This is a genomic window from Zongyangia acetica (assembly GCF_038739695.1).
Classification (GTDB): domain Bacteria; phylum Bacillota; class Clostridia; order Oscillospirales; family Ruminococcaceae; genus Zongyangia; species Zongyangia gallinarum.
The window spans coordinates 1-228,740 of record NZ_JBBEWN010000004.1; the positions used below are offsets into that span (position 1 = coordinate 1).

General features: G+C 49.5%; 212 protein-coding genes, 1 tRNA gene, 2 riboswitches and 1 other annotated feature. Of the genes, 134 read left to right on the top strand and 79 right to left on the bottom strand.

Translation table 11 applies throughout. The features are described from left to right. The 22 genes from WGC32_RS04585 to WGC32_RS04690 form a co-directional block, all read right to left on the bottom strand. Positions 1-4,568: MutS N-terminal domain-containing protein (locus tag WGC32_RS04585; protein ID WP_462933620.1), on the bottom strand; the 4,568-nt coding region annotated here is incomplete at its 3' end. A gap of 329 nt (positions 4,569-4,897) precedes the next feature. Further along, the gene (locus tag WGC32_RS04590; protein ID WP_342680837.1) at positions 4,898-5,251 is read right to left on the bottom strand and encodes a TnpV protein; all 354 of its coding nucleotides are present in this window, start codon (positions 5,249-5,251) and stop codon (positions 4,898-4,900) included. Positions 5,252-6,094: 843 nt separating this feature from the next. Continuing rightward, on the bottom strand, positions 6,095-7,036 hold the full coding sequence (locus WGC32_RS04595) for a hypothetical protein (protein ID WP_342680838.1): 942 nt from the start codon (positions 7,034-7,036) through the stop codon (positions 6,095-6,097). 23 nt (positions 7,037-7,059) lie between these two features. Continuing rightward, on the bottom strand, positions 7,060-7,314 hold the full coding sequence (locus tag WGC32_RS04600; RefSeq protein ID WP_342680839.1) for a hypothetical protein: 255 nt from the start codon (positions 7,312-7,314) through the stop codon (positions 7,060-7,062). An 18-nt stretch (positions 7,315-7,332) separates the two neighbouring features. Next, on the bottom strand, positions 7,333-7,644 hold the full coding sequence (locus WGC32_RS04605) for a hypothetical protein (protein WP_055282132.1): 312 nt from the start codon (positions 7,642-7,644) through the stop codon (positions 7,333-7,335). Between the two features lie 153 nt (positions 7,645-7,797). Beyond that, positions 7,798-12,057 carry a SpaA isopeptide-forming pilin-related protein gene (locus WGC32_RS04610; protein ID WP_342680840.1) on the bottom strand — a complete coding sequence of 1,420 codons (4,260 nt, stop codon included), beginning with the start codon at positions 12,055-12,057 and terminating at the stop codon, positions 7,798-7,800. A 69-nt stretch (positions 12,058-12,126) separates the two neighbouring features. After that, entirely contained in the window at positions 12,127-12,792 is a 666-nt protein-coding gene (locus tag WGC32_RS04615; protein WP_342680841.1) for a hypothetical protein, read from the bottom strand. A gap of 245 nt (positions 12,793-13,037) precedes the next feature. After that, positions 13,038-13,988 (bottom strand): ParB/RepB/Spo0J family partition protein, encoded by a 951-nt coding sequence (locus tag WGC32_RS04620; RefSeq protein WP_342680842.1) that lies wholly within the window; start codon positions 13,986-13,988, stop codon positions 13,038-13,040. After that, positions 13,939-14,769, bottom strand: a complete 831-nt coding sequence (locus WGC32_RS04625) for a ParA family protein (protein ID WP_342680843.1) — start codon at positions 14,767-14,769, stop codon at positions 13,939-13,941. The genes WGC32_RS04620 and WGC32_RS04625 overlap by 50 nt, the downstream gene beginning before the upstream one ends. A gap of 559 nt (positions 14,770-15,328) precedes the next feature. Then, a complete protein-coding gene (locus tag WGC32_RS04630) occupies positions 15,329-15,508 on the bottom strand; it encodes a hypothetical protein (RefSeq protein WP_342680844.1) in 180 nt (59 codons plus the stop codon). A 435-nt stretch (positions 15,509-15,943) separates the two neighbouring features. Beyond that, positions 15,944-17,041 carry an SEFIR domain-containing protein gene (locus WGC32_RS04635; RefSeq protein ID WP_342680845.1) on the bottom strand — a complete coding sequence of 366 codons (1,098 nt, stop codon included), beginning with the start codon at positions 17,039-17,041 and terminating at the stop codon, positions 15,944-15,946. A gap of 84 nt (positions 17,042-17,125) precedes the next feature. Then, positions 17,126-17,977 (bottom strand): abortive infection family protein, encoded by an 852-nt coding sequence (locus tag WGC32_RS04640; protein ID WP_342680846.1) that lies wholly within the window; start codon positions 17,975-17,977, stop codon positions 17,126-17,128. 59 nt (positions 17,978-18,036) lie between these two features. Continuing rightward, positions 18,037-20,049 carry an AlwI family type II restriction endonuclease gene (locus tag WGC32_RS04645; protein WP_342680847.1) on the bottom strand — a complete coding sequence of 671 codons (2,013 nt, stop codon included), beginning with the start codon at positions 20,047-20,049 and terminating at the stop codon, positions 18,037-18,039. A 15-nt stretch (positions 20,050-20,064) separates the two neighbouring features. After that, positions 20,065-21,960, bottom strand: coding sequence for a Dam family site-specific DNA-(adenine-N6)-methyltransferase (locus tag WGC32_RS04650; RefSeq protein ID WP_342680848.1), 1,896 nt, complete (start codon positions 21,958-21,960; stop codon positions 20,065-20,067). Positions 21,961-21,975: 15 nt separating this feature from the next. Then, the gene (locus WGC32_RS04655) at positions 21,976-22,188 is read right to left on the bottom strand and encodes a helix-turn-helix domain-containing protein (protein ID WP_342680849.1); all 213 of its coding nucleotides are present in this window, start codon (positions 22,186-22,188) and stop codon (positions 21,976-21,978) included. A 176-nt stretch (positions 22,189-22,364) separates the two neighbouring features. After that, positions 22,365-22,664, bottom strand: a complete 300-nt coding sequence (locus tag WGC32_RS04660) for a hypothetical protein (RefSeq protein ID WP_204875557.1) — start codon at positions 22,662-22,664, stop codon at positions 22,365-22,367. 145 nt (positions 22,665-22,809) lie between these two features. Next, the gene (locus WGC32_RS04665; RefSeq protein ID WP_342680850.1) at positions 22,810-24,144 is read right to left on the bottom strand and encodes a plasmid recombination protein; all 1,335 of its coding nucleotides are present in this window, start codon (positions 24,142-24,144) and stop codon (positions 22,810-22,812) included. A 472-nt stretch (positions 24,145-24,616) separates the two neighbouring features. Continuing rightward, a complete protein-coding gene (locus WGC32_RS04670) occupies positions 24,617-24,850 on the bottom strand; it encodes a complexin-2 (protein ID WP_087235198.1) in 234 nt (77 codons plus the stop codon). Then, positions 24,847-26,121 (bottom strand): AAA family ATPase, encoded by a 1,275-nt coding sequence (locus WGC32_RS04675; RefSeq protein WP_342680851.1) that lies wholly within the window; start codon positions 26,119-26,121, stop codon positions 24,847-24,849. The genes WGC32_RS04670 and WGC32_RS04675 overlap by 4 nt, the downstream gene beginning before the upstream one ends. Further along, positions 26,111-26,446 (bottom strand): plasmid mobilization protein, encoded by a 336-nt coding sequence (locus WGC32_RS04680; protein ID WP_342680852.1) that lies wholly within the window; start codon positions 26,444-26,446, stop codon positions 26,111-26,113. The genes WGC32_RS04675 and WGC32_RS04680 overlap by 11 nt, the downstream gene beginning before the upstream one ends. A gap of 2 nt (positions 26,447-26,448) precedes the next feature. Then, entirely contained in the window at positions 26,449-27,522 is a 1,074-nt protein-coding gene (locus WGC32_RS04685) for a site-specific integrase (RefSeq protein WP_342680853.1), read from the bottom strand. Then, the gene (locus WGC32_RS04690; protein ID WP_342680854.1) at positions 27,522-27,722 is read right to left on the bottom strand and encodes a DNA-binding protein; all 201 of its coding nucleotides are present in this window, start codon (positions 27,720-27,722) and stop codon (positions 27,522-27,524) included. Before WGC32_RS04690 ends, WGC32_RS04685 begins: the two co-directional genes overlap by 1 nt. 422 nt (positions 27,723-28,144) lie before the next feature. Here WGC32_RS04690 and WGC32_RS04695 point away from each other — a divergent pair, with 422 nt between their 5' ends. Continuing rightward, on the top strand, positions 28,145-28,681 hold the full coding sequence (locus tag WGC32_RS04695) for a helix-turn-helix domain-containing protein (RefSeq protein WP_342680855.1): 537 nt from the start codon (positions 28,145-28,147) through the stop codon (positions 28,679-28,681). A 140-nt stretch (positions 28,682-28,821) separates the two neighbouring features. Here WGC32_RS04695 and guaA read toward each other — a convergent pair whose 3' ends face one another. Continuing rightward, on the bottom strand, positions 28,822-30,354 hold the full coding sequence (gene guaA, locus WGC32_RS04700) for a glutamine-hydrolyzing GMP synthase (RefSeq protein WP_342680856.1): 1,533 nt from the start codon (positions 30,352-30,354) through the stop codon (positions 28,822-28,824). Positions 30,355-30,374: 20 nt separating this feature from the next. Next, positions 30,375-30,869, bottom strand: coding sequence for a GNAT family N-acetyltransferase (locus WGC32_RS04705; protein ID WP_342680857.1), 495 nt, complete (start codon positions 30,867-30,869; stop codon positions 30,375-30,377). 200 nt (positions 30,870-31,069) lie between these two features. Here WGC32_RS04705 and WGC32_RS04710 point away from each other — a divergent pair, with 200 nt between their 5' ends. Next, complete coding sequence (locus tag WGC32_RS04710; RefSeq protein ID WP_342680858.1) at positions 31,070-32,320, top strand: Ig-like domain-containing protein; 1,251 nt, start codon at positions 31,070-31,072, stop codon at positions 32,318-32,320. Positions 32,321-32,369: 49 nt separating this feature from the next. On the opposite strand, the gene WGC32_RS04715 is transcribed toward WGC32_RS04710, so the two are convergent. Both WGC32_RS04715 and WGC32_RS04720 read right to left on the bottom strand, forming a co-directional pair. Further along, positions 32,370-34,160, bottom strand: a complete 1,791-nt coding sequence (locus tag WGC32_RS04715) for an LTA synthase family protein (RefSeq protein ID WP_342680859.1) — start codon at positions 34,158-34,160, stop codon at positions 32,370-32,372. Between the two features lie 338 nt (positions 34,161-34,498). After that, on the bottom strand, positions 34,499-35,422 hold the full coding sequence (locus WGC32_RS04720; protein ID WP_342680860.1) for a S1 RNA-binding domain-containing protein: 924 nt from the start codon (positions 35,420-35,422) through the stop codon (positions 34,499-34,501). A gap of 292 nt (positions 35,423-35,714) precedes the next feature. On the opposite strand from WGC32_RS04720, the gene WGC32_RS04725 reads away from it, so the two are divergent. From WGC32_RS04725 to tuf, 15 genes are all read left to right on the top strand, one after another. After that, a complete protein-coding gene (locus WGC32_RS04725; RefSeq protein WP_342680861.1) occupies positions 35,715-35,906 on the top strand; it encodes a DUF951 domain-containing protein in 192 nt (63 codons plus the stop codon). A gap of 10 nt (positions 35,907-35,916) precedes the next feature. Continuing rightward, complete coding sequence (prfA, locus tag WGC32_RS04730) at positions 35,917-36,993, top strand: peptide chain release factor 1 (protein WP_342680862.1); 1,077 nt, start codon at positions 35,917-35,919, stop codon at positions 36,991-36,993. Positions 36,994-37,006: 13 nt separating this feature from the next. After that, positions 37,007-38,038: an L-threonylcarbamoyladenylate synthase gene (locus WGC32_RS04735; RefSeq protein ID WP_342680863.1), complete on the top strand. Its 1,032-nt coding sequence runs from the start codon at positions 37,007-37,009 to the stop codon at positions 38,036-38,038. Beyond that, positions 38,035-38,691 carry a dephospho-CoA kinase gene (gene coaE, locus WGC32_RS04740; protein WP_191483198.1) on the top strand — a complete coding sequence of 219 codons (657 nt, stop codon included), beginning with the start codon at positions 38,035-38,037 and terminating at the stop codon, positions 38,689-38,691. Before WGC32_RS04735 ends, coaE begins: the two co-directional genes overlap by 4 nt. Continuing rightward, a complete protein-coding gene (locus WGC32_RS04745; RefSeq protein WP_342680864.1) occupies positions 38,637-39,257 on the top strand; it encodes a lytic transglycosylase domain-containing protein in 621 nt (206 codons plus the stop codon). The genes coaE and WGC32_RS04745 overlap by 55 nt, the downstream gene beginning before the upstream one ends. Beyond that, entirely contained in the window at positions 39,247-40,650 is a 1,404-nt protein-coding gene (locus WGC32_RS04750) for an aminopeptidase (RefSeq protein ID WP_342680865.1), read from the top strand. Before WGC32_RS04745 ends, WGC32_RS04750 begins: the two co-directional genes overlap by 11 nt. A 92-nt stretch (positions 40,651-40,742) precedes the next feature. Continuing rightward, complete coding sequence (locus WGC32_RS04755; protein ID WP_342680866.1) at positions 40,743-41,054, top strand: LysO family transporter; 312 nt, start codon at positions 40,743-40,745, stop codon at positions 41,052-41,054. Positions 41,055-41,067: 13 nt separating this feature from the next. Further along, positions 41,068-41,670, top strand: coding sequence for a LysO family transporter (locus WGC32_RS04760; RefSeq protein WP_342680867.1), 603 nt, complete (start codon positions 41,068-41,070; stop codon positions 41,668-41,670). Between the two features lie 92 nt (positions 41,671-41,762). Further along, positions 41,763-42,107 carry a cupin domain-containing protein gene (locus WGC32_RS04765; protein ID WP_342680868.1) on the top strand — a complete coding sequence of 115 codons (345 nt, stop codon included), beginning with the start codon at positions 41,763-41,765 and terminating at the stop codon, positions 42,105-42,107. 287 nt (positions 42,108-42,394) lie between these two features. Continuing rightward, positions 42,395-46,159, top strand: a complete 3,765-nt coding sequence (gene rpoB, locus WGC32_RS04770) for a DNA-directed RNA polymerase subunit beta (RefSeq protein WP_342680869.1) — start codon at positions 42,395-42,397, stop codon at positions 46,157-46,159. A 12-nt stretch (positions 46,160-46,171) separates the two neighbouring features. Next, positions 46,172-49,711 (top strand): DNA-directed RNA polymerase subunit beta', encoded by a 3,540-nt coding sequence (gene rpoC, locus WGC32_RS04775; RefSeq protein WP_342680870.1) that lies wholly within the window; start codon positions 46,172-46,174, stop codon positions 49,709-49,711. Between the two features lie 135 nt (positions 49,712-49,846). Further along, complete coding sequence (gene rpsL, locus WGC32_RS04780; protein WP_191483186.1) at positions 49,847-50,275, top strand: 30S ribosomal protein S12; 429 nt, start codon at positions 49,847-49,849, stop codon at positions 50,273-50,275. Positions 50,276-50,411: 136 nt separating this feature from the next. Continuing rightward, positions 50,412-50,882, top strand: coding sequence for a 30S ribosomal protein S7 (gene rpsG / locus WGC32_RS04785; RefSeq protein WP_191483187.1), 471 nt, complete (start codon positions 50,412-50,414; stop codon positions 50,880-50,882). A 158-nt stretch (positions 50,883-51,040) separates the two neighbouring features. After that, positions 51,041-53,122 (top strand): elongation factor G, encoded by a 2,082-nt coding sequence (fusA, locus tag WGC32_RS04790; RefSeq protein ID WP_342680871.1) that lies wholly within the window; start codon positions 51,041-51,043, stop codon positions 53,120-53,122. 176 nt (positions 53,123-53,298) lie between these two features. Further along, the gene (gene tuf, locus WGC32_RS04795) at positions 53,299-54,498 is read left to right on the top strand and encodes an elongation factor Tu (RefSeq protein ID WP_342680872.1); all 1,200 of its coding nucleotides are present in this window, start codon (positions 53,299-53,301) and stop codon (positions 54,496-54,498) included. 89 nt (positions 54,499-54,587) lie between these two features. On the opposite strand, the gene WGC32_RS04800 is transcribed toward tuf, so the two are convergent. Then, positions 54,588-54,797: a DUF378 domain-containing protein gene (locus WGC32_RS04800; protein WP_191482822.1), complete on the bottom strand. Its 210-nt coding sequence runs from the start codon at positions 54,795-54,797 to the stop codon at positions 54,588-54,590. A 354-nt stretch (positions 54,798-55,151) separates the two neighbouring features. Here WGC32_RS04800 and WGC32_RS04805 point away from each other — a divergent pair, with 354 nt between their 5' ends. The 9 genes from WGC32_RS04805 (at position 55,152) to WGC32_RS04845 (ending at position 64,100) form a co-directional block, all read left to right on the top strand. Further along, entirely contained in the window at positions 55,152-55,460 is a 309-nt protein-coding gene (locus WGC32_RS04805) for a hypothetical protein (protein ID WP_342680873.1), read from the top strand. Between the two features lie 114 nt (positions 55,461-55,574). Beyond that, a complete protein-coding gene (locus WGC32_RS04810; protein ID WP_342680874.1) occupies positions 55,575-56,615 on the top strand; it encodes a V-type ATPase subunit in 1,041 nt (346 codons plus the stop codon). Between the two features lie 162 nt (positions 56,616-56,777). After that, complete coding sequence (locus WGC32_RS04815; RefSeq protein ID WP_342680875.1) at positions 56,778-58,718, top strand: V-type ATP synthase subunit I; 1,941 nt, start codon at positions 56,778-56,780, stop codon at positions 58,716-58,718. Positions 58,719-58,766: 48 nt separating this feature from the next. Next, positions 58,767-59,210: an ATP synthase subunit C gene (locus WGC32_RS04820; protein ID WP_191482818.1), complete on the top strand. Its 444-nt coding sequence runs from the start codon at positions 58,767-58,769 to the stop codon at positions 59,208-59,210. 35 nt (positions 59,211-59,245) lie between these two features. Next, the gene (locus tag WGC32_RS04825; protein WP_191482817.1) at positions 59,246-59,554 is read left to right on the top strand and encodes a V-type ATP synthase subunit F; all 309 of its coding nucleotides are present in this window, start codon (positions 59,246-59,248) and stop codon (positions 59,552-59,554) included. A 92-nt stretch (positions 59,555-59,646) separates the two neighbouring features. Next, positions 59,647-60,243: a V-type ATP synthase subunit E gene (locus WGC32_RS04830; protein ID WP_342680877.1), complete on the top strand. Its 597-nt coding sequence runs from the start codon at positions 59,647-59,649 to the stop codon at positions 60,241-60,243. Between the two features lie 24 nt (positions 60,244-60,267). Further along, positions 60,268-62,019: a V-type ATP synthase subunit A gene (locus WGC32_RS04835; RefSeq protein WP_342680878.1), complete on the top strand. Its 1,752-nt coding sequence runs from the start codon at positions 60,268-60,270 to the stop codon at positions 62,017-62,019. 20 nt (positions 62,020-62,039) lie between these two features. After that, the gene (locus tag WGC32_RS04840; protein WP_342680879.1) at positions 62,040-63,434 is read left to right on the top strand and encodes a V-type ATP synthase subunit B; all 1,395 of its coding nucleotides are present in this window, start codon (positions 62,040-62,042) and stop codon (positions 63,432-63,434) included. Between the two features lie 30 nt (positions 63,435-63,464). Continuing rightward, the gene (locus WGC32_RS04845; protein WP_462933617.1) at positions 63,465-64,100 is read left to right on the top strand and encodes a V-type ATP synthase subunit D; all 636 of its coding nucleotides are present in this window, start codon (positions 63,465-63,467) and stop codon (positions 64,098-64,100) included. Between the two features lie 187 nt (positions 64,101-64,287). Here the strand turns inward: WGC32_RS04845 and WGC32_RS04850 are convergent, their stop codons facing one another. Further along, positions 64,288-65,643: a PFL family protein gene (locus WGC32_RS04850; protein ID WP_342680880.1), complete on the bottom strand. Its 1,356-nt coding sequence runs from the start codon at positions 65,641-65,643 to the stop codon at positions 64,288-64,290. Positions 65,644-65,673: 30 nt separating this feature from the next. Further along, positions 65,674-65,943: an ACT domain-containing protein gene (locus tag WGC32_RS04855; protein ID WP_191509705.1), complete on the bottom strand. Its 270-nt coding sequence runs from the start codon at positions 65,941-65,943 to the stop codon at positions 65,674-65,676. 168 nt (positions 65,944-66,111) lie between these two features. Here WGC32_RS04855 and WGC32_RS04860 point away from each other — a divergent pair, with 168 nt between their 5' ends. The 16 genes from WGC32_RS04860 (at position 66,112) to WGC32_RS04935 (ending at position 83,732) form a co-directional block, all read left to right on the top strand. Then, a complete protein-coding gene (locus WGC32_RS04860; RefSeq protein ID WP_342680881.1) occupies positions 66,112-66,930 on the top strand; it encodes a histidinol-phosphatase HisJ family protein in 819 nt (272 codons plus the stop codon). A 129-nt stretch (positions 66,931-67,059) separates the two neighbouring features. Continuing rightward, on the top strand, positions 67,060-67,539 hold the full coding sequence (locus tag WGC32_RS04865) for an Lrp/AsnC ligand binding domain-containing protein (RefSeq protein WP_191482810.1): 480 nt from the start codon (positions 67,060-67,062) through the stop codon (positions 67,537-67,539). Continuing rightward, positions 67,536-68,708, top strand: a complete 1,173-nt coding sequence (locus tag WGC32_RS04870) for an aminotransferase class I/II-fold pyridoxal phosphate-dependent enzyme (RefSeq protein ID WP_224771618.1) — start codon at positions 67,536-67,538, stop codon at positions 68,706-68,708. The genes WGC32_RS04865 and WGC32_RS04870 overlap by 4 nt, the downstream gene beginning before the upstream one ends. Before the next feature lie 55 nt (positions 68,709-68,763). Beyond that, positions 68,764-69,906 (top strand): DUF362 domain-containing protein, encoded by a 1,143-nt coding sequence (locus WGC32_RS04875; RefSeq protein WP_342680882.1) that lies wholly within the window; start codon positions 68,764-68,766, stop codon positions 69,904-69,906. 26 nt (positions 69,907-69,932) lie between these two features. Beyond that, positions 69,933-70,808, top strand: a complete 876-nt coding sequence (gene ispE, locus WGC32_RS04880; protein ID WP_191482808.1) for a 4-(cytidine 5'-diphospho)-2-C-methyl-D-erythritol kinase — start codon at positions 69,933-69,935, stop codon at positions 70,806-70,808. Between the two features lie 166 nt (positions 70,809-70,974). Further along, a complete protein-coding gene (gene spoIIR / locus WGC32_RS04885; RefSeq protein WP_191482807.1) occupies positions 70,975-71,583 on the top strand; it encodes a stage II sporulation protein R in 609 nt (202 codons plus the stop codon). Between the two features lie 441 nt (positions 71,584-72,024). Further along, positions 72,025-74,667, top strand: a complete 2,643-nt coding sequence (gene alaS / locus WGC32_RS04890; protein WP_342680883.1) for an alanine--tRNA ligase — start codon at positions 72,025-72,027, stop codon at positions 74,665-74,667. Between the two features lie 55 nt (positions 74,668-74,722). Beyond that, on the top strand, positions 74,723-75,061 hold the full coding sequence (locus tag WGC32_RS04895; protein WP_191482805.1) for an HIT domain-containing protein: 339 nt from the start codon (positions 74,723-74,725) through the stop codon (positions 75,059-75,061). Between the two features lie 38 nt (positions 75,062-75,099). Continuing rightward, positions 75,100-77,277, top strand: a complete 2,178-nt coding sequence (locus WGC32_RS04900; protein ID WP_342680884.1) for a ComEC/Rec2 family competence protein — start codon at positions 75,100-75,102, stop codon at positions 77,275-77,277. Positions 77,278-77,299: 22 nt separating this feature from the next. Beyond that, positions 77,300-78,352, top strand: a complete 1,053-nt coding sequence (gene holA / locus WGC32_RS04905; protein WP_342680885.1) for a DNA polymerase III subunit delta — start codon at positions 77,300-77,302, stop codon at positions 78,350-78,352. Beyond that, a complete protein-coding gene (locus tag WGC32_RS04910) occupies positions 78,349-78,942 on the top strand; it encodes a toprim domain-containing protein (RefSeq protein ID WP_342680886.1) in 594 nt (197 codons plus the stop codon). The genes holA and WGC32_RS04910 overlap by 4 nt, the downstream gene beginning before the upstream one ends. A 24-nt stretch (positions 78,943-78,966) precedes the next feature. Then, positions 78,967-80,307 carry an MBOAT family O-acyltransferase gene (locus WGC32_RS04915; protein ID WP_191509714.1) on the top strand — a complete coding sequence of 447 codons (1,341 nt, stop codon included), beginning with the start codon at positions 78,967-78,969 and terminating at the stop codon, positions 80,305-80,307. A 28-nt stretch (positions 80,308-80,335) separates the two neighbouring features. Beyond that, positions 80,336-81,445 (top strand): DHHW family protein, encoded by a 1,110-nt coding sequence (locus tag WGC32_RS04920; RefSeq protein WP_191482800.1) that lies wholly within the window; start codon positions 80,336-80,338, stop codon positions 81,443-81,445. A gap of 97 nt (positions 81,446-81,542) precedes the next feature. Continuing rightward, a tRNA-Leu gene (locus WGC32_RS04925) sits at positions 81,543-81,629 on the top strand. 345 nt (positions 81,630-81,974) lie between these two features. Then, positions 81,975-83,276, top strand: coding sequence for a LuxE/PaaK family acyltransferase (locus WGC32_RS04930; RefSeq protein ID WP_191482799.1), 1,302 nt, complete (start codon positions 81,975-81,977; stop codon positions 83,274-83,276). Positions 83,277-83,294: 18 nt separating this feature from the next. Next, positions 83,295-83,732: an ACT domain-containing protein gene (locus WGC32_RS04935; protein WP_191482798.1), complete on the top strand. Its 438-nt coding sequence runs from the start codon at positions 83,295-83,297 to the stop codon at positions 83,730-83,732. Positions 83,733-83,837: 105 nt separating this feature from the next. Here the strand turns inward: WGC32_RS04935 and WGC32_RS04940 are convergent, their stop codons facing one another. Beyond that, a complete protein-coding gene (locus WGC32_RS04940; protein WP_342680887.1) occupies positions 83,838-88,634 on the bottom strand; it encodes a cadherin-like beta sandwich domain-containing protein in 4,797 nt (1,598 codons plus the stop codon). A 372-nt stretch (positions 88,635-89,006) separates the two neighbouring features. Beyond that, positions 89,007-89,636 carry a GntR family transcriptional regulator gene (locus WGC32_RS04945; RefSeq protein ID WP_191509889.1) on the bottom strand — a complete coding sequence of 210 codons (630 nt, stop codon included), beginning with the start codon at positions 89,634-89,636 and terminating at the stop codon, positions 89,007-89,009. Between the two features lie 218 nt (positions 89,637-89,854). On the opposite strand from WGC32_RS04945, the gene WGC32_RS04950 reads away from it, so the two are divergent. From WGC32_RS04950 to WGC32_RS04980, 7 genes are all read left to right on the top strand, one after another. Beyond that, entirely contained in the window at positions 89,855-90,346 is a 492-nt protein-coding gene (locus WGC32_RS04950) for an L-2-amino-thiazoline-4-carboxylic acid hydrolase (protein ID WP_342680888.1), read from the top strand. A gap of 42 nt (positions 90,347-90,388) precedes the next feature. Continuing rightward, on the top strand, positions 90,389-91,654 hold the full coding sequence (locus tag WGC32_RS04955) for an L-cysteine desulfidase family protein (RefSeq protein ID WP_342680889.1): 1,266 nt from the start codon (positions 90,389-90,391) through the stop codon (positions 91,652-91,654). Between the two features lie 132 nt (positions 91,655-91,786). Beyond that, on the top strand, positions 91,787-92,863 hold the full coding sequence (locus WGC32_RS04960; protein WP_342680890.1) for a M24 family metallopeptidase: 1,077 nt from the start codon (positions 91,787-91,789) through the stop codon (positions 92,861-92,863). A 145-nt stretch (positions 92,864-93,008) separates the two neighbouring features. Continuing rightward, the gene (locus tag WGC32_RS04965) at positions 93,009-95,024 is read left to right on the top strand and encodes a hydantoinase/oxoprolinase family protein (protein ID WP_342680891.1); all 2,016 of its coding nucleotides are present in this window, start codon (positions 93,009-93,011) and stop codon (positions 95,022-95,024) included. Between the two features lie 55 nt (positions 95,025-95,079). Beyond that, positions 95,080-96,633 carry a purine-cytosine permease family protein gene (locus tag WGC32_RS04970; protein WP_342680892.1) on the top strand — a complete coding sequence of 518 codons (1,554 nt, stop codon included), beginning with the start codon at positions 95,080-95,082 and terminating at the stop codon, positions 96,631-96,633. Positions 96,634-96,721: 88 nt separating this feature from the next. Continuing rightward, a complete protein-coding gene (locus WGC32_RS04975) occupies positions 96,722-97,936 on the top strand; it encodes an aminotransferase class V-fold PLP-dependent enzyme (RefSeq protein ID WP_342680893.1) in 1,215 nt (404 codons plus the stop codon). Positions 97,937-97,975: 39 nt separating this feature from the next. Next, on the top strand, positions 97,976-99,652 hold the full coding sequence (locus WGC32_RS04980) for a hydantoinase B/oxoprolinase family protein (RefSeq protein WP_191482385.1): 1,677 nt from the start codon (positions 97,976-97,978) through the stop codon (positions 99,650-99,652). 162 nt (positions 99,653-99,814) lie between these two features. Here WGC32_RS04980 and WGC32_RS04985 read toward each other — a convergent pair whose 3' ends face one another. The 4 genes from WGC32_RS04985 to WGC32_RS05000 form a co-directional block, all read right to left on the bottom strand. Next, complete coding sequence (locus WGC32_RS04985; RefSeq protein WP_342680894.1) at positions 99,815-100,792, bottom strand: P1 family peptidase; 978 nt, start codon at positions 100,790-100,792, stop codon at positions 99,815-99,817. Positions 100,793-100,899: 107 nt separating this feature from the next. Further along, positions 100,900-101,154: a hypothetical protein gene (locus WGC32_RS04990; protein ID WP_342680895.1), complete on the bottom strand. Its 255-nt coding sequence runs from the start codon at positions 101,152-101,154 to the stop codon at positions 100,900-100,902. Between the two features lie 14 nt (positions 101,155-101,168). Next, complete coding sequence (locus WGC32_RS04995; RefSeq protein ID WP_191482382.1) at positions 101,169-102,161, bottom strand: Gfo/Idh/MocA family oxidoreductase; 993 nt, start codon at positions 102,159-102,161, stop codon at positions 101,169-101,171. 12 nt (positions 102,162-102,173) lie between these two features. Then, positions 102,174-103,169: a Gfo/Idh/MocA family protein gene (locus WGC32_RS05000; protein ID WP_342680896.1), complete on the bottom strand. Its 996-nt coding sequence runs from the start codon at positions 103,167-103,169 to the stop codon at positions 102,174-102,176. 725 nt (positions 103,170-103,894) lie between these two features. Here WGC32_RS05000 and WGC32_RS05005 point away from each other — a divergent pair. Further along, complete coding sequence (locus tag WGC32_RS05005) at positions 103,895-104,743, top strand: LiaF transmembrane domain-containing protein (RefSeq protein WP_342680897.1); 849 nt, start codon at positions 103,895-103,897, stop codon at positions 104,741-104,743. Between the two features lie 78 nt (positions 104,744-104,821). Here WGC32_RS05005 and WGC32_RS05010 read toward each other — a convergent pair whose 3' ends face one another. The 11 genes from WGC32_RS05010 to WGC32_RS05060 are packed head-to-tail and all read right to left on the bottom strand — an operon-like array spanning position 104,822 to position 119,740. Then, complete coding sequence (locus WGC32_RS05010; protein WP_342680898.1) at positions 104,822-105,997, bottom strand: LL-diaminopimelate aminotransferase; 1,176 nt, start codon at positions 105,995-105,997, stop codon at positions 104,822-104,824. Then, entirely contained in the window at positions 105,994-107,619 is a 1,626-nt protein-coding gene (locus tag WGC32_RS05015) for a CTP synthase (RefSeq protein WP_342680899.1), read from the bottom strand. Before WGC32_RS05015 ends, WGC32_RS05010 begins: the two co-directional genes overlap by 4 nt. Further along, positions 107,616-111,656, bottom strand: a complete 4,041-nt coding sequence (gene carB, locus WGC32_RS05020; RefSeq protein WP_342680900.1) for a carbamoyl-phosphate synthase large subunit — start codon at positions 111,654-111,656, stop codon at positions 107,616-107,618. Before carB ends, WGC32_RS05015 begins: the two co-directional genes overlap by 4 nt. Position 111,657: 1 nt before the next feature. Continuing rightward, positions 111,658-112,731 (bottom strand): carbamoyl phosphate synthase small subunit, encoded by a 1,074-nt coding sequence (locus WGC32_RS05025; protein WP_342680901.1) that lies wholly within the window; start codon positions 112,729-112,731, stop codon positions 111,658-111,660. A gap of 37 nt (positions 112,732-112,768) precedes the next feature. After that, complete coding sequence (locus WGC32_RS05030) at positions 112,769-113,338, bottom strand: ANTAR domain-containing response regulator (RefSeq protein ID WP_342680902.1); 570 nt, start codon at positions 113,336-113,338, stop codon at positions 112,769-112,771. Positions 113,339-113,380: 42 nt separating this feature from the next. Beyond that, positions 113,381-114,700: a glutamine synthetase family protein gene (locus WGC32_RS05035; RefSeq protein WP_342680903.1), complete on the bottom strand. Its 1,320-nt coding sequence runs from the start codon at positions 114,698-114,700 to the stop codon at positions 113,381-113,383. A gap of 38 nt (positions 114,701-114,738) precedes the next feature. Next, positions 114,739-115,461, bottom strand: a complete 723-nt coding sequence (locus tag WGC32_RS05040; protein ID WP_342680904.1) for a GltB/FmdC/FwdC-like GXGXG domain-containing protein — start codon at positions 115,459-115,461, stop codon at positions 114,739-114,741. Continuing rightward, positions 115,458-116,690, bottom strand: coding sequence for an NAD(P)/FAD-dependent oxidoreductase (locus tag WGC32_RS05045; protein ID WP_342680905.1), 1,233 nt, complete (start codon positions 116,688-116,690; stop codon positions 115,458-115,460). The genes WGC32_RS05040 and WGC32_RS05045 overlap by 4 nt, the downstream gene beginning before the upstream one ends. A gap of 7 nt (positions 116,691-116,697) precedes the next feature. Continuing rightward, a complete protein-coding gene (locus tag WGC32_RS05050) occupies positions 116,698-117,129 on the bottom strand; it encodes a 4Fe-4S dicluster domain-containing protein (protein ID WP_191482371.1) in 432 nt (143 codons plus the stop codon). A 14-nt stretch (positions 117,130-117,143) separates the two neighbouring features. Further along, complete coding sequence (locus WGC32_RS05055) at positions 117,144-118,649, bottom strand: glutamate synthase-related protein (protein ID WP_342680906.1); 1,506 nt, start codon at positions 118,647-118,649, stop codon at positions 117,144-117,146. Then, positions 118,649-119,740, bottom strand: coding sequence for a class II glutamine amidotransferase (locus WGC32_RS05060; protein ID WP_342680907.1), 1,092 nt, complete (start codon positions 119,738-119,740; stop codon positions 118,649-118,651). The genes WGC32_RS05055 and WGC32_RS05060 overlap by 1 nt, the downstream gene beginning before the upstream one ends. A gap of 449 nt (positions 119,741-120,189) precedes the next feature. Between WGC32_RS05060 and asnA the strand changes: the two genes are divergently transcribed. Both asnA and WGC32_RS05070 read left to right on the top strand, forming a co-directional pair. Next, positions 120,190-121,197, top strand: a complete 1,008-nt coding sequence (asnA, locus tag WGC32_RS05065) for an aspartate--ammonia ligase (RefSeq protein ID WP_342680908.1) — start codon at positions 120,190-120,192, stop codon at positions 121,195-121,197. A gap of 38 nt (positions 121,198-121,235) precedes the next feature. Next, complete coding sequence (locus tag WGC32_RS05070; RefSeq protein ID WP_342680909.1) at positions 121,236-123,326, top strand: glutamine synthetase III family protein; 2,091 nt, start codon at positions 121,236-121,238, stop codon at positions 123,324-123,326. Positions 123,327-123,523: 197 nt separating this feature from the next. Here the strand turns inward: WGC32_RS05070 and WGC32_RS05075 are convergent, their stop codons facing one another. From WGC32_RS05075 to WGC32_RS05085, 3 genes are all read right to left on the bottom strand, one after another. Further along, complete coding sequence (locus WGC32_RS05075; protein ID WP_342680910.1) at positions 123,524-123,991, bottom strand: hypothetical protein; 468 nt, start codon at positions 123,989-123,991, stop codon at positions 123,524-123,526. A gap of 86 nt (positions 123,992-124,077) precedes the next feature. After that, the gene (locus WGC32_RS05080) at positions 124,078-125,235 is read right to left on the bottom strand and encodes a hypothetical protein (protein WP_342680911.1); all 1,158 of its coding nucleotides are present in this window, start codon (positions 125,233-125,235) and stop codon (positions 124,078-124,080) included. Positions 125,236-125,431: 196 nt separating this feature from the next. Continuing rightward, positions 125,432-126,022 carry a uracil-DNA glycosylase gene (locus tag WGC32_RS05085; protein WP_342680912.1) on the bottom strand — a complete coding sequence of 197 codons (591 nt, stop codon included), beginning with the start codon at positions 126,020-126,022 and terminating at the stop codon, positions 125,432-125,434. 252 nt (positions 126,023-126,274) lie between these two features. Between WGC32_RS05085 and WGC32_RS05090 the strand changes: the two genes are divergently transcribed. Then, on the top strand, positions 126,275-126,844 hold the full coding sequence (locus WGC32_RS05090) for a PduL/EutD family phosphate acyltransferase (protein ID WP_191510482.1): 570 nt from the start codon (positions 126,275-126,277) through the stop codon (positions 126,842-126,844). A 199-nt stretch (positions 126,845-127,043) separates the two neighbouring features. On the opposite strand, the gene WGC32_RS05095 is transcribed toward WGC32_RS05090, so the two are convergent. The 5 genes from WGC32_RS05095 to WGC32_RS05115 all read right to left on the bottom strand — a co-directional run bounded on the left by WGC32_RS05095 (position 127,044) and on the right by WGC32_RS05115 (position 130,906). Further along, positions 127,044-127,856: a hypothetical protein gene (locus tag WGC32_RS05095; RefSeq protein WP_342680913.1), complete on the bottom strand. Its 813-nt coding sequence runs from the start codon at positions 127,854-127,856 to the stop codon at positions 127,044-127,046. Continuing rightward, positions 127,850-128,560, bottom strand: coding sequence for an ABC transporter ATP-binding protein (locus WGC32_RS05100; protein ID WP_224771594.1), 711 nt, complete (start codon positions 128,558-128,560; stop codon positions 127,850-127,852). Before WGC32_RS05100 ends, WGC32_RS05095 begins: the two co-directional genes overlap by 7 nt. Beyond that, the gene (locus WGC32_RS05105) at positions 128,553-128,933 is read right to left on the bottom strand and encodes a GntR family transcriptional regulator (protein WP_191482361.1); all 381 of its coding nucleotides are present in this window, start codon (positions 128,931-128,933) and stop codon (positions 128,553-128,555) included. Before WGC32_RS05105 ends, WGC32_RS05100 begins: the two co-directional genes overlap by 8 nt. 139 nt (positions 128,934-129,072) lie before the next feature. After that, entirely contained in the window at positions 129,073-129,438 is a 366-nt protein-coding gene (locus WGC32_RS05110; RefSeq protein ID WP_342680914.1) for a sigma-70 family RNA polymerase sigma factor, read from the bottom strand. 7 nt (positions 129,439-129,445) lie between these two features. Further along, on the bottom strand, positions 129,446-130,906 hold the full coding sequence (locus WGC32_RS05115) for a recombinase family protein (RefSeq protein ID WP_342680915.1): 1,461 nt from the start codon (positions 130,904-130,906) through the stop codon (positions 129,446-129,448). Positions 130,907-131,004: 98 nt separating this feature from the next. Here WGC32_RS05115 and WGC32_RS05120 point away from each other — a divergent pair, with 98 nt between their 5' ends. Continuing rightward, positions 131,005-131,190: a hypothetical protein gene (locus WGC32_RS05120; protein WP_342680916.1), complete on the top strand. Its 186-nt coding sequence runs from the start codon at positions 131,005-131,007 to the stop codon at positions 131,188-131,190. A 64-nt stretch (positions 131,191-131,254) separates the two neighbouring features. Here WGC32_RS05120 and WGC32_RS05125 read toward each other — a convergent pair whose 3' ends face one another. The 12 genes from WGC32_RS05125 to WGC32_RS05180 form a co-directional block, all read right to left on the bottom strand. Further along, complete coding sequence (locus WGC32_RS05125) at positions 131,255-132,172, bottom strand: SufD family Fe-S cluster assembly protein (protein ID WP_191482357.1); 918 nt, start codon at positions 132,170-132,172, stop codon at positions 131,255-131,257. After that, complete coding sequence (locus WGC32_RS05130) at positions 132,169-132,900, bottom strand: ABC transporter ATP-binding protein (protein ID WP_342680917.1); 732 nt, start codon at positions 132,898-132,900, stop codon at positions 132,169-132,171. The genes WGC32_RS05125 and WGC32_RS05130 overlap by 4 nt, the downstream gene beginning before the upstream one ends. Before the next feature lie 131 nt (positions 132,901-133,031). Continuing rightward, the gene (locus WGC32_RS05135; RefSeq protein WP_191482355.1) at positions 133,032-133,406 is read right to left on the bottom strand and encodes a sigma-70 family RNA polymerase sigma factor; all 375 of its coding nucleotides are present in this window, start codon (positions 133,404-133,406) and stop codon (positions 133,032-133,034) included. Between the two features lie 277 nt (positions 133,407-133,683). Beyond that, a complete protein-coding gene (gene ybaK, locus WGC32_RS05140; protein ID WP_191510477.1) occupies positions 133,684-134,172 on the bottom strand; it encodes a Cys-tRNA(Pro) deacylase in 489 nt (162 codons plus the stop codon). A 33-nt stretch (positions 134,173-134,205) separates the two neighbouring features. Continuing rightward, positions 134,206-135,108, bottom strand: a complete 903-nt coding sequence (locus tag WGC32_RS05145) for a CorA family divalent cation transporter (protein WP_191510476.1) — start codon at positions 135,106-135,108, stop codon at positions 134,206-134,208. Between the two features lie 111 nt (positions 135,109-135,219). Beyond that, positions 135,220-136,374: a lactaldehyde reductase gene (gene fucO / locus WGC32_RS05150; RefSeq protein WP_342680918.1), complete on the bottom strand. Its 1,155-nt coding sequence runs from the start codon at positions 136,372-136,374 to the stop codon at positions 135,220-135,222. A gap of 132 nt (positions 136,375-136,506) precedes the next feature. Next, positions 136,507-137,793 carry a replication-associated recombination protein A gene (locus tag WGC32_RS05155; RefSeq protein ID WP_342680919.1) on the bottom strand — a complete coding sequence of 429 codons (1,287 nt, stop codon included), beginning with the start codon at positions 137,791-137,793 and terminating at the stop codon, positions 136,507-136,509. Between the two features lie 81 nt (positions 137,794-137,874). Beyond that, the gene (locus WGC32_RS05160; protein ID WP_191482350.1) at positions 137,875-138,648 is read right to left on the bottom strand and encodes an alpha/beta hydrolase-fold protein; all 774 of its coding nucleotides are present in this window, start codon (positions 138,646-138,648) and stop codon (positions 137,875-137,877) included. A 43-nt stretch (positions 138,649-138,691) separates the two neighbouring features. Further along, complete coding sequence (locus WGC32_RS05165; RefSeq protein WP_342680920.1) at positions 138,692-139,384, bottom strand: CAP domain-containing protein; 693 nt, start codon at positions 139,382-139,384, stop codon at positions 138,692-138,694. A gap of 83 nt (positions 139,385-139,467) precedes the next feature. Beyond that, on the bottom strand, positions 139,468-140,724 hold the full coding sequence (gene glyA, locus WGC32_RS05170; RefSeq protein ID WP_191482348.1) for a serine hydroxymethyltransferase: 1,257 nt from the start codon (positions 140,722-140,724) through the stop codon (positions 139,468-139,470). An 84-nt stretch (positions 140,725-140,808) separates the two neighbouring features. Next, positions 140,809-141,237, bottom strand: a complete 429-nt coding sequence (locus WGC32_RS05175) for a DUF2752 domain-containing protein (protein WP_342680921.1) — start codon at positions 141,235-141,237, stop codon at positions 140,809-140,811. 56 nt (positions 141,238-141,293) lie between these two features. Further along, positions 141,294-142,418: an FtsW/RodA/SpoVE family cell cycle protein gene (locus tag WGC32_RS05180; protein ID WP_342680922.1), complete on the bottom strand. Its 1,125-nt coding sequence runs from the start codon at positions 142,416-142,418 to the stop codon at positions 141,294-141,296. Between the two features lie 319 nt (positions 142,419-142,737). Between WGC32_RS05180 and WGC32_RS05185 the strand changes: the two genes are divergently transcribed. The 5 genes from WGC32_RS05185 (at position 142,738) to WGC32_RS05205 (ending at position 147,266) form a co-directional block, all read left to right on the top strand. After that, entirely contained in the window at positions 142,738-144,405 is a 1,668-nt protein-coding gene (locus tag WGC32_RS05185; protein ID WP_342680923.1) for a formate--tetrahydrofolate ligase, read from the top strand. Between the two features lie 17 nt (positions 144,406-144,422). Next, positions 144,423-144,848: a tRNA (adenosine(37)-N6)-threonylcarbamoyltransferase complex ATPase subunit type 1 TsaE gene (gene tsaE, locus WGC32_RS05190; RefSeq protein WP_191482344.1), complete on the top strand. Its 426-nt coding sequence runs from the start codon at positions 144,423-144,425 to the stop codon at positions 144,846-144,848. Next, complete coding sequence (tsaB, locus tag WGC32_RS05195) at positions 144,845-145,567, top strand: tRNA (adenosine(37)-N6)-threonylcarbamoyltransferase complex dimerization subunit type 1 TsaB (protein ID WP_342680924.1); 723 nt, start codon at positions 144,845-144,847, stop codon at positions 145,565-145,567. The genes tsaE and tsaB overlap by 4 nt, the downstream gene beginning before the upstream one ends. A 17-nt stretch (positions 145,568-145,584) precedes the next feature. Continuing rightward, positions 145,585-146,217: a uracil phosphoribosyltransferase gene (gene upp / locus WGC32_RS05200; RefSeq protein WP_191482342.1), complete on the top strand. Its 633-nt coding sequence runs from the start codon at positions 145,585-145,587 to the stop codon at positions 146,215-146,217. Positions 146,218-146,399: 182 nt separating this feature from the next. Continuing rightward, positions 146,400-147,266 carry a YitT family protein gene (locus tag WGC32_RS05205; RefSeq protein ID WP_342680925.1) on the top strand — a complete coding sequence of 289 codons (867 nt, stop codon included), beginning with the start codon at positions 146,400-146,402 and terminating at the stop codon, positions 147,264-147,266. 236 nt (positions 147,267-147,502) lie between these two features. Here the strand turns inward: WGC32_RS05205 and WGC32_RS05210 are convergent, their stop codons facing one another. Next, complete coding sequence (locus tag WGC32_RS05210) at positions 147,503-148,699, bottom strand: tRNA(Met) cytidine acetate ligase (protein WP_342680926.1); 1,197 nt, start codon at positions 148,697-148,699, stop codon at positions 147,503-147,505. Between the two features lie 263 nt (positions 148,700-148,962). Between WGC32_RS05210 and WGC32_RS05215 the strand changes: the two genes are divergently transcribed. The 9 genes from WGC32_RS05215 to WGC32_RS05255 all read left to right on the top strand — a co-directional run bounded on the left by WGC32_RS05215 (position 148,963) and on the right by WGC32_RS05255 (position 157,798). Next, the gene (locus WGC32_RS05215; RefSeq protein WP_191482339.1) at positions 148,963-150,153 is read left to right on the top strand and encodes an acetate/propionate family kinase; all 1,191 of its coding nucleotides are present in this window, start codon (positions 148,963-148,965) and stop codon (positions 150,151-150,153) included. Between the two features lie 133 nt (positions 150,154-150,286). Continuing rightward, positions 150,287-150,421: riboswitch (FMN riboswitch) on the top strand. 121 nt (positions 150,422-150,542) lie between these two features. Then, on the top strand, positions 150,543-151,133 hold the full coding sequence (locus WGC32_RS05220) for an ECF transporter S component (RefSeq protein ID WP_342680927.1): 591 nt from the start codon (positions 150,543-150,545) through the stop codon (positions 151,131-151,133). A gap of 29 nt (positions 151,134-151,162) precedes the next feature. Further along, positions 151,163-151,264, top strand: a riboswitch (SAM riboswitch). A gap of 124 nt (positions 151,265-151,388) precedes the next feature. Then, positions 151,389-152,570: a methionine adenosyltransferase gene (gene metK / locus WGC32_RS05225; protein ID WP_342680928.1), complete on the top strand. Its 1,182-nt coding sequence runs from the start codon at positions 151,389-151,391 to the stop codon at positions 152,568-152,570. Positions 152,571-152,667: 97 nt separating this feature from the next. Then, positions 152,668-153,042: a hypothetical protein gene (locus WGC32_RS05230; RefSeq protein WP_342680929.1), complete on the top strand. Its 375-nt coding sequence runs from the start codon at positions 152,668-152,670 to the stop codon at positions 153,040-153,042. Between the two features lie 83 nt (positions 153,043-153,125). Next, positions 153,126-155,354, top strand: a complete 2,229-nt coding sequence (recD2, locus tag WGC32_RS05235) for an SF1B family DNA helicase RecD2 (RefSeq protein WP_342680930.1) — start codon at positions 153,126-153,128, stop codon at positions 155,352-155,354. A gap of 3 nt (positions 155,355-155,357) precedes the next feature. Next, positions 155,358-156,077, top strand: a complete 720-nt coding sequence (locus WGC32_RS05240) for a double zinc ribbon domain-containing protein (RefSeq protein WP_191481680.1) — start codon at positions 155,358-155,360, stop codon at positions 156,075-156,077. 121 nt (positions 156,078-156,198) lie between these two features. Beyond that, a complete protein-coding gene (mreB, locus tag WGC32_RS05245) occupies positions 156,199-157,206 on the top strand; it encodes a rod shape-determining protein (protein ID WP_342680977.1) in 1,008 nt (335 codons plus the stop codon). 124 nt (positions 157,207-157,330) lie between these two features. Continuing rightward, on the top strand, positions 157,331-157,519 hold the full coding sequence (locus WGC32_RS05250) for a ferritin family protein (protein WP_191481681.1): 189 nt from the start codon (positions 157,331-157,333) through the stop codon (positions 157,517-157,519). A 9-nt stretch (positions 157,520-157,528) separates the two neighbouring features. Beyond that, positions 157,529-157,798 (top strand): spore coat protein, encoded by a 270-nt coding sequence (locus WGC32_RS05255; protein ID WP_191481682.1) that lies wholly within the window; start codon positions 157,529-157,531, stop codon positions 157,796-157,798. A gap of 33 nt (positions 157,799-157,831) precedes the next feature. On the opposite strand, the gene WGC32_RS05260 is transcribed toward WGC32_RS05255, so the two are convergent. After that, positions 157,832-158,719 carry a mechanosensitive ion channel family protein gene (locus WGC32_RS05260; protein WP_342680931.1) on the bottom strand — a complete coding sequence of 296 codons (888 nt, stop codon included), beginning with the start codon at positions 158,717-158,719 and terminating at the stop codon, positions 157,832-157,834. A 316-nt stretch (positions 158,720-159,035) separates the two neighbouring features. On the opposite strand from WGC32_RS05260, the gene WGC32_RS05265 reads away from it, so the two are divergent. From WGC32_RS05265 to WGC32_RS05285, 5 genes are all read left to right on the top strand, one after another. Then, the gene (locus WGC32_RS05265; protein ID WP_342680932.1) at positions 159,036-160,343 is read left to right on the top strand and encodes a galactokinase; all 1,308 of its coding nucleotides are present in this window, start codon (positions 159,036-159,038) and stop codon (positions 160,341-160,343) included. Between the two features lie 193 nt (positions 160,344-160,536). Then, positions 160,537-160,905 (top strand): OadG family transporter subunit, encoded by a 369-nt coding sequence (locus tag WGC32_RS05270; protein WP_191509766.1) that lies wholly within the window; start codon positions 160,537-160,539, stop codon positions 160,903-160,905. A 51-nt stretch (positions 160,906-160,956) separates the two neighbouring features. Beyond that, positions 160,957-162,105: a sodium ion-translocating decarboxylase subunit beta gene (locus WGC32_RS05275; RefSeq protein ID WP_462933618.1), complete on the top strand. Its 1,149-nt coding sequence runs from the start codon at positions 160,957-160,959 to the stop codon at positions 162,103-162,105. Positions 162,106-162,180: 75 nt separating this feature from the next. Then, complete coding sequence (locus tag WGC32_RS05280) at positions 162,181-162,639, top strand: VOC family protein (RefSeq protein WP_342680933.1); 459 nt, start codon at positions 162,181-162,183, stop codon at positions 162,637-162,639. A 27-nt stretch (positions 162,640-162,666) separates the two neighbouring features. Beyond that, complete coding sequence (locus WGC32_RS05285) at positions 162,667-163,080, top strand: DUF3788 family protein (RefSeq protein ID WP_191481688.1); 414 nt, start codon at positions 162,667-162,669, stop codon at positions 163,078-163,080. A 63-nt stretch (positions 163,081-163,143) separates the two neighbouring features. Here WGC32_RS05285 and nadA read toward each other — a convergent pair whose 3' ends face one another. Continuing rightward, positions 163,144-164,055, bottom strand: a complete 912-nt coding sequence (gene nadA, locus WGC32_RS05290; protein WP_342680934.1) for a quinolinate synthase NadA — start codon at positions 164,053-164,055, stop codon at positions 163,144-163,146. A 135-nt stretch (positions 164,056-164,190) separates the two neighbouring features. On the opposite strand from nadA, the gene WGC32_RS05295 reads away from it, so the two are divergent. The 14 genes from WGC32_RS05295 (at position 164,191) to WGC32_RS05360 (ending at position 175,275) form a co-directional block, all read left to right on the top strand. Beyond that, positions 164,191-164,622 (top strand): RrF2 family transcriptional regulator, encoded by a 432-nt coding sequence (locus WGC32_RS05295; RefSeq protein ID WP_342680935.1) that lies wholly within the window; start codon positions 164,191-164,193, stop codon positions 164,620-164,622. 79 nt (positions 164,623-164,701) lie between these two features. Beyond that, positions 164,702-165,595: a LysR family transcriptional regulator gene (locus WGC32_RS05300; RefSeq protein WP_191481691.1), complete on the top strand. Its 894-nt coding sequence runs from the start codon at positions 164,702-164,704 to the stop codon at positions 165,593-165,595. Positions 165,596-165,706: 111 nt separating this feature from the next. Continuing rightward, positions 165,707-166,732, top strand: coding sequence for an alpha/beta hydrolase (locus WGC32_RS05305; RefSeq protein WP_342680936.1), 1,026 nt, complete (start codon positions 165,707-165,709; stop codon positions 166,730-166,732). A gap of 91 nt (positions 166,733-166,823) precedes the next feature. Further along, the gene (locus WGC32_RS05310; protein ID WP_342680937.1) at positions 166,824-167,993 is read left to right on the top strand and encodes an iron-containing alcohol dehydrogenase; all 1,170 of its coding nucleotides are present in this window, start codon (positions 166,824-166,826) and stop codon (positions 167,991-167,993) included. A gap of 14 nt (positions 167,994-168,007) precedes the next feature. After that, complete coding sequence (locus WGC32_RS05315; protein WP_191481694.1) at positions 168,008-168,688, top strand: flavodoxin; 681 nt, start codon at positions 168,008-168,010, stop codon at positions 168,686-168,688. A gap of 19 nt (positions 168,689-168,707) precedes the next feature. Next, a complete protein-coding gene (locus WGC32_RS05320) occupies positions 168,708-170,093 on the top strand; it encodes an alpha/beta hydrolase fold domain-containing protein (RefSeq protein ID WP_342680938.1) in 1,386 nt (461 codons plus the stop codon). A 106-nt stretch (positions 170,094-170,199) separates the two neighbouring features. Further along, complete coding sequence (locus WGC32_RS05325) at positions 170,200-170,331, top strand: hypothetical protein (RefSeq protein ID WP_342680939.1); 132 nt, start codon at positions 170,200-170,202, stop codon at positions 170,329-170,331. Continuing rightward, on the top strand, positions 170,331-170,831 hold the full coding sequence (locus tag WGC32_RS05330; protein WP_342680940.1) for an aldo/keto reductase: 501 nt from the start codon (positions 170,331-170,333) through the stop codon (positions 170,829-170,831). The genes WGC32_RS05325 and WGC32_RS05330 overlap by 1 nt, the downstream gene beginning before the upstream one ends. Positions 170,832-170,846: 15 nt before the next feature. Further along, positions 170,847-171,404, top strand: coding sequence for a flavin reductase (locus WGC32_RS05335; protein WP_191510191.1), 558 nt, complete (start codon positions 170,847-170,849; stop codon positions 171,402-171,404). A gap of 233 nt (positions 171,405-171,637) precedes the next feature. Further along, a complete protein-coding gene (locus WGC32_RS05340; protein WP_342680941.1) occupies positions 171,638-172,735 on the top strand; it encodes an aldo/keto reductase in 1,098 nt (365 codons plus the stop codon). Positions 172,736-172,829: 94 nt separating this feature from the next. Next, positions 172,830-173,531, top strand: a complete 702-nt coding sequence (locus WGC32_RS05345) for a DUF4405 domain-containing protein (RefSeq protein WP_342680942.1) — start codon at positions 172,830-172,832, stop codon at positions 173,529-173,531. 50 nt (positions 173,532-173,581) lie between these two features. Next, on the top strand, positions 173,582-173,971 hold the full coding sequence (locus WGC32_RS05350) for a sensor histidine kinase (protein ID WP_342680943.1): 390 nt from the start codon (positions 173,582-173,584) through the stop codon (positions 173,969-173,971). Further along, positions 173,958-174,845 carry a hypothetical protein gene (locus WGC32_RS05355; RefSeq protein ID WP_342680944.1) on the top strand — a complete coding sequence of 296 codons (888 nt, stop codon included), beginning with the start codon at positions 173,958-173,960 and terminating at the stop codon, positions 174,843-174,845. The genes WGC32_RS05350 and WGC32_RS05355 overlap by 14 nt, the downstream gene beginning before the upstream one ends. A 52-nt stretch (positions 174,846-174,897) precedes the next feature. Next, a complete protein-coding gene (locus tag WGC32_RS05360) occupies positions 174,898-175,275 on the top strand; it encodes a hypothetical protein (protein ID WP_191481704.1) in 378 nt (125 codons plus the stop codon). 89 nt (positions 175,276-175,364) lie between these two features. On the opposite strand, the gene WGC32_RS05365 is transcribed toward WGC32_RS05360, so the two are convergent. After that, on the bottom strand, positions 175,365-176,003 hold the full coding sequence (locus WGC32_RS05365; protein ID WP_191481705.1) for a VTT domain-containing protein: 639 nt from the start codon (positions 176,001-176,003) through the stop codon (positions 175,365-175,367). A gap of 325 nt (positions 176,004-176,328) precedes the next feature. Next, on the bottom strand, positions 176,329-176,904 hold the full coding sequence (locus WGC32_RS05370; protein WP_342680945.1) for a TetR/AcrR family transcriptional regulator: 576 nt from the start codon (positions 176,902-176,904) through the stop codon (positions 176,329-176,331). A 197-nt stretch (positions 176,905-177,101) separates the two neighbouring features. Here WGC32_RS05370 and WGC32_RS05375 point away from each other — a divergent pair, with 197 nt between their 5' ends. From WGC32_RS05375 to WGC32_RS05535, 33 genes are all read left to right on the top strand, one after another. Next, positions 177,102-177,719 carry a flavodoxin family protein gene (locus tag WGC32_RS05375; RefSeq protein ID WP_342680946.1) on the top strand — a complete coding sequence of 206 codons (618 nt, stop codon included), beginning with the start codon at positions 177,102-177,104 and terminating at the stop codon, positions 177,717-177,719. An 18-nt stretch (positions 177,720-177,737) separates the two neighbouring features. Further along, entirely contained in the window at positions 177,738-178,883 is a 1,146-nt protein-coding gene (locus WGC32_RS05380) for an iron-containing alcohol dehydrogenase (RefSeq protein WP_342680947.1), read from the top strand. Positions 178,884-178,943: 60 nt separating this feature from the next. Beyond that, positions 178,944-179,615, top strand: a complete 672-nt coding sequence (locus WGC32_RS05385) for a flavodoxin (protein ID WP_342680948.1) — start codon at positions 178,944-178,946, stop codon at positions 179,613-179,615. Between the two features lie 11 nt (positions 179,616-179,626). Further along, positions 179,627-180,259 (top strand): dihydrofolate reductase family protein, encoded by a 633-nt coding sequence (locus WGC32_RS05390; RefSeq protein ID WP_342680949.1) that lies wholly within the window; start codon positions 179,627-179,629, stop codon positions 180,257-180,259. A gap of 119 nt (positions 180,260-180,378) precedes the next feature. Then, positions 180,379-180,771: a hypothetical protein gene (locus WGC32_RS05395; RefSeq protein WP_342680950.1), complete on the top strand. Its 393-nt coding sequence runs from the start codon at positions 180,379-180,381 to the stop codon at positions 180,769-180,771. Further along, the gene (locus WGC32_RS05400; RefSeq protein ID WP_462933621.1) at positions 180,674-181,411 is read left to right on the top strand and encodes an FAD:protein FMN transferase; all 738 of its coding nucleotides are present in this window, start codon (positions 180,674-180,676) and stop codon (positions 181,409-181,411) included. Before WGC32_RS05395 ends, WGC32_RS05400 begins: the two co-directional genes overlap by 98 nt. Positions 181,412-181,702: 291 nt before the next feature. Next, a complete protein-coding gene (ylxM, locus tag WGC32_RS05405; RefSeq protein WP_191481710.1) occupies positions 181,703-182,077 on the top strand; it encodes a YlxM family DNA-binding protein in 375 nt (124 codons plus the stop codon). 24 nt (positions 182,078-182,101) lie between these two features. Then, entirely contained in the window at positions 182,102-183,451 is a 1,350-nt protein-coding gene (gene ffh, locus WGC32_RS05410; RefSeq protein WP_342680951.1) for a signal recognition particle protein, read from the top strand. 76 nt (positions 183,452-183,527) lie between these two features. Further along, positions 183,528-183,770 (top strand): 30S ribosomal protein S16, encoded by a 243-nt coding sequence (gene rpsP, locus WGC32_RS05415; protein ID WP_191481712.1) that lies wholly within the window; start codon positions 183,528-183,530, stop codon positions 183,768-183,770. 33 nt (positions 183,771-183,803) lie between these two features. After that, positions 183,804-184,037, top strand: coding sequence for a KH domain-containing protein (locus tag WGC32_RS05420; protein ID WP_191481713.1), 234 nt, complete (start codon positions 183,804-183,806; stop codon positions 184,035-184,037). A 90-nt stretch (positions 184,038-184,127) separates the two neighbouring features. Further along, positions 184,128-184,646, top strand: coding sequence for a ribosome maturation factor RimM (gene rimM, locus WGC32_RS05425; RefSeq protein ID WP_191510557.1), 519 nt, complete (start codon positions 184,128-184,130; stop codon positions 184,644-184,646). Next, the gene (gene trmD, locus WGC32_RS05430; RefSeq protein WP_191481715.1) at positions 184,636-185,376 is read left to right on the top strand and encodes a tRNA (guanosine(37)-N1)-methyltransferase TrmD; all 741 of its coding nucleotides are present in this window, start codon (positions 184,636-184,638) and stop codon (positions 185,374-185,376) included. The genes rimM and trmD overlap by 11 nt, the downstream gene beginning before the upstream one ends. A gap of 431 nt (positions 185,377-185,807) precedes the next feature. Beyond that, positions 185,808-186,071, top strand: a complete 264-nt coding sequence (locus tag WGC32_RS05435; protein WP_191481716.1) for an HPr family phosphocarrier protein — start codon at positions 185,808-185,810, stop codon at positions 186,069-186,071. A gap of 81 nt (positions 186,072-186,152) precedes the next feature. Further along, positions 186,153-187,973: an excinuclease ABC subunit UvrC gene (uvrC, locus tag WGC32_RS05440; RefSeq protein ID WP_342680952.1), complete on the top strand. Its 1,821-nt coding sequence runs from the start codon at positions 186,153-186,155 to the stop codon at positions 187,971-187,973. A gap of 214 nt (positions 187,974-188,187) precedes the next feature. Continuing rightward, positions 188,188-188,736 (top strand): 16S rRNA (guanine(966)-N(2))-methyltransferase RsmD, encoded by a 549-nt coding sequence (gene rsmD / locus WGC32_RS05445; protein ID WP_342680953.1) that lies wholly within the window; start codon positions 188,188-188,190, stop codon positions 188,734-188,736. A gap of 58 nt (positions 188,737-188,794) precedes the next feature. Then, entirely contained in the window at positions 188,795-189,286 is a 492-nt protein-coding gene (gene coaD, locus WGC32_RS05450; RefSeq protein WP_191481719.1) for a pantetheine-phosphate adenylyltransferase, read from the top strand. Between the two features lie 82 nt (positions 189,287-189,368). After that, entirely contained in the window at positions 189,369-189,821 is a 453-nt protein-coding gene (locus WGC32_RS05455) for an ATPase (protein ID WP_191481720.1), read from the top strand. Positions 189,822-190,032: 211 nt separating this feature from the next. After that, complete coding sequence (gene mraZ / locus WGC32_RS05460; RefSeq protein ID WP_191481721.1) at positions 190,033-190,452, top strand: division/cell wall cluster transcriptional repressor MraZ; 420 nt, start codon at positions 190,033-190,035, stop codon at positions 190,450-190,452. Between the two features lie 15 nt (positions 190,453-190,467). Next, complete coding sequence (rsmH, locus tag WGC32_RS05465; RefSeq protein WP_191481722.1) at positions 190,468-191,397, top strand: 16S rRNA (cytosine(1402)-N(4))-methyltransferase RsmH; 930 nt, start codon at positions 190,468-190,470, stop codon at positions 191,395-191,397. A gap of 34 nt (positions 191,398-191,431) precedes the next feature. Continuing rightward, positions 191,432-191,908: a cell division protein FtsL gene (locus WGC32_RS05470; RefSeq protein ID WP_191481723.1), complete on the top strand. Its 477-nt coding sequence runs from the start codon at positions 191,432-191,434 to the stop codon at positions 191,906-191,908. Between the two features lie 128 nt (positions 191,909-192,036). Further along, the gene (locus WGC32_RS05475) at positions 192,037-194,241 is read left to right on the top strand and encodes a penicillin-binding transpeptidase domain-containing protein (RefSeq protein ID WP_342680954.1); all 2,205 of its coding nucleotides are present in this window, start codon (positions 192,037-192,039) and stop codon (positions 194,239-194,241) included. Between the two features lie 137 nt (positions 194,242-194,378). Then, positions 194,379-195,842 (top strand): UDP-N-acetylmuramoyl-L-alanyl-D-glutamate--2,6-diaminopimelate ligase, encoded by a 1,464-nt coding sequence (locus WGC32_RS05480; protein WP_342680955.1) that lies wholly within the window; start codon positions 194,379-194,381, stop codon positions 195,840-195,842. Positions 195,843-195,903: 61 nt separating this feature from the next. Continuing rightward, positions 195,904-197,274, top strand: coding sequence for a UDP-N-acetylmuramoyl-tripeptide--D-alanyl-D-alanine ligase (locus WGC32_RS05485; protein WP_342680956.1), 1,371 nt, complete (start codon positions 195,904-195,906; stop codon positions 197,272-197,274). A 7-nt stretch (positions 197,275-197,281) separates the two neighbouring features. Further along, positions 197,282-198,292 carry a phospho-N-acetylmuramoyl-pentapeptide-transferase gene (mraY, locus tag WGC32_RS05490; protein ID WP_191481747.1) on the top strand — a complete coding sequence of 337 codons (1,011 nt, stop codon included), beginning with the start codon at positions 197,282-197,284 and terminating at the stop codon, positions 198,290-198,292. Between the two features lie 45 nt (positions 198,293-198,337). Further along, positions 198,338-199,465, top strand: a complete 1,128-nt coding sequence (ftsW, locus tag WGC32_RS05495; protein WP_342680958.1) for a putative lipid II flippase FtsW — start codon at positions 198,338-198,340, stop codon at positions 199,463-199,465. Positions 199,466-199,520: 55 nt separating this feature from the next. Continuing rightward, a complete protein-coding gene (gene murG / locus WGC32_RS05500; RefSeq protein ID WP_342680959.1) occupies positions 199,521-200,651 on the top strand; it encodes an undecaprenyldiphospho-muramoylpentapeptide beta-N-acetylglucosaminyltransferase in 1,131 nt (376 codons plus the stop codon). A gap of 225 nt (positions 200,652-200,876) precedes the next feature. Next, positions 200,877-202,130, top strand: coding sequence for a UDP-N-acetylglucosamine 1-carboxyvinyltransferase (murA, locus tag WGC32_RS05505; RefSeq protein WP_342680960.1), 1,254 nt, complete (start codon positions 200,877-200,879; stop codon positions 202,128-202,130). A 20-nt stretch (positions 202,131-202,150) separates the two neighbouring features. After that, entirely contained in the window at positions 202,151-203,155 is a 1,005-nt protein-coding gene (locus tag WGC32_RS05510) for a cell division protein FtsQ/DivIB (RefSeq protein WP_342680961.1), read from the top strand. A gap of 191 nt (positions 203,156-203,346) precedes the next feature. Further along, positions 203,347-204,429 carry a cell division protein FtsZ gene (ftsZ, locus tag WGC32_RS05515; RefSeq protein ID WP_191481749.1) on the top strand — a complete coding sequence of 361 codons (1,083 nt, stop codon included), beginning with the start codon at positions 203,347-203,349 and terminating at the stop codon, positions 204,427-204,429. 69 nt (positions 204,430-204,498) lie between these two features. After that, entirely contained in the window at positions 204,499-204,750 is a 252-nt protein-coding gene (locus WGC32_RS05520) for a hypothetical protein (protein ID WP_342680962.1), read from the top strand. A 338-nt stretch (positions 204,751-205,088) separates the two neighbouring features. Then, positions 205,089-206,021: a magnesium transporter CorA family protein gene (locus WGC32_RS05525; RefSeq protein WP_342680963.1), complete on the top strand. Its 933-nt coding sequence runs from the start codon at positions 205,089-205,091 to the stop codon at positions 206,019-206,021. A gap of 67 nt (positions 206,022-206,088) precedes the next feature. After that, complete coding sequence (locus WGC32_RS05530) at positions 206,089-206,499, top strand: hypothetical protein (protein ID WP_342680964.1); 411 nt, start codon at positions 206,089-206,091, stop codon at positions 206,497-206,499. Positions 206,500-206,678: 179 nt separating this feature from the next. Beyond that, positions 206,679-207,431: a coiled-coil domain-containing protein gene (locus WGC32_RS05535; protein WP_342680965.1), complete on the top strand. Its 753-nt coding sequence runs from the start codon at positions 206,679-206,681 to the stop codon at positions 207,429-207,431. A gap of 226 nt (positions 207,432-207,657) precedes the next feature. On the opposite strand, the gene WGC32_RS05540 is transcribed toward WGC32_RS05535, so the two are convergent. Together WGC32_RS05540 and WGC32_RS05545 are read right to left on the bottom strand one after the other, a co-directional pair. Then, a complete protein-coding gene (locus tag WGC32_RS05540) occupies positions 207,658-207,849 on the bottom strand; it encodes a small, acid-soluble spore protein, alpha/beta type (protein ID WP_191481734.1) in 192 nt (63 codons plus the stop codon). 158 nt (positions 207,850-208,007) lie between these two features. Beyond that, entirely contained in the window at positions 208,008-208,547 is a 540-nt protein-coding gene (locus WGC32_RS05545; protein ID WP_191509874.1) for a hypothetical protein, read from the bottom strand. 166 nt (positions 208,548-208,713) lie between these two features. On the opposite strand from WGC32_RS05545, the gene WGC32_RS05550 reads away from it, so the two are divergent. After that, positions 208,714-209,256 carry a GNAT family N-acetyltransferase gene (locus WGC32_RS05550; protein WP_342680966.1) on the top strand — a complete coding sequence of 181 codons (543 nt, stop codon included), beginning with the start codon at positions 208,714-208,716 and terminating at the stop codon, positions 209,254-209,256. 28 nt (positions 209,257-209,284) lie between these two features. Here the strand turns inward: WGC32_RS05550 and WGC32_RS05555 are convergent, their stop codons facing one another. The 5 genes from WGC32_RS05555 to pheS all read right to left on the bottom strand — a co-directional run bounded on the left by WGC32_RS05555 (position 209,285) and on the right by pheS (position 214,881). Continuing rightward, positions 209,285-210,481, bottom strand: coding sequence for an amidohydrolase family protein (locus WGC32_RS05555; protein ID WP_342680967.1), 1,197 nt, complete (start codon positions 210,479-210,481; stop codon positions 209,285-209,287). 12 nt (positions 210,482-210,493) lie between these two features. Beyond that, positions 210,494-210,805 (bottom strand): hypothetical protein, encoded by a 312-nt coding sequence (locus WGC32_RS05560; protein WP_342680968.1) that lies wholly within the window; start codon positions 210,803-210,805, stop codon positions 210,494-210,496. A 175-nt stretch (positions 210,806-210,980) separates the two neighbouring features. Next, on the bottom strand, positions 210,981-211,226 hold the full coding sequence (locus WGC32_RS05565) for an IreB family regulatory phosphoprotein (RefSeq protein WP_191481739.1): 246 nt from the start codon (positions 211,224-211,226) through the stop codon (positions 210,981-210,983). Between the two features lie 169 nt (positions 211,227-211,395). Further along, positions 211,396-213,768 (bottom strand): phenylalanine--tRNA ligase subunit beta, encoded by a 2,373-nt coding sequence (pheT, locus tag WGC32_RS05570; protein WP_342680969.1) that lies wholly within the window; start codon positions 213,766-213,768, stop codon positions 211,396-211,398. A gap of 93 nt (positions 213,769-213,861) precedes the next feature. Then, entirely contained in the window at positions 213,862-214,881 is a 1,020-nt protein-coding gene (gene pheS, locus WGC32_RS05575) for a phenylalanine--tRNA ligase subunit alpha (protein WP_191509877.1), read from the bottom strand. A 97-nt stretch (positions 214,882-214,978) separates the two neighbouring features. Continuing rightward, positions 214,979-215,218 (bottom strand) — a binding site (T-box leader). Positions 215,219-215,380: 162 nt separating this feature from the next. On the opposite strand from pheS, the gene acpS reads away from it, so the two are divergent. From acpS to WGC32_RS05600, 5 genes are all read left to right on the top strand, one after another. Continuing rightward, positions 215,381-215,752, top strand: coding sequence for a holo-ACP synthase (acpS, locus tag WGC32_RS05580; RefSeq protein WP_342680970.1), 372 nt, complete (start codon positions 215,381-215,383; stop codon positions 215,750-215,752). Positions 215,753-215,767: 15 nt separating this feature from the next. Beyond that, positions 215,768-217,303, top strand: coding sequence for an NAD(P)H-hydrate dehydratase (locus WGC32_RS05585; RefSeq protein WP_342680971.1), 1,536 nt, complete (start codon positions 215,768-215,770; stop codon positions 217,301-217,303). Between the two features lie 85 nt (positions 217,304-217,388). Continuing rightward, positions 217,389-217,934 (top strand): hypothetical protein, encoded by a 546-nt coding sequence (locus tag WGC32_RS05590; protein WP_342680972.1) that lies wholly within the window; start codon positions 217,389-217,391, stop codon positions 217,932-217,934. A gap of 154 nt (positions 217,935-218,088) precedes the next feature. Continuing rightward, positions 218,089-218,427, top strand: coding sequence for a hypothetical protein (locus WGC32_RS05595; RefSeq protein ID WP_342680973.1), 339 nt, complete (start codon positions 218,089-218,091; stop codon positions 218,425-218,427). 352 nt (positions 218,428-218,779) lie between these two features. Continuing rightward, positions 218,780-219,139, top strand: a complete 360-nt coding sequence (locus WGC32_RS05600; RefSeq protein WP_191482922.1) for a type II toxin-antitoxin system PemK/MazF family toxin — start codon at positions 218,780-218,782, stop codon at positions 219,137-219,139. 187 nt (positions 219,140-219,326) lie between these two features. Here WGC32_RS05600 and murC read toward each other — a convergent pair whose 3' ends face one another. After that, positions 219,327-220,706: a UDP-N-acetylmuramate--L-alanine ligase gene (gene murC, locus WGC32_RS05605; protein WP_191509882.1), complete on the bottom strand. Its 1,380-nt coding sequence runs from the start codon at positions 220,704-220,706 to the stop codon at positions 219,327-219,329. A gap of 242 nt (positions 220,707-220,948) precedes the next feature. Between murC and spoVG the strand changes: the two genes are divergently transcribed. The 8 genes from spoVG to WGC32_RS05645 all read left to right on the top strand — a co-directional run bounded on the left by spoVG (position 220,949) and on the right by WGC32_RS05645 (position 228,585). After that, positions 220,949-221,242, top strand: coding sequence for a septation regulator SpoVG (spoVG, locus tag WGC32_RS05610; protein WP_191482921.1), 294 nt, complete (start codon positions 220,949-220,951; stop codon positions 221,240-221,242). 185 nt (positions 221,243-221,427) lie between these two features. Then, positions 221,428-222,312, top strand: a complete 885-nt coding sequence (gene dpsA, locus WGC32_RS05615; protein ID WP_224771626.1) for a dipicolinate synthase subunit DpsA — start codon at positions 221,428-221,430, stop codon at positions 222,310-222,312. Continuing rightward, the gene (locus WGC32_RS05620) at positions 222,299-222,871 is read left to right on the top strand and encodes a dipicolinate synthase subunit B (RefSeq protein WP_191482919.1); all 573 of its coding nucleotides are present in this window, start codon (positions 222,299-222,301) and stop codon (positions 222,869-222,871) included. Before dpsA ends, WGC32_RS05620 begins: the two co-directional genes overlap by 14 nt. Positions 222,872-223,049: 178 nt before the next feature. Beyond that, positions 223,050-223,937, top strand: coding sequence for an SIS domain-containing protein (locus WGC32_RS05625; protein ID WP_191509886.1), 888 nt, complete (start codon positions 223,050-223,052; stop codon positions 223,935-223,937). Continuing rightward, positions 223,934-225,178 carry a BaiN/RdsA family NAD(P)/FAD-dependent oxidoreductase gene (locus WGC32_RS05630; RefSeq protein WP_462933619.1) on the top strand — a complete coding sequence of 415 codons (1,245 nt, stop codon included), beginning with the start codon at positions 223,934-223,936 and terminating at the stop codon, positions 225,176-225,178. Before WGC32_RS05625 ends, WGC32_RS05630 begins: the two co-directional genes overlap by 4 nt. 23 nt (positions 225,179-225,201) lie before the next feature. Then, entirely contained in the window at positions 225,202-225,864 is a 663-nt protein-coding gene (cmk, locus tag WGC32_RS05635; protein ID WP_342680974.1) for a (d)CMP kinase, read from the top strand. Positions 225,865-225,916: 52 nt separating this feature from the next. Further along, on the top strand, positions 225,917-226,513 hold the full coding sequence (locus WGC32_RS05640) for a lysophospholipid acyltransferase family protein (protein WP_342680975.1): 597 nt from the start codon (positions 225,917-225,919) through the stop codon (positions 226,511-226,513). 32 nt (positions 226,514-226,545) lie between these two features. Continuing rightward, complete coding sequence (locus WGC32_RS05645; protein ID WP_342680976.1) at positions 226,546-228,585, top strand: bifunctional 4-hydroxy-3-methylbut-2-enyl diphosphate reductase/30S ribosomal protein S1; 2,040 nt, start codon at positions 226,546-226,548, stop codon at positions 228,583-228,585. The last annotated feature ends 155 nt before the right edge of the window (positions 228,586-228,740 follow it).

Below are 228,740 nucleotides of genomic sequence, written 5' to 3' on the forward strand. Positions count from 1 at the left end.
AGGGATTTATTGCACAGTCCGAGCCGCTTGGATTCCATAGCGGCGGCAGTCATTTCAAAGGTCTTGCCTGCGCCCACGGCGTGTGCCAAGAGGGTGTTGCCGCCGTAAAGGATATGGGCGACCGCATTTTTCTGATGTTCCCGAAGCTCAATTTCGGGATTCATACCACTGAAAGTGATATGGCTTCCGTCATACTCACGGGGACGGATACTGTTGAACTTGTCGTTATACAGCCGTACCAACTTTTCCCGTCTTGCGGGATCACGCCACACCCAATCCTGAAAGCCCTGCTTGATAAGCTCCTGCTTCGACTGGGCGATAGCAGTTTCCTTTTTATTGAGGACAGCTTTCTTTTTGCCCTCATCATCTTCGATATAGTCGAAAACACGCACATCTTTCATATTGAGCGTATCTTCAATAATTTTGTAGGCGTTGACACGCTTTGTGCCGTAGGTGTTGTAGGCTTTCAGGTTTCCACGGTCATAGGATTTTCCCTCCACATTCCATTCGCCCGTCAGCTTTGAGTAATGGACATTGATGTTCCATCTCGCATAAACAGGCGTATCCAAAAATTCATACATAAACTGCTGTGCAATTTCTTCGGGCAACCAAGTCGTGCCGAGCTGTACGAAAATCTCGCTGGCAGTCAGGTCTTTCGGCTGTACCTTTTCCAGAGCTTCAGCATTGATGTTGTAATCTTCGGGGTAGACTTCGGCGGATTTTTTCGCCCAAGCGAGCTTTTCCCGCACATTGCCGGAAAGATATTCGTCCGCCATCAGGTACTTTCGCTCGGTGCTGTTTCCGTAACCGTACATCGGGTTTAAGAAGATGACGCCTTTTAATTCCTCATAGATTTCCTGCTCTGTCTTGCCCGTGAGAGAACACATATATTCCATATCCACACAGGCTTTTTCGCCCATAGATACGGCAAGCGCTTCGCTGGCGGTATCCACCGAGGTAACGGGGGTGTGCGGTTTGATCGTCCGCTTCGTGAACATATCCGCCTTGCGCTCCAGCTCCCCGTTTTCATCCAACACCTCCAGTGCGGAGAGCAGGGCAAAGGAGCTGTCCTGTGAAAAAGCGGACACATTCGCACGGGAATTGATCAGCCCGTACTTCTTGGAGAAGTTATCATAAAGCGTATTGAGCTTCTGCTGTTCCTTTTCGATTTCATAATCGGGATAATCGGCAGTCTGCATTTCAATCAGGCTGCGAACACTGTCCCGTATGGCAATCATACCCTTAATGCGGTTTTCCGCCGTAGCTGAACACTCCACCGGCGTCATTCGGGAATTTTCACGGTAATAGATTTTATCGTCCACGACCGTATAGGAAAAGTTGCGGACTTCGGGATCGGCGGGAATGGAGTTATCTTCTTCGGTCAGTTCCTCGTCCACTTCGTAATCCGTGATCTCTGCGTGGATATTGGAAATGGCTTCGTCCAAAAGCTCGGCAAGGTCGGCATTTTCATAAAGGACAACGGTATCTTCTTCGCCGAATCTGCCGGACACGGTTTTCCATTCGCCAAGTACCATTTCAGGATGATCGACAAAGTAGGTGTTCATCTTCACGCCGTTTTCATCGGTGTTCAGGTGTACCCATTCAGGCTCAAGGTCAATGAGCCTATCCCGTTTTTGCAGGATCAGAATATCCGAAACGACCTCCGTTCCGGCGTTTCCCTTAAAGGTGTTGTTCGGCAATCGAATAGCGCCGAGCAGGTCTGCTCGCTGTGCGATATACTTCCGCACGGCTGGATTTTCCTTATCCATCGTGCCTTTGCTCGTAATGAGCGCCATCACGCCGCCCGGTCTAAGCTTGTCTAAGGACTTCGCAAAAAAGTAGTCGTGGATTAAAAAATTATGCTTGTTATACCTCCTGTCATTCACTCGAATATCGCCGAAAGGCACATTCCCGATCACAGCGTCAAAGAAGCTGTCGGGGATATTTGCTTCCTCAAACGGCTGCGCCGCTATTGAGGTTTTCTGATAAAGCTGCTGTGCGATACCCGCTGAAATCTTATCAATCTCAACGCCGTAGATTTTGCTGTCCTGCATAGACTGGGGCAGCATACCGATAAAGTTGCCGATTCCGCAGGAAGGCTCTAAGATATTGCCCTCCCGAAAGCCCATCTGCTCCATTGCCTTGTAGATTGAGGAAATGACAACGGGTGGGGTATAGAAGGCGGTCAGGGTGCTTGCCCTTGCGCTTTCGTATTCGTCTGGAGAAAGGGCGGTGTAAAGTTCAATAAACTCATTTGCCCACGAGGAATTGTTCTCGTCAAATGCTTCGGGAATACCGCCCCAACCGACATACTGCGAAAGGATTTCCTGTTCTTCGGGCGTTGCAAAGCGGTTGTCAAACTCACATTCCTTCAGCACATTGATTGCTGCCATATTTCTGCGGAAGCGTTCTTTTTTGCCTGCCTCCGGTACTTCGTGGGAAGCAAGGTCAAAGGTATTCCGTTCGGACAACGGGATTTCAGGGTGCAGATCAAAGGTCTGTACCCGTGAGCGCTTCGGCTGGCTGAAAGCGGGCGTGAATGGCTCGGCTTCTTTCTGCTCAGGCTGTTCGGCGGATGTGTTCTGCTTTGCCCGTTCCACATAAAGCCATTCAGCAGCTTCCTTTTCTGAAACAGATTTCTTGACCTGTTCAAAGTAGTCGTTTGCCTGCCACTCGCTCTTAAATTCCTCGCTGACGCCTTCATCGTCGATATAGATCGCTTCCGTCAAATCGTCCCAAATGGCATAGCCTTCATCGGTTTCAATGACGAAAAATCTCTCGTCGGGCGGGAGCGTATTTTCTGCCGCAATATGCTCCGCCTGCCTGAGCATTTCATCTGCCCTGTCCTTTGCAAGATAGGGCGAATCAATGATTTCTATGCCCTGCGGCGGCGGATCAAGCTCGCTGATAAAATCCTGCGGTATGATGTTCCCGTCTTTATCCTTATAGAAAACGACGGTAAAAGGAATACCGTAGTAATTTTCTTCCTTTATATCCTTTTCAAACTGATAGGGGCTGGTGTATTCAACGCTTTCCCGCACCGTCCCGTCCGTATGCAGATAGTCGATTCTGCCGACCGGCTGCGACTGCACCGGATCTTCCTTATTGGTCGATACGATGTTTCGGGTGCTGCGATCTCCGTTTTCCAAAGAGCAGACTGCCACATCAAAACCACGATCAAGCAGCATATTGACATAGGTTTCCAAGCGGTTTGCCGGAAAGCCGCACATCTGTGTTCGCTGATTGCCGCCAATAGAACGGGAAGCAAGATTCAGCTCCAGCGCTTCGCTTACGGTCTGTGCGTCCGCACCGTAGACTTCAAAGAAATCGCCCATTTGATACAGCACAAGTCTGCCGGGATTAGCACTCTTGATTTCGCTGTACTCACGATAAGCGTCCGTAAAGCTGCTGCGCTCGTTCTGCTGAACAAGGCGCATAAAGCTGTCCTTTTGCTCCAAACGGGGCTGCGGATTTTGCACAGAGCGATCCATCAGCTCAACATTCCAATCGTCTACCCGTGTGATTTCAAAAGGCTTTCCGTCCAAATACACTCTGTCTCCCACCTGATATGAGGCTGCAAACAGAGCTTTTTGCTGTTCCCGTGCCGCCGCCTGCTCAATCCTTGACACTACATCATCGGGCAGACCGTCCACATAGTAGCGGATTTCGCCCTCATCGCTGATATGGGCAATCGTCTGATAATCGCCGTTTTCCTCAACGGCTCTGTTCCAGACAGTAAGACCGTTTCCAAGATAGCCCATACCAATGTCAAAGGCAGGCGCTTCGTCTGTCTTTTCTTCGGGTGGCAACTCCTTGACCTTCAGATGGTCGTTCAGCGGATTTTCCCGCACTCTGCGGTCAAATTCCGCCCTGTCCATTTCCTTATTGAACAAAGGATACTGTGTATCAAAAAGCCTTACCTGTTTATCATCAAAGGCAAGGATTTCGTATTCGTCAGCGCCGATATATACCGTATCGCCGAGATGATAGGCATACTGCGCCTCCTGCTGCGGCTCGCTTTCAGCCGCCTGCACCGATTCCTGTTCAAGCGGAGCAGAGGATAGAATTTCACGGTTTCTCTGTTCTTCGGCAAGTTCTGCTCGGCGTTCCTCCTGCTTTTCAAGCCACTGCGGGTAAATCTCTTTTTCCTTTGGATTGAGATAACGGTCAAGGCGTATCAGTTCCTTTATCCGCTTCTCAACCTGAGTCCAATTCAGCCGGATATGCGGCTTGTCATTGCCGATACCTTTTGAGATCAAAATGCCTTTTCCGTCGTGCTGTTCGTCAATGCCTGCGCCGACAATAGCGGGATAAGCGCCGCCCCAACCGTATTCATTTTTCAGAAAATCGGCATTTTCCTTTGCAGACAGGCTCTTTTCAAACTGTTCATAGATACGAAACTTTCCCTCCGATACGCCGCTTCCACGAGTGAGAACAGCGTCGATCATCTCCTGAGAAAAAGAAAAAGCAGAGGTTTTTCCCTCTGCCTGCATATCCAAAAAGTTCAGTTGCCCGTCCATAGACGGAAGCGGCTTTCTTGTATCCTGCAATTCGCCGAGCAGCCGCATTGCTTCAAAGTGCTGTGCAATCACGCCCCAATCGTAAAAACTCTGTGCTGTCCGGCTATCGTAATTTCCTTCCCAAAGCTGAAGCACATTCTGCCAAGTTTTGTACCCGACTCGCCGCCCGTCGCTCAAAATCACTTCGGTATAGTCGTTATTGAAAATACCCTTGATATATTCGGTACGGGCGGCGTTATCGGGATTGCTTTCATAGAAAGCACGAATTTCCTCTTTCGAGGCTTTCAGGTGGGGCGTTGTGCCGAGGATTTCACGGATGGTATCGTCCCCGCCGAAAAACGGTAGACTGGTATCTTCGTGTCTCCTGTCATAATAGTCTAAGCGAAGATTACTTCCGCTTTCACGATTTCCTGCACTCTGTTCCTCAGATTGTTCATTTCCCGCACCCACTTCATCATATCCGCCGCTTTCAGGCTCTCGGTCAAGCCCTCCTGCGCCGCCATCTGCTTCATCAGGATTTCTCCCAGCTTCATCGCTGTCTGCTCGGTTTCCGCCAAATGCTGTGTCAGGGTGCAGCTCGTCAGAAGATTGTAGTACCGGATTTTGTGATGTTCCCTGAGAAATTTCCGCCTCATCTGAGCGTACCTGCCCAAAGTTACCTCCGGTTGCTGCGGCATTGTCAGGTCGGGAAGATTGTAATCGCCCTGCATTGTGTATGTCAGCTCGTTCATTTTCAAAGCTCCTTTCGCTTTTATTTTCAGCCTTATTGTATTCCGGTTTTTCTCTGCCCGCAATGATGCGATTTTGCCTTTCAAGGGCAAGAATGGTACGGGAGATTTCCCCAAGCCCCATCTCCGCAATATCGCTTGACGCAATACCGAGGGCGTTTAAGGCTTCCGGCGTATTGAAATTTGTAATGACAGAGAAATCCTCCGCTTCAAAAAACGGCTCGGTATCTATCCCAAGCCTTGTCATCATCATATACGCCACGCTGTTTGTTACCGCCTTCTTATACATAGCGGTAATCATATCCTCCGAAAGACCGTAGAGGAAGCTGTCATCTGCGGCATACATCAGATCGCCCAAATAGTCGGGAATATTATCCTCCACGGCGTTTTTAGCGGCGCTCAGCACTGCGTCCGCAAGGCTTTCCCTGTTTTCAAGCTCGCCGAAGGTATTTTCAAGGGATTCGATCACATCGTCCGTATATTCCGGCTTCATATCCCAAATCGGGACGGGGCGGGAATAGCGGCTCCTGTACGTATCGGAAATATCGAAATAATGGGTTAAGCGCTGCCTATTTCGGTCGGCGTCCTCAAATACGGCGATACCTTTAGCGCCACGGTTTACCCAACGCCCGAATTTATCGTTCCATCGCTCGATTTCCAATACCGCCGTTGCGTCCGGTCTTTGAGCGTAGATGAGAAGCTGCTCGTCAAAACGCAGACGATAGTTCCGGCAGGCACAGCGCAAAAAAGCTTGCCAGTTCTGAACATCGGAAACAACAGCGTGTGCGGTACGGCGGTACAGCTCGGAAATCAGGTCGTACTTTCGTGCCATCGGTTATGCACCTCCTATCTTTCATAGTCTTTCTGTTTCGGTCTTACGGGAATACCGTTTTTATCATAGCTTTTCGGATCGGCGGCAGGAGTATCCCAACCGAACATTGAGCCTGCCTTCATCGCTTCCGCCTGACCTTTTGACAAGCCGAGCTTTTCATTCATCTCATTCACAAGGGCGTTTGTTTCACTGGGCTTGCCGCCTTGAATATCCGTGCGATAAAATCCGCTTTCGCCCTTTTTGACAATGCCGACGCAGTTTTCCGTCTGCACGAACACATAGCACTGCTCCGGCAGAGAAGAACGGAGTGGTATCACGGTATTGCCGTTTTGCTCCATCCGCTCGGCAAACTCGCAGATGTGATAGAGATTGCTGCCAACTTCCAAATAGTTGTCATTGATATACCGACAGGTGCGGTCAAGCTGTTCTCCGTCGCTCAGAGTAATGCGGATTTTATCTCCGTCGGGGATTTTGAACTTTTCTTTGTAATCCGGCGTGATAAAGCGGATTCCACGGCTCGCTTTTTCGATATGGCGGTCGAGCCACTCCCGCACATAGCAGTAGCAGTAAAAATTGTAATCCCCACGGGCAGGATTGCACCGTATCAGGAAGCTGTATTTTTCGGTATCGGCACGGAAACCGTACTCGGTCGCATAGTTGCCCTGAAAGGCGCTGGCGGGATATTTCGCCGCATACTGCGCCATAACCGTGCGGCTCTTTAACAGCCCGTATTCTTCGGAACGCAGGGCGTTGATAACCTCGTCCAGCTCGCTTTTGAACTCGTCCGTTTTCAAATCCCGCCTGTGATCAAACCAAGAGGAAAAGAACTCTTTGCCGCCTGCGCCGAAGTCGCCACGAAGATAACCGATACTTCCGGTCTGTCCCTCTATCTGCGTACTCTGCCTATAAGTGTATTTCTGCTCGTCAGAATGAAGCGGTCGCATTGTAAAAGCCATTTCTGTCTGCTCCTTTCCTTTGCCTAAATCGTGTTTTCCTCTGACTTCTGCTCATCATCAGCGCCTCCCAAATAGGAAAAGAGCCTGTTTTTTGCGATCTGCTCCTGAAGCTCTGTGATAACCGTCATATCGGAAACAGATATATCGGGGATTTTCAAAATGCTTTGCAGGCTCAGCGCCTTCAAATCCTTTTCGGTTTTACAGCCGGAATCATAGAGCTTCGCCAGCACCTTTACTTTCTGCTGCAAAGCGGTGTTTACGCTTTTCTTCGCTGCCATTTTCTTTTACCTCCCATCTTAGCTTTTAGCGTAGTCAGAATAGACACGCTGCATTTTGTGCCTTGCCCTGCGTACTTCGGGGGAGCAGCCAAGTTCAGGATATTTCGCCTGAATCTTCTGCCTTGTCCTTCGGATACTCTCAAAGCAGGGGATACCGTAAGCCTTGTAATTGCTCATCACATCTTCAAAACTGAAATGGCTGATACCGTGGGTATCATAGATACACGCCTTGCTGACGAGCAGATACAGCTTCATATCGTCATTTCGTGCTTCGGGGTGTTCCTTTAACACCGCAAGCACTCGGTTTTCAATCGTTTTCAGGTTTCTCATTATAAGCCTCCCAAAATAGAAAAAGGGGCGGAGTTTTTAAGCCCCGCCCCCGCAGAAGTTCTTACTTTTTCTTTCTGTTACGGATTTGCAAAAAGATAAAGCCGCCTACGATAAAGACGACCAGAGCAATTCCGATAATCGCTTTCAGTTCCATCAGTTCTCCTCCTTTTTCTTCTTTCTCTTAAAGCCAATGATACCGCAGGCTGCTATACCAGCCGCCGACACGCCCGCAAGGGCAAGCCACAGACCGAGCTTGCTGTCATCTCCAGTTTTCGGCGTATCCCGCAGCTCATTGTGCATTTCAACGACCGTGGTAGAGCCTGTCTGTACCGCAGCCTCCTTGTCGGCAGGCAGGATATACATAGCGGAAGCGGAATTATTTACTTCGGAAATTTTGTACTCGCCGATCCGCAGTCCCTCAATGAAGATTTCGCCGTTTTCGTCTGTTTCAAGAGTTACATCAAAGCCGTTTGCTCCGGTAATGCGGAAAGCGAAGCCTTCCACCTTTCCATCAGACGATGTTTTTACGATTTTCAGGTTTCCACGCATAGGCTCGTTTGCAAAGCCTTTGCCCTCTGTGTTTTCCACCTGATAGGTCTTTCCGTCCGTGTCGATAAATACCTCGTACACGCCTTCGTCAAGAGTGAAGCCCTCCGGCGCTTTGCTTTCTTTCACAAAATAGCGTCCGTAAAGCAGATCGTTCATTTCATACTGCCCGATTTCCTTTTCGGTCAGTGTGCCAAGCAGTTCGTCCTCGCTGTCCAGTTCGCCGTTGTCGTTGGAGTCCTTATAGACCTCAAACACAGCGCCCGTCAGCTTTGTATCGGTATATTCAGCGTCCACTTTCGTAAGAGCGATATTGCCACGCACCAGCTTATTGACGATTTCAATCTCAACGACCTGCTCATTCTCTGAGATGTTCACATCGTAAACCGTTTCATCAAGGACAAATCCGGTCGGCTGCTTGATCTCACGGATATACCAGCTTCCGTAAGGCACATTCTCAAAAGCGAAACTGCCATCGTCGCCGGATACGGCGGTCATCAGGGCGTTTTCTTCGGTAAATTCCACATCATCGCTCTTAAACAGACCAATGAGCGCACCGCCGAGTCCCTCGCCGTTCTCGTCAACCTTTTTGCCGGACACAGAGCCGTAGATCAGCTTGTTTTCCATCGGCTCTCCGTCATTTACGGCAATCACTACCGTTGCAGCTTCCTGTCCCGCATACTCAAATACAACGGGATATTTTTCGCCGCTGAGCTGATAATGCTCGTCTGTCGCCAGCTCTTTTACATAATAGCTGCCCAAAGGCAGGTCAGTCCCTACGGTCGCTCTGCCGTTTTCATCAAGCGTGATGATTTCAAGCAGTCCGTCTTTCGGAATGGAAGTGCCGCTTGCGGATACAAGCTCCTCATCGGCGAACAAGCCGAAGCTGATATTTTTGATTTCTCCGTTATTGCCGATACCGAACAGCTCGTTTGTCTCCAGCGCTTTTTCAAGGCTGACCTCAACCTTCTGCCGTTCATTGACAAAGGAAGTCGCCGTTTCAGTCACGGCTACATCCTGTCCGGCGTAAATGAGTTCTACGGTATGGACTTCACTGCTCAGCACCATTCCATAGCCTGCCTTGACCTCTTTTACCTCATATTTTCCAAGGTAGAGTTCCTTGCTTTTTGCAAAGCCGGTTTCATCGGTCGTAACCGTATCGACCAGCTCGCCCTTGCTGTATCGGAGAGTTCCGTCAGGCGTTACCACATCTTCGGCGGCACGGATTTCATAAACGGTATCCGGCAGTCCCTGTGTTTCATAAACCGGCTGATAGATAACAGGAAGCTCCTGCCCGTTTTCATCTGTTCCGCCACTTACCGAAACGCCGAAGAATACCTCGCCCGTCTTTTCAATGCTGATCGTGCCTTTCTGCGGCACATTGGTCTTTTCAACTTTTATCACTGTTATCCCGCTTTCCTCAGAAGAATTATCTTCTGTGACATCAAAATAGACGGGCGTAGAATCAAGGACATATCCATAAGGACTCTGTACCTCAACGATAGAGTAGCCCTGACCGTATGGCAGTTTTTCCGGCGTTACGAGCGAGCCGTTAGCGTCGGTATAGAAAGTGTCAACGGTTGTCGGGGTAGGATAGGTAAACTCCATCGTGATGAGATTGCCGGACGGATCGTAAATCTGGAATCCTGCGCCAGCATAGGGAATGGTCTTGCCTGTTTCTGCGTCTATCTTGACTACTTGGATATAGCTTTCAAAATTTCTGTTGTTAATCAGGTAGCGGTAGGTCTGAGCGTCTTTTGCAATGAACACATCAAAATCGTCCATCATCTCCCTGCCTTCCCAGCCGGATACCTGATGGACGGTATATGTGCCGTAAGGCATATCCTTTGTCTGTGCAAAGCCGTTCTCATCGCAGGTCAGCGTATCACGCTCGGATTCCTTTGCGTTCGCAAAAGAGCCTGCGGACTTGAGATACACTTCAAAAACTGCGCCTTCTTCGGGTGTTTCAATCTGTGTTTCGCCATCGTCCGTATGCTTGATAATGGCGATATTGCCCTTGATGACCTGTTCCGTTACATCATTTGCGGTCTGGTTATGCTCAATGGTATAAAGCTCCGGCTCTGCGCCGACCTTGTGGACGGTCGGATCGAGCAAATAACCTTCACTCGGCTCCAGTTCCTTGATTGTCCAGTCCGCACCGCAGATATATTCATTTGTGGTAAACTGACCGTTTTCATCGGTATAGTATTCGTCAATGAGCTGTTCGCCCTTGAAAATCCCATATTTTGCACCTGCAAGCGAGGCGTTTCCCTGAGCCGTTCCCGTCTCAGCGTCGCTCTTGGTCACGGTAACGGTAAACTTCTTCAGGATATTCGTGAAATTGCGGGTAGTGACCTCGTTCCACTTGACGGGTGCGCTCTGATCTTCGGGAACGACATAACGGATTGCGGTATCCACTTCCTCAATGGTGTACGGCGTAGTGCCGCTGATCAGCACATCTTCAAAGGTTGCCACGCCGTTTTTATCCGTAACCGCATACTCGTCCACGGCAATGCCGGAGAGCGATATGCCGTAAAGATGGAAGGTCACGCCCTCATTGAAGTTATCCTCCGAGGATTTAATGACCTCAATATCGCCACGCTTCAGTGTATTGTTGAAATTGACGGTCGCAACCTGCCCCGCAACTACGGTTACTCTGCGGGATTCCTGCGGCTCGTATCTGTCATATTCCTGCTCGGTTACGGTATATACTCCGGGCATTAGGTTATCGACCTGAATCTGACCGCCGTTTTCTGTCTTAACGGTTTTATCAATGCCATTGCCCTGAATACGGAAGGAGATACCGTCCACCTTACCGTCCTCGCTGGTTTTCACAATCTTCGCCGAGCCGTAGGACACCTTCAGCTTAAGGAAGCCCCTGAGCGGATCATTGACCGTCTGAGCATAGGTTACGGTATCCTGCACACCGCCGTTCGGTCCATAGATACCGTCCGTCCAAGTGATAACGCCCTTTCTCTGCGCCGTTTTCTCGGCGGTAATTGTCAGCCCGTCGCTCGGCGCTTTCTCGGCAGTAATCGTCAGCTTATTTCCGCTTACGGAGAACTGAACGCCCGAATCATTGGACGAAAACTTATATCCTGAAAGGACATTGTTGCTGTCCGTCAGCGTAACGGTGTATTTAGAGCCATCCCATTCCAGCTCGATTTCCTGTGCGCTCCCCGGCGTTTTGGTAAGGAAGCTCGGCAGCTTGGAGTGTTTCTGCACACTTGCCGCCATTGAGTTGTAGTAGCTCATAATCTTGTCATAAAGCGGGTGGCTGCGACTGATTTGATCCAAAACAGCGTCCCTGCCGCCTGTGCTGACCTTGTTGAAGTTTTCATCACGCTCGCCGATGACGGTTTCCCAAATGAGTAGCTGTGTAGCGACTGCGTGAGCCAGCTTATCGCCGCCCTCGTTCTGAGAACGCCACGAGGTTGAGATGGTTCCCGTGTAGCCGTACTGGAAGATACGACCGATGAACAGCTTAATATCGTCAGGAGAAATGGTGCTGTTATAGGACGAAGGGTAGTTGTCCCAAAAATCCTCGCCCTTTTTGGTAAAGCTGTCTCCGGTCTGCTGCGGGACGCCGATTTCAATACAGTAGCAAATATTGCCCTCGTATGAGCCCATCGCACGGACAGTTGTATAACGGGAAGTGCCTGTTTTCCAGCCGTTCATAAAGGTAAGGCTTCCGTGTCCCCATTCGGCGTTGTAATTCGAGTCCCCGTCACGGGGGAACGAGATAAGGTACACATCGTCCGTTTCCTCTGCGGCATAGGCAGTCGTACCCATTCCCACAAGGGAAGTCACGCACATCAGCGCCGCAAGAAACAGCGACATAATGCGCTTTGGTTTCTTAATTTTCATCTGAAATCCTCCTTGAAATGAAAAAACGCACCGTTTTTTTCGGTGCGTCCTCAAAATGGAATATTAAATTTAAGCGTAGCCGATATAGATGTTGTAGATTCCGTCAGAGATTTCCTCCGCCCAAATCCATACGGCTGTGATTTCTTCGTCAGCCTTGTACCGATCCAAGCGGCTGCGAATATCCCTTTCAAGATATTTGCAGTGCGCTCCGGCACGGATCGGATTATCCCAACAGTAAACCGCCTCGCTGTCTAACAGAAGTCCCACGCTCTGAGCGTAGCCTTTTGCAAAGGAAATCCAGTATTCAATGTCAAAGTCGGTTTCGGTTTCGCTCGGCGTTTCTTCCGCTTCAGGCGGCGCAGGCGTTTCGCTTTCTTTTGGAATATCCGGCTGCGGTGTGGATACGGAATGTTCGGTCTTATCCGCTTTATCGGGCTGTTCGGCGGGCTGTGCCGCCTGCCCAACTTCAGAAGCAGTCTGAGGCTGTTCGGTGCTGACCGTATCCGTTTCCGTCGTTTCTTCCTGCTTTTCCGGCTTTACTTCCTGCACGGCTTCAGGCGTTGTTTCAACCTCCTTGCTTTCCTTTCCCGCAGGCGCTTCGGATTCAGAGGCGCTTTGAACACTCTCCGAAAAAGAAAACGGCTGCGGCTTATCTTCATTCGGCGGGGCATTGTTGCAGCCTGCAAGCACGACCATCAAAAGAGCCGTTAAAAAAGCGATCGTTTTTGATTTCATTGCACTTCACTCCTTTTCTGCCGCCATTGTAATGCGAAACAGCATTTCAGGCAAAGGTGTGAAACAAAGGGGTAATCTTACATCATAGGGCATACCTCCTGTGCTTTGGAATAGTGCGTTTCCCTGAGATAGATTGCGTTAGGTGAGATAGCTGTAATCAGGAGAGATAGATTTATTCTTTCGGATAGTCAGGTAGTTTAGGGGTTGGAGTGTGAGGAAGGGGAAGAAGAAAAACACACTCCGCCTTACCTGCTGTCACGCTCGGCACGGTTACGCAAAAACCTGTTGTAATGCTCCAGCGCCTTGCAGACATACTCCTCCGTTTGGTTGATGGGGATATTTTTCGGGATCAGGCTTCGCACCCTGTCCCCACGCAAAACAATCTTCTCACGCTGATTCGGCTTTTCCTCGCTCATAATCGCAGAAATCGCTTCTGTTGTCAGCTTGCCTTCCTCGAAAAACTTCCGCATACGAATTGCCTGATCGTGGGACGGGGTACAGTCGTTCAAGTCGATTTCGTCCACCAAATCCCTCTGGCAATCCTCGTTCAGATAGGATAGCTCAACGGCGGGGCGCATTTTAATTCTGCCCTCGTCCACAAATTCAAGCAGTTCAGGAACAAGGTTTGTAAGGCGGATATATCGCTGAATTTGAGTTTTACTGTCATCAGATTTATCAGCTAAAAGCATTACTGATTTTGTTCCCACCAACTTGTCCCCCAGTGGGGCACAAGTTAAATCTGTTCTCTGTCCTTGTCTTTTCATAGCGTCCAACCGCATTTTATATGCGTAGGCTTTCTCCGAGGGAAGTATCTGCGACCGTTGGAAATTGCTTTCGACCATTAAAATCGTCGCTTCATCACGGTCAAGGTCTACCACCTCACATCTGAGCGTTTCAAATCCGGCAAGCTCGCAAGCCCTTTTTCGCCTGTGCCCTGAGATAAGCTCGTATCTGCCGTCCTCCTTCTGCCTTACCGTAGCGGGAGTAATCACGCCACGCTCTTTGATACTTTCCACAAGCTGAAACATATCCTCATCTTCCCGCACCTGAAACGGGTGGTCGGGAAAATCGTCGATTTCCTCAAGCGGAATATCCCTGATTTTTGACAGCTTCGCTTCATCCCTTTCCTCCTGAGAGGAAAACAGCTCATCGAGCGTGTTCGTGGGCAGCGTAAAGTCGCTCTTTCTGCCTGCCATCGGCTAACACCTCCTTTGTGAAACTGGCGTAAGCCTTAGACACCGGACTGTTCGGCTCATAGGCGTAGATACTTGTCCCTTTAGAAGATACCTCTGCGGCTTTTACGGCTGCCGGAATCATTGATCTATATATCCTGATATGGCTGCCGAAATTCTCCCTGAGCGCTTCCACTGTGCTTTTCGCAAGATTTGTCCTTCCGTCTACAAGCGTCAGAAGAATACCGTCGATTTTCAAATCGGCGTTTGTGTGTTTCCTCACTTTCGCAATCGTCCCCAAAAGCTGCGTCATTCCCTTAGCGGGAAGATACTGCGCCTGAACGGGGATAATCACGCTGTCCGCCGCCGTTAGAGCGTTGAAGGTAATCATACCCAAGCTCGGCATACAGTCAATAAGGACATAATCGTACTTGTCTTTTACAAGGCTCAGATAATTCTTCAGGACGCTTTCTCGGCTCATCGCCGTTACAAGCGTCATTTCCAATGACGATAGGCTGAGATTGGACGGTACAAGGTCTACTTTCTCTTTGTGTTGAAGGATACCGTCAAAGGGATTTTGCTCCTGCTCCGATATGATTGCCTGAAGCTTCTCTGTCAGCGTTACGGAAAGGCTGTCGGTATCCCTCCAGCCGAGGCAGGTCGTTAAATCGCCCTGCGGATCAGCGTCAATCAGAAGTACCTTTTTCCCTTGCATAGCAAGTCCAATGCCTAAATTGACCGTAGTCGTGGTCTTGCCCACGCCGCCTTTTTGATTGCATACCGCAATCGTCTTGCAGTTTGACATCTCCGGCTTTACCTCCTTTCATAGATTTCACAGCCTGCCTCAATAAGAGACGGCTATGTAAAGACCGCAGTATTTGTTCTCAACGCCCCCTGCGGAAAGCGATTCGCTTTGTACGGGAAGCACTAAGGTTACAGTTTGCGAAACCGTATCATAGGAATCTCACCTCTGCCGGGTACTCCGCCAGCTCCGTAGAGAAGTATCATTATCATTCTGACTGTCATTGCCGTTTCAGTAGCAAGCTGAATTTCAGGTCGGGGATTCTCGCTCGTTCTCCGTATATACAATGGAAAAGTCACGGCGTACCCACCTGCGGGCTATTCATCAGAACTAATGTCCTTAGCGCCTGTCTATTCAATTTTCAAGGTACTGTGAAGGGGAAAATCCCTTATCCGAAATTTAGTCCCTTCACTTATTCCCACTGGGAGAGGGCAAATGCACACCCTAAATCTCAAAAAAATTTGAAAAAATTTTTTTGACCTTGAAAATCGCTCCTGAAACGACAAAAAAGCCGCCTGCTTCTCCGTAAAGAAACAAGCGGCATAACTGCGGTTTTATTTATTTAGATGTATTGCACGGTAATCTTTTTCTTTCGTGCTTTTGTAAACTTGATAAGGACATCATCTACTGCGTCCGTATATCTGCCTTGCGCTATGAGATTGTTTTTGAGAGTAACAAGGGACTGTATGACCTGAGAGTATTCCTGCTCATCTAAATAGATATGGTAGTCTTTCCGTTTCATCTGTCGCACCTCCTGCCTAAGCTTACTATATAAGATTGCAATTTGCTTAACAAGTATGCAAAAGCGTCCGAAAGCGTTATACGACAGACGAAAAAAGGACTCTGACATTTTTCCATCAGAGTCCTTTCATTACTCATTGCTCAGTTTTACCACAAAGCCACTTATAACTATTTCATCTGTTGCAAAACTTTTTTGTGCGTGATGTGTTGCAAAAGTGTTGCAAAAACGAATCGGCGATTCAGGCTATGCCCGCAAACCCGCATAAATACTGGCTTTTTAAGCACATCTCAGCCGAGAGTCATCACTCCCACTCGCTCCCGCCAGACATATTCTAAACGGGTTTGCTTATGGAATCTAGCTCAGAGTGTTTATATTGTTTTCATTATCCAGATAGTTTGGGCTATCTGATTTTTTGTTGCCAAAACGTTGCCACGATTATTTTGATTTATATGGCTTATATGGCTTGCCCTTCTGAAGCAAAATTGCATCTTGGTCATTTTCAGTTATATCTGAAATGTTTCGATAAATCAACTTCTTTTTATGTATCCCATATTTAGGAAGCGGTTTGATTTGTCCAGTGCGTTCATTTAGCACAGCAGGCATTAGCATGTACTCGCCATATTTATGGTAAGCTTCTTTGAAGTAGTTAAACGCTTGGAAATCATCATTAGGATTAGCACGAATTATACGAGAAACATTCAGTATCATAAGTTCATCAATGGATGACCCGCTTGCTTCTGCACGTTTCACCGCTTCATCAAGGTTGTTGCCAACTACCACATAATATCCCGCTGGTTCTCCGGGCACATCGCCTTCTATCAACGCAATTCGTATATCCTCATTTTTATCATCTTTTCCTACGGTAGCAATCCAATCTTCAAAAATCTTAATTGCATACTTTTCATTAACAAAAGGCAACAATAAAGTCGGCAACGGGAGATACCCTAACACAAATCCTGCCCCACGCCAAATCGCACTATTCCAGGCATCCAGATCAATCATTGAAGTAACAAACAAAGTTTTTCTTTCCTTTTCAGGCAATGGCCTTAGCTTGCCGAGAGGCGGTTTCTCTTTTGTTGAAGCACCACGCAGCCTCCAATACAATCGGTCAAATCTGGCCTCATCACTTACATTGTAGTATGTGCTTCCTTGTAATGGAGTGGGAATAAATTCGAAATCTTTTTCGTCAAAAACGACTGGAATGTATTTTTCGCTTATTGAGTCGGACATATAGAGCTTTTGATAGATTAGGTTTCCTTCCCACTTAACCCCCCGTCCTTTGCCCTGATCTACATTCCCATATATTTTATCATAATACCCTTTAGAACCAACTACTATCACATAGTCAGCTTTATTTATACTATTTTCCATCCACCGAGGCCATCCTTCGGGAGGGGCCTCCTCATATTGATCTAAAATAGCATCAATACCTTCACCTCGCAATTTATTAGAAAATGCGAGCACTTTATCCGCAAAAGCAACGGTATCTTGCGAATAACTTATAAACACAATAGGATTTTCGTGTTGCTCCATTATGTTCGCCTCCGTATCCTTATCGGTTCATACTTCTTGTCCGTTATATGTTTATAGCTTTTTCGAGAACAATCTATCAATTTGTTAAAATGGCAGTTCTCCATCCATATCAACAAACAACTCATCGTTCCCCCAAGGAATAGTTTGTTTTGGTTTGCTCTTTTCTATGTTGTCTATAAACATAAGGGTTTCGGCAACTATTTTAACTGCATACTCTGCCTCCGCTTTTTTCAAAAGTGGATTTGGATGAGCAGCACTTTTATTGTTTCGCAAATCGTTGTATTTTGCGAAAATGTTTATTGTGTTTCTTATTGCAACTACGCAAAACTCGCTCTCAAAATAGTTTTCACGTTCGTACCACCCTTTTAGTTTCGCAACAAGAGAATCCAGCGAATAATGGTCTCCTTTTTCGTCTGCGATAGCAATGTCGTGTTTTTGACAGATTTCCCGGATATATTGAGTTGCGAATGTGTGAAGTCGGTCTATGACCAGTTCGGGCTTTCCGGCTTGAATATTCGTATCTATATCACTCAGTATTAACTTTAAATCTGCAGTTTCCTGTGATGGAAGAGGAACCACTGACGAAAATGTAAGCCGTTTAATTATTTCTTCGACTTGTCGATAGTCATATCCGTCTTCATCACTCCAATAGTCTGTACCCATTGCAAAGCAGAAGTAGTCGGACAAAGCAGAAAGAAGTTTCGCAACAGTTTGTGGGTTGCTATCGCTCCATATTTTCTCAACGCACTTTTGTTGTGATAAATCTTTATATGGCTTATCTTTATATATATCTATGCCACAAGATTCGAGAATCAACTGTTGAGTAATATTTTTATTGTAACTACCTCTATCGCTCCAAAACTTAAAAATATAACCATCAGATATTCCAAACAATCGGCAAATGGTCTGCTTTTCAATAAATGTTAATATCCCCACTGTTGCTTCACCTCCATTTTGGAGTAAGTTAGATCACTTTCTAAGCATAAATAGATAGATTATTCAATCGTAAGCAATCCATCTGTAAATGCAGCAGGATATGTCAATCTCATAATAACTTTCGAGAAGACAATAACATACGCATACGCTGTTCCTTCCCCAAACCGATCGTGTAGTAGGCTTCTTCCATCGGGGCAGAAACTTACTTCTTCGGGTAAAGAACGTAGATACGGCAACTCGACCGTTTTTGCAGGACATTCGGGGAAGCTCGCCTCAATGGCAACAACCTGCCCTTCACCAAAAGCTACATGGCGAACGATGGCACCAGCAGGAACAATAGGGGCATCTTCGGCTTTGCGTACAACTATTCCGCTTACAATCTCGCTCGCTTTTTCCGAAACTGTCGTGTCAATATATTGCTTCCAAGCAGGAGCCTCCAGAATGTCTCTGCGAGATTCGCACTTAACGATCAAATCTCTGAGCTTTTCGGGAGCCGCCTTGCTAGCTTCAAACATTGCAACAAAGTATTTCTGGAATTGAGCCAAGGTCAGTGGGACAATATCAAGTCGCTGCTTCGTATCATCTTTGGTGTACCAAATACCATGCCTGAATGTCTCCGCGGTGTTCGTATCAATACGAATCGCAATAAACATACCGTACACAGGCTTATCATACTTCAAAACTGCATCGGAAACATGACGCCTTACCGGCTCTCCCTCCATTGCTTCCTGCCGAGAAGATGTAGACATTGTGACTTCAGTCAAGATAGTGAAATCTTCAAATTCGCAATACAGATCGCCCTTGCCGCCACCAGCAGCCGAAACTGGCAAAAAGTCGGAATCCAATTTGAATCCGCGAACTTCATACGGCTCGTTGACCATGTGATCTATTGCTAACGCAGCGCGCCAAAGAATCCACTCCAAATAGGCGGGCATTTCATCTTTAGGCACTTCGATCGCATTGTCCTCATCATAGACAAGCTTACCGCCACCTTTTATGATAAGCGACATATAATCTCTGATTTCTTGCCACTGGTTGCACTGATCTTTGGCATATTGGATTTCATCAGTCTGTGCAAGAATATTTTCCAGTCTCCGTCTTGCAATATTGATTTCTGCCGCGGTATCCAGCGGTAGGTCAGTTATATCAAACAGAATATGACGATCTTTCATCTGCTTCATCAGATCATCCAGCAATGCTTTCGCTACATCGACATTGTCGGTAGGCAATGGAGCTCCACTGCAAAGCAATCTGTATTGTTCTATAATCGGACCTATGCTTGCCGTCGCCTTTGCGAGCTTTTCGCCCAGAATGTGTTTTGTGGGAACGATCATGAGACCTCTGCCTTTACGCTGTAATACGCCGGAAATACGGAGGTATCTCATATTCATATCGCTATAATCCAAGAAATTGTCGGATTTTTTGTCATAGCTTTCGCCTCGCTTGGCGATTTCTTTTTTATCGAACGCACGCTTTGCCGGGGCAGCTGCTCTCCGCTGCCGTAAATCAAGAATGTTGTCAACAACGCTTTCCAGATCATAACTCGGATTAGTGGTGTGACCCCACAAAGCGAACTCAATTCTGCTCAATTCAGAGGAACCTGTGCGCTTTTCAAGCTCCAGCATAATTGCCAAAAGCCATCTCAGCGGAGAAAAGTAGCGTTCGCCGTCCGGCATGGGAAACTGTTCCACGCTCATGGCGCGAAGAAAGCATTCTTGAACAGCAGCATAAGTGTCGGCGTTTAGAAAGGCTCTCCCAAAGGGAGTGATATCATCCAGCTTTCCGAGATCTTCTTGCTGCCCATCCTTCTTTTTGACTTGCGGGTAAATAAAACCGTTCTTAGCGAACATCAACCGCCATTTACGGGCATGGCTTCCTGATGCATCCTTGCCATCTCCGTTTTGGATAACCCCTTTTTCGTCCAGAAGACGCATAAAGCCAAGCTCGTTTTCTCTGCCGTGAAGCTTGCCCACGAAGGAGGAACTCGCAAATACAGAAAAGCCTTCTTGTATGCGGTTTGGATTGCGCAGGCCGGTGTTGCCAACCAGCCAAATATCAATATGTTCGCTCACGAGGCCACCTCCATCTTAGAAACCGACAAACAAATATTCTTGTACGGAATTTCTATGCGTTTTTGCGTCGCCTTGATTGCCGAAGGAATATCTATAATCTACCGGTATAACTTCCACATGTTTTTTATACTTTGCCATCAGCGCCACCATTTCATCTTGTGTGGGCAAGCTATTCGAGGAATACGAAACAATTAGCACACTGTTTGCAAATTTTTTGAATAGCCGATCAAACGCATCTGCCGCCCCTTTCCTGGTAGAAAAAGGGGTCGGATAGGATTTGAACTTCTTGGTCTGTGTGTGCTGCTGAATTTCAACACCTTTCCAATCACGGGCAAGCCCCTCCACAAAGTGGTATCTGCGGACATATTCATTATCAGACAACGGCGAATAATAAGGCGGATCGATATATACCAAATCTGCCTGTTCGACACGCAAATCCATCGCGTCCCCATTTCTGGATTTGTTGGGCCTTCCGTTATCAAATACAGCCTTGTTTACAGCCTCAACTGCTTCAAGAAACTGCTGTTCAAGGCTTTTTTGCAAATCTTTTCGTCCATCATTGTAGCGCTGTCCGGTATAGGTAAAAATACCGCGTGGACGCTTTTTAGTGCAGGCCCGAATCAGTGCAGTCATAGCGATTGCGTATTTGTATGGGTCGCGGATTTCAGCTATATTTGTGCGCAAAGTATCAATCAAGTCGTTTTCTTCGTCGGTATAGTACAAACCCTTGAAAGTATTTGCCACGAAATGGTCTGATTCTTTGCTGGCTTTCAATAATTGTTTTGCTTCCTCTATCGGCAATGTTACAGTGTTGTTCTCTATCATCGCCTTGGTAAAAGTCGCGGACATCGCCATATAGTCGTTGCTGATTACGGTTTTACCCTGCGCCTTAAACATGTATCCGACGATGCCAGAGCCAGAAAAAAGATCGACAATGGTTTCCGCCTGAAATTGAGATGCTACAGCCCAAATTTCAGAAAGCAACTTGCTCTTTGACCCCATAAATCGGGTGGGGGGATATGCTGATACCTGCGCAGGCAAAGGTTTTGGTGCGAGTTTGATTAGTGTATGCTGCTTGGGAGGGATGGTGACAATAACATCCTCCCCCTTACGTGTACTTCCATTACAAGAAATATGCCTCTTTGTCTGGATAACATCAATCTTAAAGGGCGCGTACAGCTCATGCACCAAGGGATGGTTGGAGTTGGTCAGCAAGACATGGCATCCCTTTTCATGCAAACTCATGACGACCTTGGCCAATTCAATATGATCTTCTTCATAAAATTGCTCTTTTGTATATCTCTTAAAGTCAGAATACTTGGAGATCGGAAGGTATGGCGGGTCTAAAAAAACGAAATCGCCTGGCTGCGCGTAATATTCCAATACAAGAAGATAGTCGCCGCAGATAATATCAGCTTTTTTTAGCGTCTCAGATGCAGCCCAAAGGGCCTCAGCATCACAAATTTTGGGATTTTTGTACTTCCCATATGGGACATTAAACTGTCCTTTCTTGTTTACGCGATAAAGACCATTGTAGCAGGTTTTATTCAAATAAATTGTTCTTGCAGCAGCTTCGGCCTTGGGAAGTGTTTCCCAATCTAAACCGCGCACAGAATAAAACATCTCGCTTGTGTTTTCGTACTTTTTAAGATAAGAAATCACATCGTCAACATGTTCAGCTACCTGCCGATACATATTGATGAGTTCCGGATTACTGTCCGCAATAATAGCTTTTTCCGGTTGTAACGCAAAAAAGAGCGCACCCCCACCAAAAAACGGCTCAATATATCGCCCATAGGAGGACGGAACCTTGGGCAGCAATTCACTTAGCATCTGCGTCTTCCCGCCGGCCCATTTCAAAATTGGTTTTGCAACAACAGTGGAAAGTTCTTTTGCTGTGCTGCTTTGCATAGTCGCCGCCTCCTTTCAGCTCTTAGTATCTGGAATAAGCTCCATAATATCGCCTATATCACACTGCAATGCGGTACATATCTTTACAAGGACATCTGTTGTCACATTCTCATTCTTCCCAAGTTTTGCCATTGAAGCATGACTGATACCTGCTGCTGCGCAAAGGTCCTTCTTCTTCATATCTCGATCAATCAGTATCTTCCATAGCTTTTTATAACTTACGGCCATACAATTCACTCCACAAAGGATTATATCACAAAATCAAGAATTGAAATCAGCGTTCGCTGAATCCGAATTCAGTATAGCATATTTCAAAGGCAATCGCAAGCAGAGTGAAGACTTTTTCTGCATTTCAAGCAAAACGCCGCCCGCAGGGAAACATTCTCCCCACAGGCGGCGCGTCATCACTTCTTGCCTTGCTGTAAATTCTGGATATTCTTCTTTGCCAGCTCGCTGGCCGCCTTCCGGCGCTCTGCGCTGTATGGTGCGTTCAGCTTGAAACTGAACCGCCCTTTCCTGATCTCAAATGTGAGACAACCATTCTCGTCATCGTCCACCAACCGGCACTCGGCTGGGTACTTTGCCGAATACTCGTTCAAACGGTTTTTAAGGGACGTGTTGTAGGTACACACCTCAATGATAGGGCTTGCCTCGTCAAAAAAGACGCTGGTTGTCTTTTGCTTCTTGGAAAGACCTGTTCTCATAAAACCTCCGCATTTTCATAAATTTTCTCCGGCTCTACACCGGCAAAAGTAAGCGGATTTTCAGATAGAAAGCACCCAAACGATACATGATTCAGTTCGGATGCCTCTATCCGTAAAAATCCTTTTTTCTCAGGTCTAAACGGGATTACCGCGCATCCCGGTCATGCCGCCGCTTTTGACTGCGTTTCTGCTCTTTTTCCGCCTGTTCCTGTTGCCTGACAGCGGCTACCGTTTCGGCTACACTCTCCGGCCCATAGGCCCGGCATAGCCGGTCATAGTCTCTGGCGGTCTCCTGCAATTCTGCATTTTCACCCTTGACCTCGGCCAACTGCGCCTTCAAATACGGAACCTCCGTATCATATTTGCGCTGCAACAGCTCGAATTTCTGGCAGACATCCAGATAAGCTCGGTAAACGGAACGCACCACCTTGACGATCTTCTCCAGCAGCGGTTTGGACTTTTTCTCCCGGTAGGATTTGGCGGACTCCATTCTATCAGGGAGTGGCAGAAGGTCCTCTGGATTGGAAGAATACTCGGCCGCCAATTTCTCCATGTGTTTTAGTTTAGGCGCTAATAGGCGGAGTTCTGTCTGCGCTTCTTTGGCCGCCTTCTCGGCTTCGGCCTTATCTGTCCGAAGCTTGCCGATCTCCGCCTGAACCTCCGATTTTTCTGTTTGCAAATCCGCCAGCCGTGCCTGTTCTCTTTCCACCTTAAACTGCGTCACCGTCAGATGCTCCTCAGAGCTGCCGCGTTCACCGCGTTCCACATCGGTGTACCCGGCCTCACGCATATGCTGGAAGAAATCGTCCTGCAACACACTATACGATTTTTTGAGGACAGGCTTGCCCTTTGCCGTTTTCAATGGTTCGCCAGTGGCCTCATCCAGCACCGGCTTGGAGGCCCACTTTTTGCTCATACTGACCTGCATAACCGTTTCTTTTACCTTGCCCACCAGCAACTTGTCCTTGCAGCGCTTGGACCAGCGGATCTGCTTCTCCACTACTGGCACATAGACCACATGGAGATGGTAGTGGTACACATCCTGCCTCAGCGCCTCAGACATCGCCCGGTTGCGCTCATCGGCGTGCATGACCGCCGACAGAATGTACTGCTCACCGCCCACAATTTTGATTGCAGCCTGATAGGCATCGTGGTAAAATTGTTTTGCGAAGTCATATCCGCCATGATTGAAAAAGTAGGCGGAATTTACATCGAAGATCAGCTCGCCGTAGCGGAAGGCGTCCTCTTTGATGCCCCGTGTGGAGATAAGCCCGTCCGCCTCCATCTGTTCAAACTGTTCCAGATAGCCGCTGTCCGGTTGCTTGAAGTGGACATTCAGATGGGAGCGTTCCGGGACTATATCCTGATTGACATACGATTCTTTTTCGCGCTCGTTGTGCTGCTGCGCGTTTTTCAGTTTGGGTGTGGTCAGTCTCATATTTCTTGCGCTGGTACGATGGATACCGTCGCCTCTTGCCATAGAACTCCTTTCTCGCCCACAAGGGCGGTTGAGATACGGGTAGCTTTTGGGGGATGCACTTCTGCGGAAGTGTAATAACCCACTATGATACTTTCATCCTGCGGCTGCAAAGTATCGTGGGCTCTCCGAGGGGGAGTGCGGCTCCTGCGGGAGCCTCGCCGCCTTTTTCGGCTTGCAGGTGATACCCACAGCCCCAAAATGCGGTGTGACCGGCGTTCTTTTCGCAACTGCATTTGCTTCCATTCCGCCGCCCACAGGCCGGGAAAATTCACCGGATTCTCCCGGCTTTAGCCATCTCCAAATCTGCGGATTTTCCAATGGGGACGGGGGGATGCGGAGAGCGTGTGTTGCCACCCAATTTGCCTTGTCCGCCAGCCACAGGAGCGTGTCACGCTCCCGTCCAAGCCAACAGGGAGAAGATTGACTTTCATGCTAATTTCATCCGTGAGATTAGTATAAAAGTAAACGCCTGTTACCAGCGAAAATCCGGGAATACGCCACGCCGGTCCAGATACTCCTGCCGGGCCTGTTCCCGTTCTTCCGCGCTGGGTGCGGTCTTATATTTTGCATACAGCTCGTGCCTCACCAGGGCGTCCAGCTTCTGCTCCAATCCCTGCCGGATTTCATCCTCGTATTCGTCATCATAGCCGAGGTGATACTCCACCAGCGCCACGAACAGGTCATAGGGAATCTGCACGTTCTTCATTCGCTTCCGTTCCTTTCCGCGACGGCTGCGACGATAGCGACGGTTGTTTGGGTGGCAGCATTTTCACCGTTGCAACCGTCGCTACCGTCGCGCCCATCCTCAACCACTTCAAAAGCCGGAGCCTCCACCAGCATATAGGTGAGTTTCACCTGCCGCCCGGCGTGGCGCGCCTTATTCTCGTAGCCCACATGGTACTCCTCCAGCAACCTGCCGGATTTGACATTCAGATACTTGGTCAGCGCATTTGCCGCCATTCCCACCTGCACCGTTTCGGCCAGCTCCGAGGGTGAGCCTGTCCACTCCTGACGCTCAGCGGAAACCAGCTTTGCCACTGCTTCCAGCACCGGGTCCGGCGGTTCCTTGTGCGGTTCCGTTTCCATGCGCTCCAAGTTCCAAATCTGCGTCTCCGGGTCCTTTTTCAGATAGAGAATCTGGTCCTGCTGGTCGCGGCCTACTACATCGATGGTGGCCTCCAACGAGGTTCGCTTTTTCTTCTGCATCAGCAGGGAACCGTCGGCGCAGCCCAACAGGCCAGTAGTGCCAGAGATCATCTCGAAGGCGTCCCCGGCGGGTTGCTTCCGGGTATGGTGGACAGTCAGTACACAGATACAATGTTTGTCTGCAAACTGCTTGAGCTTGCCGACAATCTCATAGTCGCTGGCATAGCTGTACGCCTCGCCGCCCACTTCCCGGATTTTCTGCATGGTATCAATGATAATGAGCTTGGTGTCCGGATGCTCCCGCATGAAGTTTTCCAACTGCTCGTCCAGACCGTTCCCGATTTTTCCGGCAGCGGTGGCGAAGTGCAAATTGGGCGTGTCGTTCACGCCGTACATCATAAACATCCGGTTCTGGATGCGTTGGAAGTCATCCTCCAACGCGAGGTAGAGGACGGTTCCCTGATGGACTTTGCAGCCCCACAGCTCCTGCCCGGTGCTGACATGGTAGGCGATCTGCGCCACCAGAAACGACTTGCCGATCTTGGGCGCGCCCGCCAGAAGATATGCTCCCGAATGGAGCAGATTTTCAATGATAGGCGGGCGGCTTTTGTAGGAGGTCTGAAACAGCTCGGTCATGGTGAGCGTGTGCAGGTATTGCGGGGCGGCCATACGCTGCATCTTACGATACATTTCCTCCAAATCATCCATTTCCCCGTTGCCTTTTGCCTCCGAAGCGGGTATACTGTTGTCAGAATCTTTTTGAATGGACTGCCCAGCATCTGCGCCAACAGATGCGTTGTGGGCGGTCTTTTCTTTTGCGTCAATTCCCATAGGCAGCTTCCTCCTGCATTCCGTTCATAATAGTTGCGATCATCTGGATGGTGTCCAGCAGCTCGTCGTTCACGCCCTGCCCGGACTTGATGCGGCGAAGCTCGTCCAGCACAACGGCCAGTTCGTCCCGCAACGCCTTATAGACCCTGGGATTGCCCTGCACCACGACCTCCTTTTCCAGCAGCCGCCGGGTGATGTAGTCCTGCTTTGTCAGGCCGGACAGCTTGACGAAGATTTCCAGCTGCTCGTCCTCCTCTGGGGAGACCCGGAAGGCTACTGTTTTGTTCCGCCAGCGGTTGTGCTTGTCCAAATTCTTTGCTGACATTTTTAATTGCCCCTTTCCATGTTCAATTTATCCGCCATTTCCGTCTGCTTGGACGGAAACAGGTGCGCATAGTTGTAAGTGATGTCGATGCTCTCATGGCCCACCCGGTCGGCAATGGCCGTAGCTGAGAAGCCCATATCGATGAGAAGTGACACCGCGCTGTGACGAATATCATGGATTCTGATACGCGGCACTCCGGCTTCTTTGGCTCCCCGATCCATCTCCCGGTGGAGATAGCTCTTGGTGACGGTAAACATCCGGTCATCCGGCCCGATTCCATAGAGCATTTTGAGATAGTCCTGAATCTCATCCGTCAGAAACTGCGGCATAGTGATGACGCGGTTGCTTTTCTCCGTTTTTGGAGTGGTAATCAGGTCCTGGCCGTTCAACCGCTGATAGGATTTACTGATGGATACAGTGCCTTTCTCAAAATCGAAATCAGCGGGCGTAAGCGCCAGCAACTCCCCCTCCCGGATACCGCACCAGTAGAGCATTTCAAAAGCATAGAAGGACTGCGGTTTGTCCATCATCACCTCGGCAAATTTCAGATATTGTTCTTTGGTCCAGAACATCATCTCCCGGTTTTTCTTCTTGCCCATGCTGCCCGCCTTCTTGCAGGGATTTTCCCGAAGGTTGTAGTAACGCACCGCATGATTGAAAATAGCGCTGAGCTGATTGTGGACCGTTTTCAGGTACACCGGCGAGTAGGACTTACCGTTCTCGTCCTTGTGGTTCAGCATCTCGTTCTGCCAGGTGATGATCTGTTGGGCGGTGATGTTGCACATTTTGAGCTTACCGAAGTAGGGCAGCAGCTTGGTGCGGATGATGTGATCCTTGGTGGCCCATGTGTTTTCCTTGAGCCGGGTCTGCATATCTGCCGTGTAGAGTTCCACGAAGCTCTTGAAGGTCATATCCAGATCGGCGGTGGATTTGTTGAGCTGCTCTCGTTCCCATGCCTGTGCCTCCCGCTTGGTCTTGAAGCCCCGCTTCTGGGTCTGCTTGCGCTCGCCGTTCCAGTCGGTATAGCGGTAGACCGCCCGCCAGGTATTGGTCTTTTCTTCCTTATAGACCGCCATCAAATACCCCTCCCTTCCTTTTCGCCGTAGCACAACTTCTCATAGAAGAACTTTCGGTTGACTCTGCCGGATATGGTCAGGTAACCGAGGTTTTTCAGCTCTGCGTTGAGTTTCTGTACGATTTTGTAAGCATAGGATTTGGAAACGCCCAATTCCTGCGCCACTTCATCGACCCGCATAAACGACTGTTTTTCTGCCATACACAAAAATACCTTCCTTTCCTTGTCGTGATCGTTTTTTTGTTTGCCGTTTCACCCTTCAGACTCTGGCAGGCAACCCTTCCCGGCGCTGTGCCGTTTGTTTTTCTCCTTGGCACGCTCATATCGCCGCCTGCTTCCCCGGAGAAAGTATCTGTCGGACGGTCATTCAGTTTTTCAGTGTCTGAAATTCCCCCTCTCACCTTACAACGGACATTTTTTCGCCGTTTGGAGGGTATTCAATTTGTAAAATTTCCGTGACTTAAACTAATTTGCTTATATCATCCTCATTATACTAAGCATAACAGTTAAAGTCAAGTAGCTTACAGAAAAATATTAAATAAATTTGTTTAGATTTCTCTTGACTATCCTAAGCATTTCTGCTATGATAAAATTATCAAGAATCCAGATTGGAGTTGGCCGTTATGGCGATTGGAGAACGCATTCACTTTTTCCGCACCCTGCGGGGCATGACGCAGAAATATCTTGGGATGGCGCTTGGCTTCCCGGAGAAGTCCGCCGATGTCCGCCTTGCCCAATACGAGAACGGATCGCGGACGCCCAAGGCAGACCTAACTGACGCCCTGGCGCAGGTACTGGATGTCTCGCCCCATGCTCTTTCTGTCCCGGACATCGACTCCTATGTTGGCCTCATGCACACGCTGTTTACGCTGGAGGACCGCTATGGCCTGAAAATCTGCGAGTGCGATGGAGAAATACATCTCCGGGTGGATGTGTTCCAAGGGAAAGAAGCGGCCAGGCTCCATGAGATGCTCTGCGCATGGGGAGAGCAGGCGGCCAAGCTGAAATCGGGGGAAATCACTAAAGAGGACTACGACCGCTGGCGTTACCGCTACCCGGAGTTCGATACCACGGGGCACTGGCACAAGGTTGTCCCCTCTCAGGGCCTTAGCGATCTGCTGGTGGATGAATTGAAGAAGCAGCCTGGCAAAGAGAAGTAAAACAAAAAGAGCTACCTGACTTTCGCAAATCAGGTAGCTCTTTATCTTTGGAATAATGAAAACTGTTGCCAAATCGTTGCCACGGAGGGCATCAAGCCTTAGAAAACCCAGTAATCACGGGCTTTTTTAGGCCTCTGAAATCATTCAAACTCGATGGTTGCCGGGGGCTTGGAAGTAATATCGTAAACAATACGATTAATATTTCTTACCTCATTAACAATCCGGTTGGAGACTCGCTCTAATACATCATAGGGGATACGGGCCCAGTCAGCGGTCATGAAATCAGTAGTGGTAACACCGCGAAGAGCCAAGGTATAGTCGTAGGTACGGCCATCTCCCATGACACCCACAGAACGCATGGAGGTAAGCACAGCAAAATATTGATGGATGTCTCGATCCAATCCTGCTTTGGCGATTTCCTCACGGAAAATAGCATCGGCATCCTGAAGAATGGAAATTTTCTCCGGGGTGATTTCCCCAATGATCCGGATGGCAAGTCCAGGTCCTGGGAAGGGCTGACGCCAGACCAGATAGTCTGCCAGACCAAGTTCTGTGCCCAGAGCTCGGACTTCGTCTTTAAATAGCAAACGCAGAGGTTCAATAATTTCTTTAAAGTCGACATAGTCGGGAAGGCCACCTACATTGTGATGGCTTTTAATAACGGCGGCATCCCCAACACCAGATTCAATGACATCAGGATAGATGGTACCCTGTACCAGGTAATCTACCCGGCCAATTTTTTTGGCTTCATCTTCAAAGACACGGATAAACTCTTCTCCGATAATTTTCCGTTTTGTTTCCGGATCGCTGACACCGGCAAGCTTTCCAAGGAATCGCTCGCCTGCGTTGACCCGGACAAAATTGACGCCGCTGTTTGCAAAGGCTGCTTCAACTTCATCGCCCTCATTTTTGCGCATGAGGCCGTGATCCACAAAAATACAGGTCAATTGGCTGCCCACAGCTTTTGCCAGCAGGGCCGCAGCAACGGAACTATCCACACCGCCCGAGAGAGCTAGCAACACCTTGCCGTCCCCAACCTTTTTCCGGATATCGGCAATGGCAGTCTTGGCATAGTCGCCCATGGTCCAGTCGCCTTTGGCTCCGCATACCTTGTAGAGGAAGTTGTGAAGCATTTGAATCCCGTTTTCTGTGTGAAGGACCTCAGGATGGAACTGCATACCATAAAATTTACGGGAGGGGTTTTCCATGGCAGCAGTGGGACAGGCATCGGTATAGGCTGTTGCAGTAAAGCCATCGGGAAGTTGAGAAATATAATCGGTATGGCTCATCCAAGTTACACCTGTAGAGGGGAGATCCTGGAAGAGGGGACAGGAGGAATCAAAATGAGTGATAGTTTTGCCGTATTCCCGGCTATCCGGGGTCACAACCTTGCCGCCCAGCATATAGGCCATCAACTGGGTACCGTAGCAGATGCCCAGCATAGGGATGCCCAGTTCGAATAGACGAGGATCACATTGGGGAGAATCGTCCAGATATACGCTGTTGGGGCCGCCGGTAAAGACGATCCCGATGGGGGAAAGCTCCTTGATTTTTTCCAAGGGCATGGTGTAGGGATGCACTTCACAGTACACCGAACATTCGCGGATTCTTCTGGCGATCAATTGATTGTACTGTCCGCCAAAGTCCAGGATTAAAACCATTTCGTGTGTCATAAGCGTTCCCACGGTCTCCTTTATTTTAAAATTTTTTTAACTGATGATAGGCGGGGCGATGGGACAAGGGTTTTAGCCATCAGGAAGTTGGTCAACAAACAGCCCTTGCGCTCTACCTGCTGCTCACGTACGACCCGGTAGCCCCGCGCCTCAAAAAACGGCTTTGCCGTAATGGAAGCGGCAACGGTGACGCAGTCACTGGGGGCGTGGGCCTCCAGATGATCACATAAAGCCTTGCCGATGCCCTGGCGCTGATAATCCTTGTGGACATACAGCCGATCCAGATAACCGGTGGCATCCATATCGGCAAATCCAACCAGGATGCCATCGGATATAGCAACCAGGCAGTTGTGCTGGGAAAGGGAGAGGTTCCATAAAACCGGATCCTCCTTGCCATCAGCCCAGGCATCCAACTGCTGAGGCGTATAGTCCTTGGCATTTACGGTGTGGACGGTCTGAAAAAACAGTTGCAGTACAGCGCTGCAATCCTCCGGTCGGTACGATCTGATATACAACGCTGGCCCTCCATTCTTACGATAATTTCTATTTTGCCATGCTTTTGCACAAATTGCAAGGGATATGAAACAAAAGATGGCTGATGATACAAACAAAAAACATGGCAAAAAAATTCATGTATCCTTTGGAAATATCGGCAGAAAATAATTGCAGGTATTCTCAAGAAAAAGCATTTGATTGAAACGGAGGTTCCACCAAAATGAGTCATAAAATGAAAAAACTCTGTGCCGTAGTGCTGGCCACACTGATGCTGGGAAGCAGTGTCTATGCCTCCAGCGATATCTGGTGGCCGGTAGCGGCTTCTGCGGAGGAAGAAGAGTGTACCATCACCTTTCGCAAAGGCGGCATCTATGAGCTTTCCCCAGTGGATCTGGAATACCGCCTGGGACTCGCCCAGGGAGATCTGAAGGGAATCACCATCACACAGCTGCCGGCTCAGGGCGATGGTATCCTGATGCTTTCTGATATAGAGGTCAAAGAGTTTGACTACATCCCCCGTGAAGAGATCCACAGCATGTATTTTGTCCCCATCCGGGATATTACCCAGGCTTCCTTTACCTTTATCCCCGAATGTACCAACCCTGTGGTAACAACCCTGAATATGAATTTCGCAGAAGAGGTTCAGGCGGCTCCCCAGGTAGCAGACCTGACATTTTCCACCATGTCGGGGGCTCTGCTTTCCAGCGCTTTTGACTGTTATCATGAGGACGCATCGGATCTGACCATCAAAATTACCCAGCAGCCCACCAAGGGAACGGTGACAGTGACTGGAACAACCTTTTCTTATGAACCCTTTCCGGGGGAGACGGGAAAAGACCGGTTTTCCTATTGTGCGGTGGACAGCCAGGGAAACTATTCTTCTGATGCGGTAGTGAATATCGACCTGGAAGAAGCAACCAAACTTCAGTTTGCAGATATGTCCAAAAATCCCTCCGAATACGCTGCGGTAAAACTAGCGCAGGCCGGGATAATGACGGGGGAAAGCTACGGCAGTGCGCAACTGTTCCATCCGGAGAGAAATGTCACCCGGGGAGAGCTGCTGCTCACCCTCCTTTCCGCCAAGGGTTATGACCAAGATCTGCCCCAATGTGTCAATACCAAGCTGCAAAACGACAGCGAAATCCCTATGTGGATGAAGCCTTATATTGAAAGAGCCGTTGAAAAAGGCTTGATTACCGAGACCAGCTTTCAGCCGGACGGTATTCCCACCAATGCTGAGGCCGTGGTGATGATCAACCGAGCCTCCGGAGTAGAGAACGCTACCAATGTCAATCTGAAGGTAGCAGATGCCCAGGACATTCCGGATTGGGCTACCCAGTCCTATATGAATCTCAGTGCCAACCAGATGCTGGTTACCCATGACGGTAAGGTATATCCTACAGCACAACTCAATCGGGAGACTACAGCGGATCTGATCTGGGCACTATACCAGATGGAAAAACCAGAATAAAAGAAAAAGCGCAGAGCCTTAAGCTCTGCGCTTTTGATGGTTCACCATATTATCCTGCATCAGAACAGAAATTCTGGCCGAATACCCTGTCATAGGTCAACATATCAAGAAAATCGTCAGAATCCACCTGAACGTCTGCGGTGGGGGAGTAAACAGGCACGGTTTTCATATGCTCCAGCATACTAGAGACCAATTGTGTTTGAGGAAGATCAGCAACGTCAATAAGCAGGTAGGGCAGATAGAATGAAGAAACCTCTTCATCCGGCAGACAGCTGAAGTCGGCGTCATAATTGCTCCAGACCAGATAAGACTGCTGATAGATTTCGGCACTGTTGGCGTAATCAATGCCCGCATCCTGATAGGTGGTGTTGGAATGGGTAAACATGGGATAGTGATCCCCTACGAAAAATACAATGGTAGGCTCATCAGATTCCTTGAGCTGTTCTAAGAACTGCCCCAAAGCCCGGTCCGACTCACGTATACCGTCAAGATAGAGGGAGAATTCCGCATCACCTGTGCCATTGCCGGCATAAGGCTGATGATTTTGCATGGTCGTGGTGAAGATGAGGCAGGGCTCATCGGTTTCGCCCAACTGTTTCAGAATCTGGTTGTAAAGTGTTTCATCGTTGATGTATTGATTGGCACCGTACCTTGTTTTTTCCACAGTCAGGTCATTTTCAAAATACATCTTGTCGAATCCGAAGGTGGAATAGATGCTTTTTCTGCCGTAAAAGGAACTGGAAAAAGGATGGATGTAGTAAGATTTGTAACCACTGTCCTTATAAAAGCTGACAATGGAAGAATTATCTGTATCCTCCTTGAGCAGTTTTTGGGGTGCTACGGGGGTATTGAGACTTTTGACCGGCATGCCGGTGAGCAGTTCAAATTCGGTACGGACGGTATAGCCGCCAAAGGTGGGGACAACACAGGTGCCTCCGAAGCCCTCCTCCCGGGCCTTGTCAAAATTTTCATAAATGGTGGGGTCCACATCCAGCTGCTCCAGCCTCCGGAAATCGGCAAAGGACTCGGACATAATCATCACCACATTGGGCTTCACATCGGAAATGTCTTGGTTGGTATTTTGCACCAGCATGCTAGCCACAGTCTCTTGGCTGTAACCCTGGGGACGTGTAACCCGGGTGGAGAAAAATTCAGCCGTAGACTGGGTGAAGTAGGGGATCAAGTTTGTCTCCTGGAATTGTTTGTCCGCCATAAATACATTGGCGGTGTTAGGTTCTTCCACATCGAAGAGACGAAAGACCCCCATGGCCATGGTAGGGGTGACAAAGAAGACGCAGACCATTGCAAAGGTAGCACAAAAGCTGAGCATCCGGTATTTGAGCCGGACCTTGTTTTCCAGCCGGAAGAAATAGGCGGCAACTACATATCCTACCAACAGAAGAAAGGTGAGCGCCAGATACCAGGTCAGGTGGATGTTGGCGAATTTGGCAATATCAGTGGCATTGGAGGTCATCTGCAGATCGGTAATGGTAAAATGGGTGCCGCTGACATCGTATTTGAAATATTCCACCCAAGAAATAATATAGAAAAGAAGGCCGGTGATGGCCATAGAGATAAAGGTCTTTTTAAATAAAAGAGAAACCAGGAGAAAAGCCACAGAAACAATGAGATAATCCAGCAGCAGAATATGAAGATTGTGTCCCATAAAGGAGAAGAGACTCCCCAGGCTCTGGATATGGTTCAGCTCTGTTGCAAGGGCGATGAAAAGGGGAAACAGGCCCACCATCAGCAGCCGTACCACAAATAAGAGATTGCACTCCCACCTGCCAATGTGAAAGGTCATTTTTTCCATTTTATCCAAAATCATGATGATATTCATCACACTTTCCGATTAGAGTTTCTATCCTATACTTTACCACGGATTTCTTAAGCAAATCTTACGGGGAACTTTAGTTTTTATGAATGATTTCTTTAGAATATCCACATGAAAGTGGCAGAAAAACAAGTATGCAACTTGTTGCAAAACCAGCTAAAAAAATAAAGGAATTTTTCCTTTATCCATAATTATAGGACATTCACCGAATTTTGCAAGTAAATCGGAAAGAAAAGGTAACAAAAAAGGATACAAAACTTATACGTTTTGCACCCCTTTTTGTGAAAATAGATAAAAAAAGAAAAGGTGGTAAGGCAATTTGCTAAAAATAATCATGGGAGGATTTAAAAAACGGATTCTACCAGCTTACTGGCGTTTTCGGGGGAATACCGCCATCGGGAAATGGTCCCCTCCTCGATAAAATAGCGCGGCTTTTCAGGAGAATATTTTGCGTCAAAGGCGTCGACGATGATCAGCTTTACCTTCATTTTTTCAGGGATCAGGCTTTTGATGTAAACGCTGGCGTGCTGCCCTGCGGTCACGTCATCCCGTGGCTCTGCGAGCCCTGCCAGATTGGGGGTCAATTCCACAAAGACGCCGTAATCCTCCACCGAACGGATGATCCCGGCAACCGTCTGACCGTTTTCAAACAGGGCTGCGTTTTCTTCCCAGGTGCCCAAAAGCTCCTTATGGCTCAGGGTAATCCGCCCGTTTTCGTCCACCGATCTGACGACTGCTTTGATGTCCTGGGAGACACGGAAACGGTCTTTGGGATGGGAAATACGAGAGACAGAGATAGCGTCGATGGGGATGAGGGAAGAGATGCCGCAGGCAATGTCCACAAAACAACCAAAAGGCTCCAAATGGGTGACCCGGGCGTCAATGATGGTACCGGGGACCAGGGTAGGCAGGTATTCCTCCATACACCTTTGCTGAACCGCCCTTCGGGAAAGGAGCGCGTATGTACTCCCCGCTTCATCCTTTTCAAAGCCGGTGACAATAAAGCAAACTGGCTTATTGACCCGGGAGATCACCGCAATATCCCGGGTGGTGCCGTCACTGAGCCCCCAAGCTCCCTCATCCCGAGGGATGACGCCGCGCATGCATCCAAGGTCCACTGTCAAATTGTGGGCACTGTCACAGAGGGTGACTCTTGCCTCTAGCACCCGGGATGACAGACAGGCCTCATGAAGGGAAGCCTGGCTTTTCAGCGCCGCCCGGTTTTCAAAGGTATCGATGAGCCAGCCTTCTGGTTTATAATCGTACATCTGTGCGACCTCCTTTTTATTGCACGAATTAGGATTTGCTGTTCTGCTCCGGAATCCTCCTATCCGGCAAACGGCAGAAAGAAACAAAGCGGCGCCAAGGTCCGCCTCCTCATTCACTCCGCTTTCATATATATGCAGCTTCCTTCCCCAAATATCCTGATTTTTTCTACAGCCGGACAGGGAGCAGGAGGAATTTGCACAGAAAATATTGCGGGGGCTTTGTTATTTTGCTATAATACAAACTTGGAGTAATGTTGTTTTTCTAATGTTATCTGCCTTGGAGGTGTACAAGATGGACGTACGGGTAGGAGATATTCTGCTGATGAAAAAGGAGCATCCCTGCGGCGGAAAGGAATTTTTAGTGCTGCGTTCCGGTATGGACTTTCGTATCCGCTGCAAAAAGTGCGGCAGGGAAGTGATGGTGCCCCGAGTCAAGGTAGAAAAGAACATTAAAAAAATTGTGAGAGAACCAAGTGAGGGGTAAGAGATAGACTATGTTTGAAAAGCTTAAAAATGTAGAAGACCGGTACGAAGAAATCAACAACCGCTTGATGGATCCCGCGGTGGTAGGTGACAACGAACAGTATAAAAACCTGATGAAGGAATACAAGAACCTGACCCCCATTGTGGAGAAATACCGGGAATACACCGGGGTAAAAAAGACTCTGGATGAAGCCAAATCTCTGCTGGACGAAGGCGGCATGGAAAAGGACTTCCGGGAGATGGTGGAGGAAGAGTATGCCGAGAGCAAGGAAAAGATCGAAACCATTTCCGAGGAGTTAAAGATCCTGCTGCTCCCCAAAGATCCTAACGATGAGAAAAACGTCATTGTGGAGATCCGAGGCGGCGCCGGCGGCGACGAGGCGGCACTGTTCGCCAACTCCCTTTACCGGATGTACACCATGTATGCGGAAAGCCGTCACTGGAAAAGTGAGGTACTCTCCGCCAATCCCACCGAGCTTGGGGGCTACAAGGAGATCAGCTTTTCCATCGAAGGAGAAGGAGCTTATTCCCGGCTGAAGTTTGAAAGCGGCGTCCACCGGGTTCAGCGGGTTCCCGAAACCGAGACCCAGGGCCGTATCCACACATCTACCGTTACGGTGGCGGTGCTTCCGGAGGTGGAGGATGTGGAAATCGACATCAATCCCGACGACCTGCAAATTGACGCCTTCCGGGCCGGCGGCGCCGGAGGGCAGCACGTCAACAAGACCTCTTCTGCCATCCGCATTACCCACCTGCCCACCGGGCTGGTGGTGGAGTGCCAGGATGAGCGCAGCCAGTTTAAGAATAAGGATAAAGCTATGAAGATCCTTCGCTCCCGGCTTTATGAAAAGGCCCAGAGCGAGCAGAATGAAAAGATCGCTTCGGAGCGGAAGCTCCAGGTGGGCACCGGTGACAGAAGCGAGCGGATCCGCACCTACAACTATCCCCAGGGCCGGGTGACGGATCACCGCATCGGTTTGACACTGTATAAGATTGAATCCATCCTCAACGGCGATTTGGACGAATTGCTTGACGCTCTGATCACCTTTGACCAGGCCGAGAAGCTCCAGGCCCAGGGCGAAGAATAGGGGAATAACCGAAATGAATACGCAAATACTCCCCATAGAGGATCCGGGAAAGGACGAAAGCTATGTGCGCCGGGCGGCGGAGATCCTCCGCGCTGGGGGCCTTGTTATCATCCCTACTGAGACGGTTTATGGGTTGGCGGCAAATGCCTTGGATGGAAGCGCAGTCCGCCGTATCTATGAGGCAAAAGGCCGCCCTTCTGACAATCCACTGATTGTCCATGTCAGCAATATGGAGATGATTCCCCCTTTGGTGGAGGACTTTCCTGACGGGGCGCGGCGTTTGGCTGAGGCCTATTGGCCGGGCCCTCTGACCATCATCGTCAGAAAGAGCGGGCGTATCCCCCCAGAGACTTCTGGGGGACTTGATACGGTGGCCATTCGCATGCCTTCTCATCCGGTGGCAAGGGCCATTATTGAGACGGCAGGAATTCCTCTGGCGGCTCCGTCGGCCAACCTTTCCGGCAAGCCCAGTCCCACCAATGCCCGCCGGTGCATCGAGGATATGATGGGCCGGGTAGACGCCATTGTGGACAGCGGCAACTGCCAGGTAGGGGTGGAATCCACCGTTATCACCCTGGCGGAGGGAAAGCCGCGGCTTCTGCGGCCGGGGGGGATTACCTTAGAGCAGCTGGAAGCTGTGCTGGGGCAGGTAGAGGTGGATCCGGCGGTGCTTCACAAACTGTCCGCCGGAGCAAAGGCCAGTTCTCCAGGCATGAAATACAAACACTACGCGCCTAAGGCCCATGTCATCCTGGTGGAGGGGAGCCTTCAACAGTTTGCGGAATATGTGAAAACCCATCAGCAGGGAAAGACAGCTGCCCTTTGTTTTGACGGGGAGGAAGCATTCCTTTCGGTAAGGGCGTTCTCTTACGGCAAAAAAGAAGACGCTGCCACCCAGGCGGCCCGGCTTTTTGACAAACTACGGGAGCTGGATGACGCAGGGGAGGAGACAGTCTACGCCCGCTGCCCTGACAAAGAAGGGGTGGGCTTGGCGGTGTATAACCGGCTGATTAGAGCCGCAGGGTTTGAGGTGATCAAGCTGTGAGCTTTGTTTTAGGCCTGACCGGCCAGACTGGCGCTGGTAAATCCACCGTATCCGAGACCCTGCGCCAGGAAGGAATTGCTGTAATCGATGCGGATTTGGTGGCAAGGCAGGTAGTCTTGCCTGGGATGCCGGCCCTGGTGCGGCTGCGGGAAACCTTTGGCGAGGAGATTATCCGAGAGGGTGCCCTGGACCGAAAAAAGCTGGGCGGTATCGTCTTTGCCGATCCGGAAAGGCTGAGAACCCTCAATGAGATTATGCTTCCCGTGATCTGTGAGGAGATAAAGCGGCAGATGGCGCAGCTCTTTTCTCAGGGCAGGGATGTGGTGGTCCTGGATGCCCCCACCCTTTTTGAGAGCGGGGCGGATCAGATGTGTCAGGAAATCTGCGCTGTCATCGCCCCGGAGGAGGACCGTTGCCGGCGGATTATGGCCCGGGATGGGTTGAGCTATGAGCAGGCTATGGACAGGATTCATAGCCAGCCGGGAGACGATTTCTTTTATGAACACTGCCATATCATCATCGAAAACAGCGGCAGCCTTCAGGAACTTTATAAAAGCGCTGAAAAGCTTGCCCAAATGCTAAAGCTGAAAGGAAGACTATGCCAAGACGAATCAAACAGATCTCTCAACGATCAAAGATTTTCTGGATTGTAGCGGTTTTGCTGGTGCTGGCTGTTGTATTGACCTCCCTGTTCTTTGTGGCCAGGGATAAATATTACGAGATAGCCTATCCTTTAAAATATACGGATATTATCGACAAGTATGCCCAGAAAAACAATCTGCCCCGTGCCCTTGTCTATGCTGTAGTGCGCTGTGAAAGTGGTTTTGATCCCGAGGCTGTCTCCTCTATTGGAGCCAGGGGACTCATGCAGCTGACAGAGGAAACTTTTGATTGGGTGGGCTACCGGATGGGAGACGACCGGGATCTTACTTACGACGACATGTTTAATCCTGAATACAATGTGGAATATGGAACCTTCCTTCTGCGCACCCTATTGGATGAGTATGGGACCATCGACAACGCCTTGTGCGGCTATCATGCGGGATGGGGAAGCATCCGCCAGTGGCTGAATGACCCCCAATATTCCAGCGATGGGAAGAATATCGACCACATTCCCTATGGGGATACATCCAGTTATGTAGCAAAGGTCAAAAAGACCATGGAAAAATATAAAGAGCTCTATGATATGAACGAGGAGGTAAGTACCGATGAAAAATGAGAAAACCGCAGGCCAGCTTCTCCAGGAGCAGCTCTGCGAAAAACCAAAGAACAGCTATGAAATCATGAGCCAGGAGGATCTTCAGAAAGCAGAGTCCTTCTGTGAAGATTATAAGGTATTCCTAGACCGGGCCAAAACCGAACGGGAAGCTGTGGAGGCCATTATCGGGATGCTAAAGGGCGCTGGCTATGAGGAATTTGTCCTTGGGAAAAAATATGCCCCTGGGGACAAGGTCTACTATAACAACCGGGGCAAGGCCCTCATCTGCGCCACCCTGGGTACGGAGCCATTGGAACAGGGCGTATACATCGCCGCCTCCCACATTGACTCCCCCCGGCTGGATTTAAAGCCCCGTCCGGTCTATGAGGACACCGAGCTCGCCCTCTTTAAGACCCACTATTACGGCGGCATCAAAAAGTACCAGTGGACCGCCATCCCCTTGGCTCTCCACGGTGTGGTGATCAAACGGGACGGGGAGACGGTGAAGGTCAATATCGGTGAGGACGAGCAGGATCCAATTTTCTGCGTTACCGACCTTCTGCCTCACCTGGCCACCGAACAGAGCAAACGGACCTTGGCGGAAGGGGTCAAGGGTGAGGAGCTGAATATCCTCATCGGCAGCCGTCCCTTTAAGGACGATAAGGCCAGCGAAAAGGTAAAGCTGAATATCCTCTCCATCCTCCACGAGAAATACGGTATGGTGGAAAGCGATTTTCTCTCCGCGGAACTGGTGCTGGTGCCGGCATTTAAAGCCAAAGACCTGGGCCTTGACCGGAGCATGATCGGCGCTTACGGTCATGACGACCGGGTTTGCGCCTACACTTCTCTTATGGCAACCCTTCACTGCAAGGCGCCCAAGAAGACCTCTGTTGTCATCTTCGCCGACAAGGAGGAGACGGGCAGCGAGGGAAACACCGGCCTGGATTCCCGCTTCCTGGAATACTTCATCAGCGATTTGGCGGCCCCCTATGGTGTGGAGGGGAGAACAGTGCTGCAAAATTCTATGTGCCTGTCTGCGGATGTCAATGTAGCCTTTGATCCCACCTTCCCTGACGTGGTGGAGAGAAGAAATACCGCGTATCTCAATTACGGCGTTGTAGTGACCAAATATACCGGCGCCCGGGGCAAAAGCTCTACCAGCGATGCCTCAGCCGAATTTATGGGCCGGGTCCGCTCTGTATTGGATCAGGCCGGTGTGGTATGGCAGACCGGTGAGCTTGGCAAGGTGGATTTTGGCGGCGGCGGTACCGTGGCCAAATACATTGCCGGCCTTTCGGTCGATGTCGTGGATGTAGGTGTTCCTGTCCTCTCCATGCATGCGCCCTTTGAGGTTGTGGCAAAAAATGATGTATATAATACCTACCGGGCCTTCTATGAATTTTTAAATCAATAAGCTTGGACGGCAAAAATAGGAGGCCGGCGTCGGCGGGCACCGACGCCGGCCTCCTATTTCTATGGGGTTTAGAATGGGAAAGGGAGTCTGACGTGATTTCTGTATTGTTCTTTATGGCTGTGGGCATGTTTGTCGGCGCCAAGCTGTTTCCAGCTAAGCTGCAAAAGGCCAACAGCATCATCCAGCAGGCCTGTGTATTCCTGCTCATCTTTTCCATGGGGATATCCCTAGGCAGTGGTCCTACCTTTTGGAAAGACCTAAAGAGTGTGGGCTGGGAGTCGGTGGTTTTTGCTCTCGCGACCATTGGAGGGAGCATTCTATTCGTGGCACTGCTGACCCGGCACGTTTCCAGGGATGAAGGAGAAGACCAGCAGGACTCCAAAGAAGAGGCGGAAGAAAGATAAAGGACGGAAGAAAATGACCATATTGTTTGCCATCATCAGCCTTATTGCGGGAGTTGCCGTAGGGCAGTTTATTCCAGAAAGTGCGGTGGGAATCATCGACACGGCGTCAGACGCGCTTTTAAATCTGCTGCTGCTTTCGGTGGGAATTACGGTAGGCGCCAACAAGCTGGTTTTCAAAAAGCTCAAGGAATTTAACCTAAGGATCCTTTACATACCCCTGGGAATTGTGGTGGGCTCCCTGCTGTTCGGCAGTATCGCCGGCGTGCTTATGGGAATGCCGCTGCACACCTCAGCCGCCATTTCTTCGGGACTAGGATGGTACAGCCTTTCCGGTATTATGATGCAGGATCTGGCCGGCGCCCAAATCGGCACCATGACCTTTCTCAGCAATGTATTCCGGGAGATATTTTCTTTTGTTCTGATTCCTCTCATTGCCACCCGATTCGGCCATTATACGGCTATTGCCCCTGCGGCGGCTACCAGTGAGGATACCACCCTGCCTATTTTGATGAAATACACCAGTGAGGAGGTAGCGGTAGTTGCCGTCCTCAACGGCGTTATCTGCTCCATCGCGGTGCCTATTCTTATCCCCCTTACCTTCCATCTGCTGCCATAAAAGACTTCTTGTATTTCTCTCTGCTTTGCGCTATGCTTATAGATACAGAACGAATCTTATTGATAAGCTTGGCAGAGAAGAGGAGGATTTCTATGGTAGTCAAAGCGGCAGAGATGAAGATGGAAACCCGTAGTGCCTGGCGGGGCGGAGACGGTGCGATTGGTTGCAGGCATCTGGCGCCCCAGGGCAATCCGCCTAAGTGGCGTTTTGCGGCTGTATTGGAATTTGATCCTGGTGATTCTATCGGGGAACATGTCCACAGCGGTGAAACGGAGCTGTACTATATCATGGAAGGCACAGGGACAGTGTGGGATAACGGAGCCCCTGTGGAGGTAGGCCCGGGCGACGCCATTTTTACTAGAGGCGGCGCGGCTCACTCCATCAAAAACACAGGGGAAGGTGTAATGCGCCTATTGGCTCTGGTTGTGCAGGAATAAAAGCTGCACGAAAGAATTAGATGAAAACATAAAAAAGGAACGCGAAAGCGTTCCTTTTTTTGTTTCATTGGATGGCAAAACACGCCAAAATGTCCTTGACATCGGCTTCTTGCTATTATATAATAATATACTGTATCAAAATGGCTATACGCGCCCTAATCACAAAGTATTATAGCACAGGATACAAAGGATTTCAATACGAATCAGCAAATCCGACAGAAAGATATGGGGCTTCCTGTTTGGTTTGTATAAAAAGGTTGGCAAATAGACGAATGGAGTGTGAGCCTATGGTGAATGTCAAGCCGGTGCAACTCGGAAAGACGACCCGCATGAGTTTTGCTAGGATCAATGAGGTCCTGGACATGCCCAATCTGATCGAGGTGCAGAAGAATTCCTACAGATGGTTCCTGGAAGAAGGGTTGAAGGAAGTATTTCGTGATATTTCCGCAATCACGGATTATACCGGTAACCTGGTTCTGGATTTTATCGACTACCGCTTGGATGACAAACCAAAGTACTCGGTGGAAGAGTGCAAGGAGAGAGATGTAACCTACGCCGCACCTCTGCGGGTCCGCGCCCGCCTGCTCAATAAGGAGACAGGCGAGGTCAAGGAGCAGGAAATCTTTATGGGAGATTTCCCCATCATGACCGAAAGCGGTACCTTCATCATCAACGGCGCCGAGCGTGTTATTGTTTCTCAGTTAGTCCGTTCTCCGGGCATCTACTACGGTATGACCTATGACAAGACGGGCAAAAAGCTGTTCACCTCCACCGTCATCCCGAACCGGGGCGCGTGGCTAGAATATGAGACTGACTCCAACGATATCTTCTATGTCAGAATCGACAAGAATAGAAAGATCCCTGTCACCACCTTTATCCGGGCTCTGGGTCTGGGCAGCGACCAGGAAATTTTGGACTTTTTCGGCGAGGATGAGCGCATCCTGGCCACCATCCAGAAGGATGCCACCAAGAATATGGAAGAGGCGCTTCTGGAGGTATACCGGCGGCTGCGTCCTGGTGAGCCTCCCACAGTGGAAAGTGCCCAGTCCCATATTGACGCGCTGTTCTTTGATCCCCGTAGATATGACCTGTCCAGGGTAGGACGTTATAAATACAATAAGAAGCTGGCGATTTCCGCCCGAATTGCAGGCCGGAAACTGGCGGCTGTTGTTGTCAACCCATTGACCGGTGAGATCATGGGAGAGGAAGGGGAAATCCTCACCCGTGAAAAGGCTTTGGCCATTGAAAAGGCCGGCGTGGATACCGCCTATATTGATGTGGAGGGCACCGTAGTCAAGGTCATCTCCAACGGTATGGTGGATTTAAACGACTATTTCCCCGATGTGGATGCCAAGGCATTGGGCATCAATGAAAAGGTCCGTTTCTGCGTAGTCCAGGAGATCCTGGAGCAGAACTTGGAAGGCGACGCACTGAATGATATGATCGTCTCCCGGGCTGATGACCTTATTCCGAAACATATTATTAAAGCAGATATTCTTGCTTCTATCAACTATATCAACAATCTGGCGATGGAAGTGGGCAAAATCGACGACATCGACCATCTGGGTAACCGCCGTATCCGCAGCGTGGGTGAGCTTTTGCAAAACCAGTTCCGCATTGGTTTTTCCAGAATGGAGCGCGTTATCCGTGAGCGGATGACCATCCAGGCCCAGGATATGGATGTCATCACCCCCCAGGCGCTGATCAATATCCGCCCGGTGGTGGCCGCCATCAAGGAGTTCTTCGGATCTTCGCCCCTTTCCCAGTTTATGGATCAGACCAACCCCTTAGCGGAACTGACCCATAAGCGCCGTCTTTCCGCGTTGGGCCCTGGCGGTCTTTCTCGTGACCGCGCCGGATTTGAGGTCCGTGACGTGCACTACAGCCACTACGGCCGTATGTGCCCCATTGAGACCCCAGAAGGTCCTAACATCGGTTTGATCTCCTATCTTGCAACCTTTGCAAAGATCAATGAATACGGCTTTGTAGAAGCGCCCTACCGCCGGGTGGATAAGGAAACCGGCGTCATCCTGGACGAGGTAGTCTATATGACCGCCGATGTGGAGGATGATTATATTGTCGCCCAGGCCAACGAGCCTATTGACGAAAATGGACGCTTTGTGAGACCCAGAGTTAACGCCCGTTACCGGGATGAGATCATCGAGGTAGAGCGGGAGCGGGTAGACTTCATGGATGTTTCCCCCAAAATGGTCGTCTCTGTGGCCACAGCCATGATCCCCTTCCTGGAAAACGACGACGCCAACCGCGCTCTGATGGGCTCCAACATGCAGCGGCAGGCTGTGCCGCTTCTCAAAACCCAGTCCCCCATCGTAGGCACTGGCATGGAGTATAAGGCTGCTGTGGATTCCGGCGTTGTGGTGCTTTCCAAACACGACGGCGTGGTGGAGCGTGTTTCCGCCGATGAAGTAGTCATCCGCACCGACGACGGAGAACTGCATCCCTACCACATGATTAAGTTCCTCCGCTCTAACCAAGGCACCTGCACCAACCAGCGTCCCATTGTGAACCGCGGTGAGCGTGTCAAGGTAGGCCAGGTCATCGCTGACGGCCCTGCTACCTGCAACGGCGAGATCAGCTTGGGTAAAAATGTTCTCATCGGCTTTATGACCTGGGAGGGTTACAACTACGAGGACGCAGTCCTCATCAATGAAAAAATTGTACGGGATGATGTGTTTACATCCATTCACATTGAAGAATATGAAATCGAGGCCAGAGACACCAAGCTCGGGCCTGAGGAAATCACCCGGGATATTCCCAACGTAGGCGAGGATGCCCTTAAAGATCTTAACGACATGGGTATCATCCGGGTAGGCGCCGAGGTGCGCGCCGGAGATATTCTGGTGGGTAAGGTTACCCCCAAGGGAGAGACAGAGCTTACCGCCGAAGAACGCCTGCTCCGCGCTATCTTTGGCGAGAAGGCGAGAGAGGTTAGGGATACCTCCCTCCGTGTTCCCCACGGCGAATATGGTATTGTGGTGGATGTCAAGGTCTTTACCCGTGAAAATTCCGACGAACTTTCTCCTGGTGTCAACATGGTAGTCCGCTGCTATATCGCTCAGAAGAGAAAGATTTCTGTCGGCGACAAGATGGCTGGACGTCATGGTAACAAGGGTGTTGTTTCCCGTATCCTTCCTCAGGAGGATATGCCTTTCCTGCCCGACGGCACACCGTTGGATATCGTCCTGAATCCTCTGGGCGTTCCGTCCCGTATGAACATCGGACAGGTACTGGAAGTCCATCTGGGTTATGCCGCCGCCGCTTTGGGCTGGAAGGTCATGACTCCGGTCTTTGATGGCGCTCACGAGGCGGATATCCGTGACTGCCTGAGAGAGGCGGGACTGAGAGAAGACGGAAAGACCATTCTCTATGATGGCCGGACCGGTGAGCCTTTTGACAACCCAGTTACCGTCGGATATATGTACTTCTTAAAACTGCATCACCTGGTTGACGATAAAATCCATGCCCGTTCTACCGGCCCCTACAGCCTGGTTACCCAGCAGCCGCTGGGTGGTAAAGCCCAGTTTGGCGGCCAGCGTTTCGGTGAGATGGAAGTTTGGGCTCTGGAGGCTTACGGCGCAGCCTATACCCTCCAGGAGATTCTGACGGTGAAGTCCGACGACGTGGTGGGACGTGTCAAGACCTATGAAGCCATTGTCAAGGGCCAGAACGTGCCTAAGCCCGGCATCCCTGAATCCTTCAAGGTGCTTATTAAGGAGCTGCAGTCTCTCTGCCTGGATGTCAAGGTTCTTGACGCCAACAACGAGGAGATTGACCTGAAACAGTCCTTTGACGACGATGAGGATATGGGCCTCGCTCCGGTGGAGGAGCCCTCTACCTTTGAAAATCAGGAAGTGGAAGTCGAGGAGGACATGGATGGCTACGCCGTGGAAGAGCCGGAAATCGACGAAATTGACGATGAGGCGGTTTTCAATGCGCTGGATATGTTTGATCTCGACGACGGCGATGATGTGGTCGATGTGGAAAACGACCTGGGCGTAGACATTGCGGATTTGGATGACGAAAATCTATAAGGGGGTCGCAATATGGAATTTAACGTATTCGAATCGATAAAGATCGGGCTGGCGTCTCCGGATCAGATCAGGGAATGGTCTTACGGAGAGGTTAAGAAGCCGGAAACGATCAACTATCGTACACTGAAGCCAGAGCGCGACGGCCTCTTCTGTGAACGTATCTTCGGGCCCCAGAAGGACTGGGAGTGCCACTGCGGTAAGTACAAACGTCTGCGCTATAAAGGGAAAATTTGTGAGCGCTGCGGTGTTGAGGTCACCCGCTCTAAAGTCCGCCGTGAGCGGATGGGCCATATTGAATTGGCGGCCCCGGTTTCCCACATCTGGTATTTTAAGGGAATCCCTTCCCGGATGGGCCTGATTTTGGACCTGTCCCCCCGGTTCCTTGAAAAGGTGCTTTATTTTGCACAGTATATTGTTATTGATCCCGGCGCGACTCCCCTGGAGAAAAAACAGCTTCTCTCCGAAAAAGAGTACCGTGATATGCGGGAAAAATACGAAGATGAGTTTAAGGCGGGGATGGGCGCTGAGGCCATCAAAGAACTGCTGGCAGAAATTGATTTGGAGGAACTTTCCAAAGAACTGAAGGATGAGTTGGAGGGCGCTTCCGGACAAAAACGGGTGCGTATCCTCAAAAGGCTGGAAGTGGTGGAATCTTTCCGCCTGTCCGGCAACCGCCCGGAGTGGATGATCATCGATGTCGTACCGGTCATCCCGCCGGATATTCGCCCCATGGTACAGCTGGATGGCGGCCGTTTTGCCACCTCCGACCTCAATGATCTGTACCGCCGTGTTATCAATAGAAACAACCGTTTAAAACGGCTTTTGGAGCTGGGTGCTCCTGATATCATTGTCCGCAACGAGAAGCGGATGCTTCAAGAAGCAGTGGACGCGCTGATCGACAACGGCCGCCGGGGACGTCCGGTGACCGGCCCCAACAACCGGCCGCTGAAATCCCTCAGCGATATGCTCAAGGGTAAACAGGGACGTTTCCGCCAGAACCTGCTGGGCAAACGTGTTGACTATTCCGGACGTTCGGTTATCGTCGTCGGCCCGGAGCTGAAGATGTATCAGTGCGGTCTGCCTAAAGAGATGGCGCTGGAGCTCTTCAAGCCCTTTGTCATGAAACGTTTGGTGGAAACCGGCGCCGCTGGTAACATCAAGAGCGCCAGGAAGATGGTAGAGCGGGCCAAAGGCCCTGTTTGGGACGCGCTGGAAACCGTGATCAAAGATCATCCCGTGCTTCTCAACCGTGCGCCGACCCTGCACAGACTGGGAATCCAGGCATTTGAGCCGGTGCTGGTCGAGGGCCGCGCTTTGAAGCTCCATCCACTGGTGTGTACCGCCTACAACGCCGACTTTGACGGCGACCAGATGGCTGTTCACGTTCCCCTGTCCGCAGAGGCACAGGCAGAGGCCCGCTTCCTCATGCTGGCCGCCAACAACCTGCTCAAGCCCTCCGATGGACGTCCCGTTACCGTGCCTACCCAGGACATGGTGCTCGGTTCCTACTATCTGACTTTGGTGAAGGATGGCGAGCCGGGAGAAGGCAAGGTATTCCGGGATGTCAACGAGGCACTGATGGCCTATCAGGAAGGCGTGGTTGGACTCCATGCTCCCATCCGGGTGCGGATGACCAAAGAGCTGGGCGGCAAGAAGATGTCCAAACTCATCGATGCTACGGTGGGACGGCTGATCTTCAACGAGCCCATTCCTCAGGACCTGGGTTATGTGGATCGCTCCAATTCGGAAAACCTCTTTAATTTGGAAGTATCCTTCCTGGTTGGTAAAAAACAGCTGGGACAGATCATTGAAAAGTGTATAAAAGTCCACGGAACGGCAAAAACTGCTGAGGTACTGGATAAAATTAAGGCCCAGGGCTTTAAGTATTCTACCCGCGGCGCTATTACTGTGGCTGTCTGCGACGCAGTGATTCCGCCCCAGAAGAAGGAACTGCTGGCAGCGGCGGAAGAGAACATCGAAAAGATTACCCGCCAGTATAAACGCGGTCTGATTTCCAACGATGAGCGTTATAACCAGGTGATCAAGACCTGGGATGAGACCACCAAGAAGGTGTCCGACGCACTGACTGAGAACCTGGATCAGTATAACCCCATCTTTATGATGGCAGACTCCGGCGCTCGTGGTTCCATCAACCAGATCCGTCAGCTGGCTGGTATGCGCGGACTCATCGCCAACACCTCAGGTACCACCATTGAGATTCCTATCCGCGCTAACTACCGTGAAGGCCTCAACATCTTGGAGTACTTCATCTCCTCTCGTGGCGCCCGTAAGGGACTGGCCGATACAGCACTGCGTACCGCTGACTCCGGTTACCTGACCCGTAGGCTTGTCGATGTCTCCCAGGATGTGATTATCCGCCAGGATGACTGCGGCACCCATGAGGGCATTTGGGTATCCGACATCAAGGACGGCAGCGAGATGATCGAGCCTATGACCGAGCGTCTCATCGGACGGTATGTGGCTGATGATGTGATCGATCCCAACACCGGCGAAGTGCTGGTAACCAGGGATAAGATGATGGACGACGCCGATGCCGCGAAGATTGCAGCGGCAGGCATCACCCGTCTGAAGATCCGGTCCATCCTCAACTGTGAGTCCAAGCACGGCGTCTGCGCCAAGTGCTACGGAGCTAACCTGGCCAATGGTAATCCCGTGGCGGTGGGCGAGTCCGTCGGTATCATCGCGGCCCAGTCCATCGGTGAACCGGGTACCCAGCTGACCATGCGTACCTTCCACACCGGCGGTATCGCATCGGCAGAGGATATTACCCAAGGTTTGCCCCGTGTTGAAGAGCTCTTCGAGGGAAGAAAGCCCAAGCATCTGGCCATCATCTCCGAAATCGGCGGTGAGGTCCGGATGGAAGAAATTAAGAAAAACCGCCATGTGGTGGTTTATAATAAAGAAACCGGCGATGAAAAGAGCTATTTGATCCCCTTTGGTTCCCGTCTGCGGGTCCAGGAGGGCGATGTGATAGAAGCCGGCGACATGCTCACAGAGGGTTCTGTCAATCCTCATGACGTTCTGGCCATCAAAGGTGCCCTGGCTGTTCAGGATTACCTGATCCAGGAAGTCCAGCGGGTTTATCGGATGCAGGGTGTTGACATCAATGATAAACACATTGAGGTTATCGTCCGTCAGATGATGAGAAAGGTCCGGGTGGATGAAGCAGGCAGCACCGGCCTATTGCCTGGCTCCTTGGTTGACAAGACCGAGTTGATCGCGGAAAACCGCAAGATCGACGAGAGGATCGCTGCTGGGGAAGAGGGACTGGAAAAGGCCACCTATATCCCAGTGCTGCTGGGTATTACCAAGGCATCCCTGGCCACCGACTCCTTCCTGTCCGCCGCCTCCTTCCAGGAGACGACTCGAGTGCTCACCGAAGCCGCCATCAAGGGCAAGGTGGATCCGCTGCTGGGACTCAAAGAAAACGTCATCATCGGCAAGCTGATCCCTGCGGGTACCGGCATGAACTGCTACAGCAATGTACAGGTAGTTCCTGCAGGAGAGGTATTGACAACGCCCCAGGAATGATGATAAACTATATACTTGTGTGAAACAGCCAGAATCTGCTGTTTTATCCCACTTTCTGTTGCCTAGGAAGGGGAGAAATCCCCTTTCTTGACATACATTCCGGGTTTTCCCGACAACAAAGTAAGGAGGTGCGATATGCCAACCTTTAACCAGCTCGTACGCAAAGGTAGAGAGGTGGTCGAGAAAAAATCCACAGCTCCGGCTCTTTTGAAGGGTTACAACTCCAAAAAGCGCGTTGCTATCGATCAGAACTCTCCGCAAAAACGTGGTGTTTGTACTGCAATCAGAACACAGACCCCGAAGAAGCCGAACTCTGCGCTTCGTAAAGTTGCCAGGGTTAAGCTTTCCAACGGCATGGAGGCGACAGCTTACATTCCGGGAATCGGCCACAATCTGCAGGAACACAGCGTTGTGCTGATCCGTGGCGGACGTGTTAAGGACCTGCCTGGTGTGCGTTACCACATCATCCGCGGTACTCTGGATGCCCAGGGTGTTGCCAAGAGAATGCAGGGCCGCTCCAAATATGGTGCGAAACGTCCGAAAGCTGGTGCCGCAAAGAAATAATTCTTCCATAGTTTTATTGAAACTAGAGCTGCTGATGCGGCGTTTATGTATAAATAAACACCGGCCGCATTGGCACCGCGGAAGTATTGTCGCTTTCGAGTACCGATGATATCATAATGTGAAGGAGGGAAGCGAAGTGCCAAGAAGAGGTCGTGTCGCAAAACGTGACGTTTTGCCAGATCCGCTTTACAATTCCAAACTGGTGACCAGACTCATCAACAACATCATGCTGGATGGCAAAAAGGGTGTGGCCCAGAAGATTGTATACGGTGCATTCGATATTGTTAAGGAAAAAACCGGGAAAGATCCCCTGGAGGCTTTTGAGCAGGCTATGGAGAACATCATGCCTGTCCTGGAGGTCAAGGCCCGCCGTGTCGGTGGTGCTACCTATCAGGTGCCCATGGAGGTTCGGCCTGAGCGTCGTCAGACTTTGGGCCTGCGCTGGATTACCAGTTATTCCCGCGCCCGTAATGAGAAGACCATGAAAGAGCGCCTTGCCGGCGAGATCATGGATGCCCTTAACAGCACCGGTGGAGCTGTCAAAAAACGCGAAGATACCCACAAGATGGCAGAGGCCAACAGAGCATTTGCCCATTACAGATGGTAGTTCGTTATCCAACACAGCGGTTTTGCTGCTGTTTTTCTGGACGGATCCGACAGGTTTTTTCCTGCCGGATAGCCGTCTATCTGTCGGAATTTCTGACAGCATATCAATTTGAGGAACAAAGGTAAGTTCCAAGTCGTTTGTTACTGAAGGAGGAGACTATGCCAAGAGATGTCGCTTTAGAGCAAACTCGTAATATCGGCATAATGGCTCACATCGACGCGGGTAAAACCACCACCACCGAGCGTATCCTGTTCTATACCGGTATCAACCATAAGATTGGTGAGACCCATGACGGAAGCGCTACCATGGACTGGATGGCCCAGGAGCAGGAGAGAGGTATTACCATTACCTCTGCTGCTACTACCGCATATTGGAAAGGCCATAGAATCAACATTATCGACACTCCGGGACACGTTGACTTCACTGTTGAGGTAGAACGCTCCCTGCGTGTCCTCGACGGCTCCGTCACAGTTTTCTGCGCAAAAGGCGGCGTTGAGCCTCAGTCTGAAACCGTTTGGCGCCAGGCGAATAAATATCATGTGCCCCGTATGGCATATATCAATAAGATGGACATTATGGGCGCTGACTTCTACCATGTTATCGACATGATGAAGGGACGCCTCAAATGTAAACCCCTTCCCATCCAGCTTCCCATTGGTGCGGAGCAGTTCTTTAAGGGCATCATCGACCTGTTGGAGATGAAAGCCTATGTCTACTACGACGATCTGGGAAAAGATATCCGGATAGAGGATATCCCCGAGGATATGGTGGAGAAGGCAGAGCAGTACCATTCTGAGCTCATTGAAGCAGTTGTTGAGCTGGACGACGCACTGATGGAAAAATACCTGGAAGGCGAAGAGCCCACCATCGAGGAACTCAAGAAAGCCATCCGTAAAGGTACCATCGCCAATGAAGTTGTACCCGTCTGCTGCGGCACTTCTTATAAGAATAAGGGCGTCCAAAAACTCCTCGACGCAATTGTGGATTATATGCCTGCTCCCACGGATATTGCCCACATTAAAGGTACCAATCCCGAGACTGGTGAGGAAGAGGAAAGACCTTCCTCTGATAAAGAGCCTTTTGCAGCTTTGGCATTTAAGATTGCAACAGACCCCTATGTAGGTAAGCTGTGCTTCTTCCGTGTTTATTCCGGTACCCTTGCTGCTGGTAGCGCGGTATACAATTCTACCAAAGACGTGCAGGAGAGAATGGGACGTATTCTGCAGATGCACGCCAATCACAGAAAAGATATTGAGATGTGCTACGCCGGCGATATTTACGCCGCAGTAGGTGTCAAGAACACCACGACTGGTGATACTCTCTGTGATCCCAAACATCCCATCATTCTGGAGTCCATGGAATTCCCAGAGCCGGTTATCAACCTGGCTATCGAGCCCAAGACCAAAGCTGGTCAGGAAAAGATGGGCATTGGCTTGGCCAAGCTGGCTGAAGAGGACCCCACCTTTAGAACCTATACCGATCAGGAAACTGGTCAGACCATTATCGCAGGTATGGGCGAGCTTCATCTGGAAGTTATCGTTGACCGTCTGCTCAGAGAGTTCAAGGTTGAGGCCAATGTAGGCGCACCTCAGGTTGCCTATAAAGAGACTGTCCGCAGACTGGCTGATGTGGATTACAAATATGCCCGTCAGTCCGGTGGTAAAGGTCAGTATGGTCACGTTAAGATCAAACTGGAACCCAACGAGAGCGGCAAAGGCTACGAGTTCCGCAACGAGGTTGTGGGCGGAGCCATCCCGAAAGAGTATATCGGTTCTGTTGACGCTGGTATTCAGGGAGCCATGCAGGCAGGCGTTTTGGCCGGATATCCGGTTGTAGATGTCATCGTTACCCTGTATGACGGTTCTTATCACGAGGTTGACTCCTCTGAAATGGCCTTTAAGATTGCCGGTTCTATGGCATTTAAAGAGGCAATGAAGAAAGCAGATCCCGTCATTCTGGAGCCGATCATGAAGGTTGCTGTTAATGTCCCTGAGGAATACATGGGCGATGTCATCGGAGACCTCAACTCCCGCCGTGGCCAGATCCAGGGCATGGAGGCTGTCTTCGGCGCTCAGGAAATTAAGGCATTTGTGCCCCTGTCCGAGATGTTTGGTTATTCCAATGCGCTGCGTTCCCGGTCTCAGGGCCGTGGTCAGTATGTAATGGAGCCTTCTCACTACATTGAAGTGCCGAAATCCATTGCAGAAAAGATCATGAGCACCAGAGGTAAAAAGGACTAATTTGGCGTTTCATTTTCCCGACTGTGTACGGGAAGGGAGAATCTCTGGGAAACCCTGTTGGAATCCCGGTATATTCTCTAAAAATACTTGAATTTCCTTAAATTTATTGCTACAATACCAATTGTAGTCTGTGATGACCAATAAAATGTGAATGAATTTAAAGGAGGCCACACGAAATGGCAAAGGCTAAATTTGAAAGAACGAAGCCCCATATTAACATTGGTACAATCGGCCACGTTGACCACGGTAAGACAACTCTGACCGCTGCGATTACAAAGACCCTGGGCATGGAAGGCCAGGCCGAGTATGTCGCATACGATATGATCGATAAAGCTCCTGAAGAGAGAGAGCGTGGCATTACCATCAACACCGCACACGTTGAGTATGAGACCAAAAACCGTCACTATGCTCACGTTGACTGCCCGGGACATGCTGACTATGTTAAGAACATGATCACTGGTGCTGCTCAGATGGATGGCGCTATTCTGGTTGTTTCCGCAGCTGACGGCCCCATGCCTCAGACCCGTGAGCACATCCTCCTGTCCCGTCAGGTAGGCGTTCCTTATATCGTTGTTTTCATGAACAAAGCTGACCAGGTTGACGATCCTGAGCTGCTTGAGCTGGTTGAGATGGAGATCCGTGACCTTCTGTCCAGCTATGACTTCCCGGGCGATGACACCCCCATCATTGTTGGTTCCGCTCTGAAAGCACTGGAAGCTCCCAATGATCTGAGCGATCCCGCATACAAACCCATCCTGGACCTGATGGAAGCTGTTGACAACTATATTCCGACTCCGGAGCGTAAAGCTGATCTGCCCTTCTTGATGCCTGTTGAGGACGTCTTCACCATCACCGGTCGTGGTACTGTTGCCACCGGTAGAGTTGAGCGTGGCCAGCTGAAGACTTCTGACGAGGTTGAGATCATTGGTCTGACCGAGGAGAGAAAGAAAACTGTTGTTACCGGTATTGAGATGTTCCGCAAGATCCTCGACTATGCTGAGGCTGGCGACAACATCGGTGCTCTGCTTCGTGGTATCCAGAGAACTGAGATTGAGCGTGGACAGGTCCTGTGCAAACCCGGTTCCATCCATCCTCACACCAAATTCCGCGGCCAGGTTTATATCCTGAAAAAGGAAGAGGGCGGCCGTCACACTCCGTTCTTCAACAACTATCGTCCCCAGTTCTATTTCAGAACTACTGACGTTACCGGCGTTATCCATCTGCCCGAGGGCGTAGAGATGTGCATGCCTGGTGATAACGTTGAGATGGACGTTGAACTGATTACCCCCATCGCTATTGAAGAGGGTCTGCGTTTTGCTATCCGTGAGGGCGGCAGAACTGTTGGTTCCGGCGTTGTTACCAAAATTAACGAATAATCAATCTCTTTAGAGATAAAAAGCACAGGATACTTTAGTATCCTGTGCTTTTTTTGTGGGGAAATAATGCGTTTTTCATTTGCGCGAACCTATTCGGTTATCTCATTAGTCTCCGGGCTGCGGAACAGCAGGGAAATGCACCAGATGCCCGCTAGGGCAACCAATGTATAAATAATGCGGCTGACGGCTGCAGCCTGCCCGCCAAAAGCCCATGCAACAATGTCAAAGGAAAAGATACCGATGGAGCCCCAGTTGAGTGCACCGATGATCACAAGGACCAATGCAATTTTATCTAACATAAAAACTCCTTCTCCGCGCGGTATAAAAAATCATTTGCTTTTCCCATCCGCGCGGGGACAGAAAAAGAGACAAAAAAGCATGCAATGCTTTTTCGTGCAATACATAGTATATCCATCATTGAGACATATATTCTGCGAGGATAAACAATGGGAATTTATGAAAGAAACAAGTGGGAAAAAATATTTTTTTATTTACAGAGGGAATTTCGATTGTTATATCCTCAAAATGTATAGAATATCCCTTTGGATTCCTTCAATTTTCTATACATTTTCTCTTGAAAAGGCAAAAAAATAGGTATATCATAAGTGCATTAGCGAGAAATTGCCCACTGATTGAAAAAGGAGGTTGGGTTGATGGATCAAGTAGTTGCACGCCTTCTGCAGATAGATCAGACGGCTGCCCAGATGGTAAACGACGCCCGCACAGAGTTAGAACAAACAAAGGCGGCAATGGAAAGCGAAAAAGAAAGTTTCAAACGGTCCTATTTGGAAAAAGCGAAACATCGTATCTCCTTACTTGAAAAGGAGGGGGATGCCCAGGTGCAGGAAGCGTTTTCCCGTTTAGATCAACACAATCAAAAGCAGCTGCAAAAAATGCAGAAAAAGTATGATGAAAACCATAAGAAATGGGAAGAAGAGATCTTCCATCGATGTTTGCAGTAGGTATCTTTGCTTATAGTGCTGTCAAACACATTTATATAAGGTAGAGCCAATCTTTGTCCACCGCGCAGGATGTAAGGTTGTGTTGCAAAAAAGCGCGGAGAAAGGGCGGTTGCTGTGCTCGATTCACTTTCTAATAAGGCGATTTTGACAAAAGCAAGGGCCATGTATGGCAAGCGGCTGCGGCCCGAAAACTACAACGAAATGATGAGGATGCAAAGCGTCTCTGATATTACCGCCTACTTGAAGAATGAAACTTGGTATCAGGATGTGCTGGCTCCGATTAGCGAAGCGACAGCTCATCGAGGACAGGTGGAAAACCTCATTCGGAGAAGTGTGATTGACCGCTATGCAAAATTATTGCGGTATGATTTTTCGAAGGGAAAGAGCTTTTACTCTTATCTAATCATCTGGTCGGAAATTGAACTGATCCTGTCTTGTATCCGGATGCTGAATTCCCATTCCAGCGATGAGTTTATCATTTCACTCCCAACCTATATGATAAGGTATGCGTCATTTGACTTGATGGGGTTGGCAAAAGCACGGAGCTTTGATGATCTGCTTTCGGTGATTTCTCATACCCAGTATTATGGTATCGTTAAGCAGTTTCATCCCCAAAAGGGTGTGGACTATATCGACCTCATTGGATGCGAAAGCGCCATGCTCAACTTTTATTATGAAAAGGTCTTCTCCCTGATCCGAAAGAACTATAAAGGAAGTACGGCAAAGCAACTAGCGGTTATTTTCGGCACGGAAATTGACATCCGCAATGTTGGGTTGATCTATAGACTTAAACGGTATTATCACTATCAGCCAGCTCAAATCCGTAAACATCTGGTGCAGGTGCCAGGTCAGATGACGGGACGAGTATTGGATGAAATGGTGGACGCGGCAGATGCAGAAGCAATGATGGCTGTTCTCCAGAAGACGCGATTTGGGAGATTTTATAATGCAGAGCACTTTTCACACATCGAAAATGTGACGGAAAAAACCAACTACTATACCAATGGCAAACAGCTTCGGTTTACAATCGATGCGCCAGTAGCATTGGTTTCCTATATGAACTGTATTGAGATCGAGGTTGAAAATATCTTCTGTATTATCGAAGGTGTTCGATACCGCGTCCCAATGGAAGAGATCAGAAGCCTTTTGGTTTGACGGAGCCTTCGCCGCCAAGATGTGAAAAAAGAGATTTTTAGCATCCAGCGGCCAGGAGAGAAATATACCCGACGAAAGGCAGTCGGAAGAACTTAGGTGAAAAATATGAAGAGAGATCAACAATGGATTTCCTTGCAAACGTTCAAAGAGGAGGTGTAGCTGGTGTCGATTACAAAGATGACCCTTGTGGAGATCCAGGGAGCGGAAACTTGCTTGGATGAAGCGTTGCAGCGTGTGGCAAAATCGGCGGTATTCCAGCCAGAGCCGTTCACATCCTTTAGTGAATACGCGGCAGGTGTGCCCGCAATGGGGGGGCATAATCCCTATGCGGAGCTATTGCGCAAGGTGATGGGAATTGCTGACACCTTTCAAGTTAAGCTAAAATATGCAGATTTTGAAAAGCTGAATTTGTCTCTCGAGGAGATTCCTCCCTACATTGACAATTTACAGGCGAGGGTATCCAAGCTCCGAGAGGAAAAGAAAAATCTGGAAAGCCACCAAGAGACTTACCGGCAGACATTGACCCATCTACAGCATATTATCTCCCTCAATCTGAGCTTTGATGAATTATTTGCTATCAAGTATTTGAAGGTCCGCTTTGGCAGATTGCCGGTGGATAGTTATATGAAGCTCAGCTATTATGAGGACGAGCCATTTGTTTTTTATTCCTTTGACAACGATGGCGCTTATCATTGGTGTGTATATCTCACCGCCGATGAGGACGCAGAAGCGGTTGACGGTATTTTTAACTCCCTTTTCTTTGAGCGCCTGCGGATCCCAGACGATACCCACGGAACGCCGGAAAACGCCATCGCGCTGATTCAAAAGGAAATGAAAGAAAATGAAGCAAGGCTGAAAGAGGTCAAGGAAGAGATCAAACAGATTTATCACCAAGGGGTAGAAGAGTTTCTGATGGTCTATTCCAAACTCAAATTCCTTAGTGACTCCTTTGACCTGAGAAAATATGCGGTTATATTGAAAGGTAAGTTCTACGTTTTAGGATTTGTTCCTGAGAAGGAATATGAAAACTTGAAAGGGGAATTCCAAAATCTGTCTGGGGTGGAGATAACAAGCCGCCCAACGGAATATAAGGAAGATCTCCATGTCCCGGTGGAACTGAAGAATAATCGATTTGTACGTCCCTTTGAGATGTTCACAACCATGTATGGCCTGCCAGGATATAAGGATATCGATCCTACCCCCTTTGTGGCGATTACCTACACCTTCCTTTTCGGCCTGATGTTTGGAGATGTAGGACAGGGCTTGGTCATTTCCCTAGTGGGATGGCTGTTGTGGAAGTTTAAAAAGATGACATTGGGCCCCATTATGATGCGTATCGGTATTTCCTCGGCGGTATTCGGATGCATCTATGGTTCTGTCTTTGGTTTTGAGCATCTGCTGGATCCCGTTTACCATATGCTGGGCTTTGCAGAAAAGCCTATTGAAGTAATGGAGCCGGCTACTACCAGCAACATCTTGTTATTCGCTGTAGGTCTTGGCGTCTTTATTATTCTGTTATCCATGGTCTTTAACATAGTTTTGGGTATAAAACAGAAAAATATAGAGCGGGCGATTTTCTCCCAGAACGGCTTGGCCGGCTTCGTTTTCTACGCAGCTGTTGTTTTCGCTGCTGTGGGGACCCTCATGGGTATGCAGATTTTAAACCCCGTTTACATCCTGCTGCTCATTGTGCTGCCGTTGATGGTAGTGTTCATGAAAGAACCCCTGGCCAAAATGGTGGCAAAACGTAAAGGTATTTTCGAAGAAGGGGTGGGTAATTTTATTGTCGTTACCTTCTTTGAGATGTTTGAGATACTGCTAAGCTTTATCAGTAACACCATGTCCTTCCTGCGTGTGGGCGGATTTATCCTGAGCCATGCCGGCATGATGGCGGTGGTTTCCACCTTGGCCGAGATGGTAGGCGCTGGAGCCAGCCCCATTGTAATCATCATTGGCAACGTATTTGTCATGTGCATGGAGGGACTGATTGTGGGTATTCAGGTCCTTCGTCTGGAATTCTACGAAATGTTCAGCCGCTTCTTTGAAGCGGAGGGGGATCCCTACCAGCCCGTCAAAGTCAGCTATCAGACACAGGAGCAATAGCTGAGACTGTGTCAAGTTTCATATTAAATCAAGAATTTGGAGGAACTGATGATGAGTAGAATGTTGATGTTTTTAATCCCCGCAGCAATCGTTGCCATTGCGGCCATGGCTTTGATGCCCCTGTGCAAACGTTCCGTCGATAAAAAAAGCGCTAAGCGCCGGGTCATTGCGAATTTATCTGTTTTCTTCGGTGCAGTTGTTCTGTTTGCGGCTACCCCTGTAGGCAGCATGATCGCATCCGCCGCTGAACCTGCCGCAGCTGCAGCAGGATTGTCAGTAGGCTCCGGCCTGGGTCTGTTGGCAGCCGCTCTGGTTACCGGACTTTCCTGCGTGGGCGCCGGTATTGCTGTTGCCGCAGCTGCTCCCGCTGCTATCGGTGCAGTGAGCGAGGATCCCAAATCCTTTGGTAAGTCCATGATCTTCGTGGTTCTGGGTGAGGGTGTCGCCCTCTATGGTCTGCTGATCTCCATCCTGATCATCAACAAGGTCTGATCATTCCCGCGTTATTTCAGGAAGAGGGAACATCCATGAAATTTTATCTCATCAGTGACAATGTGGATACCAGTGTAGGCATGCGCCTATGTGGAATCGAAGGTGTTGTTGTCCATGAGGCGCAGGAAGTGGAAGAGGCTTTACAGAAGGCAATTGCCGACGAGGAAGTGGGCATTGTGCTCATCACCACCAAATTGATGAAGCTGTGTCCTGATATTATTTACGAGATGAAGCTTCACAGTAAACGGCCTCTGATTGTAGAGATTGGTGACCGCCATGGATCCCAACAGATTTCCGATGCCATCACCCAATATGTGCGGGAGGCTATTGGTATCAAGATCTAGCTGGTGTATAGGCGGTTGGCCTACCAGTGGAAAAACAGACTTTGAGAATATTCGGCCTGCAAAAATTGGCGGGCACAACGGAGGTGAAGATCGTGGCATCATTACAGGAACGGGCCAAAAGAATTGAAGCGGATATTATGGAACACGCTACCAGTGAAAAGGAAAAATACCTCCAGGAAGCAGCGGACTACAAGCGGAGAGAACTGGAAAAGGCCGAAAATGAGGTTTTAAATGAATCTTATGAGAAGATTCAGGATGCCGTTGCTGAAATCCGTACCCGTACAGCCCACATGATTGCAAAAAAAGACTATGAGGCCAAACGTGAACTGTTTATCAAACGGATGGAAATGAGCGATAAGGTCTTTGCACAGGTAAAGGAAAAGCTGATTTCCTATACAAAAACGCCGGCTTATGAGGAAAGAATCGCAAAAAGCGTAAAGCAGCTGGTGGAGAAATATCCCTTGGAGGGCTGCGAGCTGCGTTTTGCTCCCCATGACAATGTTTTGGCGGAAAAAGCGGCCAAAGCATTTGGACATGGCTGCACCGTTGCCGAGGACCGTGACATCGTCATCGGAGGATTTGTTTTGGTCCATCGGGGACAGGGAATCTACCTAGACGAGACGTTGGACAGTGCCTTAGAGGAGCAGAAAACCTGGTTTTACCAAAATTCCGGCTTGTCCATCGACTAGTTTCCCGTGAGAGAGGTGAAGAAGTTGAGCAACAATACGATATATTCTATTAATGGCCCTGTCGTCACCATTAAGGATACGAAGGACTTTTCCATGATGGAAATGGTCTATGTTGGGGAAAAACGGCTGATTGGAGAGGTCATCTCTATTACCGATGCCCTGACCACCATCCAGGTCTATGAAGGCACTACAGGGCTGAAACCCGGGGAACCGGTTTATACCACAGGTAGCCCCATGTGTGCGACCCTAGGTCCTGGTATTCTTTCCAATATTTTTGACGGTATTGAGCGGCCGCTCAAGCAGCTGGAAAAGAGAACTGGCGCATTTATCGGAGAGGGAATCAATGAAGGTGCGCTAGATACGGAACGCCTTTGGGATGTAAAAGTTACCGTCAAGGTGGGAGACAAGCTCAGAGGCGGCCAAATTTATGGCACCACCCAAGAGACATCCCTCATTGAGCATCGCTTCCTGGTGCCGCCAGATTTGGCCGGCCAGGTAGTGGATTGCGCCCCAGATGGCAAATATAAACTGAATGACTGCATTGTTAAACTAAAGGATGAACGGGGAAATATCCATCAGTTGACCCTTTGTCAGAGATGGCCGATTCGGATTCCCCGCCCGGTAGACAACCGGCTTCCCATCAACATGCCTCTGATCACAGGACAGCGTGTCATTGACACCCTGTTTCCCATTGCAAAGGGCGGAACGGCTGCAGTACCGGGAGGTTTCGGTACGGGCAAAACTATGACCCAGCATCAGCTGGCTAAATGGTGTGACGCCCAGGTCATTGTCTACATCGGCTGCGGTGAGCGCGGCAATGAGATGACCCAGGTATTGGAGGAGTTTTCCGAACTGATCGACCCGAAATCCGGCAAGGCGCTGACCGACCGTACGGTGCTGATTGCCAATACCTCCAACATGCCGGTGGCGGCCCGTGAGGCTTCGATTTATACCGGTATTACCTTGGCGGAATACTACCGTGACATGGGTTACCATGTGGCGATTATGGCTGACTCTACCTCCCGTTGGGCAGAAGCCCTCCGTGAAATCTCCGGACGGTTGGAGGAAATGCCTGCGGAAGAAGGCTTCCCAGCCTATCTTCCCAGTCGTTTGTCTGAGTTTTACGAGCGTGCAGGTTATATGGAAACCTTTTCGGGAAAAGAAGGTTCGGTTTCCATTATCGGCGCAGTATCTCCGCAGGGCTCCGACTTTTCGGAACCGGTTACCCAGAATACCAAACGTTTTGTACGTTGCTTCTGGGCGCTGGATAAATCCCTAGCTTACGCCCGTCATTACCCCGCCATCAACTGGACTTCCAGTTATAGTGAATATATTGATGACCTTTCCAAATGGTATCGGGATAACATCGATCCCGCCTACATGAAAAAGCGTCAGGAGCTGTCCGGCATTCTCCAGGAAGAAAGCAAGCTGATGGAGATCGTGAAGCTAATTGGTTCCGACGTGCTTCCTGACGACCAGAAGCTGACCATCGAGACAGCGCGGGTTATCCGCGTAGGATTTTTGCAGCAGAACGCCTATCACAAAGATGATACCTATGTGCCGCTGCAGAAACAGCTTTTGATGATGAATGTCATCTTGCACCTCTATGAGAAGAGCAAGGAACTGATCTCAGGTGGAACCGCTCTTGCCGATGTGCTGGGAACGGGGCTATTTGAAAAGGTTTCTAAGATGAAATATGATATTCCAAACGACAAGCCCGAGCTTTTTGACGAATACATGGCGGATATTGACAAGCAGCTTGGCAATTTACATTAAGACAAGAGGAGGAAGAACAGATGAGCCTTCAATTTGTCGGACTCAAAGAAATTAATGGCCCCCTTGTCGTACTCGACCATGTGCCCGATGTCAGCTTTGAGGAAATGGTGGAGCTGACGCTGGAGGACGGTACCACAAGGGCGGGCCGTGTCGTTCAGATTCAGGGAGAACAGGCCATCATCCAGGTGTTTGAGGGAACCCGCGGATTGTCCCTGAAAAACACCCGTACCAAGTTTCTGGCCCATCCCATGGAGATGCCCCTGGCCAGGGAGATCCTGGGCCGCGTTTTCAACGGCAGTGGCCGTCCCATTGATGGCTTGGGAGAGGTTTATCCTGAAAAATTTGGGGATATCAACGGCAAACCTATTAACCCTGTATCTAGAAGTTACCCCAGAAACTATATCAATACCGGAATTTCCTCAATTGACTGCCTGATGACATTGATCCGGGGCCAGAAGCTGCCCATCTTTTCCGGATCCGGTATGCAGCACAATAAGTTGGCGGTTCAGATCGTCCGCCAGGCCAAAATCGCGGAAGAAAGCGGTGTGGGCTTCGGCATCGTCTTTGCGGCCATGGGTGTCAGCAATGATGTGGCGGACTACTTCAGGGCCTCCTTCCAACAGTCGGGGGTTATGAAGAATGTTACCATGTTCCTCAATCTTTCCAATGACCCGATCATTGAAAGAATCCTGACTCCCCGCTGCGCACTGACGGCGGCGGAATATTTGGCCTTTGAGCAGAATATGCACATTCTGGTTATCCTGACCGACATGACGTCCTATGCAGAGGCCCTTCGTGAGTTTTCTTCTTCCAAGGGAGAGATTCCTGGAAGAAAAGGCTATCCTGGCTATCTGTACTCCGACCTTGCCTCCCTCTACGAGCGGGCAGGCGTAATTAAGGGGTCGGAAGGCTCCGTGACCCAGATCCCCATCCTTACCATGCCCAACGACGATATCACCCACCCGGTGCCGGACTTGACCGGTTATATTACGGAAGGGCAGATCGTTCTGGACCGGGGGCTGGATCAAATGGGGGTATATCCTCCAGTATCGGTGCTACCCAGCCTTTCCAGATTGATGAAGGACGGCATCGGTGAAGGATTTACCCGGGAGGATCATCCTTCGGTTTCCACCCAGCTGTTTGCGGCCTATGCTAAGGTACAGGATGCCAGAAGCTTGGCTTCGGTCATCGGCGAGGATGAGTTGTCCCCCACAGATAAAAAATATATGGAGTTTGGCAAAATGTTCGAAGAGCACTTTGTCAATCAACCCTTTGATGAAAACCGGACCATTGAGCAGACTTTGGATTTGGGCTGGGCCCTTCTTTCCATGCTGCCGGTGGAGACACTGGATCGGTTGGATCAGGCAGATATCGATAAATATTACGATCCCCACAAAGCAGAAAGCTTGAAGTAAGTAATACGCTGACAGATAGAAAGGAGGCCCATGATGCGCAACAATGTTTTTCCCACCAAGGGGAATTTGCTCAGCACAAAAAAATCTCTGGCTCTGGCCAAAATGGGCTTCGAACTGTTGGATCGCAAGCGGAATATCCTGGTGCGGGAGATGATGCAACTCATTGATCAGGCAAATGCATTGCATAACCAGATCAGTGATGTTTATAATCAGGCTTATCAAGCGCTGCAGATGGCCAATATTACCTTGGGTATTTGTGAAGACATTGCAAAGTCTGTGCCAGTGGAAAATGGTGTGCAGATTTCCTACCGCAGCGTTATGGGGGTAGAGATCCCTACAGTGACCATTGATACCAGTGAGCTACAGATGCCCTATGGCTATATGGGTTCCAACTCCCAGCTGGATCAGGCCTATATCTGTTTTTATAAGGCAAAGCTGGTGACAGTACAGCTGGCAGAGATCGAAAACAGTGTCTACCGCTTGGCGAATGCCATCAAAAAGACCCAGAGCCGGGCAAATGCTCTGAAGAACATTATTATCCCCGACTTTGAAGAAACCACCAAGTTTATCACTGATGCCTTGGAGGAAAAGGAAAGGGAAGAATTTTCCCGACTCAAGGTCATCAAAAGGGGAAAAGAACGGAAAAAAGCCGAACAATCAGTATAAATCAAGAAATCCAATACTTTTTGTATTGGATTTTTCTTGTTTTTTGCTGTAATTTATCATCATAAGGCCCGCCACTTGACAGTAGCGGGCCTTATGATTCAGAGAAAGCAAATCCTGTAAAGGCGAAATCCTTGTCAAAAAAGCGCCGCCATATAGGCGGCGCTTTAGAAGCAAAGAAGGCATTGTACTAGTTTTTCAGGCTGTGAATGGGAGCGGGAATCTGACCGCCGCGGCTGATAAACTTCAGCGGGGAAGCGGGATTGACCTCCATCACAGGACCGCCGCCCAAAAGGCCGCCGAAGGAGAGCTCATCCCCTACCTTTTTGCCGATAGCGGGGATAAGACGAACGGCAGTGGTCTTTTGGTTGACCATACCAATGGCCGCTTCATCAGCAATGATGGCGGAGATGGTCTCGTCAGGGATATCGCCGGGAACAACGATCATATCCAGTCCCACAGAGCAGACGGCGGTCATGGCTTCCAGCTTCTCAATGGAGAGGGCGCCGCAGCGGGCGGCGTGGATCATGCCGGCATCCTCAGTTACCGGAATAAAGGCGCCGGAGAGGCCGCCAACATGGGAAGAAGCCATAACGCCGCCTTTTTTGACCGCATCGTTGAGAAGAGCTAGGCAGGCGGTTGTACCATGGGCGCCGCAGGTTTCCAGCCCCATCTCCTCCAGAATATGGGCTACGCTGTCTCCGATGGCCGGAGTGGGGGCCAGAGACAGGTCTACGATACCGAAGGGAACGCCCAAACGGTGGGAGGCTTCATAAGCGACCAGCTGGCCGATCCGGGTGATCTTAAAGGCGGTTTTCTTGACAATGTCCGCCACTTCGGTGATGTTGCAGTCCCCAGCTTTGGCCAAGGCGGAGCGGACAACACCGGGACCGGAGACTCCTACGTTGATGACGCAGTCCGGTTCCCCGGGGCCGTGGAATGCACCGGCCATAAAGGGGTTGTCCTCGGGAGCGTTGCAGAAGACGACCAATTTGGCGCTGCCAATGCAATCCCGATCTGCGGTGAGAAGGGAGGTCTCCTTGACCTTATGGCCCATAAGCGCAACAGCATCCATATTGATACCGGTTTTGGTAGAGCCAATGTTGACCGAGCTGCACACGTGTTCAGTGACCGACAGTGCCTCGGGAATGGAGTTAATCAGCTCCAGATCTCCAGCGGCAAAGCCTTTGTGAACGAGGGCAGAGTAGCCGCCGATAAAGTTGACGCCGACAGCGGCCGCAGCCTTCTCCAAGGTTAGGGCATATTTAACCGGATCCCCTTTAGAGGCTGCTGCCAACATGGCGATGGGGGTGACGGCGATGCGCTTGTGGATGATGGGCACACCATATTGGGTTTCCAGGTCCTGCCCCACCTTGACCAGGTCTTTGGCGCAGCGGGTGATCTTGTCATAGACCTTGCGGCAGGAGGCTTCAATGTCCCCGTCGCAGCAGTCCAAGAGGGAAATCCCCATGGTAATGGTACGGATATCCAGGTTTTCGTCCTGGATCATGGTAATCGTTTCTAATATATCACTTACATTGAGCATATGTATCATTGTCCTTTCCTAGGCTTTGGGCTAGATGCGGTGCATGGTGTTGAAGATGTCCTCATGCATCACATGGATGGACAGATGAAGTTTTTCTCCCAGTTCCTTCAGAGCGTCGACCAGCTCCGGGAAGCTGCAGGAGAGTTTCGTAATATCCACCAGCATGATCATGGCGAACATGTCCTGTAGAACAGACTGGGTTACTTCGATGACATTGGCGTTTTTCTCTGCACAAATGGTGCTGACCTTGGCCAGAATGCCGACCATATCTTTACCGATGACTGTGATAACAGCGCGCATTGTTAAATCCTCCATAGCAGATATTTGTATCTATTTTAACATATATGGCGGCTAGATAACAGGGATAGGGAAGATAAATTTTTATTGGGAGAGTTTGCAAATTTTGTGTTCTATGATATGATAAAAGCATAAGAGAGAGCCGGGAGAAATGAGAGGGAGGAAGATTTTATGGCGACCCCAATTTATGACAGCCATACACACAGCGACAATTCTCCAGATGGTTACCATTCGGTCACCTTTCTCTGTGAGAATGCCATTGAAAAGGGGATGACAGGCTTTGCGCTGACGGACCACTGTGATATTAATGTCTATTTTCAAGATAAATATGATAAGACCATCCGGCAGTCTAACTTTGAGATGATGAAGGCAAAGTCCATCTTCTCCGATCGGCTGGAGCTTTCCGCCGGGGTGGAGCTGGGTCAGCCTCTCCAAGCGCTGGAGAATGCGGAACAGGTATTGGCTTCCTATGATTTTGACTTTGTCATCTGTTCGCTACATAATAATTTAAACCAGCAGGATTACTATTTTATCAACTACAATGACCCGGAACTGGACATCAAAGATCTATTTGACCGCTATTTCCAGGAGCTTTTGGAGACGATAGCCTGGGGAAAGTTTGACGTTCTGGGGCACTTGACCTATCCGCTGCGGTATATGAACGGCATTTATAAGAAAAATTACAGTTTTCTTGACCACTACTACGATGAAATTGTGGCGGTGATGAAGGGAGTCATCCAGCAGGGAAAGGGAATCGAGATCAATACCTCCGGCCTGCGGCAGCCGGTGGGCGTCACCCTGCCCGACCTGCCTTATATCAAGCTGTATAAGCAGCTGGGGGGAGAGATACTGACCATTGGGTCCGATTCCCACACGGCCCAGGATATTGGCGCTGGCATTGCTGACGGCATCCTCATCGCCAAGGAAGCGGGGTTTGATTACTATACCTTCTTCCAGAATAGAAAGCCCAAAATGATCAAGATTGATTGAGCGAGAACACCTACCGGAAGGGTCCGGCAGGTGTTCTCTGTCTTGCGGGTTGTGTTTTATTTGGAAAATTGATATAATAAAATCTAAAATCTTCCCATGAAAAAAGAAAAAGACTAGGAGTGAGTATGCATGGATAAGCTGCTGAAGATTTTATACGAAAATGCCAGACTGTCAAACGCGCAGATCGCCGCGATGCTGGCCCGAACGGAGAGTGATGTGGCAGCCGCCATTGATCAATATGAAAAAGAGGGCATTATCCGTGGATACCGAGCCGTTGTAGACTGGGATAAAACGGATCGTCAATTTGTCACCGCCCGCATTGAGCTCAAGGTCACGCCCAAAAAGGGACAGGGCTTTGAAGAAATCGCGGCCGCCATTGCCCAGTTTGATGAAGTGGAGACGGTCTATCTTATGTCCGGCGGTTATGATATAGCAGCAACTGTTACCGGAAAAACCTTCCAGGAGGTAGCTATGTTTGTAGCTCACCGCCTGGCTCCTTTAGATTCCGTCCAATCTACGGCCACCCATTTTGTTCTGCGCCGCTACAAAGAGCGGGGTATCCTGATTAAGGACGATGCGGTGGACGAGAGGGGGATGGGTTCACTGTGAGGGATTATAAGGAGATTCTCTCCCCCAAAATCCTAGGGCTGAAACCTTCCGGCATCCGGAGATTTTTCGATATTGCCAACGAGATGGATGGCGTTATCTCCCTGGGAGTAGGGGAGCCTGACTTTAAAACGCCCTGGGCCATCCGGGAGGCGGGTATCCGCTCCCTGGAGCAGAGCAAAACCTGGTATACGGCAAACGCGGGGCTCCAAAGGCTAAAAACCGAAGTGTGCCGTTATCTCGACCGGCGCTTTGGGCTTTCTTATGACGACAAACATGAAATTATGATTACGGTGGGTGGTTCTGAGGCCATCGATGACTGCATCCGTGCCTTTGTGGATGAAGGGGACGAGGTGCTGATCCCCGAGCCCTCCTTTGTGGCCTACCATCCCATTACCGTCCTGGCCGGCGGTGTGCCAGTGGCCATTCCCACCAAGGCGGAAAACCACTTCCGCCTGACTCCCGAGGAGCTGCGGGCTCATATCACCGACAAAACCAAGTTGTTGGTGCTTCCTTACCCCAATAATCCCACCGGCGGTGTAATGCGCCGGGAGGACCTGGAGGCCATTGCCCAGGTGCTTCGGGAAACGGATATTATGGTGCTGTCAGATGAAATCTATGCGGAGCTGACCTACGGCGGACGCCATGTTTCCATTGCATCGATTGACGGAATGAGAGAGCGCACCATCGTGGTCAACGGCTTCTCCAAAACCTACGCCATGACCGGCTGGCGGCTGGGATATGCGGTAGGACCGGCTCCTGTCATGGAACAGATGCTCAAAATCCATCAGTATGCCATTATGTGCGCCCCTACCACCAGCCAATACGCTGCCATCGAGGCAGCCAGCAGCTGTGACGATGCCATTGCCAGTATGGCGGATGAATATAATATGCGCCGCCGTCTCATTGTGGATGGATTCCGGAAGATGGGATTGGAATGTTTTGAGCCGGAAGGGGCGTTTTACGTGTTCCCATCCATCAAGTCTACCGGTATGACTTCCGATGAATTCTGTGAAAGCCTGCTGCATCACGAGCGGGTGGCGGTAGTACCGGGTACCGCTTTTGGCGAGAGCGGAGAAGGCCATTTCCGGGCCTCCTACTGCTATAGCGTCGCCCATATCCTAGAAGCATTGAAGAGAATTGAGCACTTTTTGCAGGGGCTTGACAAATAGCGTGAAAACCTTACCGCGGCAGCGGTAGGGTTTTTGGCATAGACGGAGGGAATTTGTGCGGCAAGTAAGTGTAATCAAGACGCCATCCTATGATCAGACGATGGTAAACGAAGCGGTCCACAGACACTTTGCCCTGCATGGCATGGAAAAGAGGCTGCATCCGGGAATGAAGGTGCTGATCAAGCCCAATCTGCTGATGAAGCGGCGCCCGGAGGAGTTTACCACCACCCATCCATCGGTGGTGGAAGGGGCGATCATAGTGATCAAGGAATATGGAGTAACCGACATTACCATTGCGGACAGTCCAGGGGGACTGTACACCAGGGGACAGCTTAGCGCTATCTATCGTGCCAGCGGTATGGAGAGCGTGGCGGTCCGGCAGGGAGTTAAGCTCAACCTGGATACCGGGTTTGGAGAGGTAGAGGCGCCAGAGGCAAAGATTTGCCCCCGTTTTACCATCATTGATCCAGCCAGGGAGGCGGATATGATCATCAGTGTGGGTAAGGTGAAAACCCATGGGATGACAGGGCTTTCCGGCGGGGTGAAAAATCTGTTCGGCTGCATTCCGGGGCTGATGAAACCGGAACTCCACTGCCAGTTCCCAGAAAAGGACAGGTTTGGCCATATGCTGGTGGATTTGTGCCAATGCCTTCATCCCAGTTTTTTCCTGATGGATGGGGTAGAGGCGATGGAGGGAGATGGCCCTTCTGGGGGTGCTATGCGAAAGGTGGGGATTACCTTCGCGGCAGAGAATCCCTATGCACTGGATCTTGCCCTATGCCGCCTTATGGACATGGAAGAAGATGCCGTTCCAACTATTGTGGCGGCGAAGGAACGCGGTTTATGCGGCAGCTATGGGGAGGATATGGCCATTGTCGGAGATATGGAAGAGATCTCTCCGATTCAAGGCTATCAGAAGCCGGCAGGGGCGTCGGTGGATTTTTCCAACCATGTTCCTCGGATATTCCGCGGTTTGGTGCGGAAGCTGGAGACGATTGCGGCACCGAAGCCGGTCATCCGGAAAAAGGATTGTATCGGCTGCGGGAAATGCGCCGAAAGCTGCCCCCAGAAGACCATCGATATCCAGTCAAAAAAAGCCCATATTGACTATAAAAAATGCATCAAATGTTTTTGCTGTCACGAGATGTGCCCCGTGAAAGCAATCGATATCAAACGGAATCTCATTTTACACCGATAGAGCAAGGGGAAAGGAGTAAATAAATTTTGGACGCTATCAAAGTTAAGGCGCCGGCAAAGATCAACTTATCCATTGACGTGGTGGGAATACGCTACGACGGGTACCACCTTCTGCGGATGATTAACCAGGCCATCGATTTGATGGATACGGTGGAGGTCAGCTTAGAAGAGGGAAAGGACATCGTCATTTCTTGTGATGACAATCGGATCCCCTCAGGGGAAAACAACATCGCCTATAAAGCATGCCAGGCTTTTTTTGCCCATACGGGCAGGGAGCCGGTGGGTGTAAAGGTAGAAATTCAAAAAGAAATCCCCACGGAAGCGGGATTGGCCGGCGGCAGTGCTGATGGGGCAGCTGTTCTCTTTGCGCTCAACGAGCTTCTGGAGACAGGGCTTTCTACCGAGGAGCTCTGCGATATTGGGGAGACTGTTGGCGCGGATATCCCCTTCTGCTTGGTGGGAGGTACCGCCTTTGTAGAGGGTATCGGGGAAGTGATTACCCCTCTGCCTGAGATTCCTCATTGCTACTTCGTGGTATCCAAGCCGGATCTTTCTATCCGGACAGCGGATTGTTTTAAAGCTTTTGATGGAGAGGGCATTTCAAGACGTCCGGATATTGACAAGATTACGGCGGCGGTAATCGCCGGCGAACTGGAGGAAATGGCGTCGAGCATGTGCAATGTTCTGGAAGAGGTGGGACGTTATCCGCAAATTGAAGAACTGAAGTCCATCATGTTGGAGGAAGGGGCTCTGGGCGCTGTCATGAGCGGCAGCGGCAGTGCGGTGGTCTCTGTCTTTGAGGACAAGGGCGACGCCAAACACTGTGTCCGGGAGCTGACATCCCGCGGATATGAGAATACCTTCCTGTGCAAACCTGTGGCCCATGGGTGTATAGAAAAATGAAAAAGGCCCGTTTCCCATTGGGAAGCGGGCCTTTTTGATGGAATTTTTCCCCATGGCCGGATGTTTTACCTACAAATATTTCAGTCTATTGTATATTGGAAAATATTCCCGTCCATATTTTCATTGCAAACGTTTGACAACAGTGAAGAGAAGGACGGAATCTATTATGAAACTCAACCGTGTAGAACTTTCTATTGTCATTGGTCTGATCCTTACCATTTTTCTAACTTCTTTCTGTTCTTTTGCGGGAGCATGCAGCAATATCCGCCAGGATGTTATACGTTTACATGTGCTGGCAAACTCCGACTCCGAAGAGGATCAAGCCCTTAAGCTTCAGGTCCGGGATAGAGTATTGGAAGAGACAGAGCAGCTTTTCCTCTCCGCTCAGGACAAGGCAGAAGCCGCGGAGCTGGTGAAGAAAAATCTTCCGGCGATCCAGTCTGCTGCCCATCAGGTTGTTTTAGAAAACGGCTATGACTATGATGTTGAGGTCACATTTCAAAACGAATATTTCACTACAAGGGAATATGATAATTTCACCCTTCCGGCCGGCAGGTATGATGCGGTACGGGTAAAAATCGGCGCAGCCCAGGGGCACAACTGGTGGTGCGTCATGTTCCCGCCTTTATGTATTCCTGCGGCGGAAAGCGAACAGAAGGTAGAGACGGTCATCGGTGCTGACGGCAAAGAAATCATCTCCAACCGGCCAAAGTACGAGTTTAAATTTAAGATTTTGGAGGTGCTGGAGGACATAGGGGAATGGTTTCGCAGATAAAGTCCATACTTTGCCCTTTTTCGTTGACAATATGCCGCAAAAAAAGTATAATTGATGAGAAATCACCGCTGTGCCGTCAGCCACAGCGAAAAATGGCGATGAAGGGAATCACCTGTTCCATCCCGGCGCAAGAGAAAGAACCAAAGCGTTTTCGCTTTGCTGGAAGGTTCTGCCGATGAGGGGATAGGGAGCCACCCCTGAGCCGCAAAGCTGTCACAAGCTTTGCCGTATCCCGCGTTAAGGGGCAACTAAGCGGCGGGGAATTCCCGCAATTTGGGTGGTACCACGGAAACTAGAAGCTTTCGTCCCATAGAAGCAGACCGCTTCATGGGAAGAAGGCTTTTTTATTGTGGTTTTTTCACCACCCGATATCCATATTGGTATGATACAGGGGCTTCCCTGTGAAAAACAACGGAATATCAAGAAAGAGGTAAGATTTTCATGCAGTGGACAGGATTAAACGAACTTCGGGAAAAATTCCTGACTTTTTTTGAGAGCAAGGGTCATACCCGTCTGCCCAGCTTCCCGCTGGTGCCCATTGACGATAAGAGCCTGCTGCTCATCAACTCCGGTATGGCGCCCATGAAGAAGTGGTTTTTGGGCCAGGCTACTCCGCCCAACAAGCGGGTGACCACCTGCCAAAAATGTATTCGCACTCCCGACATCGAGCGGGTGGGCAAGACCAGCCGCCACGGCACCTACTTTGAGATGCTGGGCAATTTCTCCTTTGGCGACTACTTTAAGCATGAGGCCACCCAATGGGCTTGGGAGTTTATCACCAAGGTACTGGAGCTGCCCATCGACCGGATTTGGGTCTCTATCTATGAAAACGACGAGGAAACCAAGGATATTTGGGTCAACGAAGTTGGGGTGGATCCCAGCCACATTGTCCGCTTGGGCAAAGAGGACAATTTCTGGGAGATTGGCTCCGGCCCCTGCGGCCCCTGCTCTGAGATCTATTTTGATCGGGGCGAAGAATATGGCTGCGGCAGCCCCACCTGCGGCGTAGGCTGCGACTGCGACCGTTTTGTGGAATTCTGGAATCTGGTATTTTCCCAGTACAATGGCGATGGCAACGACCACTATACCCCCTTGGAGCATCCTAACATTGACACCGGTATGGGACTTGAGCGTCTGGCCTGTATCATGCAGGGGGTTGACAACCTCTTTGAGGTGGATACCGTTCAAAACATTATGAAGCATATCCGGGAGATTGCCGGGGTGGATTATGGCGCTGACGAAAAGACCGATGTCTCCTTGCGGGTCATCACCGATCACATCCGATCCACTACCTTCATGATTAACGACGGCGTAGTTCCCCAGAACGAGGGACGCGGCTATGTATTGCGGCGTCTGCTGCGCCGGGCTGCCCGCCATGGAAAGCTTTTGGGCATTAAGGGCCCCTTCCTCTATCAGGTGGTAGACACAGTGATTCGGGAAAATGAAAACGCCTATCCGGAGCTGAAACAGAACAGCGAATACATCAAAAAGGTGGTCCGGGTGGAGGAAGAACGCTTCGCCAAGACCATTGACCAGGGCATGGAGCTGCTCTCCAACATGATCGACAAACTCGACAGCAATATGGAAAATGCGATTCTCTCCGGAGAACAGGCATTTAAGCTTTATGATACCTTTGGATTCCCCATCGACCTGACCCGGGAGATTATTGCCGAGCGTTCCATTGGCCTGGATGAGGAAGGCTTCATGAAGCTGATGGAGGAGCAAAAGCGCAAGGCCAGAGAGGCCCATTTCTCTAAGGATACTGTGGGCTGGAAGGATGACAGCCTCAAGGATATAGACGTTGAGGATGAATTCGTCGGCTACACCGACATGAAAGCCACTGCTCAGATTGTGGCCATTGTTAAAGACGGCGAAACTGTGGACAGCGCCACCGAAGGCGATGAAGCGATTATCGTTTTGGATAAAACCCCATTTTACGCGGAAAGCGGCGGCCAGGTGGGGGATACTGGCTCCATTGTTGACGGTACCGCTGTGTTCCAGGTGACAGACTGCAAAAAATCGCCTTCCGGCCAGTTTATGCACATCGGTAAGATGGAATCCGGCTGCCTGGCGGTAGGTGATACAGTGGATGCGTCCATTGATGAGAAGCGTCGCCGCGCCATTATGAGAAACCACAGCTGCTGCCATCTGCTGCAGGCGGCACTGCGGGAGGTGCTGGGAGACCATGTCCATCAGGCGGGCTCCTATGTGGACGACGAGCGTTTGCGCTTTGACTTCTCCCATTTCGCAGCCATGACACCGGAAGAAATTCGCGCTGTGGAAAAGAAGGTCAATGCCAAAATTCTGGAGGGACTGCCCATTTCCATCAAGGAGATGCCCATTGAGGAAGCCAAGAAGATGGGCGCCATGGCGCTGTTCGGTGAAAAATACGGCGATGTGGTTCGGGTCGTCAATATGAGCGGTTATTCCATAGAGTTCTGTGGTGGAACCCACCTGGACAATACCTCCAAAGTAGGATTGTTCAAGATCATTTCTGAATCCTCCGTGGCGGCGGGGGTACGCCGTATTGAAGCAACTACCGGCCTTGGCGTGCTCCATCTGCTGGATGAAGCCAACGAGACCATTGTCAAATCGGCGGAGAACCTGAAGCTGGCCAATCCCGCTGACCTGGTCAGCCGTACCCATACAGTAGCGGTAGAACTCAAAGAAAAGGAAAAAGAACTGGAAGCACTCAATCAGAAGATGGCCTCTGGCAAAGCGGAAGAGCTCTTGGACAATGCCAAAGAGATTTGCGGCGTCCGTGTTGTAGGCGCAACCTTTGCCAATATGAAACCGGAGACGGTGCGGGCTATGTGCGACACCCTGAAAGAGAAATTCCCCACCATTGTTGCGGTTTTGGCGACCAGCAACGAGGGTAAAGGCAACATCTGCGCCGCCTGCGGCAAAGAGGCGGTAAAACTGGGTGTTCATGCCGGCAAGCTCATCAAAGAGGTATCCCAGATTGCCGGCGGTAACGGCGGCGGACGTCCGGACAGCGCCATGGCAGGCGTCAAGGATGTCTTTAAGATGGATGAGGCCATTGCGGCTGTACCTTCCATCCTTGAAAAAATGCTCCAGAAATAATCGAAAAATCTGGGGGAATATGATATACTGATGTTATCGAAAGGAGGCGGCATGGATGGATTGCCTGTTTTGCAAAATCGGAGCGGGGGAAATCCCGTCTAAGAAGATTTACGAAGATGAGAAGATCCTGGCGTTTTACGACATTGACCCCAAGGCGCCGGTTCATTTTCTGGTGATTCCCAAAGAGCACATCTCCTGCGCCAATGAAATTACGGCGGAGAATAGTGATATCATTGCGCATATTTTTGAGACAATCGCCAAGATCGCCGGAGAGCTCAACCTTTCTGGAGGCTACCGGATTGTCAATAACTGTGGGGAGGACGGCGGTCAGACAGTGGGCCACCTGCACTTCCACGTGTTGGCGGGGCGGCAGCTTGCCTGGCCTCCCGGCTAATAGAACGTTAAAAATTTAACTCCATGGAGGAAATCGACATGAAACGACCGCTTGCTGTGTTAGGCTTTACCTATCTGATCACGCAGGCGGTCGCTTGCTATTTCTCCATGTCCGTCAATCTTGGACTGAGCTTGTGCTGTTTTGCCCTAGGCGCGGTGCTGTGGCTGAGCCGTCTGTTTGACGCCAAGCGGACCCTGCTGCTTGTCCTCTTTACGGCGGCTCTCTCCACGGGAGCGCTGTTTTTACACCAGAGGATTGTCTACGCGCCAGCGGCAGCCATGGCTGGAATGGAACCTCAGGTCACCGCCCATATTGTGGATACACCTGAGCGGTTGGCAGGTGGCGGCTACCGCTACACCATGGAAACCACGGCTGTGGGGATAGAAGACGCACCCCAGAGGGTGAAGATCCTGGTGGACACTCAAAAGCCATTGGATGTTGATCTCTATGATACATTGCAGTTTAAAACGTCGCTGCGGTTGTTGGATCAGTATAATTGGTCGGAAGAGATCTATTTGGGCGGCTATATTACCTCCGACATCATCTATACGCCGGTAGAAGATAAGCCCATCTCCTATTACTTTGTTAAGTTCCGGGAGGAGATGAATGAGGTGATCACATCCTCCCTGCCGGATGAGGAGGGAGGGCTTGTCAGCGCTATGGTCACCGGTGACCGAAGTCTGGTGAAGGAAACCGGCGTCTACGATCTTTTTACCCGAACCGGTGTGACCCATTACATCGCCATCTCCGGGCTGCATATGTCTATTTTAGGCGCAATGGCTCTCTATCTTCTGAGAAAGCTCAAATTCTTACCCCATTTTCTGCCTTATTTATTGGCGTCCGTTTTTGTACTGCTCTATATGGCGGTGTTGGGATTTGCCCCTTCGGCTACCCGTTCCGGCATTATGCTTATTGTATTTTATCTGGCGCGGGCCATGGGCAGAAAATCGGATTCCCTTAACTCCTTGGGACTGGCCCTGTTTTTGATTGCGGTTCCCAATCCTTTTGCAGCCTCCAGCGTGAGCCTACAGCTTTCCGCCGCCGCTACCCTGGCCATGCTGACTCTGGCGCCAAAGGTCAGTGCCTTTTTCTTGCATCTGCATCCAGTGTTTCGGAAATACTGGTTTTTCCGTTGGGCCCTTGACCTGCTGGGAATGTCGATAGGCGTTACGGTATTTCTCATGCCGCTGACACTGTTATATTTCGGAAATGTTTCGTTCATCAGTCCCTTGGCTACCCTTGTACTTAGCCCTTTGATGCCGGTGATGATTGTTGGCGGCTTTTTTACCGCCCTTGTGGGCATGGCACTTCCTTGGGCGGCCGCACCTTTTGCATTCTTTGCCGGAATTGCGGCAAAGGTATCAATCGGCATTGTTTCATTTTTTGCCAAGTTTGATTTCCTCTCCCTTACAGATGACGCTCCTTTTGTAGGAATTTGGATGATTTTCGCTGTTTTGATTATGACCGGATGTTATCTGGGCAGGAATAACGGCCTGCGGCTTCAGCTGGGCGCACTCCTTTGCGCCGCTCTATTTCTGGTAGGAGCTCTTTCCCATACGGTGCTGATGAATGGAGTGACCTCCCTGCAGGTCTACGGCGGAGAGAGTGCGCCCTATTTGGTGGCAGATTTCCCCCAGGGGAAGATGGTCATGCCGCTGTATGAACCGACAGGGGAGATCAGCTTTCCGGTAACGGATGAGAAAATCTCACTTCTCTATGTCAAGGGTGATTATACCCGGTATGAATCGGTGTTTGACCAGTATGAAATCGACGCTGTGGTAGTTCCCGACACCACTCCCGTGGAACAGCTCACCGCAATGCTGCCGGAGGGTTGTAAGATTTATCCTCTTGGCAGTATGAAGGCGAAAATTGGAGACGCCACGGTGGAGACGTTGGCCTACACCGATGGAACAGCCACCACCATCCGCACTGGGGATTTTTCGCTGCTCCTCACCGATGGGGAGGTGGATGCGGCTATGCTGCCGCTGCAAAGGACAGCAGCTGATGTATGGGTGGCCAATGGAAATTGTGAAAATCCCCAGATAATTGCCGCAAGTTATGGAATTGCCGTGGAGGGAGAAAAGCAGCGGATCATCCAGAATGCCATGCTGTCCCAGGGAGCGGAAACGGCGACGTTTGACCATTGTGAACGCATCGATATCCTGACCAGGGGCGGGGAGGATATCAAGGTTTTGGAACGGGGCGGTTTGGTGTGATATTTCGGAAGGGAGGAAAAAGATGATATTGACAAAAGAAAGCGACATAGGATCTCATATCAAAAAGGAGCCTCTCTGCCGAGTGTATTATATTTATGGAGAGGAAGCTTATCTGAAAGATCTATGTGTCCGCCGGCTCCTTCGCCGGGCGGTGACCAAGGGTCAGGAGGCTTTTAATTTCCACCGTTTTTCCGGAAAGGGACTGTCCATGGATGCATTAGAGCAGGCCGTTACCACCCTGCCCTTTCTCAGTGAGAAAAACTGTGTTTTGGTGGAAGATGTGGAGCTGGACAAACTGGCCAAACCGGATATGGACCGGCTCAAAGCAATCCTCTCGGACCTTCCGCCGGATACGGTGTTGATCTTCTCCATGATGAATGTAGAGGGCGGACCTAAAAAATCTGCCAAACACAAAGCAATTGTAGATTTAGCTGCAAAAAATGGGTGTGTTTGCTGCTTTGAGAAGAGAAAAAGCGGGGATTTGATCCGGTTTGTGAGAGAACGGATCCAAAGCCGGGGATGTGAGATATCTCCCCAGAACGCCGCGCTTTTGGTAGAGCGGGTGGGGGAGGATATGACCACCTTGGCCACAGAGGTCAGAAAACTGACCGCTTACCAGCAAAAAGGGGAAATTACCCGGCAGATCATCGAAAAACTGACCGCCAAACAGCTCGAGGCATCGGTGTTTGACCTATCCCGTGCCATTGTGGCCAACAATGTTCCCAATGCTATCGAGATCCTTCATGAGCTTTTCGATCTAAAGGAGGAACCGGTCAACATTTGTGGAGTCCTTTCCATGGCTTTTGTGGATCTCTACCGAGCCAAGGTGGCGGTGGTCAACCGAAAGAGCCAGAAGGATATCCTGGAGAAGTTTGACTATAAGGGCAGGGACTTTCGCGTGAGAAACGCCCTGCGGGATTCTGACCGGTTTTCAAAGGCGGTACTCTATCAGATCCTGCAGATTCTCAGCCGGACCGATGAGAAGCTTAAAAGCGCAAAAGGAGACCGGAATATTATGCTGGAGCAGGCGGTGATGGAGATTTTCTTCTGCCGTCAAAGGGAGAGAAAAATTTGATTAAAATTAAAGAAACGGTGGTTGTTGAGGGAAAGTATGATAAAATAAAGTTAGACTCTATTCTAGACGCCACCGTTATCGCTGTAGATGGATTTCGCATTTTTACCGATAAGGAAACCCTGTCCCTGTTGCGTGCCTTAGCGGATAAAACAGGACTTCTCATCCTGACTGATTCAGATGTGGCGGGGTTTAAAATCCGCCATTATATTGCGGGAGCAGTGGGGCCTGGAAAGGTCAAGCACGCCTATATTTCTGATATTTTCGGCAAGGAGAGCCGGAAGGAAAAGCCCTCCAAAGAGGGAAAGCTGGGGGTGGAAGGGGTTCCAAAGGAGGAGATCCTGCGGGCGCTGGACCGAGCGGGCGTTCTTTGTGAAGAAGGACAGAAGCCGGAGAAGAATCAACGCCCCATCACCAAAGCGGATTTTTTCGAAGATGGTATCACCGGCGGCCCAGGAAGTGCTAGGCTGCGACAGAAGATCATCGAGAATCTTCATCTGCCAGAACATTTGTCGGCCAATGCGCTCTTATCGGTGCTCAACGCACTGATGGACTATGAAGCATATCAAGAGCTTCTTGAGAAAGTGAAATAATCATAAAACAAAGGAGGGAATAAGATGCAGCCAGATAGTTTGCTTTATATTTATCTGTTTTTGCCATTTTGCCTGGTGGTCTATTATCTGATCCCCCAAAAGGGAAAAAACACGGTATTGTTGCTATTGTCTCTGGTGGTCTTTCTCTCCCTGGATATTGTATTTACCCCCTTGTTAATCGCTTCCTGCCTGATTGATTTTGTGGCAGGATGGGTGATCGAACACAACCGGGATAAAAATATACTTTGCCGATTTATCCTCTGTGTGGCTGCGGCCAAGGACTTGGCTACCGTTGCTGTCATGGTAGTTTACCGCGACTTTTTTGGCTTTGTTCTGCCATTGGGATCTATTGTTGTAAGCCTATTATCTCTCAGCTATGTTTATGATATTTATCGTTGCAAGGCCAAAGCCCAAAGAAATCCCGTCAATATGCTTACCTATACCATGATGTTTCCCCGTCTGTATTACGGTCCGTTGACCAGGTATGGGCAGATGGAATATGATCTAAACTACCGGCGGGCGTCCTTGTCCCTGCTGTGTGACGGATTGATCCAGTTTATTCAGGGCCTTGCCAAGAAGGTGCTGATCGCTGATGGAATCACCCGGGTGCTGGATATGATTGTCCGGCTGCCGGACTATAATCAAAGCATTCTTTCCTGCTGGATCTATTTCCTTGCCAGGGTCATGTGGATATACTTTTTCTACTGTGGCTATCTGGAGATGGGGGCAGGACTGTGTATGGTGTTTGGATTTAATGTCCGATCCGGCTTTCACCATCCCTATATGGCCAAAAGCATTGGAAGCTTTTTGAGCCGCTTTAACAACAGCCTTCAGGAATATGTGGAACGTTATTTTTACGATCCGCTTTCTGCACGGATACGGGTACGGTGGATGAAACCTCTGGCAGTTTTCCTGTCGCTGCTCATCATCTGCCTGTTCTACCGAGCCAGTGTCAACATGATTCTGGGAGCGCTGCTGCTCACCCTTGTTTTATGCTTGGAACAACGAAGCCGGTCTGATTCCCGGCGCTTTCACGTCCCTTCTATCCTAGCCCATTTAGGAGTCATTGCTGTCTTAGGACTTTTCATGATCTTGGTAGTAACCGAGTCCCCTGCCGAGGCATGGAGCCTGCTTTTACACATGTTTGGGCTGCATGTGGGAGGAATGGAACTATATAATCAGCAGATCATCTATATATTGACCACCAATTATGTATCGCTGATTGTGGGAGTGATTTTCTGCACCGATATTTTTGCAAGGTTAGCTTCAAAATTTTCTAGCTCTAAAAGTTATCTGGTGAATCTGGCTATTATTATTGTTAATGTGCTAATATTGGTAGTGACAACGTCGTATCTGATTGGTTAGAAATAGGGGGAGAAAAGGCGGTGATCCAATGAAACCAAAGAGAATAGCAGCCATTATCCTGCTACTGATGATGTTTGTCCTTCCGCTCTATGTAGTGCTGGGGGCTCCTCAATTTTGGCAGGATCTGCCTGTTCCTACCTGGAAAACCTTGCAAAACCACACCTACATGGAACAGTTGAATAACTATGTCAGTGGACAGTTTGCGCAAAACAGGACACTGACCGGTATGCAGTCCACTCTGAAATATTATACCGGAGTAAGGGAAGAAAACGGTATTTTTATCGGTGACAACAAGCTGATTAAAAATCTAGAAGAACCAGAGGAGGAGAAGCTGGAGGCCAATATCAGTGCGGTGAATCAGCTTGCTGCGTCTCGTTCCGGAGATGTTTTTCTGGTGCTAATTCCCACTTCTGTGGTTATTAATCAGGAAGAAATTCCTCAATACGCTACCAATGTAAATCAAAGGGATATTATTGACAGGGTATATAATCAGGTGGGGGAAAATGCCAGGACCATTGACGCCTATTCTGCCCTTTTTGAAAAGCGAGAGGAGTATCTGTATTATCGCACCGATGACCGGCTGACCATTAGCGGCGCTTATGAGGTGTATAGCGCGATGATTGACAAAATGGGCCATTACAAGCGTACTATTGACGCCTTTGATGTTGAACACGCCCGTTCCGATTATTATGGGCCCCTTTATCCCATGACCTATTTTAAAAATGTGGAGCCGGACCGTCTCAGTTTTTATCATTACACAAAATATGACCGGGAATTTCAAATCAAAGTCTATGGTTCGGGAGAGGTTGTGGAAAGTGATTCCCCCTATTTGACTCGATGGCTGTATACGGATAATCCTGACATGGTCTATCTGGGCGCCGGCCAGATTATGACGGAAATTCATGTAGAAGAAAGCCCTTATGAGGAAAAGCTTCTACTGTTGGGAGACGACAATGCCTATAAGTTGGGAGAGTTCCTACAACTGCATTTTCAGGATATTACCATTGTCAACACTGCCCGGATTGCAGAGCTTCCGCAGGAGATTGACCTGGAGGAATATGACAAAATTGTCATGGCATTTGATGTGGATACCTTTACACATACCTATCAGCCCTTTGATATGGGCGGCTTGGAGTAGACTGAATTGTAATTTTGAATAGAGAAATCGAGAAGGCCGTCATTGACAATTGAGGCGGCTGTGGGTATAATAAAAAGGCGGTTATACCGCAAGAAGGGCCGCAGTGGCGGAATCGGCAGACGCAAGGGACTTAAAATCCCTCGCTGGCAACAGCGTGACAGTTCAAGTCTGTTCTGCGGCACCAGCTCGCTGCAAGCGATATGAAGCTTGCAGCGAGCTTTTTTATCTTTCGGATGATTCCCAAGATGATTCCCAAACTGATACACCCCACCATTGCGCTAGTGCAATGGCGGGGTTCTATCTTGTAACTACCTTTTGGGGAAAGAGACAAAAAAGTTGAAGAAATGGACTTTGCTTCTTTACGTTAACAGGTAAAAATGCTATAATAAAACAAACAAAAAGAGGGAATAACCCGTTAAAAACACATTCTGTACGATCAATGTGCAGATAGAGTTGGCTCGCGCATAAAATTAAGATGCAGCTGTGCCGGCGGATGGGTTTCAGAGATTAACAGAAAGGAAAGTTTAACATGGAAAACTATTACCAGCCTGAGATGGAATGTGCATCTCGGGAACAGATTAGGGCTTGGCAGGATGAGCGGCTGGTGAATACGGTCCATCGCGTGTACAAAAATGTACCGTATTACCGGAATTTGATGGAGAAAAAGGGGGTTACTCCTGACGATATCAAATCGGTTGATGATCTGCACAAACTGCCTTTCCTGACAAAAGATGATCTGCGGGATGCTTATCCTTACGGATTACTGGCGACACCTTTGCACGATTGTGTGCGTATCCAGTCTACCAGTGGAACGACAGGACGCCGGGTAGTAGCTTTCTATACCCAACACGATATCGATCTGTGGGATGAATGCTGTGCCCGTGCCATTGTGGCGGCCGGCGGTACAAAGGACGATGTTGTCCATGTCTGCTATGGCTATGGATTGTTCACCGGTGGTCCTGGCCTCAATGGCGGTTCCCATAAAGTAGGCTCTTTGACCCTTCCTATGTCTTCCGGTAATACAGAGCGGCAGATCCAATTTATGTGTGATCTTGGCTCTACAATCCTCTGCTGTACCCCTTCTTATGCTGCTTATTTGGCTGAAAGCATTATAGAGCGGGGCCTGAGAGACAAGATTAAGCTTAAAGCCGGTATCTTCGGAGCAGAAGCTTGGAGCGAGGAAATGCGCCATGATATTGAAGAAAAATTGGGTATTAAGGCCTATGACATCTATGGTTTGACAGAAATCTCTGGACCGGGTGTTTCCTTTGAGTGCAGTGAACAAACGGGCATGCATATCAATGAGGACCACTTTATCGCGGAGATCATCGACCCGGTTACCGGTGAGGTACTGCCGGAGGGCGAGAAAGGGGAGCTGGTCTTCACCAGTATTACCAAAGAAGCATTCCCGCTTATCCGCTATCGGACGAGAGACATCTGCGTTCTCTCCCGGAAGGAATGCTCCTGCGGCCGAACCTTTGTCAAGATGAGTAAGCCCATGGGACGCAGCGACGATATGCTGATTGTCAAAGGCGTCAATGTCTTCCCGTCCCAGATTGAGACGGTTCTGCTCAACAAGGGCTACCCGGCCAACTATCAGATTATTGTCAGCCGTGAAAACAACAGCGACCGTCTGGAAGTCCAGGTGGAGATGACACCGGAAATGTTCTCCGACGCCTTGTCTCAGGTATCCGCTCGGGAGAAAGAACTGGTTGAAGCCCTAAAAGCCATGCTTGGTATCTATGCGGTTGTTAAGCTTGTTGCCCCGAAATCCATTACCCGTAGTGAAGGTAAAGCAGTTCGGATTATCGACAAGCGGAAACTCTATTAATCGAAAGGAGCAATTGCTATGACAGTGAAACAAATCTCCGTGTTTTTGGAGAATAAACCTGGCCAACTGGCAGAATTTACAAAGCTTCTGGAGAAAAATGAAATTGATATGCGGGCAATGTCCTTGGCTGACGCAGAGGACTTCGGCATTCTGAGAATCATTGTGGATGATTCCTATAAAACTGTCTGTGTGCTGAAAGATGCCGGTTATGTTTGCTCCATTACACCGGTTTTGGCGGTGGAAATTCCCGACAAGCCGGGCAGCCTTGTCAAGGTGTTGGATATTCTGGGAGAAAACGGCATCAACCTGGAGTATACCTACGCGTTTATTACCCGCAAAAAGGACGTAGCTTATATGATCCTGCGGGTGACAGACAACGAAAAAGCGGGAGATGTGCTGAGCAAAAACGGGATAAGGATTTATTGCCAGCACGAAATTTCCGAGTTGTTTGATTAAAAGAAAAATACATTTCTTGTGATCACCAAAAGAAGATCGGCCTCCGCAATTGGAGGCCGATCTTCTTTTATACTGTATGAAAAATATGGATCTTTTAACTAGGGATTATTTTCTCTTGCGGGAGAGAACCACCGCAGCGCCAGCACTCAGGGCCAGGACTGCCAGTGCTCCAGCGATCATGCTGTGATCTCCAGAAGACGGGTTCTCTTTGTCACTGTTGCCAGAACCGGATCCGTTGGCGGAATCATTTCCACTGCCAGACGGCCAATCCCAGTCCCCGCCGCCTACCTGATCTTCGTCAGATCCAGGAATGCTGGGCTTGTCGGTGCCAGGATTGGGATCAGGCTCTGTCACCGCTTCCTCTTCCCTTGTCACAACAATCACATATTCGCTCTCTTCACCTTCTAGGCTCAGAGTAACTACAATCTCGTTTTCTCCTACCTGCAGCGGAATCTCTTCCGAGTAGACTCCGCTCTCCAGCGCCTCTTCTCCCAGCATGGCTGTAATGCCATCGGCAAAGAAGGCTTTCACCTGCACACCCTCTACCTCGTTTCCTACGGCAGCGGTGTAAGAGAAGGTGTCTTTGTCAAAGGCGGGAGTAAGAGTTCCTTCAGACAGCTCCAGGCCATCCAGGAGAGGTTTCTCGCCTACAGGAGGCTGTTCTTCCTCTTCTCTCGTGACGGTGATGGTGTAGGTCTTATCCCCTGCTACCACGGTGATGGTATTGGTGCCAACATCCAGGGCAATGTCCTCGGAGTAAGCGCCGGAAGCGACGTCCTTGCCGTTGACGGTAACAGCGGTGTCACCGGTGTAGGTGGGCATGACCTTAACAGAAGAGACGGAGTTTGCCACAGTGGCGGTGTAGTTCAGAGTATCCTTGTCAAAGGCAGGATCCAGGGTGCCATTGGAGAGCTCCAGATTGCTCAGCTCGGTGGGAATGGGAGTGTTAGAGGTAATAATGACATTGGCCTTAGCTTTGACATCTGTTCCCTGGATTGTACCAGTAACAGGATAGGTATCCGCTTTGTCAATATTCACATTACTGAGATCCCAGGTTACATCTACCTCTTTGGTGAGACCATCCTGCTGTTTGACGGTAACCTTGTTCGGCAGCTGTGCCAGAATCTCATCGATGGGTGCTCCGCCGGGTAATGAGACATCGGCAATATCCGTGACGACCGAAGCAATGGGGGAGTCGGTGGTCACATAATAGTTTTGCACCTGTACGTCTGCCCAGTGCCCCAGAACACCCATTCGGCCACTTTGATAGGTGGGGCCATCAGGATCGGTTAAATCCTTGAAAATCTCGATGTCCTCCACGCTGATGGTAAACTTATTGTCTTTGCAATCAATCTTAACATGATAGGTTTTGCCCATCTCCATGGTGATACCGGCGTCGGCGAAAGAAACAGTGGCAATATCCCGATAGGGGAAACGGAAAAAACGAAATGCCTGCATACCAATATCATAGTTAAAGATATAGGCGCCTGCTGCTGCGGCATTGACATCTTGAGCGTACATCACAAGACCTAGAGCCGCAAACCCATGATTATTATTCAGAGTGACATCCGCTTCCAGAGAAAAATCACCGCTGATCTTCTGTTTTGCCACGGCTGCGTTGTCTCCGGAGGGGCAAACACCGGTATAGCCGCCCTCTTCATAGGTCCAGGTGCCAGCAGAAGTTTGCCAATCGGTAAGGTTGGTTTTAAACAGATGCTCAAGAGACTCTTTGACGGAGATAGTGATGCTCTTTTCCAAACCGCCTAAGGTGGTGACTGCACCAACTGTATAATCGCCTTCCTCTTTGGCTACCAAGGTAATGGAATTGGCATCCTGGCGGACGAGGGTAAGAGCTTCATCATAGCTCCAAGCAACGCTTTTATCCGCTACATTGTAGGGGAGTACATTGGCGTAAACAGTGAATTCTTTTCCAGGTTCTACCTGAGCGGGAGAGGTGCTCAGAGAGAGAAGGGTAGGCTTATCGGTGGGCTGAGATTGATCGTCACGATACATGGAACGCACATCATAGATGTTCATTTCCTTTACAGTGACATCGTCGCCTACAGTGTAAAACTCCATACCGATATTTTCAGCTTCAGTATAGTAGATGCCAGCAAAAACGGCTTCACCTTGGTTACCAAAGGCTTCGATCGTGGAGGTATCTACAATAATGCGCATGTTAATGGTGCCATCAGGGTTTTTCTTTAGGTCAAAGGAGTGGATTCCTGTCCGGCCTAAGCCTTCATTTGTCTTGGAGCGGTCCAGGATCATTTTTTGCTCGATCGCATCATATTTGACCACAAGTTCTCTGCCATTGCCCTGACGTAAACGGAATCCGAACTCTTCAGCATTGCCGGGATCAATGGTCGCCTCAATATCGTACTTTTGTCCGGCAATACCGGCGAGAATGTTGGCAGAATCTTCTTTGACTGTGGTGTCAGTGGTTGAGAAGATGGGAGAATCGGAGCGATAAGCTTCAAATTCCTCCACAGGATAAGAGGTCAAAAGATAGGAGTCTCCTGACTTTTTCAGCCCGATTTCCCAAGGCAAAGTTTGCTGGCCGGCCCAGATCCTGGTGGCTCCCGGATCATCTTGCAGCCAGCTCATAGCAACCCGCCGTCCTTTGGCGTCGTTAAAGAAGGTTTGGGTAGCATATACCTCACTGCATGCGGTGTAGGGGATGGGGGCGGTTTCGGCCACGAATTCATATTTGCCCTGACTGTTTTTGACGAGGTCACCGATCACATAGAAGGTGCCGGCACCGTTGTAGACCCACTTTGTTTCACCAGTTCCCTCCACCGTCATGGGATAGAGATCAGTACAGTCGGCGTCTACTACGCTGCCGTCTTTATGGAACATCTGGCTTTGATACTCCCAATGGATCAAATCATCAGAGGCAAAGATGGAAGTTTGCTGGTTGCCGATACCGCCTACGGTCAGAATCCACTTGCCGTCATAGCGGATTACTTTTGGATCCCGCATACCACCGCCGTAAATACCGCCGGGATTGGGGATTACAGGGTTGTTTTCATATTTGATCAGCGTATATCCGCCATCCAGGGAATAGGCCAGGCTTTGCCCAAAACCATTGGTATTGGTATAGATATAGACAAGCCGGCTGTCCGGCGGTACCGATTCGTCAAAGAGTCCGGAAGTGTTCTCACGGTCCACAATACCACAACCGGAATAGATTTCACCCAGATCATCCGGCTCCATCACAATGCCGCAGTCCACCCAGTTGACCAGGTCTGTGGATACTGCATGTCCCCATTCTCTCTGCAGGTTGGACGGCCAGTTTGTCAGGCTGTCGGCATCGGGATCGATTTGAAAATACAGGTGATACTCCCCAGTGTCCGCATTATAGAGCAGGCCGTTGGGGTCATTCATATAGCCTTGGTAGTTGGAAAAATGAAATTGCGGACGATAATCCTCTTGATATCCAGTTTCCCGGTCTACCAACCGGTAGACAGAGACGGTAATTGATGTTGTGTAACCCAGTTCCGGATTGGTAACCCCCACCGTAATCCGGTTCATGCCATTATGAAGAGCAATCGGTTCGGAGAAAATACCGTTTTGGACAGATTTTCCATCAACAGAAAGCTCTAATCCAGCATCGGCGGTCGCTTTAATCCGAATACTTTCGGTCGATGCAGGCACATTGGTTAGATAACGAGTACGTCCAGACTCAAATGGTTCTGTAAAGGTGAAGCCTTCCACCTCTATACCGGTGAGTTTTGGCACATTGGTAGAGGTGTAGAGCAGATGGTTAAAGGTAGCGTTGGCCAGATGTCCTACAACACCCAGCTGACCCCCGCTAAAGTTTTCATCCTTGTAGCTGAGAATCATCACACCATCTAGATAATACTGGATGAGTCCATCTGTTACAGACATTTGAAGATGAAAGGTCTCCTGGGATTTTTGTGCTTCTGTCAAGGTATAATTGTCGATAGCCCAGCCACCGTTTCCATTTTTAAACAGTTTAGCTACGCCGCCGGCACGATCCACATTCACACAGTACCAGCCAGTGTCGCTCCAAACGACCAGACCAGCAGCATTCTGTCCTTCACCGATAGGGAGGGTAATATCCCCATCATAGGTAAAGGAATCATCAGGGGAAACTGATGTTCCCGAGAGGAAAAATTGGTTCATAAGGCCAGCGTTTTGGCCTATCAGACCTTCGTCAGTGATGGACCAGGTGCCGGTAGCTTCCGGCCAGCCGGTCAGATTGCTATCAAATCCAGATGTTAGCTCCCCCTTGTTCAGAGACTGAAAAGTGGCATTGGAAAAATGCCCCACGACTCCTAGCTGCCCTCCCGATAGATTCGGGTCGGTATAGGAAGCTACCAAGGTACCGTCGAGATAATACCGTACCTGATGGTTGGAAACCTCCATCCGCAGATGGAAAGTGCTCTGTTCTTTCTGCTGGTTGGTCAGCGCCCGGTCAGGAGCGGCCCAAGCACCTTCCCCTACCTTAAACAGACGGGCGACTCCGCCGGCGCGGTCCACATTCACACAGTACCAGCCGGAACTGCTCCAGACCACCAAGCCGGCAGCATTTTGTCCTTCTCCAGCTGGGAGGGTAATGTCGCCCTCATAAGAAAATGAATCGTCTCCGGTAACCTGGGTTCCAGAGAGAAAGAACTGGTCAGCAAGCGCTAGATTCTGACCGACCAACCCATCCTCCGTGATAGACCAGGTCCCTGTGGCCTCCGGCCATCCTGTCAAATTGCTGACAAGGCCGGTAGCTGCCGGAGCCGTTTGGAAATCTGACACGGGAGCATCTGGAATGTCAATTGCCGCAGCCATAGGCCCTATGGGCAGCATACTGATGACAAGCAGCAGGGCCGCCGTGGCCATAAGGCACCGTCTTGCCTTTCGCTTTTTTCGTAGAAATCCTTGCATCTTCTTCTCCTCCTTATGACGGTTTTCAATAGGGAAAATCCCATTTGATATGAGTATAACATTGCCGTAAAAATTAAACAATAGATGAACAAGTAGTTCAAAATACATAAAAACAAAGGACTGTACAAGCTGGTTGGTGATTTGTTCACTGATATGAGGATGAGGAAAGCGTTGGTTTGACAAAAATTCCAAACCAGTTGTATATTTTGATTTACGGTATGTCCAACGGCTCCCTATAAAATTTTTAGAAATTTTTTGTGAAATTTGATTGTAATATAAACCCAGAATAACACGGAAGAGGTTACAACCACTAATAGAAAAGGCCCGGAAGCTTGTCCTGGTGAGCTTCCGGGCCTTTTTCATATTCTTTACTTATTTTAACCTAAATTCATTCATATCATGATAAAGACAGGCAATGGCTTGTTCCTTGTCATCAGCTTTGATGTATTCTACGATTTTTTTATGCTGCGTGGTTTCGATGACAAAGGTGGTTTTGCGCCAGCGATCCCAATAAAACTGAGCAAAAGCCCTGGTTAAGGTAAGAATGGATGTCTTTAAAACGTCATAGATATAGCGGTTATTGCAACAGGAAATTAAGGCCAGATGGAATGCTGCGTTATTCTCCCATTGTACCAAGGCACTGAGTTCGCAGTTTTCAGGGAAGGAATTGGCAACCATCTCCAACTTGCGAATCTGCTCCGGTGTAAAGGTACCCCAGTATTTGTCCAGACATGCGCATTCCAGCATCTGCCTAAACTCTAAGATATTCCGGATATCCTGGTCGTTTAAGCTGACGACCTCGTAGCCGTAGCGGGGAATACTACGGAGCACCTTCTCGTTACAAAGTGAAATTAGCGCCTCCCGGACGGGAGATTTGCTCACATTATATTTTTCTACCAGTTCTTTTTCACGGAGAATAGCACCGGGTGGATATACTCCTCTGAGAATATCTTGGAACAGTGATGAGTAGACCTGGTCTTTTAGGCTTTTTTTGTCTTGCATATTCTTTCTCCTTGCTCATATCGCTAGACCCTTTTTCACTATAGCAGATTTGAAGGATGGAATCAACAGAAAAGCAAAGTTATTACATCAAAATCAATAAAAAATATTTTTTTTATTGAAAATTATAATAAAATATGAGAAAAATATTGAATAAATTATGTTTAGCTGATATGATTAATATAATCTCAAAAAATATAATTTTAGATGGAGGGATGAACATGTCAAAAATTGTAAACAAGGAAACCTTGCATGCGGAGTTGGTGGATAATAACCGTAAAGCATTGGAACATCGAGCTACCTGGATGGGACTTATTTACGATGAGGCCAAAAAGGCTGGCGCCGATGCGGAAGCGATTTGCCGGGCTGCTGTGAAACGTTGCGGGCTTTTCCATGGAGAAGGATACAAAGAGCAGTGCAATGGTTCCTTAGACTGCCGAGTATTCAAACAGATCTTTTTGCCGGAGATTGCCATCAAAACCTTTGAGATGGAAACGACCCAAACCGAAAAAGATGTGACAGTTACCTTCCATTACTGCCCCCTGGTTAGCGCATGGCAGAAGCTAGGATTTGACGATGAAACCTGTGAACTGCTTTGCGATATTGCTATGGATGGAGATCGAGGTATCGCTGAAGCAAATGGGCTAAAATTCGAGTTGGGAGATACCATTGCAAAGGGATGTCCTACCTGTAAGCTCCATTTGTCTAGGTAATATCCTACAAGATGTAGGATCACAAGAGATGGGAAGGTTTGTATGGACACTCCATTTTATCAAGCTTACATAGACATATTAAAAAGAGAATTGGTGCCTGCTCTGGGCTGTACCGAACCCATCGCAATTGCTTATGCCGCAGCTACGGCCCGTGCGGTTCTGGGAGACCTACCCTGTAAGCTTCTAGTCGAGTGTAGCGGCAACATTATCAAAAATGTGAAAGGCGTTACTGTACCTAATTCTGGCGGCCTGAAGGGAATAAATGTAGCGGCTACTTTAGGAGTGGTAGGAGGAAACCCAGAAGAGAAATTGAACACTCTACAAAATGTTACCCCGGCAGATATTGAAAAAACCAAAAGATTGGTATCGGAGGGGTACTGTGAGTGTGCCTTAAAAGCGGAAGTAGAGAATCTTTATATTTTAGTCACAGCCTTTGGAAAAAATGAAACATATGCTAAGGTAGAAATCAGAGGAGAGCATACCCATATCACCCGGGTGGAAAAGAATGGCCAGATTCTTTTGAAAACAGAGGTTAAGGAACAATCCTCTACCGATATGTCTTGTTTAAATGTGCGCGATATCCTAGATTTTGCGGAACACACGGATCTCACTGCTGTGAAAGACATACTGGAGAACCAGATTCAGCTTAACTCCGCTATTTCGGATGAGGGTATGAGACATCATTATGGCGCGGATGTGGGGAAAACCATTCTCCGCAACTACGGAGCGGACATCAAGACAAGAGCCAGAGCTCGAGCGGCTGCTGGCTCCGACGCCAGGATGAGCGGATGCGCCATGCCGGTGGTGATCAATTCCGGCAGCGGAAATCAAGGAATTGCCGTTTCTATGCCGGTCATTGAATATGCGAAAGAGTATGGAATGACAAGAGAAAAGCTATACCGGGCGCTGTTAGTGGCAAATCTAATTTCTCTACACCAGAAGCGCTATATTGGAAGCCTGTCTGCCTATTGCGGGGCTACCAGCGCAGCCTGCGGGGCCGCTTGTGGCATTGCCTTTCTAATGGACGCTACCTATGAGGAAATTTGTCAGACCATTGTTAACACCATCTGTAACATTGGTGGTATGGTCTGCGATGGGGCAAAACCATCCTGCGCGGCCAAAATTGCCTCGGCAGTAGACGCGGGGATCAACGCCTATCTCATGGCAAAAGATGGGCTGGGTTTTTCTGAAGGCGAAGGGTTGGCAGAAGGAGACATTGAAAAAACCATTCAGAATCTGGGACGGGTAGGTAAGGAAGGAATGAAGGAAACGGACGAGGAGATCCTGAAGATTATGCTGGGCCATTAAGATGTTCATGGAGAAGTTCTCCTCAGGACAAGGGAAATATAGACCTCTCATGGTTCTGTTTTCTGTGGATCCCAATGGGGCGGACATTGGGGAACTGCCTGATTGATATCCCCAAATACAAGGAGGTTTTCTATGAATAAAAGCCGAATCCAGCGTCTTGTTATTCAGATGAAAAGATTTCATCTGAATAAATTAGTTATTACATCTCCTACGACCATCCGCTATCTGACCGACGTTTCAATTTCTCCCGGGCGGCGCCTTTTCGCTCTGGTTCTAGATGAACGGGGTAACACCATCTTTGTTTCCAACCGTATGTTTCCCCTTAAGGAAGACTGTGGAGCACAGATCCTCTGGTATTCCGATTGGGACGATGGAACGGAAAAGCTTGCCAATCTATTCAGTGATGGAGAAAATGTGGGGATCGATCATGATTTCTCCGCAGGATTTACATTCGCCCTTATGGCCCAAAAACCCAAAGTGCGTTTTTGTCCCGGCTCACCTGCTATTGATAGGGTCCGCATGATGAAGGAGCATGACGAAATTGAGTTGATGCGCCGGTCTTCCGCCATGAACGATGATTGTATGGAACATTTAATTGCCTACATTAGCGGCAATTTAAGTGAAAGAGAACTGGCTGACCGGCTCTATAGCTTGGGCCAAGAAATAGGATTTGACGATCATTCTGGCGGCGCTATTATTTCTTATGGACAAAATGCTATAGACGCTCATCATGGCCCTGATGAAAGCCGTTTAAAATCCGGAGATAGCATCGTTATGGATTTTGGTTTTAGTTATCGGGGATATCGATCCGACATGACTCGAACGGTGTTTTTCCAGAGTGCCTCTACAGCGCTAGAGAAGATTTATCAAACTGTATTAGAAGCACAATTGGCCGCTATCCAAGCAGTTCGTCCGGGAGTGCCTTTTCACTTTGTTGATCAGGTTGCTCGTGACATTATCTGCCGCGCCGGTTATGGGGAATATTTTCCCCATCGGGTGGGACATGGTATTGGGCTAGATGTTCATGAGCCGCCTTATGTGGTGGGCGGTAACGAAATGACATTGGAATCCGGTATGATATTTTCTATTGAACCGGGAATCTATCAGCCTGAGGTGGGCGGTGTTCGAATTGAGGATCTGATTCTTGTTACGGAAGATGGTTTTGAAAACCTCAACCACTATACAAAACAGCTACAGATTATCAAATAGACTGTCCGCTAAAAAGTCCCATAAGTGCTGTGCTTTCTCGATCTAGCTTAGGGTATGGGTAGCCTATGGCGGGAACCATTGCAATAACGACTACTCAATTAGCTGTGCATTTTTACACAAAACCAATTTAAAGGAGGAAAGCGTTATGTCCTATCGTTTGTCTGCTGATATTGGCGGAACTTTTACGGATGTAGTTTGTATTAATGATGAGACTGGCGAATACACAACGACAAAAGTTCTCACAACTCCGGAAAAGCTCACCAATGGCATTATGCAAGGCTTTGACGAGGTAATCGGAGAAAAATACCAACAGGTGAAGAATATCGTTCATGGTACGACATCGGGGCTCAATGCGGTCATCGAAAGGAAAGGCGCCAAGTGTGCTATTATCACCACCCGAGGCTTTGGGGATGTCCTGGAGATAGGACGGGGAAACCGGCCCGATATGTATAATAACCGTTACCAGCGTCCAAAACCGCTGGTGTCCCGTGGAGATATCTATGAGGTAGACGAAAGAGTTTCTGCTGACGGCTCCGTCAAATTGCCGTTACAGACCGATTCTTTGAAAGAAATTTTTGACCAGCTCCAAGGAAATTATGAGTCTATTGCTATCTGTTTTATCAACAGCTACCTCAACCCGGAAAATGAGGAAAAAGCGGCAGAATGGCTCAAAGAACGGTTGGGGAACGAGGTCATGGTCATCACTTCCTCCGAAACAGCCCGGGAATGGCGGGAGTATGAGAGGACTAGCACAACGGTTCTCAATGCCTATGTATCGCCCATCACCAAAAGCCATCTGGTAGCGCTCAATGAGGAGCTGAGAAAACGCAACTTCCAGGGAAATCTATACATTATGCAGTCTAATGGCGGCGTCATGAAAGATGAGATTGCGGCGGATAAAGCAGTACAGATTCTCATGTCCGGACCAGTAGGCGGCGCTATCGGAGGAACAGTCTGTGGCAGAAAAAATGTTATCGGTGTGGATATGGGAGGAACCAGCTTTGATGTAAGCCTCATCGTGGATGGACAGACTGAGATTACCGTAGAATCCAATGTGGAAGGGTTCCCAGCGCTGGTTCCTACCGTCAATATTTTCAGCATTGGCGCCGGTGGTGGCTCCATCGCCTGGGAGGAAGGCGGCGGCATGCGCGTTGGTCCTCAAAGTGCCGGGGCCAAACCTGGGCCAGCATGCTATGGGCAGGGTGGAACACAGCCCACCATTACCGATGCCAATCTAGTGCTAGGCCGTATAGATCCAGACCATTTTTTGGATGGAAGGATGAAACTGGACGTAGCGGCTGCCCGAAAAGCTGTAGGGAATTTTGCGGCTAAGTTTGGTATGGATATTCCCACAGCGGCAGAAGGAATCCTCGCCATCGCTAACCATAAAATGGCTGACGCAATTCGAGAAATTACGGTGCGGCGTGGTATTGACCCAAGGGAATTTACTTTGCTGGCCTTTGGCGGCGCAGGCCCTATGCACGCAGCACATATTGCGGAAGAATTGGGAATTGAAGAAGTCATGGTGCCGGCTGTTCCAGGCGGCTTCTCCGCTTGGGGAATGCTGCAAGCTGACATTCGCCATGATGCAGTCCGGACCCAAATGGCCCCTATGGATGAGGTGGAAAGCGAAACTATCGACCAAATTTTTGACGTATTATATGAAGAACTGTGTGGAGTACTGAAAAAAGAAGGGATATCCCCAGAAAACGCTACATTCCATAAAGCTATGGATCTTCGGTATGTAGGACAGGAGTTTACTATCAACCTGCCGGTAGATGATGCGTCAGAACAGGTATTTAATAAAGAAATTGCAAAGAGAAATTTCCACAGTTTGCATGAACGACTGTATGGGCATTCCGCTCCTGGCGACCCTGTAGAAATGGTCAATTTAAGGTTAAGCGTTATGGCTGCATCAAACAAAGTACCAGCATCTCCAGCGGGAAATGAAAAAGTATCCCCCAGCCCCATTCGAGAGTTTCCCGGTGTATTTGACTTTAGAGAACAGACGGTAAAAGTCTATAATCGTTCTGATCTTAATACACAGTGTAGTATTCACGGACCGGCTGTCATTGTGGAATTGACAGCAACCACCGTTGTCCCACCGAAATGGAAGCTGACAGTCAATGAGATGGGAAGTATGGTTATGACAAAAGAATAAAGGGCTTAAATACAAATCGTATTTTATACAATGAAATAATAAAGGAGGAACCCTAATGGCAGATACGGAGATGAGAACTGTAGAGTCAAAAGCTGTAGCAGAAGATATGGCCCTAGATGTGATCCCCGCTGAGAAAAGGACAAAATGGACCAACGCAGCGGCGGTCTTCGCCGGCTGTGATTTGAACATTCCCATTATTTTTGTGGGAGCCACACTGGCTCAGGGGTTACATTTTATTACGGCCTTCGTGGTTATGCTGGTCGGGTTAACTCTGGCCCAGGTTTACACTACAATTAACGCTGCTATCGGCGCCGATACTGGACGGCCAAGTGCCCAACTGACCCGGTGTGCCTTTGGAAGTATCACCTCCCGCACCTTGATTTCCTTTTTGCTTCTTTATATGAATATGGGTTGGTACGGCTCTCATGTGGCTGTAGCTGCCAGCGCTGGCCTACAGGCGTTTCAGGTGGATCATACCGACCCGGCGAACTTTTGGATCTATGCCATTGTTATGATTTTCATTGGCTTGATTTTTGTGATCCCCGCCCTCAAGGGCCAAAAAATCATCGCCAAAATCAGCAAAGTCTTGGTACCCCTAGTGCTGATTGTCTTTGCTTATGCCATCTTCCGAGTATTTCAGAACCTGGGAGGCTTTGGCCCTGGCCTTAAAGCCCTCATTGAAAGTGAACCAACTAGCCCCATGTCTATCACTTCTGCAATTGTTCTTCTCCTGGGCTGCTCTGCTTGCCAGTGGCTTATGTTCTCTGATTACTCCAGAAGTGATCCGAAAATCATGCCGGATAGTGTTCTGGCGCCATTTGTCGGTAATATCCCCGTCTGTTTCTGCATTTATGGCATCGGGATTATCCTCTCCACCACTTCTGGCACATGGGACATTATTGCGATTATGTCTAATGAATTACATATGGGCGCTTTGGCACTGCTTTGCGTATTAATCGCCCAGATGACCACCATGGTGGTTGCCGCCTACTCCTGCGGCCTGGCTGTAGCAAATATGTTTAATATTAAATCCGCGAAAGGAAAGATGTGGGCTACCATTGGCACGTCAGCTATCGGTACTGTCCTGGCCCTTACCGGTATCTTAACCTGGCTGGACACCTTCTTACAGTCTATTGCCATCCTTTTTGCACCCATCGGCATTATCCTGGCCATCGATCATTATCTGATCCGCCAGAGAAAGTGGGAGGATCATTCCGGTATTAACTGGATCGCTCTGGTCGCTATGATTATTGCCTGTGCGGCGGCTACCTTCATCCCTATCGGCTACTCAGCGTTTACCTCCATGTTTATCGCCGGAATTCTTTACTATATAGGGATGATCATCCAAGCAAAAGTAAAGCCCTGCAAGTACACGCCGGAAGCTTGGAAGAATGGTAAAATTGTACTCACTGGCGAAAATAAAATCTTTCTATTTGGCGTATTAGGCGGCGTTTTTATTAGTTTTATTGCCCCCTTTATCCTTCCATCGCCGGCCTGTGATGTAGTGGCAGTGATCGGTGGAGCTATTACCCTGGTTGCTTTTATCATTTCGGTCAAGGGGCACACCATTTTTGGCGGAAAAGAAGGAAAAGCGGAGACATCGATCTAATTATAAGCTTATTTTTCCGAGATTTCGTTGAACTTCAAAGAAATATGTCATTTCCACCGCTTTCTAGCGGATAAAACAGAGGCATGTTATGGATATAAAAAAACTTCGGAATGATACACCTTGCGAAAATATTTATCTCAACCATGTTTCTACCTCCGTGCCCCCACGGCAGGTGATAGAAGCTACGCAGGAGTATTTTGATATTGCTGTCCGTTATGGCTCCACCAGCGCTAGAGCCCAGGAATTGACAGAGGAACGTTTTATCCGGGCAAAACGTAGTGTTGCCCGCCTTATCGGAGCGGGGGAAGGGGAAGTTGTCTTTACACCCAACGGAAGCCAGGCCATTGGTATGGTAGCAGCGGGGCTTCGGCTATCTCCTGGAGACAATGTGATCGTGGATGAGATGAGTTTCATCAGCAACGTAGCTCCCTTTTTGCGGCGCAAAGAGGTTGATGGAATTGAAGTGCGTTTTATACCTGCGAAGCTTCCTGGCATCATTGACCTAAACGCTCTGGAGCATCTGATTGACAAAAGGACAAAAATGGTCTCCCTATGCCATATGGCCAATAATTTGGGAATGGTGCAGCCGGCCGAAGCCGTGGGAAAGATTTGCCGGAAGGCAGGGATCCTTTACATGCTGGATGCGGCCAATACAGCGGGAATCATACCAATCGATGTAGAAAAAATTGGCTGTGATTTTCTGGCGGTGTCGGGCCGTAAATACCTACGGGGCCCTGCGGGATCGGCGTTTCTGTACGCCCGGACATCCAAGGTGGAAGAAATTGAGCCGGTATTTGCGACCTGGAATAACGGCACTTGGGATTGGCGCCCACAAGACTGGGATTGGAGTAAAAACTATTTTATCCCCCATGCTGGTATCCAGCGTATGAGCTTCGGAGAGGTTAACTTTCCTGCCGCTTTTGGATTAGGTAGGGCGGTGGAGTATTTGGAAGAAATCGGAGGCGTTTCCCCTATCAAAGAGAGGATTGATATGCTTTTGGATCGGATGATCCAGAAGATGCGGCAGATTCCAGGAATCGATATCTACGGTTCGCACCGTGCAGCGGACCGGGGAGGGATGATCGGCTTTCAGGCTGAAGGGATTCCCTTTGCCGCATTGGGGCGGTATATAAACGATCACAATGTGGGAATCATGGCCCATAGCTTTTACAGCCCCGGTGTACTGCGGCTCTTTGGCATCGAGGGTGTCGTCCGATACTGCATACACTGCTGGAACACCGAGGAGGAAGTGGACTATGCCGTTTCATTGTTAGAACCAGAGCGCCTTTCCGAACTGCGTTAGGCTCCACCCCAAAAATGAGAGCAAAGGAGATTGAGAATCATGAGCAATAAAGTCAGCCCTATTGTTGTCGAGATTGTGCGCAATGCGCTGAACTCGGCGGCCCATGAAATGAACAATAGTCTGGCCCGCAGCGCCTTTAGTCCCCTGATATATGAGATGAAGGACTGCTCCGTGGGTATCTTCGATGTAGATGGACAAATGCTGGGACAGTCGGCGGGACTCCCCATCTTTCTTGGGAATCTGGATATCTGTATAAAGATCCTCAATGATACCGTTGGTATCGAATCCCATCGGGAAGGCGATCTATATATCATGAATGATTCCTATATGCAGGGAACCCACGTAGGTGATTTTACCACTGTGTCCCCGATCTTTTATCAGGGAGAATTGGTAGGATTTACTGCTACCCGCGCCGCTATGCTGGATGTAGGAGCAAAGGTGCCGGGAGCTTGCATTGATTCCACGGATATCTATCAGGAGGGTATCCGTATGCCGCCGGTCAAGCTGATTGATCAAGGAGTACTACGGGAGGATGTGCTCAATCTGATTGCCCTGAATAGTCGTTTCCATGCGGCGATGAAGGGAGACATCGGCGCTCAGATCGCAGCCAGCCGTACTGGAGAGAAACGCTTTGTAGAGATTATTGAGCGCTTTGGCCTAGATGTTGTGAGAGAAGCTACCAGGGAAATTTTCCGTCAGGCCGAGCAGTTGGATAGGGAATTTGTCAAAACACTGCCTGATGGCACCTACTATGCGGAAGGGTGTCTGGATAATGACAACTATGATCTGGAACATCATGTAAAGGTCTGCTGCAAGGTCATCGTAGATGGCGATAATATGACCATTGATCTGACTGGCTCCAACAAAGCGACCAAGGGGGCGGTTAACTGCGGCTTTGCCCAGACCATTGCGGCGGCCCGGGTGGCGTTTAAGGAGCTTGTCAATCCAGATGCCCCAATTTGCGGAGGAAATTTTAGAAATCTAGATGTCATTGTACCGCCTGGTTCCATTTTCGCGGCAGAGGAGCCTGCGCCTTGCCAGTGGTATTTTTCTTCCTTGGGGCTTCTCATTGATTTGGTCATCAAAGCTTTGGCAGAAGTAGTCCCTGATAAAGCGGCAGGCGCTCATTACGGGGATTCCATGGTCATCTTTTTCTATGGAACCAATCCCCGCCGGGACGGTCAGTTCTTCACCTCCTGTGAGGCTACTGTTGGCGGCTGGGGAGGATTCCAGGGAGGCGACGGGGAATCGGCGCTGATCAATATGGTCAATGGCGACTTTAAGAATCTTCCGGTTGAATTTGTGGAGCATACTTATCCGTTGGAGGTTCAGTGTTACAAGATCCGGCAGGACTCGGAAGGAGCTGGAAAGTACCGTGGCGGCTGCGGCGTCATCCGCCAGTATCAGGTTGAAACTGATGACTGCGCCATTGGCACCTGGTTTGAGCGTTCGGTTACCCCCGCCTGGGGCTTACTGGGCGGCGGCGATGCCGCGCCTCCCATTGTGGTCGTGAATCCGGATACACCGGAGGAAAAGAGGTTTCTCAAAGGCGCGGATATGCGACTGAAAAAGGGAAGTATCGTACGCCTTTACACGGGCGGTGGCGGCGGTTACGGAGATCCTAAAGAGAGAAGCCGCGAAGCGGTGAAAAGAGATATTGAAAACGGATATATATCTTTGGAACGGGCCCGTACGGTCTACGGCTGGAATCCATAAAACGAACAAGAGCAGGGGTAAAATTTTTACCCCTGCTCTTGTTAATAGATCTTTTGTTCCATAGGGCAAGCATTAACCGGCAGATTTCCTCACCTTACGGCCTGTGGAAGAAGATGTGACATAACGGCCATCAATGAAAGCCGCCTTTTCGTGACCGTAATTTTATTTTATACACAATTCCCGTGCTGACGGGTACCCGCCTAGGGACGCAGCGTGGAGGACGGCGTTCTTAATTGCCCTAGCCATGACGGTAGCGGCCAGAGTCCCCACCACATCCAAGTCTGCCTGAATATTCCCTACCGACATAGCATAGATACTGTCGCCGTCGGCGGTCGTATGGACGGGACGGATGGCCCGGGCATAGCCGTTGTGAGCCATAGCGGCCACCTTTTTCATCTGGACTTTATCAAACTTTCCATTGGTGATGATTGCACCAATGGTGGTATTTCCAGTAAATACGTTGCGGATACCGGCATAGGCGTCGTAAAATTGGGATTCAGTATTCCGAAAGGCGTCCTTTTTTTCATTAAGGAGTCCGGCTAACTGTTGACCGTTGTCGCAATCGAAAATATCCCCTAGGGCATTGACGGCTACAATCGCGCCTACCTTTAGCGCTCCAATCTGGACAGCATAGCTGCCAAGACCGGACTTCATGGCATAATCAGTACCTAGGTACTTGCCTACCGTAGCACCGGTTCCGGCCCCTATATTGCCCATGGCATCGTGGAAGCGGGTGGCGGCATCGAGACAAGCATCATAACCCATAGAAGGGCCAGGCCGAACTCCAGGATCGCCAATATTGAGATCAAATAGGCAGGAGGCGCAGACCAACGGGACTACGGTAGGTCCCACCGGAAAGCCGATGCCCTTTTCCTCTAGGTATTGCATCACCCCGGCAGCGGCATCCAATCCAAAAGCACTGCCGCCGCTGAGAAGTATTCCATGGATTCCCTGGCAACTGGCTACAGGAGAAAGAAGCTCCGTTTCCCGGGACGCAGGGCCTCCTCCCCGCACATCAAGACCGGTGGGAGCGCCCTTTTCGCAGAGGATAACGGTGCAGCCGGTGATCCCCGCAAGGTCTTGGGCATGACCGACCTTTATGTTTTCAATGTCAGAAAGTGAAATTTCCCGTAAAGGCATCGATGATCCGCTCCTTTCATTACATGCGTTTTTATCAGAAAATTAAGACATCCCCTGCATAAACCAAAGGACTCTCCAATTTCTCTGGAAAGCCCTTGATTTTGCATTTACTTGAAGAAATAGCCGATGAGCATGAGGATGACAATGCAGAGAAGGCAGTAGAGGAGAATCTTTAAGGTGGATTGGTTTTTTCTATCCCATTTTGGGAATAGACCGCCGATGGGGGTGACAGCTTTCATCTCCTCCTCTGTGGGCTGGGAGGGGTTCTGAGCTGCTTCCTCTTGCTCCTGCTGTTCGTCCGCTTGGATTTCTGGAGCTTGCTCTTTTTCCTGCCCATCTAGGTTTTGCTTGTTTTCTTCCATATCATTTTCCTTTCTTAATCCTTATCTTCCATGGGATAGCGCAATCCCCATTCTTTCCGGCAGGTATCGAGAAGTTCCATCATCTGTAGGGTATGGCTCCAGGGCAGGATGTCACTTTGAATCTTACCCTCCCTCAGGCACTGCATAACTTCCATAGCCTCGTATTCGTAACCGTTTTTCATAAAGGGAAGGTGGATTTCATAGGGTTCTCCCTCATAAGGCGTAATATAGGCGGTTTCTGCATGCCAAAATTCAGGGATATCAATCTGGGCCTTGGTGCCGATCATCTGGGCATCGTTGGGAATCTCTACGGTGACGGCGCTTTGCAGACTGGCGATACCGCCTGATGGGTAGTGGGCCAAAATAGCGTTCTGCTCGTCCACACCGGTGGGACCAATCTGGGCACAGCTATGCAGGGAGGAGGGGACGGTACCAAAGATCATATCCGCATAGGAAAGGGTGTAGATGCCCACATCCAATAGGGCTCCGCCTGCAAGCTTCGGATTGAGAAGCCGTCCTTCCGGTCCTAACTCCTCCTGAAAGCCGAAGGCAATGCGGGCGGTGCGGATCTCTCCGAATTCCCCCTGATTGATCCGCCGGATGATTTCAGATGCCAGCGGCTGAAAACGGGTCCAGAAAGCTTCCATGACAAAGAGATTTTTCTGCCGAGCTAGGTCAAAGACCTTGGCCGCCTGGGATGCATTGACTGCAAAGGGCTTTTCGCAGAGAACCGGTTTGTTGTGGGATAGGCACAAAAGGGCGTTTTCCATATGCAGGGTGTGGGGTGTAGCAATGTAGATGACGTCTACATCCGGATCGTTGGCCAGGGCTTCATAGCTGGCGTAAGCCTTGGGAATGGAAAACTGTTGTGCAAATCGGTCGGCACTTTCCTGAGAGCGGGATCCAACAGCATAAATTTCAGCATCGGCAATTGAGGTCAATCCAGTACAGAATTTTTTTGCAATGGTTCCGGTACCCAGAATGCCCCATTTTATGGTTTCTTTCATAGGAACACTCCTTTACTCTTCAAAGGGATATTTGAAATTCCAGGAATAACGGCAGGAATCCATGATTTCCATCAGTTTGACCGTTTCGTCCAGCGGCATAATGTCGCTCTGGGTTTTACCGGCTCGCAAGCACTCCATAACCTCCATCGCTTCGTATTCATAACCGTTTTTGATAAAGGGCATCTGGAGATGAATGGGATCGGCTCCTTCAGGATAGATGGTCGCCTCCTCTGCGCCCCAGAAGTGGGGAATGTGAACATATCCTTTGGAACCGTAAATATAAGCGTCATCACTGCCTTTGGTGCGCAGAGCTGCGGCAAGAATCGCAATCGCATTGTTGGGATATTTGAGGAGGATCGCGGTCTGGTCATCCACATTGGTATGGCCCATACTCGCCACCGAATGAACTTCGCTGGGATCAGCACCCAAAAAGCGGGCGGTATAAGAGAGAACGTAGATCCCCAGATCCAGCATGGTACCGCCAGCCAGGTTGATGTTGTAGATGCGGTGTTCATCAGGCCAATCCTCAACTTTGACAAAATCTACCTTCATCATTTTGATGTCACCGATGAGATGATCTTCATTGACCAGCCGGTATACCTCACGGTTGACCGGTTGAAAGCGGGGCCAGAAAGCCTCCATGACAAAGAGATTTTTCTCCTCGGCCAGCGCCTTGATTTCCCTGGCCTGTTTGGCGTTGACTGTAAAAGCCTTTTCATTGAGAACCGCCTTGCCATGTTGTAAACAAAGCAGGGCATTTTCGTAATGGAGCCGATGGGGTGTAGCGATGTAGATGACATCTACATCCGGGTCGCTGACAAGAGCTTCATAAGTAGGGTATGCCTTAGGAATTGAAAACCGTTTGGCAAATTGGTCGGCGGTTTCCTGGGTACGGGAGCCGACAGCATAAATTTCAGCATCCTCACAGGCGGTGAGGGCGGTGCAGAATTTATCGGCAATCCAGCCTGTCCCTAAAATGCCCCATTTAATTTTCCCATTGGTATGCATATTTCATCCTGCCTTTCATCGTCATTTGGGTTGTGCGGATAGAGTCAATTGATCTTTAGTCCCATTATAGCATAGTTGCAGATGTTTGTTTGCCTAAAAAAACAGCCGGATTTTCGGCTGTTTTTTTAGCGCATCGGGGGAAGCGAAGCGGAACCCCGGCGCATGAGGAAGGATTTGCGAAGCAAAGCCGCAGCCGGATTTTCGGCTGTTTTTTTAGCGCATCGGGGGAAGCGAAGCGAAACCCCGGCGCATAGAGAAGGATTTGCGGAGCAAAGCCGCAGCCGGATTTTCGGCTGTTTTTTTAGCGCATCGGGGGAAGCGAAACCCCGGCGCATGAGGAAGGATTTGCGGAGCAAAGCCGCAGCCGGATTTTCGGCTGTTTTTTTAGCGCATCGGGGGAAGCGAAACCCCGGCGCATGAGGAAGGATTTGCGGAGCAAAGCCGCAGCCGTATTTTCGGCTGTTTTTTTAGCGCATCGGGGGAAGCGGAGCGAAACCCCGGCGCATAGAGAAGGATTTGCGAAGCAAAGCCGCAGCCGTATTTTCGATTGACTGTTAGCTGGAAAAAACGAGGTAAATTTGTAAGTAAAACTTCATAAACTTTTAAGGGCTGTGCTCTTGTTTTCGAGGAATATTTCCCCTATACTTATTTTTAGAAATGACCAAATAGCCTGGTTTGTCATGCGATTTGCAGTACTAGGCCTTTTGGAGAATGGAGAAAAACAGATGAGAAGAAATTTAGGAGCAATCACCATAGGCGCTCTGCTGATTGTCTTTGGCATTGGATGGCTGGGCAATGCATTTGACCTGTGGCAATTCAGCATCTTCGACGGTTGGTGGACTTTGCTATTGATCCTGCCAGGTACGGCAATGCTCTTCTGTAAGGGCCAGAGAAATACCGGCGCATTGCTGTTGGTCTTAGGAATTGTGTTTCTTTTGGCAGAATTGGGCTTGATTCATGGACGGTACATATGGCCCATCCTTGTTTCTTGTGGCTTAATTTATGCCGGCGGCGCCATCATTTATCATGCTGTTACCCGGAAAAACAATGAACAAACCTACTATGGCCAGTATTCCTACGGCCAATACCAGTATCCTCCCAATCAAGAGAGAGAAAATGCAGCACAACAAGCTGCTGGGAAAGACGATTCACAGCAGACATCGCAGGAAGATGAAAACTACTACCGCTATCGGCAAGCACAGGCCCAAAATTTCCGAGCTAAGCACCCCAATGCTGCGCAAGACTTCAGCAAATATCCCAGTTATACGGCGGCCTTTTCTGGCCAGGACACCATCTGTTTGACCGATGATCTCATGGGCTTTTCTGGGACGGCGATTTTTGGCGGCATCGACGCGGACTTGAGCCAGGCGAAGGTCAACAAAAATATCGAGATCCGGCTGACAGCTGTTTTTGGCGGCATCGATTTGGTAGCGCCGCCTAGGGTTAACATTGTGGCTAACGGCGTTCCCCTTTTTGGCGGTTTCGACAATCGAGCATCTGCACCCTATAATCCCAATTGGCCGACAGTGCATATCCGTTATGTGGCGATCTTTGGAGGAATAGATATTTATTAGTTTAATCAATGTAATAAAAATCGGAGGGGTTGAAACCCCTCCGATTTTTATTACAGGAATGGAAAAAGAAACAAAATATTAAAGACTCTTTATGCGTTCCAGCGCTTCTTTGGTGGCCTCATGGGTTCCGAAAGCGGTAAGGCGGAAGAATCCTTCCCCATTTTGCCCAAAACCAGCGCCCGGGGTTCCTACTACTCCTGCCTTTTCAAGGAGAAGATCGAAGTAATCCCAGGAAGCCATACCTTCAGGACACTGGAGCCAAATGTAGGGGGAGTTTTTGCCGCCAGTAAAGTAGATATCCATTTGGGTGAGGGCTTCAGCGATCATCCTTGCATTTTCCATGTAATAGGAAATGTTTTCCTTAATTTGCATCAGGCCCTCGGGGGTAAACACGGCTGCAGCGCCCTTCTGGACAATATAGGAAACACCATTAAACTTGGTGGTCTGGCGGCGGAGCCAGAGCTTGTTGAGAGACGCACCATCAAATTGCAGCTGCGTGGGAACGATGGTATAGCCGCAGCGGGTACCGGTGAAGCCGGCAGTTTTGGAGAGGGAACAAAACTCGATGGCGCAATTTTTAGCCCCCTCGATTTCATAGATGCTGCGGGGAAGGGCAGGATCGCTGACAAAAGCTTCGTAGGCCGCGTCAAAAAGGATCACAGCCTGATTTTTCAGCGCGTAATCCACCCAAGCTTTCAGCCCCTGATGGTCATAGACTGCACCGGTGGGATTGTTGGGAGAACACAGATAGATGATGTCTGCCTTGACATTTTCATCCGGCAGGGGAAGAAAATGGTTCTCTTTTCTGGCATTCATATAGAGAATTTTCCGCCCGTCCATGAAGTTAGTATCCACATAAACCGGATAAACTGGGTCGGGTACCAGCACCGTGTTATCCGGAGAAAACAGGTCTAAAATATTGCCGACATCGCTTTTGGCGCCGTCGCTGATAAAGATCTCTTGCGGTTCCAGAGAGGTGCCCCGTTTGTCATAGTAGCCGCGGATAGCATCTTTCAAGAAATCATACCCTTGCTCCGGCCCGTAGCCGTGGAAGGTATCCGCCCGGCCTTGGTCATCACAGGCGGCCTTCATAGCATCTACTACGGCAGGGCAGAGGGGCCTTGTCACGTCGCCAATGCCGAGACGGATGATTTTCTTCTCCGGATGGGAAGTAGTATAAGCGGTTACCTTCTGATTAATGGTGGAAAACAGATAGCTGTCCTTTAAATTCAAATAATTTCGATTAATTTTCATTGTGCTTCTCCTTTTTGTCCAGGGTTTTGCAGCCGGTCGGCCGCCGCGACGAATTCACGGAATAGAGGATGGGCCCGGTTAGGGCGGCTTTTAAATTCAGGATGGTATTGAACCCCTACAAAGAAGGGATGGTTGGAAAGCTCTATTGCCTCCACCAGACGACCGTCAGGGGAGGTACCGCTGATGGTTAGCCCAGCGGCTTCCATCTGATCCCGGTAGACATTGTTAAATTCATACCGGTGTCGGTGCCGCTCTCCGATTTCAGCTTTGCCATAGGCTTCCTTCATTTTGGTTCCCTCTTTGATGACGCAGGGATAGCGGCCCAGACGCATGGTACCGCCCTTGGGGAGATTCCCTTGCTGATCCGGCATGAGATCGATGACATAATGCTCACTGTCCTCCGAAAACTCCCGGGAATGGGCGCTTGAAAAGCCTGCCTGGTGACGGGCATATTCGATGACAGCAATCTGCATGCCAAGGCAGATGCCAAGGTAGGGGATTTTTTGTTCCCGTGCGTATTGGGCAGCGGTAATCATCCCCTCAATGCCCCGATCCCCAAAGCCGCCGGGAATGATAATCCCAGAGGCGCCGGCGAGTATTTTGGCGACATTTTCCGGTGTGATCTTTTCCGAGTCCACCCATTGGATGTAGACTTTATTCCCGGTTTCATAACCTGCATGGGAAAGGGCTTCCACCACCGAAAGATAGGCGTCATGGAGTTTAACATATTTGCCGACAAGGGCAATGGTAACCGGACGGGTGGCGTTTTCAATGCGGGTGAGCATCTGCTGCCACTCGGTCAGGTCACAGGGCTCATCAGCCAGATGAAGCTTGCGGCAGACGATCTCGGCCAGATGATTGTGTTCCAGCATGATAGGCGCTTCATAAAGGACAGGAAGGGTGAGATTTTCGATGACGCAGTCGGGCTCTACATTACAGAATAGAGCAATTTTTTGCTTGATACTCTTTTCAAGCGGCTCGTCGCACCGGGCGATGATGATGTCCGGCATGACGCCGAAGGATTGCAGTTCTTTAACAGAATGCTGGGTGGGCTTTGATTTGTGCTCACCGGAACTTTTGATATAAGGAACCAGGGTCACATGAAGAAAGAGACAGTTATCCCGCCCTACCTCATGGGAAACCTGGCGGATAGCCTCCAAAAAGGGCTGGCTTTCAATATCGCCGGTAGTGCCGCCGATTTCGGTGATGACCACGTCAGCGTTGGTTTTTTTACCAACAGAGTAGATAAAGCTTTTAATCTCATTGGTGATGTGGGGGATGACCTGGACCGTTTCCCCTAGGTAGAGACCTTTCCTCTCCTTGGTCAGCACATTCCAGTAGACCTTGCCGGTGGTCAGGTTGGAGTAGCGGTTGAGGTCCTCGTCGATAAAGCGCTCATAATGCCCCAAATCCAGATCGGTTTCCGCGCCGTCTTCGGTAACATAGACCTCCCCATGCTGATAGGGGCTCATGGTACCGGGATCCACATTGATGTAGGGATCCAGCTTCTGGGCGGCCACCGTCAGGCCTCTGCATTTGAGCAGCCGCCCCAGAGACGCCGCTGTAATGCCCTTGCCAAGGCCTGAGACAACGCCGCCGGTGACAAAGATATATTTGGTCATGCCTCCACAACCCCCTCAAATACTTTTTCACATTCCCCGGTCATATAAACGGTCTCGTCTGTGTAACAGATGGTGAGCTGGCCGCCTTTGAGCAGGACCGTAATATCCTCCCCCTTCTTGCAGTAGCCGTTGAGGACACAGGCCACCGCGGCGGCGCAGGCGCCGGTTCCACAAGCCCAAGTTTCCCCGGAGCCACGTTCCCAGACCCGCATCTTAATGGTGTTTTCTCCGACTACCGTGACAAATTCTGTGTTGACCCGCTCGGGGAAGAGAGGATCATATTCAAATTCCGGCCCAACCTTATCAATGTCCAAGGTGTCCAGATTGTCCCGGAAGACCACACAATGGGGATTTCCCATGGAAACGCAGGTGATCCGCTCCTCTCTGCCGCCGATCTGGACGGGATGGTCTATGATGACATCTCCCTCCAGGGCCACAGGGATTTTTTTCGGATCCAACTCAGCAGGCCCCATATCCACCGTGACGGAATCCACTACTCCGTTTTCTACATAGAGACGGAGCTTCTTGATGCCGCTGAGGGTTTCGATGGTCAGCTCCTGTTTGGGAGCAATGCCGTGTTCGTACAGGTATTTTCCTACGCAGCGGATGGCGTTGCCGCACATCTTTCCCTCGCTGCCGTCTAGGTTGAACATCCGCATTTTTGCATCAGCCACCTCGGACGGGCAGATGAGCACCACCCCGTCACCGCCGACTCCGAAGTGCCGGTCGGAGAGATAGACGCTGAGAGATTCAGGGGCTACTACATCCTGTTCGAAACAGTTGAAGTAGATATAGTCGTTGCCGCAGCCCTGCATTTTTGTAAATTTCAGTTTCATACGTTCCCTCCTCATATGATGGATGTCCACAAGCTCTGTATTCTGTTGGCTGTAACGGCTAATCAAGGAGTCAGCCAACGCGTTTGCAGTATCGATAGAGGTTAGGCATGCGATGGCCCGTTCCACAGCCTTGCGGCGGATTTTTACGCTGTCCCTGGCTGGCAGGCGCCCTTTGGCCGAAGTGGAGATGATATATTGGATCTTCCCGCTTTCCAAAAGGGTCATGGTGTTGTCCTCAGATTCGTGGATTTTGTTCACTTTCCGGACCTGCATCCCTGCCCGTTCCAGCACTTTCGCCGTGCCCTTGGTAGCATAGAGATCAAAGCCTAAAGCCGCGTATTTTTTCGCCACATCCACAATTTCCGCCTTGTCGGAATCCCGTACTGTGATGAAAACGCCGCCCTGTTTATACATTTTGTAGCCTGCCGCGCAAAGCCCTTTGTAGAGAGTCTCGCTGAGGGACTTTCCGATCCCCAACACTTCGCCGGTGGACTTCATTTCGGGACCCAGCTGGGTATCTACATCGCTGAGCTTCTCAAAGGAAAAGACAGGTACTTTGACCGCTACATAAGGCGGAGTTTTGTAAAGACCGGTGCCATAACCCATCTGGGAGAGGCGCTCACCCAGCATGGCTCTGGTGGCGAGCTCTACCATGGGGACTCCCGTGACCTTGCTGATGTAGGGCACGGTGCGGGAGGCCCGGGGATTAACTTCGATGACATAGATTTTGCTATGATAGATGACATATTGGATATTGACAAGTCCCTGAGTTTTCATGGCAAGGGCCAGCTGGCGGGTAAAGTCGATGAGCTGTTCTTTCAGCCTGCCGCTGACATTCCAGGCAGGGTAGACGGCGATAGAGTCGCCAGAGTGGATGCCGGCTCGCTCAATGTGCTCCATAATACCGGGGATGAGAATATCCTCCCCGTCACAGATGGCGTCCACCTCAATCTCCACACCCATCAGGTACTTGTCAATGAGGACAGGGTTTTCAATGTTATGGGAGAGGATGATCTTCATATACTCTTCGATGTCCGCATCGGAGAAGGCGATGATCATGTTTTGTCCCCCTAGCACATAGGAGGGACGCATGAGCACCGGATACCCTAGCCGATTGGCAGCGGCAAGGGCCTCCTCGGTGTTCATCACCGTATCCCCTTTGGGGCGCTGGATATGAAGACGTTCCAATAGCTCGTCAAAGCGCTCCCGGTCCTCCGCCATGTCGATGCTGTCGGCTGGCGTACCCAGGATATTGACTCCCTGGCCGACCAAGAAGTTAGTCAACTTAATGGCGGTGCCGCCGCCAAAGGCCACCACTACGCCCATGGGATTTTCTGTCCGGATGACGTTCATCACATCCTCTGGGGTCAGAGGCTCAAAGTAAAGCCGGTCGGCAGTATCAAAGTCAGTGGAGACGGTTTCTGGATTATTGTTGATGATGACCACCTCATAGCCTGCCTTTTTCAGGGTCCAGACACATTGGACAGAGGCGTAGTCAAATTCAATCCCTTGGCCGATGCGGATGGGACCGGAGCCCAGCACCACCACCGTTTGCTTGGAGCTTTTCCTCTCCTCCAGCAACCGTTTTGCTTCGCAAGCCTCGTCATAGGTGGAGTAAAAATAGGGAGTCTGCGCCTCAAACTCAGCGGCGCAGGTGTCGACCATTTTGAAAGAGGCCAAGAGGAAACAGGGAATCTTCTGGCCGCTGAGGCTTTCGATACGCTTGTCGGGATAACCCAGGCGCTTGGCCTCCCGATAAAGGTCCTCATCCAGAGTTTTGGTGCGCAGAGACGTTTCCATCTGTGCCAGGTTTTTCAGCTTATATAAAAACCATAGGTCGATCTTTGTGATATTATGAATTTCTTCCGGAGTGATGCCGCGCATCAGGGCCTCGAAGATGGCAAAAAGCCGCTCGTCGTCACAGTCATAAAGCTTTTGATGAACCTCTTGGGTGGATAGCGCGGCGAATTTCTTCATCCGCAGGCCGTCTTGGCCGATTTCAGCACCCCGAACCGCCTTCATGATGGCTGCCTCAAAGGTCTGGGCGATAGCCATCACTTCGCCGGTGGCTTTCATCTGGGTGCCTAGAGTCCGCTTGGCGTAGACGAATTTGTCAAAAGGCCATTTGGGGAACTTGACCACTACATAATCCAGCGCCGGCTCAAAACAGGCGTAGGTTTTCCCGGTCACCGCGTTTTTAATTTCATCTAGGGTATAGCCGATGGCGATTTTCGCAGCCACCTTGGCGATGGGATAGCCGGTGGCTTTAGAGGCCAGCGCCGAGGAACGGGATACACGAGGATTGACCTCGATGACGGCATATTCAAAGCTGGTGGGATGCAGCGCAAACTGGCAGTTGCATCCTCCTTCAATGCCCATGGCGTCAATGATAGAAAGAGCGGCGCTGCGGAGCATCTGATATTCCTTATCGGAAAGGGTAACCGCCGGCGCGATGACAATGGAGTCGCCAGTGTGCACTCCTACTGGATCAAAGTTTTCCATACTGCACACGGTGATTACGTTACCGGCGGAATCCCGCATTACTTCAAATTCAATTTCCTTCCAGCCGGCGATGCATTTTTCTACCAGGATCTGGTTGATGGGGGACTGGCGCAGGCCATTCCCAGCGATTTCTTGAAGCTCCTCCGGCGTATTTGCAATACCGCCGCCGCTGCCTCCCAAGGTAAAAGCAGGGCGGACAATGACGGGATAGCCGATTGTTTGCGCAAAATCCAAAGCGGAATCTACATCGTTGACCACCTGGGAGGGGATGACGGGCTGGCCGATCTGCTCCATGGTATCCTTAAATAACTGCCGGTCTTCCGCTTTATCGATGGTTTCCGGATTGGCCCCCAGAAGCTTGACACCGTGGGACTGCAAGAATCCCTCTTTTGCCAGCTGCATGGAGAGGGTCAGTCCTGTCTGACCGCCCAGGGTGGACAATAGGCTATCTGGATGCTCCTTTTCGATGATCCGTTTGATGGTATCGGTGGTCAGCGGTTCCAGATAGATCTGATCGGCCATCACCTTGTCGGTCATGATGGTGGCAGGGTTGGAGTTGACTAATACCACCTCCAAGCCATCCTCTTTTAGGGCGCGGCAGGCCTGGGTGCCGGCATAGTCAAACTCCGCCGCCTGACCGATAACGATAGGGCCGGAGCCGATGACCATTACTTTTTTAATATCCTTTCTCAGCGGCATATTATCTTCCCCCTTCCATCATTTTCATAAATTCGTCGAACAAAAATCCCGTGTCCAGGGGACCGGCAGATGCCTCCGGATGAAACTGCACCGAGAAAGCAGGCATATCTGTGTAAGAAATCCCTTCGCAGGTGCCGTCGTTGGCATTGACATAGGAGAGGGCGGCATTTGGGGGAAGGGAGTCGTTTTCTACTGCATACCCATGGTTTTGACTGGTGATATAGACACGGCCGGTTTGCAGGTTTTTGGCCGGCTGGTTGGCCCCCCGATGTCCATAGTGGAGTTTGTGGGTTTTGGCTCCTTGGGAAAGCGCTAGTAACTGATGGCCTAGGCAGATGCCGAAGGTAGGAAGTTTCGCCCCGCAAAGCTTTTTCAGCTGCGTGATGATCCCGGTGTTTTCCATGGGATCGCCGGGGCCATTGGAAAGCATGATTCCATCGGGCTTTGCCGCTAGGATATTCTCCGCAGTGGCGTCATAGGGCATACGGATCACCTCACAGCCCCGTTTGATCAGTTCCCGCTGGATGTTTTCTTTGGCGCCGAAGTCCCAAAGTACCACCCGGTGCTGTGGGTGGGCCGGAGTGAAAGTCTCAGCCTGTTGGCAGCTCACCGATGCCACTGCGTGGGTCACACGGTAATCCTGCACGGCCTGGGAATTGCACTGACCAAGGTCATAAACAATCTCTCCATTCATAACACCGTGTTCCCGGATGACCTTGGTCAGCTCCCGGGTGTCGATACCATAAAGCCCTGGAATGCCGCAGGCTTTTAAAAAGGCGTCAAGTTGGCCCTCGCTGCGGAAGTTAGAGGGAACTTGACACCAGTCACGTACAATATATGCGGTTAAAGAGGGCCTTTTGCTCTCAAAATCGGAGGGAATGACCCCGTAATTGCCGATGAGAGGAAAGGTCTGTACCACCATCTGTCCATAATAGCTGGGGTCGGTCAGTGTTTCCAGATAGCCAGTCATCCCGGTGGTAAAGACAGTTTCCCCAACCACTGGCTTGACGGCTCCAAAGGTCTTCCCCTTAAATATCTGTCCATTTTCTAACACAAGATATGCGTTTTGCGCCATAACGATCCTCCCCTGTATACTAAGCTGCATTCCCGTTTTAGTTTTCATAACGGGATACAATTTCTTTTGCGATTTCCTTACGTGTCACCCGGCGATCCATGGCCTCTTTTTCAATGGCGCGATGGGCCTCAGGCTCCGTCATATCCAAATACTGGATGAGCAGGCATTTAGCCCGGTCTACCAGACGGATCTCTTCAATTTTTCCACGAAGCTTACTGTTTTCTTTTTTTAGTCCCAACATACGCCGCCGGGAAGCAGCCATGAGTTTGATGGACTGGAAAAAAAGCTGGCGGCTGATGGGCTTTTCCACTACAAAAACACCGGCGTCCTCTACCTTCTGGGAAACAAGGTCTGCCCGCTCAGATTTGCAGAGGATAATCACGCCTGCTCCGCTGGACTCCGCCACAAATACAGCCAATTCATGGCCGTATTCATCGCTCAGTGGAGCATTGATGACCACCAGGTCAAAGCTAGTCTCCAGCAACAGACGCCTGGCATCTCCACCACTGGCAGCGGTGGAGATGGAAGTGATACCGCTCATCTTGAGAAGCTCTGCCAGAAGCTGGGTACCCTTACAGGCAGTTGTCACAATCAGAGCACTTTCCATGGATCCACCGCCTTTCATCAGTCTGTGTCATATAAGAATACCTTAAATCTGTAGGAAATATTGATCCTGTTCATAAGCGTGTTTATCCAGCGCCTTTTTATAACCCAGATATTCAGCCTCTTTTTGTTCCATATATTTTTCAATCGTAGCCTGGGGCAGGACTTCTGCCACAAAGCTGCTATTTTTCGCAAGCTGCAAGGCGGACCAAAGATCCCCTGGAAGCGTTTCAAAGGTTTTGGTCTGCTCCTTCATCACATCGAACAGGTTCAGGTTGGTGGGGGCACATAACTTCTTTTTCTGGGCAATCCCCTCTAACCCCGCCGCAATGAGCAGGGAATAGGCGAGATAGGGGTTGCAAGAGGGGTCGGGAGAGCGCAGCTCGATTCGGCTGTATTTACCTGTGGCCGCCGGGACCCGGATCAGCTGGGAGCGGTTTTGATGGGACCAGGTCAAGTACCTGGGAGCCTCAAACTCCCCAAAGCGGGCATAGGAATTGGTCAGGGGATTGAGAAAAGCAGTGATTTCAGGAATCCGATCCATGATCCCTTGCAAAAAGCTCTCCGCTTCTTTGGAATGCCCTGCCTCATTGGTTTTAAAGATATTCCGGCCATTTTGGGAAAGGGACATGTTAATATGCAGCCCATTTCCACTCTTGTCCGGGAAGGGTTTGGGCATAAAGGATGCAAAAAGCCCGTTTTGCGCCGCGATATTTTTGACCACTGCCCGGAAGGTGACCAGATCGTCTGCCGCTGCCAGAGCGTGGGAATACTGAAAATCAATTTCGTTTTGCCCCGGCCCCTGTTCATGGTGGGAGCTTTCCGGCTGAATCCCCATTTCCTCTAAGGTCAGGCAGATTTCCCGACGCACATTTTCCCCCTTATCCAGGGGAGCAATGTCGCAATAGGTGCCATGGTCATGGGGAATCATGGTAGGATTGCCGTCCTCGTCCCGCTCGAAAAGGTAAAATTCACATTCAGAGCCGATTTTGCAGACATATCCCATATCCGCGGCCTTTTTTACCGTCCGGCGCAGAATGTCCCGCCCAGAGCCCTCAAAAGGGGTGCCATCAGGACGGCGAATGTCGCAGAAGAACCGGACAACCCGTCCTTGGGAGGGGCGCCATGGAAGAACGGCCAGGGTGGCAGGATCCGGAACCAGAAATAGGTCGGACTCCGCCACATCCATAAACCCACGGATGACCGAAGCGTCAAAGGAAATACCGGTTTCAAAGGCGCGGGGAAGTTGGGCGGGCATAATGGAGATGTTTTTTTGCTTTCCGAAAATATCGCAGAAGGCCAGACGGATAAACTTGACGTCGTTTTCTTCGATGAACTCCAAAACCTCGGTCATGGTCTGGGTCATGTTGATTCCTCCTTGCTTCTCCCCACGAGGGGAGGTGATTAATTGGGCGTATATAGCCGCTGATAGGGATTTTTTGTATTGGGGGTGAGCACAAAGAAGCTGCTCTTCATAATGTGGTTTTCATCCTCTCCAAAGGCCCTGCAGAACTCATGGACAAGGGGCCGGATTTCGTCTAGATCGTCCTGGGTCGCCTGAGACGCTTGAACCTGGGCTGGCAGATCGGCGGGCAGGATTTTACAACGGAGAAAAATCTTGCCACCGTGCATGCCGGTGCCGCAGAAGTATCCAACAGGCACCTGGGCGTCGCAGTGGAGGCCCAGGATCACAATAATACCGCCAGCCTGGTATTCTCCCAGAAAGCTGCCGGCCCGGCCGCCCACCACCAAAGCGGGGATTTTGTCTTGATATTCCTTCATGTGGATGCCAGCCCGGTAACCGACATCGCCATGGATAAAGATTTTTCCACCCCGCATGGCATAGCCTGTGGCGTCTCCCGCCTGGCCATCCACGTAGATAGCGCCATCATTCATGGTATCGCCGGTGGCATCCTGGACATTGCCGTGCACTGTAATGGTGGAACCATCCAGATAAGCGCCTAAAGCATTGCCTGGAGTGCCCTCAATGGTAATATCCTTCCCGGAAAGGCCGCTGGCTATATACCGTTGGCCCATACAGTTTTTGATGGTGATTTTTTTATCTTGCGCAGACCTGATTTCCTCGCCTAACGTCTGAAAATGTTTGCCTTGGCTGTTGATCGTCATTTTGGTTCCCTCCCCAGCATTTCTTCCCGGTCTTTTCTGGAGAAAGCCATCAGCTGCGGTTTCTCCCGGAGCAGATCAAAGTCCACGGTGTCTAGAGGCACCTGATTGCGGATCATGGCGGTATAAATACCGGCTCTGGCCACATCCCCGATGAGGATATAACCCTTGAGCAAGCCATCTTTTGTGACAAGCCGCTTGTAGGTGCCGGTACAGGACTCAATATAGCTTTCCCCATTATAACTGCCGGCTGTGATCATGTGCAGTCCAAAGAATCCAATAGCGTTCATGGGAATGGCTTTGTCATAGGGCTTTTCCCCGCCTACCATATGGATGCCAGCGCTTTCTCCCTGCATATATGCGGCAGGAAGGAGGGCCAAAACCCGTCGCTCACCACTGGTGATGTCAAAGCTTTCGGTGCAGTCTCCCGCCGCGTAGATATCTGGCTGGGAGGTTCGACCATCGGCGTCCACCTGGATCCCCCGGCCGACATGGATGCCAATATCTTTGGCAAGTTCCACATTGGGCCGGACGCCGACGGCGATGACAAGCAGGTCAAAATCAACGGTCCTACCGCTGGAAAGATAGGCCCTGTTTTCCTCAAATCTTGTCACACTGTCCGAGAGGATGAATGTAATGCCATGTTCCTCAATGTGGGCTTTTACAAGATCAGAGCCCTGTTCGTCCAGAATACTGGGCAAGATCCGATCAGCCAGATCCACCACGGTAATACTTTTCACCAGCCGTTGGATGCCTTCGGCGCATTTGAGGCCAATGAGGCCGGCGCCCATAATGAGCACCCGGGTTTCAGGCGTAACAGCAGCCTGGATGAATTTGGCGTCATCTAAAGATAGGAATGTGGATTGATAGGGAACGGTATCCAGCCCCTGAATGGGAGGAATGAAGGGAGTGGAACCTGTCGCAATTAACAGTTTATCATATTTTATCAGACTCCCATCCTCCAGTAAAACATTTTTTTCGTCTTTGTGGATGGCTTTGACGGTTTTCCCTGCCATAAAGGTGACATGATTGTCCCGATAAAAGCTTTCTGGCCGGTAGAGCATCCCTTGTTCTGTCGTTTTCCCATACAAGAGATAGGAGATCAGCGGACGAGAATAGGTAGGATAGGGCTCTTTTGAAATCACGGTAATAGAGCTTTCTTTATCAGATTGCCGGATGCCCTCAATACATCCCACCGCTGCGGCAGAGTTTCCAATGATGACAATATCCATGCTTTGCTCACCTCTCTTCAAACACAATGGCCTGGTTAGGGCAGCCTTTGACGCAGGCAGGGCTGCCGGTGGAGTTATTCAGGCATAATTCACACTTTTGGATGACGCTTCCGTCATCTGACGGCATTACTGCGCCATACGGGCAGGCCATAATGCAGGTATAACATCCCACACATTTGTCCTGATCCACCTGGATGACACCGTCATGGATGGATAGGGCGCCAGTGATGCAGCTTTTGACGCAAAGTGGCTCCTCGCAATGGCGGCAGCCTACAGCAAAGCTGACGCCGTTTCGCTCCTCAATGCGGATGCGGGGGTTGATCTTTACATCCCGCAGCGCCACCGCCATATCACTCTCTCCAGAATTGGCGAAAGCGCAGTAGTATTCGCACAGATGGCATCCAAGACACCATTTTTCATTCACATAAATTCGTTTCATATGGCAGCCCCCCTTTATTCTCCGGCGTGTTTAATCCCTAAGATGGACAGCTCTTTTTCGGTGAGGCCCACCCCCCGGAGCATGAGACGGTTGCCGCGCAACGCTTCAATGGAGTTGATGCCCATGCCGCCCATGATTTCCTTAATTTCGTGATTCCATGCGGTGACTAGGTTAACAAGACGCTGGGATCCAATATCCGGGTTAAGCCGCCGAACCAGATCGGGACGCTGGGTAGCAATGCCCCAGTTGCATTTTCCTTGCTGGCAGCTGCGGCACAGATGGCAGCCTAAGGCAAGCAGGGCGCTGGTTCCAATATAGACCGCGTCGGCGCCTAGGGCAATGGCCTTGACAATATCGGCGCTGGAACGGATGGAACCTCCCACCACCAGGGAGACATTGTTGCGGATGCCTTCATGACGGAGCCTTCCGTCAACGCTGGCCAAAGCAAGCTCAATGGGAATCCCCACATTGTCACGGATGCGGGTGGGAGCAGCACCGGTTCCGCCCCGGAATCCGTCGATGGCGATAATGTCGGCTCCGGAGCGGGCAATACCGCTGGCAATAGCCGCCACATTGTGAACTGCGGCGATTTTGACAATCACCGGTTTGGTGTAGCCGGTGGCCTCCTTTAGGGAAAAGACCAGCTGTCGCAGATCCTCAATGGAGTAAATATCGTGATGAGGCGCAGGAGAGATAGCATCCGTACCCTCGGGGATCATCCGGGTTTTGGAAATGTCACCCACGATCTTCATGCCGGGAAGGTGTCCGCCGATTCCCGGCTTGGCACCTTGGCCCATCTTAATTTCGATGGCGGCGCCTGCCGAGAGGTAATCCTTATGTACGCCGAAGCGGCCGGAGGCCACCTGAACAATGGTGTGAGGACCGTATTGATAGAAATCCTCATGAAGTCCGCCTTCACCGGTATTATAATAGGTACCCAGGGCTTTGGCGGCACGGGCCAGGCTCTCATGAGCATTATAGCTGATGGAGCCGTAGCTCATGGCGGAGAACATAACAGGCACCTGTAATTCCAGATGAGGCGCAAGGTTGGGGATGATGTTGCCCTCTTGATCCCGCTCTACCTTCTGCGGCTTTTTGCCCAAGAAAACCCTGGTTTCCATTGGCTCCCGGAGCGGGTCGATAGAAGGATTGGTGACCTGGGAGGCATTGAGAAGGATTTTATCCCAATAGACAGGGTAATTTTTCGGATTTCCCATGGAAGAGAGAAGGACGCCGCCGCTCCCCGCCTGGCGGTAGACCTCACTGATCACCTCACCTGTCCAGTTGGCGTTGATCTTAAAGGTGTGATCGGATTTGACGATTTTCAGCGCGTGGGTGGGACATAGGGATACGCACCGATGGCAGTTGACACATTTGCTGTCGTCAGCCACCATGACATTTTCTTTTTCTCGGTAAGAGTGCACCTCATTGGCGCACTGTCGCTCACAAACACGGCAGGCGATGCAACGGGAAGGATTGCGCACCACCTCATATTCGGGATACAGATAATCAATGCCCATTATTGCACACCTCCATTTAAGGTAATGATCACTGGCTCTCCGCCTCGGGGCGCCCAGATGTTGTCAGGATTGGGTTCTACCACCCGGATAGCGGATTCCTCACTGGCCACATAGACCTTCTCGTCTTTTTCGGCCACCACCATAGAACGGAGCTTGAGCCGGTCATTGAGGGCCATCATGCCGCCTTCAAACCCCAATAGGATAGAAAAGGGGCCGGTGACCAACAGCCCGGAAAAGGCGCTGCGCAGGAAGGTAAGCTTTTGGCGTTCATTTTCCGGCATTGCCTCAATGGTGGACCAGAAGGGTGCCGCCATCACGCTGGCAATTTCTTCATAAGAGAGTCCCTGTTTGCGGCGCAGGTAATCCACCATATAGGTAAGAACCTCTGTGTCAGTTTGGAGGGTGCATTTATAACCATACATCTCTATGTAGCGGCGGTTCGCGTCATAGGAGGAAATCTCACCGTTGTGCACGATGGAGAAGTCCAGCATGGCAAAGGGATGGGCCCCGCCCCACCAGCCCGGTGTGTTGGTAGGATACCGGCCGTGAGCGGTCCAGCAGTAGCCTTCGTATTCATCCAAGCGGTAAAATCTCCCCACATCCTCGGGAAAGCCAACAGCTTTGAATACCCCCATATTTTTTCCGCTGGAAAACACGTAGGCACCGTCAATATGGGTATTGATGCGGATAACGCAGCGTGCCACAAATTCCCGCTCGTCCAATTGGCTGTCTGCGAGCCGGGTGGGTAGAGGATTGACGAAATACCGCCAGATCAGCGGCTCGTCGGTAATTTCAGGGATTTTGCGGACTGGAATTTTGGAAAGATTGACAATATCGAAATGCTGCTCCAAAAAGCGTTCGCATTCCTGCTTGCTAGAGGTGTTGTCATAGAAAACATGAAAGGCATACAGATCCTTGTATTCTGGATAGATGCCGTAAGCGGCAAATCCACCGCCTAGCCCATTGGAGCGGTCATGCATAACGGCGATAGAATCAATGATATCCTCACCGCAAAATCGTTTCCCGTCTTTTGCGAAGATACCGGAAATGGCACAGCCTGACGGAATTCTTATCTGGCCTTCTTTGCGCATATGGTCTCCCCCTTGTTTTTTTATGCTTTCTCTTCCGACCCGGAAGAATAGGAAAGGACTGTCAACAATACAAAAAGAAAGGCGTCCATCAAAGAAGACCGGAGTCATTTTCTCCAGTACTCTTTGATGAACGCCTTTGTTCATTGGGAATATTATATAAGAACACAGCAGCATTTGTCAACGTTTTTGCAGGAGTTTTTTTATTTGCTTGCATACTTTGTAAAAAATAACTATTTTTAAAGAGAGATGGAAGATAAATTTGCAGTTTCTTAGACAAATCATGCAAAAATCACAAATTTTCTATTGACAGTGACCTAGAAGAGGAATATAATGACGCCATAGACAGCAAAGGCGCTGTGGGTGAAAAGCCCGCGGCGCCTTTTTTTGTTGCTTTTCTAGAGGGCAGCAAAAAGCGAATAAAGCGCTAGAAAAAGCATGGGGGTATGTATATGGCAAAAACTTTGATTCCTAAGGGATATAAATCCTGCTTAGGGCTTTATGAGACCCAGACGGCCATCGGGAAGATTAAAACCCGCTTTGAGGAAAATTTAAGCCGAATGCTCCACCTGAAGAGAGTAACAGCACCCCTCTTCGTTGATCCCAAAACTGGGCTGAACGATGATCTCAATGGTGTGGAGCGGCCGGTTAGCTTTGATGTCAAAGAGACGGGAGAGACCGCCCAGGTGGTCCATTCCTTGGCCAAATGGAAAAGAATGGCCCTTTACCGGTATGATTTTCGGGTAGGGAACGGCCTTTATACCGATATGAATGCTATTCGCCGGGATGAGGAGATGGATAATCTCCATTCCATCTATGTGGATCAGTGGGACTGGGAAAAGGTGATCGACAGATCCCAGAGGAATTTGGACTATTTGAAGGAAACGGTGGGCCTGATTGTAGATGCCATCTGCAAGACCCTGGATGAGATGAAACGGGATTACCCACAGCTTCCTGTCTTTCTTTCCCGGGATGTCAGTTTTATCACCACCCAAGAGCTGGAGGATATGTACCCAAATCTGAGCCCTAAACGCCGGGAGGACGCTTATGTCAAAGAGCACCCCACTGCATTTATTATGCAGATTGGCGATAAGCTCCACTCCGGAAAGCCTCATGATGGACGGGCGCCAGATTATGATGACTGGCAGCTCAACGGTGACATCCTCTTCTGGAATGAGACCTTGGGCCAGGCATTTGAGGTTTCGTCCATGGGTATCCGGGTGGATTCCCAGAGCCTGGCAGAACAGCTTCAAAAAGCCGGATGTGAAGAGAGGAGATCTCTTCCTTTTCATAAGATGCTGCTGGACGGCAAGCTCCCCCTTACCATCGGCGGAGGCATTGGCCAATCCCGTCTGTGCATGCTGCTGTTGGGAAAAGCCCATATTGGAGAGGTTCAGGTATCCTTGTGGAGTGATGAAATCATCACAGAATGTAAAAAAGCTGGAATTGAGCTTTTATAAGCAAGCAATAAAAACAATAGAAAGACGGAGGGATCATCATGAACAACCTGCCTGAAATTTTTGGTAGTATGGTTTTTAACGATAAAACAATGCGGGAAAAGCTTCCCAAGGAAACCTATAAGATTTTGCGCCGTACCATTGACCAGGGCAAGAAGCTTGACATCAACATTGCCAATATTGTAGCCAATGCCATGAAAGATTGGGCGGTGGAAAAGGGCGTTACCCATTTTACCCATTGGTTCCAGCCCATGACCGGCATTACAGCGGAAAAACATGACAGCTTTATTTCCCCTACCGACGGCGGCAATGTTATCATGGAATTTTCCGGGAAAGAGCTGGTCAAGGGTGAGCCGGATGCTTCCTCCTTCCCCTCCGGCGGCCTGCGTGCCACCTTTGAAGCCAGAGGCTACACCGCCTGGGATCCGTCCTCCTATGCCTTTATCAAAGACGACACCCTATGTATTCCCACGGTGTTTTACTCCTATAGCGGTGAAGCGCTGGATAAAAAGACCCCGCTGATGCGTTCTATGGAGGTGCTCAGCAAACAGGCCCTGCGGATTCTGCGGCTGTTTGGCGACACGGAAACGACGGTGGTCAACACTACAGTCGGGCCGGAGCAGGAGTATTTTCTCATTAACAAAGAGGATTATTTGGCGCGAAAAGACTTAGTCTTCTGCGGTCGGACCCTTTTCGGAGCCATGCCTCCTAAAGGGCAGGAGATGGAAGATCATTATTTTGGCACCATCAAGCCCAGGGTTTCCGCTTACATGAAAGAACTGGATGAAGAACTGTGGAAGCTGGGCGTACTTGCCAAGACCAAACACAACGAGGTCGCCCCTTCTCAGCACGAGCTGGCTCCGATCTTTACCTCCACCAATGTGGCCACCGATCACAACCAGCTGACCATGGAGATGATGAAGAAGGTGGCGGACCGTCATGGGTTGGCCTGTCTACTCCATGAAAAGCCTTTCGACGGCGTTAACGGCAGCGGCAAGCACAACAACTGGTCCCTTTCCACCAACAGCGGCGTGAACCTGTTGGAGCCAGGGGACTCTCCCAGAGAGAACGCCCAGTTCTTGCTCTTCCTAACTGCCGTCATCAAGGCGGTAGACGAATACCAGGATCTTCTGCGGATTTCGGTGGCAAGCGCCGGCAACGACCACCGGCTGGGGGCCAATGAGGCTCCGCCGGCCATTGTATCGATGTTCCTGGGCGATGAATTGTCTGCCATCTTGGATTCCATTGTTGAGGGCAAAGATTACCAGGGCATAGCCAAAGAGGAAATGAAGGTAGGCGTCCATATCCTGCCCCGGTTCCCCAAGGACACCACCGATCGAAACAGGACCTCGCCCTTTGCCTTCACCGGCAATAAATTTGAGTTCCGGATGCTTGGCTCTAACTTTTCCATTGCCGGGCCCAACATGGTGCTCAACACCATTGTGGCGGAGGAGCTTTCTCAGTTCGCCGATGTACTGGAGCAGGCCGATGACTTTGCATCCACGCTCAATAAGCTGATCAAAAAGACCATCAAAGAGCACAAACGGATTATTTTCAACGGGAACAACTATGCAGAGGAATGGGTGAAGGAGGCAGAAAAGAGAGGGCTTCTCAATCTCAAAACTACAGTGGATGCACTGCCTCATTACATCGAGCCGAAAAACATCAAATTGTTTACCAAACATAAAATCTTTACCGAAAGCGAAATGTATTCCCGCTATGAGATCCTCCTGGAAAACTACTGCAAGACGCTGCATATCGAAGGGAAAACGATGCTGGATATGATAAAGAAAGACATTATTCCTGCGGTAACCGCGTATTGCAAGGAACTTTCTGAGACGGCACTCTCCAAAAAGAGCTTATGCCCTCAGGTGTCCTGCGTGACAGAGGAGTCTATGGTGACAATACTTTCCGAATTGAGCGCTGGCGTGTTTGAAAAGACGCAGAAGCTAGAAGCTGCACTCTCTCATACAGAGCAGATTTCTGACATTCAGGCACAGGCGGAAAGCTACCGGGACGAAGTCATTCCCGCCATGGAAGCGCTGCGGAAAGACGCGGATGAAATTGAGTCCCTGGTGGGGGAAAAATATTGGCCTTATCCCACCTATGGAAAGATGTTGTTCAGCGTCTGATAGCAGAATGCTAGTTTATATTTTTTGGAGAATGCCATCTTTTCGAGTAGGATAAGAAAATCCTAAATGACAACTTCTATACAATAGATAACATACTCCCCAATTCTCGGGCGGACCTGCTCCTTACCAGGTTCGCCCACTTTCTTTGTAAAAATATGAAAAAGGACAGCTGACAGCTGTCCTTAACAGAGAGATGCTTACATGGATTTTCCCCGGCGGGGGGAATGCGGACCGGGTACAGGCCTCCGGGCCATTGGGCTACAAGAACGGTAGCGGTTTTGCCCCCAATTGTTCCTCGGATTTTCGGGGGAAGGGTGAACCACCTTGTTCATGGTGGAAGCGACACTGAGAAATTGAGAGGTGAGAAACCCCATCTGTTCCAGAAGAATACGGCGCTTGGAGCGATTGCATAGGGCGTTAATGGAATGTTTCAGATGGCCTAGGTTCTCCATGAAGATGGGGATCATGGCGCCTGGTTGTGAGGATGCCAGATGATCTAAGTCAATGCTTTTCAGCTGTCCGGACAGCCCGTTGAGATTGTTCTGGATATGGAGCCGCTTTTGTTGATTGTCGATCTCCTTGACCAATTCGGACATGTGGCGGATGGTTTCCTGCATAGCGGCGATCATCGGAGCAATCAGGGCTTCTATGGAATGTTGGTTCATCAAAAACCTTCCTTTGCCTCAATCTGTGTTACATCTATATGAGAGCAAAGAGAGGTTTATGTTTTTTGGCATAGAAAAAGACGGACTCAACCGCCTTTTTCCGTGATGGATTTTATTTTTGACAAGGTTTCCTCTACCTTGGTGTTGACCTTAGCATAATCCATGCTGGAGATATAATACCGTTCAATATCATCGTGGATATTTTTGGCCTCTACCAATAGCCGAATGGCCTCATCCAGCATTTCACGGGCCGCTTTGCGGTTGAAGCTGATGCGCTGTTTTCGGATTTTCAGCTTGGTCATGTCGGTAAAGCGTTTGGCGTGAATGCGGCGGTAGGGCTCCAACTCCACATTGGTATATCGATTGGTGGTGATAAAGGCCATGCCGATGGAGGGAATCATCAGATGCTCCAGTTTTTCATAGGGAGAGAGGGGGCAGTAACAAGAGATAATATCCAGTTTGGCGGATAGGGCACTGCTGCGAAGAGCGTGGAGCAGCAAACGGGAGGCAGCACCCCATTCATCGTCAATTAGATAGATGCGGTCGCACATGGTTTTTACAGAATCGGTATATGTAATTAGCCCCTGGGGAGTGATGGTGCTGAGAAAACGGACAGCTTCTGTACCGTGATCTACATCGGTGGCACGAAATTCTTTGGCTGCCAGCCGCCGGGCATAGCGCGCGATTTTCTCCGGGTCGGTACATTCCACCGCAATGCGGTAGGTATCATAGATCAGGGAGGAAGCTGCGGTGAGAAAACGGCAGCAGCGGTCATGGCAGGCAGAGTTCTTAGCGCATAAGTCCACAATCTCCCTCCGATCCCGCTGCAAACGGTCCTCATCCCAGCAGTCGGTGAGATTGACGACCGACTCAAATACACCGGGATATTTGGGCTCAATGACATGGGGAGGAGTTCCGTCGGCGATGGATATCTTAAACTTGTTGCTAATAACACCGTCGAGGGAATCGGGATCCGAGGAACAGTGGATTTGTTCCACCAGCGGATCGCCTGCTTCTTGTAGCGCCTGGGACATCTTTTTCATCAGGCTGGATTTTCCAGTACCAGGACCACCTTTGATGACAAACTTGTGCCAGCCATCCAGAGGGGTGCCTAGTTGGTCAAAACGAGAAACAAAACCTTGAGGTGTGTTGGACCCCAAGAAAAAATGGACAAAGCTGCCGCCGTCTTTCATAGTCAAAACCACCTTTTCTCCGCACAGACTGCGCTTGTGTATGCCCGGCATCTGCCAGGCCGCCGTCCCCATGCTGTACGGGAGATGAGAACAGCCTGAAGTCGCTATTTTCCATGTCGAAATCTATACAACACCATGCTATTCAGATCAAGGCGTTTTTGACACTGGAAGAAGGTGGTTTAGGCGTATTTTCTTCAAAAGGGACAAAGATGGAAGAAGCCCTATTTCAAAGACAGCGGAAAGGAGTTTATTTTCCTGTTTCGTCCCCATAGGTATGCTCGCAAATTTCCCTGACTTTTTCTCGGAGCCCAAAGAAATCCTCCATGGCAGCGGGTTTGCTGGAAGGGCTTCGCAGCAGTGCCGCCGGGTGGTAAGTTCCCATCATTTGAACGCCGCTTTTTTCGAACCAGACGCCGTGCTCCTTGGTCACTTTAAAGTCAGGCTTAATCAGCTTTTGGGCGGCAATACGCCCTAAGCATACGATAATCTTAGGACGCAGTAGCTGAACCTGGTTTCTCAGATAGCCAATACAGGCCTCTTGTTCTTCAGGAAGTGGATCCCGATTTTGTGGAGGACGGCATTTGACGATATTGGCAATATAAATATTCTGCTTTCGGGAAAGGTCTACGGCGAAAAGCATCTTGTCGAGCAGCTGCCCGCCGCGGCCCACAAAGGGCTCACCAGAAAGATCCTCCTGTTCACCAGGACCCTCGCCAATCAACATAACTTCGGCATTGGGAACCCCCACGCCGAAAACAACATGGGTGCGGGTCTCAGAAAGCCCGCATTGTTTGCACTGGAGACAGTGCTCCCGCAGCAGTTGCAGGTCGTTTATCATCGTATTTTCTCCTTTGGCTTTTTGTATTAGTATACCATAACAGAAACAGGAGAAAAATGGATTGTTAAAATATTGTCAATTGTTGCATTGTGATGTCAAAAAAAGTACAATAAATACGGAAGACAAGCCGTATGAAGGCATGAAGCCGGCGGAGAGCAGCAGACAAATGCTGCGCACCTATGCTGCCGGAACGTGATGTTCCGGCCAAGGGGATAGAGAAAAATAGCGGCTTGTGCAATGGAGGAATGTACAATGAAAATTTTGGTTGAAACTTCTGCCCGCCACATCCATGTGACACAGCAGGATCTGGAGACACTGTTTGGTCCTGGCGCCGAGCTGTCGGTGAAAAAATATCTCTCTCAGCCTGGACAGTTTGCCACCAACGAGCGCCTGACATTGGTTGGACCGAAAAAATCCATGCCCAATGTGTCTATTCTGGGTCCGGTTCGTACGGCAACACAGATTGAGATTTCTCTCACTGATGCACGTTCCCTGGGTTTGGTTGCGCCGATTCGAGAGTCCGGCGACGTTGAAGGTTCTGCTCCCTGTAAGCTGATTGGGCCTTGTGGCGAGGTTGAGGTAAAGCAAGGTGTGATCGTTGCAAAACGCCATATCCATACCACACCGGAAGATGCGGAAAAATTGGGCGTAAAAGACAAGGAGATCGTCAGCGTAAAGGTGGATACACCGGAAAGAAGCCTGACTTTTGGTGATGTAGTGGTTCGGGTCAGCCCGAAATTTGCTACCGCTATGCATATTGACACCGACGAATCCAACGCTGCAGGTTGCTCTGGTGAGGTCTATGGCGAGATTGTCAAATAGATTAGGTTAAGAGAAAAGGCGCGGCTTTTTGCCGCGCCTTTCTTTCATGGATATAAGAAGCGACATAGATAGGGAAAAGAATGTAGTATAGTTTGCTTTTCGTCTCCTTGACTGAATTTTCTTGTTTTTATAGAAAAATAGAGAGAAAAGAAAAATCCCCACGGCAATTTGAATGCCATGGGGATTTTTTACATGGGGCTTATTCCAGCTCCATGTGACGAGAAAGAAGGTAAGTGGTGAGAAAGTATTTAGCCACTGCAAATATAACAGCCAAGAGCAAGAAAACACCAATGGCCAGATTGATGTAGCCCACATATTCCGGAACCATTTCCGTAGGAACGCCGTTAGAAAATCGTTGGCCGATGTCCTCAACCCAGCCGGTGCTGGCATAGGCGATGAGCCAGAGAATCCGACTTTCAACAATGGCGAAAACAAACAAGGTACCGATACCCGCCAAGACCTTCCACCTGCGGCAGAAGGGGAGATGGGCCACTGCTGAAGCACTGTAGAGGGACAAGACCATACCAAAGATGGAAGCCAGACCGCATCCGATGAGAAGGATGATGGTCAAAATAACATTATTTTCCCACCATGCTTTGAGAAGATCCATGACTTGGGGCAGAAGAATCTCCTGGGTGAAGATGCCGCCATGGATTTGCAGCAGCAGAAGGAAGGAAAGGACCATGACAATGATGGTGATCAGGCACCAGATGACCGAGACAAAGAGCCGGGCCAGTACCTGCTGATGGACGGTAGCGGGAAGGGTCATATTGAGATAGCCCTCCCGTCCATAGATGCGTTTGTTAAAGGCGCCAAGTATGCTCATGAGCATGATGACAATGGTGGCGACGATAACGGCAAAGACACAGATGGAAGCAATATATCCTACTATTTCTAGCTGGGGCAGGTCGACCATCCAGGTGAGAAGGGTGCTGATTATGAGGGCGCAGTAAATCCCTAAAAACTCACGGTAGGTGGATTTAAACTCATATTTCATCAATCTACCTAGCATTTGAATACCTCCCTAAAGAGCTGATCCACTGATTTATGGGTTTTCTCCCGCAGGGCATCGATTTCATCGCAAAGCATGACCTGCCCCTGTTTCAGGAAGATGACGGTGTCAAAAATACGCTCTACATCGCTGATCAGATGGGTAGAGATGATGACGGAGCTATCTTCACTGTAGTTTTTCAGCACCGTATCCAGGATGAAATCCCTAGCGGCAGGGTCGACGCCGCCCAGAGGCTCGTCGAGAATGTATAAATGGGCATCCCTGGACATCACCAGGCAAAGCTGGAACTTGTCGATCATGCCCTTGGACATGGATTTAATCTTCTGCTCGGGATTCAGCCCTAGGCGCTCTAGCATCTGGAAGGATTTCGAGGCGTTAAAATCCCGATACATATCGCTGAAAAGATAGATGGCGTCTTTGGCCCGCATCCAATCGGCAAAATAGTTCCGATCAGGCAGATAGGAGACCAGTGCTTTGGTGGAAGCGCCAATGGCCTGACCGTCAATCTGAACATCGCCCCGATAATTGGTGATGAGCCCGGTCAATATTTTGATGAGTGTGGTTTTGCCGCTGCCGTTAGGTCCCAGAAGGCCGATGATTTGTCCTTTGGGCAGGGTCAGATTTACATCTTTGAGGGCGGCAAAGGAACCGTAATTTTTGGATAGATTTTTGATGGTTGCCGCTGGCATATTCTTGTCATTCATTCTCCTCGTCCTCCTTTTCTAATCTTTCTTCTAGTTTTTCCAGCAGCTGCTGTTTGGTAAAACCTAAGTTCCGCATCTGCTGAATAAAGCTTTCAATCTGCGCTCCGGCAAGCTCTGTTCTGGTCATTTCAATCAACTCCCCGTCATTGGTAATGAATCTGCCCGCTGTGCGTTCGCTGTAGACCAAGCCATCCCGTTCCAGCTCAGAGAGGGCCCGTTGGGCCGTGTTGGGATTCACCGCATAGGTTTGCGCCAGATCCCGAACGGACGGCAGTCGCTGTCCCGGCAAAAGCTCGCCGGAGACAATTCGCCGCTTGATACTTTCAATCAGCTGCAAATAGATCGGTATATTTGGATTAAAGGTTTCCGTCAAAAGAATGACCTCCTTTCTCCTTATGTATTATTGTATTAAGCATCTAATACAATAATACAACGTTTTAGGGATTTGTCAAGGCCTTTTTCGAAAAAAAAATACCGGCAGTGGGTGAACACTGCCGGCAGGAAACAGGAAATTATCCCAAACTGTCAAGAATTTCTTTTCCGAAGCGCTTTTTGAGGATGGAAACGGCTTTTTTTTCGATCCGGCTGACATAGGAGCGGGAGATCCCCAGCTTTTTTGCAACCTCCCGCTGGGTCAGAGGGATTCTATTGCATAGGCCATATCTCATAACGATGATCTGCTTTTCTCTCTCATCCAGGGATTCGCCGATATACCTATAAAGCTTTTCGGATTTGAGCTTTAAATCAATGCTGTCGAATACACTGGCGTCATCGGAGACAATATCCATGAGGGTCAGGCTGTTGCCGTCCTTGTCGGTATCAATGGGATCGCTGATGTAGACATCCTGAGCGGATTTCTTTAGGTTGCGGAAGTGCATCAGGATTTCATTTGCTATCCTCTCTTTGAGGGAACAGGGAGGGAAATAGCTGAAGGCATTGGCCATCCCAAAGAAGCTGGTCAAACAGATCCGCGATCAGCTCTTTTTTTTCTTCGATAGACAGTGAAGCAAGACAACCTTCCAGAGAGAGCAGAGCGGCAGGGGAAGAACAAGGCTGCAAATCGCGGGCACTGGGCGAGACAGCTGTTTGAGAGGAAATTGTGCGCTGGTACTGCCGCAAACACTGTAAGAGTGTGGGGATATCCTCTTTCGTTGTAATGACCGCCTTCCATACAGCGGCGTCCAGGAGAAGCCCAGTGCCGTTTTTACACGGGCACCCAGAGATACCTTCCCGTTCTTTCCGGCGGCAAAGGTAGTAGAAGACAGACTGGCCTTCCGCAGTATACCGGCCGGTTTTTTTGGCGCGGAGAAGGGTGCCGCAGTGACCGCAGATAAGAATTCCGGACAGAAGAGGCGGAGGAGAAGGGGAAGAAGCATTGCCACGGGGAGCATGGGCGAGCAAACGCTGGACCTTGACCCAATCTTTGCCTGCAATGAGGGCGGGGTGCTGTCCGGGCGCTACAATCCAGTCCTGGGGCGGACGAATTTGATGGGGGCGGCCTTTGACTTGCAGGGTTTTATTGTATACCATCAGGCCATTTTCACCATCATAGAAGGCGGATTCTCCCCATATCCGAGCGCCTAAACTGGAAAAGTAGCGGAAGGTATCTTCATCAGCGGCAGCATAGACAGGATTGGTCAATATCTGGCGCAGGGCAAACCGGCGCAGTGGCTTTCCATTTTTGCTCTGTATCTTGTCAATGCGCATTTTATCTTCCAACTGGGTCAAGCTCTTGCAGGAAAGATATCCCCTATAGACGGCTCTCACAATATCCAGTTGGCTGTCTACCGGCACCAGACGGTAGGATTTACGGATTTTGCCATCCTTGCCTTGGTGTTCCACCATTTGTGAGGAAAATCCGGTAGGGGGGACGCCTCCTAGCCAGCGCCCGGATTTGGCTAGCTCCAGCATATTATCCCGGATGCGTTCGGCAATGGTCTCCCGCTCCAGCTGGGAGAAGACAGATGCAATATACATCATGGCGCGGCCCAGAGGGGAAGAGGTGTCAAACTGTTCCTTGATGGATACAAAAGAAATGGAGAGGCGGCTCAGCTCCTCAATTAGACGAGCAAAATCCCCGATGTTGCGGCTGACCCGATCCAGCCGGTAGCAAACAATGGTGGTAAATTTGTGCCTTCTCGCGTCCTCCATCATAGCGAGGAATTGAGGCCGCCTGGTATTTCTACCGGAAAAGCCCTCGTCCTCGTAGATCAAGAGATCCTGTGGGTCTACCTCCAAGTGAAGACGGCAGTATTGACGGCACATTTCCACCTGATTTTCCACACTGTCCCCCTGTCCGGTGAATTTGGATTTTCTTGAATAGATGGCCACCGCCGGCCGGCCCATCCAATCGCCCCCTTTCCCCTTATGTTATGCATCACGGCTTGGACGGCATGCGCAGGAAAACAAGCGCATAGAATCAAAAGGGAGAGGAGGGGATCATTGTGGAAGTAAAAGTAGAGATTCTGGGACAGGAAAAGGGGGAAGAAAATCTGAGAAAGTCATTGGCCCGCTGGCATGGAAAAATCGTCCTGAAAAGGATAGAAAAAGCGGAGCTGACCCGAACAGAGAAAATGGATTTGCTCCAGGAGATGATCGACCTGCTAGAAAAAAAGCCACCGTCAGAATAATACTCATTTCAGCCTAAAAAGAAAAGCCCTGCTTTTACAGGGCTTTCTCGCTTAAAGTTATGTTTTATTTTAGGAATCCTTCAATGATTTTAGCTTCGGCTTCCTGTTCTGTCAGGCCAAGGGTCATGAGCTTGGTGATCTGCTCTCCTGCGATCTTGCCGATAGCAGCTTCATGAATGAGAGCAGCGTCCACATGGTTGGCGGTCAGCTCTGGGATGGCGCTGACCACGCCGTTGTCCATGATGATGGCGTCGCACTCAGAATGACCGGTACAAGCACAGTTGCCGTAGATCCGGGAACGGAAGACCTGATGAGATTTACCTCTGGCTACCGACCGGGAGATCAGGTCCACGCCGGAACCGTCTCCGTTGAGCTCCACCTCAAAATCGGTCTCGGCAGTCTGGTCGCCATGGGTCATGATCTTTTCCTTAATGACCAGACGGCTGTCAGCGTCAAGTTTTGCCCGGGTGACACGGCGGGTGGAATCCACCCCCTTGATCTGGACAGTGTCCATCTCCATGACGGCACCTTCGGCCAGTTCAGCATAGGTCTGGGGATTGATGATCCGTTTGCCAGTGCCCTCGCCAATGCCGATATGTTTTTCCAGATAGCGCACATGTGCCCCTTTTTGAAGGAAAAAGCGGTGAATGCCGTTGTGCTGGGAAGCTTCTTCCCCTTCGGTATGGACGCCGCATCCCGCCACAATGGTGACATCGGCGTTTTCCCCTACATAGAAATCGTTATAGACCAGATCATCCACATTGCTGTGGGTGATGCAGGCGGGGATATAGACATTTTCATCGTGAGTTCCGGGCTTGATGAGAATATCAATCCCCGGCTTGCCCAGTTTGGATTTGATCTCAATGTTTTCGGTGGATTGGCGGCCGGCACAGCCGCTGTCTTCCCGGATATTGTAAGCGCCGTTGGGCTTATCAAACAGATCGGAAACCAGCCCAAGGAGTTCTTTGGTAATCGTATTCATACAGTTTGTGCCTCCTCCTGTTTGGGGCAGAATTGGCATCTGCTGTCCCCGGAAAGCAGGGTGGGAAGAATCTCATCCCGCGGTCCATGGGCGGTGATTTCGCCGTCAGCCAGGACGACGATTTCATCAGCGATGTTGAGAATCCGCTCCTGATGGGAAATAATGATGATGGAGCCTTGAATTTCTCGACGGAGCTTTTTAAAGACGTCGATGAGGTTGTTAAAGCTCCACAAATCGATGCCGGCTTCTGGTTCATCAAAGATGGTAAGACGGGTTTTGCGGGCCATCACCATGGCAATTTCGATCCGCTTGATTTCGCCGCCGGAGAGGCTGTCGTTGATCTCACGGTCAATATAATCCTTGGCGCACAGCCCTACATCCCGTAGGTAGTTGCACAGTTGATCTTCGCTGAGTTTTCCGCCAGCGGCCAGCTCAATAATATCCCGCACCGTAATCCCTTTAAAGCGGACCGGTTGCTGGAAAGCGAAACTGATGCCGGCCTTTGCCCGCTCGGTAATATCCATTTGGGTGATATCTTTTCCATCAAAAAAGATACTGCCGGAGGAGGGCTGATAGATGCCGGCGATCACCTTGGCAAGGGTGGATTTCCCACCGCCGTTGGGACCGGTGATAACGATGAACTGACCGTCTTTCACGGTTAAATTCACATTCTTGAGGATTTCTTTTTCCCCAAGAATATCCATGGAAATATTTTTCAGTTCCAGCATTTTTGATTTCTCCTATTTTTGGTTGTATGGGATGAATTTGACGAACATGTGAATATCTTGTGTTTTTATTATACCACGAAAATACAAAAATCAAGAGAGTTTGTCTTTTTTTTAACGGTTTGTACACAATTTTAGTATACAAAGAACAAAATACGTGGAATTGGGAGGATAGCTTTTTCTATACAACGTGCCGCATAGGTGGCAAAGCGGGTTCCCTTGGTATAGTCAAAGGTAGAGACTGCCTTAATGAGTCCAATGGTGCCGATAGAAATCAGGTCATCCTGATCCTTGTAGTTGGCGTAGTACTTTTTGATAATGTGGGCAACCAGCCGCAGATTGTGTTCAATGAGCTGATTGCGGGCCTCGGTATCTCCCTGTTTGATGCGCTCAAGGCATTGCTGTTCCTCCTTGGCGGAAAGAGGCTTGGGAAAGGTACCATTGCCGGTGATATGTAAGGCAAAATAAAGAAGGTTGCACAAAGCGAAACAAATCAGGAAAGAATACATAAAACTACCCCATTTCTATTGCTTGATGGTGAAAAAGAATGGATTTCCTTGTATGGGGAAAACAAATGCGACAAGGGCCATAAAGTAACATATGTGCGGACGAAGAATTTTGTGCGTGTCCCGGAAGGAGGAGAAAATTCAGGGGTAAAACAAAGATAAAAAGCCAAAAATCGCTTGAAAAAGCAAAAAGAAACAAGACGGCAGATACCGTCCTGTTCAGTCGAAACGCTGTGATTTTTCATCTGACTATAGTCTTCTCAATGACAAACATCCCAGATCAATCTAAGGCTGACACCGTAATATCAGCTGTCTGTGCCTGGGTCAGGGAGAGAAGGTCCTCCACCCCAAGCTCAATTTGATAGCCGATTTTCCCCCCGCTGACGATGATGGTGGAAAGATTTTGGCAGGAGGCGTCAATCACGGTGGGATAGGCTCGTTTCATCCCAATGGGGGAGCAGCCCCCTCGAATATAGCCGGTGACCTGTAGGAGATCCTTGACATGGATCATCTCCACCGATTTTTCACCAACTGCCCTGGCAGCGGCTTTCAGATTGAGTTCCTTTGCCACAGGAATCACAAAAACATAATAATTGCGGCCGGATCCCTTGGTGACCAAAGTTTTGTAGACCTGCTCTAAGGGCTGGCCCATTTTTTCAGCCACGGCAACACCGTCAATCTTTCCGTCGCTGTGGTCATAGGTGTATTCCTGATGCGGAATATGGGCCTTATCTAATATTCGCATGACATTGGTTTTATTGCCTGCCAAAGAAATTCCTCCCATTCTTGTTGGTTATTTTGATTATAACCACTTATTTTTTTTGAATAGAATGATACAAGAAATGATAATGATTCCACTCACGCCGATGACAATGGGATAACCTAACATCCAGTGATATTCCGGCATGTCAAAATTCATGCCGTACCATCCGGCAACTAAACTGAGCGGAGAAAAAATAGCGGTAATCACGGTGAAGAGCTTCATGAGGCTATTGAGATTAATATCTACTTGGGCTTGATAAGCTTCTCTAACTTGGGTGACATAGTCCCGCAAATTGCATACATTGGCATCTAAGCGGTCAACCCGTCCCGAAAGAATATGGACAAAACGCAGGTCACGTTTGTCAAGCAGTCCATTGAGATTTTCCTCCATAACGTCAAAGAGGCTGGCAAGCTGTTCGTAATAACGACGAAGTTTCATAAGCTTTTTACGCAACAAAACAATTTCCTTGATACAACTTTGTTTCTTTGAAGTAATAAGCGCCTCTTCTAAATCAGAGATTTCCTGCTCTAAATCTTCCAATTGAGAAAAATCTTCTCTTGTCAGCCGGTCAAAAAAAGTAAGCAATAACTTTTGCACAGATGCAGTTTCTGCTGGAGCTTCATCTAAAATATTATCTAAGAGAGGATTATCATCGCTTGCAAAGACCAAAAAATGAGGAGCAAAATAGATAATCGTGCGATTCATGGGTGCGGTTAGATCAGAAAAATCAGGGACGTTTAGGCAAAAGTAGTCAAAACCATTATGGCTCTCTAACTTAGAAGGACCGCTTTTAGCGTATTCCTGAATAATACGATCAGGAACACCAAGATGGCTACCATAAACCGTTAATTCTTTTAATGTGAGCCGATAAAGGATGTCACCGTTTTGTTGTGGGGAAGGTGGGAAAGCGTCCGCGTCTTTCGCGGTAAAATAGGAAATCATAATGACATCATTCCTTTCAGCCTTTTATTGTAGCATGATGACTTGTCCTGAGCAAGCAACAAAAAAGAGCTTTTGGCCTTTCGGCCAAAAGCTCTTTTGAGACGACTATACTTAAAGTGCGGTTCTATAGATTTCAGCAATTTCTTCCACAGAGGTGGGACGTGGATTGCCAGGAGTGCAGCCGTCAGCCAAAGCGGCCTCTGACAGGCGGGGAATATCCTCTTCCTTCACACCGATTTCGTGGAGAGTCTGGGGAATGCCCACATCTTTGGAGAGCTGGATGACCGCGTCGATGGCAGCTTGGCGGTATTCATCCTGGCTCATCTCATCAACGCCCTGGACACCCATGACACGGGCGATTTCACGGAACTTTTCTCCGGTATAAGGAGCATTGTACTTCATGACATAGGGCAGAAGTACCGCGTTGGCAATACCATGAGGGGTGTCATAAACACCGCCCAGCTGATGGGCCATGGAGTGAACGATACCCAGTCCGCAGTTGGAGAAAGCCATACCAGTCATATACTGGCCGATGGACATGTCAAAGCGGCCGTCAGGATCATTTTCAACAGCTTTGCGCAGGCTTTTAGCAATCAGCTCAATGGCTTTCAGGTTGAGGGTGTCGGTCAGCTCCCAAGCGCCGTTAGCAGTATAACCTTCAATGGCATGGGTCAAAGCGTCCATACCGGTGTTGGCAGTCAAAGACTTAGGCATGGAGGACATCATCTCAGCGTCCACAATGGCCACGATTGGAATATCATGAGGATCGACACAGGGGAATTTTACCTGACGCTCCTCATCGGTGATAACGTAGTTCATGGTCACCTCTGCCGCAGTGCCAGCGGTGGTGGGGATGGCAATGATGGGGACGGATTTATTCTTGGTGGGGGAGACGCCGGCCAGGCTCTTTACGTCGGCAAACTCCGGGTTATTGATGATGATACCGATGGCCTTAGCGGTATCCATAGAAGAACCGCCGCCGATGGCAACGATAAAGTCGGCGCCGCTCTTTTTATAAGCTTCCACACCGTTTTGTACATTTGCGACAGTGGGATTTTGTTTAATATCGCTGTAAATTTCATAGGGGAAGTTTTCTTTGTCCATCAAAGCGGTAACCTTCTGGGTAACACCGAACTTGATCAGGTCTTTATCGGAGCAAACAAACGCCTTCTGAAAGCCCCTGGATTTGATTTCATCCGGAAGCACAGAGATGGCGCCCGGTCCGAAGTGGGAGGTTTCGTTAAGGATCATCCTGTAAATTGCCATGATTGCACTCTCCTTTTTGTTGTAAGACAACTTGAAATGATAGTTTCATTATACTACAAAATCTGTCTGCTTCCTAGGCATATATTGTGAAATTTCAGCCCAATTTTTTTGACAAAAATGAAACGGAAAGTTCTATTTGGAGGGATCTTTCTCCCCCTCGCCTTTGATGGCCTGCCAGTACCGGAAAGAGGCCTGCTCAGTTTTATTGTCCCCAAAGACATAGTAATGCTTGTCCTTGATGGGGTCGGGAAGGTACTGCTGGTCAAACCAGTGGTTTTTCCTCTCATGGGGATAGACGTAGCCAATAGCCCGTCCCATTTTCTGGGCACCGGAATAATGTCCATCCTTGAGATAAGCGGGAATTTCCCCAACGCCGCCCTGTTTAATATCGGACATGGCAGCGTCGATGGCCATCATGGCGGAGTTGGATTTGGGTGCGGTGGCCAGAAGAATGACCGCTTCTGACAGAGGAATCCGGGCTTCAGGGAGACCCAGCTGGAGAGCGGCATCCACGCAGGCCTTTACGATAGCAATGGCCTGGGGATAGGCAAGCCCTATATCCTCAGCAGCGGTAACCAGCATCCGGCGGCAGGGAGAGAGCAGGTCCCCTGCATTGAGCAGCCGGGCTAAGTAGTGGACGGCAGCGTCCGGATCAGAGCCTCGGATCGACTTCTGAAAAGCAGAAAGGATGTCATAGTGTTCATCAGCATCTCGGTCGTAGCGCATAGAACTGCGCTGGGAGATGGCTTTGGCGTCCTCTAAAGTGACCTTTCGTATTCCGTCCTCCTCCCGAGCGGAGAGAACGCACAGCTCCACGGCGTTGATGGATTTTCGCACATCTCCGCCGCAGGATAGGCTGATGTGCTCCACCACCCCAGCCTCGATGTCAAGGCTCATAGAACGTTCTTGCTCCAGAAAAGAAAAAGCTCTGCGGATGGCATTCTCTACATCCTGGGGGGTCACAGGCTTAAATTCAAAGACGGTAGAACGGGATAGGATAGCGTTATAAACATAGAAATAGGGGTTTTCAGTGGTGGAGGAGATCAAGGTGATGGAACCATTTTCAATAAATTCCAGCAGGGTCTGCTGCTGCTTTTTATTTAGGTACTGGATCTCATCTAAATAAAGCAGAATACCGTTTAGCCCCTCCAATGTGCCGGTTTGGGCCACAATATCCTTGATGTCGGCGGTGGAAGCGGTGGTGCCGTTGAGCTTATAGAGCTTTTTTCCCGCGCTTTGGGCAATGATACGGGCCACTGTGGTTTTACCCACACCGGAAGGCCCATAAAAGATCATGTTGGGGATTTCCCCCGACTCCACGATACGCCGGAGCACCGCGCCTTTTGCAACCAGATGCTGTTGGCCCACCACCTCATCCAAGTTTTTGGGACGCATCCGGTCCGCCAGAGGTGCGCTCATAGTTTTCTCTCCTCTCCCTGGGGATGATAGAAAGAAACGGGAATCCTGCGGATCCCCGTTTCTGGAAGTTTTTTTCTCAAATTAGCCGTTGGGAAGCAGGTATTTGAGGGCTTTGTCAATGGACTGATCCCAGAAATCCCAGCCGTGCACGCCGGGCCACTCCTCATAGTGGTAGTTGATGCCGAGCTCCTCCATTTTCTTTCTAAACTCTACATTGTAGGGATAGAGGAAGTCCTCCGTACCGCAGCTGGCGTAGATGGGGATCTCCTTGGCCTGGGGCAGTTTGGCATAGTTTTCTGCAATGGCATACAGGTCGTCTTCGGGACCGACCTCCACCTTTTCGCCGAATACACCGGTGATGTCGGGATAGGGGAAGAGCTTCCGGCTTTCCTCGTTGAGCATGGAATGCTTCAGATCCACAGCAGAAGAAAATGCTGCCGCGCCGCCATAATTTTCCGGGTTGCGCATGAGCATCTTCAGTGCGCCGTAGCCGCCCATGGAGCAGCCTGCAATAAAGGTATCTTTGGGATCGGCAGAGATGCCGAACATGGCCTTCATCAGACGGGGCAATTCCTCAGAAATAAAGGTATAATAGGGCAGACCATACTTCATATCGGTATAGAAGCTGCGCTGAACCGAAGGCATGACAACACAAAGCTCATACTCCCGGGTATAGCGTTCCAACGCTGTGTAGCGGGACCACTCCAAAAAGTTGCCGGAAAGACCGTGGAGCAGGTAGAGCACCCGAATGGGTTTTCCGGGACGTTTACGGATGCGGTCATGGGGAAGGATGATGGCAAGGTCGGTATCCATATGCATCACTTCAGATTTGATGCAGCCTTTTAAAAATGCCATAGAAAGACCTCCTTTTCTTTATCAGGGAGCATAAAGCGCCCGATTATCCATAGTAATCAATGATATCGCCCTCGTATTCCACATGGTACTCCATGTCGCCTGAACCACCAGGCTGGCCAAAGTGAAGAACACCATACATGATGCCATTTTTGATGTAGACGGCAGCACCCATATCGCTCATATAGTTAGCTGTCATGGAGGAATAGTGCCCGGCGCTGGATTTCCACATATTAAACAGCTGCTGGGCGGTCATGGTGTCGGTTTCAGCGATATTCTCCGCGAAATAGAGGAAATTGTAGCCTGCGGCCAAAGCAGCGGTTTCACCGGTGGTGCCATTGGGCCTGGTGTGTGAAAAGAGGCTGGACAGCTCCACACAGCGGGTATAAGCACTTTGACAGAGGGCAGCGCTGTAGTTATAAGCGGGAAGTCCCAAGCTGGCCCGCTCATTGTTAACCAGGGTAAACAGCTGGGAAACAATGTCCGAATCGCTGGAAGCAGCCGCTGCAGTAGACGGAGGGGCGGTGGTGGTTGTCTGAGGCGGCGCTGTTGTGGTTGTGGTCGTGGTCACGGTGGTCGTAGTCGTAGTGGTTACTGGTGTAGTCGTGGTCGTGATCGGTTTGGAAGTAGTGGTCACCGGCGTGGTGACATCAGAAGAAGACTCTTCCTGTTGGCCGCAGCCTGAAAAAAGCAGGCAAAGGCCAAGACACAGAGAAACAATGCGAACGGGAAACTTCATAGATTACCTCCAAACGCCCACCGGGGCAAGATCATCTCAATCAAGGGATACTCATCACAGCCCATTTTGCATGAATGGGCTATTTATTCATAAAGAGGATATTTAGCGCACAGGCCTTCCACCGTCTTGCGGATGTTATCAGCCTGGTTCTCAAAGTCGGTAGCAGCCAGATAGATCATGTCGGCGATGACCTTCATGTCCTCCTCCTTGAGGCCGCGGCTGGTAACGGCAGGAGTGCCGATACGGACGCCGCTGGTAACAAAGGGACTCTGGGGATCGTTGGGCACCGCATTCTTGTTGACGGTGATATACACTTCGTCCAGACGATGCTCTAACTCTTTGCCGGTGATATTCATGTTTTGCAGGTCCACCAGCATCAAATGGTTGTCGGTAGAACCAGAAACCAGATGGAAGCCATGCTCAATCAGTCCATCTGCCAGAGCACGGGCATTGCGCACGACCTGTTGCTGATAGGCTTTGAATTCTGGCTTTAAGGCTTCGCCGAAGCACACAGCTTTAGAGGCGATGATGTGCATGAGGGGACCGCCCTGGAGTCCGGGAAAGATGGCCTTATTGATCTTCTTGGCAAGCTCTTCATCATTGGTGAGGATGAGGCCGCCGCGGGGGCCGCGCAGGGTTTTATGGGTGGTCGTGGTGGTCACGTCAGCATAGGGCACAGGAGACTGATGGAGTCCGGCGGCCACCAGGCCAGCGATATGGGCCATATCCACCATCAAATAAGCGCCGCATTCCTTAGCGATCTGGCTGAAGCGCTCAAAGTCAATAAAGCGAGGATAAGCGCTGGCACCTGCCACGATCAATTTGGGCCGATGTTCCAAAGCCAGGCGGCGGACTTCTTCGTAATCGATCATCTGGGTTTCCGGAGAAACGCCATAGGAAACAAATTTATAATATTTACCGGAGATATTAACAGGAGAACCATGGGTCAGATGGCCACCATCAGCTAGGCTCATGCCTAGTACAGTGTCACCGGGGTTTAACAGGGCGAAATAGACAGCCTCATTGGCCTGGGCGCCAGAATGGGGCTGCACATTGGCAAATTTTGCGCCAAAAAGTTTGCAGGCCCGATCAATGGCAATGCGCTCCACATCGTCTACATAGACGCAGCCGCCATAATACCGTTTGCCAGGATAACCCTCTGCGTATTTGTTGGTGAGCACGCTGCCCATAGCGGCCATGACAGCCGGGGAAACAATATTTTCTGAAGCGATCAGCTCCAGGTTGCGGCGCTGACGCATCAGCTCGTTAGACATCGCTTTTCCTACTTCCGGATCGGAAGCAGAGACAAACCCGATGGTATCCATCATATTGTTGTACATGTTTTCTCTCCTCTCATTCTTCGAAGCTCGGTCTTGTTTCATTATAGTATGCTTTTTCCGCGATTTCAACAGATTCCAGGAGAATCAGCCGGAAAAGACGGCAAAAATACGAGGGATTAGTGCAGAGGAATCAAAGGACATGGGCGGAATATCGGGGAAATAAAGGGCCATCCGCAGCGCATAAATGAGGATAAAAACCGTAGCGAAGAAAACCCAGATCTGCTTTTTACGAAAGAGATAGGTGCGCCCCCACAAAAGGCAAAAAAAGAATCCGGTAGCATAAATGGCCACTAAATAAACACAAGGATTGGCCTTCCAAGCGCGGGCAAAATCCAGATGGAGAAGATGATATGCTCCGCGGGTAACACCGCATCCAGGACAAGGAATGCCAGTGACAGCATAGAAAGGGCACCGGTAGAAGGAGGGCAGGATCAACAGGAGAATGGCTGCCGCTATGATGATGAGCAGCGCTGTTAAAAGACGCCGGGAAAAGGGCTGGCTGTCGATCTTCATAACTTTCTCCTTTCCAGCAAATGAGAAACTCCCCCATCATGGGGGAGCAGATAGTGTCAATCAAAGAGCATGGGCTTATTATGAACCCTTACACTGAGGGCCATACCAATGGCCATATAGGTGATGAGCACCGAGGTGCCGCCATTACTGAAAAAGGGCAAAGTGACGCCGATGACCGGAAGGATGTTAAGGCACATGCCGATATTCAGGATACATTGGAAAGCGATCATGGCGAAGACCCCCACACAAATAAAGGAGCCTAAATCGTCCTTGGAATAGCGGGAAATACGCAATAGCCGGACACAGACACCGGTGAGGATGAGGATAGCCGCGATACATCCAAGAAAGCCCAGGGCTTCACCCAAAAAAGCGAAGATAAAGTCGTTGTGCATTTCGGGAATCTGGCGGTACTCATCTGCAAAAAGCCCCTTGCCGGTGAGCTGGCCTGAGCCGATGGAAATGCGCCCTACATACTGCTGCCAACCAATATTTTTAATATAATCGGGATTATCTGGATTAAACAGATAGAGAATGCGCAGCTTCTGATCATTGTTTAAGACAAAAAACCAAGCAACAGGGGCAGCGACCAAAACAGCGCCAAAGGCTGCCGCAATATATTTCCAGGAAAGGCCGGCGGCAAACATCATAGAAATAAAGATAAATATAAAGATGAGAGCGGTTCCGTCGTCACCCTGCAAATGGATGAGAAAAGCGGGAATTGCCCCATGGATACACAAAAGGATAACATTGCGCAGGCTATTGATCTGAGGCCGTACAAGGGAAAGATGATAGGAAAAGGTCAAAATAAAAGAAAGCTTTAGCAGCTCTGAGGGTTGGAAGCTCATGCCGAACGGCAGCTGGATCCAGGCAATGTCATCGGCGCCTTCCCGTCCGGTACCGATGAAGAAGACAAGAAAAACCAGGGCCAAAGCAATAGGAACGTGAACCTTCCACATTTTGGCCATAAAGTGATAGTCGATTTTTGATATAATGACGGCGGCAATAAGGCCAGCCCCTGTGGCCAGGGTTTGGACTAGCATCCCCCGTAATGTACCATAAAACGCATTATTGTAAGAAGCTAGCAATAAAAGCCCCATACAGGAGGCCATCATACAAAAAAGAAGCAGGAGCTTGTCCGTGCTTTTTATATAATCACCGATTGCGGCGAGGATTTTTTTCATTGGCTTCACCTGCCTAGAAACATTGTAACCGATCTAGAGGAAAAATTTATGGATAAGATATGAATTTACAATCTTCTCCACATATTTTATAAATAAACACTGGAATCGTTAAAGTAAGTCTTATTATAGCGCCCATCAAAGCCAAGTGCAATAAATCTGAGAAACAATCATGGGAATGAATCTTTTCGGAAAAGGGTTCTTATGGTATAATGATAACCAAATTACACTGTGGAAATTGTCCGGCTATATTCTGTGGGAAGAAAAAAGAAAGTGATGCCGGGCAAGAAAGTTAAAAAGCAAGCAGAAAGAGGTGGGGAGTATGCTATCTGATATCGAGATTGCACAGGCGTGCAAGATGCAGACCATTGACAAAATCGCGGAAAAGCTGGGTCTTCATGAGGAAGAATTGGAGCCTTACGGAAGGTATAAAGCTAAAATTTCCGACGATGCCCTTTCACGTTTTTCAAAACGGCCTGATGGAAAGCTGGTTTTGGTGACCGCCATCAACCCAACCCCTGCGGGAGAGGGGAAAACGACCACCACGGTAGGATTGGGACAGGCCATGGAGAAAATCGGAAAAAAAGCGGTGATTGCCCTGCGGGAACCCTCCCTGGGTCCGGTGTTCGGCATCAAGGGAGGAGCTGCCGGTGGCGGTTATGCTCAGGTGGTGCCCATGGAGGACATCAACCTCCATTTTACCGGGGATATGCACGCTATTACGGCGGCCAACAATCTCCTGTGCGCCATCATTGACAATCATATGCAGCAGGGCAACGAGCTGGGCATTGATCCCCGCCGGATTTTATTTAAACGCTGTATGGATATGAATGACCGGGCGTTGCGCAATTGCATTGTGGGACTGGGGGGAAAGGTCAACGGCGTTCCCCGTGAAGATCATTTCCAGATCACGGTGGCCAGCGAGATCATGGCCATTTTATGCCTTGCCACCGACCTTGCCGATCTCAAGGAGAGGCTGGGCAACATCCTCGTGGCCTATAGTTATGATGGTACTCCGGTATACGCCAGACAGCTGCAGGTTGCCGGTTCCATGGCGGCGCTGTTAAAGGATGCGCTGAAACCCAACCTGGTACAGACGCTGGAGAATACACCGGCTCTCATGCATGGCGGCCCCTTTGCCAACATTGCTCATGGCTGCAACTCTATCAGAGCGACCAAACTGGCCCTGAAGCTGGCGGATTACTGCATTACCGAGGCGGGCTTCGGCTCCGACCTAGGCGCGGAGAAGTTTTTGGATATCAAGTGCCGTTACGGCGGTCTGACACCTGCCTGTATTGTCATTGTCGCCACCATGCGGGCGCTAAAATATAACGCTGGCGTTCCCAAGGCAGAGACCTCCATCCCGAATCCAGAAGCTCTTCGTAAGGGTATGGTCAATCTGGAAGCCCATGTGGCCAACATGAAGAGCTATGGAGTGCCGGTTGTGGTTGCCATCAATCGGTTCCTCACCGATTCTGACGAAGAGATTGCCATACTCTCTGATTTCTGCGAGAAAAATGGGGTGGAATTTGCCCTTTCCGAAGTCTTTGCCAAAGGCGGTGAAGGCGGCATTGCCCTGGCGGAAAAGGTGGTAGCCGCCTGCGAGAAGGAGAATCATTTCCACTTCCTTTACGATACGAATCTGCCCATTAAGGAAAAAATTGAGTCCATTGCTAAGAATATCTACGGCGCAGATGGCGTGAATTATACGGCCCAGGCGGAAAAAAACATCAAAGAAATTGAGAGCTTGGGTTTTGCCGGCCTTCCGATCTGCGTAGCCAAGACCCAGTACTCCCTGTCCGATGACCCGGCAAAACTAGGCCGTCCTACGGGATTTTCTATCACCGTCAGGGAAGCAAGGGTGTCCGCAGGAGCGGGATTTATCGTAGTGCTGACTGGGGATATTATGACCATGCCAGGCCTTCCCAAAGCACCGGCGGCCTGTAAAATTGATATTTCCCCAGAGGGGAACATTTCTGGACTTTTCTAAGAGAAAGGCATTTTGCTATGAAACAGTTGATTTCCCACAGTTCTGAAGAGACGGAGCGGATTGCCGAGCAATTCGCCAAAAAGCTCCGTCCCGGGGACGTCGTTGCTTATGAGGGGGGACTGGGCGCGGGTAAGACCGCGTTTACCCGGGGCCTTGCACAAGGTTTAGGCATCAGGGAAGAGGTATCCAGCCCTACATTTGCCCTTGTCAACGAGTACCGAGGGGAACACACCCTCTACCACTTTGACATGTACCGGGTGGAGACATATGATGACCTGTACTCCACAGGATTCTTTGACTATTTAGATGGGGAAGGGATTCTGGCCATCGAGTGGAGTGAAAATATCTATGGCGCCTTACCGGAAGGCACCATCACTGTATCCATCCGGACAATAGGGGAGAACGACCGGGAAATTACCATCGAAGGAGACGACCGCTTTTGAAGATACTAGCCATTGAATCATCGGCCGGCAGCGCCAGCGCCGCCATTGTGGAAGAGGAAAAGGTCCTGGGGGAGTTTTTTACCAACACTCGGTTGACCCACTCCCAAACCTTGATGCCTATGGTGGAGTCTTTGCTCCGGTGTACCGCCATCTCCCTGGATGATATTGACGCTTTCGCCGCTGCAGTAGGACCTGGTTCCTTTACAGGGCTTCGCATCGGTGTGGCTGCCGTCAAGGGCTTGGCAAGAGCAAGGGAAAAACCCTGCATCCCGGTGTCTACCTTAGAGGCTATGGCCTACCATGTTCCGCTGTGGGACGGCGTTGTCTGCGGAGTGATGGACGCCCGGTGCAAGCAGGTGTACACGGCTCTTTTTGCTGTGGAAAACCAGCAGATCAAACGTTTGACGCCGGATGAGGCCATCTCTTTGGAAGAGCTGAAAGGCAGGCTGGCAGCGGTGAAAAAAAAGGTGATTTTGGTTGGAGACGGGGCCCAGCTGTGCTATAATGAATGCAAGGATCTTCCTGGTGTCTGCCTTGCCAGCCCCCAGATGAGGTTCCAGCGGGCTGCCGGCGTAGGGATGCGTGCCTTGGAGCTTGCCCAGGAAGGGCGTAAGGTTACGCCCCAGGAGCTTTCTGTCACCTATCTGCGCCTGCCCCAGGCGGAGCGGGAGTTGAAGAAGAAACAGGCGGCGGGACAAAATAAATCATGCCAGGAATAGGGTAGAGGAGGATAAAAATGAGCGTAAAACCACTCATCATGGACCATCCATTAATTCAGCACAAAATTTCACTGCTCAGGGATAAAAACACCGGATCCAAGGAGTTCCGGGAGATGATTGCCGAGATCACCATGTTGATGTGCTACGAGGCAACACGGGATCTGCCTACAAAAGAAGTAGAGATAGAGACCCCCATTGCCATTGCCAAGACCAAGGTGCTGGCGGGGAGAAAGCTTGCCTTTGTCCCTATCCTGCGGGCAGGTATCGGCATGGTAGACGGCGCATTGGAGCTGGTGCCGGCGGCCAAGGTAGGCCACATCGGCCTTTATCGTGATCCGGAGACCCATAAACCGGTGGAATACTATTGCAAGCTGCCGGCGGATATCGGGGAACGGGAGGTCATTGTTATTGATCCCATGCTTGCCACCGGAGGTTCTGCTGTGGATGCGATTCAGATGATTAAGCGCCGCGGCGCCAAGAATATCAAATTTATGTGCATTATTGCGGCACCAGAAGGACTTGCCGCCCTTACTGAGGCACATCCTGACGTACAGATTTACTGCGGGGCCCTGGATGACCATCTCAACGAAAACAAATACATTGTTCCAGGCCTGGGAGATGCGGGTGACCGCATTTTCGGCACAAAATAAATGACAAACACAAAAAAGCCGGTGGATTTATCCACCGGCTTTTTTGTGTTTTTTCACTTTTTTGTTGTAAAATAACGGCGTTAGGCGTATTCTAATTAAAGATAAGATTGTCTGTTATTGGAGGACACATAAGGGTATTTGTGGAGATTTGAAAGACTATTTTCTGCTGTAGGTGAATGACTATGAAAATCAAAGAAAAATGGAAACAAGAGATTCTGCGCTACCTGGCTATGCTGGTAGGATGTTTTTTCTACGCCCTATGCCTAGATCTATTTTTGGTACCCAACCACATTGTGGGGGGAGGCGTTACAGGAATTGCCACCCTGGGCAATATTCTTTTTCAGTGGAATGTGGGTATTGTCTCTATTCTCCTTAATATTCCCATTTTGTTGTTGGGACTAAAAACCCAGGGCCTCCCCTTTATCATCCGCTGTTTTATCACCAATACCATGCTGGGTGTTTTCACCGATCTGCTGGCCTTTTTACCCTCGATCACCTATAATCCTTTGCTGGCGGCCATGTACGGCGGTCTGGCCCAGGGAATTGCCATCGGGCTTTTCGTCCGATTTTCCATGTCCAGCGGCGGAACGGAACTGCTGGGCCGAGTTATCCACCATGGATTGCCCCAGATCGGCATTCCGGCCTGGATTGCCATTTTAGACGGTATGATCGTCCTTACCGGTGCTATTGTGATGAAAAATCCGGAAAATGTCCTTTACGCGTTGATCTTAATTTTTATCAGCACCAAGGTGAGCGATATGGTCCTCACCGGACTTAACCGGGCAAAACTGTGCTACATCATCACAGAGCATCCGGAGGAGGTGTCCCGCTGCCTGCTTGCCAACAGCCCCCGAGGTGTTACCAACCTGACGGGAAAGGGAATGTACTCAGGAACACCCCGAGGGGTCCTGCTTACCTGTGTCAAAAGCCACCAGCTCACCGAGATGAAACGATTGGTACGTTCGGTGGATGAGGCAGCTTTTGTCATTGTGAGTGAGACTACGGAGGTTCGAGGAAAAGGTTTCGAAAGCATGGACGCAGATATTTGAAATGCGGCGGGGGGAATTTTCCCCGCCGCTTTTGGATGATCTGTATGATAACATGGCAGGGGCGGCCAGTTTAGACCTGTTTTGGACGCGGGCGAAAATCTAGGGCAAAGCAAAAGGCCCGGAGCGCGAAGTGGCTCCAGGCCTGTGCCTGGTGGACAAAACGAAGAGAGTCGAATCTTTACAGTAATCTTTGAAGTGCTAGATTTTTTTGATAATGCAGATAAATCCAATACCCCCTACAGAATCGCTGCGTTTTCGGTATAGTCTGTGCCACACTGCCGCCGGAGCGGCAAACAGAGATTGTACAAATCATCCGCTGTGGCTTCCAGTCTGGCGAATCGGGCCGCCTGGGGGGAGCTTTCTCTTAGTTTGGCCAGGGAGGTGGAGAGAGGCAGGGCACAGGTTTTCCGGGCAGCAGCCAGAATTTCCTTACCCTTCCCATTCATCCCCAACACCCGGAGATAAGGTGGCGGGATTTTGCCATCTTCCCTTGTCAGCCCCGCCAATGCAGAAAATGCGATCCGCCGGATACGGGCATGGGAATAGCGTTTGGTTTTTACGAGGCTGTAAAGACCGTCCAGAGTAGTCGCGGCGCGGACGGCCTGCTCAATCCGATATTCTAACCCTTCCGAAATGTCGGGAAGCCGGGCCAGCTCCTCTGTCGACATCCGGCGCAGCTGGCCTAGGGTGAGAAGCTCTGCGGCCTCTTGGGAGATGGGCATGAGACCGTTTTTTAGCGCCTGCTGGTAGAGAGAGAAGGCTTTTTCTGGAACAAAGCCTACCAGAGCGCTAACTTCCCCTTGGGAAAGGAAGCCGCGCAGATAGGAGGCGCTGGCAAAAGAGCCGGAAGGATGCTTGCTGTCATGTTCGGCCCCGGCTCGCAGCGGGGAAACAGGACGCATTTTACTGTTTTGAGAGAGCAACTGCTTGCAGTATTCTATCCCCAGGATGTTATTGGGCTGAGAGAGAAGAGAGGCGGTTTCCAATCCAGCTAAATCCGCTACCGCTTTCTGCCTGGCAGAGGCAAAGGACAGCCCCTGGGCCAGGTGTTTGGACAGAGCTTTTCCAAATTCAGGAGATAGGAGGAGTTGGGCGCAGGCTGAGAGAGAAGCTGCATTTCCACACTCACTGCCAAAGGCCAGGGTATCCACACAGCCTAAAGCAGAGAGGGAAGCTACTCCACCGCAGGCGAAAATTTCAGCGGTGGCAAGGGCGTAAGGGAGGGGCAGCTCCAAAACAAGGTCCACGCCACAGAGCAGGGCTGCCCGTGTACGGACCATCTTTTCTAATACAGCACACTCTCCCCGCTGGACAAAGTTGCCGCTCATGATGGCGACAACATGGGTGTATCCCGACTCCCGCAAGGTATGGCAGAGGTAGGCATGGCCATTGTGGAAGGGGTGAAATTCCGCAATGACAGCGGCAACTTTCATCTGAGAGGCCTCCTTATGTCCCTGTAGGGATGAAAAATGTAAAAGAAACGGATAAATCCCGAAAAAAACGGGGGAAACTGCATATTTATTCTTGTATTTTTGAACTTAATGTAATAATATATAAATATATGAGCCTGTGTCAAGAATGGCGGTGATTTTACCGCCGTTTCTTCATTTGGCAAGGGCGTTCCGGTGAGCCCGGAGTGAGTCTTGGAAGAAAGCCGGAATTTGCCGGCGCAAAATATGGAGGTTAGGATTACGTTATGAAGATTCTGGTTATCAATGCGGGCAGCTCATCGCTGAAATATCAGCTGATTGATATGGACGGCGAGCATGTGCTGGCAAAGGGCAACTGTGAGAGAATCGGTGTGGATGGACTGATTACCCATACCACCGCTGACGGCAAGAAAATCAAGATTGAGCGGGCATTTCCCTCCCATAAAGAGGCATTCCTGGCAGTCATTGAAATGTTGACCACCGGTGAGGGCAAGGTCATCAACGACATGAAGGAAATTTCCGCCATTGGCCATCGTGTTCTCCACGGCAGCGAGGTCTACAAGGTATCCACCAAGATTACCGATAAGGTAATTGAAGATATTGCGGCCTTTAAAGACCTGGGTCCTCTTCACAATCCGCCTCAAGCTGTTGCTATGAAGGCATGTCAGGATGTATTCGGCAAAGATACTCCCATGGTGGCCGTATTTGATACCTCTTTCCATCAGACCATGCCGGAAAAGGCATATATCTTCGGCATTCCCTATGAGTACTATGAGAAATATCACATCCGCCGTTATGGTTTCCATGGCACCAGCCATCGTTATGTGAGCATGCGCTATGGCCAGATCAAAGGCAAGGTAGAAGGCACCAAAATTGTCACCTGTCATCTGGGCAATGGCTCTTCCATCACCGCCATCAAGGATGGAAAATGTATGGATACCTCCATGGGCTTTACCCCTCTGGATGGCATCATCATGGGCACCCGCTCCGGCGGTGTAGATCCTTCTGTACTGACCTTCATTGCAGAAAAAGAGAACATCAGTCCTTCGGAAATGAGCGATTTGCTCAATAAGAAATCCGGCTTCCTGGGTATTTCTGGACTTTCTTCCGACGCCAGAGACCTTGTCAATGCTTCCCATGAGGGCAACCATCGGGCAAAACTGGCCTGTGACATTGTCCGCTATCAGATTAAGAAGTTCATCGGTGCTTACGCGGCGGCGATGGGCGGCCTGGATGCGGTTATCTTCACCGGCGGCATCGGAGAAAATTCCGGCGAGCTGAGAGAGGAAGTCTGCGAGGGCCTGGAGTTTCTGGGTATCGAGCTGGACAAAGAGCTCAACGCGAAGACCCGCGGCGAGGAGAAACTGATTTCTACCGGCAAAACCGAGGTCTGGATCATCCCCACCAACGAGGAGCTGCTGATTGCTCGGGACACGAAAGAAATTATTGAAAAATAAGAGACGAAAGAGCGGGGGCGCTGAGGCGCTCCCCTTTTTGTCTGTATGGAGAAAAGCAGGGCTCTGTTTTCATTTTCCTTGTGAAACTCTTGACAGAAAGAACAACTGGTTCTATAATAAAGACAAATTTAACAGTCTGTTTCAGGGCGAGGTGAAATCCCTCACCGGCGGTGACCAGCTTGGTGCTGGAAGTCCGCGAACTCCAGATAGGAGCCGATTTGGTGCAATTCCAAAACCGACGGTATAGTCCGGATGAAAGAAACGACGGCAGTGAGCTGATAGTTCGCCTATGGCGCATGGAATACCATGCATCCTAGGCGTTTTTTTATTGCTCTTGTCAAGATTTCCCCCAAACAGACCTCTCAAATTCATTTTTGGAGGTAGTTTTTATGAAAGTCAGTACCAAAAAGATGGCTGTCATGGCCATGCTGGCGGCAGTTTCTGTCCTGCTGGTCCTTATCCACATTCCCTTCCCGCCTGCGCCCTTCCTGGAATATGATCCAGCAGATATCCCTATCCTGATCGGCACCTTTGCTTATGGTCCGACGGCGGGCATCATTATTACGGTGGTCGTTTCTATTATCCAAGGCTTCACCCTCAGCGCTAGCAGCGGTATCATCGGTATTGTCATGCATATTTTGGCCACAGGCAGCTTTGCCCTGGTGGCGGGACTGATTTATCAAAGAAAAAAGACGAGAAAATCTGCTATTTTGGCCTTGGGACTTGGGGTTATTACCATGACGGTGATGATGGCTTTGATGAACCTAATCTTCACACCCATTTTCATGGGAACCCCGGTAGAGACGGTAGCGGGAATGCTCCTTCCTATCATCATCCCCTTTAACCTGATGAAAGCGGCAATCAACGCGGTGGCTACCCTGCTCCTCTACAAAGCGGTCAGCCGTTTTATTAAGGAGGATAGGCCAGAAATCTCTACGAAAAAGGTCGCATCTATTGACACCCAGGTGAAAAAGGGCTAAAATAGAGCCAATATAAAAAAAACAACATAGCCTTATCAAGAGTGGCGGAGGGAACAGGCCCGATGATGCCCGGCAACCTGCAATGAAATGCGTAAGGTGCCAATTCCTGCGGCTTTGACCGGAGATGAGGAAAACATGTCCACAGCGCGCCCGGTCATTTGACCGGGCGCTTCTTACTGTCAAGACCCAAAAGGAGTGCCTGTTTAGTACAGGCGCAAATGAAAGATAAGGCTGCATCCAGAAAGGAAGGTAAACATGGCAAAATACCTCTTTACATCTGAATCTGTCACCGAAGGGCACCCTGATAAAATCTGTGACCAAATTTCTGATGCGGTCCTCGATTCCATCCTCGCCCAGGATCCAGACGGCCGAGTGGCCTGCGAGACAGCTGTGACCACCGGCATGGTCATGGTTATGGGGGAGATTTCCACCTCCTGCTATGTGGATATCCCTAAAATTGTACGGCAGGTGATCGGGGAAATCGGATATGACCGGGCAAAATATGGCTTTGACGCCGACACCTGCGCGGTGTTGACCTGCATTGACGAACAGTCTTCTGATATTGCTCTGGGGGTGGACAAAGCCCTGGAAGCAAAGTCCGGCAGTGCTTCTGATGCTGATGAAACCGGCGCGGGAGACCAAGGCATGATGTTTGGCTTTGCCTGCGATGAAACTCCGGAGCTGATGCCTCTGCCTATTTCTCTGGCCCATAAGCTGGCATATCAGTTGACCAGGATCCGGAAGGAAAACAGAGTTTCTTATCTACGGCCGGATGGCAAGACCCAGGTGACAGTAGAATATGAAGATGGCATTCCCAAACGGGTGGATACCATTGTCATTTCTACCCAGCACAGCCCCAATATTTCTCTGGAAACCATCCGGCAGGATATGATCGAACAGGTAATACGTCCGGTGGTGCCGGTACGTCTCTTGGATGAAAATACAAAGATTTTGGTCAATCCTACCGGCCGCTTTGTAGTGGGAGGTCCTCAGGGTGACTCGGGCCTTACCGGCCGCAAGATTATTGTAGATACCTATGGCGGATATGCCCGGCACGGCGGCGGCGCTTTTTCCGGAAAAGATCCGACCAAGGTGGACAGAAGCGGCGCTTATGCCGCACGCTATGTAGCCAAGAATATCGTGGCAGCGGGACTAGCCAAAAAGTGTGAAATTGAGCTTGCTTATGCCATCGGTGTGGCAAAACCCGTCTCGGTCATGGTGGATACCTATGGCACGGGATCCTATCCTGATGAGGAGCTGGCGAAAGCCGTCGAAAAGGTCTTTGACCTGCGGCCGGCAGCCATCATCCGTGACCTGGATCTGAGAAAGCCGATTTATAAGAAGCTTGCCGCATATGGGCATATGGGCAGAGAGGATCTGCATGTCAAATTCGAGGAGACGGATAAAGTAGACGCTTTAAAGGCTTATTTTGCATAACAGACTTTTCAAAAAAGGAAGGGGAAACTGATATTTCCCCTTCCTTTTTGATGCTTTTCACCATCTTTTTGTCCCAGACATACCATGGGGTGAGGTGATGAAAATGAGTACGGTCTGGCTGATCGCTATCGGGTTTTTAACCCTGATAGGGATAATTGAGGTCATAGAGATGATCAAGCGCTGGGTGATGCGGGGAAAAAACCAGGGCCAGTTTCTGATCTGTGTACCGGTGGGTGGAGAAGACCCTGCCCTGGAATACAAAATCCGCAGTTTGGTCCAGAGGATGAACGAAAGCGATTTCGCGGCCGGAGAGCCGGTATATCTGGTGGATGTGGGAATGGATGGCTACGCCATGGAAATCTGCCGGCGCATGGGAGAACAATACCAGCAAATCCATGTTTGTAACAGCGGGCAGCTCAAAGCTTTGATGGAGTCGGGTTTGATTTGCAAAGAGCAGGGGAATGAGATATAATAAACATAGAAATTACAAGGTCCTGGAGGCCGCGCTTCCAGGGCCGTTTCCATTGGCGGAGAAAATGGCAACGGAGGCAGAAAATGCAGGAGAGGGAACTGACAACGCTGGAAGGCTCGGTGGAAGATATCATATTTGCAAGTGATGAGACCGGCTTCACTGTGCTGGAACTCAATACCGGGGAAGAGCTTGTTACAGTAGTCGGTCAGATGGTGGAGGTAAGCGAAGGGGAACAGCTGCGTCTGGTAGGAGAATATGTCTCCCACCCCACCTATGGCCTACAGTTTAAGGCGTCTCTCTGTGAAAGGAGCCTTCCCGCCACCGCCAATGCCATCTATAAATATTTAAGCTCCGGGGCGGTCAAGGGGATCGGCCCTGTCATTGCCAAACGGATGGTGGACGCCTTCGGGGATGAGACGCTGGATATTATGTCGGAGCATCCGGAGCGGCTGACCGAGATCAAGGGCTTGACTCCCAAAAAGATAGAATCCATCGGACAGGAACTCAAACGGGTATTTGGAGTGCGCAGTGTCATGATGTTCCTCAGCCGGTTTGGCATCGCTCCCATGGTGGCGGTGAAAATCTGGCGGAAATGGGGAGCCGTCGGTGTGGATGTCATCAAGGCAAACCCCTATGCCCTATGCGCTTATGACATTGGCCTGGACTTTTCTGAGGCCGATGAAATCGCCCGGACCTTGGACTTTGATTCCGACGATACCCTGCGCATCCGGGCAGGGATTGTCTATGTCCTTTCCCACAATCTGCAAAATGGACATACCTGTCTGCCTAAGGACAAGCTCATCGCGGCTGCTGCCCAGCTGTTGGATGTTGGCAGCGATGAGGTGGAAAGCGCTATGGTCCTGTCTTTGGAGGAAAACGAGCTGGTGGAGGAAATGCTGGGAGACCGGGTGTTTCTTTATCTGCCGGAGCTCTATGGCGCGGAGCGATACATTGCCGGCCGGCTGGTCATGAATATGCGGTTGCTGACAGCGCCGGAACGCAAGCGAGAGGGGGATATTCACAAACTGGAGCAGCGCAAGGGGATTTCCTATGCTGTCCAGCAGAAAAAGGCCATTACCCAGGCCATGGTCAGTGGCGTTTTTATCCTGACAGGCGGGCCGGGTACCGGAAAAACCACCACCCTTAACGCCATCATTGATCTATTTGAGGAACAGGGGGACACAGTGGCCCTCTGCGCACCCACCGGACGGGCCGCTAAACGTCTGACGGAATTGACCGGCCGGGAAGCAAAAACCATCCACCGCCTGTTGGAGGTGGACTTTACCGACCCTGGATCCCGGAGCATGGTGAAATTTAAGCGGGGAGAGAAAAATCCGCTGAAAGCAGATGTGATTATTGTGGATGAAATGTCCATGGTGGATACCCTGCTCTTTGAAGCCCTCCTCCGCGCTATGAAACTTTCGGCAAAGCTGATTCTGGTGGGGGACAGTGACCAGCTTCCGTCTGTGGGAGCAGGAAACGTCCTCAAATCCCTCATTGACAGCGACTGCGTCCCCTATGTGCGGCTGGACGAAATTTTCCGCCAGGCCGCTCAGAGCCTGATTGTCACCAACGCACATGCCATTGTGGGGGGAGAAGAGCCGGAGCTTTCTCAGCGGGACAACGACTTTTTCTTTATGGAAAGCCACAGTTATACAAAGACGGCCCAGATGGTGGCGGATCTGTGCGCACGGCGGCTGCCAGGTACCTATGGATTTTCCCCTCTATGGGATATCCAGGTGCTGGTACCCTCCCGCAAGGGGGAACTGGGTACCATGGAACTCAACCGTCGTCTCCAGGAGACCCTCAATCCCCCCTCCCCTGATAAGGCGGAATTCGTTTTTAACGGCATCACCTACCGGGAGGGAGACAAGGTGATGCAGATCCGCAATAATTATGATATGGTCTGGACCCGGGATAATGGAGAGAATGGAAGCGGCGTCTATAATGGAGACATTGGCCAGGTGGTCAAAATTGACCGGGGCAGCCGTATGATGCAGCTGCGCTTTGAGGATCGAAGCTGTTCCTATTCTTTTGATGGGGCAAACGAGCTGGAATTGGCTTACGCTGTTACCGTTCATAAAAGCCAGGGCAGCGAGTTTGAAGCAGTGATCCTTCCTTTGATGCACCCGACCCGGCGGCTTTACTTCCGCAATCTTTTTTATACGGCGGTGACGCGGGCAAAAAAGCTGCTGATTATTGTGGGCCCCAGAAGCGCAGTCAAATTTATGGTAGAAAACAATAAGAAAACACTGCGGTATTCGGGCCTGAAGGAGTTTATCCAGTGGGAAGTGGAGCAGCAGGAGGGGTAGAAAATGAACGGGGCAATCGAGCGGCTGTTGTCGGTTCTGTTCTGTAAGCGATGCGCTATCTGCGGCAGGATCATCGGGCAGGAGGAAGAAATCTGCTCCTTGTGCCGCGCCGATCTCCCCACCATCGGCAGCAATATTTGCCCCTTTTGCGGGAGAGATCGGGCAAACTGTGTCTGCGAGGGGGATGAATTTGCCTTTGACGGTGCGGCCGCCCCTTTTTACTATGGAGGGAAGGCACGGCACCTGATCCATCAGTTAAAATTTTACGGCCAACGGGAGCTGACACCATTGCTGGCCGTTTTCATGGAGACAAGGGTAAAAGAGGCCTTTCCCTCTGAGCAGTTTGACCTGATTGTCCCAGTACCCATGCACAGGTCAGAACGGCGGGAACGGGAGTATAACCACAGCGCCCTATTGGGAAAAGAACTTTCCCGGAGACTTGGCATTCCGCTCAGAGAAAAAGCCATCACCAAGGTGCGGGAAACCAAACGCCAGCGGGGCCTGCCTGCTGGGGAGCGGCGCACCAACCTGTCCGGTGCTTTTTCGGCTTGCTTGCCGGACTGGGCCAAGACAATTTTGCTGGTGGATGACGTGCTGACCACAGGCTCCACAGCGGGGGAGTGCGCCAAGGCGCTGAAGAAGGCGGGCGCCCAGCAGGTCTACTGCATAACCTGTGCCGCTACTGTGTTGGAACATGGAAATGGGACAAAAGAAAATCTTTGAGTCCCCAACCATCGTTCAGGAAATTTACTTGAAAAAACAAAAAAAACTACATATAATAATGGATTGAATATAAACGTTTAAAGATTTCATATAGAGAATAGGGGGACATAACGTGTCATCAATGGATATCGGTATCGACCTTGGAACTACAACAGTCATCATCTATTTTAAGGATAAGGGCGCAGTGCTCAGCGAACCGTCTGTAGTGGCAATCAATCGGAAAACAGATGAAGTAGTGGCGGTGGGAGAAGAAGCCTACCGCATGTTGGGAAAGGCGCCGGACAGGCTGCAGGTCATCAAGCCCATGAGTGATGGTGTCATTTCCGACTATGCGGCTACGGAGGTTATGATTAAATTTTTTCTCCACAAGGTCTTTGGAAACAGCATTATAAAACCTCGGGTGAGCATTTGCGTACCCTCCCAAATTACAGGGGTGGAGTCCAAAGCCGTGGTGGATTCTGCCGCCACTGCTGGAGCGCGGAAGGTCTATTTAATTGAAGAGCCGGTTGCGGCTGCCTTGGGAGCGGGACTGGATATTACAAAACCAAACGGCAACATGATTGTAGACATTGGCGGTGGAACTACCGACATAGCGGTCCTTTCCTTAAATGGAATTGTCACCAAGCAATCGATTAAGGTTGCGGGCAACAAGATGGATGATGCAATCATCAGACATATGAAAGATTATCACAACCTGCTCATTGGCGAGCAGACGGCGCGGCACATCAAAACAGAAGTGGGCTGCGCCTATCCCCGTGAGGACAGCAAGTCGGTCGCTGTTAGGGGAAGAAATCTGCTCACCGGTCTTCCACAGATGATCGACATCGGCTGGAAGGAAATTTACGGAGCTATCAAAGATCACGTCTCGGAGATCATCCTCAGTGTCCAACAGGTCATTGAGCGGACCCCCCCAGAGCTAGTCGGAGATGTTTACAGTAACGGTATTGTGATGACGGGCGGCGGTTCCTTGCTCTATGGCATGGATACCCTCATTACCGAGCAGACCAAGATCAAGGCACGGGTGGCGGAAGATCCGGTCAACTGTGTGGCCAAAGGAACAGCCATGTCCTTTGATTATCTGGATAAGCTTTACGATGGCTTTGTGGATACAGGAATCAAAATGAAGTAGAAAAAAGCAGCCTACAGGCTGCTTTTTTTATTTTTATGCAAAAATTCTAAGGCCGATAATTTTGCCAGTGTTGGACAAAATAATGCCAGGCTGTTCATTTGAGCCAGGAAGGAGTAGGTGCGTTTTGTCTAAGCTAAGTGAGAAAGAATTGGCCATGCTAGAGGATCAGCTTGGATATGAACAGGTGCTTGTCAAAAAATATAAAGCTTATGCCCAGGCCACCGATGACCCGCAGGTCAAGTCAAAATGTGAGCAGATTGCCGCTGCCCATCTCAACCACTATGAGAAGCTGGCAAAGAACCTGCAAAGTTAGGAGGACGTCATGAAAAGACTAGACGAGATAGGAATGAGCGACAAAGACAGGATGAGTGATGCTCTGGCCTCCCAGAAATTCATTACTTGTCTCTATAATACCGGTGCCAATGAATGCGAGCATATGGAGCTGAAAAGTGATATTATGGGGATACTCCACGAGGAACACCAAATCCAGCAGGATATTTTCGATGATATGAAAAAAAGAGGCTGGTACGAGAGCAGAGAAGCTGACCCGGAAAAGCTGGAACAGGCTAGGAAAAAATATCTGGGGAAATAGAATAGGCCGGCTGGAATGATCAGCCGGCCTATTCTATTTCGAGAATTTTTCCAACGAATCATGTTTAATATGCATATCCACCTGGTTAAAGGGAATTTCAATTTGATTTTTATCGAATTCTTTCTTTACCTGTTCATACAGGTCGAAATTAAGGTCCCAATAGTGCTTGCTTTCCACCCAGACCCGACAGGCAATATCTACCGAATTAGCGGAATGAGAGCAGACGCGGATCATAGGTTCAGGATCCTTCAAAGCCAAGGAATTATTTTCTACAATCTGACGTAAAATCCCTTTGGCTTTTTCTAGATCGGTGTCATAACTGACAGAAAAGATGAGATCCAGCCGGCGTTTTTCCTCGGCAGAATAGTTGACGATGGTAGCATTACAGGCTTGCCCGTTGGGAACAAAGATCCGTTTGTTATCCGGTGTGTTCAAACGGGTATAAACAAGGCCGATTTCACAAACGGTACCAGAGACCGCCTGATCCTCTACCTCAATATAGTCCCCAAGGGTAAAGGGACGGGAAAAGAGAATCAGAATACCGCCGGCGACATTCTTGAGACTGTCCTGAAGGGCGAGGGAAATAGCGAGGCCCGCGCTTCCGAGGACGGTGACGAAGGTAGCGGTGGGGATGCCTAAGGTACTGGCTACTGTAATTAGCAGTAGAATCAATAGGACAATATGCAGGACGGATTGAATAAATCCGTGGAGAGTCACATCCAGCCGGCTTTTTTTAAGGCCCTTGGCAATCAACTTCATCAAGATTTTTATAATGACATATCCCACTGCCAATACGATGAGAGCAGTGACTAAGGTAGGAAGAAAATCTACCAGTTTATCTACAAACTGAGACCACATGGTCGACAGCTTGGAGGTATCTTGTGTCACCGTTTCCACGATTTTTTCTGCGGTGTCTTCCATAATCTTACCTCCCATGATAGTGATAGACGCCCTCACTTTTTGCAAGGCGTCAAAGATTATTTCATATGAGCATTATAATGGGAAAAAAGAACAAAAGCAAACACTTTTCGTCAAAATTGAAGGGTAAGAGATGAATTTTTAAGAAAGTGTTGATTTTATGGATAGGACGTATTACTCTATAAAAAGGCCTGAGAAATATTTAGCCAAATTTTGCTCCCCATATTTAGTTTATTCTCGCAGCGATAAACTCAATTGGCAAGAATCAGGTACGTCCTGTTAGAAAGACAGCGTGCCTAGAATTAAAGGAGGACGCCGAATGCCATCATTTTATCGAGTGAAAGACGATTTGCTGAAAGGACGCTATGATTCTATATTTTCAGCTCTATATTCGCCCGATACAGTAGAGCGCCAGGTGAAAAGGTACCTAGCTGCCCTAGAACGATTTGCCAATCTTTACGGAGATGAGCGAGAAGTTTTTCTTTTTAGCGCTCCTGGGAGAACTGAGATTGGAGGCAACCATACAGACCATCAATGTGGCAGGGTTTTGGCGGCAGCGGTCAATTTGGATATGATTGCCGTGGTTTCCCCCAACACGGACCATCTAGTGCGGCTGAAATCCCATGGGTACAATATGGACACTGTTTCAATTGATGAACTGGAATTCCAGCAAACCGAATCAGGTACATCGGCATCTATTATTCGAGGAATACTTGCTAGGTTCAAAGAATTGGGACACCATATCAGTGGATTTGATGCCTATACTACTTCCGATGTATTAAAAGGCTCAGGGCTTTCCTCTTCAGCCGCTTATGAGGTGATGATCGGTACCATCCTTAACCATTTGTACAATGGGGGAAGACTTGGCCCTGTTGAGATCGCCAAAATCGGAAAATTTGCAGAAAATGCCTACTTTAAAAAACCTTGCGGCCTGATGGACCAAACAGCCTGTGCTATGGGCGGATTTGTTGCCATTGATTTTAAAGATCCTGAAAAGCCCTTGATTGAGAAAATCAAAGTGGATTTTTCAAAATATCATCATGACTTGTTTATCGTGGATACAGGGGATAGCCACGAGGATCTAACCCAGGAATATGCCCAGGTGATTTCAGAAATGGGAGAGGTGGCGCGGGCATTCGGGAAAAAGGTGTTGAGGGAAGTAGATTTTTGTACCTTTGCCGATTCAATTTACGACTTTCAGGTGGTATTGCGCCAAAAGCTCAGTGACAGAGCGATATTGAGAGCGCTGCACTTTTTCGGTGAAAATGAAAGGGTAGAAAAGCAGGCGCAAGCCCTTAAAGAGGGAGACTTTGAACGCTTTAAAACACTGGTAATTGAATCAGGATATTCCTCTTTTATGCGGTTGCAAAATGTTTTTATTGGGTCTAAACCACAGCGTCAGGGACTCAGCCTTGCCTTGGCTATTTCCGAAGACCTGCTTAAGGGTCGCGGAGCTTGGAGAGTTCACGGAGGTGGATTCGCAGGAACGATGCAGGCGTATGTTCCGGAAGATTTGAGCAGAAACTATAAAGTAGTGATGCAGCAAACTTTGGGAACAGGGTGTTGTCATGTCCTTACTATCCGTAGTCAAGGGGCAATGATGGTCCTTCCTCAGGAATTGGCATAAAGGGAAAATAAAATTTGGCAATAATTTAACAAACTGGGGTAGATATTTCGTGTAAAAATGATGGGATTCATCATTGAAAAAAAAGGAAAATTATTATATAATAAAACTTGATATCGTTTTAAAATAGATAAGGATTTTTAAGAAATCTTCTGTCTGTTTTGGCGGAAATTTTAAGCCAAGGAGATTGATGCATATGGATTGGAATTTGGCGTTATCGGTTATTTTAAGTGGTACAGTAATTGTATTCATTGCTCTTGTTATCCTCATCATTGCGGTTCTTTTGGTTGGAAAGATTATGACATCGGTCCAAGGTAAGGAAACTCCTAATAAGACGCAGAAAAATGAAAAGAAAGAGGTTACAACCAAAGCGGTTCCCAATCCTCCTCAGCTGATGAAGGTGGAACAGGGGATTCCCGGCGAGGTGGTTGCGGCAATTTCTGCGGCTGTGGCGAGTATGATGGGCGGTTCGTCCAATTATTCCATTAAAAGTGTCAAAAGAGCCCGAGAGGCCCGTCCTGTTTGGAGCTTGGCAGGTATGATGGAAAACACGAAGCCTTTCTAGGAATGTTAAAAGAATTTTGAGTTTGATTGTGAAAGGACGGGGATTTATCTCATGGAAATCTTAGCAACGTTTTGGCAATCGTTGCAGGATATGGCATTAGAATCTGGTTTTGCTCAGTTCTTTATTGGTGACGGATGGAAATATGCTGTCATGATTGCCATTGCCTGTGTCTTGTTGTACTTGGCAATTGTAAAAAAATTCGAACCACTGCTTTTGCTGCCGATTGCGTTTGGTATCCTTTTGGCAAATCTGCCGTTGGCAGATCTTGGCGCCCATGATTCAGGTGGCCTTCTCTCTTATTTGTATTTTGGTGTAGAGAATGTAATATATCCGCCGCTTATTTTCTTGGGTGTCGGCGCGATGACGGATTTTGGTCCTCTGATCGCGAACCCCAAAAGCTTTTTGTTGGGTGCTGCGGCACAGATTGGTATCTTCCTTACCTTCTTAGGCGCTCTTCTGCTCGGATTTACTCCCGCTGAAGCTGGTGCTATCGGCATCATCGGCGGCGCTGACGGACCTACCGCAATTTACGTTACCTCCAAGTTGGCGTCTCACCTGTTAGGCCCCATCGCTATAGCGGCGTACTCCTATATGGCGTTGGTACCCATTATCCAGCCGCCAATCATGAAGCTATTGACCACCAAAAAAGAGCGTATGGTTGTAATGGAGCAGCTTCGTCCGGTATCCAAGACAGAGAAGATTCTGTTCCCCATCTTTGTTACCTTGGTTGTATCCCTGATGGTGCCTATGGCAGCGCCCCTTCTTGGTATGCTGATGTTGGGCAACCTCTTAAGAGAATCTGGTGTTTGCCAGAGGCTTTCTAACACAGCTCAGAATGAGCTGATGAATATTGTCACGATTTTCTTAGGCATTTCTGTTGGATCTACAGCTTCTGCGGATACCTTCTTAAATATGCAGACTCTGGGCATTATCGTTCTTGGCCTGATTTCCTTTGCTTGCGGCACAGCTTGCGGTGTCCTCTTTGGTAAAATTATGTATAAGGCAACAGGCGGGAAGGTCAATCCCCTCATCGGCTCTGCTGGTGTATCGGCTGTTCCTATGGCTGCCCGTGTTTCCCAAAAGGTTGGCCAGGCAGACAATCCTGGGAACTTCCTGCTCATGCACGCCATGGGCCCCAATGTCGCTGGCGTTATCGGTTCGGCAGTGGCGGCTGGCGTTCTGTTGAGCATCCTTGCATAAATTGCAATTTCAAAAACGGCACGTTTTTCCGTGCCGTTTTTTCTTCGTAAGAACGGATAAAGAGAGGGAATAAGAATGAAATTAAAAAATCCTATGTTGGTAGTAACTGATATAGATAAATCCGTTGAGTTTTATAAAAAAATTTTGGGACTCCATGTTATTATGGATTTTGGAGCAAATAAAACTTTAACAGGCGGTCTAGCTTTACAGACAGTGGAAACATACAAAGAGTTTATCGGTACAAGTGACGTTTCTTTTGGTGGCAACAATTTTGAAATCTACTTTGAGGAAGATGATTTTGATCAGTTCGCTGATAAACTGAAAAGATATGATATCGAATATGTCCATCCTGTGATAGAGCATGCATGGGGACAGCGTGTTGTCCGCTTCTATGACCCAGACAGGCATATAATCGAGGTCGGAGAGAACTTAAAAGTAGTATGCAAACGCTTCTTAGACAGTGGCATGACACCCGAACAGGTTGCAGAACGCATGAGTGTACCCATGAAATTTATAAATGCTTGCATGCGATAAATCACAATTTACGAGGGAGAGACAGCCATGCTTGATAAAATACCGAATGCAGAGGAAATGACTGTTTTAGTCGGGCAATCATTATATGATGTATGGAACAAGTTGTGTGCTTTAATTGAAGAAAAATACGAGATGGAATGCCTGTGGAATAAAGGCGGTAAAGCATGGACTTATGAGTATAAATACCGCCGAGGCGGTAAGACACTTTGCGCGCTATACGCCAGAGAAAATTGTATAGGTTTTATGATTATCTTTGGAAAAGACGAGAGAGCAAAGTTTGAAACAGAACGAAATTATTATTCGCAACAAGCCCAAAAGATCTACGATGAATCGAAAACTTACCGTGATGGCAAATGGGTAATGTTTGAGCCGAAAGATACATCCATGTTTCATGATTTTATGAATTTATTGGCCTTGAAAAGAAAGCCCAACAGGAAGTGAAGAAAATGATTATGAAAAAGGGGGCAGACTTCCTTTGGGAAGGCTGCCCCCTTTAAATATTTTTTATTTCCCTAGGCGGATCATTTGATCGATGGCTCGACGCGCAGCAAGACGGAGATTTTCTTCTATTTCAATCACTTCCCCTCCGGAACCAATCAGCGCCTTATAGACATCTGTCAATGTGGTAATACGCATATCCGGACAGATCAGCTTCTTGGAGAGAAGATAGAAATTGCGTTGAGGATAGCAGAGAGAAAGATAATCCCCTACGCTTTTTTCGGTGCCGATGATCACATCCTCCGATGTGTTTTCACAGTAACGGATAATGTCGGCAGTGGAACCCACCACATCTGCATAACGGAGGGCGTTTCCGGGACATTCGGGATGCATCAGCACCTTACATCCGGGATGCGCCAATTTACAGGACTGTACATCTTCCTCGGTAATTTGGTGGTGTACAGGACAATAACCATCCCATAATACCACCTTTTTTGTCGGGACTTTTTCCCGAATGTAAGAGCCAAGGTTTTGATCGGGGATAAATAGGATGGTTTCTGCATCCAGCCGCTCTACGATTTTCTGGGCGCTGGAGGAGGTTACACAGACATCACTGACCGCCTTGAGTTCCGTTGTTGTGTTAACGTAGGCTACTACGGTGTGATCAGGATGCTCTTTTTTATAGTCGATTACTCGCTGGGGATCGATCTGTTCGGCCATGGGACAGGTGGCATCCGGAGCGGCCAGGATCACTTTTTTTTCGGGGGAGAGGATTTTGACCGTATCAGCCATAAAACGTACTCCGCACATGATGACAGTATCAAAATCTAGGTCCTGGGCTTTTTCACTCAAGGCAAAGGAATCGCCTTTAAGGTCGGCAATCTCCAGAATATCGGTAGATTGATAGCTGTGGGCCAAAATGCCGATGTTTTTTTCCTTCTTTAGTTTTAGAATTTCTTCCTGGAGCTGTGTTATCATCACCTGTCACCTAATCCCCTCAACTGAATTCCTATAATTTTTCTATGAATTTATTGATGCGAAAAATATTATATGATATAATGGGCCAAAAGTCAAGGAAGCCACTATAACAGGGGTGGCAGAGAAGGTGAAGAAATGAAAATTTCAACCAAGGGCAGATATGGCATGCGCCTGATGGTAGAGCTGGGTCTCGCTTATGAAGGAAAACCAGTTTCCCTGCGTGATATTGCAAAGAGACAGGAAATCAGTGAAAAATATTTGGAGCAGATCGTTACCCGTTTGGGAAAGGCGGGGCTGGTCAAAAGTACGCGGGGGGCGCAAGGTGGTTACCGTCTGGAGAGGGAACCCTCCCAGATCACAGTAGGAGATATTCTTCGGGTAACGGAGGGAAGCTTGACCCCGGTAGCCTGTTTGGATGACGACGAATGTCCTCGGCGGGAACGGTGTGTTACCTATTCCGTCTGGTCCCGGGTGCAGGAGGCGGTGACCAGAGTGGTGGATCAAATTACCCTCCAGGAATTGGTGGATGACTATCGCCGGAAAAATGAGGAGTTCTCACCTGTTTGACAGCCGGAGAGAAACAACTTAAAATATATTTTGTAGAATCGTTGGACCAGGTGAATCAAAGGAGGCAGCGGTGGTTCCTATGTATAATCCTCAACTGGATACCTTCATTTGCGTAGTGGATTCCGGCAGTTTTAATAAAGCCGCCGAAAAGCTCTATATTTCCCCGCCAGCGGTCATCAAACAGATCAACCTGCTGGAAGAAAGCCTGGATTTGCAGCTTTTTGTTCGCACCCATCGGGGGCTGGTCTTGACAAATGCGGGAAAATCCCTTTATCAGGACGCGAAATATATCATCCAGTATTGTAAGGATTCTGTGACACGTGCCAAAAATGCTATGCAGGAAAGTGAAAACATTATCCGCATTGGCACTTCACCGATGACACCGGCCCAGGTACTGGTGGATTTGTGGCCCAAGATTCAAAAAAGTTGTCCCAACACAAAGTTTCAGCTGATTCCTTTTGATAATACCCCTGAGAATGCGAGAGAGATCCTGGGAAATCTGGGCCAGAACATCGATGTAGTAGCAGGTATCTTTGATGAGACCATGTTGAATCTGCGACAATGCGCAGGACTGGAGCTTACCAGAGAACCCATCTGCTGCGCGGTTTCTGTTCACCATAGGCTGGCACAAAAGGACAGGCTTTCCATGGAGGATCTATATGGAGAGAAACTGATGCTCATGCGCAGGAATTGGAGCCATTACGTAGATCTGCTCCGGGATGACATTTGGAAGAACCACCCACAAATCCAGATTGTGGATTTCGATTTTTATGATGTAGCGGCATTTAACCAATGCGAGAATAATAACTGTGTCCTCATGGCAGTGGAAAATTGGCGATATGTCCACCCACTGCTCAAGATTCTGCCGGTGGATTGGGGATATACCATACCTTTCGGCCTGCTCCATTCTCCCAATCCATCTCCTACGGTAAAGCGATTTTTGCAGGCTGTGGCAAGGGTAGTAAAAGCGTAAGGTACTGTTAACCTTGTAGTAAATACTCCATAACAAAACGAGACCTCTGTGGAAGTCTCGTTTTTTTTATAATAAAGACAAAGGTAACAGGAAAGAAAGTGACAGAACAATATGAAAAAAACGGTTTTTACCCTTATCCTCCTTTGCCTGCTAATGTGCTGTGCTGGATGTCACACAGGTCAGACAAATTGCAATGGCGGTGACAACGGAACCTCAGGAAATATTTCACAGGAATCTGAAAGAGAGAACACAGCGCAACAGAGTGTAGATGAATATTATACCGTTAACTCCAAAATAACAGATGTCATCAATGACCCGGTTTTTGAAGAATATGGCCGGTTGATCTTTCCCGTTGACAGCGGCTATTACAGCGGGGATACGCTGGGAGAGCTTCGGCTGACCTGGTACAACAACATTGACCCCGATAAGACGGTGGAAATTGTCAATGACCTTAAAGCACGGGCTCAGGCAGGAGAAACGGTGTTTTATGATATTTACACAGAAGAGGAGAAGGCAGAGGATCCGGAAAAAGAGGATACAGGACTATTTTTCTTCAGGGGAGAAGCTGGAAAACAATTTGCTGTATGTAATGCCGGCGGAGGATTTGCCTATGTAGGGGCCATGCAGGATAGTTTTCCTCACGCGTTAGAATTATCAAAGCGCGGATATAACGCCTTTGCGTTAATTTATCGTCCGGGATCCCAGACAGCCTGCGAAGATCTGGCCCGTGCCATCAGCTTTATCTTTGACCATGCGGAGGAATTAGGAGTAGATACAACTTGCTACTCCCTGTGGGGTGGTTCTGCCGGGGCAAGAATGGCAGCCTGGCTGGGATCTTATGGACCGGGAGCCTTCGGGGGAGAGGATCTGCCGCAACCTGGCGCCGTTATCATGCAGTATACAGGCCACTCTGATTATACCGAAAACGACCCACCGACCTTTGCCTGTGTGGGAGAGAACGACGGTATCGCCAGCTGGAGGACAATGCAGCGGAGGATCGACGCCCTAAGTTCTTTGGGCATACCAACAGAGTTTCACCACTATCCTGGCCTTAGCCACGGCTTTGGTCTGGGCACTGGTACAGTAGCTGAGGGCTGGATCGATGATGCTGTGGCTTTCTGGGAAGAGCAAATGTAGGGAGAAAAACAGTCAGAAGTGTATAGGACACGTATCTCCTCTGATTATTGACCATTGGAAACTAGGAAATCCATAAAAAGGAGATTTGTATATGAATAACTTTATCTTTCAAAATGCAACGAAAGTTTATTTTGGCAAGGGATGTGTAAAGGAGTACCTCTCCTGCCTGACAGAACCCTATCACACCATCATGCTGGCCTATGGGGGAGGCTCTATCAAGGCAAACGGTATCTACGATGAGGTAACCAGCATTTTATGGGCTGCGGGGAAAAGGATCGTTGAGTTTTCAGGCATTATGGCAAACCCCACTTATGCAAAGGTGCAAAAGGGCGCAAAACTGGCTCGGGAACAACATGTGGACATGATCCTCGGCGTCGGCGGAGGCAGCGTGATGGACTGTTGTAAGGCGATATCTCTAGCAGCAAAGTATGAGGGGGACATTTGGAATGATTTCTGGGAGAAACCAGGAATCATCGAGGTTAATCCACTCCCCTTAGGCATTATCGTCACAGTGGCGGGAACTGGAAGTGAGTGCAATGGCGGTGCGGTCATTACCAACGAGGAGAAAAAAGTAAAGACTGGAAGGGATTATCCCAAACTCAATCCCAGCTTTGCCCTAATGGATCCCGTCTATACCTATAGTGTGCCGGTCAAGCAGATGGTTTCCGGCGGGTTTGATATCCTCAGCCACATCATGGAAACCTATTTCAGCGAGCCCAATGAGGACAATGTCTCCGACGACATCATGGAAGCTTTGATGAAAAGCGTGATCCGAAATCTGCGTGCCGCCATTGTGAATCCAAAGGATTACACCGCCCGCAGCAATCTGCTGTGGGACTCCACTATGGCGGAGAACCGCATTATTAAAATGGGCAAGCGGTGCGATTTTCAGTGCCACAATATGGAACATCAGCTGGGAGCCTACACCGACTGTAATCACGGCTGCGGCCTGGCGGTGCTCCATCCAGTTTACTACCGGCATATCTACAAAGCGGGCCTGCCCAAATTTGTCCGCTTTGCAATAAATGTGTGGGAAATCGATGGCAATGGGAAAAGCGACGAAGAGCTTGCCCGGGCCGGAGTGGAAGCTCTGGCAGACTTTATCAAAGAGATCGGACTGCCCACCACCCTGCGGGAGCTGGGCGTTACCGATAGAACGCAGCTGCGCGAGATTGCCGATTCCTGCGGCATTTCAGCGGGCAGCTACAGGAAAATGACTCATGAAGAAATTTTGGAAATCTTTAACGAGTGTTTTGAATGAAAGGAGACATTACCATGAAAAAATTAATCGCTTTATTGATGGGATTTGTAATGATACTGGGCCTTGCCTCATGCAGCAGTGAAACACCAGATTCCTCCAGTTCTTCTGCATCTACTTCGACAGCACCCCAGACATCCCAGTCCTCCGAGCCGGAAGAAACTTCTTCTGCCTCCACAAGCAGTGAATCCGTTCAGGAATCGCAGACAGAGGGCGGAAAGACATTGGTTGTATATTTTTCAGCCACCGGAAATACAGAAGGGGCTGCAGGCTACATTGCGGAAGCAACGGGCGGTGACCTGTTTGAACTAGAGCCGGTTGAGCCGTATACCGATGCTGACCTTAACTGGAATGATACAAACAGCCGTGTTGTGTATGAGCATGACAATCCTGATGATCGGGATGTAGAACTTGTGGCCGATACCGTCGAGAATTGGGAAGAATATGACACTGTGTTTATTGGATATCCCATTTGGTGGGGCATTGCGGCCTGGCCGGTAGACACGTTTATCGAAGCCAACGATTTTACCGGAAAAACAGTGATCCCCTTCTGCACCTCTACCAGCTCTGGCCTTGGCGAAAGCGGGCAGCTGTTAGCGGATATGGCCGGAACCGGCAATTGGCTGGAAGGACAGCGCTTCTCCTCCAATGTAAGCGCAGAGGAAGTACAATCCTGGGTGGATGGCCTGGGCCTATAAAAGAAAAGAGGCGCTACTTTTGAAAAAAAACTTGGCCATTCTTTTGGCCTTTATCCTGATACTTGGACTGGCTGCATGCGGAACAACACGGGAGACCTCCTCCTCCCAAGCGGCTGCCCCTTCCTCGGATGGGGCGGGCGCTACCCAGCAGCAAAGCCATTTCAACATTCTTGTTGCCTACGCCCCAGCAAAGGATGGCGATGCCTTAGAGCAAGCGGCCATACTGCTGGGGGAAACGGTAGGCGGCGATCTGTTCCCCATTGAGAAAGAAACGGAGAAAGATTTCTCTACCTACGAATTTGTTTTGCTGGGATTTTCCGCTGAAGACAGTACCCTGCCGGAAACCATACAGAATTTTCTTGGGGAGAATGATTTTGGAGCAAGAACGATTTTCCCCTTTGTAGCTGGAGATGGAAATGATTCCAATGAAATTCTCTCCGCAATTTCACAGCTGCAGCCTGGTGCTCTTTTGGGAGAGACGGTTCTGCTGCTTTCCGAAGACACAGGGGAGGAGGAAATCAAAGCATGGGCCCAGGGACTGGAGCTGTCTGACGAGGAATTTGTTCCTGAGAACGGCGATGGCAATACGGTAGTCACTGCCGCTGTAACTCCCCAGGCTCAACAGGTCCTATATCTGTGGGAGGAAGGCAATGTTCCTGCCACCACAGAGTATACTGTCAACAATGGCAACTACTCAGATGACCCGAATTTCCGACCCTATCTCACCAGCTTCCCGGTACCAGAGGAAACAGAGATCAAGGGTGCAGTCCTGATCTGTCCTGGCGGAGCATTTCAGTTTCGCAGCGACCATCCGGAAGGCATAGATGTAGCGGAAGCCTTAAGCCAGCTTGGATATCAGAGCTTTGTAGTAGACTATCGCTTGCGGCCCTATACCCAACAGGAAGGCGCGTTGGATCTGGCCCGTGCCGTTCGATTTGTTCGGGCCCACGCCAGTGAATATGGCATAGATGAAGAGGACATTGCTGTTATGGGCTTTTCCGCCGGTGGGATCTTAAGCGGCGAGATGCTGCTGAATTTTGATGGGCAGGTCAACGGCACAGCGTTGGATCCAGACTATGTACCGGACGACCTTGACGCTGTTTCTGCCGACGCGTCGGCTTGTGGCATGATCTACTCCTTTTATGGACGGCTGAGCGTTGGAACCACCGATGTAGCATTGCTGCGGTCCGGAAATCTGCCTCCTACTTTTTACTGCTATGGTACCCGTGATCCATTCTATGAGCAGTTTTTGGCCAATGCCGGTGCAGCGGAAGAGGCCGGCGTTTCGGTACAGCGGCTGCAACTCGACAACATGCCTCACGGCTTTGGAGCAGATGGCGGATGGATCCCCACCTACGATCAATGGCTGTCGGGAATCTTTGAAAGCGCTTCAGGCCGAAGCTGACATTCGCTTTGGGAATATAAAAATAAACAGGCAACCCTTCCCGTATCAGTCGGGAGGGGTTTGCCTTTGTTCTTTGCCGCAATCAGAAAGAGGGGTTGTACAAGCTATGGAGGAAAAAACGGAAAAGTATCTATTTGAATCAATGCCGGTGCCGAAAGCGGTGGCAACATTGGCAATTCCCACCATCATTAGTCAGGTAGTAACGATGATCTATAATTTGGCTGATACCATCAGCTGATGGAAAAGGCTTATCAGGAGGGAAAAGTGAAAGCCATCGGCCTTTCTAACTTCACAGTGGAGCAGATTCAGGAGATACTAAAGATCTGTGAGATAAAGCCAACAGTATTGCAGACCGAAGTGCATCCTTACTCTCAAGAAAAGGAATTAAAACAATTTCTTTCCCAAGAGGGGATAGTCATCCAGGCATGGTATCCGCTGGGCCATGGAGACAAAGCGCTTATCCAGGAACCGTTGTTTACTGAACTTGCCCATAAATACGGGAAATCCAATGCTCAGATTATTCTGCGCTGGCATATCCAGGACGGCAACATTGTCATCCCCGGCTCCAAAAACCCGGCACATATTCAGGATAATTTCGCGCTGTTCGACTTTTTCCTCACTCCGGAGGAGATGGAGAAGATCGGTGGCCTGGATCGGCAAAAACGCTATTATACCAGCACCCCAGAAATGCTAAAGAGATATGCGGAGACGATTCCCGCAGTAGATGAACAGAAATAAAAAGGAGTATCTGTCATGAGAAATAATTTTGGAACAGAATCTTGGTTTTTCCCCCTGCCGGTGCTTATTATCGGCACTTATAACGAGGATGGAACCGCTGATGCTATGAATGCGGCCTGGGGCGGACTCTATGATGCCGACAAGGTGGTGCTCTGCCTGAGCGCTGGCCATAAAACCACCAAGAATATTGAGGCCCAGGGCGCTTTTACAATCAGCTTTGCGGACGCCGACCATGTGATCCCTTCTGATTATGTAGGCATGGTCTCCGCCAACACAGAACACAAAAAGATGGAGAAATCTGGCTTTCATACCACAAAATCTTCTTTTATCAATGCCCCCATTCTGGATGAATTGCCTGTAGCGCTAGAATGCAAGTTCCTCAAGTACAGCGAAGATGGAAATATCATCGGTCAAATTGTCAATGTCAGTGTTGATGAAAGTGCCCTAGGAGCAGACGGGAAGATTGACTTCACGAAATTCCGTCCCATATCCTTTGAGCCGGTCCACAGGGCTTATCATGTGCTGGGGGAAAAGGTGGGCAACGCATTCCAAGACGGTGGGACGTTGAAATAATACTTAAAATTGTTCTCGCCAAACAGGCAAAACCGTCGTTATGGAGATCACTAGAATGGCCTATCATCCTATATTGCCGATATTTCGATCCAAGTTACGGAATTTGTTTATGCTTTATAAGCATTGATTGCGATTGGACATAAGCATTAGACATTAGGCCAATTCCTATTTATAATAGGCTTGCAAGGAATTTCATAGATTGAAATATTTGCAGTAGGGGAGAGAAACGTTTTATGGAATATCGGAAGTTGCCTCATGGAAGCGAACAAATCAGTGTGCTTGGTTTTGGTACCAGTTCCATCGGTATGGCTGGGGAGAAGGAAATGGAAGCTACAATCACCATGGCCCTGGAAAATGGGATCAATTATTTCGATTTGGCTTCTGCCGATGGGGCTCCCTTTTCCGCCTTCGGCAGGGTCCTAGCAGGCCAGCGGGAAAAAGCATATTTTCAGATCCACTTCGGCGCCAATTATCAGGGCGGTAAATATAGCTGGACAACGGATTTGGATACGATCAAGCGTTCTATTGATTGGCAGCTTAATGCCCTGAAAACCGATTACATTGACTTCGGATTTCTCCATTGTATTGATGAAGAATCCGATCTGCATCATGCCCTCAAAGGCGGCATCCTGGATTACATATTGAAGCTGAAAGAAGATGGCGTAGTCCGACATATCGGCCTTTCATCCCATACGCCAAGCATCGTGGAGACGGTGCTGGATACGGGAATTCTTGATATGCTGATGTTTAGCATCAATCCGGCCTATGATTATCAGAAAAAAGGGGAATTTGCTATTGGAGATGTGGAGCAGCGACAGAATCTTTACCGGCGTTGTGAGGCCAAAGGCGTCGGGATCTCGGTCATGAAGGCGTTTTCCGGAGGGCAATTGCTCAACGCCAGAACCTCGCCTTTTGGAAGGGCACTGACAGAATACCAATGTATTCAGTATGCGTTGGATAAGCCTGGTGTTTTGACCGTGCTCCCCGGTGTACGCAATCGAAAAGATCTCCAGCGCATTCTCGGCTTTGTAGAGGCGGGATCAGAAGAAAAGGACTATTCGATTCTGGGAACCTTTGCTCCCCAGGAAGCGGCGGGAGTCTGTGTTTATTGTAACCATTGCCAGCCCTGCCCCGCTGGATTGGATGTGGGCCTAATTAATAAATATTACGATCTGGCGCTGGCGGGAGACGAGTTGGCGAAAGATCACTATGCCCATTTGGACACCAAAGCGGGGGATTGTATTGGCTGCGGCCATTGTGATTCCCGTTGTCCTTTTCATGTGGGACAGGTGGACAGGATGCAGACAATCCAGGCCTATTTTGGGGAATAACGAAAGCACTGCTTTACCCCATTTAAGAAATTCTGGATTCTACCTGGGAGATAGACACGAAATACATCATAAGTATGCGGGAGGATATTTTTTCATGAAACCCAAAATGATGCTAAAAATGGGGATAGACTTGATTATGACGGTTCTGTTGTTTTGCCAGATGGCCTATATGCTCATTGGCGAAACGGCCCATGAATGGTTGGGAGCCGCCATGTTTCTGCTGTTTATCCTGCACCATATCCTGAACTGGCGGTGGTATAGGAACTTGATAAAGGGAAGGTATGGCGCTCTTCGGATTTTGCAGACGATTGTGAATGTTCTAGTTTTTGTCTCCATGATTGGCCTGATGGTCAGCGGTGTCATCCTATCCCGAGAGGTGTTTGTATTTCTGCCTATTGACGGCAGTATGAGCTTTGCCCGGACACTGCATATGTTGGCGTCTTATTGGGGCTTCATCCTGATGAGTGTCCATCTCGGCCTGCACTGGGGCATGATCATGGGAATGGTGCGGAAGATGGGCGGAAAGATGAAACCCTCATCTCTTCGCACCTGGATTCTACGGATTCTGGCGCTGGTAATCTGTGGCTTTGGCGTCTATGCTTTCTTTAAACATAATATTGCCGATTATTTGTTCCTGCGCAGTGAATTTGTATTTTTCGATATGGAGCAGCCCCTTGCGCTTTTCTTCGGAGAGTACTTTGCCATGATGACCTTGTGGGCCTGTGTTTCCTACTATGTATCCAAATTGCTCCAGAAATTCTCAGGGAAGAAGCTTCCAAAAGAGTCTGATGTTTAGAGCCAACCAAGGCCTTGCTTTCATTTGAAGGAGCATGGGAAGAAAAAAATTTGGAAATCGAAACCAGTGTGGAAGAGGAAGTTTTTGTGGATACCGATGGGCAGCTGCTCTCTCTGGTTTGGAACAACCTGTTCTCCAACGCCATCAAATTTACGGAGGATAATGGCAAAATAACCCTCTCCCTGACCACGGAGGGAGAAAATGCGGTTGTGCGGGTATCGGATACCGGTTGTGGCATTCCACCAGAAGTAGGACAACATATTTTTGAAAAATTTTACCAGGGTGACACCTCTCATGCGACCCAGGGTAATGGGCTGGGGCTGGCTCTGGTGAAGCGGGTGATGGATATTGTGGGCGGAGATATTTCTGTCAGCAGCCAGGTGGGAAAAGGAAGCACATTTACAGTCAAAATCAGGAGAAAACAAAATGGAGAGGCTTAAAAAAATCGTGCACAGACTGTTATTCCCAGCAACAGCAATTGTGATTCTCAGTGTACCTGTGGCGACAGCAATGCTTCTTTACACCTTTCTTGTCGCTGGAAAGGACAGTCCCATCTCTTATATATCCTATATTGTCTCGGCCTATGCTTTGACCATTGTTTGCCTGAGCCTTACCTCGCTGATTCGAAAAGCAAATCAATGGATCAGAAAAAATCCTTATGTCAGCCGCTATCTAGAAGACATCCCATTTAAGATGCGGATTTCCCTCCATCTATCCCTTGGAATTAACTTTGTATATGCAGGGGTTCACGCGTTTTCGGGAGTCTATTACCATTCCGTATGGCTTGGAACCTTGGCTGCATATTATATTTTTCTAGCTGTCATGCGCTATTTGTTGGTACGGTATGCCCACAAAAGTGGTTTCGGGGAAAATACAATTTCCGAATTAAAACGATATAGGCTGTGTGGAGCTATCCTCATCATGATGAATTTGGCATTGGCCGGCGTGGTAATCTTGGTGCTGTATCAAAATCGGGGTTTTCATTATGCCGGGTCCCTCATTTATGTCATGGCGCTATATACGTTTTATACTACTATTATGGCGATTATCAATGTGGTACGGTATCGGAAATATCAAAGCCCGGTGATGTCGGCCGCGAAGGCTGTCAATTTGGCGGCAGCACTGGTTTCTATGCTGTCCTTGGAGACTGCTATGCTGGCCCAATTTGATAATGGTAGCACGGCTTTTCGCCAGATAATGCTTGGCGCCACAGGAGGAGCTGTATGTGCCATCATTGTAGGGATGGGAAGTTTTATGATAATTCGCTCAACACGAAAGATGAAGAGGTTGCGTGAAGAGAACTTAAAAACATGAATGGTTTTTATAGTGCCATGGTTATCCCATCAAGCAGAAAGGAAGATTGGTTATGGAAAATGGAAAAGACACCTTTTACTATACCTACTCGGCAAAACAACAGGAAGAAATTCAGAATATCCGAAAAAAATATCTGGCCAGAGAAGAAGATAAAATGGAGCTGCTTCGTCGGTTGGACCGCAGTGCGACAAAAAAAGGAGCTATAATTTCGACTGTGCTCGGTGTAGTTAGCTGCCTGCTCCTGGGCGTTGGTATGTGTTGCACTATGGTCTGGATGGACAGATGGTTTGTTCCGGGAATCGTGATAGGCGTCATTGGTATTATAGGTGTGGCTGCGGCCTATCCGCTGTACGCCCGTATTACAAAAAAAGAAAGAGAAAAGCTAGCTCCACAGATTTTAAAACTCACCGAGGAACTTTCAAAATCATAAAAAAAACGGGACAGAAAGAGCATTCTTTCTGTCCCGCTTTTTTGTGGACATCATCATCGATAGAGACTTCGTTACAGGGAGGATTTGCTTTATTCTTCCTCGCTTTTTTCTTTGTTGCGCTTTTTCCGTTTACGGTATAGGTAGAAAATACCAACCGCCACAACGAGAACCACCAAAACAATCACAGCAATATGGGTGTAGTTGTCAAAATATGGCATGGCATTTTCCCAGGCAGTACCCAATGCTGCTCCAATACAAACGAGAATAATGTTCCAAACAGTGCTGCCCAGTGTAGTCAAAAGCAAAAAACTGGGCAGAGGCATCTTTGCAAAACCTGCAGGAATGGAGATAAGGCTTCTTACAATGGGGATGCAGCGGCAGATCAGCACCGCTTTGCCCTGATACCGGTGAAACCATCGCTCTGCTTTTTCAACATGCTCAGGGCGCAGATGTGTGATCTGTCCGAATTTGCCGGCAAATAATTTTTTCAGCCGTTCCGCCTGAAAAATCCTGCCAAATGCATAAAGGACAATAGCACCTAACAGTGACCCGGCCGTTGCAGCCAGAACGGTTCCCGGAATATTCATGGCAGCCGTAACGGTAAGAGCCCCTCCAAATAAAAGGACCGCTTCTGAGGGGATGGGTGGAAAAACGTTCTCAATGAATATTAAAAGGAAGATTCCCCAATACCCAAATTGGTCGACAAACGAAAGCATCCATTCCTGCATTTTCAGTGCTCCTTCCGAAATTTGAAGTGATTTTAAATTCCTGCCATTGCGGGCAACGATTCTAATGCCTGTTACCAGAGAATGACACATAAATAGTCCATTTATTTTGTAGAATTTAGGTTCATGCCATTCCTGGTAACAAATTTATTGTGCGATGTAAAAATTCCAACAAAAGTGTGAAAGAGAACGACAGCGGAAAGATTTGATAAGTATAGCTAGATTACCGACTTGTTCAGATGTGTTCCCAGAGGGCATTATATCATGTATGCACTCTGTAAATATAGACTATCATTGAATTTCTTCCTCAAAATATACATCTGAGGACCTATTCTCCTTTGACGACACTGGACATCCCATAGCAAATTAACTTGGTGGCAGTCTCGATGAGCTCCTCCAAAGAAAGCTTTTTCCCATCGGCTACCCACTGCTGGTAGAGTAAAGTGGAATTTGCCCCATAAAAGGCAAACACCAAGCTCTCCGCATATTCATCAAGGCCAAAGATACCCCGGTTGGTTTCACGACGATAATCCATAATCCGCCGGTTAATTTTTTCCCATACCGGCTGATAGCTGCCGCTGCACATGAGACGCTCATGCAGCAACGGCATGTTGGCCGCGTGTTCGAAAAACAGACGGATCAAATCACGGATATCTTTCATACTGCCGTAGGATACCTTTCGTTTTATAAAGTTCTCAGCAATTTCGTCCTGCAGTTCGGCGAGTAAATCATCCAAACTATTGTAATGAAGGTAAAAGGTTTTTCGGTTGATCTGTGCGCGTTCCGTCAGCTCCTTGATGGTGATCTGGTCATAGTCCATTTCACAGATCATGGACTTGAAAGTGTTGTGAATAGCTTCCCTTGTCTTACGGACTCGCAGGTCTTCCGCTTTTTTCTTTTCCAATAGAAATATTCCCTCCTTTATGCCTCACAAAAAATATTGTGTGGCATAATACGCAAATCTGTTTTTACAGGCCATTGATTTCATATATTACATTTATTATAATGCGAATATGAGGAAAAAGCAACACAAAAGAAATAAATCTAAAGTGTGTATTTATTGTGAATAAAAAGAAAATATAGACTGGGAGGAGACAGTAAATGAAGGTTTTGTTGGTCAATGGAAGTTCCAGACAGAACGGATGTACAGGCGTTGCACTAGCGGAGATTGCCCGCGCGTTGCAGGAGGAAGGAATCGACACAGAGATGTTTTTTATTGGGAATGAGGCAATACCCGACTGTGTCGACTGCCGCAAATGTAGGGAGTCTGGCCGATGTGTTTTCAATGATTCCGTCAATCCATTTGTCGAAAAGGCAAAGCAGGCGGATGGTTTTGTATTTGGCTCCCCAGTTTATTTTGCCCATCCCAGTGCCCGCTTGCTCACCTTTATGGATAGAGCCTTTTATTCCGGTGGCGGTGCGTTTGCGTTTAAACCCGCCGCGGCTGTGTTAAGCGCACGGAGAGCAGGTACAACAGCTTCCTTTGATGTCATCAATAAGTATTTTACCATCTGTTCCATGCCGGTGGTGTCCTCTACCTATTGGAATCATGTATACGGTCAGCAGCCAGAGGAGGTCCAAGAGGACAAAGAAGGGCTGATGACCATGTATAACATCGGGAAGAATATGGCATGGATGCTGAAGTGCATCGCGCTCGGAAAGGAAAACGGACTGCAACATCCGGAGAATCCCAAGGTTTTGACAAACTTTACACGATAGATAAGGAGGTATTGTCTTATGAACGATTTTGTGTACTCTTATCCCACAAAAGTCTATTTTGGCAAGGCGTCTGCCGCAAAAGCGCTGAAAGCAGAGCTGGGGGTAGACGTTAAAACGGTAATGTTGGCCTATGGCGGAGGCTCTATTAAGAAAAATGGCATCTACGATGAGCTGACCAGTATCCTATGGGACGCAGGCAAGAAGATAGTGGAGTTTTCGGGCATTATGTCCAATCCCACCTATGCGAAGGTACAGATGGGAGCAAAACTAGCCCGGGAACAACATGTAGATATGATCCTTGGCGTCGGCGGCGGCAGTGTGATCGACTGCTGCAAGATGGTGGCGGCACAGGCCAAAACGGACAGGGATCTGTGGGAAATGGAGTTTACCCACCATGAATTGCCCTCTGATGCCATCCCCATGGGTGCCATCGTCACGGCTTCCGGTACCGGGGCTGAGATGAACGGAGGCGCCGTCATCACAAATGAAGAGAAAAGAATCAAGACAGGAATGCTGGGTTTTGCACCTCGGTTTGCAGTTCTTGATCCGGCATATACCTTGTATGTCCCCCGGGTGCAGGTGATTTCCGGCGCTTTTGATACCCTGAGCCATGCCCTGGAAACCTATCTGGGCAGTTCCGACAGGGACAATGTCTCCGACGATGTCTCCCTGGCGATTATGCGCAACACCGTTGTCAATATGAGACGTTTGTTATTGGATATCAATGACCTGCAGGCCAGGGGCAACCTCATGTGGGATTCTGCCATGGCGGAAAACGGAATTTTAAAGGTAGGACGTCTCGCCGACTTTCAGGTACATCAGATGGAACATCAGCTTGGCGCCTATACTGACTGCAACCATGGACAGGGATTGGCAGTGATTCAACCCGCCTATTGCCGCCATATGCTACAGGATGCGGAGGAAAAGTTCACTCGTTTTGCCAAGGTGGTATTTGGGGTAGACACCGCTGCGGCGGGAATTGATGCGCTGGCAGATTTTATTAAGGAATGCGGCCTTCCTACCCGTATGAGCGATCTAAAATCCAAGGTGGAAATTACACCGGAGGTACTTCGCCAGGTAGCCGATACCTGTAATATTATCAAATGCAACCCCAGGGAATTGAACCGGCAGGAAATCTATGAAATCTTGACGGAATGCTTATAAGGCCACAGACAGTCGCAAGTTGTTAATTCTAACAGCACAACAGAAAGAGAGGTAGCCACAATGTTAAAGAAAATAGCTGCAATGATGATGGCTGTGGTGATGGTTCTCACCTTACCAGCCTGTGGGACAACTGGTAGAAATGAAAGCTCGTCATCGGGTTCCGATGCCCCCTCGCAAAATACGCCGACAACCACTTTAGCTCCTTCTCAGACAGAGTCTGCCCCCAGCACAGAAAGCCCTACACAATCGGAGGAGGGGAAAGTCTTGGTTGCCTATTTTTCCTGGTCGGGGAACACAAGGGAAATGGCTTCCTATATTGCCGAGCAGACCGGAGGTGATCTGCTGGAAATTCAGCCGGAAACTCCCTATCCCACCGACTATAATCAATGCGGTGAGGTGGCCTTGGCCGAACGGGATAATAATGAGCGGCCGGCCATCGCCAATTTGCCGGAAACCATCGACGAATATGACACCATTTTGATCGGCTATCCCATTTGGTGGCATACCGCGCCTATGATCATTGGCACCTTTCTGGAAAACTATGACCTGACCGGTAAAGAAGTATATCCCTTTACCCAATCTACCTCTATGGATACAGAACAATTTGACAACTCGATTGCCTTCGTGAGAGAGAACGCCGGTGAAGCAACAGTTTATGACGGCTTGTTTGCAAGGCCAACAGATACAGAAGCGATTGACACCTATCTTACAGATAACGGACTTGTGCAGTAAGGAGAAAAATTATGCAAAGACCGAAAGTTGTGATTCATATCTTAAGTGCGCTGGATGGAAAAATTACAGGACCCTTTATGGGGCTGGCCGCAACCCGAACGGCTAATCGGGAATACGCCAGGATCCGCACCGAATACCATGCGGATGCATGGCTTTACGGAACGGTGACCACCAAAGAGTTTACCGATCATCGGAAGCCAATATTGGACGACCAAGACATATCATCCTCCTTGGAGGATTTTATTGCAGACAGGGAAGCGACCCTTTATTATGTGTCGATCGATGCATTGGGAGAGATCGGATGGGAGTCCGGCATATTCCAAAGCCCGGGACGGCCGGATGCACACATCATTGAGGTGCTGACCGAGCAGGCTTCCCCTGCCTATCGGGCCTATTTGCGGAGGCACGGTGTTTCCTATATCTTTGCTGGAGAGAAATCTCTGGATTGTAAAATCGCCTGTGAAAAGTTGTACCGGATGTTTGGCATCCAAACTATGCTGATCTGCGGGGGCGGAGGAATCAATTGGACGTTCCTGCAACAGGGGATGGTAGACGAGCTAAGCCTTCTGCTGGCACCTGCCGCAGATGGCGATCCGGATTCTGTCACCGTGTTCGAGCAATCTCCCTTTCTCTCCAAAAGCTAAACGCCAGGAAAAAAGAAAACAAAGTATTAGACATTGACTTGAAACTGTAGTATCCTTACGTTAATAAAGGAGAAAACTATGTGATGAAATATATTCTTTTTCATGGATGGAGGTAAAAGATGAAGCTTTGGAAATATAAAATGGCTGCAATCATACTGGCTGTAACCTTAGCAGGCTGCGGCGTTCAAACGGCTGATACACCACAAAGAGCGGAAAGAAGCCTCTTTGCCATGAATACATACATGACCTTTACCGCTTACGGCGAGGGTGCGGAGACGGCTTTGCAAAAGTCCGAAGATTTGATCCGGGAAGAGGAGTCCCTTTGGTCTGTCACAGAAGAAGGAAGCGATATTTATCGCGCTAACCACAGCGGGGGGGCAGACAGTCGCTGTCAGCGAAGAGACCGCCGACCTGATTTCTTTTGCACTGGAAATGGCGCAGAAGACCGATGGCGCATTGGATCCCACCATTTATCCAGTGCTCACAGCCTGGGGATTTACTACCGATCATAAGCAGGTCCCCTCCCAGGAACAGATCGCAGAGCTGCAACAAAATGTGGGGTATGAACGCATCCAACTGGACGGTACAAACCTGACGGTTCCCGATGGGATGCAGCTCGACCTGGGCGCTGTAGGCAAAGGCTATACCGCCGATCTGGTCGTAGAACAATTAAAAGAGAATGGAATTGAATCCGCTTTAATCAGTCTGGGAGGGAATATCCAAGCCATTGGTTCCCGGCCGGATGGAAGCGATTGGCAGATCGGCATCCGTGCCCCCTGGGAAAATGGAAATCTAGGTGTGCTGGAAATGAGCGATATGGCGGTGGTAACCTCTGGCGGCTATGAAAACTATTTTGAAGATGAGGATGGCAATATATACTGGCACATTCTCGACCCCGCTACCGGATACCCAGCGGACAGTGGGTTGCAGGCGGCCGTCATCGTTGGCAAAGAGGGAAGGCTGTGTGATGCACTGTCCACCTCTCTATTTGTGATGGGCGCGGAAAAGGCAGAGGAATACTGGAGGGAAAACGGCGGCTTTGACATGATTCTGGTCACCGATGAAAACGAGATTCTTTTGACGGGAGGGATCGCCGACCAATTTACCCTAAACGACGGACGTACCGAGACAATCCGGGTGCTACAGGCATGACAAGGGACCTTCTTTTGGGACTTTGCCCAATGTGCGAGCCCCGCAAGAAAAAATCAGCGGACAGAAGCAAGCTTAGAGGATAAAGATTGTTCTAGGCGATATTCATCTCCAAGTGAAGGCATATGAAAAGACAGAAGCTCAAAAAGTTTCTGTCTTTATTTCATCCTACAAATGGAATAAAAATGCTCAGTGTAAAGAAAAATACCTTGACACGAGGAGAAGAATTAGCTATAATAATGGAGCACAATTGTAAAGAAATCCGCTTTACAGAGCGATGGTAGGAGAACGGATATGGGCAAGGATCTTTCAATTTCCGTATTGTTGGATATATATGGGGATATGCTCACCGAAAAACAGAAAGAGGTCATTGAACTTTATTATAATGAAGACCTTTCTCTAGGGGAGATCTCCGAGCTTTCGGGAATTACCCGCCAAGGTGTCCGAGACTCCATTAAGCGGGGGGAAGCGTTCCTCCAGGAAATGGAGGACAAGCTCCAGTTTGCGCAAAAATTCAAAGAACTGGCCCAGGTTCTCTCCCAGATCAAAGAAACGGCGGAGCAGATGGCCGATCACAATAAACGGTTCTGCTTTTCCCGGGAGATCGCTCAGATGGCGGCGCAGATTTATAATGCGGCTGAAAAATTGGAAGATGACATGCTATCATAGAGTTTTGCAAGGAGGATGAGGCAAGTGGCATTTGAAGGGCTTTCTGAAAAGCTGTCAGCAGCGTTTAAAAAGCTCAGATCAAAGGGAAAACTGACCGAATCCGATATCAAGGAAGCGATGCGGGAAGTGCGTCTGGCCCTTTTAGAGGCTGACGTCAGCTATAAAGTGACCAAGGATTTTGTGTCCAAGGTGTCTGAGCGGGCGGTAGGAGTCCAGGTGTTGGAAAGCCTAACCCCAGCCCAGCAGGTGATCAAAATTGTCAACGAAGAGCTCACCGCCCTCATGGGAAACGAGAGCGCACGGCTCAACTCCCCGGCAAAGCCGCCTGCCATCATTATGATGTGCGGCCTTCAGGGAAGCGGTAAAACTACCCACAGCGCCAAACTTGCGCTGATGCTGAAAAAACAGGGCAGGCGTCCTTTGCTTGTGGCCTGTGACGTCTACCGTCCCGCAGCTATAAAACAGTTGCAGGTGGTGGGAGAAAAAGCCGGTGTTCCGGTCTTTGAAATGGGGACGGAAAACCCGGTAAAAATCGCGAAGAAGGCAGTCAGCCATGCTAAGGATTACGGTAATGATGTGGTGATCCTGGATACCGCCGGCCGACTGCATATTGACGAAACCTTGATGGGAGAGTTACAGGGCATTAAAGATGAGGTAACTCCCACCGACATACTCCTGGTCATCGACTCCATGACCGGTCAGGATGCGGTTAACGTAGCCAAAGCGTTTGACGATGCACTGGGCATTGACGGCGTTATCCTGACCAAGCTGGACGGCGATACCCGTGGCGGTGCGGCCCTCTCGGTGAAGGCAGTTACCGGAAAGCCCATCAAATTTGTGGGCATGGGCGAAAAATTGGAGGATCTGGAGCCTTTCCATCCGGGCCGGATGGCATCCCGTATTTTGGGAATGGGCGATGTCCTCTCCCTGATCGAGAAAGCCCAGGAGCATATCGATGAGAAAAACGCCGAGGAACTGGCGAAGAAACTCAAGGAGAACTCCTTTGATTTAAATGATCTGCTGGTACAGATGCAGCAGCTGAAAAAGATGGGGCCCCTTCAGCAGGTAATGTCCATGCTGCCGGGAGCGTCGAAAGCCATCAAGGATGAGGATGCAGAAAAGGGAGAAGCGCAGCTCAAGCTCATGGAATCCATTATCTACTCCATGACCCCGGCGGAGCGGGAAAATCCTCAGATTATTAACCCCTCCCGCAAAAAAAGGATCGCCGCAGGCTCCGGCACCGATGTGCCAGCGGTGAACCGTCTGCTCAAACAGTTCGATCAGATGCAGAAGATGATGAAACAGTTTGGCGGCGGCGGCAAAAAGGGCAAACGCAGAAGAATGCCCATGATGCCAGGCGGCATGCCCTTTTAATCACGCTATGTTAACGGCGGTGCAAATGCACAGCCGAAACAATATAGAACCAAACATTTTATAGGAGGTGACAGGAATGGCTGTTAAAATAAGACTGCGCAGAATTGGCGCAAAGAAAGCGCCGTTCTACCGTATTGTTGTCGCTGACTCCCGCTATCCTCGGGACGGCAGATTCATTGAAGAGGTCGGCTACTACGATCCCACCAAGGATCCTGCTGTGGTCAAGATTGACGGCGAGAAGGTTACAAAATGGATGTCCAACGGCGCTCAGCCTACAGACACCGTGAAGGCACTGTTGAAGAAAAACGGCGTTCTTTAATCGAAATCGATACTGAGTCTTGGAGGACTACTTATGGATCAACTGCTTGTATCTATTGCGCGCGGCTTGGTAGATGACAAGGATGCAGTCAACGTTACTGTTGACGAACCCAATGAAGAGGGTGTCATTGTCTATCACCTGCATGTTGCGCCAGACGATATGGGTCGGGTTATCGGCAAACAGGGAAGAATCGCCAAGGCAATCCGTACCGTTATGCGTGCGGCTGCCAACCGGCAGGAAACCAAGGTTGCTGTGGAGATCGACTAGTAAAAAGAGGCAGGGGAAGCATGGATATGCTTTCCCTTTTTCTTATCATTGCGACATTCAAGACGTAAAATATAAGGATGGGAGAAGGCCATGGCGAAAAAACAATATCTGGAGACCGGGAAAATTGTCACGACCCACGGCATCAAGGGGGAAGTGAAGGTTTATCCCTGGTGTGACACACCGGAGTTTCTGCTGGACTTTGACGTCTTTTATTTGAATAAAGGGAAAACCCCCATTGAGGTGGAGGACTGTCGGATCCACAAAAATATGGCCATACTAAAACTCAAGGGTGTGGACACGGTGGAAGAGGCGGTGAAATACCGCAACCAGGTACTCTATGTGGACCGGGATGAAATCCTCCTGGAGGAAGGAGAGTATTTTGTCCAGGATCTCATTGGACTGCGGGTTCTAGATGCTGATTCCGGCAAAGAGTATGGGAAGATTGTGGATGTGAGTGAAACCGGCGCCAACGATGTCTATCACATTGCCTTTGCCGATGGGAGTATTAAACTTATCCCTGCGATCAAGGATGTTGTCATTCATACCGATATAGAAGCTGGTGTCATGGAAATTCGGCCGCTCAGGGGGTTGTTTGACGATGAGGATTGATATTGCCACCCTATTTCCTGAAATGTGTGACCGGGTGCTCAACGAGAGCATTATTGGCCGGGCGCGGAGACAAGGACTTTTTGAGGTCCACTGCCACAATATCCGTGACTATACTCTTTCCAAGCAAAAGCGGGTGGATGATGCACCTTACGGTGGCGGCATGGGCATGGTGATGCAGGCTGACCCCATTTACCGTTGTTATGAGCATATCTGGAAACAGATTGGTATGCACCCCCATGTGATCTACCTGACGCCACAGGGCAAGCCTTTTACCCAGCAGAGAGCTATTGAGCTCAAGGAGTTTGACAACATCCTGCTCCTCTGCGGCCATTATGAAGGGGTAGATGAGCGGGTATTGCAGGAGATTGTGGACGAGGAGATTTCCGCCGGAGATTTTGTGCTCACCGGAGGCGAGTTGCCAGCCCTCATGGTAGCCGATTGCATTCTGCGGATGCTGCCTGGCGTTCTTTCCGATGAGGAATGCTTCACCGAGGAAAGCCACTACAATGGCTTGCTGGAATATCCCCAGTATTCCCGCCCAGCGGTATGGCACGGCCGCGCAGTGCCTGACGTGCTTTTAACAGGGCACCATGCCAATATCGCTCAGTGGCGGCGGGAGCGGTCTTTGGAGCGCACGCTGCAAAAGCGCCCTGACATGCTAAAAACAGCACCTTTGGATAAAAAAGATAGGTCCTATCTTAACAAAATCCAGGGAAATGGGGAGAAATAGAAGATGCAAACCAGCACACGTTTTTGATGGTTTTGCATAGAATATCTATAAAAGAAAGCAAAATGGGCTTTGCTGGGCGTGCGGGGCCGGGGGAAAAGGTATGAATTTTGCTTCTTTGGGAAAACTAACAAAGCAGATAAGCGCTTGAACCACATGTACAGGCACTTTTAGCAAATAGTACCTAGGGATTTTGGATGTTCGCACAGCTTTTCCACGAGGAAAGTGTGTAATGTGCCAGTTTTGTTGAAAGAAATATAGTGAGAATAAACAAATGGAGGGCTGAAAATTCGCCCTCATCTGGAAAACAAGCAGAATTTCCCGGAAAAATGAGCGAAAAGCGTTTTTTTGTCGTTGACGCAGAATTTACATATTGTTATAATTAAAACTGCGTTTAACGAAACTAAATTTTCATACATTGGGAGAGTAAAGATATGTTTGTGAAAGATGTTACGGTTCAAAATCAAGTCGGCCTTCACGCACGTCCTGCCACCTTCTTCATCCAGAAAGCTAATGAGTTCAAATCCTCAATCTGGGTGGAGAAAGAAGAGCGCAGAGTCAATGCAAAAAGCTTGCTGGGTGTTCTTTCCCTGGGTATCGTAGGGGGCACCACCATCCGCATCATTGCGGACGGCGCTGACGAGGAGCAGGCTGTAGATGGCCTGGTAAAACTGGTAGAGTCTGGTTTTGCTGAGTAATTGAAAGAAAACTGGTCTGAAATGATGGTGTGGCGCGTTGTGTGAAAACAGCGCGCTTTTCTTTTTGCAGGAGGTGATGAAGTGCAGGAGGAAATTCTGAGCCGCATTAAAAAGAAGGTGAGCGGTCTGCCCCTCTCGCCGGGCGTATACATGATGAAGGACAAACAAGGACATATTATCTATGTGGGAAAGGCGAAGGCGCTGAAAAACCGGGTATCCAGTTATTTTCGGGCCATTGACAACCATCCTCCGAAAGTATATCAGATGGTCCAGCACGTCTATGATTTCGATTATATTGTGGTAGGAAGCGAATATGAAGCTTTGGTGCTGGAATGCAGCCTGATTAAGCAGCATAATCCCAAGTACAACATTCTGCTCAAGGACGACAAGGGCTATCATTATATTAAGGTGGAAAAGAAGCCCTGGGGCAGGATCAGTGAGGTCAAACGGCATCCAGATGACGGCAATGAGTATATTGGCCCCTATCTCAGCGGCTTTGTGGTCAAACAGATGGTGGATGAGACCAACAAAGCTTTTAAGCTTCCTACCTGCAGCCGCCGGTTTCCCCAGGAGATTGGAAAGGGACGTCCCTGTCTCAACAGCCATATCAACCTATGTATTGCCCCCTGCACTGGACGGATCAAGCTGGAAGAATATAACGAAATCCTTGCACAGGCGGTAGACTTTATCAAAGGCGGCAGTGAAAAGTCCATCAAGAATCTGCAGACGATGATGGAAGAGGCGGCGGAAGCGCTGGATTTTGAGAAGGCAGCCCGCCTGCGGGATCGGATCCGAGCCATTGAAAAGATATCCGAGCATCAAAAAGTGGTCTTTTCCAAAGTCAGTGAGCAGGATGTTGTGGCCCTTGCCCAGAATGGCCGGCTGGTCTGCGCAGTGGTGCTGATTTTCCGTGGTTCCAAGCTGGTAGACAAGAAAGACTATCTGCTAGGCGAGGTGGAGAGTATGGAAAGCGCGCGCAGCGAGTTTCTCATGCGATTTTATGAACGCCATGAAATCCCTCCTCAAATTGGATTGGATGAGGCCTGCGATGACCAGGAACTCTTTGAAGCGTACCTGTCGGAAAAGGCAGGCAGAAAGGTGCACATCCATGTGCCTCAGCGGGGAGAACAGCATGATCTGGTGATGATGGCCAGGGAAAACGCTTCCCAGCGCCTGTCCCATGAGACGGCCCGTACTGGACGGGAGATCGCGGCCCTGGATGAACTGGCCCGGCTGTTGGGAATGCCCCATGCCCCTCACTATATTGAGGCCTATGATATTTCTAACATCGGGGAATCTACCATTGTAGGCGGCATGGTTGTTTTTGAGGATGCAAGGCCTCTGAAGCAAGCGTATAAGAAATTTGCCATCAAGGGGCAGACAGGACCGGATGACTACGCAGCTATGACCGAGATGATTGTCCGCCGCCTCAAACGATATCAGGAGGGGGATCCTCATTTTGCTCCGCTGCCCGACCTCATTTTGCTGGATGGCGGCAAGGGGCATGTGAGCACCATCCTTCCAGTGGTCCGGGCCATGGGGTTTGATATTCCAGTCTACGGAATGGTCAAGGATGACCGGCACCGTACCCGCGCTATTGCGGCCAATGGAGGGGAAATCTCCATTAATTCCAACCGGTCTGCCTTTGCATTGGTCACCTCTATTCAGGATGAGGTCCATCGCTATAGTATCCGTTATAGCCGCCAGAAACATCAAAGCGGCAGCTTTCAGCTTCTGCTCACCAAAGCGGAAGGCATTGGGAAAACAAGGGCGGTGGCCTTGATAAAACACTTTAAAACCATGAAGGCGATTCGGGCGGCCAGTGTGGAAGAACTCTGCCAGGTCGAGGGTATGACCAAAACAGCGGCAGAAAGTCTGTACGAATTTTTAAAGGAAAACTAACCTTTCCCGGTGAAGAACTTGACAATTGACGGACACTGTTTAATAATGTATAGTAATGACGAAGTATCCGTTTCTAGGAAGATTTCCCGGGAAATACGCTGTATCACCTGAAAATCCAGAAGCTGGACGCGAACTTTAGCGGATGGAATGATTCTTCGCTATGATGTGCTTCGGTATCTGCCGCTGCACAGAGGGCAGATAGGAGAAGTAAAATATGAGAGTAATTACAGGTTCGGCTAGGGGACGAAAGCTTGTTACCTTGGATGGGAGAGATGTCCGGCCGACAACGGATATGGTGAAGGAGGCTATGTTTAGCATTCTTCACTTTGAACTGGAACAGGCCATGGTTTTGGATTTGTTTGCTGGCTCTGGTCAGCTGGGAATTGAGGCGCTGAGCCGAGGGGCCCGCTGTTGCATTTTTGTGGATCAGAGTGTCCAATCCCAGCAGGTGATTAAACAGAATCTGACCACAACACAGTTGGGTTCTAAGGCGCGGGTTGCAGCCATGGACGCGAAAGCATTTATCCGCTCCACTGGGGAAACCTTTGATATTGCCCTATTGGATCCGCCTTACGATAGCGGTATTCTGCCGGAGGTGTTACCGCTGGTGGCGGAAAAGATGAACGATGGCGGCGCGATCCTTTGTGAGACTAGACTCTATGAAGAGTTGCCCGAAGAGGTTGGGCAGTTTTATTTAAAGAAGAAGTACCGATATGGAAAAATTGCGCTGACCCTTTACAGAAAGAGAGAAGCGGAAGAATAAAAACAAATACAGTCTCAGTAAAACAGAATAGGGCGACGACGTCGAGGGGGAAAACAATATGAAAATTGGAATATGCCCAGGAAGCTTTGATCCGATTACCCGAGGGCATTTGGATATTATTAAACGAGCATCCAGCTTATTCGACAAGGTAATTGTTCTGGTGGTCCATAACCCCGCAAAGCACCCCTCCTTCACTCCGGAGGAACGGGTGGAGTTGATCCGGCGCAGCATTGGAGACTTTACCAATGTAGAGGTAGATGTTTACGGCGGCCTGCTGGCCGATTACTGCCGGGCCAAGGGCGCCGATGCCATCATCAAAGGACTGAGGGCGGTTTCAGATTTTGAATATGAATTCCAGATGGCCCTGACCAACAAAAAACTCAATCCCGACTGCGAGACGGTGTTTTTGACGACCAGCGCGGAAAACATGTATTTAAGTTCCAGCATTGTCAAGCAGGTAGCCCAGTTTGGCGGGGATATCAGTGATTTCGTTCCTGCCCAGGTGCTCTCTGACATTGAGCGGCGCCTGACCCACAAGGATCCGCAATAATGATAGGAATTGGTAGGTTTTGTGAACCAATAACAGAAGCGGTAGAGTGTCCGGAGGATAAAACCGCGGATGGGAGGCATTTATGAACATAGAAGAAATTTTGGATGTACTGGATGAACTTTTGGACAAGGCCTGGAGCCTTCCGCTAACCGGTGGACGCTGTGTTGTAGACGCGGAGCGGGTCAGAGAGCTCATCGATGACATCAGGCTCAATATGCCCACGGAGATTAAGCAGGCGAAGGCGATTGTAGCCGACCGCAGCGACATCATCCTGACCGCGAAGAAGGAAGCGGACGCGCTGATTAAGAAGGCCGAGGACCGGGCCCGCGCGCTGATTGCCCAGGAGGAAGTGGTAAAGCAGTCCCAGGCCAGGGCGGCAGAGCTTGTGAGCCAGGCTCAGTACAAGGCCAGAGAAATCCGCCAGGCGGCCAACCAATTTGCCGATAATGTGCTAAAAGAGGCGGAAGAAATGCTGAATACCTCTCTAAACCAGGTGAAAACGACCCGGTATGCACTAAAAAATCCGAAACGTTAAATTTCTGGTATACTTAGACAAAAATACCCCTTCGATTTTAGACGGAGGGGTATTTTTTTGCCAAAATTTAGATTGTAAATTCTGTTAAAATATATGAAATTCTATTGCAATTTCAAAAGTCAACGGTTATAATTATAGAAAAGTGGTGAATGGTGGTTAAAAGTGGTGAACTAGAACTTGGTTTCTAGCCCGTTTTTAAGGAGGTGGGGAAATGCTGATTGGCGAATATACGCATAGCCTGGATGCAAAAGGCAGAGTCAATTTCCCCGCACGGCTCAGAGAAGATCTGGGAGACCGCTTTATCATCACCAAGGGCCTGGATGAGTGTCTGTTTGTTTACTCTTTGGAAGAGTGGAACAAGCTGGATCAAAAGCTTTCCGAGCTGCCCCTTTCCAAATCCCGGATGCTTAAACGCTTTTTTTATGCGGGAGCCGTGGAGGTAGAAGGGGACAAGCAAGGCCGGGTCATCATCCCACAGAACCTGAGAGAATACGCGGGCCTTTCCAAAGATGTCACAGTGGTGGGCGCATCCACCCGGGCGGAAATTTGGGATAGCGCTAGATGGGCAAGCTACTGTGAAGACATTACGCCTGAAATGGTGGCAGAAGCCATGGACGAGCTAGGGTTCTGATTGGGGTGAGGTAGTTTGGAGTTTCGACATTACTCTGTGATGCTTGGTGAGTGCATGGATGCGCTGGCCATCCGGCCGGACGGAATCTATGTAGATGGCACTGCTGGAGGTGCGGGACACTCCTGCGAAATTGCGAAACGGCTGGGGCCGTCTGGCCGGCTCATTGCCTTGGACAAAGATCCTGATGCCATTGCAGTCGCTACCCAGCGGCTGTCAGATTATCCTATGGCACAGGTTGTCCAGTCAGATTTTGCGGAGATGGATCATGTGCTCGATGAGCTTCACATTGAGAAGATAGACGGCGTCCTGCTGGATTTGGGAGTTTCCTCCCATCAGTTGGACACAGGGGAGCGGGGCTTTTCTTATCAGCATGACGCACCGCTGGACATGCGCATGAGCCAGACGGGTACAAGCGCTTATGACATTGTAAACACTTACAGTGTCAAGGATTTGACCCGTATTTTAAGGGAGTATGCCGAGGAAAAATTTGCCTTTCAGATCGCAAAGAATATTGAGCGGGCCCGCCGTCAAAAGCCGGTGGAAACCACATTCCAGCTTTGCGATATCATCAAGGCGTCTATTCCGGCGGCGGCCCGCCGCACCGGTGGCAATCCAGCCAAGCGCACCTTCCAGGCCATCCGTATCGCCGTTAATGGCGAGTTGGAAAGTCTGTCTCGGGGACTGGATGCGGCATTTGACAGGCTTCGTCCTGGCGGCCGATTTGCGGTTATCACCTTCCATTCACTGGAAGACCGGATGGTGAAACAAAAATTTGCCGCCTTATGCAGAGGATGTACCTGTCCTCCGGATTTTCCGGTGTGTGTATGTGGAAACAAACCCAAGGGGAAATTGGTTTCCCGAAAACCCATTGAGCCGAGTGCAAAGGAATTGGAGGAAAACCATCGCAGCCATTCGGCCAAGCTCCGTGTTATTGAAAAGCTGTAGTGTGCAGAAAATGCAAAATAAGGGGTGAAGTTCTATGCAATACAGCCGTGAAAGCACAGCGTACGATTTATCAAAATTTGAACGCAAGCAGGAGAAAAAGCCCCAGATACGGGTCATCAAAGGGAAAAAGGCCCAGAGGGTCAATCGTGTGGCCATGGTCAAGATTTTCTTTGCAGCGGTCATCGTCATAGGAATCACCTCCCTGATGATTGTCAATCGTGTGGCTCTGACCGAAATCGGGGAAGAAATCAATGCGGCAAACGAAGATCTTCAGATTCTACAAAGCGAGAATACCCGTCTCAATGTAGAATTAGAAGAGAAGATGTCGTTGGATAACATTGAAGAAAAGGCTGTTAATGAATTGGGCCTGACAAAAATGAATAACTACCAGGTACAGTATCTTAATTTGACCCAGGAGGACAAAATCGAGTTGACCAATCCAAAATCAAGTGGAAATATATTTGATACGATTGCCGGCTGGTTCGACAAAATCAAGGAATACCTGAGCTAGTTAGAAAATAAGTATGGTAAAGGATAACAAGAGTTAAGCGGGTGTCTTGACTCTTAATTTTTTAGAGTGACTGGGATCGGAGGCGGCTGACTTTGTCCAAGGGACCCACGAGTAAAATGAGAAAGCGCATGATGGTGATCCTATGCGGTCTGGCCGTTGTGGGCTTTGCTACCCTTATTGTCCGGCTGTGCATCATTCAGCTGGTAGAAAGTGATGTCTATCAGAGCAAGGCAGAGGCACAGCAGATGCGGGTGACGACCATTAGCCCGAAGCGGGGCACAATTTACGATAGAAATATGAACGTACTGGCCCAGAGCGCCACGGTCTGGACTGTATTTGTCTCGCCTAACGATATCAAGGACGATGCGCAGAAGGAGCTAATTGCTTCTGGCCTTTCCGAGATATTGGAGGTGGATAAGGAAACCATCTTAGAAAAGTGTGAAAAAGACAATTATTATGAAGTCATCAAAAAAAGAATTGAAAAACCACTGGCAGATGAGGTGACTCAGTTCGCCACGGATAATAGTATTTCTGCTATCAATATTGAGGAGGACAACAAACGCTATTATCCCTATGGAAATTTTGCGGCCAATATCCTGGGCTTTGTCGGTGAAGATAACCAGGGCCTGAACGGGATTGAGAGCTATTATGACGACGTGCTCAGCGGGACGCCAGGCCGTGTTGTATCCGCTAAAAATGCTTGGGGCAGCGATATGCCCTATAAGTACGACCAGATGATCGAAGCGGAGGACGGCAATTCCTTGGTTCTGACCATTGACGAGACCATCCAGCACTATCTGGAAAAGGCGCTGGAAACAGCGGTGGTGGAGAACAATGTTAAAAACCGGGCTGCCGGTATCGTTATGGATGTCAATACCGGTGAAATTCTCGCTATGGCCAATAAGACGGACTTTGATCCCAACGATCCTTTTACCGTTACAGATACCTATGCTCTGGAACGTCTGGAAGCGGTAGAAGGGGATGAAGAAGCCTATGCTGAACAATTACAGATTGAGCAGACTGCCCAGTGGAAAAATAAATCCATCACCGAGCCCTATGAGCCTGGCTCTGTATTTAAGATTATCACCGCGGCTAGCGCCCTGGATCTGGGAACCAGTAGCTTAGATGACACCTTTGTTTGTACCGGACATTATACCATCGGCGGCCGGTCGGTAGGATGCTGGAAGCTGGCGGGCCATGGCACTCAGAATTTCACGGAAATTGTCAAGCATTCCTGCAACCCAGGCTTTATCATGGTAGGTACGGCTATGGGAGGGGAAAATTTCTATAAATACTTTGAGGCATTTGGCCTGACCGAGAAAACCGGCATCGATCTGCCGGGTGAAGAGGGAGGTTCTTCCAGCCTTTATCACAGCATGGAAACTTTGATGAGCAGGCCCCATACCTTGGGTGTTAGCTCCATCGGCCAGACCTTTAAGGTGACCCCCATTCAGCTGATTACCGCCGTTTCTGCGGCGGTCAATGGCGGTAACCTCATGACCCCCTATGTTGTTAAAAGTGTTGTTGACTCCGACGGAAATATTGTGGAGTCCACCGAACCTACAGTGAAGCGCCAGGTCATCAGCGAAGAAGTCTCCTCCACCATTGCGGGTATTTTGGAAAAGGTTGTTTCCGATTCCGACGGCAGTGGCAAGAGCGCCTATATTGCCGGCTACCGGGTAGGCGGCAAGACGGGAACCTCTGAAAAGATCGACGAGCAGGATGAAAACGGCAATGGCCCTCACATTGCATCCTTCCTGGGGATCGCACCGGCCGATGATCCTCAGATCGCTGTTTTGGTGATGCTGGATGAGCCTTATATGGAAAATGTCTATGGCTCCGTCATCGCCGCACCGGTGGTCAAGGAAGTGCTGGAAGAGGCGCTGCCCTATCTGGGAGTGGAACCTCAATATACAGCGGAAGAACTGGCCAACATGGATATTACGGTGCCATCTGTTCTGAAGATGACGATAGAAGAGGCCCAATCCGCCATTACAGAAGAAGGGCTGGATGTAGAGGTTGTGGGCAGCGGAGAAACCGTTGTCAAACAGGTGCCTCTGGCAGGCCAGCCTATCCCGAGAGAGGGCAAGGTGATTCTGTATACGGAAGAGGATAACACCAGCAGTCTGGTGGAGATGCCGGATGTCAAGGGAATGACAGCGCTTCAGGTAAACCAGACCCTGACCAATCTGGGCCTTAATGTTAAGCTCTCCGGCGTGGATCTCAACGGAAGCACAACCATTGCTTCCCGCCAGTCGGTGGAGGCTGGCACCATGGTGGAAGTAGGTACGGTCATTGAGGTCAGCTTTGTCAACAATGATCCAGTAGCCTAATCCGAACGGGGAAAATCAGAGATATTTCGATATAAATATGACAACTTATGCTCATACTAGGGATACCGGTCCTTTCGGAACGGGTCCCCCGCCGTCGGGCTGACAAAACCCGACGGCCGGCAGACAGGAGGGATTCTATGAAGCTGAGTCAATTGCTCCAGGCGATCGGTTCTCAGCAGACCTGTGCTGACTGTGAAATCAATCAGGTTACCTGCGATTCCCGCAGGGTAGAGAAAGATAGTTTGTTTGTCTGTATCAAGGGACTCAAATTCGACGGACATGACCATGCCCAAAAGGCCATCGAAGGGGGAGCGGCTGCCATTGTATGCCAGCACCCGCTGGATCTGGGAGAGTTCCCAAACCAATTTGTGGTGGAGGATACCAGAGAGGCCTATGCCCTGCTGTCCGCAGCCATCTGTGGGAATCCAGCCAAAAGCCTGAAGCTGGTAGGGGTTACCGGTACCAACGGCAAGACCACCATCACCAACCTTATCAAGCACATTCTGGAGAGCGCAGGCAAAAAGGTGGGGCTGATTGGGACCATTCACAACGAAATCGGGGATATGCGTATCCCGGCAAAGCATACGACGCCGGATCCGGGAGAACTGCATGTCCTGCTCAAACGGATGCTCAGTGCAGGATGTGAATACGTGGTGATGGAGGCTTCTTCCCATGCCATGGATCAAAAGCGGCTGTTTGGCTGCGAATTTGAAGCGGCGGTCTTTACCAATCTGACCCAGGATCATCTGGATTACCATGGAACCATGGAAAACTACTTCGAGGCCAAGGCGAAATTGTTTGAGCAGGCAAAAAATCTAGTCATCAATTATGACGATCCTTATGGACGCCGGCTCATTGAACGCTATCAGGGAAAAAAATCAATGGTTACCTATGCCGTTGACGACGACAGAGCGGACTTTGTAGCGAAAAATATCAAGTTCGAGCTTTCTTCCAATAAATTTGCCTTGGTGGGCAATGGTGTTATCGCCAGGGTCAACTTTTGTATGCCCGGCCGTTTTTCGGTGGAAAACGCCTTAGCCGCCGCTTGTGCCTGCATGGCGCTGGGCCTCAGTTTTGAGGAGGCGGTGAATGGCCTCAACACCTGCACCGGAGTCCGCGGCCGCACCGAGGTGTTGGATACGGGAGACAACGATTTTACGATTATCTGCGACTATGCTCATTCTCCAGACGGGCTGGAAAAGGTGATGGCAGCACTGAAGCAACTGCATCCCAAACGGCTGGTAGCGCTCTTTGGATGCGCTGGCAACCGAGATCGGACCAAACGCCCCAAGATGACGGCAGCGGTAGCCAAATATGCTGATTTTGCCATTTTTACATCAGATAATCCCAGGGATGAGGATCCTATGCAGATTATCGAAGACGGACTTCCCGGGTTTGAGGAATATAAGATTCCTTATAAAGTAATTGTGGACCGCTATCAGGCCATTCAGTGGGCGCTGGAGCATGCGCAGCCTGGAGATCTGTTGGTATTGGCCGGCAAAGGGCATGAAGATTACCAGGTGCTAGACTTCGGTACCATTGGATTTGATGAGCATGAAATTGTCAAAGACCTGCTGGCAAGAAAACAAAAAGAAAAATAGAGAATAAAATATACTATAAGTATTAAATTTTTTGGAAGATATCCGGGAAATGGGGGAGACTATGGAAAAGATGACCGTCCGGGAAATTGCCGGCGTTCTGGGAGCTTCTTATGGAAGTGACGGAGAGGTACTGGAAATTAGCACCGACACCCGGACCATCCAGCCGGGCAGCCTGTTTGTCGCGCTGGTAGGGGAGCGTTTTGACGGCCATGGATTTCTTGCCAAGGCTTTTGAAGCAGGGGCTGTAGCCTGTGTGGCCCAGCACCCAGTAGAGACGGGAAATCCACTGTGGGATCAAAATATCCTGGTAGTTGCGGATACCCAGCGGGCCCTTTTGGACATAGCCTCCTATTACCGGCAGCGGTTTTCCTTCCACTGTGTAGGTATCACCGGCAGTGTGGGGAAGACAACGACCAAGGATATGACGGCGGCGGTTCTGATGAGCCGATATGAGACGCTCAAAACCCTGGGCAATGAAAACAATGAAATCGGACTGCCTAGGACGGTTATGCGTCTTACAAAATCCACCCAGGCGGCGGTTTTTGAAATGGGTATGTGTGGCTTTGGAGAAATCCACGATTTGACCTTGTGTGTCCGCCCTGATATTGGGGTAATTACCACCATTGGCGTATCCCATATGCAACAACTGGGATCCAGAGAAAATATCCTGAAGGCCAAAACGGAAATTTGCGACGGCATGGCGGAGGGAGCGCCGCTTCTCATCAACGGAGACAACGATCTGCTCCAAAACTACCGGAATCGACAGTGCAATGTGGTAAAATATGGAATTGACTCGCCTGACTGTGCTATCCGGGCAATCGATATTCACGAAGCAGGGGAGAATATCCATTTTTCTATCCAGTTTGAGGGGAACAGTTACCCATGTACACTGCCTTGTATTGGTCGGCACAATGTTCTCAACGCCCTGGCGGCTTTTGGGGTAGGTGTATACTGCCAGATTCCTCCGCAGGTTTGTGCGGACGCCCTGTCGGCCTATGAGCCTTCAGGGATGCGGCAGAGGATGCGGCAATGCCGTGGCGTCACTTTGGTGGAAGATTGCTACAACGCCAGCCCTGACTCCATGCGGGCGGCCATTACTACCCTGCGGGGAATGGAGTGCAGGGGAAAGAAAAGGATGGTCCTGGCGGATATGCTGGAGCTGGGAGATATTTCCGAAGAGGCTCACCGCCAGATCGGAACCTTTGCCGCGGAAAATAATATTGATGCCCTTTACTGCTACGGCAATGAAGCGAAGTACTTAGCGGATGAAGCGAAGAAGGCCGGTATCGCCCGGTGTATTCATTTTCAAGATAAAGCATCCTTGGCAGAGCTTCTCAGAAGCGAGACCAAGGAGGGGGATATTCTCTGGATTAAAGGAAGCCGGGGGATGAAGCTAGAAGACGTAATTTCAAGGTTCTGCGAGGAGTGTTAAGGCAATGATGAGCTCTCTGTCAACGGTAGTCTCTGCGGTCGTCGGCTTTGGTCTGACGGCGCTGATCGGCATATGGTTTATACCCTTTCTCAGAAAGGTGCATTATGGCCAGACCATCAATGATATCGGCCCCACCTGGCACAAAAACAAACAGGGAACCCCTACTATGGGGGGGATTATGTTTATCATCGGAGTTGTCATTGCTGTGGCAGCAGGAGTTGGTATCTTAAATGCACAGACCGGTGTCCTCTCAAATCCTAGCTATACCGTGCAGAATACCCGGCTAATTGCGGGCCTTGTTATGGCGTTGTGTTTTGGCTTTATGGGCTTTATCGACGACTACATCAAGGTGGTGAAAAAGCGCAACCTGGGTCTGACGGCCAAGCAAAAACTGGTGATGCAGTTTCTCATTGCCATTCTCTACCTGCTGACCCTCTATTTGGCTGGAGACAGAAGCACAATGCTCTGGTTCCCAATTATCGGTTATCTGGATTTTGGCGTGTTTTATTACCCACTGATGGTGCTGTTCATTGTATTTATCGTCAATGCGGTGAATCTGACCGATGGCATCGACGGGCTGGCTGCCTCTGTGACTTTCGTGGCGGCCATTGGTTTTATGCTGATTACCATGATCATGGGATTTGCCGGCATGGGGATTATGGCCACGGCTCTGGCTGGTGCCTGCATTGGTTTCCTTGTATGGAATTTTCATCCTGCCAAGGTCTTTATGGGAGATACCGGCTCCATGTTTCTTGGAGGCATGGTGGTGGCATTAGCTTTTGGCGTAGGCCTGCCAGTGATTCTGGTTTTGGTGGGGATTCTGTATATTATTGAAGCGCTCTCGGTGGTCATTCAGGTTACCAGCTTTAAGCTCACCGGAAAACGTGTCTTTAAAATGAGCCCCATCCACCACCACTTTGAGATGTCAGGATACAGCGAGGTCAAAATCGTTGCGCTATTTTCCTTGATTACCCTGATTGGATGCGCCCTTGCGGTGCTCGCAGTATGGGCTATGTAAATTTTTCAGTTATACAAATCAAGAAAACTGGGAGGTCACGAGGCTTTGCAAGAAAAAAAACTTAAAAAACTAAAAAAAGGCCCCATCGATCTGACCTTCCTGATTTTGGTGCTGGTTCTCGTTATCTTTGGCCTCATCATGCTTTTTTCCGCTAGTTACGCCTACGCCTACTATCATGAAGGCGACAGCTTTTTCTATATCAAACGGCAGCTATTATGGGCCACTCTCGGCATTATTGCCATGATTTTCTTCTGCAACTTCGACTATCATTTTTTCCATCGTTTGGCTTTCCCAATTTACGCAGTGGCTATCTTGCTATTGGTTGTTGTATTGTTCATGCCGGAATTCAACGGGGCCAGGCGATGGATCAATCTAGGATTTGGAACCTTTCAGCCCTCCGAAATTGCAAAATTCGCTGTCATAGTCACCTTTGCCCAGCTCATTGCCATTAACGGGAATAAGATGAGTACCTTCAAATATGGTACGCTTCCCTTTGTTATACTTCTCGCGGTTATTGTAGGGTTAATGCTTTTGGAACCCCACCTTTCCGGAAGCATTCTGATTCTTTCCATCGGCTGTATTATGATGATTGCGGGTGGGACCAATCTGAAATGGTTTGCCCTCGCCGGTGGCTTGGTTGCGGTTACTGTTTTGGTAGCGCTTTTTGTCCCGGGTGTGGTAGACTACGCCATGAGCCGTGTTGAATACTGGATCGACCCATTTTCTGATCCGCAGGGTAAGGGATTTCAGACCATTCAGTCCCTCTTAGCTATAGGATCTGGTGGGTTGATGGGGTTGGGCTTAGGCAATTCCAGGCAAAAATATCTTTATATTCCAGAGCCGCAAAATGATTTTGTTTTTTCCATCGTTTGCGAGGAGTTGGGCTTTATTGGAGCGGCCATTGTTGTGATTCTGTTCGCGCTGCTTGTGTGGCGTGGCTATGTCATTGCCATGCGGGCACCGGACAAATTCGGCTCTATGCTGGCACTGGGATGTACTACACAGGTAGGAATCCAGGCTATCTTGAATATTGCGGTTGTCACCAATACTATTCCAAATACAGGTATTAGCCTGCCATTTTTCAGCTATGGAGGTACCGCTCTTTGTATGCTGCTGGCAGAGATGGGAATTGTGTTGTCGGTGAGCCGCTACAGTGCATTGGAAAAGACATAAGTGAGAAAACCACCGGTCCTTAGCCGGGATTACATCAAGTAAAGGGTGCGTGAAAATGAAAATTTTATTTGCTGGCGGAGGAACTGCGGGCCACATCAACCCCGCCATTGCCGTGGCATCCTATATCAAACAGAAACAGCCGGATAGCCAAATCCTTTTCTGTGGCAACCCTCACGGAATGGAAGCTTCCCTGGTTCCCAAGGCGGGATTTGACTTTACCCCCATCAAGGTCAAGGGCTTTCAACGGCAGATTAACCTGCGCAATATCAAGAATAACGCCATGGCGGTGGCTTATCTTGCCACTTCCGGCGCCCGGGCTCGGCAGATTATCAAAGATTTTTCCCCTGACATTGTCATGGGAACCGGCGGTTATGTCAGCGGTCCGGTGGTGCGCAAAGCTGCCCAGATGGGGATTAAGACAGTGACCCATGAACAAAACGCCTTTCCGGGTGTCACCACCAAGCTATTGTCTAAATATGTGGATAAGATCCTACTGGCGGTGCCGGAGGCAAAGAAATACTTGGGAAATTGTGATGACCGCTGTGTTGTTACAGGCAACCCTATCCGCGGCAGCGTGCTCAAGGCGGACCGGGATATTTCCCGCATTGAGTTGGGAATTCCAGACGATAAGGTGTGTATCCTATCCTTTGGAGGAAGTCTCGGGGCCCGGCGGATTAACGAAGCGATTGCCGATCTGATGGCATGGCACTACAAAAGAGGAAAGATTTGGCACATTCACGCAACCGGATCTTATGGGGTAGAGCTATTCCCAGCTTTGCTCAAGGAAAAAGGGGTGGATGTAAGCGGCTGCAGAAACATCTCTATTCGAGAGTATATCGACGACATGCCGCGATGTCTTGCCGCAGCGGATCTGGTCATTTCCAGAGCCGGCGCTATTACCCTATCAGAAATCGAAGCGGCGGGCCGGGCTTCGATTCTCATCCCTTCTCCCAATGTGGCGGAAAATCATCAGTATCATAACGCCATGGCCCTTTATAACCGTAACGCCGCTGTGGTCATTGAGGAAAAGGATTTGACAGGAGAGATGCTCTGCAAACAGGTAGAGGAACTGATCTCCGATCCCTTTACCTTGCGCCATTTGGGAAATAATGCGCGCTCTATGGCTATTATTGATTCCAATGAGAGAATCTATCGGGAAATATTAAAGCTATTGAAAGACAGATAACAGTTTTTGAAAATAGAGTATAAACCATTTAAAATTGGAAAAGTAATTGATCATTCACCGAGAAATCCCTTTGAAAGCCTGGAAATCGCTATGCACAAAGCTTTGCACCCCTGCATAGGATAACTGTGCAAGGGTGATCGTCCGATGCACCATAGAATTACCGCTCTCCCTGAGAACAGGACGGATCCACCCTGCCTTTGTATTTGGGCGAAAGGGTGCGTGAAAATGTCGAGATTAATTGTTGAGGGCGGCCGCAAAATCGAGGGAGAAATCAGAATGCAGGGGGCCAAAAACAGCGTCCTGCCGATTTTGGCCGCTACCCTTTTATGTGAGGGCCGAAGCATCCTACATAACTGCCCCCGCCTATCCGATGTGGATGCTGCCGTACAAATTTTGGAATACTTGGGATGCCAGGTCAAAAGGGCAGGAGATACTTTGACTGTGCTTCCGGATACGGTCTGCCGCAGCGATATCCCAGATGACCTAATGAGGGAGATGCGATCTTCCATCGTGTTTTTGGGGGCGATTATCGCCCGTTGTCAAAAGGCGGCCATTTCCTATCCAGGAGGCTGTGAATTGGGGCCAAGACCTATTGATCTGCATCTACAGGCTTTGCGGAAGTTAGGCACAGAGATCGTAGAGGAACAGGGATTTCTTGACTGTGTCAGCCACGGCAGGCTGAAAGGCGCCAAGATCGTACTGTCCTTTCCCAGCGTTGGCGCTACCGAAAATATTATGCTGGCGGCGGTGACTGCTAAGGGGACCACAGAGATTATTAATGCGGCCAGAGAACCCGAAATTGTGGATCTGGCAGCTTTCCTGAGCAAATGCGGGGCAAAAATCAAAGGGGCTGGAGAAGGCACCATTGAAATCACCGGTGTGGAAACCTTGAAAGGCTCAGAACATAACGTAATTCCTGACCGGATTGTCGCAGCCACCTATCTAAGTTGTGCGGCGATTACGGGAGGCCGCCTGTCCCTCATGGAATGCTGTCCCGATCATCTGAAAGCAGTGCTCCCCCTCTTTGAGGAATCCGGATGTCAGCTGGAATATGGCGAGGATTATATTTCTATCGAAAGATCCGCTTCACTCAACCCGCTGCGCCTGGTGAGAACCATGCCGTATCCAGGCTTTCCCACTGACGCGCAGGCGCCTGTGATGGCCCTTTCCACCTTGGCAGGGGGAACGACTATTTTTGTAGAAAATATCTTTGAAAACCGATATAAGCACGCCTATGAACTAATGCGAATGGGCGCTGATATTAAAATAGAAGGCCGTGTGGCAGTGGTGGAGGGTGTCTCATCCCTTCATGGTGCACAGGTATGCGCAACAGATCTGCGGGGCGGAGCGGCGCTGATGACAGCGGCGCTGGCGGCCCAGGGAGAAACAGTCATTACCGGAATCCATCACATTGACAGAGGCTATGAGACAATAGAAAAAGTTTTGACATCAGTAGGAGCAAGGGTAAAAAGAGAGTAGAGCTCGAGCGGAGGTCAAAAGTGGGAAGTGTAAAGAAAAAGGCCAACAGGCTGCAAAATATGCAGGATCAAGCAAGGGCATCCAATGGACGCAGACATCGGAAAAAGCACAAGAAGAATAACACCATTCTCTATGTGCTGCTGATGATCTTCGTCCTTGGTGCAGGGATTTATCTGACCTTTAATGTATTTTTTAAGGTCGAGAGCTTTGCGGTGTCCGGGTCGGATAAGTATTCGACCAACCAGGTGATACAGGCGACCCAGATTCAGACTGGGGACAACCTGTTTAAAATTGATACCAATGAGGTGGCAAAGCGGATTTCTGAAGCATTGCCTTATATAGAGTCCGCCAAGGTTACCCGAAAGCTGCCTTCGGTGCTCTCTGTTGAACTGACAGAAGCAGAGGTTATCGGCGCAGTAAAGACTGGGGAGACTTACTGCTTAATTAGTCAGGGCGGCAAGATTTTGGAAACAGGGGTAACTTCTCCGCCGTCAAATGTAGCAGTCGTCAGCGGTTTGGATATGGCGACACCCCAGGTAGGACAGTATCTGACAGAAGGGGACGACCCTACGCGAATCCAGATTCTCAATCAATTGATCGCGGCGCTGACCCAATACGGGATGGTGGAAAATATCAATGTCATCGATGTCACAGATACACTGAATCTTTATCTGGTCTACAAAAACGCCATTAAGATAGAACTAGGGTCTCAGGCAGAATTGGAATACAAAATTAATTTTGTCAGCCAGGTGCTTAAACAGGAAAATATTGAAAACCAGGAAGGTATCATCGACGCTAGCGGGGCAGTAGATGAGGATCAGCCCAATGTCCGCTTCCGAGCCGGGGATTTTGATGAGATCATGGGGACGGTAACTACTCCACCGGTAACTGCATCACCGGAAGAGAGCACGGATACGTCGGAACCGGATTCCTCGGTACCAGATGATTCCCAGGATGCTTCCTCACAGGCTTCGTCCACGACTTCAGATACGGATAATACATCCCAGAGCGCGGCATCAACCTAAGTAGATATTGTTTGACTTAATTATTTATGAAAAAAATACAGTTTTTCCCCAGGGGTTCTTGAAATTATGCGTAGAATCTGTTAAATTATAATGTAAATGAAGATATTCTATATCTTGTATTTTTTTGACTGATACTGATTGTGACATAATGATATAGTATTTGGTTTTTAGGAGGAAAGCATCACATGCCTATGAATTTTGATTTGGCGAATGACTTTGACAAGGTGGTAAAGATACAGGTCGCCGGCATTGGCGGCGGCGGTGGTAATGCTGTCAACAGGATGATCAGCGCAGGCGTACAGCATGTTGACTTCTTAGCGGTGAATACAGACCAGCAGGCTTTGGATGCTTCTCTCTCTCCCAACAAGATCCTCATTGGTGAAAAGTTGACCAAGCGCAAAGGAGCCGGCGGCAAGCCGGAGATCGGACAGAAGGCGGCGGAAGAAAGCCGGGAAGAAATTGCGGCTGTTCTGAAGGGAACAGATATGATATTTATTACCGCTGGTATGGGTGGTGGTACCGGTACCGGTGCGGCACCGATTGTGGCGGAAGTCGCTCGGGATTTAGGAATCCTCACAGTAGGTATTGTGACAAAACCCTTTGCTTTTGAAGGCAAAAAAAGAATGGAGCAGGCGGAAGCCGGTATCGTGGCTTTGCGGGAGCATGTGGATTCCCTTCTGGTCATCCCCAATGAACGGTTGAAGCTGATTTCCGAACAAAGAATCACCTTGGCCAATGCCTTTGAGGCGGCGGATGATGTGTTGCGTCAGGGCGTACAGAGTATTTCCGATTTGGTACATACCAACGGTTTAGTAAACCTGGACTTTGCGGATGTGACCTCTATTATGAAGGATGCAGGCTATGCTCACATGGGCGTGGGACATGCCCAGGGCAAGGACAAGGCCGAACAAGCAGCGGCGATGGCTATTTCCAGCCCGTTGCTGGAGACTTCCATCGATGGAGCCAAGGGAGTTCTTGTCAACATCACTTCCTCTTCCGATATCGGCATGGACGAAGTGGATACCGCTTCTTCGATGATTACCCAGGCCTCCCATCCTGATGCCAATATCATCTGGGGTGTTACCTTTGATGAAAATCTCAATGATGAGATGCAGGTTACTGTCATTGCCACCGGCTTTGACGCCGACCGTTTGGATGCGGCTGTCAATTATAACTTTAAAAGCGGCGTGACCCCTGCTGCGGATAGCGGTGACAAGGGCGTTGGAGACGATGACGATTACTTTGACATTATGAAAATTTTTAATCAGAAATAAGATTGCAAGGGGCAGAGAAATTTACTCTGTCCCTTTGTTTTTTATGCTAAAAAGTGGGGAGAGAATCCTGTGAACTTTAGAAAGGGTAGGAACATTGCATTGGCAGTATGGGCGATTGGCTGCGTGGCTCTTATTTTATCTGCCCTGCTGATTCCTGGTGAAGGGGCTAAGTTTGCCGGTATGATAGTCGGTGTTGTCATCATGGCTGTAGGCGCCTTGCTTTTGTTTCAGTATTGGCGCTGTCCCCACTGCAATGAAGTATTGCCGATTCGCGAACCCAAAATCCAGTTTTGTCCTTACTGCGGAGAGAAATTGGACTAAGATAGTTACAGATAAAGGATGGCGTTTGCCATCCTTTATTTTTATCCATTTATATGAGAATTCGTCCAAATTGTCTGAAAAAGGGTAATTATACCCCGTAAGAACCCAATAGTTCGCTGAATCTTTTTGTTTCGCTTGCAATCGATGGTTTTTGTGATATAATGAATAAGGTTTATGGCTTGAGATAAGTTATTATGAAAGAACAATGCCATAGCGGTTATATTGTAAGTAGGAGGTGACGGCATTGAGCCCTGACCCTAGTGGAACATATCGAAGTACAATCAAATATGGGCAGGAGCGGTGCCGTAGATTGCTTCTGCCGTAAAGGAGGAAGCAAGATGCTCAGCTTTTACAAGACAGTGGATAACCGCATCCAGCAGATCTCCCAAGCGGAAGAGGGCTGCTGGATCAGCGCAATTAGTCCTACGGAAGAAGAGGTAGCATATCTGGTGAAAGATCTGGGCGCGGATCAGGAATTTGTTCGGGCCGCACTGGATGAGGAGGAAACCTCCCGTATTGAAAAAGAAGAGGACCAAACCTTGGTGATCGTGGACTACCCCACCCAACAAAAAGAAACAGACAATAATACCATTCTATATTCGACCATGCCTATGGGGATCATTATCATGGAGAAAATGGTCATTACCGTTTGCTTGAAGGAGAACCCTGTGATCAGCGAAATGGCCAATGGAATGGTGAAAAATGTACAGCCCCATTTAAAGACCCGTTTTCTTTTTACCTGTCTGCTTCGGATCGCGGTGCGGTATCTGCAATACTTAAAACAGATTGATAAAATTTCCCATTATGTGGAGCAGCAGCTGCATAAGTCTATGAGAAATAAGGAACTGATTCAGCTGTTGGGCCTTGAAAAATCTTTGGTATTTTTCTCCACATCCCTTAAGGCCAATGAGATGACCTTGGAAAAGGTAATGAGGGGCCGCATTATCAAATTATACGATGAGGATGAGGATATTCTGGAAGATGTCCTCATTGAGGTGCGGCAGGCCATTGAAATGTGTAATATTTATTCCAACATCCTGTCGGGCACCATGGATGCGTTTGCCTCCATTATTTCAAACAACCTGAATATTGTGATGAAGGTGCTCTCCTGTATCACCATTGTGATGGCAGTGCCGACCATTGTCTCCAGCTTTTATGGAATGAATGTGCCCAATATTCCCATTCCTAACTTCTGGTTTCCCATTGGCATCACCATCATACTGATGGCAATCGTTGCCATAATTTTCATCAAAAAGGACATGTTCCATTGAGGAAAATGTGCTGGAAACTCACAGGACGCGAAGGCGTCCTGTTTTGATATGGGGGAGGTTGTAACCCATGAAAAAGAATCCGATGTTTTGGGTGGTTTTTGCTGCAATTGTGGCTCTTGTGCTGATTTACGGTTGTTCTTGGCTCCCAATGGAGATTGACACCCAGATGAATGCCATTGCTTATGAAAACGGAGACACAGAAAATCTCAGCGAGACTGGAATTACTGTGGAGGGAAAAATCTACCGACCTCTGTTTCACGCGGCGTTTTTTAGGGGAAGTGTAAAAATTCAGGGGATGGAAGATCAGATTGCCCCCGTCCAGAATATTGTCTTTGACAGGCAGGGCGAGCAGGAAAAAGGTAAGATGCAATCCCCTGTGGGAGAAGATATTGGAACCATTGAAATGACCGGGAATTTCGAAAATATCCGCATCGAGTTGGATGAGACGCAGACCATATTGGCTCCTGTCGGCCTTTGATACAAGCTTTTATCCCCGATAGAGAGGCGTACCTTTGTTGGTAAGCTTTGCTATTGGGGATTTTTGACTTTTCTTTAGAAAAATAAAAATATTGTGTTTCATATAAAAAATGTTATAATAATGATAACTAGGAATGGGCGATTTTTGGAGGAAGGCTTAGCCGGAAGGGTGTGCGTGCAATGGAGAAACAGGCACTTTTTAAAACCAGCGTTGTAGGTGGATTTAATAAAAGCGAAGTGCTTACCTATATTGATGAACTGAGCAGTTCATCCAAAGAGATGGAAAAACAATTAGGCGAAAAGATTACGGAGCTGGAAGCAGCGAACCAAAAGCTGGGGGAAGATATTGCTTCGGTGAACCTCAAATTAGAGACTGCCCAGGAGAAGCTGGAATCTGAACAAAACAAGATTCGGGAACTGACGGCGCAGTTAAGTGATATAAGCCTGGATATGGCAAAGTATAAACAGCTCAGCGAGGATAAGGATCGGGAGCTGAAGATCCTAAAAGAGCAGAATCGTCAGCTCCAGTTTAAAGCGGAAAGCTTTGAATACAAGAGCAAAAAATACGATGATATGTCCCAGCAGATTGGAGATGCGCTCATCGACGCGAAGGAAAAAGCGGAGCAGATCATTTTTCAGGCCAATGTGAGAGCCAAGGGGATTGTCCGGAATGCTACCTCGGAGATGGAGAGCTTCTCCGGTCAAATGGCATACCTAAAGGAGGACGTAGCTCGAGTCCGGGAGCATCTATCCCAGGCAGTGGCCCAGATGGAGGAAAAACTGAATGTGCTGGACGGAATGATTGATAAGGCTTCTGCCCGATTGACCTTGACCACGGCCAATGTGGAGCCAGAGGCTCTAGATTCTAAGGAGGAAACTGCCCAGCCTGAGGAAAAGGATTCGTTTTTTCGAGAAGCCGCCGCAGGTCACTGAGAGAGATCCTGCCTTTGGCGGCGTTGGGGAAAGACGACAACCCTTGCAGTCGGGACAAAAACCGGTAGAGCCACTCCGCCAGGAGATGGGTTTGCATGGAAGATCACAGCAGAAGAATCACCAGTCAAGAATACATGGGCTGCTGGAAAAGTTGTGGAAGCTTCTTGATCGGTCATAAAATAAAGCAGGACGCCCATTGGCGTCCTGCTTTTGGTTGAGGGGTAAGTTATTTTACAGAATTCTCATATGCCTCGATCATTTTTTTTACCATCTGGCCGCCAACGCTGCCAGCCTGCTTAGAGGTCAGGTCGCCGTTATAGCCCTGCTTCAGGTTAACGCCAACCTCGTTGGCAGCTTCCATTTTAAAACGGTCAAGAGCTTCTCTTGCCTGGGGAACAACAATTTTGTTACTAGCCATAGTAAATTTACACTCCTTCAATGTTTTGGGAAATGAATTTCTTGATTGCGTTTGCACTATTATTGTAATCTTTCGGGGAACGAATATGAGTGGTAATTTCCGCCTTGGTTTTTGTTGTTTTTTGACTGTGACGGAAGAGAATGAAGAATAAAAAGTATTCATGTCAGCGTTTCAATAAACTGTGTATGGCCGGATAGAGCGAGAATACAGGAAACCACCAGGGTCAGGTATCGGTCAAAGGGATTGCTGTTGTCAGTCGGAAGCTCAAAGGGTTCAATCTGCCGTCCGCAAAAGGGAATAGAACGCTGCAAGCAGACAACGGAGCTGTCAGAAGTAAAGCTGGAGTAGGTAAAGGTATCCTTAGAGGAGAGCCCACAGGTGATGACACGCAGCCCCATCTGCCGCGAAAGTTCCGTGGCGTCTTCGTCGTCGGAATCTACCACCGCGTAGCATCCGTCTAGGGAGGGCTGACAAGTTTGGGGAATACTGTGGCTTTTAAAAATAATGACAGCATTTTCACTCGTTATGGGAACAAGCTTTTCAGTTTCGTAGATGAGAAAGTCATAATGCCCGCTGGGATGTCCCTGGATTTTATCGTTGCCGATATAGAGAATAGAAAACTGGGGAGAAAGAGCTCTAGCGATGAATTTGACCGTTTTTTTATCGGATTTTTTTCCGACAACAACAATGGTTAGCAATCTACACCCTCATTTCGAAGAAAATGACATCTATTATTGTAACCCGAAAAGATAAATTCATCATGGCAGTGATAGAAGTATTTTTGAGAATATGATAAATTTAAAACATCTATAAAATAAAGGATAACGAGAGCAATGAGAGCTGCACTGGAAAGGCGGAATTTGCATGGCTTTATCGACTGAAAATGTGACAAGAAAGAGTAAAAAAGTAAAAGAAATTTATCTTGCGTCTTTTCCAAAAGAGGAGAGAATGCCCTATTTATTGATGCTGGTCTTGTCCAAAATGCCAACCACAGAGTTTTTGTCTTTTCATGAGAAGGGCCAAGTATGCGGCTTTGCATACCTGGCCATGGTAGATCCTATAGTGTTCATAATGTTTTTGGCAGTGGATCCCCCTCTGCGCTCTCAGGGTTATGGCAGCAGAATATTAGATGAGATTCAAAAACGTTATCCTCGCCATAAGATCATCGTCTCCATAGAGCGCTGCGACGAAGCGGCAGAGAATAGAGAGCAAAGATTGCAGCGCAAAAAGTTTTATCTGAAAAATGGGTATGCGGAAACGGGGTATTATATAGAGCTTTCCCATGTGAAGCAGGAAGTTATCATCAAAAATGGAGAATTCGATCCGGAAGAATTTTCAGGTTTTTTTAAAAAATACAGTAACGGCACCATGAATCCGAAAATCTGGCCAGCTGGTTCAAGAGAATAAAAGAAGGCAGCCTTATGGCTGCCTTCTTTTAAAATTTATAGATTTTTTTGGCGTTGTTATAAAGGATATCGCTAATCAGTGCTTTGGCTTCTTCTTCGTTCATAAATCCTTCCTCTACCTTGCGGGAAAGGAGCTTTGCAAAAACATGACGGGCGGCTAAGAGGGCGCCAAAGCTATCCTCCGCCATCCAGGTGTCGCATCCCCAACAGATCTTTGACGCATTCCCCAATTCCAACAGCTCTTCCAGGAACCGTTCCGTGGCGCTGGGGGAGAGAATAGGCATCCAGCAAAGGTCGGGATAGACGTTGGGGTAGTTGTGAACCAGCGCCAGCACATCATCCATCCATGGATAGCTGCCGTGGAAGATGACAAAGCGGGTGTCAGGGTTCTGGTCAATGATGGGTTTGAGCCACATGGCGTTGGATTTGTTGAGACGGGCAAGTCCCGTATGGCACTGAACAGGGACATCCCGCTCGGCGGCATATTTGCAGATTTGATCAAAGATGTAATCCTGAAATGCCTTGATCTCCTCTGGGGTAGCGTCGGGATTCATGTATGCTTTGGCTGCTTCATACTTGGTGGTGGGCATAAAGTCCAGTCCGCGGTCATAAGCGCAGCCCGCTTTGATTGCTACACAGCCCTCATCCAGCTTGAGACCGATCTGACGGCGCATGAGCGCCACATAATCGTCGATGGTAGGCGCATCCGGCCAGCCATAGACCTGGAAGGGGTTTTTGCCTTTGTGATCCACCGCCGTTTTGGAGTATCCAAACAAATACATATTGATCCGGTAGGCCGCAGTCATCATACCGCCAAAGCCCTGAATCTCACCGGGATTCCAATAGGAGTCCACAATGACCTTTTCATATCGGCATTTTTCCCGGAGAATGTTGGTGCGGTGGAGCTTATCCTGATAGGCCTCATGAATTTTATCGCTGTAAAGCTGCCATGTCTTTTTAGAAATAGGCTCATTTAAGCCGTAGAGCTCCTGCAAGGACTTTTGAAAATAGGTGAAGTAGGAATTAAAACGCATGTCCTTTACAAAAGCGTCCTTGTCATCCCCGTAGCCTTCGGCATTGATGGCCTTCCAACCCATATAGGTGGAGTGGAGCATGGTATCCAATGTCATGTCACTGCCATCTACGGTAGGTAAGCTGTGGGAATGGGTGTTGATGATGGGATGATCCTGCATATGTTCCATTAAGCGTTCATAAATCGCATTCATGGTATCCACCTCTTATTCTGCTTTGGTTCCGTTTTGTTTGTCCAACCGATCCAGCCAGATGCTGGCAATATCCAGGGCGTTATACAACCCGTCCTGCTCGCTCTTTTTGAGAATCCGCTCTGCCGGATTCTTGGTGGTATCGGTGCTGATCATCTGCACAGACACGCGGCTGGCCATCTCCATACCTTCCTCCTCTTTGGTGGAGAGAATCTGGAGCATGACCACACTTTCGTCTGACATGCTGCCGTAATATAGGGTTTTTCCGCTGCGAACCAGCGGACGCCCTTTGTATGTCAAAAACTCCTGGTCCTTGTTCTCTGCCATGAAACATACCTCCTTATGATTCTATATCATGCAACCTTGTTTTACACAGTGGTATCAAAAACAAAATGAATGTAGATCTATATTTTACCATAATTTTGCCAGCAAGTAAAGAAAGTGCCATGAAAGAAACCGCGGCCTTTATCGATTTGGCCGCGGCTTTGCTATCGTTTATGATTTAGTCATTCAGATAGGACTTGACAAGCAGCTGAAGTAGCTCATCCCGGTCCACCCGGCGGATGAGGCTCCGCGCATTGTTGTGAGTTGTAATATATGTGGGATCCTCAGAGAGAATATACCCCACAATCTGGTTAATGGGATTATACCCTTTTTGGCGCAAAGCATCGTACACAGACGTCAGTATCTGCTTGATCTCTTTTTCCTTATCTTCATGAATTGAAAACGATATTGTCGGTTCGTGCATGATACCACCTCTTTGTACACTAGCATACACTAAAACAGGAGAATTATCAAGTCGAAGTTGCAAATCTCTTATGAGATTTTTATGAAAAATCAAAGAAGACCAAAGAGAAAACCGGGAATAAAAACAAAGGCAGCCTTCATCAAAGGCTGCCTTCATAAAAAACTTTGTCTTAAGAACGGAGAACAGCGCCCATCTCATCTAAAGCCTTGAGGACCTTCTTCATGGCTCCATCGGTCTCCTCATCGGTGAGGGTACGGTCGGGAGCGCGGAAGGACAAACTCCATGCTACGCTCTTTTTGCCGTCAGGAACCTGTTGACCCTTATAAACGTCAAAGAGAGAAACTCTCTCCAGAATAGGACCAGCAGCCTTCTGGATAGCTTTCTTCATATCCAGGACCGGCAAAGCATCATCACAGAGCACCGCAATATCCCGGGCAGTCGCCGGATATTTGGGCAGAGGCTTATATTCCTTGGATACGCAGCGCAGATCAAAGAGGGCGGAGGCGTCCAATTTGGCGGCGTAGACCTTGGTATTAATGCCATAGTTTTGCAGCACAAGGGGATGAATTTCACCAATCGTGCCGATGTCCCGTCCATCTTTGCTGATGCAGGCACACCGGCCAGGATGGAAGGTGGGGTTATCGCTGACAGCGGATACATCATAATCGGCAATTCCCAGCACATCCAGCAGCGCCTCTACTACGCCTTTGAGGGAGTAGAAATCATACTGTTCCCCATACATGCCCAGGGTTACCTGAACGTTTTCGTCAGGCAGGGGATTTTCTGTGGGGATATATTCGGGAGAAAGCTCAAAAAGAGCTGCGCTTTCGTTGCGGTTATTATAGTTTTTGGCCAGAATCTCCAGCATAGAGGGGAGGGTGGTGGTGCGCATAACGCTGGTATCCTCGCCCAAGGGGTTTTGGATGGTGACGCATTTGCGCAGGGGGCTATCCTCTGGCAGCCGGATTTTGTCATAGTATTTGGGGCTGATGAAGGAATAGGTCATAATCTCATAGAGCCCCTGGCTGAGCAGAGTGTTGCTGACGGTCCGTTCAAATTTCTGCTGTTCGGTCAGATGGCCTTGGGCTGTACCCCGGATGGCGGTGACAGGGATTTTATCATAGCCGTAGAACCGGGCGATTTCCTCTGAAATGTCAGCTTTATGCTCCAGATCCGGGCGGGAGGAGGGGACAATGATATCGTCTCCATCCATAACGCAGCCGACCCGTTCCAAATAGTCCACCATCTGCTCCCTTGGGATGTCAATGCCGAGGAAGCGGTTGGTCCAGTCCACATCCAGTTTGATACGGCGCTGGGCCTTATCCGAGTTGTCCACATCCACATAGCCGCCGATGACCTCGCCCGCTCCCAGCATTTCGATGAGCTCGCAGGCACGGTCTACGGCGGGTTTGGTGTTGTTGGGATCCAACCCCTTTTCGTAGCGGCCAGAGCTTTCGGTGCGCAGTCCCAGCTTTTTGGAGGTCAGCCGGACACTGGGACCGTTAAAACAGGCAGATTCAAAAACAATGGTGTCGGTGTCATCCATGATGCTGGAAAATTCACCGCCCATGACGCCTGCAACGGCCACAGGGCCTTTCTCATCGGCGATGACCAGCATGCTTTCATCCAGATTGCGCTCCACATCGTCCAAGGTAGTGATTTTCTCCCCATTTTTGGCGGTGCGGACGGTGATCTTGTGGCCGTTGACATATTTGTAGTCAAAAGCATGCATGGGCTGGCCGTATTCCAGCATGACATAGTTGGTAATATCGACAATATTGTTGATGGGCCGAACGCCGCAAGCCCGCAGACGCTCCCGCATCCAACGGGGAGAGGGCTCAATTTTTACATTTTTGACCATCCGGGCAATATAACGCATGCAGAGTTCCGGATTTTTCACCTCTACCTGAAGCAGATCATTGACATCCCCGTCAGTGCCTTTCACCACAGGGGTGTGGAGCTTTAGGGGCAGGTTATAGGTGGCGGCAGCCTCCCGTGCCAAACCGATGATGGAGAAACAGTCGGGGCGGTTGGAGGTGATTTCAAACTCCACACAGGTGTCGTTAAGGCCTAAAGCCTCTCGGATGTCCTGCCCCAGCTTTACATCTTCATCAATGACCATAATGCCGTCCTCGATGGCGTTGGGAAAGTCGTGTACGGTAAGGCCCAATTCGCCCAGAGAGCAAAGCATGCCGTTGGAGACAACGCCCCGCAGCTTTCCCTTGCGGATTTTTTTGCCGCCGGGCAGCGTAGAGTTGTCCATGGCTACGGGGACCACATCCCCTACCGTTAGGTTGGTGGCGCCGGTGACAATCTGGATGGGCTCACCAGAGCCTACATCTACCTGACATACGACCAGCTTGTCCGCATCAGGATGCTTTTCAATGGAGAGGATTTTTCCCACGATCACATTGCTGATCTCACTGCCTTCTACAGTGTAACCCTCAACTTTAGAACCGGACAGGGTGATAGCTTCGCAGAAATCATGGGGTTTGGCGTCAATATCGACAAAGTCGGATAACCATCTCATGGATAAATTCATAGAAAAACCATTTCCGCCGCTACCGCAAGCGGCAATTTACTGTCAAAAGCTCCAGCGGATGAATTTGGAGCAAGTATTTACAAAATGGATGGATTAAAACTGGTCAAGGAAGCGCAGGTCGTTTTCGAAGAACAAGCGCAGGTCGTCGATACCAAAACGGCGCATGACGATTCGTTCCAGACCCATGCCAAAAGCAAAGCCGCTGTATTCCTCTGGATCCACATTACAAATTTCCAGAACTTTGGGGTGAACCATACCACAGCCCAAAAGCTCGATCCATCCCTCGCCTTTACACAGCCGGCAACCTTCGCCATGGCAGGCAAAGCACTGGATGTCCAGTTCTGCGCTGGGCTCGGTGAAGGGGAAGTGATGGGGGCGGAAACGAACCACCGTATCCTCGCCATAAAGCCGTTTGACGAAAATCTCCAAGGTGCCTTTGAGATCCGCCATGGTAACGCCTTTGTCTACAACCAAGCCCTCAATCTGATGGAAGAGGGGGGAGTGGGTGGCATCCACGGCATCGGAACGATAGACCCGGCCGGGAGCGATGACCCGGATGGGAGGCCTTTGTTTCTCCATGACCCGGATCTGCACCGGTGAGGTCTGGGTGCGGAGAAGAACATTGTCATTAATATAGAATGTGTCTTGGGTATCCCGGGCCGGATGGTTCTTGGGGATGTTGAGCGCTTCAAAGTTATAGTAGTCGAGTTCCACCTCCGGGCCCTGGGCAATGTCGAAGCCCATACCCAGGAATATCTCTTTGATTTCGTCCAATACCAGGGTCAGGGGATGCTTTTTGCCCAGAGGATGCCGTTTGCCGGGCATGGTCACATCCAGCCTTTCGCTCTCCAGCTGAGCAGTCAGCTGAGCTGCCTTGAGTTCTTCATTGCGGGCTGCGATAGCGTTTTCAATATTAGTGCGGATTTCGTTGGCCAGTTGGCCGATGACCGGGCGCTCCTCCGCAGAAAGCTTCCCCATCTGTTTGAGGATGGCGGTCAGTTCTCCTTTTTTGCCCAGGAACCTGACGCGAAGGGCGTCAACTTCCTTCATATCCTGCGCGGCGTGGATCAACTGCTCCGCCTGCTGCCGGATTGCGTTTAACGCTTCTTTCATTGTGTTCACCTCATCTATAGTTTTCATTGTTTGCACCAAATTTTCCCGGCGCTGCTCACGGCAGAAGGCAATAAAAAAAGCCTTCATCCCCATCGACAACAGGGACGAAAGCGCACATTGCGTTTCCGCGGTACCACCCGGATTTTTGCATCAAGAGCAAACACTCTGCCGCTCTGTAACGGGAGCATCACCCGTCGGCGCCTACTTACGAACGTTTCAGCGCCGCCGCTCGTGAGTGAACTTCACATCCCTTGACCCCGGCGGACCAGTTTTCAGCCGATGACCAGCCCTCTCTGCTCCGGCAATGGGAAGCTACTCTCTCAGTCTTTGCGTTTGTGTTTTATCTTAGCACAGAAATGATCCCTTTGCAAGAGCTTTTTCCCATGTTTACGGGAAAAATCCGCTTTTCTTCGCTGAAAAGAAAAGAAGAAAAAGAGGGCAAAGAAGGACAGACTATGCTATAATATGTGACAAAGAAAATGCCGGGAGGGAAACAGATATGGTATATGCCGGAGTGGATCTCATCGAGATTGGCAGGCTGAAACGCTGCGTCCAGCGTCCCCACTTTATGCAGCGGGTGTTTTCGGAGGAAGAAAGGAACCTATTTCTATCCAAAGGGAATCCTCTGCCTACCATAGCAGCTAATTTTGCCGCCAAGGAAGCGTTTGGCAAAGCCATGGGCACCGGAGTGCGGGGGTTTTCCTTGACCGAAGTGGCGACATTGCGGGATGAGGCCGGCCGGCCCTATCTTCATCTGACCGGCAGAGCAAAACAGCTGGCGGAACAGCGGGGAATGAATTTTTCCGTTTCCATCAGCCATACCAAGGAGTATGCCATCTGCTTTGTGACAGCGGTGAGCGATCACGAATAAGAAGGAGGATACATCATGGCAATTGCAACATCCAAAGAAATGAAGGAGATCGAAGCTGGATCTCTCCAATATGGACAGACCTATCTGTCCCTTATGCAAAACGCAGGAGATAGAGTGACGGAGGCTATTGAAGAGAAGATGGAGGTGTCCGTGATTCGATGTGTTATCTTCTGCGGACACGGCAACAACGGCGGAGACGGTTATGTTGTGGGAAAAAACCTTCTGGCAAGGGATGCCAAGGTGCTTTTGGTCATGGTCCACAAGCCGCCGGTAACCCCCGACGCTGTAACTATGTATGAGCGGGCCAAAGAAGCTGGCGTGGAAATTGTCTCTTTTGAGGAGGATCGGGAAGAGGTATACAGATGGATGTCCCATTGTGATGTGACGGTGGACGCCATCTATGGTACCGGTTTTCATGGGGAATTGGACGACACGGTGAAAGAAATCGCCGCACTGATTGTCAAAAGCGATACCTGTACCTTTGCAGTGGATATCCCCAGCGGAGTAGAAGCCAATACCGGACGGGTGGCCGCTGGTGCGGTTCGGGCAAATTATACCGTTACCTTTGACTGCTATAAGCCCGCCCATCTTCTTTTAGAATCTGCGGAAAACTGCGGTTGTGTTATGTTAGCTGATATCGGAATTGACCCCAGAGTTCATCAGCAGGTTCCCCTTTCCCATACCCATCTGACCAACGGCTTTGCATTTTCCCAGATCAAGAAGCGGCCCCGCAACTCCCATAAGGGCACCTATGGCAGGCTCCTCAATCTGTGCGGCAGTGTGGGGATGTGCGGTGCGGCCCTGATGTCCACTACTGCCGCTCTGCGGTGCGGCGCCGGGCTTGTGACTTTGGGAACAGTAGAGGAGCTGACAGTACCGGTGTCGGTGCGCCTCACTGAATCCCTGTTCCTGCCTCTGCATGCCAATGACAGTGGACGGATCTCGGCCCAGAATCTGCCTGGGATTTTGGAAAAGCTGAAAACAAGTAACGCCTGCCTGATAGGCTGCGGACTGGGACTGGATGAAGATACCGTCCAGATTGTCCAGGAAGTGCTCCAGAAGGCAGATTGTCCCGTTGTAGTGGATGCCGATGGTATAAATGCCCTGGCACAAGACATAGATATATTAAAGAAAGCCAAAGCCCCTGTGATCTTGACTCCGCATCTGGGAGAGATGTCCCGGCTATGTGGAAAAACTGTGTCTCAGATTGTAGCTGACCGCTACAACATTGGAAAGCATTTCGCCCAGGAATACGGTGTGACCCTGGTTCTCAAGGGGACAAATACCCTGGTGTTTTCCCCAGAAGGTCAGGTCTATATTAATACCAATGGCAACCCCGGACTTTCTAAAGGTGGAAGCGGGGACATCCTGGCCGGGATGATTGCCTCTTTTGTGGCCCAGGGACTCCCTGCCGACATTGCAGCGGCCTGTGGAGTGTATCTTCACGGCGCGGCGGCGGACCGTTGTTCCAAACGGCTGTCGGAATATGGAATGCTTCCCACCGATATGCTGACGGATCTGTGCCACATTTTTGCCGAAAACGGGAGGTAACCAGGCGGATAAAATAGAGCAGGGTGAAAGCGGGCTTTCTTCAAATTTCATGCCGCCCCGGCGGCGGAATGGAGACGAAGGAAATATGAAGCGGGTTATTTCTTTGCTCTTAGCCGTTCTTTTATCCGTGTCGGTACTTGCCGGCTGTAAGGAGGCCTCCACAGGTGGGGAGGCGGCACTCAGCGAAGCCCAGATAAGCGAGAAGCTCCAGACGGATTTTGCCTCCTCTGCCAAGATCAAGTATAAGGGGATGGAAGCCGAAGCTCAGATCAAGAAAGAAGGCGGAGGCTGTACCGTTGATTTTACAGCCCCGGAGAATCTGGCAGGAATGCAGTTCGATCTGTCCGATGAAAAGCTGGGGATTAGCTATAAAGGCTTTCATGTGGATATCGACCCCAATTCCGCAGTGGGAGGAGCAGTAGTGAAGCTGCTGGTAAAAGCACTGACTACAGCCGCGGAGAAAAACGGGGTGGATATTTCGGTGGAAAAGGATGTTGTTGAGATTGTGTCCAATCAGCAGAGCTTCCAGTTTTCCCTGCGGTTGGACGGGGAGAGCGGGAATATTTTAGACTTGCAAATTCCCGATGAAGAGCTCGACATCAGTTTTGAAAATTTTACCTTTTTACAGTGAGAAAAGGCCCTGGCTCCAAAAGCCAGGGCCTTTTGACGACGAGAAACAGGGTTCAGTCTACGCCAGTAATTGATTATGAAAGGGCCATATTCGTTTTGTTGGTTGTAGGAGGATAGGGGAAAAAGGGGAAAAGGTATAATCTTCATGTGATAAAATGAATCAATGGGAAGGAGAGGGGACCATGCTGTTGGGTATAATATTGGGGCTGATTTCCGGCGTCACGTTGTGTGTGGGTGTTTTGGCGCTTCAAAAGAAAGGCTGGGGAAGAGGCACCATACAGATTATATTAAGCCTAGCGGCACCTGCGCTGGTCCTTTGGTGGTGCTCAAGAAAACGCTACTTTGCTTTTGGCGGCAGTGATTGGGAGTTTTTGGTGCAATCAGCGCGGGTGGATCGAATGGCCTTTCCGTGGATCATCCTTTTTGTGTATCTTCTTATGATAGCTTTCTTCATTGTCACCGTGATCTGGCTGAAAAAGAAACAAACTTTTTAATCGAGGTTGTATCCTTTGCGTTTTCAAGCGCCTTGGAGCTGGATGAAAGCCACAGGACGTTTTTTTGCTATGTTTGGATGGTAGAGAAAGAGGCTGTATGACGGTCAAAAACAGAGGGAGGGCAATATAATGAAAACGGGCCCCCAAAGCCGGGGCGAAAGGGACGTGCCGCGTATGCAGTACTGTCTCCCAATGAGTTGTGGCGAAAGGGATAGATTGCTCCTGTAAAACACAGAGGCAAGCCGATGATAAAAAGCAATTTTTTATCATCGCCATGATTAAGTTTTGTCTTTTGGGGGAACAATAAGCTCAGGATGCATCCGAGTAAATCAAAGGCGGAGCGTGAGTCAGCGTGACTGTCAAACGAGGCGATATTTACTATGCGGATCTCAGCCCTGTAGTCGGTTCCGAACAGGGAGGATTGAGGCCGGTACTCATAGTACAAAATGACGTGGGGAACCGTTACAGCCCTACGGTCATAGCAGCCGCCATCACCAGCCAGAAGGAAAAAACAAAGCTTCCAACCCATATTGACGTCAGCGGTACCCAGTGCGGGCTTTCCCGAGATTCCGTAGTGCTGCTGGAACAGATTCGGACCATTGACAAAAGACGGCTCAAGGAGAAAATGGGGAGGCTGGACGACGGCGCAATGGAACCGATCAACAAAGCACTTTCTATCAGTTTTGGATTGCCAGACGATCATCGGCGCTAGTGAGGATACATAAAAGCGTCGGACGTAAAAACAAATGCTGCAGAAGGAATATTATAACGACGCTTTTATGCAGCTTCCAGCGCCGTACAGGATTCGGAAAGATTTTCGGGTGCCTGTAAATAAAAGCAGAGGAGGGCAAAAGCCCTCCTCTGCTTATTTTTCTTCTTTTATATAGCCCGACTTCGCCTTAAAGTGTCAGCATCATATTGGCGCATTTATTGACATCGCCGCAGCCTAGCGTGATGACCAGGTCGCCGTCCTCTGCGTGGCTCATGACATATTGGGCGATCTCAGGAAACTCAGGAAACCATACACACCCCTCGATTTTCTCCGCCAGATCCTTGGCGTAGATGTTATAGGTGTTTTTTTCCCGCGAGCCCATGATTTCAGAAAGGACCACTTGATCGGCGATGGAGAGGGACGCTGCAAAATCATCCAACAGCATTTTGGTCCTGGAATAGGTAAAGGGCTGAAATACCGCCCACACCTTTTTATAGTGCATGGACTTGGCAGCCTCTAATGTGACCTTGATTTCCGCCGGATGGTGGGCGTAATCGTCGGCAATAGTAATGCCCCGCACCTGACCGAGAATCTCAAAACGGCGTTTGGCCCCGCCGAAGTGGGACAGTCCCGCGGCCGCCTGCTCCGGGGTGGCGCCGGCCTGGAAAGAGGCCACAGCAGCTGCGACTGCGTTGAGAACGTTGTGATGGCCGGGAACAGCGATGACCATCCGGGACAATCGGCCGTCTGCCTTGCTCCACAGCTCAAACTGGGTATGCCGTTCCGAGATCACCTGAATATTCCGGGGAAAATAGTCGTTTTCTTCCCCAAAGCCAAAGGTAATCACCTTTTTGTCGAGCCCTTCCAGAGCCTTCATGGAGTTTGCATCGTCACCATTGACCAGGATAGCCTTGGTGGCGTTGGAGGCAAACTTGTGGAAAGATTTGATGATATTTTCCACTGTGCCGAAGTAGTCCAAATGATCGGCATCTATGTTGAGGATGACTGCAATATCAGGATAAAGCTTTAAAAATGTGTCAACGAATTCACAGGCTTCACATACCATGGTATCACTTTCTCCCACCCGGCCGCTTCCGCCGATGAGAGGGAGTTTTCCCCCGATAACCGCAGTGGGATCCAAATTTGCCTCCACCAAGATCTGGGTAATCATCGAGGTAGTGGTGGTCTTTCCATGGGTGCCGCTAACACAGATGGCGTTGGAATACTGACCGGTGACAATCCCCAGCAGCACAGAGCGTTCAATGGCAGGCACATCCGACTCCATTGCGGCAATGAGTTCGGGATTGTCGGCCATGATAGCCGCTGTGTAGACGATAAGGTCCGCCCCTTGGATATTCTCGGCCCTTTGTCCCATAAAAATCGGGATGCCAAGGGCCCGCTCCGCAGCTAGAGTATCGGTTTCATTATTATCAGAACCGGTGATATAATAACCTTTTTTATGGAGAATCTGCACCAGGGGATACATACCAGATCCACCGATGCCGATAAAATGGAGATGCTTTTTCCCCTGCAATATGTGAATGTCCGCGTGGGTCACTTTGGCCATGGATGTATTCAAACCTTTCTATGGAAAATCTGCATGAAGCTGCCTTTTCTATTATATTGCGCTTTGCCCATAAAATAAACACTTTTCTAAGATTTTTGTGGTGGGAAGGCAAAAAAAGGCTCCAAATGAACTTTTTTGTTTTTTTCCAGTGAGATGCTTCTGTCATGAATAACCTTTTCCCAATTGCTTCATAATTAACAGTGTAAACATGCAGAGATTTTGACAAAGAAAGGGAAAATGCCATGAATATTACAGACATCCGTATTCGAAGAATTTATCAGGACACCCGGCTGAAGGCGCTGGTATCTATTACAGTGGACAATGACCTGGCGGTCCATGACATCAAGGTCATTGAGGGGCCGGAGCGACTTTTTGTAGCTATGCCCAGCCGCAGGGAGGAGAGTGGTACGTTCCGCGATATTGTCCACCCCATCACCCCTGAGGCTCGACGCATGATGGAGAGCATGATATTGGAGCGCTATCACGAACACCTGGCTCTTCTGGAGGAAGAGGCGGAACAGGAACACCGCCAGTAAAGGGAAAAGTATAGGCTGCAGTCCCAATAAAAATGGAACTTGTTTGGATAGGTCCTCATAGGATATAGAAGAAAATCCTGTGAGGACTTTTTATTTGGAAACAGATAGTTTTGCTTATCAGGCCAGACAGAAGAATACAGACAGTCTATAATTTTGACGGCTGGGAGGGTTCCCTTGTGAAAGAGATGAAGACAATTGCAGTGGTGGGAGGAGACCTGCGGCAGATGTATTTGGCACAGGCATTTGTCCAAAGCGGCTATACCGTGTATGCGGTAGGCTTTGATGAGGGTGTGGAACCGCCCGAAGGTATCATCATGTCTGACCGTGCTGATATTGCGCTTTCGCTATGCGATGCTGCCATTTTTCCGTTGCCCATGACACTGGATGGCAAGACGGTGAATATGCCCCTCTCCAAGCACACCTTGGATCTTGATGATTGCGCAAAGCAGCTTCCGCCGGCATCCCTGGTCTTTGGGGGGCGGATAGATGAAAATACACAAGCTATTTTTGAGAGGACAGGACATCCTATTGAAGACTATTTCAGACGGGAGGAATTCGCGGTACATAACGCCCAGGCGACAGCGGAGGGAGCGGTGGAGATCATCTTGCGGGAACTGCCTACCACCATCTATCAGCGCCGCATTCTTGTAACCGGTTTTGGCCGTATTTCTAAAGCACTGGTGCGAATTCTCACCGCTATGGGAGCGAAGGTGACGGTAGCGGCGAGAAAATACGGCGATCTTGCTTGGGCCGAAATTTGGGGATGCCAGGGAGTTCATCTCTCAAATCTGGCCGAATGCATTGGGGAGCAGGACGTGGTCGTCAATACCGTACCTGCCGTGGTTCTGCCCCGACAGATGCTTTCCCGGCTCAGTTCCAGCTGCCTGCTGGTTGATTTGGCATCCAAACCCGGCGGTGTGGATTTTGAGACAGCCAAGCAACTGGGGCTGAAAACCATCTGGGCGCTATCCCTCCCTGGAAAGGCCGCCCCGGTGACGGCCGGAGAAATTGTAAAGAACACCATTGTTAATATGATTGCCGAGAGGAGGGAAAGAGATGGAAAAAATTAGAGTAGGGTTTGCCATGTGCGGCTCATTCTGTACATTCTCCAAGGTGCTGCCAGAAATAGAGCGTCTTGTGGAGTTGGGCTATGATGTGGTACCTATCATGTCAGAGTTTGCCTATGCAACCGATACCCGATTTGGAAAGGCGGAGGATTTTATTGCACAGGTCGAGGAGATGACAGGGAAAAAGATCATCCATACCATTGATGAGGCTGAACCCATCGGCCCTAAAAAGCTTTTGGATGTGTTGGTCATCGCCCCCTGCACAGGAAATACCCTGGGAAAACTGGCCTGTGGGATCACCGATTCCAGCGTAACCATGGCGGCCAAAGCACACATCCGCAACGCAAAGCCGGTGGTTATTGCCGTGTCCACCAATGACGGCTTAGGGGCTTCGGCCAAGAACATCGGGATGCTGCAAAATGCAAAATATATCTATTTTGTTCCCTATGATCAGGATGATCATATCCATAAACCATCGTCCCTGGTAGCAGATTTCACCCAGATTGCACCTGCTATCCAAATGGCGCTGAAAAACGTGCAGATTCAGCCTGTCATTCGGTAAATAGCATAAAATGCAGGAAACATTTTGTTTCCTGCATTTTTGATGGAAAAAAGTGCGGGTTCATCTTGCATTTTGCAGCCCAAGCGGATAAAATGAAAGAGAACGGCAAAGAGCGGGAGCGCATTTTTTCGCCTAAAACGCCCCTGTGATAGAGACCGGAAAGGATGAAGACAATACCATGAGCGTAGATTTACTGGCGATGATTGAGGGCAAGATGTCCAGCTTTTCCAAAGGGCAAAAGCTCATCGCCCGCTACATTATAGAGCATTATGACAAAGCGGCCTTTATGACGGCCTCCAAGCTGGGCCAAACGGTCGGAGTGAGCGAATCCACGGTGGTCCGTTTTGCGTCAGAGGTAGGTTTCGAAGGCTATCCCCAGTTGCAGCGCAATATCCAGGAGATGATCCGCAACAAATTGACGGCGGTGCAGCGGATGGAGGTCACCAATGAGCAGATCGGCAATTCCGACGTGCTGGAAAAGGTGCTGAATCTGGATATTGAGAAAATCCGCCGGACCTTGGATGAAACCTCAAAGGAGGATTTTACCGCGGCAGTGGAGGACATTACAGCGGCAAAAAATATCTATATTCTGGGAATCCGCAGTTCCGCCACCTTGGCTGGATTTCTCAGTTTTTATTTTAACCATCTGTTTGAAAATGTACGGCTTGTCAACACTTCCAGTACCAGCGAGATGTTTGAGCAGATGCTGCGCATCGGCAAGGGAGATATTTTTATTGGCATCAGCTTTCCGCGCTATTCCAAACGGACGGTTAAGGCGCTGAAATATGCTTCTGATATGGGTGCCACAGTGGTGTCCATTACCGACAGCAAAATGTCCCCCATCGCCCAAGGGGCAGACCATCTGCTCCTTGCGAGAAGTGACATGGCTTCTTTTGTGGATTCCCTGGTTGCTCCCCTGAGCCTGATCAATGCCCTGATTGTGGCGGTTGGTCTCAAGAAAAAGGATGAGATTTCCAAAACCTTTTCTAAGCTGGAGCGGATTTGGGATGAATACAACGTCTATGAAAAGATAGAAGACGAAGACAATACGGATCATCAGTTTTGAATGAAAGTAGGGAAGTCATGGAGCAAAAGATAGTGGTCATTGGCGCCGGCGCCGCAGGGCTGATGGCGGCGGGACAAGCTGCCAGACGGGGACGGTCTGTCCTGATGATAGATAAAAATGATCGTCCTGCCCGGAAGGTGATGATCACCGGAAAGGGCCGGTGCAATGTGACCAATGACTGCGACAATGAGACCTTTCTCAAAAATATCCGCTCCAACCCCCGCTTTCTCTATTCCGCTATCGCGGGATTTTCCACCGCCGATACCATGGAGTTCTTTGAGAATCTGGGCGTGCGGCTAAAGACGGAACGAGGCAACCGGGTTTTCCCCGTCTCGGATCGTGCTGCCGACATTGTGGATGCCCTCAGCGCGTTTGCGAAGGGTGCGGGCGCCCGTTATCAAAAGGGGCGCGTAGAGAAGATCTTATTCGGGGCAGAGGGCGTGGAAGCTGTTGTATTGGCAGATGGGGAAACCATCGCTTGTACTGACGTCATTGTGGCGACAGGGGGAGAGAGCTACCCGGGAACAGGTTCCACAGGAGATGGGTACCGGCTGGCTAGGATGCTGGGCCATGAGGTGACCCGAATCCGTCCCTCTCTGATCCCGATTGAAACGGAGGACAGCTTTTGCAAAGAAATGCAGGGGCTTTCTCTGCGGAACGTGACACTGACGGTCACCAAAGGAAAGAAAAAGATGTTTTCAGAGCTGGGGGAGATGCTTTTTACCCATTTTGGCGTATCAGGTCCCCTAGTCCTTTCAGCATCATCCCATATGGATGATGAAATAATGGGAGAATATGTACTGCATATTGACTTAAAGCCAGGACTTTCTCCTGAACAACTGGATGCACGGCTGCTCCGGGATTTTGAAAAATATAAAAACAAGGATTTTTTGAATGCTCTAGGGGATCTTTTGCCAAGGAAAATGATTCCGGTGATGGTGCGGCGCTCGGGTATTGAGGGGACAAGCAAGGTCCACCAAATCACACGTCAGCAGCGCCGGAACCTTGTGGAACTGGTGAAAGACTTTACCATCATACCCAAAGCATTCCGCCCTATCAATGAAGCCATTGTAACGGCCGGCGGAGTCAGTGTCAAACAGGTGGATCCCAAAACTATGGAGTCCAAACTCTGCCGGGGCCTTTATTTTGCAGGAGAAGTGCTGGATCTAGATGCTTATACCGGAGGGTTTAACCTGCAGATTGCCTTTTCTACCGGTTTTGCGGCTGGAACCCATGTATAAAATAAGCTTGAGGGAGTATTGTTATGAAAGCGGTTGCCATTGACGGGCCTGCCGGTGCGGGCAAGAGCACCATCGCCAAGGCGGTGGCGGCAAAACAGCAGTTTATCTATGTGGATACCGGCGCATTGTATCGGTCTATCGGCCTCTATGCCGTGCGCTGTGGCAAGGATTACTCAGATGGGACCCAGGTGATTCCCTTGCTGCCGGAGATCAGTCTCCAACTGCGGTATGTAGAGGGGATTCAGCGGGTTTTCTTAAATGGGGAGGATGTCAGCGACCTCATCCGCACCCCGGAGATCGCCATGGCGGCGTCGGGAGTGTCGGCCATCCCACAGGTACGGGAATTCTTGTTTGATCTACAGCGGGATATGGCCAAGGAAAACAATGTGGTGATGGATGGCCGGGATATTGGCACTGTGGTGCTGCCCGATGCAGATGTGAAAATCTTCCTCACGGCGTCGCCAGAGGCGAGAGCACATCGCCGGCATGACGAACATCTGGCCAAGGGGGAAAAGGTTTCCTATGACGATATTCTCCAGGATGTCATTACGAGGGACTACAATGATTCCCATAGAGCGGTGGCTCCGCTGAAACAGGCGGAAGACGCCGTTTTGGTAGATACCACCAATCTTGATTTAGAACAAAGCATTGAGACAGTTATGAAAATTGTGGAAGAAAAGATATAGCATCGACCTATTGACGAAAGGACAAGCGGGGACGATCCCGAGGAAGAGTATCATGAGTTTTTATGGATTTGCCAAAGTGATCGCGTGTAATACGCTGAACTGGTTTTTTAAAGTAAGGATTGAGGGAAAAGAAAATATCCCGCCCGAGGGCGGCTATATTCTCTGCGCCAACCATCGCAGCTATGCCGATCCGGTATTTGTGGGCGGTGCCACACCTCATCAATTGCATTTTATGGCCAAGGCGGAGCTTTTTAAAAACCCGTTTTTTAGTTTTTTGATTCGCCATCTGGGCGCTTTTCCCATTGAAAGGGGAAAAGGGGACACCACAGCGATAGAGACAGCCATTGGGTTACTGAAAAGCGGAAAGGCCATGGTCATGTTTCCAGAGGGTACCCGTTCTAAAGACGGAAAGCCCCTGCGCGCGAAATCGGGCGTGGCTATGCTGGCCTATCAGACGGGGGCGGATATCCTCCCCATGAGCATTAGCTTTGGGAAAAAACTGCATTTCCGGTGCGGGGTTACCATCCGGATCGGAAAGCTTATTAAAAATGAGGAGCTGGGGATCACCGAATTGGTTCCCTCTCAACTCAAGTTTGCAAGTAACCTGATTATGGAACGGATTGTGGAAAACCTTGATCCGGTGGAATAGTTTGCGAGGAAGATTTTTCAGGAGGAAGAAAGATGCCGGTAACTGTGGCACAAACCGCGGGCTTTTGCTTTGGAGTGGAACGAGCGGTTCAAATGGTGTATGATACTTTGAGGCGTGGGGAGAAGGTCTGTACCTTGGGCCCGATTATCCATAATCCGCAGATGGTAGAGGAGCTCAGCAAGGAAGGCGCATCCATCGCAGATTCAGTAGCCCAGGCGCCACAGGACAGCACATTGGTGATCCGTTCCCACGGCGTGGGAATGAAGGCTTATGATGAGATCGCCGCCCGAAACTTGCATTGTGTAGACGCTACCTGCCCCTTTGTGGCAAAGATCCACGCCATTGTGTCAGAAAAGTCCCGGCAGGGCAACGTTGTACTCATTGCCGGCAATGCCAATCATCCCGAGGTACAGGGGATCTGCGGCCACTGTCTGGGACCTGTTTACGTTTTTCAAACACCGGAAGAACTCACAAAAATTGCGCAAAAAAATTCAGAATTGCAGAAAAAACCGGTCATTTTAGTTTCCCAGACGACTTTTAATAAAAAGGTGTGGGAAAAATCCGTAGAAATGGCGAAAAAAGTATATACAAATCTCGAGATTTTTGCTACAATATGTAGTGCTACGGCTAGGCGGCAAGAGGAAGCGATTTCTCTGGCCGGGAAGTCGGACTTAATGATAGTTGTCGGTGGACGTCACAGCTCTAATACGTTAAAGCTGTTTGATATATGCAGCGGAATATGTGAAACTGTTTTGATTGAAACGGCGGAAGAACTGTTTGACTATGATTTCGGCGGCAAAATCAAGGTTGGCGTTACTGCCGGAGCATCAACACCGGCTTTTATAATTAAGGAGGTACAAACAACCATGAGTGAAATTTTGAACAACAATAACATCGAGGAAGATGTGAATTTTGAGGAGGCTTTGGAACAGTCCCTCAAAAGTACATATAATGGAGAGAAGGTAACAGGCATTGTCACTGGCATTGCGCCCAATGAGATTTCTGTGGACATCGGCACCAAGCACGCCGGCTATGTGCCCCTCCATGAACTGACTGATGATCCTACCGCAAAACCCGAAGACATTGTCAAAAAGGGCGACGAGATCAACCTGATTGTTGTCCGTGTCAATGATGTTGAGGGTACCGTCATGCTTTCCAAACGCCGTTATGATGCCATTGCTGGTTTTGAGAAAATCTGTGAGGCTGCTGAGAGTGGCGAGATCCTGGAAGGTGTTGTTGTCGAAGTGGTCAAAGGCGGCGTCATCGCTACCACCAACGGTGTGCGGGTCTTCATCCCGGCATCCCAGGCCACTGCCAGCAGAAACGACAGCTTGGATGATCTGCTGAAAAAGCAGGTTAGATTTAAGATCCTGGAAGTAAAACCGGAGCGCCGTCGTGCTATCGGTTCTATCCGTGCCGTACTCAGAGAAGAAAGAAAAGCACTGGAAGAGAAGTTCTGGAGCGAAGTGGAAGTGGGCAAAGTTTACCACGGCGCTGTTAAGAGCCTGACCTCCTATGGCGCATTTGTCGATCTGGGTGGCGTGGATGGTATGGTCCACATTTCCGAGCTCTCCTGGAGCCGGATTAAGCACCCGTCTGAGGTGTGCAACGTAGGCGATGTACTAGAAGTCTATGTCAAGGATATTGACGCTGAGAATAAAAAGATTTCCTTGGGCTTCAAGAAAGCAGAAGACAATCCTTGGGAGATCCTCAAGAGAGATTACCCAGTGGGTACTGTTTGCAAGGTGAAGATTGTTTCTATGACCGCTTTTGGTGCCTTTGCACAGATCATTCCGGGCATTGACGGACTGATCCATATTTCTCAGATTTCCACCGAGCGGATTAACAAACCGCAGGATGTTCTTTCCATCGGACAGGAGGTCGAGGTTAAGATTACTGACATCGACTTCGAGAAGAAGAGAATCAGCCTCTCCATGCGGGCACTGATTGAAGAGAGAGAGAAGGCCGCACAGGAGGCCGCTGTCCAGGAGGACATGCAGTCTATGCAGGCATTCGCTCAGCAGCAGGCAGAAGCCGCAGCAGAGGAGTCCGCTCCTGAAAGTGCAGAATAGTTATAGTTGAGAAAACGACGCAGGTGACTGCGTCGTTTTTTATTATGCTTTAGCAAAGAAGCCCCAGCGGTAAGTCGCTGGGGCTTCAAAAACCGCCGGCTATGCCGGTGGGAGTTTAGAGCTTAAGCAAGAAGCAACGTCCAAGCTGCTATAAT

Excerpts from the sequence above, each read along its gene's own strand:
- WGC32_RS05145 (WP_191510476.1), bottom strand. The coding sequence starts at position 135,108 with ATGATTTCCTATTTTACCGCGAAAGACGCGGACGCTTTCCCACCTTCC.
- WGC32_RS05175 (WP_342680921.1), bottom strand. The coding sequence starts at position 141,237 with ATGAAGATCGACAGCCAGCCCTTTTCCCGGCGTCTTTTAACAGCGCTG.
- WGC32_RS05265 (WP_342680932.1), top strand. The coding sequence starts at position 159,036 with ATGCCATCATTTTATCGAGTGAAAGACGATTTGCTGAAAGGACGCTAT.
- WGC32_RS05345 (WP_342680942.1), top strand. The coding sequence starts at position 172,830 with ATGAAACCCAAAATGATGCTAAAAATGGGGATAGACTTGATTATGACG.
- WGC32_RS04610 (WP_342680840.1), bottom strand. The coding sequence starts at position 12,057 with ATGAAAATTAAGAAACCAAAGCGCATTATGTCGCTGTTTCTTGCGGCG.
- WGC32_RS04650 (WP_342680848.1), bottom strand. The coding sequence starts at position 21,960 with ATGCAAAGCAGCACAGCAAAAGAACTTTCCACTGTTGTTGCAAAACCA.
- WGC32_RS05100 (WP_224771594.1), bottom strand. The coding sequence starts at position 128,560 with ATGAATGACAAGAATATGCCAGCGGCAACCATCAAAAATCTATCCAAA.
- WGC32_RS05260 (WP_342680931.1), bottom strand. The coding sequence starts at position 158,719 with ATGGAAGACACCGCAGAAAAAATCGTGGAAACGGTGACACAAGATACC.
- WGC32_RS04665 (WP_342680850.1), bottom strand. The coding sequence starts at position 24,144 with ATGGCAAGAGGCGACGGTATCCATCGTACCAGCGCAAGAAATATGAGA.
- WGC32_RS05095 (WP_342680913.1), bottom strand. The coding sequence starts at position 127,856 with ATGCTAGGTAGATTGATGAAATATGAGTTTAAATCCACCTACCGTGAG.
- WGC32_RS04845 (WP_462933617.1), top strand. The coding sequence starts at position 63,465 with ATGATGCGCAACAATGTTTTTCCCACCAAGGGGAATTTGCTCAGCACA.
- WGC32_RS05390 (WP_342680949.1), top strand. The coding sequence starts at position 179,627 with ATGCAAAGACCGAAAGTTGTGATTCATATCTTAAGTGCGCTGGATGGA.
- WGC32_RS04920 (WP_191482800.1), top strand. The coding sequence starts at position 80,336 with ATGAAACCAAAGAGAATAGCAGCCATTATCCTGCTACTGATGATGTTT.
- WGC32_RS05620 (WP_191482919.1), top strand. The coding sequence starts at position 222,299 with ATGGAAAAAATTAGAGTAGGGTTTGCCATGTGCGGCTCATTCTGTACA.
- WGC32_RS05125 (WP_191482357.1), bottom strand. The coding sequence starts at position 132,172 with ATGAATACGATTACCAAAGAACTCCTTGGGCTGGTTTCCGATCTGTTT.
- recD2 (WP_342680930.1), top strand. The coding sequence starts at position 153,126 with ATGCAGGAGAGGGAACTGACAACGCTGGAAGGCTCGGTGGAAGATATC.
- WGC32_RS04945 (WP_191509889.1), bottom strand. The coding sequence starts at position 89,636 with ATGCAAGACAAAAAAAGCCTAAAAGACCAGGTCTACTCATCACTGTTC.
- WGC32_RS04850 (WP_342680880.1), bottom strand. The coding sequence starts at position 65,643 with ATGCTCAATGTAAGTGATATATTAGAAACGATTACCATGATCCAGGAC.
- WGC32_RS05475 (WP_342680954.1), top strand. The coding sequence starts at position 192,037 with ATGATGGTGATCCTATGCGGTCTGGCCGTTGTGGGCTTTGCTACCCTT.
- asnA (WP_342680908.1), top strand. The coding sequence starts at position 120,190 with ATGGCAAAAACTTTGATTCCTAAGGGATATAAATCCTGCTTAGGGCTT.
- WGC32_RS05135 (WP_191482355.1), bottom strand. The coding sequence starts at position 133,406 with ATGTATTCTTTCCTGATTTGTTTCGCTTTGTGCAACCTTCTTTATTTT.
- WGC32_RS04595 (WP_342680838.1), bottom strand. The coding sequence starts at position 7,036 with ATGGCTTTTACAATGCGACCGCTTCATTCTGACGAGCAGAAATACACT.
- WGC32_RS04915 (WP_191509714.1), top strand. The coding sequence starts at position 78,967 with ATGCAGCCAGATAGTTTGCTTTATATTTATCTGTTTTTGCCATTTTGC.
- WGC32_RS04720 (WP_342680860.1), bottom strand. The coding sequence starts at position 35,422 with ATGTACGATTATAAACCAGAAGGCTGGCTCATCGATACCTTTGAAAAC.
- WGC32_RS04970 (WP_342680892.1), top strand. The coding sequence starts at position 95,080 with ATGGCAGATACGGAGATGAGAACTGTAGAGTCAAAAGCTGTAGCAGAA.
- WGC32_RS04655 (WP_342680849.1), bottom strand. The coding sequence starts at position 22,188 with ATGGCCGTAAGTTATAAAAAGCTATGGAAGATACTGATTGATCGAGAT.
- WGC32_RS05180 (WP_342680922.1), bottom strand. The coding sequence starts at position 142,418 with ATGAAAAAAATCCTCGCCGCAATCGGTGATTATATAAAAAGCACGGAC.
- WGC32_RS05330 (WP_342680940.1), top strand. The coding sequence starts at position 170,331 with ATGGAAAAGGCTTATCAGGAGGGAAAAGTGAAAGCCATCGGCCTTTCT.
- WGC32_RS05340 (WP_342680941.1), top strand. The coding sequence starts at position 171,638 with ATGGAATATCGGAAGTTGCCTCATGGAAGCGAACAAATCAGTGTGCTT.
- guaA (WP_342680856.1), bottom strand. The coding sequence starts at position 30,354 with ATGACACACGAAATGGTTTTAATCCTGGACTTTGGCGGACAGTACAAT.
- WGC32_RS04620 (WP_342680842.1), bottom strand. The coding sequence starts at position 13,988 with ATGGCAGGCAGAAAGAGCGACTTTACGCTGCCCACGAACACGCTCGAT.
- WGC32_RS04865 (WP_191482810.1), top strand. The coding sequence starts at position 67,060 with ATGGATAAGCTGCTGAAGATTTTATACGAAAATGCCAGACTGTCAAAC.
- WGC32_RS04990 (WP_342680895.1), bottom strand. The coding sequence starts at position 101,154 with ATGGAAGAAAACAAGCAAAACCTAGATGGGCAGGAAAAAGAGCAAGCT.
- WGC32_RS05455 (WP_191481720.1), top strand. The coding sequence starts at position 189,369 with ATGAACATAGAAGAAATTTTGGATGTACTGGATGAACTTTTGGACAAG.
- WGC32_RS04600 (WP_342680839.1), bottom strand. The coding sequence starts at position 7,314 with ATGGCAGCGAAGAAAAGCGTAAACACCGCTTTGCAGCAGAAAGTAAAG.
- WGC32_RS05010 (WP_342680898.1), bottom strand. The coding sequence starts at position 105,997 with ATGAAAATTAATCGAAATTATTTGAATTTAAAGGACAGCTATCTGTTT.
- WGC32_RS04690 (WP_342680854.1), bottom strand. The coding sequence starts at position 27,722 with ATGGCAGAAAAACAGTCGTTTATGCGGGTCGATGAAGTGGCGCAGGAA.
- WGC32_RS05300 (WP_191481691.1), top strand. The coding sequence starts at position 164,702 with ATGTATAATCCTCAACTGGATACCTTCATTTGCGTAGTGGATTCCGGC.
- WGC32_RS05480 (WP_342680955.1), top strand. The coding sequence starts at position 194,379 with ATGAAGCTGAGTCAATTGCTCCAGGCGATCGGTTCTCAGCAGACCTGT.
- ftsZ (WP_191481749.1), top strand. The coding sequence starts at position 203,347 with ATGAATTTTGATTTGGCGAATGACTTTGACAAGGTGGTAAAGATACAG.
- dpsA (WP_224771626.1), top strand. The coding sequence starts at position 221,428 with ATGAAGACAATTGCAGTGGTGGGAGGAGACCTGCGGCAGATGTATTTG.
- WGC32_RS05295 (WP_342680935.1), top strand. The coding sequence starts at position 164,191 with ATGAAAATTTCAACCAAGGGCAGATATGGCATGCGCCTGATGGTAGAG.
- WGC32_RS05075 (WP_342680910.1), bottom strand. The coding sequence starts at position 123,991 with ATGAACCAACATTCCATAGAAGCCCTGATTGCTCCGATGATCGCCGCT.
- WGC32_RS05000 (WP_342680896.1), bottom strand. The coding sequence starts at position 103,169 with ATGCATACCAATGGGAAAATTAAATGGGGCATTTTAGGGACAGGCTGG.
- WGC32_RS04745 (WP_342680864.1), top strand. The coding sequence starts at position 38,637 with ATGCCAAGACGAATCAAACAGATCTCTCAACGATCAAAGATTTTCTGG.
- WGC32_RS04750 (WP_342680865.1), top strand. The coding sequence starts at position 39,247 with ATGAAAAATGAGAAAACCGCAGGCCAGCTTCTCCAGGAGCAGCTCTGC.
- WGC32_RS05090 (WP_191510482.1), top strand. The coding sequence starts at position 126,275 with ATGAAAATTTTGGTTGAAACTTCTGCCCGCCACATCCATGTGACACAG.
- WGC32_RS04635 (WP_342680845.1), bottom strand. The coding sequence starts at position 17,041 with ATGGAGCAACACGAAAATCCTATTGTGTTTATAAGTTATTCGCAAGAT.
- WGC32_RS05130 (WP_342680917.1), bottom strand. The coding sequence starts at position 132,900 with ATGCTGGAACTGAAAAATATTTCCATGGATATTCTTGGGGAAAAAGAA.
- murA (WP_342680960.1), top strand. The coding sequence starts at position 200,877 with ATGTCGAGATTAATTGTTGAGGGCGGCCGCAAAATCGAGGGAGAAATC.
- WGC32_RS05285 (WP_191481688.1), top strand. The coding sequence starts at position 162,667 with ATGCTTGATAAAATACCGAATGCAGAGGAAATGACTGTTTTAGTCGGG.
- WGC32_RS04680 (WP_342680852.1), bottom strand. The coding sequence starts at position 26,446 with ATGTCAGCAAAGAATTTGGACAAGCACAACCGCTGGCGGAACAAAACA.
- tuf (WP_342680872.1), top strand. The coding sequence starts at position 53,299 with ATGGCAAAGGCTAAATTTGAAAGAACGAAGCCCCATATTAACATTGGT.
- WGC32_RS04930 (WP_191482799.1), top strand. The coding sequence starts at position 81,975 with ATGGAAAACTATTACCAGCCTGAGATGGAATGTGCATCTCGGGAACAG.
- WGC32_RS05530 (WP_342680964.1), top strand. The coding sequence starts at position 206,089 with ATGAAAAAGAATCCGATGTTTTGGGTGGTTTTTGCTGCAATTGTGGCT.
- holA (WP_342680885.1), top strand. The coding sequence starts at position 77,300 with ATGATATTGACAAAAGAAAGCGACATAGGATCTCATATCAAAAAGGAG.
- WGC32_RS04615 (WP_342680841.1), bottom strand. The coding sequence starts at position 12,792 with ATGAAATCAAAAACGATCGCTTTTTTAACGGCTCTTTTGATGGTCGTG.
- WGC32_RS04965 (WP_342680891.1), top strand. The coding sequence starts at position 93,009 with ATGTCCTATCGTTTGTCTGCTGATATTGGCGGAACTTTTACGGATGTA.
- WGC32_RS05335 (WP_191510191.1), top strand. The coding sequence starts at position 170,847 with ATGAGAAATAATTTTGGAACAGAATCTTGGTTTTTCCCCCTGCCGGTG.
- WGC32_RS04800 (WP_191482822.1), bottom strand. The coding sequence starts at position 54,797 with ATGTTAGATAAAATTGCATTGGTCCTTGTGATCATCGGTGCACTCAAC.
- WGC32_RS05275 (WP_462933618.1), top strand. The coding sequence starts at position 160,957 with ATGGAAATCTTAGCAACGTTTTGGCAATCGTTGCAGGATATGGCATTA.
- glyA (WP_191482348.1), bottom strand. The coding sequence starts at position 140,724 with ATGTACAACAATATGATGGATACCATCGGGTTTGTCTCTGCTTCCGAT.
- WGC32_RS05380 (WP_342680947.1), top strand. The coding sequence starts at position 177,738 with ATGAACGATTTTGTGTACTCTTATCCCACAAAAGTCTATTTTGGCAAG.
- WGC32_RS05325 (WP_342680939.1), top strand. The coding sequence starts at position 170,200 with ATGGAGGAAAAAACGGAAAAGTATCTATTTGAATCAATGCCGGTGCCG.
- WGC32_RS05205 (WP_342680925.1), top strand. The coding sequence starts at position 146,400 with ATGAAAATCAAAGAAAAATGGAAACAAGAGATTCTGCGCTACCTGGCT.
- WGC32_RS05305 (WP_342680936.1), top strand. The coding sequence starts at position 165,707 with ATGAAAAAAACGGTTTTTACCCTTATCCTCCTTTGCCTGCTAATGTGC.
- WGC32_RS05420 (WP_191481713.1), top strand. The coding sequence starts at position 183,804 with ATGGATCAACTGCTTGTATCTATTGCGCGCGGCTTGGTAGATGACAAG.
- WGC32_RS05055 (WP_342680906.1), bottom strand. The coding sequence starts at position 118,649 with ATGGGCATTGATTATCTGTATCCCGAATATGAGGTGGTGCGCAATCCT.
- WGC32_RS05115 (WP_342680915.1), bottom strand. The coding sequence starts at position 130,906 with ATGGGCCGGCCGGCGGTGGCCATCTATTCAAGAAAATCCAAATTCACC.
- carB (WP_342680900.1), bottom strand. The coding sequence starts at position 111,656 with ATGCCGCTGAGAAAGGATATTAAAAAAGTAATGGTCATCGGCTCCGGC.
- WGC32_RS05030 (WP_342680902.1), bottom strand. The coding sequence starts at position 113,338 with ATGGAAAGTGCTCTGATTGTGACAACTGCCTGTAAGGGTACCCAGCTT.
- WGC32_RS05005 (WP_342680897.1), top strand. The coding sequence starts at position 103,895 with ATGAGAAGAAATTTAGGAGCAATCACCATAGGCGCTCTGCTGATTGTC.
- WGC32_RS05560 (WP_342680968.1), bottom strand. The coding sequence starts at position 210,805 with ATGGCAGAGAACAAGGACCAGGAGTTTTTGACATACAAAGGGCGTCCG.
- WGC32_RS05385 (WP_342680948.1), top strand. The coding sequence starts at position 178,944 with ATGTTAAAGAAAATAGCTGCAATGATGATGGCTGTGGTGATGGTTCTC.
- trmD (WP_191481715.1), top strand. The coding sequence starts at position 184,636 with ATGAGGATTGATATTGCCACCCTATTTCCTGAAATGTGTGACCGGGTG.
- WGC32_RS04805 (WP_342680873.1), top strand. The coding sequence starts at position 55,152 with ATGGATCAAGTAGTTGCACGCCTTCTGCAGATAGATCAGACGGCTGCC.
- ylxM (WP_191481710.1), top strand. The coding sequence starts at position 181,703 with ATGGGCAAGGATCTTTCAATTTCCGTATTGTTGGATATATATGGGGAT.
- WGC32_RS04855 (WP_191509705.1), bottom strand. The coding sequence starts at position 65,943 with ATGCGCGCTGTTATCACAGTCATCGGTAAAGATATGGTCGGCATTCTG.
- WGC32_RS04630 (WP_342680844.1), bottom strand. The coding sequence starts at position 15,508 with ATGAAACGGAAAGACTACCATATCTATTTAGATGAGCAGGAATACTCT.
- WGC32_RS05255 (WP_191481682.1), top strand. The coding sequence starts at position 157,529 with ATGAAAAGACTAGACGAGATAGGAATGAGCGACAAAGACAGGATGAGT.
- WGC32_RS04625 (WP_342680843.1), bottom strand. The coding sequence starts at position 14,769 with ATGTCAAACTGCAAGACGATTGCGGTATGCAATCAAAAAGGCGGCGTG.
- WGC32_RS05550 (WP_342680966.1), top strand. The coding sequence starts at position 208,714 with ATGGCTTTATCGACTGAAAATGTGACAAGAAAGAGTAAAAAAGTAAAA.
- WGC32_RS04725 (WP_342680861.1), top strand. The coding sequence starts at position 35,715 with ATGGACGTACGGGTAGGAGATATTCTGCTGATGAAAAAGGAGCATCCC.
- WGC32_RS04950 (WP_342680888.1), top strand. The coding sequence starts at position 89,855 with ATGTCAAAAATTGTAAACAAGGAAACCTTGCATGCGGAGTTGGTGGAT.
- WGC32_RS05210 (WP_342680926.1), bottom strand. The coding sequence starts at position 148,699 with ATGAAAGTTGCCGCTGTCATTGCGGAATTTCACCCCTTCCACAATGGC.
- murG (WP_342680959.1), top strand. The coding sequence starts at position 199,521 with ATGAAAATTTTATTTGCTGGCGGAGGAACTGCGGGCCACATCAACCCC.
- cmk (WP_342680974.1), top strand. The coding sequence starts at position 225,202 with ATGAAAGCGGTTGCCATTGACGGGCCTGCCGGTGCGGGCAAGAGCACC.
- WGC32_RS04975 (WP_342680893.1), top strand. The coding sequence starts at position 96,722 with ATGGATATAAAAAAACTTCGGAATGATACACCTTGCGAAAATATTTAT.
- WGC32_RS05365 (WP_191481705.1), bottom strand. The coding sequence starts at position 176,003 with ATGCAGGAATGGATGCTTTCGTTTGTCGACCAATTTGGGTATTGGGGA.
- WGC32_RS04675 (WP_342680851.1), bottom strand. The coding sequence starts at position 26,121 with ATGGGAATTGACGCAAAAGAAAAGACCGCCCACAACGCATCTGTTGGC.
- WGC32_RS05535 (WP_342680965.1), top strand. The coding sequence starts at position 206,679 with ATGGAGAAACAGGCACTTTTTAAAACCAGCGTTGTAGGTGGATTTAAT.
- WGC32_RS04760 (WP_342680867.1), top strand. The coding sequence starts at position 41,068 with ATGACCATATTGTTTGCCATCATCAGCCTTATTGCGGGAGTTGCCGTA.
- WGC32_RS04840 (WP_342680879.1), top strand. The coding sequence starts at position 62,040 with ATGAGCCTTCAATTTGTCGGACTCAAAGAAATTAATGGCCCCCTTGTC.
- WGC32_RS05645 (WP_342680976.1), top strand. The coding sequence starts at position 226,546 with ATGCCGGTAACTGTGGCACAAACCGCGGGCTTTTGCTTTGGAGTGGAA.
- pheT (WP_342680969.1), bottom strand. The coding sequence starts at position 213,768 with ATGAATTTATCCATGAGATGGTTATCCGACTTTGTCGATATTGACGCC.
- WGC32_RS05050 (WP_191482371.1), bottom strand. The coding sequence starts at position 117,129 with ATGAAACGAATTTATGTGAATGAAAAATGGTGTCTTGGATGCCATCTG.
- WGC32_RS04955 (WP_342680889.1), top strand. The coding sequence starts at position 90,389 with ATGGACACTCCATTTTATCAAGCTTACATAGACATATTAAAAAGAGAA.
- WGC32_RS05070 (WP_342680909.1), top strand. The coding sequence starts at position 121,236 with ATGAACAACCTGCCTGAAATTTTTGGTAGTATGGTTTTTAACGATAAA.
- WGC32_RS04895 (WP_191482805.1), top strand. The coding sequence starts at position 74,723 with ATGGATTGCCTGTTTTGCAAAATCGGAGCGGGGGAAATCCCGTCTAAG.
- WGC32_RS05165 (WP_342680920.1), bottom strand. The coding sequence starts at position 139,384 with ATGAAGTTTCCCGTTCGCATTGTTTCTCTGTGTCTTGGCCTTTGCCTG.
- WGC32_RS05640 (WP_342680975.1), top strand. The coding sequence starts at position 225,917 with ATGAGTTTTTATGGATTTGCCAAAGTGATCGCGTGTAATACGCTGAAC.
- rpsP (WP_191481712.1), top strand. The coding sequence starts at position 183,528 with ATGGCTGTTAAAATAAGACTGCGCAGAATTGGCGCAAAGAAAGCGCCG.
- prfA (WP_342680862.1), top strand. The coding sequence starts at position 35,917 with ATGTTTGAAAAGCTTAAAAATGTAGAAGACCGGTACGAAGAAATCAAC.
- WGC32_RS05025 (WP_342680901.1), bottom strand. The coding sequence starts at position 112,731 with ATGGCGCAAAACGCATATCTTGTGTTAGAAAATGGACAGATATTTAAG.
- WGC32_RS05525 (WP_342680963.1), top strand. The coding sequence starts at position 205,089 with ATGCTCAGCTTTTACAAGACAGTGGATAACCGCATCCAGCAGATCTCC.
- acpS (WP_342680970.1), top strand. The coding sequence starts at position 215,381 with ATGGTATATGCCGGAGTGGATCTCATCGAGATTGGCAGGCTGAAACGC.
- WGC32_RS04715 (WP_342680859.1), bottom strand. The coding sequence starts at position 34,160 with ATGAATATCATCATGATTTTGGATAAAATGGAAAAAATGACCTTTCAC.
- mraZ (WP_191481721.1), top strand. The coding sequence starts at position 190,033 with ATGCTGATTGGCGAATATACGCATAGCCTGGATGCAAAAGGCAGAGTC.
- WGC32_RS05540 (WP_191481734.1), bottom strand. The coding sequence starts at position 207,849 with ATGGCTAGTAACAAAATTGTTGTTCCCCAGGCAAGAGAAGCTCTTGAC.
- WGC32_RS04670 (WP_087235198.1), bottom strand. The coding sequence starts at position 24,850 with ATGAAGAACGTGCAGATTCCCTATGACCTGTTCGTGGCGCTGGTGGAG.
- WGC32_RS04695 (WP_342680855.1), top strand. The coding sequence starts at position 28,145 with ATGGCGATTGGAGAACGCATTCACTTTTTCCGCACCCTGCGGGGCATG.
- WGC32_RS05470 (WP_191481723.1), top strand. The coding sequence starts at position 191,432 with ATGCAATACAGCCGTGAAAGCACAGCGTACGATTTATCAAAATTTGAA.
- WGC32_RS05565 (WP_191481739.1), bottom strand. The coding sequence starts at position 211,226 with ATGCACGAACCGACAATATCGTTTTCAATTCATGAAGATAAGGAAAAA.
- WGC32_RS05155 (WP_342680919.1), bottom strand. The coding sequence starts at position 137,793 with ATGAGCGCACCTCTGGCGGACCGGATGCGTCCCAAAAACTTGGATGAG.
- alaS (WP_342680883.1), top strand. The coding sequence starts at position 72,025 with ATGCAGTGGACAGGATTAAACGAACTTCGGGAAAAATTCCTGACTTTT.
- WGC32_RS04820 (WP_191482818.1), top strand. The coding sequence starts at position 58,767 with ATGATGAGTAGAATGTTGATGTTTTTAATCCCCGCAGCAATCGTTGCC.
- metK (WP_342680928.1), top strand. The coding sequence starts at position 151,389 with ATGGCAAAATACCTCTTTACATCTGAATCTGTCACCGAAGGGCACCCT.
- mraY (WP_191481747.1), top strand. The coding sequence starts at position 197,282 with ATGAGCTCTCTGTCAACGGTAGTCTCTGCGGTCGTCGGCTTTGGTCTG.
- WGC32_RS05625 (WP_191509886.1), top strand. The coding sequence starts at position 223,050 with ATGAGCGTAGATTTACTGGCGATGATTGAGGGCAAGATGTCCAGCTTT.
- tsaE (WP_191482344.1), top strand. The coding sequence starts at position 144,423 with ATGAAACAGTTGATTTCCCACAGTTCTGAAGAGACGGAGCGGATTGCC.
- WGC32_RS05395 (WP_342680950.1), top strand. The coding sequence starts at position 180,379 with ATGAAGCTTTGGAAATATAAAATGGCTGCAATCATACTGGCTGTAACC.
- WGC32_RS05315 (WP_191481694.1), top strand. The coding sequence starts at position 168,008 with ATGAAAAAATTAATCGCTTTATTGATGGGATTTGTAATGATACTGGGC.
- spoVG (WP_191482921.1), top strand. The coding sequence starts at position 220,949 with ATGAATATTACAGACATCCGTATTCGAAGAATTTATCAGGACACCCGG.
- WGC32_RS04995 (WP_191482382.1), bottom strand. The coding sequence starts at position 102,161 with ATGAAAGAAACCATAAAATGGGGCATTCTGGGTACCGGAACCATTGCA.
- WGC32_RS04590 (WP_342680837.1), bottom strand. The coding sequence starts at position 5,251 with ATGAACGAGCTGACATACACAATGCAGGGCGATTACAATCTTCCCGAC.
- upp (WP_191482342.1), top strand. The coding sequence starts at position 145,585 with ATGAGCGTAAAACCACTCATCATGGACCATCCATTAATTCAGCACAAA.
- WGC32_RS05585 (WP_342680971.1), top strand. The coding sequence starts at position 215,768 with ATGGCAATTGCAACATCCAAAGAAATGAAGGAGATCGAAGCTGGATCT.
- spoIIR (WP_191482807.1), top strand. The coding sequence starts at position 70,975 with ATGAAACTCAACCGTGTAGAACTTTCTATTGTCATTGGTCTGATCCTT.
- WGC32_RS05160 (WP_191482350.1), bottom strand. The coding sequence starts at position 138,648 with ATGGCATTTTTAAAAGGCTGCATCAAATCTGAAGTGATGCATATGGAT.
- WGC32_RS05355 (WP_342680944.1), top strand. The coding sequence starts at position 173,958 with ATGGAGAGGCTTAAAAAAATCGTGCACAGACTGTTATTCCCAGCAACA.
- WGC32_RS04765 (WP_342680868.1), top strand. The coding sequence starts at position 41,763 with ATGGTAGTCAAAGCGGCAGAGATGAAGATGGAAACCCGTAGTGCCTGG.
- nadA (WP_342680934.1), bottom strand. The coding sequence starts at position 164,055 with ATGATAACACAGCTCCAGGAAGAAATTCTAAAACTAAAGAAGGAAAAA.
- WGC32_RS05035 (WP_342680903.1), bottom strand. The coding sequence starts at position 114,700 with ATGACCCAGACCATGACCGAGGTTTTGGAGTTCATCGAAGAAAACGAC.
- WGC32_RS05360 (WP_191481704.1), top strand. The coding sequence starts at position 174,898 with ATGGAAAATGGAAAAGACACCTTTTACTATACCTACTCGGCAAAACAA.
- WGC32_RS05375 (WP_342680946.1), top strand. The coding sequence starts at position 177,102 with ATGAAGGTTTTGTTGGTCAATGGAAGTTCCAGACAGAACGGATGTACA.
- WGC32_RS05220 (WP_342680927.1), top strand. The coding sequence starts at position 150,543 with ATGAAAGTCAGTACCAAAAAGATGGCTGTCATGGCCATGCTGGCGGCA.
- WGC32_RS05230 (WP_342680929.1), top strand. The coding sequence starts at position 152,668 with ATGAAAATGAGTACGGTCTGGCTGATCGCTATCGGGTTTTTAACCCTG.
- WGC32_RS05185 (WP_342680923.1), top strand. The coding sequence starts at position 142,738 with ATGCTATCTGATATCGAGATTGCACAGGCGTGCAAGATGCAGACCATT.
- WGC32_RS05110 (WP_342680914.1), bottom strand. The coding sequence starts at position 129,438 with ATGCACTTCCGCAACCTAAAGAAATCCGCTCAGGATGTCTACATCAGC.
- rpoC (WP_342680870.1), top strand. The coding sequence starts at position 46,172 with ATGGAATTTAACGTATTCGAATCGATAAAGATCGGGCTGGCGTCTCCG.
- WGC32_RS04980 (WP_191482385.1), top strand. The coding sequence starts at position 97,976 with ATGAGCAATAAAGTCAGCCCTATTGTTGTCGAGATTGTGCGCAATGCG.
- fucO (WP_342680918.1), bottom strand. The coding sequence starts at position 136,374 with ATGGCAATTTACAGGATGATCCTTAACGAAACCTCCCACTTCGGACCG.
- WGC32_RS05485 (WP_342680956.1), top strand. The coding sequence starts at position 195,904 with ATGGAAAAGATGACCGTCCGGGAAATTGCCGGCGTTCTGGGAGCTTCT.
- WGC32_RS04940 (WP_342680887.1), bottom strand. The coding sequence starts at position 88,634 with ATGCAAGGATTTCTACGAAAAAAGCGAAAGGCAAGACGGTGCCTTATG.
- WGC32_RS05590 (WP_342680972.1), top strand. The coding sequence starts at position 217,389 with ATGAAGCGGGTTATTTCTTTGCTCTTAGCCGTTCTTTTATCCGTGTCG.
- WGC32_RS04860 (WP_342680881.1), top strand. The coding sequence starts at position 66,112 with ATGGCGACCCCAATTTATGACAGCCATACACACAGCGACAATTCTCCA.
- WGC32_RS05280 (WP_342680933.1), top strand. The coding sequence starts at position 162,181 with ATGAAATTAAAAAATCCTATGTTGGTAGTAACTGATATAGATAAATCC.
- rpsL (WP_191483186.1), top strand. The coding sequence starts at position 49,847 with ATGCCAACCTTTAACCAGCTCGTACGCAAAGGTAGAGAGGTGGTCGAG.
- rpoB (WP_342680869.1), top strand. The coding sequence starts at position 42,395 with ATGGTGAATGTCAAGCCGGTGCAACTCGGAAAGACGACCCGCATGAGT.
- WGC32_RS05080 (WP_342680911.1), bottom strand. The coding sequence starts at position 125,235 with ATGCCGGGCATACACAAGCGCAGTCTGTGCGGAGAAAAGGTGGTTTTG.
- WGC32_RS04710 (WP_342680858.1), top strand. The coding sequence starts at position 31,070 with ATGAGTCATAAAATGAAAAAACTCTGTGCCGTAGTGCTGGCCACACTG.
- WGC32_RS04825 (WP_191482817.1), top strand. The coding sequence starts at position 59,246 with ATGAAATTTTATCTCATCAGTGACAATGTGGATACCAGTGTAGGCATG.
- WGC32_RS05240 (WP_191481680.1), top strand. The coding sequence starts at position 155,358 with ATGAACGGGGCAATCGAGCGGCTGTTGTCGGTTCTGTTCTGTAAGCGA.
- WGC32_RS05310 (WP_342680937.1), top strand. The coding sequence starts at position 166,824 with ATGAATAACTTTATCTTTCAAAATGCAACGAAAGTTTATTTTGGCAAG.
- WGC32_RS05595 (WP_342680973.1), top strand. The coding sequence starts at position 218,089 with ATGAATCAATGGGAAGGAGAGGGGACCATGCTGTTGGGTATAATATTG.
- WGC32_RS05045 (WP_342680905.1), bottom strand. The coding sequence starts at position 116,690 with ATGGATATTGTCATCATTGGAAACTCTGCCGCAGCGGTGGGATGTATT.
- WGC32_RS04935 (WP_191482798.1), top strand. The coding sequence starts at position 83,295 with ATGACAGTGAAACAAATCTCCGTGTTTTTGGAGAATAAACCTGGCCAA.
- WGC32_RS04605 (WP_055282132.1), bottom strand. The coding sequence starts at position 7,644 with ATGAGAAACCTGAAAACGATTGAAAACCGAGTGCTTGCGGTGTTAAAG.
- WGC32_RS05270 (WP_191509766.1), top strand. The coding sequence starts at position 160,537 with ATGGATTGGAATTTGGCGTTATCGGTTATTTTAAGTGGTACAGTAATT.
- pheS (WP_191509877.1), bottom strand. The coding sequence starts at position 214,881 with ATGAAAGAAGCGTTAAACGCAATCCGGCAGCAGGCGGAGCAGTTGATC.
- WGC32_RS04985 (WP_342680894.1), bottom strand. The coding sequence starts at position 100,792 with ATGCCTTTACGGGAAATTTCACTTTCTGACATTGAAAACATAAAGGTC.
- WGC32_RS05435 (WP_191481716.1), top strand. The coding sequence starts at position 185,808 with ATGTTTGTGAAAGATGTTACGGTTCAAAATCAAGTCGGCCTTCACGCA.
- rimM (WP_191510557.1), top strand. The coding sequence starts at position 184,128 with ATGGCGAAAAAACAATATCTGGAGACCGGGAAAATTGTCACGACCCAC.
- WGC32_RS05215 (WP_191482339.1), top strand. The coding sequence starts at position 148,963 with ATGAAGATTCTGGTTATCAATGCGGGCAGCTCATCGCTGAAATATCAG.
- WGC32_RS04685 (WP_342680853.1), bottom strand. The coding sequence starts at position 27,522 with ATGGCGGTCTATAAGGAAGAAAAGACCAATACCTGGCGGGCGGTCTAC.
- WGC32_RS05015 (WP_342680899.1), bottom strand. The coding sequence starts at position 107,619 with ATGACCAAATATATCTTTGTCACCGGCGGCGTTGTCTCAGGCCTTGGC.
- WGC32_RS05040 (WP_342680904.1), bottom strand. The coding sequence starts at position 115,461 with ATGACGATCAACAGCCAAGGCAAACATTTTCAGACGTTAGGCGAGGAA.
- WGC32_RS05555 (WP_342680967.1), bottom strand. The coding sequence starts at position 210,481 with ATGAATGCGATTTATGAACGCTTAATGGAACATATGCAGGATCATCCC.
- WGC32_RS04735 (WP_342680863.1), top strand. The coding sequence starts at position 37,007 with ATGAATACGCAAATACTCCCCATAGAGGATCCGGGAAAGGACGAAAGC.
- WGC32_RS05060 (WP_342680907.1), bottom strand. The coding sequence starts at position 119,740 with ATGCGCAAAGAAGGCCAGATAAGAATTCCGTCAGGCTGTGCCATTTCC.
- mreB (WP_342680977.1), top strand. The coding sequence starts at position 156,199 with ATGGATATCGGTATCGACCTTGGAACTACAACAGTCATCATCTATTTT.
- WGC32_RS04660 (WP_204875557.1), bottom strand. The coding sequence starts at position 22,664 with ATGAGAACAGGTCTTTCCAAGAAGCAAAAGACAACCAGCGTCTTTTTT.
- WGC32_RS04900 (WP_342680884.1), top strand. The coding sequence starts at position 75,100 with ATGAAACGACCGCTTGCTGTGTTAGGCTTTACCTATCTGATCACGCAG.
- WGC32_RS04960 (WP_342680890.1), top strand. The coding sequence starts at position 91,787 with ATGAATAAAAGCCGAATCCAGCGTCTTGTTATTCAGATGAAAAGATTT.
- coaD (WP_191481719.1), top strand. The coding sequence starts at position 188,795 with ATGAAAATTGGAATATGCCCAGGAAGCTTTGATCCGATTACCCGAGGG.
- fusA (WP_342680871.1), top strand. The coding sequence starts at position 51,041 with ATGCCAAGAGATGTCGCTTTAGAGCAAACTCGTAATATCGGCATAATG.
- WGC32_RS05085 (WP_342680912.1), bottom strand. The coding sequence starts at position 126,022 with ATGATAAACGACCTGCAACTGCTGCGGGAGCACTGTCTCCAGTGCAAA.
- murC (WP_191509882.1), bottom strand. The coding sequence starts at position 220,706 with ATGGCCAAAGTGACCCACGCGGACATTCACATATTGCAGGGGAAAAAG.
- rsmD (WP_342680953.1), top strand. The coding sequence starts at position 188,188 with ATGAGAGTAATTACAGGTTCGGCTAGGGGACGAAAGCTTGTTACCTTG.